Origin of the sequence: Mycobacterium sp. ELW1, from assembly GCF_008329905.1 — a bacterium.
Lineage (GTDB): Bacteria > Actinomycetota > Actinomycetes > Mycobacteriales > Mycobacteriaceae > Mycobacterium.
In genome coordinates, this window is sequence record NZ_CP032155.1 from 1,714,920 (window position 1) to 1,945,605 (window position 230,686).

Below are 230,686 nucleotides of genomic sequence, written 5' to 3' on the forward strand. Positions count from 1 at the left end.
CTGGTGGAGCCTCACCTTCCCGGTGGGCACCTTCGTCACCGGCACCGCCCAGCTGGCGGTGCACACCAACCTGCCCGCGTTCAAGGTTGCGGCGGTGATCGCCTACGCCGGGTTGCTGAGCACCTGGCTGCTGGTTGCGGTGCGTACCGCGCGGGGCAGCCTGCGCGGCAATCTGCTCAACCCGCCGCCGAGCGCGGGGCCGATCCGCGCCCAGAAGGACCCCGCGCGCTAATCACCTTGCGCCCAAACCGACGTTTCGCCGCGAAAGTTCGAGTAACACGCGGCAAAACGTCGATCTCGGCGGTGCTTCAGCCGCCTAGTCGCGCGGGTCGAGCGGGTTGACCCGGTTGACGATCAGCGGATCGGCCTTGGTGAACGGGAAATTGGGCAGGTCGTCGATGTGGACGTTGAACGTCGCAGCGAGTACTTCACGCGAGTACGCGCTCGCCGACGCCCGATATCCGATATCGCCGGGGGTGGGCTGGTCGAAGAAGATCGCGAAATGCAGATCGGGAGCATCGACCACCTCGATGTGGTGGGGGTATGCGCGAGGGATGAAATACATGTCACCCTGCTCCAGATACCAGGTGTCCAACGTTCCGTCGGGGTCCATGACGGTCATCCGCGAACTTCCCGACGCGACGTAGCCCATCTCCGCGGTGATCGGATGCCAATGCGGTTCGCGCATGCCGTCCTCACGGATCCGAAGTGAGTACATCGACATGTCCTTGAGGGCGGGCCAGAACTGGACCCGGGCCAGGCGTGCCGATCCGACTGCACTGCCGACTGGCGGGCTCTGCGCTTCGACCCCGAATTTGTGCGGATCGTTGAAGTGGGCGGTGCTCGGAACCGACGGATCCCCAACGCGTGCAGCGAGCTTCCGGTCGGTGGTGTCGCGGCGGATCTTCGCGAAGTCGGAGGCCGGCAGGTCGTAGGTGTTACCCAACACCGCGTCGGTCATTGCGCCGAACGCGGCTCCGAGGCCGAAGTCCTCGGGCCGCTCGTGCCGGAACGCAAGGATGAACTCGGCAGGTTCCTCGCCGATGTTCTCGATGTGATGCAACGAACCTGAATCGACATGGAACATCTCGCCAGGACCGATCGTGAACGACGAGAACTGGCTGCCGCTGTCGAGGATCGAGACCAGACAGTTTCCGGTGACGCAGTAGGCCAATTCGTTGGCGTTCGCGTGCCAGTGCGGCGTACGCATCGCACCCGGATTGATCACCAGGCGCTTGATCGAGAGGCCGGACAGGATGGGCAGGTTGTCGGCGGTGACGCGTCGGATCGAACCGAGATCCGATTCTTCGACGATCTCACCGTCGAGCAACGACACCGAATGTTCGCTGCGCTCAAGTCTTGACATCTCTGACTGCACCTCTCATTGGACAAACGTGACGACGTGGCAAGCTCACTGTTCAAGGGCGTTCGGCGGGGCGCTACTTGCGGGCGGTCAGCTCCAGGGCGATGTTGTCGGGGTCGCGGAACTCGAGGATGTAGGCAATGCCGATGTCCTTGATCGGCTCGTGCCCGATGCCGAGGGAATCAAGGTGGGCGGCGGCCTGCTCGAGGGCGTCCAGGCTGGGCAGGGCGAATGCCAGGTGGTCGAGGCCGACCCGGTCCTCGTCGAAGGCGCCGGTGCCGGTGGGCCGCAACCCGATCAGGTTGTCGCCGATGTTGTAGATGACGCCGCCGAACAGGAATGAAAGCTGCTCGCGGGTCGCGGCATCGGCGTTCGCCGGCAATTCGGCGTAGACCGGCCAGCCGAACACGCTGTCGTAGAACCGGCGCGAGGCGTCGATGTCGGTGACGGTCAGCCGCACGTGGGCGACGGCGGAAGTGGGGATCGGCATGTGCTCCATCCTGTCAGTAGGCCGGATGTATGTCAGTAGCTCGGATCGGCGCGGGCGGCCGCCCGCGCCGTGCCAGAATCGCGAGCGTGCAGATTGGCATGACATTGCCGGTGATGGAACCGGACGTTGACGCAGACATCCTCAAGCGCTGGGCGCAAACGATCGACGAGGGGCCGTTCTCCTCGCTGTGTTGGGGGGAGCGGATCGCGTTCGGCAACCCCGATTCCCTGACGCTGTTGGGGGCCCTGGCCGGGTGGACCGAGCGGGTGCCGCTGGTGGCGACTGTCGTCGTACCCCAGCTGCATGATCCGGTGATGCTGGCCAAGGGCCTCGCGACCGGGGACCTGCTGTGCGGCGGGCGTTTGACCGTCGGTCTGGGCGTCGGGGGCCGGCACGAGGACTATCGCGCCGTCGGCGCCGATCCGAAGACCCAGACCATGCGGGACATGGCCGAGCGGGTGGCGATCATGCAGCGGGTGTGGGCGGGGGAGAAGATCACGGAGTCGGTGCTGCCCGTCGGGCCCCGGCCCGCCCGCGAGGGCGGCCCACGGCTGCTGGTCGGCACCACGGGGCCCAAGACTGTGCGTAGTGCCGCGCCGTGGGCGGAGGGCCTGGCCGGCATCTCGATGGACCTCGACCTCGACAAGGAGAACGCGCTGTTCGACGTCGCCCGCGACGCATGGGCCGCCGCGGCCAAGCCCAAACCCCATCTGGCGACGTCGTTTTGGTTCGCGCTCGGCGAGGGCGACGCGCCCCGCCAGCAGGTCATCGATCATCTGCGTCACTACATGAACTGGATCCCGCGAGAGATCGTCGACGTGATCGCGCCGACCTCCGGCTGGGCCGGTACCGAGGAGGAGCTCGTCGCGGTGCTGCGCGGGTTCGCCGAGATCGGGACCGACGAGGTGCACCTCATCCCGACCAGCAGCGACATCGACCAGGTGCGCCGGGTCGCCGAACTTGTCGATGAGGTTTCCGCCCACACGGGAGTGTCGGCGTAGAACTGCGAGAGGATCACCGATGACCCAGCCGTACGGCAACTACCAGATCGAGATCTACTTCCAGGGCCTGACCGGTACGGTGCCCAGCCTGCCCATGTCATTCGACGAGTTGGAAGCCCGTGCCGCCCAAGCTCTTCCGCCGTCGATATGGTCCTACGTCGCCGGTGGCGCCGGTGACGAGCGCACCCAACGGGTCAATGTCAGCGCCTTCGAACAGTGGGGCCTGATACCGCGCATGCTGGTCGGCGCCACCGAGCGCGATCTGTCGGTCGAGCTGTGGGGACGGCGCTGGCCCGCCCCGGTGTTCATGGCGCCGATCGGGGTGATCGGGCTGTGCACCCAAGACCACCACGGCGACCTCGCTGCCGCGCGGGCTGCCGCCCGCACCGGGGTTCCGATGTGCGTGTCCACGCTGACGATGGATCCGCTGGAGGACGTCGCCGCCGAATTCGGCGACACGCCAGGGCTTTTCCAGCTGTATACCCCGACCGATCGCGAGATGGCGGAGAGCTTCGTGCGCCGCGCCGAAACTGCCGGCTACACCGGAATCGTGGTCACGCTGGACACCTGGGTGCCCGGCTGGCGGCCGCGCGACCTTTCCACCGCCAACTTCCCACAGCTGCGTGGCATGTGCCTGTCCAACTACATCACCGATCCGGTGTTCCGCGCCAAGGTCGACGCCGACATCGACGCCGACCCGCGCAACGCCGTGCTGTCCTGGGTCAGCAACTTCGGAAACTCGCTGACATGGGACGACTTGACCTGGCTGCGATCGTTGACGTCACTGCCGCTGATCCTCAAGGGCATCTGCCATCCCGACGACGCCCGGCGCGCGATAGATGCCGGTGTCGACGGCATCTACTGTTCCAATCACGGCGGCCGGCAAGCCAACGGCGGTGTGCCGGCCATCGACTGCCTTCCCGACGTCGTGGCGGCGGCCGGTGACGTGCCGGTGCTTTTCGACTCCGGGATCCGTTCGGGCGCCGACATCGTCAAGGCCCTGGCGTTGGGCGCCAAGGCTGTTGGCATCGGTCGTCCCTACGCCTACGGTGCGGCGCTGGCCGGCACCGACGGGATCGTGCACGTGCTGCGCTCACTGCTGGCCGAGACCGATCTGATCATGGCCATCGACGGCTACCCGACGCTGGGGGACCTGACCCCCGACGCGCTGCGGGCCGTGCGACAGTAATCCCATGCCGCAACCGTCGACCAGGGTTAGCCGCCTACCGGAGAAGCAGAACATCGAACGTTCGCGACTCGACGAGCTTCTCGATGCCACTCCGCTGGCGACCGTCGCGTTGATCCGCGACGGACACCCGACGATATTCCCGATAGGCTTTGCCCGGATCGGCGATGAACTGGTGATCCACGGATCGACGGGCTCACCCTGGCTGCGTCAGCTCGCCGACGGCGCGACCGCCGCAGTCTCGATCACCGCCCTCGATGGAGTCCTGGTGGCGCGCAGTGGCTTTGAATCGTCCTTCCAATTCCGCAGCGCCACGCTGTTCGGAACATTCGACACGATCGAGGAATCCGACAAGGTCCGCTACCTCGAGACGCTGACCGACACCTTTATCCCGGGCCGGGTGGCGGAGCTTCGCGCGAGTTCACGCAAGGAGCTGGCCGCGACCATGGTGCTGCGAATGGAGATCAGCGGTGACAACTGGTCACTGAAGATCGGCGATGGCTGGCCCGAGGACGGCGAGGACGACGTGGCCGCCGGAGCATGGGCGGGCGTGGTCCCGCTGACATGCGTCTACGGCGAGCCGCGCCGTGCGCCGGACTGCGACAGCGCAACGCCGGTGCCGCCGTCGGTCAGGGCGATGTCTGGTGAGCTGTCGAATCGGCGGGGGCGGCAGTTTCGTCAGTAAATGGTTTCGGGCGGAGGATCAGGCTGAAAACCAGTGCCACAACACCGATTCCGACCGCGATCCAAAACGCATGCTGGAAGGTGGAATCCGTACCTGAGCCGACGATCGGCCCGGCCCAGGCGAACCCCAGTGTGAAGCCCATGCCGTAGCTGGCATTGGCGATGCCGGGCAGCGCCCCGGGTGCCTCGTCGGATGCCTGTAGCACGCCCAGTGAGCTCAGCGGCGTGAGTATCACTGCGGTGCAGGTGAATCCGAAGATCACCATGAGGGCGGCGACTACATACTTGTGGTCGGCGAAAACCGCCGTCAGCGCGACCACGACGATCGTGGCCACGACCCCGGCCCGCAGGACGGTGACGAATCCGATGCGAACCGCCAATCGTCCGATGAACGGTGCGCTGATGACCTGCACGACCGCACCGGGGGTCAGGAACAGTAACGCGGTCGTCGTCGCGTTGAGGCCGAAGCCGGAGTCCGGGTCTTCGGCCATCGCGGGCACGATGAAGCCGAGCACCACCATGAACGACCCCATCACAAGAATGGTGACGACGAGCAGCGGCCACGCCTCGCGGGAACGCATGTGTTTGAGCGCGATGAGTGGATGTTCCACCCGTCTGTCGACCACGACCAAGGCGAGGAATCCCACAACGGCCGCCGTCAGCCAGATCAGTGCGGGCGCCGACACCCACCCCTGGTGCCCGCCGTTGGACAAGAACATGGTGATCCCGCCGACGGTCAGGCCGATGAAAACGGCACCGACCCAGTCCATCCGGCTCTCCGCGCCCGCACCGTCGTCAGCCGGAACCCATTTCCAGACGAAGACGACGGCGATCAGGCCGACAACGAGGATCAGGGCGAATATCGAACGGTAGCCGAATGCGTCGGTCATGATGCCGGCCAGGAATGCGTCGCCGCCGGCCACCCCGCCGTTGATGGACGCCATCACCCCGCAGCACACGCCAAATGTCGCGCCGGACAAGCGTGCTCGAAGAATCAGGAAGGCAAGACCGTACGTGATGTTGGACGTGCCTTGCAGGAACCTGCCGACCACCACGATGGGGAGCGAGGTGCTCAGGCACAACACGGTGCCGATGCACATCACGATCACGATGCCGATCAAGACGCGCTTGCGTCCGATGTAGTCACTCCAGCGGATCAGCACGACGTTGGCGAGCGCCCCCGCCAGATAGAACGGCGTCGACATCGCGACGAACGCACCGGGGCCCAAGGTGTCGTTGATGTCGCGGACGGCCGGCGCCAGCATGGTGGCGTTCAGCGAGAACGACATCAGCGAGAAGACCAGCGCCGCCACCAACAGGACGATCTGCCTGCGAGACAGGGAATCGGTCTCGGCGGAAATGGATGGCTGGCTCACGATGGATGCATCGTAGGTGACGACGTCCGGGCGCGCCGCTGTTCAGCTGGGGTTTTTAGGCCCCAGCAGATTGCGCCAGAATTTCCGGAACCACTCGGGAAAAGCGACGTCCTCGCCCGGGTGTTGCGGCCGCGGCGGTGTCGCCGGCTGGTCGGGCCGATCGGGCTGGGGCGGGATGGGTTCGGTCACGGTGTAGCCCACCGTATCGGAACGGATCTACGCGGACAGCTCATCGGTGGGCTGCGCGGTGATGGCAGCCAACCACTCGGCGCTGACGGTCAGATCGTCGAGCTGGCGGTCGATTCCTTCCACCCGATGGGACAACTCGCGCAGCTGGCGCGCCAGTCCGGCCCGCTCTCTGACCAGCTTGGCCCGTAACCGCTCGACCATCACCAACAGCGACTGAGCCTCCGAGCTCGTGGGTGTTTCGGCGGTCGCGGTCATCGGCGTCTCCTCGGGAGAAAGGAGATATTCCTATACCCCCAGCTCGTGGTCGCTGAACATCGAAATTCGGCGAATCAGGCGGCACTGTCGCTGGTCGCGGCACGGCGGGCGGCGACCAGATGCAAGAGCAGGCCGACCGCGAGCAGGATCGCGCCGAAGAGCCAGACCTTCGCACTCTGCTGGGTGAGCAACAGCAGGCAGGACGCCACGCCCAGCACCGGCACCGGCGTCCACACCCGGAAATGCGAGTGGTTCACGGTGTCGCGGCGCAACACCAGGACGGCGACGTTGGTCGAGATGAAGACGAACAACAGCAGCAGCACAACGGTTTCGGCCAACGTCGACAGCTCGCCGATCGAGGTCAACGCCATCGCCGCGACGGTGGTGGCGACGATCGCCGCCCACGGTGTGCGTCGATTGGGCAGCACTGCGCCCAGTGCACGAGGCAGCAGGCGGTGCTCGGCCATGCCGAAGGTCAGCCGACTCGCCATGATCATCGTGAGCAGCGCACCGTTGGCGACCGCGACGAGCGCGATCAGACTGAACACCTTGTCGGGGATGCCGACGCCCGACGCGGCGACCACCGACAGCAGGGGGCCCGACGATGTCGACAATTCCTCCGACGGCAGGGCGATGGCGCTGGCGAGCCCGACCAGCGTGTACACCACACCCGCCGTGAGCAGCGCCCCGAACAGTGCCCGCGGGTAGACCCGGCTCGGATCACGAATCTCCTCGGCCACGTTGGCCGACGTCTCGAACCCGACGAACGAGTAGTACGCCACAATCGCCGCGCCAAGGATCGCCAGCGCCGGCGACGAGTCCGGCGGGAAGGCGGTCACCCGCGAGACGTCCCCGCCGCCGCGGCTCATCAGGACGGCGACCGCGACCACCACGATGATCAATCCGCTGAGCTCGACGACCGTCATCACGGTGTTGCTCTTGACCGACTCGCTGATACCGCGGGCATTGAGGCAGGCCACCAGCAGCAGGAAGACGAGCGCGGCCGGCACCGCGGGCACGTCGATGAACGTCTTGAGGTAGTCACCGGCGAATGCCAGGGCCAGGCCGGCCGCACTGGTCACGCCCGCCGCGAGCATGCTGAACCCGACGAGGAAAGAGATGGCCGGGCGGTGGAAGGCGCGCTCGGCGAAGACCGCCGCCCCGCCGGCCCGCGGATACTTGGTCACCAGCTCGGCGTAGGAGCCGGCGGTGCACAACGCGAGCAGCATCGCGATCAGCAGCGGTGCCCACAACACCCCGCCGACTTTCTGGGACAGCACACCCATCAACGCGTAGACGCCCGCCCCGAGCACGTCGCCGAGGATGAACAGATAGAGCAGCGGCCCGGTGATCTTGCGTTTCAGCTTGGTGTCTGTGTCGGTGTCGTGCGCCAGCGCGTCGGCAGTCATGGCGTGGGGGATAGCCGCTCGTGGGCAAAAAACACCGACGAACTAGGCGAGGACGCGGTCGGCTTCCCGCAGGCCGCTCAGGTAGGCGCCGTGGACCGTGCCGAACCACTCGGGATCGGTGGCTTCGCCGGCGAACATCAGCCGCCCGCCGACGGGCTCACCGAGAGCGTGCATGTCGTCCGGGCTGGACCCGACGGCGATGAAACTGTACGAGCCGCGTGCATATCGATCGGTTCCCCACTTCGTCACGATGGACCCGGCGGGGTTGGGAGCGTCGATCGCGGTGATCAGTTCCTTCACCGCATCGGAGTCCGACATCGACTCCCGCGACCAGGCGGCCTGCCCGCCGCGCAACCCCACCAGCAATGGTTTGCCGGCGAAGACGAGTCCGTTGACCAGATCGGTGACGGGCTGGTTGTCGCCCACAAGGCCGATCATCGGTGTGGATTCCGGCCAGAACGGCGCGTCGAAAGCCACGACCACCTTGTTCAACAAGCCGAATCCGAGGCGCTTGATGGCGCCCAGCTTGGCGTCGGGCAGCGGCGGGTCGAAGGCGATGGCTCCGGCCTTGAGGACTCCGAGCGGAACGGTGACGATCACCCGGTCCGCGGTGACGGTGCCCTGTGCGGTGTCGATGCGGACCTGATCACCACCGTGCGCAATGCGGGTGACCTCAGTGCCCAGACGGATGTCGAGGCCCTTCGCGAGGTACTGGGACAACTGGGTGTAGCCGCCGGGGAGGATGACGTCGGGCCCCGCGAACTGCCCTTCGCTGCCGAGCCAGCGCAGAGACATCTGAGCCGGGTCGGCCGCGTACTCGCCCGCGATGCGGGAGGTGACGTTCCAGGCGACCAATGGATCGTCGAGGTTGGCGATACCGATCAGTCCGTCGGCCACCGACTCCGTGGCCGAGGCGTCACCGCTGCGGTCGTCGAGTTCGCGGGCGATCCGGTGCCAGTCCTCGGCCGACGCCGCGGCCGCCTCCTTGCCGACGAGCCGGTGATCCTCGAGCAGGACGAAGTCCTCGAAATCGGTCGGCACCGTTGTGGCCCCGACATCCCGGGCTAGCTTGGTGAGGGGGTTGCTCTCGGTGCCGTGTATCCACGACGCGCCGATGTCGATCGGCACCCCGAGCGAGGTGTCGGTCCGCGTGCGGCCGCCGATCCGATCCCGGGCTTCGAGCACCGTCACTCGCAGACCGGCGTCGGTCAGCTTGCGGGCCGCAGCCAGTCCGGAGAATCCGGCGCCGATGACCACGATGTGATCGCGGTCCTTCTCATTCGCGTCGCCGCACGCCGGCAACAGTGGTGTGGCGGCGAGCGCGCCGAAGCCCAACAGGAACCCGCGGCGCCCGACCCCACGCATGGCGGTGACGCTAGACGCTCACCCTGGCGGTCACGCCGGATTGGCCGATGTCGCCCAGCGGGTCGGCAGCTGGTTTCCGCCGACCTTTGCTATGCACGAAACGTGCAACCCACCACGTCGCCCGAACCGCTGAACCCCAAGCCCGTGCCGACTGCCGTATCGCTGTGCCGACGGCTGGTCGGTAATCCGGTCTTCGAAACCCTGATCGTGATCGTGATCCTGATCAACGCGGCGATGCTGGGGGCGGAGACCTTCCCCACGGTGTCGGACGGACTCGACCACGCCTTCGATGTGGGCTACAACGTCATCCTCGCGATCTATGTCGTCGAGTTGCTCATCCGGCTCACCGCGGCGGGGTGGGACGTCCGCGAGTTCACGAAAAACCGGTGGAACGTCTTCGACTTCATCGTGATCGCGGCGTCCTTCGTGCCGGGCCTGCGGACGACGGCGATGCTGCTGCGGCTCGTGCGGCTGGCACGGATCGTGCGCATCATCCGGTTCCTGCCCGACCTGCACGTGGTCATCGGCGCGATCGCGCGAAGCATCCCGGGGGTGGCGTCACTTGCGGCGGCCACCGCCCTGCTCATCTACATCTACGGGATGCTCGGCTGGGTGTTCTTCGGCAATTACGCTCCCGAGCACTTCGGGAACGTCGGCCGCGGGATGATGACGATGTACGTGATGCTGACGCTGGAGAACCTGCCCGAGAACGTGGACATGGGACTGAAGGTGTCGCCGTGGTCGGTGCTGTTCTTCATCAGCTACACGGTCATCCTCAGCTTCCTGGTGTTCAACCTGTTCATCGGCATCGTGCTGAACTCGATGGAGGAAGCGCGGGCGGCCGACCGCCGGAAGCACGAGAGCGATGACCTGCTCGAGCGGTTGCGCATGGCGCGTCAGGCGCTCGAGGACGCCGAGCGGGAACTGCAGCGGACGCACCGGGACGACCGGAAATCGGGCTTGTGAGCCCGTCACAGTCTGTGAGTTGAGGCGTTTTCCGCACCGCGCAAGAGCACCGTGATTAACTGGCGGCTTCTCAAGATGTGGCAGTTGTGGCAAATGGAAGGGCACTCGTCCATGAACTCAGCGCGGTGCTTACGACGAGTCGTCGTTGTTGGAAGTCTGATCGCACTATCTCCGCTCGCTCCGTCGGCGCCGGCTTCGGCGGATCCGATCATGGATGCGCTGGCTAACACGTCGTGCAGCTACACGCAGGTGACGGCCGCCTTGAATGCGGAGGCGCCGGCGCTGGGTAAACAGCTCAACGGGCGGCCCGATATGCAGGCGAATATTCAGCAGTTCCTCGCCATGTCGACCGACCAGCGTCAGCAGGCACTGGCGCAGCAGCAAGCAGGGAACCCACAGTTGAATGCGCTCATCTTCGCGCAGATCGGCCCACAGATTACGCAGGTCGCGAACACCTGCATGAATTACTGACTCCGCGTTTGGCCGGTTTCCGGGCCGGCTGTGACCGTTGCGCCGGGGAGCCCAACCTCACACCGTAAACCTGGTTATGGCATTTGCGCGTCGTCATGACGGGCCCGATCAGGACGGTCTTCATTCCTGAGAATCCGCTCACCACCCGTTTTGCTGCACTCTCGACAACGGAATTCGTAGAACTGGTGATAAAAGCACCAGCGACATGTCATTTCGGCAACGGTGTCGGCGAGCGGCGGCGTAGGGTCGTCTCAGAGTTACCGCCGGGTAGGCCGCCGGTCGTATGAACGTGTTCTAAAACCAAGATTTGTCGCGCGCGTAAAGCTAGAGTCGCACCTCATGCAGGCGACGTTGGCTAACTCTCATCCGACCAATGGCGCCTCTCCGGCGTTGCTCGATGGGTCGGATGTCGCCGAGGCGCTCGCCGCAATCCGCAGGCCGGTCGCAGTCGTGGCGTCGGCGCACGGGCCCCGCACCGTGGTTCTCGACGGTGCCGGAGTGCTGACGCCGGAGCTCATGCGCCACGACATCCTCGCGGTCTTGCCGCCGATCTATCCCGAATGGCTCGGCGACCGTAGTTTCACCGCGACGCACGGTGTGCGGTTTCCCTATGTCGTCGGCGAGATGGCCCGCGGTATCGCGACACCCCAGATGACCGTCGAGGGTGTGCGCGCCGGGGTGATGGCGTTCTACGGAAGCGCCGGGCTGGACTTGGCCACCGTGGAAGCGGGCCTGCGTGAGATTCAGGCCGCGCTGGGTCCGAACGCCAGCGGGTGGGGCGCGAACCTGATCCACAACGTCCAGAGCGACGGCGTCGAACTTGCCACAGTGGATCTGTTCCATCGACTCGGTGTCCGTTACGTGTCGGCGTCGGCGTTCATGCGTCTGACGCCCGCTGTCGTGCTCTATGCGGCGAAGGGTCTGCACCGCGACGCACACGGACAGATCGTGCGGTCCGGGCACATCTTCGCCAAGGTGTCCCGCGACGAGGTCGCCCGGCAGTTCCTCTCGCCCGCCCCGGAATCGATGTTGAACGCACTGGTCGCCGAGGGCCGGCTCACCGCGGAAGAGGCCGCGCTGGCCGCTGGCATCCCGATCGCGGAAGACATCACCGCCGAAGCGGATTCGGGTGGCCACACCGACAACCGCGCGCTGACGGTCCTTCTCCCGCGGCTGATCAGCCTGCGCGACGAGATCGCGGCCACCTATCACTATCCGGTCCTGCCGCGCGTCGGTGCCGCGGGCGGATTGGGAACGCCTGCCGCGGTCGCCGCCGCCTTCGCCGCCGGAGCCGCGTACGTTCTGACCGGTTCGGTCAACCAGTCCGCGGTGGAAAGTGGTCTCTCGCCGGACGCACGAGCGCTGCTGGCGATGGCCGAATCGACCGATGTGGCGATGGCACCGGCCGCGGACATGTTCGAGATGGGCGTGACGGTCCAGGTCCTCAAGCGCGGCACCATGTTCGCCCAGCGCGGCCACCGGCTGGCCGACTTCTACCGTCGCTACTCCTCCCTCGAGGAGGCCCCGGCCGAGGAACTCGCGAATCTGGAAAAGACGGTCCTCGGGCGCAGCGTCGCCGACATCTGGGCCGACACCGAGGCGTTCTTCGCCAACAGTGACCCGCGGCAGGTCGAACGTGCGGCGGTGGATCCGAAACATCGGATGGCGCTGGTGTTTCGGTGGTACCTCTTTACGGGTTCGCAGTGGGCGCGCGATGGCAACACCGCCCGCCGCGGCGATTACCAGATCTGGTGTGGGCCCGCGATGGGGGCCTTCAACCAATGGGTTCGGGGGAGTTTCCTCGAACCAGTGGAAGCGCGGACTGTTCGCCAGATCGCGCTCAACCTGCTCGAGGGAGCTGCGACTGTGACCCGTGCCGGCCAGTTACGTGCAGCGGGCGTCGCAATGCCCGCTGCCTCCTTTGATTTCCGTCCACGTCCTCTCGGATAAGGGTTACCTTGACTGACAACACGCACCAGCCCACTGCAACTCCTATCGCGGTGGTCGCCATGTCGGCGATCTACCCGGGTGAGTCTGGGCTCGACGGCTTCTGGCGCACCATCACCACGGGCCGCGACGCGATCGGCGATGTTCCTCCGTCGCACTGGCTGATCGAGGACTACTTCGACGCCGACCCGAAGACGCCGGACCGGACCTACTGCAAGCGGGGTGGCTTCATCGACCCCGTGGACTTCGACCCGGTGAAGTTCGGGTTGCCGCCCAACGCATTACCGTCGACGGACACCGGACAGATCCTCGCCCTGGTGGCGGCACGGCAGCTGCTCGACGAGGTGCAGCGCAGCGGTGCCGACGTCGACCTGGATCGGGTGGACGTGGTACTCGGGGTCGCCTCGACGACTGAACTCGTGGTTCAGATGGGCTCGCGGATGCAGCGACCGATCTGGCGTAAAGCCTTGCTGGAAAACGGTTTGTCCGAGAGCGAAGCCGACGAGATCTGTCAGGACATCGCCGACCACTATGTGCCGTGGCAGGAGAGCACCTTCCCGGGTCTGCTCGGCAATGTGATCGCCGGTCGCGTCGCCAACCGCCTCAACCTCGGGGGCGCCAACTTCGTCACCGACGCTGCCTGCGCGAGTTCGCTTTCCGCGCTGCAGTCGGCGTTGCACCGGCTGTATCTGCACGAGTCGGACGTGGTGCTGACGGGCGGCGTCGACGCACTCAACGACGTGATGATGTTCACGTGCTTCTCGAAGACGCCGGCTTTCTCGGCGACCGGCGACTGTCGGCCGTTCTCGGCAGGTGCTGACGGCACCATCATCGGCGAGGGCGTGGGCATGGTGGCCCTCAAGCGCCTTGCCGACGCCGAGCGTGACGGCGACCAGATCCATGCGGTGATCCGCGGCCTGGGCTCGTCGTCCGACGGGCGCGCGTCCAGCGTCTACGCGCCGCGGTCCGAAGGACAGGCCAAAGCGCTGCGCCGTGCCTACGAGCGCGCCGGCTACGACCCCTCGACGGTCGAACTCGTCGAAGCGCACGGCACCGCCACCAAGGCCGGTGACGTTGCCGAGTTCGCCGGACTGAAGTCGGTGTTCACCGATAATTCGGCGCGTATCGCGATCGGATCGGTGAAGTCCCAGATCGGCCACACGAAGGCTGCGGCAGGCGCCGCCGGGCTCATCAAAGCCGTTCTGGCGCTGCGGCATTCGACACTTCCCGGCACGTTGAAGGTGGATCGCCCCAACCCCGCGATGGGAATCGAGGATTCGCCGTTCTACGTCAACTCCCAGACGCGTCCCTGGGTACGCAAGGGTGATCAGCCCCGGCGCGCGGCGGTCAGCTCCTTCGGATTCGGCGGCAGCAACTTCCACGTGACGCTGGAGGAGTATCAGGGTGAGCACCGCGCCAAGCGGCTGCGGACCCTGCCGAGTGAGCTGGTGGTGCTCAGCGCACCGTCGGAGGCCGAGCTGCAGAAGCGGGCTTCCGGTATCGCCGCGGCGGCGCGCTCCGGCGAAAGCCTGGCCCGCATCGCGTTCGATGCCGCTGAGGTCTTCGACGCGTCGCAGCACGCACGTGCAGGGCTGGTTGCCACGGACGTCGAATCGCTTGCCGCGGCGGCTGACCGGCTCAGCGCCGCGCTGGCCGGTGGCACCGTCTCGTCGCTCAAAGACGCCAACATCGCCGTGGGCCTCGGACCGGCCCGTGAAGGTAAGACGGCTTTCCTGTTCCCGGGGCAGGGCAGCCAGTACGTCGGGATGGGTGGAGACCTCGCCCTCAGCTTCCCCGAAGCGCTCGCGATCTGGGACGGACTCGAGGGCGATCTTGCCGACCTTCCCGGTGTCGTGTTCCCGGAGCCGGTGTTCGACGCCGCCGCGGCCGACGCGCAGAAGAAGGAACTCACCGCGATGGCGAACGCGCAACCCGCCATCGCCGCAACCAGTCTCGCACAACTGGCGCTGCTCGACCTCCTCGGTGTGAGCGCCGATGCCGCCGCCGGGCACAGCTTCGGTGAGGTCACCGCGCTGGCGGCCGCCGGCGTCCTGCCGATGGAGAGCCTCGTCGAGACGGCGCGCACCCGCGGCACGTTGATGAACGAGGCGGGCCAGGGCAAGGACGGAGCGATGCTGGCGGTGTCGGCGACCGCCGACGACGTCCGTGCACTGGTGGCATCGCAGCCGGACAACGGATCGCTGGTCGTCGCCAACGACAACGCGCCGACTCAGGTGGTGCTGGCCGGTCACGAGACCGATATCGCATGGGCCGAGAATGCGGCGAAAGCCAAGGGCTGGACGGCGGTTCGCCTGCCGGTCGCCTCGGCGTTCCACTCACCGATCGTTGCCTCGAGCTGCGCACCCCTGACCGCATACCTGAAGACGCTGAAGATCGGCCAGCCGAACTTCCCGGTGTACGCCAACGCCACCGCGCAGCCGTACGGCGAGGAGGTCGCCACCCAGCTCGGTGATCAAGTGCAGCAGCTGGTGCGCTTCCGCGAAATGATCGAGGCGATGGCGCGCGACGGGGTCACGCGATTTGTCGAGGTCGGCCCGGGACGGGTGCTGACCGGACTGGTCGGGAAGATCCTGGGATCGACTCCGCATGCGGCGATCTCCCTGGACGACCAGAAGGCCGACGGGCTGCGCGGTTGGCACCGCGGGCTCGCGGCGTTGGCCGCCGACGGCGTGGCCCTGGATCTCGGCGCCCTCTTCGATCACTACGAGGAACCACTGCGCTACGTTCCGGCCCCGAAGCATTCGGTCAAGGTGGGCGGGGCCAACCTCGGCAAGCCGTATCCGCCTGCCGACGGCAAGGTGTCGATCACCCCGAAGCGGACTCGGGTGAGCGCGCCCAGCCCCGCGCCGACTGCCGTCACGGCGCCCGCGCCTACGGTTCAGCCGCCCGCGCCGGCCGTGCAGCGAATGGAGTCGCCCGCGGCTGCGGTCCCCGAACCGCTGGTCCAGGCACAAGCACCCGTGATTCACCAGCAGGTGCCGGTGGTGCAGCAGGTGGAGGTACAGGCTGAGGTCATCGAAGCGCCACTGTCGGGTGATGTGTGGAGCGTCATCGACAGCATCCAGAAGGAAACGGCCGAACAGCACCAGCGCTACATGGATGTCGTCACGCGCAGTCATCAGGCGTTCCTGGACATGTCCACTCAGATGATGGCCCACGTCGTGGGCGATCCGAGGACCACTGCGCAGACTCCGATGGTGGCGGCGAGCGTTGCAGCGCCACAGGTTTTGGCCCCTGCGCCCGCTCCCGTCGCGGTTGCGCCCGCGCCGGTTGCGGTTGCGCCCGCGCCGGTTGCGGTTGCGCCCGCGCCGGTTGCGGTTGCGCCCGCGCCGGTGATCGCACCGCCGGTCGCCCCCGCTGCCCCGGTCGCGCCGGTGGCTGCTCCGGCTGTGGCTGTGTCTGCGGGTCCGGCGGCGGGTGATGTTGTGCTGTCGATTGTTTCGGAGAAGACGGGTTATCCGGTGGACATGCTCGGGTTGGGCATGGAGATGGAGGCCGAGCTGGGGATCGATTCGATCAAGCAGGTCGAGATTTTGGCGGCGTTGCAGGCCAAGTTCCCGGGTGCCCCGGAGATCCCGGCCTCGGAGTTGTCCGGGTTGCGCACCCTGCAGGATGTGGTGGACACGGTGGCCGGGTTCGCGGCGCCGGTGGCTGCTCCGGTTGCGGTGGCTGCTCCGGCTGTGGCTGTGTCTGCGGGTCCGGCGGCGGGTGATGTTGTGCTGTCGATTGTTTCGGAGAAGACGGGTTATCCGGTGGACATGCTCGGGTTGGGCATGGAGATGGAGGCCGAGCTGGGGATCGATTCGATCAAGCAGGTCGAGATTTTGGCGGCGTTGCAGGCCAAGTTCCCGGGTGCCCCGGAGATCCCGGCCTCGGAGTTGTCCGGGTTGCGCACCCTGCAGGATGTGGTGGACACGGTGGCCGGGTTCGCGGCGCCGGTGGCTGCTCCGGTTGCGGTGGCTGCTCCGGCTGTGGCTGTGTCTGCGGGTCCGGCGGCGGGTGATGTTGTGCTGTCGATTGTTTCGGAGAAGACGGGTTATCCGGTGGACATGCTCGGGTTGGGCATGGAGATGGAGGCCGAGCTGGGGATCGATTCGATCAAGCAGGTCGAGATCCTTGCCGCGTTGCAGGCCAAGTTCCCGGGTGCCCCGGAGATCCTGGCCTCGGAGCTGGCCAACCTGCGCACCCTGCAAGACGTCGTCGACACCGTCTCCGGATTCGCGGCGCCCGCCCCGGCAGCTGCACCGGCCGTCGCGGTGGCGACCGTGCCCGCTGTATCTGCGGGTGATGTTGTGCTGTCGATTGTTTCGGAGAAGACGGGTTATCCGGTGGACATGCTCGGGTTGGGCATGGAGATGGAGGCCGAGCTGGGGATCGATTCGATCAAGCAGGTCGAGATCCTCGCCGCGTTGCAGGCCAAGTTCCCGGGTGCCCCGGAGATCCCGGCCTCGGAGCTGGCCAACCTGCGCACCCTGCAGGATGTCGTCGACACCGTCTCCGGATTCGCTTCAGGTGGCCGCACCGAACAGCCCACCTCGGCACCGCAGGCTGCTGCGTCGTCGTCCGCTCCGGTCGGGCTGTCCTGCACCGAGGCCGAGCTGCGCGCCGCGCCGCCCACCGGTCTCGCGATGGCCGGCCTGCGCGACGGCGTCGTCCTCATCACCCGCGAGGACCCTGCCTTCGCCGATGCCCTGCACACCGCACTGACCGCTCGCGGCATCAACGCCAGGACTGTCGACGAGGTACCCGCCGAGGCGGGTGCCGTCATCAGCTTGGCGGCCCTGTCTGCCGCTCGCACACCCGACGACTGTGTCGCGATGCACCTGCGCGCATTCCACGCCGCACGCAGCGTCGCCAGGAGCAGCGCTGCGACAAGGCTTTTCGTCGCCGTACAGTCGACGGGCGCTCGCTTCGTCGCTGCTGACGTTCCGGTCGGAGTCGCGAGCCTGGTGAAGACTGCCGGCTGGGAATGGCCGAACGCATCCGTGCGGGCCATCGACATGGAGAGCCTGGACGCCGAGCGACTGGCTGCCGAACTACTTGAAGGTGGTAGCGGTATTGAGGTCGCGCTGCGCGCGGACGGCACCCGGCTGGTCGCCGTCGACGACATCGAATCGTCGGTCGGCGAGGGTGAGACGATCAGCGTCACCCAGGGCGGCGTTGTCCTGGTCACCGGTGGTGCGCGTGGTGTGACGGCAGAGTCGGCGCTGGCACTGGCCAAACGACACGGTTTGCGCCTCGCGCTTCTGGGGCGCACGCCCCTGCGTGATGTCAGTGGCGACGAGCCGGCCGGCACCACCGCCGCCGAGATCGCCACCGCGCTCGCGGCATCGGCGAGGGCCCGCGGTGAACAGCTGAGTCTGCCGCAGGCGCGCGCCCAGGCCGAAAGCCTGCTGGCTGAGCGGGAAGTCCGCGCGACCCTGTCCACCGCAGAGCGGCAGGGCACGCCTGCGCGTTACTTCGCGGGCAGCATCACCGACCGTGCCGCGCTGGACGCTGTGCTGAACGAGGTCCGCGCGAATTTCGGGCCGATCGTCGGTGTCGTCCACGGTGCCGGTGTGCTCGCCGACAAGCGCCTGGAAGACCTCGACGACGACGGATTCCTCAAGGTGTTCAGCACGAAACTGGTTGGCGCGGAAGCACTCCTCGATGCAACGTCGTCCGACGAGCTGCGCTTCATCTCGTTGTTCTCCTCGATTGCGGCGCGAGCAGGCAATCCCGGACAGTCGGCCTACGCATCGGCCAACGCGGCACTGGAGGCCATCGCAGCCCGCGAGTCGGCACGGCGCAACGGCGAATGTGTCGTCCGCGCGTTCGGCTGGGGACCGTGGGACGGCGGAATGGTCGACGCGACACTGAAGAGCCGATTCCTCGCCGGCGGTGTGGGTGTCATCCCCATCGACGAAGGAGCGCAGTTCTTCGCCGACCACGCACTGTGCCGGTCGTCGGCCACCGCGGTCGTGGTTGCCGCCCCCGCCGAGCCCCGACTGCGGGCAGCGCACTTGGAGTGGGAGGTGTCGGCCGAAGACCTGCCGGTGCTGACCGATCACCAGGTCCGTGGCCGGGTCGTGGTGCCGGTGGTGATCGCGCTCGACGCGATTCTGCGCGCCGCTCGCGGCCTGGTCGCCGACACCTGCCCGGTGGTCCGTGATTTCCAGGTGCTCTCCGGTGTGACCTTCGCCGAAGGCGAAAAGCAAACACTCAGAATCGATTTCGGACCCGTCGGCTCGGAATACGCGGTGTCGATCAGTGACGCGCAGGGCCGGGCCCGTTACCGCGCCACCGTCGACACCGCAGCCATCGCGGCGCCGCAGCTGTCGGTTCCACCGGTGTCGGGATCGGCCTGGCCGGTCAGCGTTGACGAGGCGTATGCCGGGCCCCTGTTCCACGGGCCGCAGTTCGCGGTGATCGAGCGCCTCGACACGTTCGGTGCTGCCGGCGGAAGTGCGGACCTCAAGAGCCTGGACGCTCTCGGTTGGCCGCAGAACGGCTGGGCAATCGACGCCGCCGGCGTCGACGGCGGGCTGCAGCTGGGCATTGTCTGGGCCGCGTCTCAGGGGCGCCCGCTGGTGCTGCCGATCCGTATCGCGCGTGTGGTTCTGCACCGGGCGTTCGGCGACGGCAGTATCGGACGCTGCCGATTGGCCGCACACCCGGTCAACGACAAGCGGGTCGACTTCGATATCGCGTACGAAACCTCCGACGGCGCGCTCATCGCAACGCTCGAAGGTGTCGAGTTCTACGCCGCGGGCGGCGCCGCGGACACTCCGGCGTGAGCAGTTTCGAACCCGTCGCGATCGTCGGACGCAGTTGTGTGCTGCCCGGCGCATCGACTCCCGAGGAGTTGTTCGACGCATCGCTGAGCGGACGCTGTCTGCTGACCCCCACCCCGCGCGATCGGTGGCGGGGGGTGGACCCGGGAAAGCTGCGCGCCAGCGACAAACCGGGCCTGCGCGTCGCATCGGCGACGGGAGGCTACGTCGACACCTCGTTCGATCTGAGCCAATTCGCCGCGCGGATACCTGATTTCGACCAGCTGGACCCGATCGTTCCGTGGCTCGCTCAGTGCGCTCAGCAGGCACTCGGCGGTCCGCTCGCGGCACCACGCACCGGCCTGATCGTCGGCAATCTGTCCTACCCCAGCACCATGGGCACCGCGTTCGTCGAGGCCTTCTGGACGGGAAAGGGCAACGACGATCCGCGCAACCGGTTCTCGTCGGGGCTGCCCGTGCACCTGGTCGCCGGCACGATGGAGATGAACGGCCCGGTCTTCGCGCTGGACGCGGCCTGCGCGTCGTCGCTCTACGCCATCAAGCTCGCCTGCGACGCACTGCATGACGGCGACGCCGACGTGATGCTCGCCGGCGGTGTCAACGGATCGGACGACCTGTTCCTGCATCTGGGCTTCACGTCGCTACAAGCGCTCAGCCCGTCAGGGCAGTCTCGCCCGTTCCACGCGGAAGCCGACGGACTGGTGCCGTCTCAAGGTGCCGCCCTGGTGGCGCTCAAGCGGCTCTCCGACGCGGAGCGCGCCGGGGACAACATCCTCGGGGTGATCCTGGGCGTCGGGCTGTCGAACGACGGACGCCAGAGCGGCTTCCTGGCACCGGCGGTGGGTGGCCAGACCCGGGCCATGCTGTCCGCGCTGGAGCAAGCCGGGCTGACCCCGCCGACATCGACGTGATCACCGGCACTGACACCCCCCCCCGCCGACATCGACTACGTGGACTGTCACGCCACCGGCACCCCACTGGGGGACGCCACCGAGTTGCAGAGCATCGCGGCCGCCTATGGTGACATTCCGCTGAAATTGGGTGCGCTGAAAGGCAACCTGGGCCACACCATCACGGTGTCCGGCGCGGCGAGCTTGGTAAATGTGCTCTCCGCCATGCAGGCGTCGACCATTCCGCCGACCTTGTGTGAGAAGCCGACCGACAAGCTCGGCGATACGCCGTTCACCTTGGTGACCACCCCCACGGCATGGGACGGCCCGGTCAAACGCGCGGCGGTCAGCAACTTCGGGTTCGGCGGCAACAACGCCCACCTGATCGTCGAGAACTACCGGGGGCCACAACCTTCGGTGACCCGGCAGCAGCCCCCGACCGACGAGATCGTGATCTGCGGAATCGGTGTGGTCACGGGCGACGCAGGCGACGCCGAGGCATTCCGTCGCCGGGTGTTCGGTCCGGAGGCGCAACCCACCCCGCTCGACAGCGTGGCACTCGAGCTTGCCGGGCTCGGTTTCCCGCCGAATGAACTCGCGGGCAGTCTCAGTCAGCAGACCGTGATGTTGGCGGCCGCCGGGCAGGCACTCAACGGTGTCGTCACCGATCCGGAGCGAACCGGGGTGTTCGTCGGTATGGGCTGCGATGCCACCATCGCGCGGCAACGGTTGCGGGTGCTCAACACTGACAATGAGCGGTGGCTGGAGGCCAACGCACAGGCGGCCCCCAAACTGACCGCCGACGGCGTGGTGGGAACCATGCCGAACATTCCCGCCAATCGCATCCACGCGCAGCGCGACTTCCGTGGATTCGGATTCACCGTGTCCACCGAGGAACTGTCCGCGATCACCGCGCTGCAGATCGGCATTCGCGCGCTGCGTCATCGCGAACTCGACACTGTCGTCGCCGGCGCGGTCGACATGTGTTGTGAGCCGGCACATTCGCGGGCGGCCGATGCGCTCGACGCCGACACCAGCGTGGGACACGGCGACGCCGCGGTGGCCTTCGTGCTCAAGCGGCGGGCGGATGCCGAAGCGGCCGGTGACGAGATCATCGCCGTCATCGACACCTACGATGAACCGATCGAAACGGACCCGAACTTCGCGGTCGGCCGGATCGGCCGCACCCATGCAGCGAGCGCTGCCGTGGAGATCGCAGCCCGCGCCGAGGCAGTCCGGGCCCGGGTGCGGGTGGACCAGGCCGGGGCTCAACCGGCACCGGGTGGAACCTCGGCGGCGGTCTGGGTGGAGGCGCTGGGCGGCCACGCCGACGGCATCACCGTGTCCGCCGCGGACGGTCCGCCCAAGCCGTTGGCTGTTGGCGTCGTTCCGTTTTCGCAACGCTATGCCGGCGAGAGCCGGGCCGACCTGCTGGGGCGGATGCAGCGTGGCGAACCGGGTGGAGCCGGGACGGTGCGGTGTTCACTGGTGGGTGACAGCGAGTCCACGGTGGACAAGCTGCGGCAGCAGGCTGTCCAGCGTCTGGAACGCGGCGAGGCGCCGGCGATCCCCGGCATCGCCTATGCCGAGGAACCGATGGCCGGCGAACTGGCCTTCACGTTCACCGGTGCGGCTGCGGCATACCCGGGGGCCGGGCGCGATCTGTTGTTCGCGTGGCCCGAGATCGGTGATGCACTCACCGAACGGCTCTCCGGCGTCGGTGATCTGGCGCGCGCGCTGCACGGCGCCGGGATCACCACGCTGGATCCGCGCACTCAGCTGACCGGCTGCGCTCTGGTCTGCCAGTCGCAGGCCGAGTTCTCCCGAACCGTACTGGGCCTGAAACCGACTGCGGCGATCGGACTTTCGTCGGGTGAGACCAACTCGCTGTTGGCCTTCGGGGTCTGGCGCGATCTGGAACCGATGCTGGGCGAGATCGAGGCGTCAGGCATGTACGGCGACGAGTTGACCGGTGATTGCCGCGTCGCGGCCGCCGACTGGGGGCTCGGAGATCAGCCGGCCCCGTGGGAATGCTGGCGGATCACGGCGCCCCGCAGCGAGGTGGACGCGGCCCTGGCCGCCGAACCGCACGCCTACATGACCATCGTGCAAGCACCCGACGATTGCGTCATCGGTGGGGATCCTGCGGCGTGCCGCCGGGTGATCGACGCGCTCGCCGGCGCCACCGCGATCCCGCTGGGGCTGGACATGGTGATTCACTGCGAGGCCATGGCGCCGTTTGCCGATACCTGGCGCAGCATTCACACCCGTGAGACGCACGAGGTCCCCGACATCCGCTTCTACACCAATGCGGTCAACCGGGCCTACGTGCCGACCCGTGAGGCGGCCGCCGAGGCGATCACCCGCCAGGCCCTCGAGCCGATCGACTTCCCGGCAACGATTCTGCAAGCCTGGGAGGACGGCGTCCGGATCTTCGTCGAGCACGGTCCGCGCAGCATCCTGACCGGTGCGGTGGGCAAGATCCTCGGCGACCGGCCGCATCTGGCTGTCGCGCTGGACCCGCAGGAACGGCGCGGGTTGCGTGCCCTGGCCGAGAGTGTGTCCAAGCTGTGGGTGTACGGACTGCCCGTCGACATCGAGGCGTTCGAGGCGCGCATCCGGCAGCTGCGCGAACAGCGGGGGCAGGCGTCGTCGGAGGGCACCCGCAAGCTGACGCTGGCCGCTCACTGGCCGGACATCGTTTCGGTTCCCGAAGCGCCCAAGACTGTTTCGCCTCCAGCACCACCCATGACTGTCTCGACGCCGGCGGCGTCCAGAAACGCCATGTCTGTCTCGACGCCGGCGGCGTCCAGAAACGCCATGTCTGTCTCGACGCCGGCGGCGTCCAGAAACGGAAGTACACCCATGTCTGATGTGCGAAGTGTTCAAGTCATGCCGCCCGCGCCTGCGCAACTCGCGCCGCTGGTGGTAGCCCAGGACCTCGTCGCGCACACCGCCACGGAGACAAGCACTGTGGTGGCCCGGCCGGTCACGCCTGCCGCGCCGGCGGCTGCCACGCGCAGCGATCAGACGACGACGGCGCTGAACCTGGTCGCCTCGGTCAGCGACGCGCACACGGCGTTCCTGGAGCGGCAGGCTGAAGCCCACTCGTCGTTCTTGAAGTCGCGCGGCGATCTTCTCGCCCTCGTGTCGGGACGGCGGGGATCGATTACCACCGTCGCGACGAGCGCGCCCGCGGTCTTCACACCTGCACCGACACCCGCTCCCGCTCCTGCTCCTGCGGCGAGCGCGCCGGTGATGCCCGCACCGAGTGCGCCGCCTCCGCCTCCGCCCGCACCCCCGGCGCCGCCCGCACCCCCGGCGCCACCGGTCACGGTCGTACCGCCCGCACCGGCCGCGGCGAGCACGCCGGCACCTGCGCCGAGCAAGCGTCCGGCGGCGGCCGCAGAGCCGCTGTGGACACGTGCTCAGCTGGAAATCCTTGCCGGCGGCAAGGTCTCGGAGGTTATGGGACCTAAGTTCGCCGAATACGACCAATACGAGCGGCTGGTGCGGATGCCGGAGCCGCCGCTGCTGCTGGCTGACCGGGTGATGAGCATCGAGGGCGAGCCCGGCACGATGGGGACGGGTCTGATCGTCACCGAGACCGACGTCGACCCGGACGCCTGGTACACCCACAACGGCCGCATGTCGCCGGGTGTGGTGATCGAGAGCGGCCAGGCGGACCTGCTGCTCGCCTCCTGGCTGGGTGCGGATTTCACCAACCGCAGCGAACGGGTCTACCGCCTGCTCGGCTGTGATCTGACGTTCATGGGCGAACTGCCCAAGGGCGGCGACACGCTGCACTATGAGATCCACATCGACGGTCACGCGAAAACCGGTGATACGCGGTTGTTCTTCTTCCACTACGACTGCTACATCGGTGACCGGCTGATGATCTCGGTCCGCAACGGGCAGGCCGGCTTCTTCTCCGATGCCGAGCTCGCCGAGTCGGACGGGGTGTTGTGGGACGCCGCCGACGACGCGCCGCGCGAGGGCGCGGTCCGGGATGAGCCCCAGGTGATCACCCAGAAGCGTTCGTTCACCCGGGAAGACGTCGAGGCTTTCACCGAGGGGCATGCCTACCGGTGCTTCGGGCCCGGCTTCGAACGGGCCGCCGCCCACACCCGCACGCCGTCGCTGCCCAAGGGCAGACTGCGGCTGATCGACGAGATCGCCGAATTCGATCCCAATGGCGGTCCGTGGGGCCGCGGGTATCTGCGAGCCACCGCCGCCGTGCCCAAGGACATGTGGTTCTACGACGGGCATTTCAAGAACGATCCCTGCATGCCCGGCACACTGATGGCCGACGCGGCCACCCAGGCGCTGTCGTTCGCGATGGCGGCCTACGGGTTCTCCATCGAACGTGACGGGTGGCGATTCGAGCCCGTCCCGGATGACATGGCCCGCTTCGTCTGCCGTGGACAGGTGACACCGGACGCCGACCACATGCTCGACTACGAGGTGTTCATCGAAGAGATCATCGACGGCCCCACGCCGACGGTCTTCGCCGCGCTGCTCTGCCGCAGTGACGGCTTCAAGGTGTTCCACGCCCGGCGCTTCGGGATGCGTCTGGTCCCGGACTGGCCGATGCCGCCGGGTGCGCCCGGACCGGTGCAGATCTTGGCCGGCACCAACGATGTCCGCGGCGACCAGGGCGCGCTTCTGGCGTGCGGGCGCGGGATGCCGTCGGATGCGTTCGGCGCCCTGTACGCGCCGTTCGACGGAACCCGGCGGGCGCCGCGTCTGCCGGACGAGCCTTACCACTTCATGTCCCGCGTGCTCAGTGTGTCCAGTCCGCCGGGAGTGCCGACCAAGGGCGGCACCGTCGTCGCGGAATACGATGTGCCAGAAGGTGAGTGGTATTTCGCCGACGCTCACGTCGACGCGGTGCCGATGCCGGTGCTCATCGAGATCCTGCTGCAGCCGTGCGGCTGGCTGTCGTCGTACAACGGATTTGCCGCGAATCGTCCCGACGACGTGGTGTTCCGCAACCTCGACGGCGACGAGGTCGTCCAGCATCGCCCGGCCCGGGTCGGCACGCTGCGGGTGACGTCGACGCTGGAACGCTTCGCCGACGGTGCGGGCTCGACGATCGTGTTCTTCGACGTGGTCTGCACCCAAGACGACGAAGTCGTCATGACGATGAAGACGGCATTCGGGTTCTTCAGCCCCGAAGCGCTCAAGACCCAAGTCGGCCTGCGCATGAAACCGGGTGTGCTGGAGGCGCTTTCCGAGCCGGCCCCGGTCGAACTGCTGTACCGGGCGCCCGAGCTCGACGGCGCACCGTGGCTGGACCAGGGCCGGCTTCAGGTGCTCGACCGGGTCAAGTTCTGGCCCGGCGGGGGAGAAGCCGGACTGGGCAGGCTGGTCGCCGAGTATGACGTCACCCCGGAAGCGTGGTTCTTCAAAGCCCACTTCTTCCAGGATCCGGTGCAGCCGGGTTCGTTGGGTCTGGAGGCCATGCAGCAGGCGGCCCGCGCGGCGGTCCGGCTGGCCGGTTTGGCCCCGGCAGGGGACGAGTCCGAGTTCGAGCCCGTAGCTCTCGACCAGGCGTTCAGCTGGAAGTTCCGCGGTCAAGTCACACCAACCAACAGGCGCACCCGATCCGAAATCGATATCCTCTCTACTGAGAGGGATGATCGGGGGGTTCTGATCGTGTTCGACGGCCGGTTCTGGTGTGACGACCTGTGCATTTACGAGACCCGCGGGATGGGTGTTCGCGTGGTCCGCACGGCGCCATGAAGGGGATCATTCTTGCAGGTGGATCGGGTACGCGTCTTCACCCGATAACGCTTGGGGTTTCCAAGCAGTTGGTCCCGGTATACGACAAGCCGATGGTGTACTACCCGTTGTCTACGTTGATGCTGGCCGGGATCCGGGACATCCTGGTCATCACCACACCGCACGATGCTGAGAGTTTCGAACGCCTGCTGGGGGACGGATCCCGGTTTGGCATTTCGATCACGTTCGCCCAGCAGCCGTGCCCGGATGGGCTGGCTCAGGCCTTCACCATCGGTGCGGACTTCATCGGGAACGACAAGGTCGCCCTCATCCTCGGCGATAATCTCCTCTACGGGCCGGGAATGGGCACCCAGCTCAGGACCTTCACAGCAGTCGACGGTGGTGTGATCTTTGCGTACTGGGTGGCCGAACCATCGGCGTACGGTGTGGTCGAATTTGACCCGAGCGGCGTGGTGGTGTCGCTGGAGGAGAAGCCGAAACAACCTCGGAGCAATTTCGCTGTTCCGGGGCTTTATTTTTACGACAACGACGTCGTGGAGATCGCGCGGCAGCTTGCCCCCAGCGATCGTGGCGAATACGAAATCACCGATGTCAACCGTGCTTATTTGGATCAACGCCGTTTGCGGGTCCAGGTGTTGCCGCGTGGGACCGCGTGGCTGGACACCGGGACATTCGACCAGATGACCGATGCGGCCGACTTCGTACGGACTATGGAGCGGCGGACCGGCTTGAAAATCGGTGTACCCGAGGAAATCGGCTGGCGGCAGGGCTTTCTGACCGATGAAGAGCTACGAGACCGTGCCGATACTCTGGTGAAGTCTGGCTATGGCCGATATCTGCTCGATCTGCTCGAAAGGGGTTCGTAGTGGCGCGGCTGCTCGTGACCGGGGGGCTGGGTTCATCGGTTCCAACTTCGTGCATTACGCCGTACAGCACACCGACCACCACGTCACTGTGCTGGACAAGTTGACCTACGCCGGCAACCTTGCTTCGCTGTCCGGATTGCCGGAGAGTCGAGTGGATTTTGTTTATGGTGACGTCGCCGACTCTGGTGTCGTGGAGAAGCTGGTGGCGGCTGCCGACGCAGTCGTGCACTACGCCGCCGAAACCCACAACGACAATTCACTGAGCGATCCGCAGCCGTTTATGCACACCAACGTGATCGGAACATTCACGTTGCTGGAGGCGGTCCGGAAGTATGGCGTGCGATATCACCACATCTCAACCGACGAGGTGTATGGTGACCTGCCGTTGGATGACCCGGGGAAGTTCACCGAGACCAGTCCGTACAACCCGTCATCGCCGTACTCGTCGACCAAGGCCGGTAGCGACATGCTGGTCCGAGCCTGGATTCGTTCTTATGGAGTGCAAGCTACGATCTCCAACTGCTCCAACAATTATGGGTCTTATCAGCACGTCGAGAAGTTCATTCCGCGTCAGATCACCAACGTGCTGCGCGGGACGCGGCCCAAGCTCTACGGCGACGGGTTGAATGTGCGCGACTGGATTCACGCCGACGATCACTCATCGGCAGTGCTGATGGTTCTGGAGAACGGTCGGATCGGGGAGACGTACCTGATCGGCGCCAACGGCGAGAAGGACAACAAGACCGTGGTCGAACTGATCCTCGAGATTATGGGTCAGCCGGCCGACGCCTATGATCACGTGCCTGACCGATCTGGTCACGATCTCCGGTATGCCATCGACGCAACTAAGCTCCGTGACGAACTTGGTTGGAGGCCAACGTATTCCGACTTCGAGAATGGTTTGAGTGCAACCATCGATTGGTATCGCGCCAACGAGGAGTGGTGGGCGCCCGCCAAAGACGCCACCGAGGCGTTCTACGCCCGTATCGGGCAATGACAGGGGAGCGCAACCAATGACGGAGCTGGGCAAGACGCTGCGCGCAACTGCCACGGCGATTCCTGGTCTTGTCATCTGGGACCTGCCTGTCCACGGCGACAACCGAGGCTGGTTCAAGGAGAACTGGCAGCGGGAAAAGATGGTCGCTGCGGGGATGCCCGACTTCGGCCCAGTTCAGAACAATGTGTCTTTCAATGAGTCTGCCGGTACGACGCGCGGTATCCACGCCGAGCCGTGGGACAAGTACATCTCGGTGACTACTGGCCGGATCTTCGGCGCGTGGGTCGATCTGCGCGACGGGCCGACCTTCGGGACCGTGGTAACCGCTGAGATTGACCCATCGCGCGCGGTCTTCGTGCCACAGGGCGTCGGTAACGGATTTCAGACCCTGGAGCCGAACACCGCCTACACCTACCTGGTCAACGACCACTACTCGCCGGATGGTGTCTACACCTCGCTGAACCCCGCGGACGAGACCGTCGCGATCGACTGGCCGATCCCGCTGGATCAAGCCGAGCTGTCCGTCAAGGACCGGGCTCAGGGACCGCTGTCGGAGGTTGTCCCCGTGCAGCCACGCAAGATCCTGGTGATCGGTTGTAACGGACAGTTGGGCCGCGCTCTGCGTGACGCCTACGACGGCCTGTCGCATGTCGAGTACGTCGATCTGCCCGACTTCGATCTGACCTGCGATGAGCTCGCGTCGGCGCGCTCCTGGCGCGAGTACGAGACGATTGTCAACGCCGCGGCCTACACCGCGGTCGATCTGGCTGAGACTCCGGAGGGCCGAGAGGCGGCGTGGGCGGCGAACGTCGCCGGCATCGCGAACCTGGCGCGGGTCGCGGCGGCACACCGCCTGACGGTTGTGCACGTGTCGACGGACTACGTGTTCGATGGAAGCTCGACACGTCCCTACCGGGAGGACGATCTTCTCTGCCCTCTCGGGGTGTATGGCCAGACGAAGGCCGCCGGCGATCAGATCATCGGGACGCTGGACCGGCATTACATCCTGCGCACCTCATGGGTGATCGGTGATGGGCGAAACTTTGTGCGCACCATGCTTTCTCTCGCCGAACGTGGTATCGACCCGTCGGTGGTCGACGACCAGATCGGCCGGCTGACGTTCACCTCGGAATTGGCGCGGGCCGTCCGGCATGTGCTCGAGACATGCGCACCGTACGGGACCTACAACGTGACCGGATCCGGACCCGCCACCTCATGGGCGGACGTGGCGCGGAGCGTGTTCTCCCTCGCGGGCCACGACCCTGGGCGAGTGTCCGGGGTCTCCACGGCGGAGTACTTTACAAACACGACCAATCCTGTTGCGCCACGGCCGCTTTACGGCGTGCTGGATCTGGCGAAAATCGAGTCGACGGGGTTTGTGCCTGCTGAAGCCGGTGAGAGCCTGGCGGATTACGTCCGCCTGGAGACCCGGACAGCAGTCACTTAGACCGTCGCTCTTGGAATTTCGGAAGTTACGGGTTCGTCATCCGCACGGTCCTCGCGAGGCAGCACGTAGGCCCGCGCCGACGCACGTGTTCCTTCGGACCGGAGCATGAAGCTGGCCGGTCGGGGACGAACCCGCAGCGGCCACCAGAACCACCTGCCGAGCAGCACGGCGATCGTCGGGGTCATAAACGACCGTACGACCAAGGTGTCGAACAACAGCCCCATGCCCACGGTGGTGCCGACCTGGCCGATGATCTGCAGATCGCTGGACACCATCGCGGCCATCGTGAACGCGAACACCAGGCCGGCGTTGGTCACGACCTTGCCGGTGCCGCCCATCGCGCGAATGATGCCGGTGTTGATGCCGGCGGACAGTTCCTCTTTGATGCGAGACACCAAGAGCAGGTTGTAATCCGAACCGACCGCCAGCAGCACGATCACCGACATTGGCAGCACCATCCAGTGCAATTTGATGCCAAGAAGATACTGCCACAACAGCACTGAGAGACCGAAGGACGCACCCAGAGACAGCGCCACGGTGCCGACGATCACCAGAGACGCAATCAGGCTCCGGGTGATCAGGAGCATGATGATGAAAATCAGGCAGAGCGCGCCGATCGCCGCGATCCAGAGATCGTATTTGGAACCATCGCTGAAATCCTTGAACGTCGCTGCGGTGCCGGCGATGAAGATCTGCGAGCCCTCCAGGGGTGTCGTTTTCAGAGCCTCCTCGGCCGCGGTGCGAATCTTCGGAATGCTTGCGATGCCGGCAGGGGAGGCCGGGTCGTCCCTATGGGAGATGATGAACCGAGCCGATTTCCCGTCCGGCGAAAGGTAAGCGTCCATCGCGCGCTGGAAATCCTTGTTTTGGAAGACTTCTGGCGGTAGGTAGAACGAATCGTCGTTCATGGCGTCGTCGAACGCCTGTCCCATGGCGGTTGCGTTCTTGGCTGCCATGTCCATCTGACTGAAGGCACCGGACATCGTGGCGTGCATTGTGAGCAATGCGCCCCGCATTGTTTCCATGATCGCGATCATCGGCGGCATCTGCGCGAGTATCTGCGCAGTAAGCTGGTCCATGCTGTCCAGATCGGGCATCATCTTGCCCATCGAGTCGCTCAGCTTATCGACACCGTCCATAGCGTCGAAGGCGCTTCTTACCGAGAAACAGACGGGAATGTCGTAGCAATGTGGTTCCCAGTACAGGTAGCTGCGGATCGGCCTAAAGAAATCGTCGAAATTCGACAAGGCATCCCGCAGGTCGTTGATCTGTTCGAACATTTCTTTTGTCATGGCGATCGACGCATGACTGACGGCGGTGAGTTGCTCCTGCAACGCCTGAAGGCGCTTCATCAGTGCGATCTGCCGGTCTAGAACGTCGACCTGCTTGCGCAGCGTGTCCACCATCCCGCGCATGAAACCGGCGGCTTGCTGTTGACCAGCATTCTGCATGCTGATCAGAAACGGTATCGACGTATTCTCGAGTGGCGTTCCCTCGGGTCGGGTCACCGCCTGAACTCGTGAAATCCCCGGAACCCGGAAAATAGCCTTAGCCAATCGGTGCAGAACGATAAAATCCTGGGGATTGCGCATGTCCCGATCCGATCGGATCATCAAAATATCGGGCATCATCCGGGACTGCGAAAAATGGCGGTCGGCGGCCGCATTCCCCAGATTCGCCGGAAGGTCTTTCGGTATGTACAGCCGATCGTTGTAGCTGGTTTGGTAGCCAGGCAGTGCGAGCAGGCCGACCAGAGCAATAGCAATTGTCGCGATGAGAATGGGTGCTGGCCAGCGAACGACCGCCGTGCCGATCCTTCGCCATCGACGGTTCTTGAGCCAGTGCCGCGGGTCGAACAAGGTGAAGCGTCCTCCGATGGCCAGAACCGCGGGAACGAGCGTGACCGCCACAGCGACGGCGACGAGCAGGCCGACTGCGCACGGGATGCCCATGCTCTGAAAGATCGGGATCCTGGTGAAGCTCAGGCACAACATGGCCCCGGCGATGGTCAATCCGCTGCCCAGGACCACGGGTGCGACGCTGTGATAGGTGGTGTAGTAGGCGGTTTCGACATCGTCGCCGGATTGCCGGGTTTCCTGATATCGGCCGAAAAAGAAGATCCCGTAGTCGGTTCCGGCCGCCATGGCAAGGCCGACAAGCAAAGCAGTGGCGAATGTCGAGAGCCCGATGATGTTGTGGTCGGCCAGAAATGCCACGATTCCGCGGGCGACAAGGACTTCGAGTCCGACCGTGAGCAACAGCGCGATCACGGTGACGAGCGAACGGTAGACGAAAAGCAGGACCACGAAGATGATGACGCCACCGATGAGGGTCATCTTCAGCATGGAATGATCGCCGGCCTGCTGCATATCAGAGACCAGTGCCGCCGGTCCGGTCACATAGACCTTGATGCCAGCCGGGGGTGAGGAGTGGTCGACGATCTTGCGGACCGCCGCAATCGAGTCTTGGCCCAACGTCGTGCCGGTGTTGCCGGCCAAGTTCATCTGGACGTATACGGCCTTGCCGTCTTTGCTTTGCGCGCCTGCAGCTGTGAGCCGATCTCCCCACAAATCCTGTACGTGCTGAACGTGCACGGTGTCACTCTTGAGCGCACGAACTAGTCCGTCGTAGTACGTGTGCGCGTCAGGCCCGAGCTCGTGCTGACTCTCGATGACCAGCATCGCGAAACTGTCGGAGTCGAACTCTCTGAAGTCGCTGCCCATGCGCTGCATGGCGACCACCGCCGGGGCGTCCTGGGGCGCCATTGGTACCGAGTGCTCTCGGCTCACTGTCTCCAACCACGGGACGAAGAACGTCACGAGGATCGTCAGTGCCACCCACGCCACGACGATGACGGGCGCCAGAGTACGGATGGAGCGTGCCACCAACGGCCGACGGATCGGGCTGGTCGGCTCAGTTGTCAGTTGGTTGTCAGGCACTTACCGCTCTTGGTTCAGCAACAAGGCGCGTACCAGGGGGCGCGGTCCGGTGGGCCGTAGCATCGTGCTGGCGGGTCGGGGCCTAACGTTTGTCGGCCACCAAAACCAGCGCCCCAACAGCGCGGCGATGGACGGCAGCATGAACGATCGCACGACCAACGTGTCGAACATCAGGCCGATAGCGATCGTCGTGCCGACCTGACCGAGGGTGATCAAGGGACTGACCGCCATCGACCCCATGGTGAACGCGAAGACCAGCCCCGCACTCGTCACGACCTTGCCGGTGCCGCCCATTGCGCGGATCAGACCGGTGTTCAAGCCTGCGTGGAGTTCCTCTTTCATCCGGGAAACGAGTAGCAGGTTGTAGTCGGATCCCACCGCCAGAAGAATGATCAGCGCCATTACCAGGACGGCCCAGTGTATTTGGATGCCGATGACAACCTGCCACAGGAACACTGCGAGCCCGAATGAAGCGCCGAGTGAAATCAGCACCGTGCCCACGATCACAAGGGCGGCGATCAGGCTACGAGTGACCAGCAGCATGACGATCAAAATAAGACATATCGCCGCTATTACCGCGATAGCCAGATCGTATTGTGAACCCTTCACCATGTCGCCAGTCACCGTCGCGGTGCCCGATAGATAAATTGGCGATTCTTCGAGAGGAGTGCCTTTTAATGCTTCCTCGGCCGCGGTTTTTATGTCGTTGATTCTAGACAGGCCGTCAGGTGAGGTGGGATCGCCCTTCTGCGTAATGAGCATGCGGGCGGCTTTGCCGTCCGTCGAGATGAAGATGTCCATCATCCGTTTGAAGTCCGCGTTCTGAAAGACCTCTGGCGGAATAAAGAACGTGTCGTCGTTGCGGGCGCCGTCAAACGCCTTGGCCATGGCTGTCGAATTGTTGTTGTTGTCGCCTGCCTGACCGAACACCCCCGACGATGTGCTGTGCATCGTCAGCATCATGGTTCGCATGCTCTCCATGATTTCGATCATCTCGGGGAACTGGGCGACCAGTTGGGGCATCAGCACTTTCATTTGGTCAAGGTCGGTAACGAGCTCGTGCAGCTTGTCGGTGACCCCGTCGACGCCGTCCAACACATCGAAAATGCTTCTGATCGAGTAGCAGATAGGGATGTTTGCGCAATGTGGTTCCCAGTAGAAATAATTGCGAAGCGGCCGCCACATATCCTCGAAGTCCGCGATATTGTTACGCAGCTCGTTCGTGATGTCTTCCATGCTATGGGTATTTTCGACCATTGAATTCATCGTCGCGACCAATTGCTGCATCAGGCTGTACATGTTCTTCATGATCACGAGGGATTTGTCTATTTCGCCGACCTGATTCAGCAGGTCGTCCATGGCCTTTTGTTGGAAGACCATGAATTGTTGCTGACCGGCTTGTTGCATGTCGAGCATGTACGGGATCGTTGTGTGCGGTATCGGGGTTCCCTCCGGCCGGGTGACAGCCTGGACCTTAGAAACGCCCGGGACCGCGAGGACGGCCTTGGCCAACTTGTTCAGGATTAGAAAATCGGCTGGATTCCGCAGATCGTGGTCCGCCTCGATCATGAGGATTTCAGGCGACATCATCGCCGACTGCGGGAAGTGTTGCTTCGCAGCCGCAAGTCCCTGGCTGGCGGGGATATTGTCCGGCAGATAGTTCTGCTCGTTATAGCTGGGGTTATAGATCGGCAATGTCAGGAGCCCGACCAGCGCGAGCGCCAACGTCGCAACGAAGATGGGTGCTGGCCATCGCACCGTTGCCGTGCCAATCCGGCGCCACCCGTAGCCCTTCACTCGCCGCTTCGGTTCGAACAGGCCGAAACGGCTCCCAAGGGCCAGAACAGCCGGAAGCAGCGTGAGCGCGACTACGACGGCGACCATGATCGCCGCTGCGCAAGGGATGCCATTGGCCTGGAAATAGGGCAGGCGAGTGAAGTGCAGGCAGAAAATCGCGCCCGCGATTGTCGAACCAGAAGCCAGGACGACTTTCGCGACCCCGCCATAGCACGTATAGAAAGCCGTCTCTCGATCCTCGCCGGCTTGGCGGGCTTCCTGGTACCGCCCTATGAAAAATATCCCGTAGTCGGTTCCGGCCGCGATCACGAGCGATGTCACGAGATTGATGGCGACAGTAGTGAGGCCGATGAGCCCGTGATAGCCCAAGAATGCGATGACTGCCTCGGCGACTTGAAATTGGATACCGACCACCAGCAACAGGAGGATGACCGTGATGATCGAACGGTAGATTACGAGCAATACAATCAACAGCACGGCGGCAGTAACCGCCATGATGATTGGCTGGGATTTGTTGCCCGTGCTGCTGACATCTGCCGCGATTGCTGCGGGTCCGGTGATGTACGTCTTCAGGCCAGGCGGCCGCGCGGTGTGGTCAACGATATTGTGAACGGCGGCAAGCGATTCCGCACCGAGGCTTTCGCCTGCGTTGCCCGCTAGGTACAGCTGGACGTATACGGCCTTGCCGTCCGCGCTTTGCGCGGCGCCTTTCGTGAGGTCGTCACCCCAGAAATCCTGTATGTGTCGCACATGCCCCGGGTCATCTTTGAACTTCTGTACCAACTCCTTGTAGTACGCGCGCGCGTCGTCGCCGAGTGGCTGATCGCTCTCAAGTAGGACCATCGCGACACTCGTGTTCGTCGGCTGGTTAAATCTCGCGCCGATTCGCTGCATAGCCTTGTACGACGGCGCGTCTATCGGGTCCAGCGATATGGAATGGTCTTTCGCGACTTGCTGCAGCGGGGGAATCGTCGCGCTCAACGTGAAGAGGATTCCGAGCCACGCCAAGATGATGAGGGGCGCGAAGCGTCGGATCGTCTGGGCTATGACGGGGCGCCGGTCCTGGGACTGATGGTTGCTCATGCGGCCTTCAGCAGGCAGGAGGTAAACGAACTCACCTCGTGGTGAACGACTTTCTCGGCTTTGACCTCACCACCAATTAAGATTCGGCACCCGATAGTGTCGGTGTCGCCCTGTGCTGCGATGCTGCCAACGGCTGCCGCAGTGGTAAAGGGAAACTCCACCGACCACGGCAGCGTCACCCCCTCCTCCTTCTCGGGGCTACCCTTGGCGCCGAAATAGCTAATCGTGGCTACAGTTCCCGGTGCCCCGAAGACCTCATACCTCAAGTACTGCGGGTCGATCGGATCGCCGTCGCTGGCTCTGGTGTCGGTGTACGGGATGTATTGGTCGGACCCGAAAACGCTCCGCAACTTCGACACCGCGAACCCTCCGGCGGCGACCACCGTAACAATGACGACTGGAATCCACAGCCGCATCAGGGCTTTGCCAACCCCCGGTCGTCGGCGGCGGCGGTGACTTTCGCGAGGTGAAGTTTGGTGAACTGGCCGGCGAAGCATGCGCCGACGGCCGGAAGTTCCACCAGCATTTTGGGGGCCTTGGGTAGCGTCATCGGACGGGGTCGGCTCAATGTCGGGCAAACTGCCTTCGACCACTGGACCCACCCTTCCACCTTTCCGTCGTTTGCCGGCACGCCACTGCGCTAGCCGCCAACGATGCAACTTACACATGCGTCAGCGACATCATACGTGGATGTGATTGTGGCGGATGTCACATCACCTGCAGCGCCCGGACGGGCGGCTGCAAATTATCTAGGCAGTAAACCATGTGAAGCGGGCCATGACGGTTACTTTCGAAATACCTGGGAATCAGCTGGCTTCCGCGTGCGTAAGTGCGCCACGCTAACGTTTGGTCGGCGGACCCTCTATTTGCGAGAGGTAGTCCGAACTGTCAGATGTGGGCTTTCACAGATTGCGGCATCTGGCTGCTGCTGTTCCGCCCACCCGTTGCGGCCTGGAAAGTTGGCGAGGCAGATTTCCTACGCTCGAAGTCCAACGACAGCAAACTCCCGTAGGGCGGACCTCCGCCGCGTCGGTGATCGCGGGACAGGCCATGTACGCGCCCGCTCTGCTGCGACCTCGCCAATAACTGCAATTTTGCTAGCTCATTTCGAAACGCCAGACGCCTAGACCACACCTTGTTAGGGTGGCCCGCGGTGAGGCGGCGCTCTACCCAGAGCCATGCACTGCCGAACCTCACGGAACAGCGCGCGGAATGAGCGGCCCTATGTCAGCGGACCCCACCATGATGGACCGGTCGGAAAAGCAGTCCCGCACGTGGATGCTGTCGCGCGAATTTCTCGGCCCTCTCATAACGATCGGCATTGTCCAATTGGTTGCAGCGATGGACGGTCCCGTTGTGGTTTTCGCTTTGCCGAAAATCCAGAACGAGCTTGGCTTGTCCGACGCCGGGCGCAGCTGGGTCGCGACCGCCTATTTACTCACCTTTGGGGGCCTGATTCTGCTGGGCGGTCGCCTCGGTGACACCCTCGGCCGCAAACGCACGTTCGTCCTCGGGGTCGCCTTCTTCACCGTCGCGTCTGCCTTGTGCGCCGTCGCGTGGAATGAGGGCTCGCTGGTCGTGGCTCGGTTGCTGCATGGCGTGGCCGCCGCGATCGTTGCGCCGACGTGTACTGCGCTGTTGGCGTCCGCCTTCCCGAAGGGGCCTGCGCGCAACGCGGCCGCGGCGATGTTCGGTGCGACGGTCGCGATCGGGGCAGTACTCGGGCTCGTGTGGGGCGGCGTGCTGACCGGGGTCTCATGGCGGTTGGTATTCGTGCTGAATGTGCCGGTCGGGCTGTTAGTGATCTGCCTGGCTCGCAATATGCTTCAGGAAACCCAGAGGGAGCGGAGGCGGCTCGACGTGGCCGGCTCGGTGTTGGCCACGATGGCGTTCATCGCTGCGGTGTTCGGATTTTCAGTGGCGCCGGAGAAAGGCTGGCAGTCCGCGGCCACGATCGGCGCCGGCCTGGTGGCGCTGACCGCGTTCGTAACCTTCGTGGCGGTGGAGCGTAAAGCCGAGAACCCGATCGTGCCGTTCAATCTGTTCGCCGACCGCAGTCGAGTTGCCGCCTTCGCAGCCATCTTCATCGTCAGCGGGATCTCGTTCACTCTGACCGTCTCGATCGCGCTCTATCTGCAGAACATCATGGGTTACAGTCCGCTGCGCGCTGGCGCGGCGTTCGTGCCGGTGGCCATCGCGATGGCTGCGGGGACACTCACTGCGTCACGGTTGGTGACGCGGTTCTCACCGCGGACGATGGTGATCCTGGGCGCCACCCTGGTCCTAGGTGGCATATTCGTCGGTGGGATGAATCTGAGCCGCGATCTCCCGTACTTCCCGAATCTGATCGTGCCGATCGTCGTCGGAGCTGTTGGTATCGGCACGATTACCGTGCCCCTCGGCTTGGCGCTGGTCGGTAGTGTCGGACCCGACCGCATCGGGCCCGTCGCGGCGATCATCGTGATGCTGCAGAGCGTCGGCGGGCCGGTCATGCTGGTCATCATCGAACTGGTAATCATTCTGCGCGTTCGGCACCTGGGCGGCACCGACGGGCCGGTGCAGGATATGAATGCGAGGCAGTTGCACGCACTGGATCTCGGCTATACCTATGGTCTGCTGTGGCTGGCCGGGGTGGCGGTGCTGCTGGCTGTGGTGGCGCTGGGCATCGGCTACACCGCCCAACAGGTGGCACATGCGCAAAAGCTGCAGAGCAACGCAGACGACGGCGAGGGCGACGATTCGAGTATCACCGCGAGGTAGTCCGGCTCAGTTCATCTCGCCTGTCAAGCCGAACTCCGCCAGCGATTGCGCAGCCAATTCCCGCAGCGCAGCTTTCGTCGGCACGGAATCGGGGTGGTACGCACAGATACATATACCAACCTTGTTGAGCTCCACGGCGGTGCCGAAGTAGACGTGCAGTTGGCTGCCGATCTTTTCGAGCCAGTGCTGAGTCAGGTGTTGGCTCGCCCCTCGAGCAAAGGCGGTGCTGCACAGCGTGCCGTCGGGCCGAATCGCCGCGGGGCCGGTATCGCCGAGGTTGGTGCAGAGGGAGGGCTGTTCGGGGTCGTTCAGCCCGTAGTCGACCATTTGCCGCCACGCCCGCTGCGGTGTGAACGGTGTCAGCGGGGCGAACTGGTCTGATTCGTCATGTTGCGATTCCTTATAGGTTTTCAACGCGTCCCTGATGGCGTTGCGGGCGGCACGCAGATTCGTCGTCACACCCGTCGGATCGATGTTGACCCTGGCAAAGGAGACTGCTACCGCACGTAGGTCATCCTCACCAGTGCGATTGTTGACCGTCATCAGCATGGTCACCTCCCCGGAATCGCCGTGCCGGCGTCCCATGAGCTGATCGAGCCTCGCGGTGAATGCGGCGGCCAGTGCGCTGTTGGTTCCGCCCAATGCCTCGACGCGGGCGTTCCATTCGTCCAGAGGGATCTGGATCCACATGCTGGGCGCGGTCACGGGACCGTCCGCGCCGCCGGTCGGCGCGACGATGGGCCGCTGCGGCTCTGGCCGCGTGGCATCGTTGCGTCGGCGGCGGGCCTCCTTTACCGCCGCGACAAGTGCCCGGGCAACGGCGGGTGCATCCCGCGCCGCCCCACGAACGTCCTCAACCGCTGCCTGAAGTCGACTGCGTGAATGTGGTGGTGGATAGCCAAGATCGGGTGTCATGTTGAAGGCCGCTTGAGATACCGCGATGGCAGCTCCGATGCCGTCGATCACGTAGTGGGATAGCACCAGACTGATCGCAGTAGACCCATCCGCGAGTGGGAGGACGCTGAGCCGGAAGCCCGGCCCGGATTCCGGGTCGAGAGGAAGTTGCGTGCATTCGTCGAGCCAGTCACCGAGTTCAGCGCGGGGGCGCGCGGACGGGGCGATCTCGATTTCCGCCAGCCGAGGGGCGGTGACCCACCGGTCACGACCGAACGGCAGCGGCGAACCCTCGATAAGGCGCCCCAACAATCCGCCGCTGAGATTCTGGTGGAACTTCCTCAACCCGTCCAGGTCCACGGCGCGCTCGTAGACCCACCCGACCTGCATGACTTCCTTTTGCCCGGCGGCACGGTGAGCGGCATAGAAGGCTTGATCCATCAACGCGCGGCGGTTGTCCGAGCGCGCGTCGCCAGAGGGTGTGCGGCTGTTGCGAATTGCCACGGATCAGCCTCCGATTGCTTGGATAGATCGGCCCTGCAGGACCGATTCATCGCGACAGATTAGCCGACTCGCCTCCGTCGCTCGGCCGACTGTGCTCCAATCATCCGGAGCAATTTGACGCTCGTGCATACGCAATCTCGAGAGGCTATCCCACGAATGACCCGGCGTCGGCAACCCACTGTGCAATCCGTGTCCATATCCGCGGGGCGCCCGGTGCTTGTCTTCGTCGTCGGATTCGGCCGATCGGGGACCTCAGCGCTTACGCGGGTTCTTTCGCACTGTGGTGCTGCGCTTCCGCCCGGTCTCTTGGGCGCGATCGCGGACAATACGCGGGGTTGCTTCGAACCACGTGAGGCGATCTACCTCAATGAAGCGATCCTTCGGCGTCAGGGACGCTCCGGCTACGACCTGAAATTGCGCACCTCTGAGGACGGCGCCGTTGGCGCCGAAACCGATGCGGCAAGTGTCGAGAAAATCAGGGCCTATCTGGCCAAAATGCCAGCTGCGCCGGTCGTGGTGATCAAAGAACCCAAGATCACCGCCATCAGCGACGTCTGGTTCGAGGCGGCGCGCCTGGCGGGATTCGACGTCGCGTCCATCATCGCGGTACGTCATCCAGCGGAGTGCATCGGTTCGGTTGAGAAGCGCGCCCACCGCCAGAACTATGTCCGCGCCTCGCCGGAGCTCGTCAGTGCCTGGTGGCTGAAATACACGTTGCTCGCCGAGCGAGACACCCGCGGGGTATCCCGTGTATTCGTCGAGTTTCCCAACCTCCTGGACGACTGGCGTCGGGAGGTGAAGCGGATCGCCACCGCTCTTGGGATCGACCTCGATGATCAGGATGAGAGTGCCATTGACAGTTTCCTCACACCGGACCTTCGACACCACCGACGGGCGGGCGCGGTTGTCGAGCCCTTCGGGACAGACTGGGTCGGTTCCACCTACGACGCGATGAGCGCCGCCGCGCGGGACGAGCCCTGGGATGCTGCCGGGCTGGACCGCGTCTTCGAGGAATACCGGGTGAGCGAACGTGGCTTCCGGACGGCCTTCGAGGACTTCCGTCGCTATCGGCATGTGAACTGGTTCCTTTGGCCACCCCTGGTGAAGGTGACGCTCGAAGTTCTCGCAAAGATCAACCGCCGCAAGGAAACATGGACCTAGTCAACGACGACGGTAATTTCGCGGAACGCGCACTGGTGTGAGAGGCCGGGGATTACGCACATGAAGTTTGTGCTGGCGTTCTATGGAACCCGCGGTGACGTCGAGCCCGGACTTGCTGTGGGCCGGGAATTGATGCGGCGCGGACATGCCGTGTGTATGGCCATTCCGCCCGACCTGATTCCGTCTGCTGAACAGCTGGGGCTGCCGGCCGTAGCCTACGGACCGGAGAACAATGAGTGGTTGGGTGTGACGAGCGACTTTTGGAAGCGATTCTTCCGCAACTTCTGGAGTATCCGCGAGCTGAAGAAACTACTGCGCGAATCGCGAGAGCCCGGCACCAAGGCGTGGGCCGAGATGAGTACGACGCTGACGTCGGTGGCGGCAGGGGCGGACCTGCTGCTGACGGGACTGAGCTACGAGGAACTCGCGCTCAATGTCGCGGATTACCACGAGGTTCCGTTGGCCACGCTGTTGTGGTTCCCGGTACGCGCCAACGGCCGCCTTGTTCCGAAGCTGCCAGCGCCCTTTACTCGCTCGGCGATGCGCGCTTCTGAATGGGTCGTTTGGCAAAGCGTGAAGAAAATCCAGGGCGCGCAGCGCCGGGAACTGGGCCTACCCAAGGCAAAAGGTACTGCGCCGCAACGGATTGCCGAACGCCGGTGGCTGGAGATCCAAGGCTACGACGAGGTCTGCTTTCCCGGATTGGCCGCTGAATGGGCGAAGTGGGAAGGTCAACGACCGTTTGTCGGCACGTTGACGCTGGAAACGCCAACGGCTGCCGACGAGGACGTCGCGTCGTGGATCGCGTCGGGAAAACCGCCCATCTTCTTCGGATTCGGAAGCATCCCGGTCGAATCCCCGGCTGACACGCTGGCGATGATCGCGGCGGTGTGCGCACGGTTGGGGGAGCGTGCGCTGGTTGGGGCCGGTTGGAGCGACTTCGGTGACGTTCCTCATTTCGACCACGTCAAGGTGGTGGGCGCGGTGAATTTCGCGACGATTTTTCCGCTCTGCCGCGCTGTCGTCCACCACGGCGGTGCAGGTACCACGGCAGCGGGTCTGCGCGCGGGGGTCCCCACACTGATTCTCTGGATGGCGGACGTGCAAATGATCTGGGGAATCATGGTGAAACGCCTGAAAATCGGTACTGCGCGCCGCTTTTCGACAACAACGGAAAACAGGCTCTACGCAGACCTGGTTACCATACTCGCTCCGGACTGCTGCGTGCGAGCTCGCGAGGTCGCCTCGCAGATGACCAAACCCGCTGACAGTGCCACAGCCGCCGCGGATTGCGTGGAGGAATTCGTGCGGGGAAGTGCCGGTGTCTGAGAGCCGGGCCCCGGTGCGTATCGGTATTCTGGGTGCGGCAGGCGTCGCTCCGCAAGCGCTGGTCAACCCAGCCAAGCGGAACGTCGAAGTCGACGCGGCCGCAATAGCCGCGCGCGACGTGTCCCGCGCCCGATCTTTTGCCGCACAGCACAACATCGATCGGGTGCACGACAGCTACGAGGCACTGATCAACGATCCAGACCTTGACGCTGTCTACAACCCGCTGCCGAATGCTCTGCACGGCAAGTGGACTCGCGCTGCCTTGGCTGCGGGTAAGCACGTGCTGTGCGAGAAACCATTCACGGCCAACGCCGCCGAAGCCCGTGAAATCGCCGAACTATACGACGCGTCAGACCGGGTCGTGATGGAGGCATTCCATTACCGGTATCACCCGTTGACCGTACGGGTCGAGCAGATCATTGCCGCGGGGGAGTTGGGCACGCTGCGCCGTGTGGAGGCGGCCATGTGCTTCCCGCTGCCGAAGTTCTCCGACATCCGTTACGACTACGGCTTGGCCGGTGGCGCGACAATGGATGCCGGATCCTACGCAGTGCACATGCTCCGCACGTTTGGCGGCTCCACCCCGGAAGTCGTTTGGGCCGAGGCGAAACTGCGCGATCCTCGAGTGGACCGGGCCATGACCGCCGAGTTGCTGTTCAACGAGGGGCACTCGGGCGGCCTTCGCTGCTCGATGTGGTCGAGGAATTTGCTGCTGTTGAGCGCTAAGGTGATTGGCGATCGCGGAGAGTTGCATGTGCTGAATCCGATTCTGCCGCAGATCTTCCATCGGCTCACGATCCGGTCCGAAGCGGGTAGACGAGTGGAACGCTTTAGTCGGCGTCCGAGCTATGAGTATCAACTCGACGCTTTTGCCGCGGCAGTGCTGCGCGGAGAGCCCGTGATCACGACGCCGTCGGACGCGATCGAAAACATGGCTGTCATCGACGAGATTTATCGCGCTGCAGGTCTGCCGCTGCGCGTTCAAGCCTGAGGTGGTTCCGGCTGATTCGGGACGGGCGGCGACATCTCGATCTCGTCGGGAAGCGCCACGCCGGTTAGCCAACCGTCGATGGTGCGGGCGAAAATGACGGGATGGCGCAGCGGCCAATTGTGGCGGGCACCGCGCGCGATTCCCGCGACTGCATTCGGCATTCTGCGCTGCAGTGCAGTCGCAGACTCGTGTACGAACCCGGGCTCCGCGGCCCCGGTCAGAACCAACGTGGGTGATGCCGATGTCTCGAGCCCCTCTGGAAGGGTGAAGCCTGCAGACGCGACGACGATCTCGGAGTATCGCCCGGCCGGCATGAGCCGTACGCCGTCGGGATCATCACCGTCCTCGGTGGACGCCACCCCGATAGGTCGAGTTTTCTCCCGGTTGGACTGTGACATCTCGAAGGATCGCGAGATCCCGGCAACCGCGCCAAGCAGACGTCGCGTCAGCCAGACTCCCGGCAGTGTGTTGATGATCGTGCCGCACAGCACAGCTCGGTCGAAAAGGTGCGGTTTGGTTGCCAACAATTGAGTGCCCACCTGAGCCCCGAGCGAATGGGCAACAAGGTGCACCCGCCCGCTGCCGGAGTTGACCTGGAGCAGTTCTGCCACCGCTGTGGCGGCTCGATCAATGCTGAACGGCCCCTCCTGTGCACTCTCGCCGTGCTGGGGCAGGTCGGGAAATAGGCAGCGATAGTGGGGCAGCAGTTCGATTACGGGTTGCCAGGACCGGCCGCTGCGCTCCGCTCCGTGAAGGAACAGAATCGTGGGCGCATCGGCCGGACCGAGTTCCCGTGCGAACAACCCCATGGCATCGACCTTAAGGCTCACCGGACCGATTGCCGGTTGGTCGGCGAAGACCCGTGTCATTGCTGAGCGTTGACCGACCCGGCTGCGAGCGCTGCCAAACACAAATTCCGATTCGCCCTCTTCGCATCGGATCTCCTCTTACTCTGGTGCCGCGGCGGAACGCCCACACAAACTGCACGCGGGTGTCGAGCGTGCATCACCGCCCCGGATGGTAGGAGCTCAGACGGACCCATGCCGCGTTCGATCGACATCTTGACTGAATCTTCCGCCACCGTTGAGCAGATTAATGCGGCATTCGGCCGCGAAGACTATTGGTTGGCGCGCGTTGCCGGGGACGACAGCGTCACGCTGGATTCGCTGCATGTCGACACCGACGGGGACGGCGCGGTGACAGCGCATATCACCCAATATCTGGGTCGCCAGTTGCTGCCGGGCCTGCTTGCCAGGTCAATGCCCGGCGACCTGAAGCTCAACTACCGCGAGACGTGGCGACCAGGCGCTGACGGCAGTACGCGTGGGGAGGTCACTGTCTTGGTGGCGGGCGGTCTCGGATCCAGTCGTGCACAGAATTCGCTGATGCCGACGGGCAACGGCTCCCAACTTCGTTCCGCCGTAAGCGTCGAGGTCAAATTGCCTGTCGTCGGCGGCAAGCTCGAACAAACCATCGCTACCGGTCTGAGCGAAAGCATCCCCTCAATGTTGCGCTTCACCACCACCTGGATCGCCGAGAATGCGTGACGCATCGTCTGTTCTGACATAGGAGAGAACCATGCCTGGAAAATCAGGCCCGCTACGGATCGGCGTTCTGGGCGCGTCGGACTTCGCTCTGGCGACGCTCATCAACCCGGCTCGGGAGAACGACGACGTCATAGTTTCTGCGGTGGCTGCGCGCGAGTTAAGCGATGCCCAGGACTTCGCCGGGAAATGCGGAATTCCCAGGGCGCACCGCAGCTACGATGAACTCATAGCGGATTCAGATTTGGATGCGGTCTACGTTCTGGTTCCTACTAGCATGCATGGCAAATGGACGCAGGCCGCTCTCGCAGTAGGCAAACACGTGTTATGCGAAAAGCCGTTTACAGCCAACGGAGATGAGGCCCGTGAGGTCGCCAAACTGGCTTCCAATTCGGGTCGGATTGTGATGGAGGCCTGTCAGTTCCGCTATCACCCGTTGACGTTGAGGGTGGAGGAGATCATCGCCTCCGGAGAGCTGGGCAAGTTGAAGTCAGTGGACGTCACCTTGTGTGTCATGCTGCCGAACTTCTCGGGGAACTGTTACAACTACGACTTCGCCGGTGGTGCGGCGATGGACGCCGGAAGTTACGTGGTTCACATGCTCCGCACGTTCGGCGGCGGTACACCGGAAGTTGTTTCCGCACAGGCGAAATTGCGTGATCCGCGGGTGGACCGGGCCATGTCGGCCGAGGTGCGCTACCCCGAAGGCCACACTGGACGGCTCCGCTGCGCCTTGTGGTCGGGAAACCTATTCCGGGCCAGCGCCAAAGTTGTTGGTGAGCGCGGTGAATTGCGCTGGCTCAGTCCGGCGGCACCCAATCTCTTCCCGCACCTCTTGGTTCGATCCAAGGGTAGAAGTCGGGTGGAACACTTCTCGCGACGTACGACCTACGCCTACCAGCTCGATGCGTTCGCCGCGGCGGTACTGCGCGGGGAACCGGTGCGGACGACGCCTGAGGAGGCCGTCGAGAACATGAGCGTCATTGATGAGATCTATCGAGCCGCCGGCCTGCCGATCAGAATGCCGAGCTGAGAGAGCGGCCAAGCATCTTTCTGGGCGGCCGCCGGTATCAGTTGGTGAAGTGAGCCTGGTTCACATGAGCGCCAACCCGTAATGCGTTGGCCGCCACGGTCAAACTAGGGTTGAGGCCTGCGCTCGACGGGAAGAACGAGGTGTCCACCACGTAGAGATTCTCGACGTCGTGGGCCCTATTGTGGGCGTCCAGCACGCTCGTGGCGGGGTCGGTGCCGAACCGGGCCGTACCGCAGACGTGGCCCAGGTTCGAGTTGTCCCTGCCGCTGCCGAGGGCGAGCGTCCGAAAAGGATCAAGCACATCCTTGAGGTGACGCAGAAACTTCGTGCGTCGTTCGGCGTCATTGGGGTGCAGTCGATACTGGATCCGTGCTCGTTGGCGGTTGTCGGTGCTGAGGCCATTTCCTGGAAGGACACGGTTGTCGCGATAGGGCAGGTCTTCTGTCATCGCGGCCAAAATCAGTCCACCGGTGAAGAATTTCTCATAGACCCGACGCACCGCAGGACGCATCAGGCGCATGGCCTTTCCGCGCCCGTCGGGGCGGTTGGCCAGCCACTCCATCGGCGGTAGCGCACCGAACGACTGCACGGTGCCGTACTTCTCACCATCCAGGAAATAGAAGTCGTTCAGTCCGATTTCCTTGTTGGCCGCCGTGATTCGGGAGCCGGAGTGGGGCCAGATCTCGATGGGGTCGAGCAGATGGCGCATCAAGTTACGGCCCACCATGTCCGAACCGTTGGCCAGCCCGCCCGGCCAATCACCTGAGCGCGAATTGAGCAGCAGCACTGGAGACGCCAGCGCGCCGGCGGCGAGTACCACCACCTTGGCTTTGATCGCCAGCGTGCCGGAGCGGTGCTCGCAGATGACGTGTCGGACTTGCGTGCGATCAGCATCCAAGCGCACGACCCGACATTCGGTTAGGAGCTGGGCGCCGTACTCGGCGATGGCCGGTTGCACACCATTTCGGCCGGCTTCGTTCTTGCACGGCTTGGGACACAAGTACGTTTGGCAGGTTGTGCAGCCATCGAGGTATTCACAGGCCATCGGTAGGTGGTAAGGATGCAACCCGCGACCGGCAAGGTAGTCGACCAAGGGCTGGTTGTCGGCCGAAAACGCCGGCGCCGCAGGCAGGCCCACCGAGGTTGCTTCCGGCCGCAGGGGATCGGGTTGGCCGCGAACCCCCAGCACTTTTTCGGCTTCCGCATACCAGGGCGCCAAGTCGTCGTAACTGATGGGCCAGGCCTCAGGGACGGTGGAATCGCCGGCTTTGTGGAAGTTCCCGCGGGGCGTGAAGTCTCGAACGAAGAATCGTTCGCAGACCATGCCGTAGAGCGCCGACGAGCCGCCAGTCCCGCTGCCGATGAACGGCACGAACCTCTTTGGCCGCCGCTTGCTGATATCCTCGACCTCGTCGGTCGATCGTCCGGCCCGGGCCAGGGCGTCAAAGTAGGCTGCCTCGGAGTGCGCCACGGACGGCTCGGCCAGTTCGGGCATCTCAGAGCGTATGGTGTCCGCAGTCCCAGGCAGCGTCGAGCGGCCCTTCTCGACGAACAACACTCGGCGGCCGGATCGAGCAAGCCGATAGCCCAGTAACCCGCCTCCCATTCCGGCGCCTACCACTACCACATCCCAGAGCACGCGTTCGGCCTCGTGCGTGGTCAGGCGGCTATCAGCCAAATCGAGCTCCTCGCGGGCAATTTCCCAGGCCTGCGCCCGTCTGCACGAGCCGTGATCGTAGCATTGGTGAGAAGGTAATTATCGCCGGTTTGTCAGCCGGCTCTGGTCGAACGAGCAAAGTCTCAGCCGTCGAAGTCAACGATCGAATGCCACACTGCATTGTGGCGGAAGCCGTCATAATGCCGGTGGGCCTGACGACGTTTGGGCGAATAACTACTGAAAGGCCGCGATCGCGATGAAATTGGTTTTGGCAAGCTACGGTGGTCGTGGCGATGTCGAACCCGCGGTCGTTGTCGCGCGCGAGTTGCAGGGCCGAGGTCATGACGTGCGCATGGTTGTCCCGCCAAACCTGGTTAGCTTCGCCGAGAAAGCCGGCCTGAACGCGACCGCGTACGGTCTGGACTCGCAGCCGATCCTGGATCTGCAGCGCAAGTACTTCACCTGCTATTCGCACACGCCGTGGAAGCTCAAAGAGCTGAATCGGATGTCGAGCGAGACTGCGGAGTTCGCCGCCGAGTGTTGGGCGGATATGACCTCCACGCTGACTTCCGTCGCGGACGGCGCCGACCTGTTGCTTACCGGGCTGATTTTCGAACAGCCGGCCGCCAATGTGGCTGAGCGTCTGGGTATTCCGCTGGCCACCTTGCACTATTTCCCGACGCGTGTGCACGGTCAGCTTCTGCCGTTTCTGCCGGCGCCGTTGAGCCGCATGGGAATGACCATCAACGATTGGGTGGCGTGGCGGGCGACCAGGGCAAGTGAGGATGCTCAGCGCCGTGAACTTGGCCTGCCGAACGCGACTGGGCCTGCGCCGCGGCGGATAGCCGAGCGCGGCGGGTCGCTGGAAATCCAGGCCTACGACGAGGTGGTCTTTCCGCGGCTGGCGGCCGAGTGGGCGAAGCGGGATGGGCTGCGGCCGTTTGTCGGAGCGTTGGCGATGGCGTCACCGACCGATATCGACGGGGAAGTGGCTGCGTGGGCCGCCGAGGGCACACCGCCGATTTTCTTTGGATTCGGCAGCGTTCCTCTTGGGTCTCCGGTCGACACGATCGCGATGATCAGCAGGGCTTGCGCGCGATTGGGTGAGCGCGCGATCCTTGGTGCAGGTGGGACCGAATTCGGTGAGGTGCCCCCGTCCGGGCACGTCAAAGTGGTCGGGCAAGTGAACTACGCGACGATCTTCCCGGTTTGCCGCGCGGTGGTTCACCATGGCGGCTCGGGCACAGTCGCCGCGGCCCTGCGAGGGGGTGTCCCGCAGTTGATTCTGTGGACACTGCCTGATCAGCCGTTCTTCGCCGCGCAACTCAAACGACTGAAGGTCGGTGCCGGGCGGCGTTTTGCGACGACGACCGAGAAGACGCTGGTTTCAGATCTGCGTCGGATTCTGGCTCCGCAATACGCTGTGCACGCGCGCGACATCGCCCAGCAGATGAGCACCCCCGCGGAAAGCGTTGTTGCTGCCGCCGATAGTTTGGAAAACTTCGCCCGCCTGCGCTGCGGTGTCTGAGCGGGATTGTCCCGTCACGCGGATTTCAGATTCGTCAATCTTCAACCTTACGAACCGATCCCATGTCGGGCGACACTAGTTGCGGATCAAGAATCCGTACGGCGCGAATGTGAAGCCGAATTTGTTCTCCCGCTCCACATCATGGGTGTAATCGTTCGGGAATTCCTGCTCGTATGCCTCGATGGCTTCATAGGGTCCCGGTCCCCATTGGGGAAGGACGGGATGCCCGTTGACGCAGGAATCTTCCACCAAGAGGTAGTCGCCGCTGGAGAGCAGGGGCCGCAGGAGTTTCATCTCGGCGAGCACATGATCCCGCTCGTGGTTGCTGTCCAGAATGGCGAAAATCTTGCCCGGATACTGGTCTTTAAGCTGTTGGATCAATTCAGCGATTTCGGGCGCTGACGACGACGATTCGACGAACTGGATGTCGGGCTCAGCCACTACCGTGGGGTCCAGCGCGTCGTGGTTGATGTCCACGGAGAGCACCTTGAATGGGTGGCCCATCTTCTGCATCGTGTGTGCGAAGAACAAGGCCGAGCCGCCCCGGTTCGAGCCGAACTCGACCACCAGAGAAGGCTTCAATTCAGAGAGGATCTCTTGGTAATTCCACATGTCGGAGACTGATTTCCAGCAGTCCACCCCAAGCCACTTGGTCTTGTTCCACACGAAGGTGTTGTAGTACCACTTGTGGTACTCCTCACCCTCTGTGCCCGTCGGCTGGTACAGGAAAATTGACACGCCCGAATTGACCAGTCGGCGCAAGGACGAGAAGCTCGACTTCGCCATTTGCCGGACCATTTTGGCGTCCATCTGAATGTTTCGGATCGGCGGGCCCTCACTTTTTAATGCGAGGGGGGTTCGACTTGAGATCCGTTGCGCATCGTTCTTTGGTTGCCGTGGCACCGCGGCAGGTTAGCAGCACTTCTGAGGAAGATGTGGGCGTTGTTGAAATTTTGACGCATCCGCAGCTGAGGTGCGCGGCGCCGGCCGACTGTACTGACCGAGCGCCGTGGGGCGCTGTCGTCGTTGCCGGGGAGGGAAGTTTGCCCAACCTTCGGGATTCTGCAAACTTACGCGGTCGTCAGTGGATACACTGCCCGCGAGCTAGGCCGGGATTCACGCGTCCCCGGTGTCGTTTTGTGCAGGACGCGCACGCGAACTGAAGGGCTGGGTCCGCTGTGGCTGAAGGCGTGTTCGGACGTAGCGACGCCGAGATCGACCTCATGGTCCGCGGCATGCGGTCCGGGATCGCCGTCGTCGGCTTCGGTTACATCGGAACGGTGATCGGAGCCGTGCTCGCCGATCGCGGTTGGCCGGTGACCGGGATCGACGTGAGGCAGAGTGTTGTCGACGAGATCAATCTGGGAAAGACCACCGTGCCAGAGCCGGGGTTGGGCGAGATCGTCGCCAACAACGTGCGGGTCGGCCGGCTTCGCGCCACGACCGATTTCGATGCGATTGCCGAGAATGGGTTCGTTATCGTCACCGTCGGGACGCCACTTGGCCCCGACTATGAACCCATTGTTGACGACATCGAGGCTGCTGCCCGCGCCGTCGGGGCGAACCTGCGCAAAGGCCACCTCATCGTCCTGAAGAGCACAGTGCCACCCGACACCACCGAAAAGTTGTTCAAGCCGATTCTCGAAGAGGTCTCGGGGCTAAAGGCTGGAGTCGATTTCGGACTCGCGTTCTGCCCGGAGCGAATCGCCGAGGGCCAGGCCATCAAAGAACTGACGTCGATCCCGATCGTGGTCGGTGCCGTCGACGAACTCAGTGCCCGGGCATGTTCGACACTCTTCCGACACGCGCTGGGAGTGGAATCGATCATCGTCGACGATCCCCGGACCGCTGAGATGGTCAAGCTCGTGGACAACCTCTGGATCGACCTAAATGTAGCGATGGCCAACGAGATGGCCAAGGTCTGCGACCGGCTCGGTATGGATGCACTACAGGTTATTCACGCCGCAAACTCGATGCCGAAGGGAAGTCACAACGTCAACATCCTCATGCCCAGCATGGGTGTTGGTGGCTACTGCCTGACCAAGGATCCGTGGTTCGTGAATCACCTCGGTGAGTCGCTCGGGCTGGAGTTGTCGATTCCGCGAACCTCGCGGACCGTCAACGACGCCATGCCCGCCTATACCTACGGGCTGCTCAAACAACTGCTCGACGATCAGGGCAAGACCATCGAGGACAGCACGATCGCGGTATTGGGCATCGCCTTCAAGAACAACACGGGTGACTGTCGGCTCACGCCAACTAAATACGTCGTTGAGTTGCTCGAGGCGTCCGGCTGCGCTTTGACGATTCACGACCCGTGGGTAATGGGAGAGGAAGCCCACATGGTCACCAAGATTCCGTTGACGGCGGACATCGAATCCGCCGTCCACGGCGCCGACGCTCTGGTGGTGCTGGCGGGGCACCGCGAATTCCATCAGATTCCACTGGCGCGGCTGGCGGAACTGACGGCTACCGGTTGTGTGTTCCTGGACGGCAGGAACAGCTTCGATCCGGCAGCGGCGCGTGCTGCAGGCTTTGTTTACAAAGGGATCGGCCGGTAGGTGACATTCGGCCGTCACCCATACCCGAAATTGGGAGAGTAAAGGGATGTCCAACGTTGTCGTGACCGGCGGCTACGGCTTCATCGGATCACACCTGGTGTCTGCCCTGCTGGACCGGGGAGACACTGTCACGGTTTTCGACTTCGCGAAGAACACTCGCGATACGAGCATCGACTTCGACCGGCACGCCAACTTCCGGTTCGTGCAGGGCGATGTGACCGATCTGGCCGCACTCGGACAAGCCTTGACCCCCTCTGTGGATACGGTGTTCCACCTGGCTGCGGTGGTCGGCGTCAAGAACTACATGCAGGATCCGCTGCAGGTCCTCGACGTCAACGTGATCGGCACTCGTAACGTCCTCGAGCTGAGCCAGCGGCACGGCACCCGCGTGGTGTTCGCCAGTACTTCCGAGGTGTTCGGGAAGAACCCCAACCCCCCGTGGGCTGAGGACGACGATCGCGTCCTCGGGTCGACGCGCACTGCCCGCTGGAGCTATAGCACGAGTAAAGGGATGGCCGAGCATCTTGTCTTCGCGATGCATGCCGCCTACGGGCTGCCGGTGACAGTGGTGCGTTATTTCAATGTCTATGGACCGCGGCAGAATCCGATCTTCGTGATCTCGCAGTCCGTGCACCGGATCCTCAACGGGCGGCAGCCCTTGCTCTATGACTCGGGCAACCAGACCCGCTGCTTCACCTATGTCGACGACGCGATAGCCGGCACCCTGCTCGCGGCCGAGAGTGATGCGGCAATCGGCGAGGCCTTCAACATCGGAAGCATGACGGAGACCACGATGAGTCACGCCGTCGACCTGGCCATCAAAATCGCCGACATCGACGGCGTGTCCGACCCCGAAACTGTTGACACTACAGCAGTTTACGGTCGCCACTACGAGGACATCCCGCGCCGCATCCCGGACTCCACCAAGGCGCAACACGAATTGGGTTGGCGTCTGGAGGTCGACGTCGAAGAGGGCATCCGCCGCACCATCGAGTGGGCGCGAGCCAACCAGTGGTATCTCCAAGAACCCCCGGAGAAAGCCTAGGAACCGGGTTGGGCACAAACGACGAAGTTGATGGCGCGGCCGAAGTGGTCAGTCGCCGATCCGGGCGCTTCCGAATGGGAGGCAGCAGCCTCGAGCAGGCATTCGACCCGCGGCGCAACGCTCTTAACGCGTGGCGCCTAGCGATGGCGACGGGTGTAATACTTTGTCACTCTTGGCCGCTGACGGGTCGCAGGGTGTCCTTTGAGCCGGCTCATCGACTACTCGGGGATGTGTGGGTCGATGGGTTTTTTGCGATGTCGGGGTTCCTCATTACGTGGAGTTGGTTCAGGCACCCCCGGATTCGCGACTACTTCCTCGCTCGGGGCCTGCGCATCCTGCCCGGTTTCTGGGTCTGCCTGACCGTCACCGCGTTCGTCATCGCTCCGATTGCTGTTGCAGTCCAAGGCGGTTCCCCCGCAAAGCTGCTGACGTCCATCGCGCCGATCAGGTATGTCCTTGCGGACAGCGCACTGTTGATGCAACAGAACGACATCGCAGGGACGCCGCATGGGGTGCCTTGGCCAGGGGTATGGAACGGCTCTCTATGGACCCTCTTCTGGGAAGCGTTGTGCTACATCGCTATTGCGCTTCTCGGAGTATCTGGGCTATTGCGCCGCAGGTGGCTGATTCCCACGTTGCTGGCTCTGGCGTTGATTTGGTCGGCCCGACTGCCGGCATACAACGTCATCGCCGAGCGGCCACCTGACCCGCAGCGACCAATAGATGCCGCGACGGCCGCACTTTTCATGCAACAAGCCGCATCCCGTTTTGGTGTCATGTTCCTGGCCGGGGCGCTGCTATTTCAGTTTAGGAATCTTGTACCTGCACGTTGGTCGTTTGTTGCAGTGAGCCTGATCATCGTTTTGGCGGCCAGCGTGCTGCCTAACTATCGGCTTGTGGCGGCCGTTCCGTTGGCCTATGCGCTTATTATTTCGGGCGCCTTGCTACGCAACAAGTGGTTGAATCTACAGACCGATCTTTCCTACGGTGTCTACATATACGCATGGCCAGTGCAGCAGGTGCTGGTTATTTGTGGGCTCGCGTTCTTGAATCCATTTGCGTTCGCGATTGTTGCGACGGTCGCGACCCTGCCGCTGGCGGCACTGAGTTGGTTCGGGGTCGAGAAGCGATCGCTGGCCCTGAAGGCCCGGCTCTTGAAGAAGAAGAGCGTTGAACCGGCCGCCGTCGGCTAGCCCGGATAGCCGGCTTGGGATCTTCGTTCCGGCGATGTGTCAGTGATGACCACGGTGCCTGGCGGCTTCACCCATCACTTTGCCCGATCGACGATCAGTCGACCACCGCGGCGGGTGGACACGGCGAAGGCGTGCGCATGCGACGATTTTCGTCACCGTCAAAAATCTTCTGATTTTTTGCTGACTGGACATCGAGATCGGGATACCGTGCATGGCGACTGAGTCCGGGGTGTGGTGACTCATGGACTGATTCGCCGTATATGCGGGGAAGTGAAAGGCGAGCGTTCTGAATGAAACTTGTGCTGGCAAGCTGGGGCAGCCGAGGCGAAGTCGAGCCGTGCGCAGCGGTGGGCCGCGAGTTACTGAACCGAGGCCACGATGTGCGGCTGGCCGTCCCACCCGACCTGGTCGGATATGCGTCGTCGGCTGTGCCCGGAGCGGTCCCCTTCGGATCGGACTTGCAGGCCATGATGGATGCCTACCGCGACTTCTGGACCGGTCTTTTCCGCGCCCCTGGAAGGTCCGCACCTGGCCAAGTTGCTGGATGAAGGTCCGCAACCTGGCCAAGTTGCTGAACGAGATGTGGGAGCCCCTTCACCAAAGCTGGGCCGAGATGAGCGCAACGCTCACATCGCTTACCGACGGCGCAGACCTGCTCCTTTCCAGCAACGTGGGTTTTGAGCTACAGGCCGCCAATATCGCTGAGTACTACGACATTCCGTTGGCCACGCTGCATTGGTATCCGATGCGGCCTAACGGACAACTGGCCCCATTCCTGCCCCCGGCGGTCTGCCGGGCGGGAATGGCGACGTACGACTGGGCATCTCGGGGCGGCTGGGCGAGAAAGGTCGAGGGGGAGCAGCGCCGGGAACTAGGTCTGCCGCCGGGTAAGGGACCCTGGCCACAGCGGGTCATTGATCGCGGGCCACTGGAGATCCAGGCCTACGACGAGGTGTGCTTTCCCGGGTTGGCGGCCGAATGGGCTCACTGGGGCGATCAGCGACCGTTCGTCGGTGCTTTGACGCTGGAACTGGCGACACAGGCTGACGATGAGGTTGCGGCCTGGATCGCCGAGGGGACACCGCCGATCTTCTTCGGCTTCGGCAGCATGCCGGTGGAGTCTCCGGCCGACACGCTGGCGATGATCGCCAAGGCCAGCGGCGAGCTGGGCGAGCGGGCACTGATCGGAGCGGCCTGGGATGACTTCACCGATGTACCGACGTTCGAGCACGTCAAGATCGTCAGTGTGGTGAATTTTGCGGAGGTGTTCCCCGCGTGCCGGGCGGTGGTACATCACGGTGGCGCGGGAACTACAGCGCTCGGGATGCGTGCCGGCATCCCGACGTTGATCCTCTCGACAGACGCCAATCAGGCGCTGTGGGGATCCCAGGTCAGACGCTTGAAAGTAGGTACTGGCCGGCGGTTCTCGGCGGCCACCGCGAAAACCTTGGTCGACGATCTGCGCACCATCCTCGCGCCCGACTACCTCGCCCGATCGCGCGCGCTCGCGACCAAGATGACCAAACCCTCCGACGGGGCTGCACTTGCTGCCGATCTCGTGGAGAATTTCGCGCGCGCGCGGTGTGTCCGTTGAGCAGGATCAGCACTACCGAAAAAGTGCGGAGTCAGAGCGGGCAACTAAGGACATTCCGCCCCGATATCGAGGGTCTACGTGCTGTCGCGGTCGCGGCGGTTGTTCTTTTTCACGCCGCGACCCCCGGGCTCAATGGTGGCTACGTCGGTGTCGACGTGTTCTTCGTCATCTCCGGTTTCTTGATCACCGGGCTGCTCTGGCGCGAGGTGAGCGGCACCGGCACGGTGCGGCTGCGCAAGTTCTATGGGGCCCGAGCGCGACGACTGCTGCCGGCTTCGGCGGCTGTCGGCGTCATCACCATGATCGCCTCGTTTTTCCTCTTGCCGCCGCTACGCCTGCCGGTCGTTCTTGGCGACGGTATCGCCAGCGCGCTTTACGTCAGCAACTACCGATTCCTGCTCCTAGGTGTCGATTACTTCACCGCCCATGTGGCACCTTCGCCGTTCCTGCACTACTGGTCGCTCGGTGTCGAGGAGCAGTTCTACCTGGTGTGGGCACCGCTGATCCTCGGCACCGCCTGGCTCGTGCGGCGATTACGACGACGCAAAAAGGCCGTGGTCCCACCTACACAGCGCTCTTACGTGGTGGTCCTGACCGTCGTCACGGTCGTGTCTTTCGCCCTGTCGCTGGTAATCACCTACGGAATGCCCGCTGCTGCTTTCTTTTCGCTACCGACGCGAGCTTGGCAGCTAGGGCTGGGTGGGTTGGTCGCTCTCACCATGGGCCACTGGCGCCGACTGCCGCCGGGCGTCGCTGCGGTCGCCGGATGGGGCGGGCTGGCCTGTATTGCGCTGGCCTGCACCTGGTTCAGCCCCACTACCCCTTTCCCGGGCCTCGCTGCACTGCTGCCGACGGTCGGGGCCCTGTTGGTGATCGGCGCCGGCTGCGCCATACCGACGCAGGGTTGTGGGCGCCTGCTGGGAACGGCGCCGATGCAGGCGCTGGGACGCATTTCATACTCGTGGTACCTCTGGCACTGGCCGGTACTGATCTTCGCTCCGCTGGTGGTCGGTCATTCCTTGGGTTTGGTGGCCCGACTCGCGGCCGCGCTTCTGTCTGCCGGGCTGGCGTGGCTTACCCTGCGCTACTTGGAGAACCCACTGCGGTTTTCCCCGACGATCCGTAACTCCCCGTGGCGCAGCCTGGCACTGGGTGGTGCGGCCACCGCGATCGCAGTGTGCACAGGCTTATTGTTGCTCCAGGTCGTTCCCACACCGGTTGGGCGCGGTGCACCGGTCGCGCAGCCGCGCGTCACCGCCGTAGCGCCACCCGACGGTTCGCCCGAGGCCGCGTATGACGCCGAAGTGCAGCGAGTTTTCGCTCAGGTGCAGGCCGCAGTAGCGGCGTCAGCGAACCTCAGAGCGGTTCCGTCCAACCTTGAACCCCCACTTGCCGCGACTTTGGCTACGCCCAGGTTTCCGGCCGACGGCTGCCTGCGCGATCAATTCCAAAGTGGGCACCCAGAGTGCGCGAAGGGTGATGTCGCGTCGGCGACGACGGTGGCCTTTGTTGGCGATTCCCATGCCCACATGTGGGCTGGGCCGCTGGAACCGACAGCCGCCGAGCGACATTGGCGGCTGGAAGTGCTGGCCAAGGGCGCCTGTCCAATACTCGACGTTTACAACAAAGACAGCTTGTTCCGGCAGATGACCGAGAGTTCCACGCATTGTGAGCAGTGGCGCGGCGAAATAATGACCCGGCTTCGTGCCGAGCGTCCGCGACTGGTGGTGGTGGACATGTGGCGGGGCTACGGCATCGATGAGTCGGCATCCGGCTACCGGGCCTTCGAACCGGCGTGGAACGACAGCCTGACCCGGCTTGTGCTGCAACTCCGTGCAATGGGATCAGCGGTATTGGTGCTGGGCCCCATTCCCAATCCGCACGAATCGCTGCCGGTCTGCCTGTCGGGACACCTCGATGACATCCCGGCCTGCACACCGTCGAGGTCGACCGCCGTGGACGCATCCGGAATCGCCGGAGAGGCCATAGCTACCAAAGCCGGCGGTGGGCAATATGCCGACCTGACCGACCTGTTCTGTACCGCGGACAGATGTCCGCCGATCGTCGGAAATACGTTGGTGTACACCGACTCCAACCACGTCTACACTCCCTACGCCCAGCTACTGGCACCGGCCATTGCCGCGCTGATAGATCGCGAACTTGCCCGCGGGTAGCACGACATTCACCGGCAGAACCCACACGCCGTGGTGTTTGGTCAGCGGCCCGACTCGGCCGCGGCCCGGTAACCCCGGATGGCTAGTGGTCCGATCAGTGTGGCCAATACCAGACCCCATAGGCAGATCACCAGAAGCGATCCCCACGCGGGATGACGCCCTTCAGCGAGTGAGCGCATGAACTTAATCGCCGACCACATGGGCTGGAACCGGACCAGTGGCTGAAGCCATCCCGGAAACATCTCTATTGGAGGGGCTCCGGAGCTGGCGAACACCATGGCTATGGCCGGTACCCCCAGCCAGACGAGCAGGTTATTACTCGTCGAATGGACCGCGATAGCAATAAGTGCGGTCGAGAAGACGACGCCGACCATCACTGGGACCAGTACGAACGGGATTACGGAAAACCATCCACCTGTGAATCTAAGGCCGAGGCCAACGCCAACTGCAGTAATGATGATGGAACCTGCCAGCGTCCGTGTGGCGTCTGCGATGAGCCTGCCGGTCAGGGCGCTGGCCCGGTGCACGGGCAATACCCAGAATCGGCTGAGGATTCCCCATTCCCGTTCGATCCGAATGGTGAAAGTCGCTGCCATGGCACCGAATAGGGCACCTGCCACCGCGCATGTCGCCACCAGGCCGGGAAGTGCATCCTTGCCGGTGATTGTCATGATCGACTTGGCGACCAGGAAGTTGTAGGCAATCAGTAGGAAGCTCGGATACAGCAATGCTTGTATCGGGACTACCGGTTCCCTCCGCCAGTGGGTCAGCAAGCGTCCGGCGAACAACAGACTTTCAGCGGGCATCGAGCTCCGCAAAGATGGTTCCTGCGTTGTTGTGTTCATGGTCATTCCGTTCGCCTCTGCGCCCGGACAGCTAGTACGCCGAATACCGCAAGCAGAACGAGGCACCAGGCCACACTGGTCAGCACGTTGCTACCTACAACGTGGCCGGAGGCGAAGCCTCGCAGTGTTTCCGCGATTTGCGAAATGGGTTGATACACCACGAAAGGTTGCACCCAATCTGGGAATGCGTCAGCCGGTGCCATCCCTGTAGACATCATCACCAGCAGCATCTGGGGAACCAAGAGCACTTGGCTGGCGGTCCCATTTCGTCCGATGGCCGACCCCGCGATCCCGGTCCCCGTGGCATCTGCGCCGAGCGACAGTGCCAATGTGAAGGCCAAAACAAAAACGGCAAACCCGACCGTATAGAAAAGTCCACCTGTCATGCGGAAGCCGAATATGTACCCGACCGCAATCGCCGCGGCCAGGGCGACTGTCCCACGCAAGAGGCAGTACAGCATCCGCGCAATCAGTGGTGCCACCAATGGGATGGGGAGCGTGCGTAGCCGAATCCCGAACCCGGACTGCTGATCTCGCGTGGCGTGTTCGACGGTGGTCAGCGCGGCGAGAAGCGTGAACTGGATGATGATGACCGGTAGGAGATACTGCGAGTAGGTCGCTGTCCCGGTGTCGATCACACCCTGCAACGCGAAGTTGAAGACGATGAACTGTCCGGCCGGCACCAGAATTGCGAACGGCAGATCCTGGTGCAGCGTGCTGCGGACCATGCGTTCGGTGAGTGCAGCAACCGCCGTCACGTGGCGACATTCCGGGTGAGGTGCAAAAACGCTTCGTCTAGTGACGGCTTGCGGAGAGCTATGTCAGTGAGCTCGACGTCGAGCCTGTCGACGCGACGGAATACCTCGCTGAGTGTCGCCACGCCATCGGTTGCTCGGACGGAAACGGTGTTCGCTTCGTCGTCACACTCGGCATCCTCAAGATCGGCGACAACGTCGAAGATCTTTGACAGATCGGCGGGATTGACCGGACTCACGGTGCAGTAACTGAATCCGACGCGACCTTTGAGGTCTTCGGCTGTCCCGTTGGCGATGACGCGACCGTGATCGATCACGACGATTGAATCGCTGAGTACGTCGGCCTCTTCGAGATACTGGGTCGTGAGAAGGACTGTGACACCCTGGTCCGAAAGTGATGACACGGTGTCCCACACCGCGCGCCGACTGCGCGGGTCCAGCCCGGTTGTCGGCTCATCGAGGAATAACACCTTCGGCCGAACCACCAGCGCGGCGGCGATATCGATGCGGCGCTGCATCCCGACCGAATACTCGCCCAACCGCCGATCAGCGGCTTGCGCCATATCGAACTGGTCGATGAGATCGTCGGCCCGCAGTTGCGCATCCTTGCGACGCAATCCACGTAGCCGACCGAACAGCACCAGGTTCTCGCGGCCGGTGAGCTGCCAATCGAGCGCTGCGACCTGCCCGGTGGTTCCGATGCTTTCGCGTACTCGTGCGGGATCGCCGACCACGTCGTAGCCCGCAACAATCGCTTGGCCTGAGGACGGTCGCAGCAAGGTGGACAGAATCTTGATCGTCGTTGTTTTGCCGGCACCGTTATGGCCGAGCACACCGCAGACCGATCCGGCGGCCACCGAAAAGGTCACGTCCTCCAGAGCCCGTACGCCTCCGTCGAACGTCTTAGCTACAGCATCGAGCTCAATCACGAAAACTGACGATATCTGTTGTGGCTGCGGTCCGGGCGAACTTGCCTAAGGGAGAGCATCCCACTTGGTCGCGGCTGTGGTGTGTGCCCCCTGGCATTCGGCCGGTGAGGGTCATTTGGGCTGCTCAGCGATCCAGTCGAGCAGCGCGGGCAGGCCTGCGTCCAGCGACCACTTGGGACGCCAGGCCAGTTCTGTGATTGCCGGCTCAATGTCACACCTGGCTGCGCGTACGTCGCCATCACGGAACTTCGCCACGATGACAGGATCGGGGGCGCCACAGATGGTGGCGACCTTCCGCGCCAACTCGTGGACGGTCGTCGGGGCGCCTGAGCCGATATCGAGGTAACGCGATGTGGCAGCGGGTGTCGCAATGGCCGAAGACAGCGCTTGCACGACGTCGTCGATGTAGACGAAATCGCGCACGATGCGACCGTCTTCGTATACCTCCAGTGCGTGGTGCTCGCGCGCCAGCCGGGCAAACAAGGCGACGATTCCGGTGTAGGAATTCGTTAGCGACTGACCAGGACCGTAGACATTCTGCAGGCGCAGCACGCTGAGATTGGTGTCATGAGCTGCCGCCCACGCCGCGAGAATGTGCTCCTGGGCGAGCTTCGTCGCGGCGTAAATGTTGGTGGGACGGGGCTCGGTTCGGCTGGCACAGCTCGGAATCGGCGTTGCAGGATCACCCGTGGGGCCTTGGGGATCCCAGACACCGGCCTCGAGCTGAGCGTGGCTGCGGGGCCGCGGATAGAAGATGTGTTCGCCGGATTGCCAGGCGCCCTCGCCATACACAGCCCGAGACGAGGCGACGACCAGCTGTTCGGGAACATGCCCTGAACGGCTTAGGGCATCCAGGAGTTGGGTCGTGCCCACCACGTTGACCGCGCCGTGACGGGTCGCTTCGGACAGCGACTGCGCCGTTCCGGTTTCAGCCGCCAGGTGCACTATTTGGGTCGGTCGGAACAGTCGAAGCACGGCATCCAAGTCGGGCGCATGCGTGACGTCGCCGGTGAAGAACCGGACCGATGACGGTAGGTCGATCGCCGCCTGGTCGCCGTGTACTTGCGGGTGCAGGACATCTACGACAGCGACGTCGTAGCCGGCCTCGGCCAAGGGCCGCGAAAGTGCGGAACCAATGAACCCGGCTCCTCCGGTGATCAAAACTGATTGTGACAAAAGCTGATGCCTCCGGTTCCTGACGGCTGAGCTCACCAATTCTCGAGAATGTCGACCGACGGTGTCGTCGGACACGTCCCTCCCGGTCGACATTCTCGCCAGCTGGGGCCGATGCGGTCTTCGAGTCGAGGCATTCTTACATATAGATCCATCAGATTATTTGGAGATGGTCAAGCGATATTGAGGAGCCTTATCGGTGATCACATTCGAGCTCGATTGAGCAGAACGAGTTCGTGAGGCGCGTAGGTCGTGCTCCGCGAAGATGGGGCAGACTCCTACTGGCCCGGCGGTGACACCATTCAGGCGCGGCGCAAGCTGTGGGGTGCCTGCGGTGTGCCGAAATCACTCCTGCTACGCGCCTGGGGCAAGGTAGCCTCCAACCGACAAGTTTCGACTTGCAGGGATCGATTGGGCTTGGCAGGGTGTCCAAAACGGCGTTTGTGCTGTTGAGCGGGGGTCGCAGCGCGTGAAGTTTGCATTGGTCAATTGGGGTAGCCGCGGAGAAATCGAGCCGTGCGCAGCAGTGGGGCGTGAGCTGCTGCGCCGAGGGCACGACGTGCACATCGCCGTGGCGCCTGACCTCGTTGGGTTCGCCGAGTCTGTCGGACTCACAGCAGTCGCTTTTGGCCCGCGCCTGAATGACATTCTGGGCAGATACCGTGATTTCTGGACCAGTTTCTTCCGTGCGCCATGGCGAATTCGTTCGTTGGGCCGGATGTACCGGGATTTCCTTGATCCACTGAGCGAGTCCCGAAGTGAGATGATCCCGACCCTGGCGGCCATGGCTCAATCGGCAGACCTGGTGTTGACCACCATGAATTTCGAAGAAGTCGCGGTCAGCGTCGCGGAACGCTACAACATTCCTCTGGCGACACTGCAGTGGTTTCCGCTGCGAGCCAATGGTCGGCTCCTGCCGATCCGGCCAGCGTGGTTGGGGCGCTCGATCATGACGGCATTCCAGTGGGTGGCGTGGCGCGGGTCGAAGAACTTTGAGGATGCACAGCGATACGAACTGGGTCTGCCCAAGTCTACGAGTCCTTGGGCGCGGCGAATTCGTGAGGCGGGTTGCCTGGAAATCCAGGCCTACGACGAGGTGTGCTTCCCCGGGTTGGCCGAGGAATGGCAGCGGTGGGATCGGCCATTTGTGGGTGCGCTGACTATGGAGTTGGCGACCGATGACGATGAGGAGGTCGCATCCTGGATCGCCGCCGGGACGCCGCCGATTTTCTTCGGTTTCGGAAGCATGCCGGTCGAATCTCCAGCGGACGCTATCGCGATGATCGGCTCAGCCTGCGCGCAGTTGGGTGAGCGTGCTTTGGTGTGCGCGGGATCGAGCGATTTCAGCGATGTCCCAGAGCTGGAGCACGTGAAAGTAGTTGGTGCGCTTAACTTCGCGACCATTTTTCCTACCTGCCGCGCGGTGGTCCACCACGGTGGCGCGGGGACCACGGCGTTAGGCTTGCGGGCCGGTGTGCCCACGTTGATCTTGTCCACCGACATCAATCAACGCCTTTGGGGGACCTCGGTCAAACGACTGGGGGTGGGTACCGCTCGTCGCTTTTCGAGCGTCACCAGGACATCGCTCGTTGCGGACCTGCGCCACATTCTGCGTCCGGATTTTGTTGCCCGTGCCCGCGAACTCGCGGCGGGGATGACGGAACCGGCCAAGGGTGCGGCGCTTGCGGCCGATTTGGTAGAGCGATACGCCCAAGCGCACTCGCGCACTGCTGCAATCAATTGAACGATGCGGGCGGTGATGCTGGTCTGCGTCGAAGCTATCGGTAAGCCTGGGCGAGTGCGCGGTCGGCCAGTGCGCCCATCACCGGTGCCACATGACGCGAATACTCACGCGTCATGTGAGCCACGTCCTGATAGACCAGGGTGTTTCCGACGATGGCCGGGCAAAGGTCAGTCGTGCAGAACAGGTCGGTGACATCGACGTAGTGTCCACCACCTGCTTCGGTGGCGGCGGCCTCGGCGTTGATACCGGATTGGTTGACCGCGGTCGACCTCGACAACGTGCAGGCTGTTGCATCATCGAGGTGGCCGGACACGCATACCGGTATCGATTGGTGAGGAGCCGGAATGGGCCCGAGCACCAGCACCTCGGTGCCGTTGTCGCGTAGCTGCTGCACGAGGCGGGTCAGGCTGGTGATCCACCCTGGGTCGAATGGCGTGAAGCCAGATAGTGATTCGTCGCTTCCGTATGCCCGCCACATGCTGATGACGACCAGGCGGGGGCGCTCAGCGCGTAACCGGGCTAGGACCTCGGCGCGCCACTGTTCGCAGTGCTGAGCTTGCTCGAGCAGGCGATGGAAGAAGGTGTCGGCGCGCACGGCCACCGGTGGACACGCCCCCTTTGCCAGCGTCTCTAGTCGCCAGTGTCGTTGTGCGGCGAGTTCCTGGAACGCCGGGTTCCACATCGCTGCGTGCGAGTCGCCGAACAGGGCCACTGTCGTCGGCGACGAGGTATCGCCGGTCGCGCATTCTGGATGTCCTGATTGGTAAGGCGTGCGCAGGCAGCCTCCGAGGTACGGATCCTGTTGCTCTGCGCCCTTTTCGGCAAGCCGCGGTTGCAGATTCGACGGGACGGCTTGAATGCCGACTGAGGCGGCCACAGCTGCCTGCGCCTGAGCGAACGCAGCATGTACCGCTGTGTCATAGGCGCCGACGCCAGAGCCTGCCGGTACAGCAGCCACACTGATCGTCGCTGACGCCACCGGCACGCCTCGCCCTATCGGGTTGGGTAACACAGACAGCAGCGCGATGCCCACGCTGACCGCGACCGCGGTGGCCGCAGCGCCAAGACCGAGACTGCGCCGGGGTGAATCACGCACGGCCGGGGCGAATCTCAGCGGATTTTCAACAAGCCACAGGGTGAGTGCGGCCAGACCAGCGGAAACCAATATCGCTGCCACGCGGGCGGTCAGGCCCAGCGAATGACCCACCAACAGCGGGGTCAAGAGCAGCACTGGCCAATGCCACAGGTACCACGAATATGAGATTCGGCCCATCGCACGCATCGGCGGCAGTCCAAGCAGGCGCCCGGACCCCTGCGACGGCGTCGCACACCCGGCGGCAATCACAAGCGCCGCACCGACAACCGGCAGTAGTGCGGCAGCACCCGGGTACGGTGTATGTGAAGTCAACTGGACGCAGGCCAGCACGATCGCGCCCAGCCCAGCCCATCCGGCGACCGCGGCGACCCTTGGCGACAAGCGTTGCCAGCGCGTGGCGGTCAGCGCGACGAGACCGCCGGCGGCCAATTCCCACGCTCGGGTGGGCAGCGAAAAATACGCGGCGGGAGCAGCGACGTACGTAAGCCCGAGCGATAGCGTGAACGACACAGCGGCGATCAGTGCCAGGACCACCAGGTAGGGGGTCTGCGACGTGGTTGCTCCGGTTCTACTGCGTCGGCGTGCCCGTCGGACGACCGATGCCGTGGCGAGAATCAACATCGGCCATATCAGATAGAACTGCTCCTCGACGCCCAGGGACCAGTAGTGCTCGAACGGCGAGGGCGTCAGGAGGTCGGCGAAGTAGTTGACGTCGCCGATGATCAGCCAGTAGTTGCCTACGTACAGCGCGCTGGCGATGCCGTCGTAGATGACGGTTGGGACCCGCAACGGGGGTAACAGGACAGCTGAGGCAACCAGTGTCACAACAATGACCAACGCTGAGGCCGGGAGCAGTCGGCGGGCTCGCGCGCCGTAGAACTTGCGGAGGCGCACCGAGCCGGTTGACCGCGCTTCACGCCAGAGCAGGCCGGTGATCAGGAAACCTGAGATCACGAAAAATACGTCGACGCCGACGAATCCACCGTTCGCCCCTGGGATGTGAGCGTGAAACAGCCTAACAGCCAACACTGCGACAGCCCGCAGACCCTCGATGTCGGGGCGGAATTTCATTGCGGCCGAACGCTGATCCGGCAGCGACTCAGCCGAGAAAACGCTGTCGACTGAGGACATGGTCAGCTATTTCTGGGCCAGCGCGCGGTCCGCCAGCGCGCCCAATGCCGGCCCTAACGTCCGGGAGTAGGCCAACGTCATGTGTGTCTTGTCGAGATAAACCAAGTTGTTGCCGACGATGGCCGGGCAACGGTCTGCGGCGCAGTACAGGTCGGTGAGATCAGCGTAAGTGCCACCAGCGGCCTCGGTGGAGGCCGCCTCCGCCGACATGCCGGATGGGTTGAACGCCTTGGCTTTTGACAGTCCGCAGGCTGACACATCAAACAGATGGCCAGATACGCATGTCGGCACATTTATCCTGCCTGCGCTCGGGATAGGCCCGAGGACAAGGACTTTGGAACCCGCCTTGCGCAGTTGCTGCACGAGGTGGGTCAGGCTGTCCAGCCAAACCGAGTCGTAGGCGTGGAAACCCGTCAACGCCTCCCCGGTGCCGAACCCACGCCACATACTCACCACAACCAACTGGGGCGGCGCGGCGAGCAGGCGAGCCAGGATCTGACCGCGCCACTCCTGGCAGTGTTGAGCATGTTCGGCCAACCGTCCGAGCAGCCCGTTGTTCGGCAAGTTGATCATCGGGCAGTTGCCCTTGGCCAACATCAGCAGTCGCCAATGCCTCTGGGCAACCACCTGTTGAAAGGCCGGGAAGAACATTGCGGCGTTCGAATCGCCCACCACCGCCACCGTCGTCGACGAGCTGGTATCGCCCGTCGCGCACTCCGCGTGCCCCTGTTCGAGGGGACTGCGTAGGCAGCCACCGAAGTAGATGTCCTGCAACTCCGTCGCTACGCCGGCGAGCGATGGATCGAGATTGGACGGGACGACTTGGAGGTCAACCGATTTGGCGACCGCGGTCTGTGTCTGTGCGAATGCCTGCTCGATTGCAGCATCGTAGGCGGCGATGCTCGAACCAGGGGGCACAGGTACGGTCGTGATCGTCAGGGCCGCCGCCGGACTGCCGCGCCCGACTGGGGGCTGCACCACCGTCAGGAGCACCAGGCCAACACACGCCGCCAGCGCGGTGAAAGTGCCGCCGAGCGCGAGGCTGAGCTTGGGAGAGCGCTGCAGCCGAGCGGCATATCGCAATGGCGTCTCGACATACCGGAACGTAAGTACGCCAAGGAGGCCGGAAGCGATGACCAGTGCCACTCTGCCCGCCAGCCCGAGCGGGTGGCCCAGCACTATCGGCACAAGCACCAACACCGGCCAATGCCACAGGTACCACGAATAGGACAACCGACCGATCGTACGCATCGGCCCCCAACCGAGAACTCGACCGGCCCCTCGCGTGGGCAGTGCGCAACCTGCCCCGATCACCATCACGGTGGCGATCATGGGGAGGAGTGCCGCGGAGCCGGGGTAGGGGATCGTCGCCGGAAATTGGTTGCACACCAAGAGCAGTAGTGCCAGCCCGCCAGATCCGATGACCCACGCGGCCTTTGGGGGCAGGCGGCGCCATCGGTCAGCGCTCAAAGCGAGCATTCCGCCGATTGCCAAGTCCCATGCTCGGGTGTGGGTAGAGAAGTACGCCACGGCCTGCATCAAGTACGTCTCGACGAACGAGGACAGGAAAGACAAGACCACGATCAGGCCGAAGACCACCATGAACGGTCGCTTAGAGAGGCCCTTCTCGGCCGTTTTGCGTGGGCGCACACGCCGGACAAGCCATGCCACCGCGAGGAGTGTGAGGGGCCAGAACATGTAGAACTGCTCTTCGACGCCCAGAGTCCAGTAATGCTCGAACGGCGAGGGCTCGTGGTTGGCGAAGTAGTCGACGTTCTGGAAAACGAACCAATAATTGCCGACGTAGAGCGCGCTGGCGATACCGTCGCCCATGACCGTGCGGGCTTGCAGCGGCGACAATATGGCAGCGGAGGCAAGCAGCGTGACAACGATGACGGTGGCTGCAACAGGCAGCAGTCGGCGGGCCCGCGAGCCGTAGAAACTGCGTAGTTTCAGAGTTCCGGTCTTATTGAGTTGATGCCAGAGCTGCCCGGTAATGACGAATCCCGAGATGATGAAGAACACGTCCGGGCCGACGAAACCGCCGCCCACACCCGGGATCGCGGCGTGAAAGCCGAGGATGGCCAACAGGGTGAAACCGCGCAGACCCTCGATGTCGGGGCGGAAGTCCTTCAGTACGGGGCGTCGATCCTGCACTTCCTGGGAAGGGCTAATGCTGTCGGTCTGACGCACAGTCACCTTCTTCTTCCCTAACGCGGCCTTCTTCGAGACGCGGCCTTCCGAGTCGAGGCATTGTGGCACATTCGCCGCCGTTAATTTGCCGAAAGCGCTCATCTCGGTCTAGCGGTCTATGCCACCATGGCCCCTGTGCGGGCGATTCTTCAGACAAGCAGTGCTGGCATACATATCTGTCCGATCGCGTCGGGGATTCACATAGCTGGTACCGCACGTTGAGAACCCGACGGCGTGCCACCGTCGTCTTCGACGCACAGCTAGTACCCAACCGGAAGTAGAGCGAGTGAACATATTTGGTGAAGCTCTGCGTGCCAACAGGACTCGGATACAGAGTCTCGTCGCATCGGCGCCGCCGCACAGTTGCGGGAAACGTACGTCGCTAACCGAGGCGGCCTGCGCGGATGCTCTGCCCATTCGAGTTCACGGTGCGGGTGGGATCCTGCGTACGTCCGGCGGTTACTCGGTGACGGCGCCGTTGCCAAAGTGCGTAACCCTATCTCCGTGGATGCGGCGTTGACCGGGCGGCACGTATCGATCTTCGCCAAGCGGTAGGCCCAGGTCTTTGATGGGAGTTGACCTATGACAATTACTGACGTGCGGACGGTGGATCGAACCACCCTCCATCGTCTGTGGAAAGCGACACTGGTCGGCATCGGAACGGTGCTGGCGGTGGCGTGCTACTTCCTGCCTGTTCTTCTCGTCGCCATCGGCGTAGTCGTGGTTCTCTGGCTCTGCGGCCGAATGATCTATAGGGGCCGAGACCGCTATATCCCGAACCTCTACGCCCGGGACGTCCGGGTTTACGAGGACGAGTACCGAGCCTTTATCGATCACACGCTTTCCGACTTGCGGCAGTGCAAAATTCACGACCACCCGTTGCTGCGGGAAGCCGCCGATTTGGCGCTGCCTTTCGGACAGAACCCCGATGAACTCCTGCTCGATCTCGGGGTGTGGATCGGGTGGTCCACCAGACTGACATCCGAGGCCTCCCGCCGTACGGTTTACGGCTTCGATACCTTCGAAGGCCTTGTCGAAGATTGGCAAATCGATGACCAAACCGTCGTCAAGAGCGGAACCTTCGCGTTGTCAGAGCCACTCGCACAGCGACTCATGTCGGGGACCGGCGTACACCTCGACGACGGGGTGCCTGCTTCGCTCGGCCGCGCAGTTCAGTTCGTCAAGGGCACCACCTACGACACGCTGGCTCCGTTCCTTGCGGAGCGGCCGGGTGTCCCCATCCGGCTGTTCCACATGGATTTGGATACCTATGAGAGCTGCCTGCATGCGCTGGAAACCTGCAAGGGACACTTCGTCGAGGGGTCGATTCTCGTCTTCGACGAGTACCTGGTTACCAACGGCGAGATGCGTGCGTTCTACGAATTCCAACGTCGGTACGGGCTGGAATGGCGCTACCGAAAGTGGGGTCTCGAGATCTGGGAGATGAACGTTGAGATGGTCACCGCGCCCTGGAAGCGGCTCCTGTATTACTTCATCTCTCTGACGATTTATTGGAGCGTCGGGGGTGGTAGTTACGCCTGGGCCGTGTGGGACAAGCGGTTCTGGAGATTCTGGCTGGGCGCACCGCTCGGCGACATTGCCTTCATGCTCGGGGCCGCCGGGCAGCGAAAATCGGTGAGCCTGGAATTGACCGGGCTCGGTGAGCTTTCCGCGGCCAGCCAAGTTGTTCAACAGAAGGGCTGACAGGCTTGCGCGAAGGGGGTATTGAGCGACCCAGTGGCCCCCAGGATCACGGCGTCCGATCGTTTTAGCAAAGTGACGGACACGGCGTCGGCTGGCCGTTAACCTGTGGCCCTAGTTTCGATTCGTGGCTGAACTTCACGTAACGAACGAGTCATTTCTTCTGCGGCGCCACGATGCGGAATGCCAGGAGCGAGTGAAGCAGAGACGGATTTTGGCGTGCGGAATCCCGTGGTCAGAAGCCCTGAAGAGTGGAGAGGACCGTTGCGTGGGCATTAACGCCGGACTGGTGCGTGTCGTGGACGCGTTGCCGGGTATGAATCGAATCCGTGCCGTCCAGCGCGCCCTTGCGAGCCGGTCGAACCCTGTGTATCTCGAGATTGGTGTGTCACGCGGCCAGGCGTTCCAGCGGATCAGCGCGGACGTGAAGCTCGCCGTCGACCCCGCGTTCAACCTCACGCAGCGCACTCGGGAACTCGCGGACGCGACCGGTCGCGAAACCTACTACTTCGAGACGACAAGCGACGCCTTCTTTGACGACGAGGCGGACTTCCTCGCGAAACACCCCATCGACGTGGCCCTCATCGACGGGTTGCACACCTATGAACAAGTGGTGCGCGATGTCGAGAGAACCCTGCGCTTCTTGAAGGACGATGGCGTCATTTTCTTGCATGACTGTAACCCTCCTTTCGAATTGGCCGGCCGTCGCGCTGAGTCGTGGGAGGCCCACATGAAATCGCAGAAAGGACCTTTGGCGATCGGCATCTGGAACGGCGATGTCTGGAAGGCGATCGTCCATCTGCGCAGCACCCGCCCGGATTTGTTGGTTGGCGTGTTCAAGTGCGATCAAGGCCTGGGGTTCGTCCGAAAGGGAACTCCGGAATCGACACTGCCTTACACGGTTCAGCAGGTGGAAGCGCTCGGTTACGCGGATCTCAAGGCTGACCGCAAGCGTTTGTTGAACCTGAAATCGCCCCGCTATCTCGGCGAATTCCTCAAAGACAGCGCCGGATCTGCGCGCGGCTGAACGAACCGGTCGAGCGCGCGCCGACGACCGCAGTCTGTCCACCGGGAATTGGAGAAGGGTCTACTTTTCGCGATGAAGATTGTGCTGGCAACATGGGGCAGTCGCGGTGACATCGAACCCAGCCTTGCGGTTGGTCGTGAATTGGTCCGACGAGGGCATGACGTCACCATGGCGGTGCCGCCCGACTTGGTCGGCTTCACCGAGGCTGCGGGTCCCACGGCCGTCGCCTTCGGGCCGAATTCGAAGGCCATCCTGGATGCGCACAGAGAGTTCTGGACGTGCTTCTTCCGTAACCCCTGGCGGGTCCGACGGCTGATCGACTCGCGGGTCGAAATCGCCGGCCCTCTGCTGCGCGGCTGGCAGGAGATGAGCACGACGCTGATGTCGCTCGCGGACGGCGCCGACCTCATCTTCACCGGCATCAATTTTGAGGATGCTGCCGCGAATGTTGCGGAACGCTACGACATTCCGCTGGCCACCTTGCATTACTTCCCGCTGCGGCCTAACGGCCAGGTCTTGCCGTTGCTACCACCGCGTTTCGGCCGCTCGGCGGTAAGGGCGTTCTGGTGGATGTCGTGGCGAGGGACGAAGAAGGCCGAAGACGCGCAGCGCCGAGAGCTGGGCCTGCCGAAGTCGACGGGATCCGCACCTAGAAGGATCACCAAGCGCGGATCGCTGGAAATTCAGGCCTACGACGAAGCTTGCTTTCCCGGACTGGCAGCAGAATGGGCGGAGTATCGAGAACAACGACCCTTTGTCGGCACACTGACTTTGGAGTTGGCGACGGATTCCGATGAGGAGATCGCATCGTGGATTGCGGAGGGAACGCCGCCAATCTTCTTCGGATTCGGCAGCATCCCGGTCGAATCTCCGTCTGACACGATCGCGATGATCAGCGGGGCGTGCACGCGCTTGGGCGAGCGAGCTTTAATCGGCGCGGCAGGCACCGATTTCAGCAACGTTGCGCGCCCAGAGCACGTCAAGGTCGTCGGCACGATGAACTACGCGACCGTCTTTCCTGCCTGTCGCGCGGTTGTTCACCACGGTGGCTCAAGCACAACACCCATCGTGATGCGCGCAGGGGTTCCTCAGCTGATTCTCTACTGGGACATGGTTCACGCGATCTACGGCGCGGCCGTCAAGCGGTTGAAAGTCGGCACCGCGAGGCGTTTCTCCACGGCAACAGAAGAGTCGCTGGTGGCAGACCTGCGTAAGATCCTCGCGCAGGACTACTTCGACAGGGCACGCGAGCTCGCGACAAAGATCACCCCGGCTTCGGGGAGCGCCGCGGCCGCGGCTGATCAGCTGGAGAGGCTCGTTCGGTTGCGTCCGGTCCGCTGAGCCGAGGTCGCTTGGACCGTCGGAATCGTCGCTGAGTGACGCCTGAGTCGACGGGTCCAAGGAGTGGTGAGGACTCCGCACCGCGGTTTGCCGCCTTTAGCGCGGCAACCGAAGGGTTGCCCCTTCCACCGCGGAAGTGACGCGCCAATGGCCGTCTTTAGCGCATTTGAGCGCGATTGCTGGATTACGCGGACTTCATAGTGATATGGCTCACATCCAACTCCGTGACAGCGGTCACATGGGGCAGTAAGGTTTCGAAAGCTCTTACTCGCATGTCAATAAAAGATGGTCGGAGGCCCGGTGAGCGTCAACCCCTTTGACGACGACAACGGCAACTTTCTGGTTTTGGTCAACGACGAAGATCAACACAGCCTGTGGCCGGTGTTTGCCGACGTTCCGGCTGGCTGGCGGGTGGTCTACGGGGAAGCGGACCGAGCTGCGTGCCTGGACTACATCGAACAGAACTGGACTGACATCCGGCCAAAGACGCTACGCGAGAGGCTGGCGGCGGCGGCTCCTGCCCAAGATTCTGCATAGGGGTTCAGAGGATTCAATGGAAAGTGAAAACGGCAGATTTCCGCTGACGCGCGCGCAGCTGGACATTTGGCTTGCCAACGAAACCGGTCATCAGACTGGTGCCGAATGGCAAGCCGGCTTGTTGATGAAGATCGATGGCGAGCTGGACCTTGAGATCCTTGAATGGGCAGTCCAGCGGGTGACGCATGAGGCTGAGCCGATTCGGGCTGCCTTCTTCGAAGATGACGGCCACGTCTACCAGCAGGCGATCGAGTACCCGGAAATCGAGCTGCCTTTCTACGACCTCAGCGGCTCCGACGACCCGGATCGATCAGTCCAGGAGACGGCGTTGTCGATTCAACGAACGCCAATGCCACTGACCGGGCCGCTGTTCAAGTACGCCGTTTTCCGGACGGGTCCCGAAGAGTTGTACACATTCGCTTGCTTTCACCACATTGTGATCGACGCGGCAGGTATCGGACTGGTCGGCAATCGAATCGCGTCGGTTTATTCTGCGGTTGTCGCGGGTGAACCAATTCCTCCGGCGTTCTTTGGATCACTGCACGATCTGGTCTATTGCGAGTCGGAATATGAAGCCTCCGACGCCTATCGCAACGATGAAGAATATTGGACCAATAATCTTCCTCGGGAAAGCAATTCGAATTCCGGTTCGATGGAAAACGCGAGCGAGCGTGATCCGAATTGGCAGTCGGTCCCTACGCAGTTGGATGCAGATGTGCTGCGTCGCGTCCAAGCGTTGGCCGATACGTGGAACATCCCGCGTTCGTCGATGATCATCGCGGCGTGCGCGCTGCTGGTGCGCGACCACTGTGCCGAAGGCTCGGAGGTTGTACTCGACCTGCCCGTGAGCCGCCGCGTGGTGGCGGAGTCGAAGACATTGCCGGGCATGCTCGCCGGTGTCGTGCCGCTAGTGCTCAGCCTGACCGCCGGGTCCACGGTGAAGGACCTATGTGGACATGTTGACGCGCGCATCCGGGAAGCGTTGCTGCATCAGCGATATCCGGTACCGGCCCTCGAACGGAAAACGCACCACCGTGGGTTAGCCCAGTCATCCGACCGGGTGGTCATCGACATCTTCCCGATGGCATTCTCGGTTGATTTCGGTGGTATCCCTGCGACCGCATCGATGACCAATTCGTCCTTCGTAGGCGGCTTTGGGTTCGTTTTCTCCGGTGTCGGTCAAGACCTCTTCCTTAGTACATTGGGCTCCGGGTTGTTCTCCGATTTGGAGGTCGCCGATCTGGCGTGGCGGTTGGAGCAGGTGCTCGACGCCATGGCAACCGATCCAACTCGATCGTTGTCGTCAGTAGACGTCTTCGAAGCCGCTGAGCGTGTTCAGCTGGAAGACTGGGGAAACGGGGGCGTCTTGACCGCTCCAATGCGCGCACCGCTGACGATCGCCGAGGCGTTCGCCGCACAGGCTGTGCGGACCCCCGATGCGACGGCAATCACGTGCCAAGGCGTTTCCACGTCGTACCGCGACCTGGATGCAGAGACGGACCGGTTGGCGCGCATGCTCGTGGCCGCCGGCGCCGGCCCGGGTCAGCGGGTTGCGATGTTGTTGCCGCGCTCGACCGACGCGATCGTGGCGATGGTGGCGATCGTGAAGGCCGGGGCGGCCTACGTGCCGATTGATCCGGCGGTACCGGCGACGAGGATGCAGTTCGTGCTCACCGACTCAAAGCCGGTTGCCGTACTGACCAGCGCGGACTTGGCTGAGCGGCTGTCCGGGCAGGACTTGCGCATCATCGACATAGATGATCGCGGGAAATCAGACGCTGAATCCTCCTCCAGCGCAGCGACATCGGGACCGCACGCCGACGACGTCGCCTACATCATCTACACCTCCGGGACGACAGGAACCCCGAAGGGGGTGGCGATCCCGCACGGCAACCTGACCAGGCTGCTGGAAACCTTGGATGCCGACCTGGATCTGGCGGGGCAGGTGTGGTCGCAATGCCACTCACTGGCTTTCGACTTCTCGGTGTGGGAGATCTGGGGCGCGCTGCTCTACGGTGGCCGTGTCGTGGTGGCGCCGGATGCGGTGGTCCGGTCGTCGGAAGACTTGCACGCCCTGCTCGCGGCCGAGCAGGTCACCATGCTGAGTCAAACCCCGTCGGCGTTCTATGCCCTACAGGCTGCCGACGAAGCGCAGCCCGAACTCGCCGCTCAGCTGAGCCTCAAAGTTGTGGTGTTTGGCGGGGAAGCCCTTGAGCCGCAACGTCTTCGCGTCTGGCGGAAGAGCCACCCTGACGCGCCGCGTCTGATCAACATGTACGGCATCACCGAGACGACGGTGCACGCGTCGTTCCGCGAGATCGTCGACGCAGATCTTGACAGCGTAGTGAGCCCCATCGGGGTGCCGCTGGGTCACCTCGGCTTCTTTGTGCTCGACAGCTGGATGCGCCCTGCGCCGACAGGTGTGGTCGGCGAGTTGTACGTAGCGGGAGCCGGTCTGGCGCACGGCTATGTCGGCCGGGCCGGTTTGTCGGCGGCCCGGTTCGTCGCCTGTCCCTATGGCAAGCCGGGCGAGCGTATGTATCGCACTGGGGATCTCGCCTACTGGGGCACCGACGGACAGCTGCGCTATGTGGGACGTGCCGATGAGCAGGTCAAGATCCGTGGGTATCGCATCGAGCTGGGCGAGGTGCAGGCGGCACTGGCCGGCTTGGACGGTGTGAAACAGGCAGTGGTGATCGCCCGCGAGGACCGCGCCGGTGACAAGCGTCTGGTGGGGTACTTCACCGGCGACGCGGACCCGGTCACCGTGCGTACCGTACTGGCCGACAAGCTGCCGTCCTACATGGTTCCGACCGCGGTCGTCGTGATGGATGCGCTGCCGCTGACCGTGAACGGCAAACTTGACACCAAAGCCCTGCCCGCGCCCGAGTATCAATCGGCCGACAACTACACCGCGCCGACCGATGCGGTGGAGGAGATTCTGGCCGGCATCTACGCCCAAGTCCTTGGGCTGGACAAGGTCGGCGTCGACGAGTCGTTCTTCGAGCTCGGCGGGGACAGCATCCTTTCGATGCAGGTGGTGGCACGAGCTCGTGCTGCGGGCGTGGTGTGCAGGCCGCGCGACATTTTCGTGGAGCAGACCGTGGCCCGGCTGGCTGCCGTGGCGGTGATGGCCGATGGCGATACCGACGGAAACGACAGCGGGGTTGGGCCGGTGGCGGCTACCCCAATCATCCGTTGGCTGGAAAGCCTTGAAAAGTCCGGCGTTTCCATCGATCAGTTCAATCAAACTGTGGTGGTACAAGCTCCCGAGGGAGCACACGAGGCTGACGTGGTGGCGATGCTCCAAGGACTGCTCGATAGTCATGCCATGTTGCGGCTGCGGGTCTCCGAGGACGATGCCGGCGGCTGGCTGCTCGATGTGCCCGAGGCCGGGGCGGTCGATGCCCGTGCATGCTTGCAAACCGTCGACGTGCTCACCGATGAGGCAATGGCCGAGGCCCAAACGCGGCTGGATCCCCGAGCCGGTGTGATGCTCAGCGCGCTCTGGGTGGCCTCAACCGGACGGCTGGTTTCGATCGTTCACCACTTGGCCGTCGACGGGGTGTCGTGGCGGATTCTGCTGGAAGACCTGAATATTGCCTGGTCCCAGCATCGGGCCGGCCAGCCCGTGCATTTGCCGGAGTCTGGGATCTCTTTCACCCGTTGGGCTTCGGTCTTGGCCGAATACGCCCGGTCCCCGAGTGTCGTAGAGCTCGCCGATTTATGGCGGCAGATCGAGGCGGTACCAGCGGTGCTTCCGCCGATGAACCCAGGTGCGGACACCATGGCCACAGCGGGAGCCATGTCGGTGGATCTGGACGTAGACACCACCCGGTCGCTCATCGGTGAGGTGCCCACGGCGTTCCATGCTGGGGTGCACGAAATCCTCTTGATCGCATTCGGATTGGCGATTTCTGAGTTCTTGGGCATGGGAGGTGACACGATCGCCATCGATGTGGAGGGCCACGGTCGTGACGAGGAGCTGGCGGGTGACACTGAGATTCAAGGTCTGTCCCGCACCGTCGGATGGTTCACTGCCAAGTATCCGGTGTCGTTGACGGTCGGTGGACTCGACTGGGCGCAGGTGGTTTCCGGTGGGCCGGCGGTGGGAGCCGTTGTCAAGGACGCCAAGGAACAATTGCGGAGCCTCCCTGACGGTTTGAGCTATGGGGCGCTGCGCTATCTGAACCAGGATGTCGCCCTCGACGGAGAGGATCCGGCCATCGGATTCAATTATCTGGGCCGACTGGGTTCGACCGCGGCCCGCGCATCCGGGGAACCCTCTGATATCTGGCAGATCTGTTGGGACGGCTTGGCGGACATCAACCCCCACGCGGAGTTATCCATGCCACTGGTGCACACGGTTGAGCTCAACGCCGGCACGGTAGACACCGACGCCGGCCCGTTCCTGCGTGCCAGCTGGACGTGGGCGTCCTCTGTGCTGAACGAGGCGCAGGTCAACCGGCTGAGTGCACTGTGGTTTGAGGCTCTGGCCGGCGTCTGTGCTCACGTTCGAGGCGGTGGTGGCGGCCTGACGCCGTCGGACCTGGCCGTGGGTCTCAGCCAGCAGCAAATTGACGAACTTCAGCGGCAATATGCAGATCGCTGACGTACTGCCCCTGACCCCACTGCAGCAGGGACTTCTGTTCCTCGCGAACACTGCGCAGGGCAGTGAGGATGTGTATGCGGTCCAACTGAATATCACGTTGAGCGGTCCACTCGAAAAGGATCGCTTGGGCGAGGCGGTGCAGTCGGCGGTGAAACGTCACCCCCAACTGGCGGCTCGCTTTTCGACGAAGTTCGGCGATCCTGTTCAGATCATCCCCGCGGACCCGGTAGCGCCGTGGCAGTTCGTCGACCTCACCGAAGGCACCGATATCGATGAACAAATTGAGCAGATACGTGCTGGCGAGCGCATTGCTGTCTGCGATTTATCCGATCAGCCCCCGGTTCGCGCATCCCTGATCCGCTTAGCGGCCGACCAGCACATGCTGGTGATGACCAACCACCACATTGTGCTAGACGGTTGGTCGCTGCCGATCTTGCTGGGTGAGATTTTCGCGGGCTACTACGGACAGCGATTGCCGCCGGCACCGTCCTTCCGCAGGTTTGTTAGCTGGCTGCGCGGTCGCGACCTCGATGCTGCACGCGCCGCGTGGGACGAGGTGCTGACCGGATTCGATACGCCTACCTTGGTGGCTGCAGCACGGCCAGCAGTATCCGGTCACGGTAGACGAGAAGTCGCGACATTCACGTTGTCGGAACAGGCCACAACCGCGATAGGTGAGTTGGCGCGGTCGTGCCACACCACCATCAGCACGGTGCTACAGGGTGCGTTCGCGCAGGTGTTGATGTTGCTGACTGGTCGGCAGGACGTCGTCTTCGGCACGACCGTCTCGGGGCGGCCGACCGAAATGTTTGGCGCGGACTCGATGGTCGGCCTGCTGATCAACACCGTGCCAGTGCGGGCGGCGGTAACCCCGACGTCCACCACCGTCGACCTACTCGCGAACCTGCAAGACGCCTACAGCCGCACTCTTGACCACCAGCACCTGGCGCTCAGCGAGATTCATCGCCTCACTGGGCAAGAGCAGCTCTTCGACGCGTTGTTCGTCTATGAGAACTACCCCCTCGACGCTGCTAAATTGTCGGGCGCCGATGGCCTGGCCGTCACCGGATTTGCGCACCACGAGTACAACCATTACCCCATCGCGATGCAGGCCATGCCGGGGGACGTACTGACTCTTCGCGTCGAGTACGACACTGATGTCTTCGGCGGGGACAGTGTTGGTGAACTGGTTGAGCGCTTCCGGCGGGTGTTGTTGGCGATGGCTGCTGATCCGTCTGCGCGGTTGTCGTCTGTGGATCTGCTCGATGAGGCTGAACACACGCTCCTGGATGGCTGGGGCAACCGGGCTGTGCTGGGAGAGTCGGTGGGCGCGCCAACATCGATCCCCGCGGTGTTCGCTGAGCGTGTGGTGTCCGCTGGCGACGAGTTGGCCCTCACTTGTGGACAGCGGTCATGGACGTACCGAGAACTCGATGAAGCGTCGAATCGTTTGGCGCAGTTGTTGATTGCCCGGGGGGTTCGGACGGGTCAGCGAGTAGCGTTGCTGTTACCGCGGACAGCTGAAGCTGTGGTGGCGATTCTGGCGGTTGTGAAGACCGGTGCGGCGTACGTGCCGATCGACCCGTCGGTGCCGGCTTCCCGAATGGAGTTCGTGCTTGGAGATGCGGCGCCGGTTGTGGCGGTCACCACTGCGGAGTTGGCGGATCGGCTGCGTGATCGGGAATTGTCGATCGTTGAGATCGATGATCCCGCGATTGATGGCCAGTCCACTTCCGGCCTAATGCCGCCGTCGGCGGATGAGATTGCGTACATCATTTACACCTCGGGGACGACTGGCACCCCGAAAGGTGTTGCTATTCCGCATCGTAATGTGACCTGTCTTCTGGAGACGTTAGATGCCGATATGGGTCTGGCGCGGCAGGTGTGGACACAATGCCATTCGTTGGCTTTTGACTATTCGGTGTGGGAGATCTGGGGCCCGCTGCTGTATGGCGGCCGCGTCATAGTGGTACCTGATCCGGTGGTGCGCTCTGCGGAGGATTTGCACGCGCTGTTGGTGGCCGAAGGTGTCACGGTACTGAGCCAGACTCCGTCGGCGTTCTACGCATTGCAGGCTGCTGATGCGCTTAATCCCGAGCGGGGTCGCCGGCTCAAGCTCGAAGCCGTGATATTTGGTGGAGAAGCCCTTGAGCCGCACCGTCTTCGGACGTGGATGGCTGATCACCCTGACTCGCCGCGGTTGATCAACATGTATGGCATCACTGAGACGACGGTGCATGCATCGTTCCGGGCGATCTGTGCTGAGGATGTCGATAGTGTCGTGAGCCCTATTGGTGTGCCGTTGGCACATTTGGGCTTCTTTGTACTCGACAACGCGTTGCGGCCAGTGCCCGTGGGTGTTGCCGGTGAGTTGTATGTGGCCGGTGCGGGTTTGGCCTATGGGTATGTAGGCCGAGCGGAGTTGACTGCGTCGCGGTTTGTGGCGTGTCCGTTCGGTCCTACGGGGTCACGGATGTATCGCACCGGGGATGTGATGGCGTGGGGTGCCGATGGGCAGTTGCGCTACATGGGTCGTGCCGATGAGCAGGTGAAGATCCGGGGGTATCGCATCGAGCTCGGTGAGGTGCAGGCCGCGTTGAGTGCGGTCACCGGTGTCGAGCAGGCTGAAGTGATTGCCCGCGAGGACCGCCCGGGTGATAAGCGTTTGGTGGGGTATGTCACCGGTGCTGTGGAACCGGTGGCGGTGCGTGCCGCGTTACTCGAGCGGTTGCCGGAGTACATGATTCCGGTGGTGGTGGTGTTGGATGCGTTGCCGTTGACGGTGAACGGCAAGCTGGACAAGCGCGCCCTGCCCGCACCTGAGTACCAGCCCGTGGACTCCTATCGTGCGCCGTCGGACGCGGTCGAAGAGATATTAGCCGGTGTCTTCGCCCAGGTGCTGGGAGTGGACCGGGTCGGGGTGGATGACTCGTTCTTCGAGCTGGGCGGGGATTCGTTGTCGGCGATGCGTTTGGTCGCGGCGGTGAATGTCGCGTTAGATGCTGGGTTGCCGGTGCGGGCATTGTTTGATGCGCCTTCGGTGGCGCAGTTGGCGACGCATATTGGCGGTGATAGGGAGCGGCTTGATCCCTTAGTGACGATGGAGCGACCTGCGGTGATCCCGTTGTCGTTCTCCCAGAAGAGATTGTGGTTCCTCGATCAATTGCAGGGGCCTTCGCCGATCTACAACATGCCGTTGGCGTTGCGATTGACAGGGACGCTGAACGCTGAGGCTCTCGGCTCCGCTATGGCTGATGTGGTGGGTCGTCATGAGAGCCTGCGGACGTTGTTCACCGCGCCCGGCGGAGTCCCGCAGCAACTCGTGATCGAACGTGAGCGAGCCGACTTCGGTTGGGAGATCGTTGATGCGACTGGCTGGTCGCAGGCCCAGTTGGATGACGCTGTCACCGCACTGACGCGGCATTCGTTTGATTTGGCAACCGAGATCCCGTTGCGCGCGCGGCTTTTCCGCATTGCCGAAGACGAGCATGTCGTGGTGTCGGTGGCCCACCACATCGCTGCCGACGGCTTGTCGGCGACGCCGTTAGTGCGTGACCTGAGCATTGCATATGTCTGCCGGTGCTTGGGGATAGCGCCTGCGTGGGCTGATTTACCAGTGCAGTATGTGGATTACACGTTGTGGCAGCGCGCGCAGTTTGGTGATCTGGATGATCCGGACAGTGCCATTGCGTCGCAGTTGGCTTATTGGCAGGATGCTTTGGCGGGCATGCCCGAGCGGTTGGCGTTGCCGACGGATCGGCCGTATCCGGTGGTGGCCGATCAGAGTGGTGCCAGTATTTCGGTCCATTGGCCGATTGAGTTGCAAGAGCGGATCACCCGAGTCGCTCGTCAGCACAATGCGACGAGTTTTATGTTGATGCAGGCTGCATTAGCGGTGTTGTTGGCCAGGTTGTCGGCGAGTTCCGATGTGGCAGTGGGCTTCCCGATCGGCGGGCGGCGGGATCCTGCGCTCGATGACCTGATCGGCTTTTTCGTTAACACCTTGGTGCTGCGAGTCGATGTTAGTGGCGATCCCACCGTGACCGACTTGCTGGCGCAGGTGCGGCAGCGCAGCCTGGCGGCCTTTGAGCATCAGGATGTGCCATTTGAGGTGATCGTCGATCGCGTCAACCCCACCCGGTCGCTGACCCATCACCCGCTGGTGCAGGTGATGTTGGGATGGCGAAGCCTCCCCGGGGAGGCCAGCGACGAGATCGCCATGGCCCTAGGTGATCTGCACGTCACCCAGCTACCCGTGGATACCGGCACTGCGCGGGTGGATCTGGCGTTGTCGTTCAATGAACGTTGGAGCCAGGCTGGTGAGCCCGCGGGCTTGTCGGGGATGGCCGAATTCCGCACTGACGTGTTCGATGCGGCCACCATCGAGACGTTGATGGAGCGGCTGCGACGGGTGTTGGTGGCGATGACCGACGATCCGGCGCGGCTGCTGTCCTCCGTGGATGTGCTCGACGACGCGGAGCGTTCACGTCTGGATGCCTTCGGCAATCGAGCAGTGTTGACGCAGGTCGGGGCGGGTGCGGTTTCGGTGCCGGAGTTGTTCGGCGCCCAGGTCACTCGCGCCCCGGATGCGGTTGCGCTGACATCCGGCGAGGTTTCCATGACCTACCAGGAGCTGGACGAGGCGGCAAATCGCCTCGCGCACTTGCTGTCTGGTCACCGTGTCGGCGCCGGCGACTGTGTGGCGCTACTGCTGGACCGCTCGGCTGAGGCTGTCGTCGTCATGCTGGCCGCGCTCAAACTCGGGGCCGCGTACCTGGCGATCGATCCTGCGCTGCCGGAGGCCCGCGTCGAGTTCATGCTCGCCGATGCGGCACCGGTTGCCGTCGTCACCACTGAAGCGCTTCGGCCGCGACTACACGGGCACGATGTGACGGTCGTGGATATCGACGACCCGGCAGTCGGCAACCAGCCCACCACGGCGCTGCCCGCCCCATCTCCGGACAACATCGCTTACCTGATCTATACCTCAGGCACGACCGGCACCCCCAAAGGTGTTGCGCTGTCGCACCGGAACCTGGCCCACCTGGCTGACTCGGCGCACCCCGACCTGCCGATCGATCAGGTATGGACGCAATGCCACTCGTACGCCTTCGACTTCTCGGTGTGGGAGATCTGGGCCGCACTGCTCGGTGGCGGGCGGCTGTTGGTGGTGCCCGATCCGGTTGTCCGTTCGCCCGATGATTTTCACGCGCTGCTGGTCAGCGAACACGCAAATGTGCTCACCCAAACACCGTCCGCGGTAGCGGCATTGCGGCCGCAGGGGCTGGAGTCGGTGGCTCTGCTGCTCGGCGGCGAGGCCTGCCCGCCCGAAGTGGTCGAGCAGTGGGCCCTCGGACGGGTGGTCATCAACGCCTACGGCCCCACCGAGGTCACGGTCTACGCCTCGATGAGCAGGCCGCTGGTGGTTGGGGCGGAGGTGCCGATCGGCGCGCCGCCACCGACTGTCGCAGCGTTCGTTCTCGACGAACGGCTGCGCCCAGTGCCGGAGGGAGTCATCGGTGAGCTCTATGTGGCCGGCCGCGGCGTGGGTGTCGGCTACGTCGGCCGGACCGGGTTGACGGCGTCTCGCTTCGTCCCGTGCCCGTTCGGCGAACCCGGGCAGCGGATGTACCGCACCGGAGACCTGGTCCGGTGGCGTCGGGACGGCCAGCTCCAATATTTGGGCCGCGCCGATGAGCAGGTCAAGATCCGCGGGTACCGCATTGAGCCCGGCGAGGTGCAGGCTGTGCTGGCCGGGCTCGACGGCGTCGAGCAGGCGGTGGTGATCGCGCGCGAGGATAACACCGGCGACCCACGGCTGGTGGGTTACTTCACCGGCACCGCGGATCCGGTCAAGGTCCGGGTCGCACTCGCCGAAAGGTTGCCGGCCTACATGGTTCCGACCGCGCTGCTGGAGTTGCCGGCGCTGCCGCTGACCGTCAGCGGCAAGCTGGACCGGCGAGCGCTGCCGGCACCGGACTACCAGGACGCGGGAAACTACCGTGCGCCAAGCACTCCCACTGAGGAGATCCTGGCCGGGATCTTCGCGCAGGTGCTCGGCATCGATCGCGTCGGGGTGGACGACTCGTTCTTCGATCTCGGCGGGGATTCGTTGTCGGCGATGCGTCTGGTCGCGGCGGTCAACAACAGCCTGGGCTGCGGACTTGCGGTCCGCGTACTGTTCGAGGCGCCCGCTGTCGCGCAGCTTGCGCTGCGAGTCACAGGTGACGAAACCCGGTCTGAGCCACTGGTCGCCGGCCCGCGGCCCGATGTCGTACCACTGTCGTTCGCCCAGAACCGGTTGTGGATCGTCGACCAGCTCCAAGGCCCGTCTCCGATCTACAACCTCCCGGTGTCGTTACGGCTCCGGGGCGAGCTTGATGCCGATGCGCTCGGTGCTGCGCTGGCCGACGTCGTGGACCATCAGGAAAGTCTGCGCACCCGGTTCCCGGCAGTCGACGGTGTACCACAACAGCTCATCGTGCCTGCTGATGTCGCGGACTTCGGCTGGGCCGTCATTGATGCCACCGGGTGGTCGGCCGCAGAGCTGGCCGATGCCATTGAGGCGGCGACGCGGTACACCTTTGATCTCGCTACCGAAATACCGATGCAGGCAAGGCTTTTCCGAATCGCAGGCGATGAACATGTGCTGGTGGCCGTGGTACACCACATCGCCGCCGACGGATGGTCCGTCGCGCCGCTGGTGCGTGATCTTGGCGTCGCCTACGCAAGCCGGTTGGCGGGTGAGGAACCCGGCTGGGCCGATCTGGCCGCGCAATACGTCGACTACACGCTCTGGCAACGCTCCCGACTCGGGGACCTGGCCGACGCCGACAGCCGCATCTCCGCGGAACTGGCCTACTGGGAAGGCGCCCTGGCCGGCATGCCCGAGCAGTTGCAGCTACCCACCGACCGGCCCTACCCGTTGGTCGCTGACTATCGCGGTGCTCGGCTCGATGTGGAGTGGCCCGCGGAATTGCAGCAGCAGGTCGCCCGGGTGGCTCGCGAGCACAACGCCACTCCGTTCATGGTCATCCAGACCGCGCTAGCGGTGCTGCTGTCAAACCTGTCCGCCAACAACGATGTGGCGGTTGGGTTCCCGATCGCGGGTCGCGGTGACGCCGCACTGGACGAGCTCGTCGGTTTCTTCGTCAACACGTTGGTGTTGCGCGTCGACCTGACCGGCAATCCCACCTTCGCCGATCTGCTGGGCCAGGTACGCCGCCGCAGCTTGTCCGCCTACGAGCATCAGGATGTTCCCTTCGAGGTGTTGGTAGAGCGGCTCAAGCCGACCCGCAGCATGGCTCACCACCCCCTTGTGCAGGTGGTGTTGGCCTGGCAGAACTTCGGCTGGCAAGCAGGTGACGCCGCCGGCCTGTCGCTGGGTGACCTTCGGGTCGAGCCGATGGCAGTGGATACCGAGACGTCGCGCATGGATCTCACCTTCAACCTTGGCGAACGCTGGGACGACGCCGGTGGTCCCGCCGGGATCGGTGGTGGCGTCGAATTCCGCACTGACGTATTCGATGTCGCCAGCATCAAGACGCTGGTCGACCGATTCCAGCGGGTGCTGACCGAGATGACGGCCGACCCAGCTCAGCGGATGTCGGCGCTGGATGTGCTGGATACCGCAGAACACAGCAGGCTCGACGAGGTCGGCAACCGCCCGGTACTGACCCGGCAGGCGAACAGTGCGGAATCGCTCGCATCGATGTTCGACGCGCAGGCGGCACGTACTCCCCACGCGGTGGCGGTCACCTTAGAGGGCGTGTCGCTGACGTACCGTGAACTCGACGAGGCGGCCACTCGTGCGGCGCACGTATTGGCCAGTCGCGGTGCAGGACCCGGTCAGCGGGTGGCGCTGTTGTTGCCGCGCTCGGCCGAGGCGATCGTGGCGATGGTGGCGACCGTCAAGACCGGGGCAACCTATGTGCCGATCGATCCCTCGGTACCGGAGCAGCGCCGGCAGTTCGTCCTCGGCGATGCACAGCCGGTCGTCGCGGTCACCACCGCTGAACTGGCCGGATTGCTGGACGGACAGGAGCTTTCGACGATCAGTACTACTGATCTGGTCCATCCCGCCGGCGACACCGGCGCACCGTTGGCCGGGCCGCAGGCCGACGACATCGCATACATAATTTACACGTCCGGTACCACGGGAACGCCCAAGGGCGTTGCGATTCCACATCGCAACGTGATTCGTCTCCTGGAGACACTGGACGCCGATATGGACATGGGTGGCCTGGCCTGGTCGCAATGCCATTCGCTGGCCTTCGACTTCTCGGTGTGGGAGATCTGGGGTGCGTTGCTCTACGGCGGCCGCGTGGTCGTCGTCCCCGATTCGGTGGTGCGTTCGCCGGAAGACCTGCATGCCCTGTTGGTTTCCGAGCAGGTCGGTGTGCTGAGCCAGACGCCCTCGGCGTTCTATGCACTGCAGACCGCCGATGCCGCGAATCCGGAGTTCGGTTCCCAGCTGAAGCTCGAAGCCGTGGTGTTCGGCGGGGAAGCCCTTGAGCCACAGAAGATGCGGGCATGGCTGGAGAATCATCCGCCTGGTTCACCGCGCCTGATCAACATGTACGGCATCACCGAGACCACGGTTCATGCGTCGTTCCGAGAAATCGTTGCAGGCGACGCCGAGAGTGCCGTCAGCCCTATCGGGGTGCCACTGGGACATCTCGGCTTCTTCGTTCTCGATACGCTGTTGCGGCCGGTACCGGCGGGCGTCGTCGGCGAGTTGTACGTGGCCGGCGCTGGTGTCGCCGACGGGTACATCGGCCGGGCCGGGCTGTCCTCGACTCGATTCGTTGCCTGCCCCTTCGGCGCCCCCGGTGCACGGATGTACCGCACCGGCGACCTGATGGCGTGGGGCGCCGACGGCGAGTTGCGCTACATGGGCCGCTCTGACGAGCAGGTGAAGATCCGCGGATACCGGATCGAGCTCGGCGAGATCCAAGCCGCACTCAGCGATCTGGACGGAGTCGAGCAGGCGGTGGTGGTCGCCCGCGAAGACCGACCCGGCGACAAGCGTCTCGTTGGGTACGTGACCGGCGATGTCGACCCGGTTGCCGCACGTGCCGCACTGGCCGACCGGTTGCCGGCCTACATGGTTCCCACCGCGGTGGTGGCAATCGCCGCTCTGCCTCTGACCGTCAACGGCAAGCTGGACACCAAGGCCCTTCCGGCGCCGGACTATCAGGACGTCGACTCCTACCGCGCCCCGTCGGACGCGGTGGAGGAGATCCTGGCCGGCATCTACGCGCAGGTACTCGGCCTCGAACGGGTCGGTGTCGACGAATCGTTCTTTGAACTCGGTGGCGACAGCATCCTGTCGATGCAGGTGGTGGCGCGGGCGCGGGCCGCCGGGGTGCTCTGCCGGCCGCGCGACATCTTCGTCGAGCAAACGGTGGCTGGGCTGGCCAGGGTCGTAACCGTTACCGACGGCGAGAACGACGTGGTCGACGAGGGCATCGGTGAGTTGTTGGCCACGCCAATCATCCAGTGGTTGAACGATGTTCAGGGCCCGGTCGACCAGTTCAATCAAACCGTGTTGATCCAGGCGCCGGTCGGTGTGACCGAAAACGACGTGCTGGTGGTTCTCCAAGCGGTGTTGGATCGGCACGCCACGCTGCGAATGGTCGTCGAGGACGACGGCGCGGGGGGCTGGTCGCTGGGCGTGCCCGAGGCGGGGGTGGTGGATGCCCGCACATGCCTCCACACGGTTGACGTAATTTCCGACGAGACGATCGTCAAGGCTCGATCCAGGCTGAGCCCGGCGACCGGGGCGATGGTCAGCGCACTGTGGGCGCCTCCCACCGGGCAGCTTCTGATGATCGTGCACCATCTCGCGGTCGATGGCGTCTCATGGCGAATCCTGCTGGAGGACTTCAACCTTGCATGGGCCCGGCTGCACGGCGGGCAGCCCGTCGAGTTACCCGCACCGCGGACATCCTTCCGTCGGTGGGCGTCTATTCTGGCCGAGCACGCGAACCACCCGGATGTAGTGGACACAGCGCAGCGCTGGCGGGACATCGCGGCAATTCCCGCGCCGCTGCCCGCCGTGCAACCGGTGGTCGACACCTACGCCAATGCCGGCAGCCTGTCAGTGGAGCTCGATCACGAGACCACCAGGATGCTGCTCGGCGAAGTGCCCGCGGCTTTCCACGCGGGCATAAACGACATCTTGCTGATCGCATTCGGATTGGCGCTCAGCGAATTCCTGGGCACCGCAGGGTCTCCTGTCGTCATCGACGCTGAAGGCCATGGCCGCCAGGAAGAGGTGGCCGATGTCGACCTGTCGCGGACAGTCGGATGGTTCACGACCAAGTATCCGATCGCGCTCGCGGCGGGCGGGCTGGACTGGGAGCAGGTGCTGGCTGGTGCGGCTGAACTGGGACCGATCATCAAGGACGCCAAAGAGCAACTTCGGGCGCTGCCCGACGGGTTGACCTATGGGCTGCTGCGCTATCTCAACGCAGATATCGATTTGGCCGGCGCGGATCCGACGATCGGTTTCAATTATCTCGGCCGAATGAGTGGCGGCGGCGACGTTTCCGGTGACTTCTGGGAGATCCGCGAGGACGGATGGAAGGTGGCGGGCGAAGCTGCGGCGATCCCGATGCCGCTCATGCACACTGTCGAGCTGAATGCCGGAACCGTGGAAACCCTTGACGGGCCGCGCCTTCGGGCCGGCTGGACGTGGGCGCTGTCCGCCTTGGACCGCGCGCAAGTAACTCGCCTGTCCGGGCTGTGGTTCGATGCACTCGCCGGCATCTGCGCGCACGTGCATGGCGGGGGCGGGGGATTGACCCCGTCCGATATCGCGCCTGCCCGGTTGACCCAGCAGCAGATCGACGAACTGTGCCAGCAGTATCCGGTGGCGGACATCTTGCCGCTGACTCCGTTGCAGCAGGGCTTGTTGTTCCATGCCGGGGTGGCACGTAGCTGTGGCGACGACGTGTATGCGGTGCAGCTGGATCTCACGCTGAGTGGGCGCCTCGATCCCCATCGGTTACGCGAAGCCGTGCGGGCGGTGGTGACCCAGCACCCCAACTTGGCGCCGCGGTTTGTCGACAAGTTCGACATGCCGGTACAGGTTCTGATGAACGATCCGCAAATACCCTGGCGCCAGGTCGAACTGGAGCCCAAGGTCAATATCGACCAACAGATCGCACGCATCTGTGCTGACGAGCGCGCCGCAGTCTGTGACCTGGCTGGTGGGCTGCCGATCCGCGCAGTACTTATCCGTACGGCACCTAACCAGCACCGGTTCATCCTGACCAATCACCACATCGTGTTGGACGGGTGGTCGCTGCCGCTGATGCTGGGCGAAGTGTTCGCTGGCTACTATGGTCAGCGGTTGCCCGCCGCGGTGCCGTACCGTCGGTTCGTCAGTTGGCTTGCGGAGCGTGATCTGGAAACCTCGCGCGCGGTGTGGCGGCAAGTGTTGGCTGGGCTTGACTCGCCAACTTTGGTTGCTCCGCGATCACTATCGGCACGCGGCGGCCGAAACGTCACTTCGCTTCTATTGTCGGAGGAGACCACCCGCGCGCTCGGCGAGTTGGCGCGAACATCTCACACCACCGTCAGCATGCTGCTGCAGGGTGCTTTTGCGCAGTTGCTGATGGCCATGACGGGCCAGCGGGACGTTGTCTTCGGCTCGGTTGTTTCGGGCCGGCCCGACGAGGTGTCTGGTGTGGATTCGATGGTGGGGTTGTTGATCAACACCGTGCCGGTGCGGGCTACCTTCGCATCGACGACCACCACCGCGGATCTACTCGCCCAGCTGCAAAAGGTTCGGACCCAGACTCTTGAGCATGAACACCTAGGGCTCAACGAGATTCATCGGGAGACTGGCCACCGGCGGCTGTTCGATACCGTGTTTGTTTACGAGAATTATCCTGCCGACGCCGCTGCGTTGGCGGGTGCGGACGGATTGGCCATCACCGAACTCGCCAACCGCGACTACTACCACTACCCGTTGACGATTCAAGCGGTACCGGGCAACCAGCTGGACTTGCGAATCCAGTACCGGACAGACGTTTTCGACGAGGTGGATATCGCAATGTTGGCCGGACACTTCGAGCAGATTTTGTTAGCGATGGCCGCCGATCCTTCGCGTCCGGTGTCGTCGGCTGATCTGCTTGACTCAAATCAGTTGTCGGTAATCGGTGAGCCCGCCATCGGGGTGATCGAAGATGACGACAATGCCGGCAACATCGACCGTCCCGCTACGGTCGCCGAGAAAGCGTTGGCTGATGTCTACGCCCGGGTGTTGGGCGTCGACGGCGTCGGAATTGATGAATCGTTCTTCGATCGAGGCGGTGATTCACTTTCCGCAGTACGCGCAGTCGCCGCGATCAACGCCGTTCTGGGTGCCGATTTGACCGTCTCCACCATGTTCGAAGCCCCGACCGTCCGCAGCCTGGCCCGACGCTTGCCTGACTAGCCGTGATGCGGGCCTTTCAGCCGTCGTTGCGGGTGGCGGTGTACCAGCGCGTCACGTCGTAGCCGGCCTCGTAGCGAGCGAGCCATTCGGCAGCCAACGCCGGCAGTTTCTGCTTGGCAGGCTTGTGACCGGGAATCTGGCTGCGTACAACCCCATAGACCGCGGTCAGCTGCTCACGAAGCGGCACTTGGCGATACGCCTTGAGGTACGGGCCGTTGTCGGGGATGTCGACGGCCAGGAGGTTCTTGAGGGATGGAAACCGCTCCACGAGGGCGACCTTCCAGTATTTTCCAAACATCGACATCGCGTCGACTTGCCGGTCGTCGAGCGGCACGTGTTCATTGAAACCTTGGGCGGTCCTTACCACCACTGAGGTGGCATGCCCAAAGACGGCCGGCGCGAGCCGCATGCGATACCACGAATTGCCGACAACTGAGTCGAAGATGATGAGCGCAGAACTCCGATGCTCGATTTCTTCGACGAAGTGCCACAGCAGAAGCGACGCCACGCGGTCATCGCCGGGCGCGAACAAAGTGTCGGCGTTATCGAGGATCAGTTTGAATGCCGGCGTAAACGTCGCCTCCATGTCGGCGATGTAGGCCAATCGGTATTCCAGGGGCGTGGTTGTGGCCAAACGACCGTATTCTGCGATGACCTCGTCGAGCGTGGCACCGAGTGCGGGGTGACTCCGGATGAGGGCCTTCGCATGCTGTCGGTGGGCCATGCTGTGCTGGCTTTCTTGCCGGACGAACGCTTCTGCCTCTTCGTGTACCGCCGGGTCCTTGATCAGCGGCATCGCCTCGTTGACGGTCATGGTGATCAATTTCTCGATGCCGAGAAACAGGAACGACAGCGCGTTCGTCGCCGCGGAGAATGTCGGATCGGACTCGTTCCACAGGAATGGCACGTCGTAATCAGCGAATCCGAATCGCAACTTCCGCACATGCAGGTCAGTCATCTTGAGCAGCAGTTACTTTCTGTACGGGGATTCTCGACCGTGTCGACATTGGTCCGCGCTACCACATGCCCGGCACAAGGCGATGTCGAACCTGTTGGGTGTAGCTCCGATACCCGGGGAGTTCCTCGACGAGAAGTTTCTCTTCATCTCGGATGCGAGAGATCAGCACGAGGATGCCGGGGACCAGGAAGATCAATCCCCAGTAGGAGCCGAGCGCCAACGGAAGGCCGGTGAGGATCAGGGTGTTCGCGGTGTACATGGGGTGGCGAACGTGGCCGTACAAGCCGGTGCTGATGACTTGCTGGTCGGCTTCGACCTGAATTGTGGTGGAGGCGTAGTTGTTCTGCTTGACGACCAGCACGGTCGTACCGAGTCCTGCGGCGACCAGGCCCACGCCCACCAGGCACACCGCGATCGGGGGACTTGACCAGTGGTAGCGGTGGTCGAGAGCGCTGACGATGCACGCCCCGGCCAAAGATAGGTAGAGGCCAACCATGACAATTTTTTGTGCGGTTCGGCCTTCGGCCGTCGGCCCGCTGCGCATTCGGCGTTCCATCGCTGCGGGGCTGGTGACTTGCAGATAGAGGCTGGGGACAAATGCGGTCACCACGAATACCACCACCACGAGCCAGGCTTGCCAGTAACTCAGCGTGCCGGCAGGGATGAAAAAGAGTGCCCCGATCACAAGGAGTTGGACGAGCCCGACGAATGCAACGTTAAGCAGCGCCTTCACTGGTTCTCCTTCGACTGCCGCGGGCTCAGGCAGATACTTCACTCGGAGCGATTCTCTCGCAGAGCAATTCGGCCAATCCGCGGACAGTGCCGACTGCGAGGTCGCCGACAGTCAGCCGGATGCCGGTCTCCGTTTCAATGCGGGTACGCAGTTCCATTGCGCCCAGTGAGTCGACGCCATACTCCGACAGCGGCCGGTCGGGGTCGACGGTGCGGCGCAAGACGAGGCTGACTTGATCGGATATCAGCCGGCGCAGCCGACTGGGCCACTCCTCACGGGGCAGTCCGTCGAGTTCGGTGCGCAATTTCGTCGTGCCCGTCGTGCTGGGTTCGGTCGTGCCGAATCTTTCAGCGAACGGGCTGCGTCGGGCGAACTCGATAACCCACTCGTTGCCGATGACAGGCGCATATGCGGCGTAGGTTCGGTTGTAGCGCAGCAGGCTGTCGAACGCATAGGCTCCCTCGTCGGGAGTGATTGCCTGGCCGGTGTTTTCGGCGAATGTGGTGGCGGCGCCGATGTCGGCCCAGGGGCCCCAGGCAATCGTGGTAGCGGGCCGGTTGTGTGCGCGGCGCCAGTCTCCGAAGGCGTCCAGCCAACTGTTGGCCGCAGCGTACGCGCACTGACCGGGGGAGCCGACCAGAGCCGCGGCCGACGAGAAGGAACAGAACCAGTCCAGCGATTGCGCGGAGTCCTCGACCGCCTGGTGCATGTTCCACGCGCCGCGAACCTTGGCGTTCCAGTCCCGGTCAATGAGATCGGCGGTGGTGTTGGCCACGGTGGCGTTGTCGATAACTGCTGCAGCGTGCAGGATTCCGCGCAACGGCAGCCCGGTCGCGGTAGCAGATGCAATCAGCTGAGCGGCCGTGGCGGGATCAGCAATGTCGGCACAGGCCACCACGACGTCGGTGCCGATGGAGCGGATCATCTCGATCGTTTCCAGCGTTTTGCGGCTGGGCTGAGAGCGTGACGACAACACGATGCGTCCTGCTCCGCCGTTTGCCATCTTTTCGGCCAGGAACAAGCCGAGGCCACCGAGTCCGCCGGTGACGATGTAGGCGCCGTCAGCGCGGAATGGAACGACGTTCTCGGCGGGCCGTTCCACCTTGACCTGCCCGCTTTGGGGGACCTCGAGAAGAACTGTTCCGGGCCGCCGGGTGGCGCTTTCCGCGTCGATGGCGGTAGCCGCCTCGGTCAGCGGGTAGGTGGTGTAATCAGCCGGCGGCATCGTCCCGTCGGCTACCAGAGCGAACACTGTGCTCAGTAATCGGCCGACTCGGTTGGGGTGGCTCGACGACATCATTGCCAGATCGAGGTAGTGGAAAGCGAGATTGCGGTGGAAAGGCAGCAATCCCAGGCGCGTGTTGCCGAATACGTCGCTCTTGCCGATCTCGACGAACCGCCCGCCGATAGCGAGAAGCTCCAAACCTGCACGTTGCGCCGGCCCGGTCAGTGAGTTGAGCACTACGTCCACGCCGTAACCATTGGTGTCGGCGCGGATTTGGTCGGCGAAACCAGTGCTTCGGGAATCGTAGATATGTTCAATTCCCATGTCGTGCAGTAATTGTTGGCACTCGTCGTTTCCGGCGGTTGCGAAGATCTGCGCTCCGGCCGCGCGAGCGATCGCAATGGCGGCCTGACCCACTCCACTGGTTGCCGAATGAATGAGCACCCGGTCCTCGGCAGAGATTCTGGCCTGCTCGTGCAATCCGTACCATGCTGTGGCCGTGGTGGATATCGCCGCGACGGCCTGCTGGTCGCTCAGCTCGGCAGGCAGGCGGATCGCGAGACGGGCGTCGCAGGTGACGAAGGTTCCCCAGCAGCCGTTCGCCGACAACCCGCCGACCCGATCTCCGACTCTGTGCTCTGTCACATCGGGTCCGACCGCGGTGACCACGCCGGCGAAATCCGATCCGAGCAGCGGCAGCGGCAAGTCGTCGGCACGCGGGAACTGGCCCTTCGCGACAAGCTCGTCGGTGACGTTGAGGCTGGAAGCGTGGACGGCGACTTCGATCTGGCCTGCGCCCGGCGCAACGCGCTCGTAGCCGACGGATTCAAGGGTAGTCAGGTCGCCGGGGGTGCGAATCTGTAGACGCATTCCGTCACGTCCGTATTCGGCGAGGGCAGTGTGCCGGTTCTCGGGACCGAGCGGCGCGGCGATCATCCGGGCAGCCAACCAAGTGTTGTCACGCCAGGCGGTCTCGTCTTCGGGCGATGCGCACAACAATTGAGCTGCCACATGCTCGAGATCCGTCGTGTCATCGATGTCGATCAGAGTCGGTTGCGCCTGGGGGTATTCCGAGCCCACGACTCGCAGCATTCCGCGCACCCCGGCCTGCTCCAAGTTCGGTACGTCGGTGTCAAGGACGCTACGGGCATTGCGGGTCACGACATAGAGCCGCGGCACCTGCGTGCCCTCGGACAGCACCGCCTGGACGATGCTCACCAGATGGTGCACACAGGCAGCGCCGCGTGCGACTGGGTCTGCTTCAGCTCTGCCGCTCACGGCGGGCGCAGTGAGGATGACAACTCCGGCGACGTCCCCAGTTTGAAGATGTTCGGTGATCCGGTCCGGGCCAGCTATGTTGTCGCTCTGCGGACAGTGGACTGTGACCGGCGGCGCACCATTGGTTTTCAGCGCGTTGACGAGCGGGCTGACCGCTGAATCGTCGTCGCCAGTGCTGACGAGGAGCCAGGTGCCAGTCTGACTATGATCTGCTTCCGGGAGTTCTCGCCGATGCCAGTCGATGCTGAGCAGCCGCTCGCGTAGCAATCGCTGGTTGCCGGTGTCACCCGAGTCAGCCGTGCCGTAGTGCAGGCCGTCCACACGCAGCAGAACTGTTCCGTCGCCGTCGAGGACGTCGATGTCTGCGTCGAATCCCGTGTCGTCGACGTTGGTAAGGCGCGTGTAACAGAATTGAGCGTTACGCAGGCCCCCATAGCTTCGCAAGCTGCGCATTCCCGAAGGCAGTACCGGAGCGTTGACGTCGAACGCGCTCGTCTGGGGGATGGCCTCCACCGATTGGAAGCAGGCATCCAAAAGGGCTGGATGCACGTCGTAAACATTTCGCTGAGAACGTATTTGGGTGGGTAGGGCGATCGCAGCGAGAACGCTGCCAGCCGCACCGTCGACATGCACGGCCGCCAAACCACTAAATGCCGGACCGTACTGCGCACCGCGTCGAGCCAGTCTTGCCCGAACTTCTTCACCGTCCGTCGGGCGCGGGTGCGCGGCTGTCAGGGCGGCCAGGTCATAGCCGGCCAGCGGGGCCTCGTCGTCGACGCTACGTAAAGTGGCCTCGGCAAGGTGCAGGAATTCCTGGCCGGAGTCGGACGACACAGTGAGCTCCGCGACCCCGGGGGCCGACAGCAAGACCGACGTGCTGACGGTTGTGTGCTCCTCGACCGGCAGTGCCTGGCTGAGACGAAGATCGCTGACCTCGACGGCCTTCGAACCCTCGCCGAGCACCAATTGAGCGGCAGCCAGAGCCATCTCGCAGTAGGCCGCCCCGGGCAGCACAGGCACTCCGCCGATCCCATGATCAACCAGCCACGGATGGACGGCGGAGCCGACATCGGCCTGCCAGACATGGCGCTCGGGCTGTTCTGGTAGACGCACATGGGAACCAAGCAGCGGATGCACAGAGACGGTATGCGCACGCCCGGTGCGCCGTTGATCATCCATTTCCAGCCAGAGCCGCTGATGTGTCCATGTGGGCAGGGGCGCGTCCACCAGCTGTCCGTGCGGGTAGCGCACCGCGAAATCGATCGCGGCGCCGGCACTGTGCAGGTCGGCGGTGAAGTTGGCCAGCCCATTTGGTGCATCTTGGTTGCGGCGCATTGCGGCCAGTGTCACGAGCGGTACGTCCAAGCTGGCCGCAGTCTGCTCCACTGCGTGGGTGAGCAGCGGGTGCGGCGCCAATTCGGCGAAGACCCGGTAACCGTCCTCCATTGCCGCACGCACCGCTGCGGAAAACCGCACGGTGCTGCGGAGATTCTTCACCCAATACTTGCTGTTGCAAACCGGTTCTTCCCGCGGATCGAACCCGGTCGCCGAGTAGTAGGGGACGCGGGGTGTCAACGGCGTGATGTCACCCAGCACCTCGGAGAGTTCGTCGAGGATCGGATCGACCTGCGGGGTATGCGAGGCCACATCAACCGCGACGCGGCGAGCCATCACATCCCGGCTCTCCCACATGCTCATCAACTCGGCCACGGTCTCCGTTGCCCCACCGATCACGGTGGACTGGGGCGACGCCACCACTGCCACCACCACGTCTTTGATTCCGCGCATCGTCAGCTCGGAGAGCACCTGCTTGGCCGGCAGCTCCACCGACGCCATCGCACCCGACCCGGAGATGCCGGCCATCAATCGTGATCGTCGGCAGATGACGCGCACGCCATCCTGTAGCGACAGTGCGCCCGACACCACCGCAGCGGCCGTCTCCCCCATGGAATGGCCGATGACCGCACCCGGACGTACCCCACGCGCGGCCAATGCCGTAGCCATCGCGACCTGCATTGTGAACAGTGTCGGCTGCACTCGGTCGATTCCGACAACGACGTCAGGCGCGGTCATCGCCTCCGTCACGGAGAAGCCGGACTCGGCGATTATCAGCGGGTCGATCTGGGCGACGACTGCGGCGAAATCCGGTTCGCTGCGCAGCAGCTCCGCACCCATCTGCGCCCACTGAGAACCCTGCCCGGAGAAGACCCAGACCGGGCCTCGGTCGTCCTGGCCGACCGCTGCCTCGAACGGGCTGTCTCCGTCGGCCACGCCGCGCAATGCCACCGTCAGCTCTGGTCGGTTCTTGGCGACCACCGCGGTGCGCACCGGACGATGTGCCCGCCGGCGTGCCAGCGTGTAGGCCAGGTCCGGCAGCGCTACATCGTCTTTCGTTTGCACCCAGTCGGCCAATCGTCCTGCGCTGCGGCGCAATTCGTTGGCGGATGTGGATGAGAGCGCAAACAGCAGCGGTTTTTTCTCAACCGCGGTGTCGCCGCCGGGTGCGTTCTTGGCCCCAGATCCTCCGGAGGCCGTGTTGACCGGCGCCTGTTCCAAGATGGCGTGCACATTGGTGCCCGATACCCCGTAGGAGGACACGGCCGCCCGTCGCGGCAGTAGGTGGTCGGTTGGCCACGGCGTGGTCTCCTGCGGCACAAACAGATTGGTCTCGATGCGAGCCAGTTCGTCGGGCAGCGCGGTGAAATGCAGATTCTTTGGGACCAGACCATGGTGCAGAGCAAGAACCGCCTTGATCAGACCCACAACGCCAGAGGCCGACTGGGTGTGCCCGAGGTTCGTTTTCACCGACGCCAACGCGCAGGGTCGGTCGATCCCGTAAACGGCGCTGAGACTGGTGAATTCGATGGGATCGCCTACTGGGGTCCCGGGGCCGTGCGCCTCCACCATCCCGACGCTGCCGGCGTCGACGCCCGCCGCCCGCAGGGCGGCCCGGTACACCGCGGTCTGTGCACTCACCGACGGGGTCGAGATGTTGACTGTGTGGCCGTCCTGGTTGGCCGCCGTACCCCGTACCACGGCCAACACCCGATCCCCGTCGCGCTCGGCATCGGCTAGTCGCTTGAGCAACACCACCGCACTTGCTTCACCACCGACGTATCCGTCAGCGGCTACATCGAAGGCACTGCAACGACCGGTCGGCGACAAATGCCCCGCCGCCGTACCAGCGACAAACTTTCGGGGATCCAACATCACGTACGCCCCGCCCGCGAACGCCAGATCAGATTCCCCGTCGATCAAGCTGCGGCACGCCGCATGCACCGCAAACAAGCCCGAGGAACATGCTGTGTCAACCGCTACGGCGGGGCCCCGCAAACCCAACGTGTATGCGATGCGGCCAGCGGCCAAGGCGAACGTGTTCCCCGGCACGCCGTACGGCCCTTCCATCGCCTCAGTAGCGTTCGACACCATCTCGTAGTCGTAATGCGTCAATCCGACGAACACGCCTGTCAGTGACTCTCGGACGGCGTCCGGATTCAGGCCGGCGTGCTCCATCGCTTCCCATGCTGTCTCCAACAGCAAGCGGTGTTGAGGATCCATCGCGCTCGCCTCGCGGTCGCTGACGCCGAAGAACTGGGCATCGAATCCGGCGACGTCACGAAGGAATGCGCCCCACTTCGAAGTAGTCCGGCCCGGCGTCCCCGGCTGCGGGTCGTAAAACTCGTCGTTGTCCCAGCGCTCGGGCGGGACCTCGGTCACCAGATCGTCGCCGCGCAGCAGTGCGTCCCAAAGTTGCTCGGGCGAATCGATGTCCCCAGGGAGCCGACAACCGATGCCAATCACCGCGATCGGAGTTTCGGCCCGGTCAGGCATAGACCTAGACACGATCACCGCGTCTAGACGGTCAGCCTCGGTGTTGGCACTGCCGATGGAACCCATCCAGAACAACTCCTAATGGCAAACAGCAGATGCTACGAAGGACATTCACCATCCCAGCCCCAAGCGACGGAGGTTAACGCCTGCGCAAATTTAGCAGTCCTTGCAGGGGCATCGGACACACTTTTGAAATTGACCGGTGCATTGCAACTCGCTCAGCTCGCCGGAGCTAGTCAACATGGTTTGCCGTCATCCGGTTTTCGCGCGACTAGCAATGCTGACGGGCGCGTCACTGAACTTCTCCGTTCGAAGGCGTTGCGGGGACAGCTACTGATAGCTTGCTTCGCGTGACACAGGCGATCGAGGCATCGATACCGGCTCTGCTGCGCGAACGTGCCAGCCTGCAGCCCGACGACATGGCATACACCTTCATCGATTATGAGCAGGACTGGGCCGGCGTTCCGACCAGTTTGACCTGGCCGCAGTTGTATCGACGGGTCGCCAATGTCGCTCGTGAGCTCAGCCTGTGTGCCTCGCCCGGCGATCGCGCGATGATCATCGCGCCGCAGAGCCTGGAGTACATCATCGGGTTCCTGGGCGCGCTCCACGCCGGGGTGATCCCGGTACCGCTTTCGGTTCCCATGGGCGGCGTCACCGACGAGCGGGTCGATTCGGTGATGCGCGATGCGGCGCCAGCTGCCGTCCTCACCACCTCATCGGTCGCTGCCGAGGTGCGCCGGTCTACCGTTGCACAGCCAGGACAGAGGCCCCCAGCGATCATCGAGGTCGATTTGCTGGATTTGGATGCGCCGCCTCGCCCCGGGTCGCCGGCGATGTACGAGAACGACAATCCCCACGCCACTGCCTACCTGCAATACACCTCGGGCTCGACCCGGTCACCGGCTGGCGTCATGATCTCGTACACGAATCTTTTCACAAATTTGCAGCAGATAACCACGGACTATTCGAGGCACGCCGGCGTCACCCCGCCGGACTTGACTTTTGTGTCTTGGCTGCCGTTCTTCCATGACCTGGGACTGATCCTGGGGGTTTGCTCGCCGATCGTGTTGGGCACCAGCGCCGTGTTGACCAGCCCGGCATCGTTCTTGGTCCGGCCGGCGCGTTGGATGCAGTTGTTGGCGACCAACCCCTGCGCGTTCACCGCTGCGCCGAACTTCGCTTTCGATCTCGCGACGCGGAAGACCGCCGACGAAGATATGGCGGGTCTCGATCTCGGCGGAGTGCACACCATCCAAAGCGGGGCCGAACGAGTTCAGCCGGTGACTATCAAGCGGTTCACCGACAGGTTCGCCCGATTCAATCTGAATAAGACGGTGATTCAGCCGTCCTACGGCATGGCTGAGGCCACCCTGTACATGGCGACTCCGAAGCCGGAGGATCCGATCAAAGTTGTCTACTTCGATACCGACGCCCTTGCCGACGGCAGGGCCGAGCGGTGCGACAGCATGGACGGCACGCCCCTGGTCAGCTACGACGGCCCCATCAGTTCGCGCTCGCCGGTACTGCGGATCGTTGACCCGGACACCTGTGTCGAGGTGCCAGAGGGCAGGACAGGGGAGATCTGGTGCCACGGCGACAACGTCAGCGCTGGGTATTGGGAAAAGCCCGAGGAGACCGCCCGCACGTTTGGCGCCACGATTGTCGGGCCCTCGGCGGGTACACCCGAAGGACCATGGCTTCGGACCGGAGACATCGGATTTATGTGCGACGGCGAATTGTTCGTTGTGGGCCGCATCAAGGATCTTCTGATCATCTACGGCCGCAACCACGCCCCGGAAGATATCGAGGCGACGGTTTCGGAGATAACCAAGGGCCGCTGTGTCGCGGTCGCCGTCCCCGACGATGCCATCGAGAAGCTGGTGGTCGTGATGGAAGTCCGGTCGAGAGGCGAAACCGAGGAAGAAGTGAGGCAGAATCTCGAAGGCATCAAGCGGGATGTCGTCTCGGCGATCTCGAGTGCGCACGGCATTGCTGCCAGCGACGTCGTTCCGGTTGCGCCGGGATCGATCCCCGTCACCACGAGTGGCAAGCTCCGGCGACAGAGCTCGATTGATCTCTACCTGCGCAAGCAGTTTGCCCGCCTGGACGGTTGAGCTACGGGTTTCCATTCCCGCCGTCGGTGCCGACGCTGGCTAGGCCGCTTGCTGCCCAGGCGACGCCACCCGCACCCCCTGTACCGCCTGCCGTAGTTCCGTTGCCGCCGACGCCGCCTCTGCCACCCGCCGCATTGCCAAGGCTGTAGTTATAGGCAAGACCACCGGGTCCGCCAGCCCCTCCACTGGTCGTGCCGTCACCGCCGGCCCCGCCTTTTCCTCCATGGGCGCTGCCGGCGGCTGAGGTTCCCGTCACCTGTTCAACCGCTGACAACAGCTTGTCCCACACAGGGTCGCTCGCAAGAACGGCGGCGCCGCCCATTCCCCCGGTGCCGCCGGCGCCGTTCTTACCGTCGCCGCCGTCGCCGCCGTCGCCGCCCGCAACGCTTCCTGGGTGGTAGGCGCCGGTGAAGTATCCGAAGCCGAAGCTGATGACGGAGCCACCCGCACCGCCATTACCACCTGTATCGCCATCCCCGCCGGGCTCCGCCACCGCCTCCGCTCCCGCCTATGAGGCCGCCATTTCCGCCCACACCGCCTTGGCCGCCGACGCCCGCGCTATTGGCGCCGCCGGACCCGCCTCGGCCACCGACGCCCAACAGCACCGCGGATCCGCCGTTTCCGCCGGCACCGCCGTTGAAGCCATCGCCACCGTTGCCGCCGTCGCCGATCAGCCCTCCCGCACCGCCATTTCCGCCAACGCATCCAGAGCTGTCGGCGCAGTTAACTGTTGTCCACGAGTAGCCTTTGCCGCCTTGGCCCAGCAGCCAGCCTCCGGCCTGCCCGTTCGGGCTCGCCGCTGTCCCGTCGGCGCCGTTGCCGATGATCGGACGCCCTTGCCACTGGTTAGTGGCGAGGGCGGTGATGATGTCTTGGAAGCTGACGGATACATTCGCGCCATTGCCGCCGTTTTGGGCGAACGCAACAATCGCCTGGATCACGTTGTTGAGCGAAAGATTCGGCGGCGCGACGGGAGCATCCGCCGCGGGTTGGGTAGCAGCCGCGGCGGATCTGGGCGACCGCGCAACGCCCGGTTGGCTTACCGTCGCAGCGCCGGTGTTGCGCGGACTTTCGCCCGCGGTCACGGTGGGCAGTGAGGTCGACGTGGTCTCACTAGCTCTTGTGCTGGGACGGCGAGCACCAACGCTCCCGCCGGCGCTCAACTCGGGTTGGGTCGTCGAACCTGGTTTGTTGGTGGGACCGGTGCGCGCCTTACCGGTGCCCGGGCGTTTCGGCGGCGTGGAGCGACCTGCCTTACCCAGGGTCGGTTTCGTAGTGCCCGGGGTCGATGTTGTCGATTGGCCCGCACTGGAGTCGGCGTGGGCGACTCCAGTCGCCACGCTCAGCGATGCGCAGACACCGACAGCGAGAGCGCTTGCGCCAAGCCAGGCCGATACTTTGCTGGGATGCTGCTGTGCGCGATGGCGGGCGATTATGCGCGGCGCATCGGGCTTGGCCCGCTTGTCAGCACGGTGCCGTGCTCGCATGGAGTCCCCGATGTTCGCTGATGTCTGAGTGTCATATGGTAGCAACGCAAAACTAGACGCTGTGGCAAACTCTCGAACGTCGGGGATGGACCTTGAGCGGGGCAACTCGCGTCGTGCGTGGAGCTTCTCCTACTACCTCTAGCCACGTGCTGACGGTCTCTTAGCGGTGCCGGTGCCCGCCTTCTTGCCGCCTGCGCTGGACGACGTGGCCTTCACTTGACCGCGAGGAGTGGCTGACGCTGCACGCGCCGTACCTTTTCCTTTTGCCGCCGTCGCCGTGCTGGTTATAGAGGTCGGTTTACCGGAGGATTTCTTGCTTGCGGCGACCGCTGCCGCACCGCTGGTGGTTCCGTTGATGTTGATGCCGGGCAGGGACCGGAGGATGGTCTGGAGGTTCTGGCCGATCGCGCCGGCGATTGCAATCGGACCCACGCCTGCGGCCACGGTGTTGTTATCGCCGAAGAAGTTGAACGCCAGGCTCAAAGTGGTGTTCGGGAAGACGCTGCCTCGAGTCGACACGGTATTGCCGTTGCCCAGGACGTTCCCGGCGGCTGACAAGATACCCTGTGCCACAACGTAACTGGCGCCGAGAATGTTTGTCGTCGAGCTCAAGAAGCCTTGCGTCAGCGCGGTGCCGGCGTCACCTATGTTGAGTGCCAAATTCCCGAAGCCGCCCGCGCCGGTGGTCTTTGTGCCGTCCCCGCCCACGGCCGTCGCAAGGGAAAGATTGAGACTGCCGATGTTGGTCATCTGGCCCGGTCCCAGTTGGAAGGCGAAATTCCCAACTCCGACGACGCCGATCGACTGTGGGCCGCTCGCACCGACCAAGATACCGATAGCGAAATTCAGGCCGCCCAACGCTGACGACGTGCCCCGACCCAGCTGCCAAGCCACGTTCAGGAATCCGGGCAGCACTGACGCGTTCGCCCCATCTCCGATCGCCGTCGCGAAGCTCAGCGCGCTGAGTGTTGTCGTGGAGACCGCATTGGTGCCAAATGAGAAGGCGCCGCTGAAAAAACCGTTCAATGCGTTGGCTGTAGCGCCGTTCCCGATTGCGATGGCGACACTGGTCAGATTGCTCGTGCATCCGCCTCCGTTGCCTAGTCCAAAAGCAGAGAAGCAAGTTGCATTAGCGGCCGGGGCCGCACTGACGGCTCCGGCCAAAAGCGCCCCCGAAACCACGGCGCCCAGAAGCTTCCCGCCTTTAGCGCAAACCGGATTCATCAACACGCCCTATTGGTAAAGACATCTTTGCTGGCATCGACTGTACTTGACGCGAGTGGAGCGTACAGCGTTTCTGTCGGATAATCACCCACTCATCTCGGTCGGTGGCTACGCCGCGTGTCCGATAGTGGGGTCACTAGGCGCGTCAGAACTGCGTCCGGGGATCCGTATCCTGCCTGAACTTCAACCATAATCGCAGGTGGAGCCCGTAGCGTCCGGCGATCGTGACACGAACGCGCGCCACCGCGACGGATGCATGCGAGCGTCCGGCGTCGCGGCTGACAACTGGTGGGAGAAGCGGCAAATTACTTGCGTCGATGCCGTCGCGGTATCACACGTCTACACACAACTATTTGCCACTCTTAACTATCTGAGAGAATCCGGATTCTTGCGCCAGCGGCTAACGCCGCCTGTGCTTCCCGCCGCCGCTTCCGTCGGTCCCGGTCTGCCGGGTACCGCTGTCGGCGGAGTCGCTCGCATCTGGTTTCCGGTGGCGTCCGGCTGCGGCGGTGGTCGTGTTTCCGCCTGCGGCAGTAGGTGTCATAAGCGCGCGAGTGTGGCCGGAGGCGGAGCTGATGGCCCGGCCGCGACCGCTGCCGGCGCCGGCAGTCGCGGTGCCAGGGGCAGTCGATCCCGCGGCGGGGGTCGTGCTGGAGTCATTCCCCCCGCCGGCAGCCGGGATCGGGGACTTCGTGGTGCTGGCCCCGCGTTCGCGGGCCGAAGCGGCGGTTGTCGTGCTGGCGGGTGGTGTCCAGGGGCCACCGATGCTGACGCCGGGGCCGTTTTGCTTGACCGTTCCACCCATCTGAAGAAGTGAGGCCACAATGGAAAGCGGACCGCCGATCGCTTTCAGCGTGCTGTCGAGCACGAAGGAGCCCAGCGCGAAACTGAACGGGCCGGGGAATTTGCCGGTCACCGACACCGTGTTGCGATAGCCGACAAGGTTCGCGGCGGCGCTCAAAATGCCTTGTACCAGGACCGCGTTTGCGTCCCCCAGGAAATTCACCGCAGAACCAAAGATGGACTGCGCTGCCACGCTGCCGGCATCTCCCAGAATGTTGAGAGCAAGGCTCCCGAAAATTCCGGCCGAGGTGGACTGTGTTCCGGTGCCATTGGGTGACCAGCTGAATGCGACGTTGAGTAAGCCGGCGGCTTTCACCAGGCCCGTTCCGATTTGTGCGGCAATGTTGCCCAAGCCCGCGACTGCAGTTGACTGGGTCCCGGTGCCGCCGCCCGGAAGACCGAGGGCAAGGTTGAAGCCGCCGAGTGTGTTGGCCGAGCCCGGCCCGATCTGGATTGTGATGTTGCCGAGGCCAATAGAGGCCGCCGTTGCGGCACCGCCGCCGGCGGACGCCATACCGAGTACGAAATCGAGGGCGCCGCTCAGTGTGGAGGCCGAGCCGGGCCCGAATTGTAGATTGAGCCCGAACAGCGATTGCAGCGTGACTGCCGACGCACCGTTACCGAACGCACCGGCGAAGGTGAAGGCGGCGATGTCGGTGATGGCACTGGCGGAGTTGCCTATCGCGATCGCGCCGCCGAACAGTGCGTTAGCCGCATTTGCTACTGCACCATCGCCAATCCCAATCGCAAGCGTGGTTAAGTTGCTCGTGCAACCGTTGCCATTGTTCAACCCGAAGGCTGAAAAGCAGTTCGCATGGGATAACGGCGCTTCGCTGATTGTTGCGGTGACCAGCGCGCCTGCGGCCAACGCGCCAAGCAACGCGTTTCGTCTATCTTGAACCCGACCCACCGAACTCTCCGTTGCTAGAGCATTTCTTTGCTGGTCTGGACCGTACCGGACAACGGCCGGCGACTGACGGGCTTCAATAGATATTTGCCAATGATTCCCCGTAGGACCTGCCGGGCCGAGTCTTGGCGGCCTGTTCATGCTGCTGGACGCCGGTCGCAGGCCGTACTTGCAGCTGTCCGCGCCTACCGTCGCGGGCCTTGGCTCCCCGTGCCAAGGTGCGCCGCGCGGGTAGGGCCGGCAGAACACGGCGAGCCCGGGGGTCCAGCGACCTGCTAAAGGGGTGGAGACGCGAGTCTCAGGTTTTATAGGAGTCCATCCGTACGGTTAATGGGTCGCCTCGACGGCGTGCTGCCAAAGATCTGCTGAAACATTCGCGAAGACTGGCCGAAGTCTTGACCTGGCGGTTGGGATGGGCACGCCGGTTCGGTAGCTCAGTTGCGGGTGGCTGTTGCTGCCGCAAATTGAGGGATGTCGCTTCGAACTGAGTGCCCCCGGCAGGATTCGAACCTGCGGCCTTCTGCTCCGGAGGCAGACGCTCTATCCCCTGAGCTACGGGGGCGCACGCACAGCTGCGCCAATGGGCTCCGACAGCCTAACTCATCTGGGTGACTGCTCCTGCCCGCCGGACTGATCCCCGGGTCGCTGCGCTCCTGCCCGCCGGACTGATCCCCGGGTCGCTGCGCTCCTGCCCGCCGGACTGATCCCCGGGTCGCTGCGCTCCTGCCCGCCGGAGCCCGAGATATGGATTCGGGCGCTGACCACGTCAGACCATAGGATGGACCCTCGTGACACCCGCCGACCTCGCCGAGCTGCTCAAGAACACCGCCGCCGCGGTGCTCGCCGAGCGTGACCTGGATATCGCCGCCCTGCCAGCGACCGTGACCGTCGAGCGTCCGCGCAACCCTGAGCACGGTGATTACGCGACCAACGTGGCACTTCAGCTGGCCAAGAAGGTCGGCGTCAACCCTCGTGAGCTGGCCGGCTGGCTGGCCGCCGCCCTGTCCGAGGCCGACGGCATCTCCGCGGCCGAGGTCGCAGGCCCCGGCTTCGTGAATCTGCGTATCGAGGCCTCGGCGCAGGGCGTCATCGTGAGCAACGTGCTCGCCGCGGGAGCGAGCTACGGCAATTCCACCGCGCTCAACGGCACCAACATCAACCTGGAGTTCGTGTCGGCCAACCCGACCGGCCCGATCCACATCGGCGGCACCCGCTGGGCCGCGGTTGGTGACGCCCTGGGCCGGCTGTTGAGCACCCAGGGTGCCGCGGTCACCCGGGAGTACTACTTCAACGACCACGGCGCCCAGATCGACCGGTTCACCAACTCCCTGATCGCCGCGGCGAACGGCGAGCCCGCGCCCGAAGACGGCTATGCCGGCGACTACATCAAGGACATTGCCGACCAGGTGCTGGCCAAGGCCCCCGACGCGCTGAGTCAGACCGGTGACGAGCAGAAGGAGACCTTCCGCTCCATCGGCGTGGACCTGATGTTCAACCACATCAAGGAATCGCTGCACGAGTTCGGCACGGACTTCGACGTCTACACCCACGAAGACTCGATGCACACCAGCGGGCGAGTCGATCAGGCCATCGCCAAGCTGCGCCAGACCGGCAACATTTACGAGAAGGACGGCGCAACCTGGTTGCGCACAACGGAATTCGGCGACGACAAAGACCGGGTCGTCATCAAGAGTGACGGTCAGCCCGCGTACATCGCCGGCGACCTGGCCTACTACCTGGACAAGCGCCAGCGCGGATTCGACCTCTGCATCTACATGCTGGGCGCCGACCACCACGGGTACATCGCTCGGCTCAAGGCCGCCGCCGCCGCCCTCGGCGACGACCCCGACACCGTCGAGGTACTGATCGGGCAGATGGTCAACCTGGTTCGCGACGGCCAGCCGGTCCGGATGAGCAAGCGCGCCGGAACCGTCATCACCCTCGACGATCTGGTCGAGGCCATCGGCGTTGACGCGGCCCGCTACTCGCTGACCCGCTCCTCGGTGGACACCCCGATCGACATCGACTTGCAGCTGTGGTCGTCGGCGTCCAGCGAAAACCCGGTCTACTACGTGCAATACGCGCACGCGCGGTTGTCGGCTCTGGCCCGCAACGCCGCCGACCTGGGGCTGACCCCCGACACCGCCCACCTGGAGCTGCTCACCCACGACAAAGAGGGCGCGCTGATCCGCAATCTCGGTGAGTTCGGCCGGGTGCTCAAGGCCGGCGCCTCGTTGCGCGAGCCGCACCGGGTGTGCCGCTACCTCGAAGACCTTGCCGGCGACTACCACCGGTTCTATGACTCGTGCCGGGTGCTGCCCATGGGCGATGAAGAGCCAGGCGATCTGCATCGTGCGCGGCTGGCCTTGTGTGCGGCCACGCGTCAGGTGATCGCCAACGGTCTGAACATCCTCGGCGTGTCCGCACCGGAGCGGATGTGAACGCTCATCCCGCGGGCCCGCGCCATGCCGACGAGATCCATCACGGCGGTGCCCCGCAGCAACCGCAGACCGCCGCTGATGCGCTGGCGCTCGCGCCGAATGTGTGGCCACGCAACCTTGTTCGTGGTGACGACGGCGAAGTCTCGATCGCGGGCGTGGCGGTGACCGAGCTGGCCGCCGAGTACGGCACGCCGCTGTTCGTCATCGACGAGGACGATTTCCGCAGTCGGTGCCGCGAGATCGCAGCCGCGTTCGGCGGCGGACACAACGTGCACTATGCGGGTAAAGCATTCCTGTGCAGTGAGATTGCCCGCTGGGTAGACCAGGAGGGCCTGTCGCTGGACGTCGCCAGCGGCGGAGAACTCGCCGTCGCTCTGCACGCCGGGTTCCCGGCCGAGCGAATTGCCTTCCACGGCAACAACAAATCTGTCGACGAGCTGACGACCGCGGTCAAGGTGGGTGTCGGACACATCGTGCTGGACTCGATCACCGAGATCGATCGTCTCGACACGATCGCCGGCGAGGCCGGTGTGGTCCAGGACGTGTTGCTCCGGGTCACCGTCGGGGTCGAGGCGCATACCCACGAGTTCATCGCGACCGCCCACGAGGACCAGAAGTTCGGCCTGTCGCTGGCCAGCGGCGCGGCCATGGATGCGGTGCGCCGGGTATTCGCCGCCGATCACCTGCGCCTGGTGGGACTGCACAGCCACATCGGCTCGCAGATCTTCGACGTGGCGGGTTTCGAGCTGGCCGCCCACCGGGTCATCGGTCTGCTGCGCGACGTGGTCGCCGAGTTCGGGGTCGACAAGACCGCGCAGATGGCGGTGGTCGACCTTGGTGGGGGACTGGGCATTTCCTATCTGCCCCAGGATGATCCGCCGCCGATCCACGATCTCGCCGGAAAGCTCGACGCGATCGTGCGCAGTGAGTCGGCAGCTGTCGGGCTGCCCGCGCCCCGCCTGGTCGTCGAGCCCGGCCGGGCGATCGCCGGGCCGGGCACGGTGACGCTGTATCAGGTCGGCACGGTCAAGGACGTCGCGATCGGATCGGGCGCCTCGCGCTGCTACGTCAGTGTCGACGGCGGGATGAGCGACAACATCCGCCCGGCCCTCTACGGTGCCGAGTATGACGTCCGGCTGGTGTCCCGGGTTTCCGAGTCCGCGCCGACGCTGGCCCGGATCGTCGGAAAGCATTGCGAGAGTGGTGACATCGTCGTCCGAGACACCTGGGTGCCCGAGGACGTCACACCTGGTGACCTGCTGGCGGTGGCCGCGACCGGTGCCTACTGCTATTCGATGTCCAGTCGATACAACCTGATCGGCCGTCCCGCAGTGGTGGCCGTGCGCGACGGGCGGGCTCGCCTGATCCTGCGCCGGGAGACCGTCGACGATCTGCTGAGTCTGGAAGTGAGGTAAGAACCGATGGCGGAAAAAGCAATAGGCGTAGCGGTATTGGGCCTGGGTAACGTCGGCAGTGAGGTTGTCCGGATCATCGAGGAGAGCGCGCCGGACCTGGCCGCCCGTATCGGTGCACCGCTGGAACTGCGTGGCGTGGCGGTGCGCCGGGTCTCCGATGACCGCGGCCTGCCGGTGGAGTTGCTCACCGACAACGTCGAGGAACTGGTCTCCCGCGACGACGTGGACCTCGTCGTCGAGGTGATGGGTCCCGTGGAACCCGCGCGCAAGGCGATCCTGACCGCGCTCGAGGGCGGCAAGTCGGTGGTGACCGCCAACAAGGCGCTGCTGGCCCAGTCCACCGGCGAGTTGGCCCAGGCCGCCGAACGGGCCCACGTGGACTTGTATTTCGAGGCCGCGGTGGCCGGCGCGATCCCGGTGATCCGGCCGTTGACGCAGTCGTTGGCCGGCGACACCGTGCTGCGGGTGGCGGGCATCGTCAACGGCACCACGAACTACATCTTGTCCGAAATGTCCTCCACCGGAGCTGATTACAGTTCCGCCCTGGCCGATGCGAGCGCTCTGGGATACGCAGAGGCCGACCCGACCGCCGACGTCGAGGGTTACGACGCGGCAGCCAAGGCCGCGATCCTGGCGTCGATCGCGTTCCATACCCGCGTCACCGCCGACGACGTCTACCGCGAGGGCATCACCAAGATCACCCCGGAAGACTTCGAGTCGGCCAAAGCCCTGGGATGCACCATCAAGCTGCTGTCGATCTGCGAGCGGGTCACCGGAAGCGATGGACAGCAACGGGTTTCCGCTCGGGTCTACCCGGCGCTGGTGCCGCTGAGTCACCCGCTGGCCAACGTCAACGGTGCGTTCAACGCCGTCGTCGTCGAGGCCGAGGCCGCCGGACGGTTGATGTTCTACGGTCAGGGCGCCGGCGGTGCGCCGACGGCCTCGGCGGTGATGGGCGATCTGGTGATGGCCGCGCGCAACCGGGTCCAGGGCGGCCGCGGTCCGCGCGAATCCAAGTACGCGCAGCTGCCGATCGCGCCGATGGGCATCATCCAGACCCGGTACTACGTCAGCATGACCGTCACCGACCGCCCCGGCGTGTTGTCTTCGGTCGCGGCCGAATTCGCCAAGCGCGAGGTCAGCATCGCCGAGGTGCGACAGGAAAGCATGGCCGACGAGGGTGCCCGCATCGTGGTGGTCACCCACCGGGCCACGGACGCGGCGTTGTCCGAAACCGTTGCCGCACTGGCCGATCACGACGCTGTCCAGGAAGTCAACAGCGTGCTGCGTCTGGAGGGAACCAGCGAATGAGCTCAATCAAGGCATCTCCCGTACACACCCCGTGGCGCGGACTGATCGAGGCCTACCGCGACCGGCTGCCGGTCGGCGCGGACTGGACCCCGGTGACCCTCCTCGAGGGTGGCACCCCGCTCATCAGCGCTCCGCGGCTATCTGAAAAGACCGGCTGCACAGTTCATTTGAAGGTCGAGGGTCTCAACCCCACCGGCTCCTTCAAAGACCGCGGGATGACCATGGCGGTGACCGACGCCGTCGCACGCGGCCAGAAGGCCGTGTTGTGCGCCTCGACCGGCAACACCTCTGCGTCAGCGGCCGCCTACGCCGCTCGGGCCGGCATCACCTGCGCGGTACTGATCCCGCAGGGCAAGATCGCCATGGGCAAGCTGGCGCAGGCAGTCATGCACGGCGCCAAGATCATTCAGATCGACGGCAACTTCGACGACTGCCTGGAGCTGGCCCGCAAGCTCACCAACGACTACCAGACCATCGCGCTGGTCAACAGCGTGAACCCGGTGCGCATCGAAGGGCAGAAGACCGCGGCGTTCGAGATCGTCGACGCGCTGGGCGTCGCGCCCGACGTGCACTCACTGCCGGTCGGCAACGCAGGCAACATCACCGCGTACTGGAAGGGCTACCGCGAATACCACCGCGACGGCCTGACCGAGCGGCTGCCCCGCATGCTCGGCACGCAGGCCGCCGGCGCGGCGCCACTGGTGTCGGGTCATCCGGTCACCAACCCCGAGACCATCGCCACCGCGATCCGGATCGGCTCGCCGGCGTCCTGGGACGGTGCCGTGACGGCCCAGCAGGAGTCCGGCGGCCGCTTCCTGGCGGCCACCGACGAGGAGATCCTGGCCGCATATCACCTGGTAGCCCAGTTGGAAGGTGTGTTCGTCGAGCCCGCGTCGGCCGCCAGCATCGCCGGTCTGCTGAAGTCGGTCGAGGACGGCTGGGTCAAGCCCGGCTCCTCGGTGGTGTGCACCGTGACCGGCAATGGTCTGAAGGATCCGGACACCGCACTGCGCGGCATGCCAGAAGTGAAACCGTTGCCGGTTGACCCTGGCGCCGTCGTCGCCGAGCTGGGCCTGGTCTGAGAGACGCACCCCGGTGACTGTGAAACTGCCTGCCGGCCTGACCTCCCACGCCACCGTCGCGGCGTCCAGCGCCAACCTCGGCCCTGGCTTCGACAGCCTTGGCCTGGCGCTGGGGCTTTACGACGAGATCGTGGTCGAGACCACCGACGCCGGATTGATCATCGAGGTGGAGGGCGAAGGGGCCGGCCAGGTGCCGCAGACCGCCGAGCACCTGGTGGTCCGAGCTCTGCACCGGGGCCTGACGGCCGGTGGTGTCGGCGTCCCGGGGCTGCTTGTGCGGTGCCGCAATGCGATTCCGCACTCGCGGGGTCTCGGCTCGTCCGCCGCGGCCGTTGTCGGAGGGTTGGCAGCCGCGAATGGCCTTCTGGCACAAGCGGATTTGGAGCCGCTGACGGACGCGCAGTTGATCCAGCTGTCGTCGGAGTTCGAAGGTCATCCCGACAACGCGTCGGCTGCGGTGCTCGGTGGGGCCGTGGTGTCGTGGACCGACACCCGCACGACACCCGCGACGTATGCGGCCGCTCCGCTGCGACTGCACCCGGACATCCGGCTGTTTCCGGGAATCCCGCAGGTCCGGTCGTCGACCGCGGAGACCCGGGTGCTGCTGCCTGATCACGTCAGCCACGTCGATGCCCGCTTCAACCTGAGCCGGGCAGCGTTGCTGGTAGTCGCACTCACGGAGCGGCCGGACTTGCTGATGGCGGCCACCGACGACGTTCTGCACCAGCCGCAACGCGGCCCGGCCATGCCGGCCTCGGCGGAATACCTGCAGGTGTTGCGGCGTTGTGGTGTCCCAGCGGTGCTTTCCGGTGCTGGTCCGTCGGTCTTGGCCCTCACAACCAGCGCGGAACTGCCGGCCGAGGCCGTCGAGTTCGGCACCGCGATGGGATTCACCGTCAGCGAGATGAGCGTCGGCGAAGCAGTTCGCTGGAGCTCGGGCGTCGCAGTCCGCGGTTGAGTTGCGCACACGCCGGGGGTCATTTCTTGCTTTCCGGCGGTAAAGGGGGATATCCTCGGTGCCGTCCCGGCAATCGCAGCGACTGTTCCTGCGCCGACACTAGGACGACCACCAATTTCTCTTGTGTTCAACTCATGGACTGACGGTTCGCCATATCTCCATGGCCGCGAATCCCGGCGATCACCGTTGACACAGACGATGGTGAGACTTCGCATTCAGCGAATCGGCTGAGTGCCAGAACCCCTCGCCCCGATGAAACGGCGGGGGAAGAAAGGAAATCCGTGACCGATACGGACCTGATCACGGCTGCAGAACGCGCCCCGCAGACGGAGGCGCCCGCCGTGACCGCAGAATCCCCCTCGGCGCCTGATTCTCGGCCGGACACCTCCTCGCAGACCGCCCCCCGTGGGGACGCCGGCGCGAGCGGCTCGCTCTCGACGATGGTTTTGCCCGAACTTCGTGCCCTGGCCAGCCGAGTTGGCGTCAAGGGAACCTCCGGAATGCGCAAGAGCGATCTCATCGCCGCCATCAAGGAGCACCAGAACGGCGGCAACGGGACCGCCTCGCGCAGTGCCGACACTGCCGAGAAGGCGCCTGCCGCCCAGCCCGCCGAGGCTCGTGACGACGCAGAGAAGACCGGCGACACCAACCCCGCCGCAACCAATGGCGGCGAGCCGCGTCGCCGTGAGCGGCGTACCGCGAGCCGTGAGGCCGGCGCCACCGGCTCCGACGCCGCAGAGCAGCCGAAATCTCAGGACAACCGGCCCGAGCAGGGCGAGAAGAAGTCCGAGAACAAGGCCGACAACCGCGATTCGGGTGACCAGTCCGGCGGCCAGCAGAACCAGAACCGTGGCGACAACCAGAACCGTGGCGACAACCAGAACCGCGGTGACAACCAGAACCGCGGTGACAACCAGAACCGCGGTGACAACCAGAACCGTGGCGACAACCAGAACCGCGGTGACAACCAGAACCGCGATGACGACGACGACCGGCAGGGTCGTCGCGGCCGCCGGTTCCGTGACCGCCGCCGCCGCGGTGAGCGGCAGGGCGGCGAAGGCGGCGGCGGCAACGAGGCCGAACTGCGCGAAGACGACGTCGTCCAGCCGGTCGCCGGCATCCTCGATGTGCTGGACAACTACGCGTTCGTCCGCACCTCGGGCTACCTGGCCGGTCCCAACGACGTCTACGTCTCGATGAACATGGTCCGCAAGAACGGCCTGCGCCGCGGCGACGCCGTCACCGGTGCGGTCCGGGTGGCCAAGGAAGGCGAGCAGAACAACCAGCGGCAGAAGTTCAACCCGCTGGTCCGCCTGGACAGTGTCAACGGCGGACCGGTCGAGGCGGCCAAGAACCGGCCCGACTTCACCAAGATGACGCCGCTCTACCCGAACCAGCGGCTGCGCCTGGAGACCACCAGCGACCGGCTGACCACTCGCGTGATCGACCTGATCATGCCGATCGGTAAGGGCCAGCGGGCCCTGATCGTGTCACCGCCCAAGGCCGGTAAGACCACGATCATGCAGGACATCGCGAACGCGATCACCCGCAACAACCCCGAGTGCCATCTGATGGTGGTGCTGGTCGACGAGCGTCCCGAAGAAGTCACCGACATGCAGCGCTCGGTCAAGGGTGAGGTCATCGCCTCGACCTTCGACCGGCCGCCGTCAGACCACACCCAGGCCGCCGAGCTGGCCATCGAGCGGGCCAAGCGCCTGGTCGAGCAGGGTAAGGACGTCGTCGTGCTGCTCGACTCGATCACCCGCCTGGGCCGCGCCTACAACAACGCCTCGCCGGCGTCCGGGCGCATCCTGTCCGGTGGTGTGGACTCGACCGCGCTGTATCCGCCCAAGCGGTTCCTGGGCGCGGCCCGCAACATCGAGCACGGTGGCTCTCTGACGATCATCGCGACGGCCATGGTGGAGACCGGTTCGACCGGTGACACCGTGATCTTCGAGGAGTTCAAGGGCACTGGCAACGCCGAGCTCAAGCTCGATCGCAAGATCGCCGAACGCCGGGTGTTCCCGGCGGTGGACGTCAATCCGTCGGGCACCCGCAAGGACGAGCTGCTGCTCAGCCCCGACGAGTTCGCGGTCGTGCACAAGCTGCGGCGCGTGCTGTCCGGACTGGACTCGCATCAGGCCATCGACCTGCTGATGAGCCAGCTGCGCAAGACCAAGAACAACTACGAGTTCCTGGTTCAGGTGTCCAAGAACACGCCCGGCGGCAATGCCGGCAGCATGGACGTCGACTAGTCCGAACCAGCGCCGAACTAGCTGTACTGACCACGGACGTTAAGTACGGCGTGGCGTAGTGACATGACGAAGACCTCCGAGTGAAGTGCGAGCTGCTTAAGGAACGCACCAACTCACTCCGGAGGTCTTCATGGTCCACCGTAATGCCCCCTTGTCCGAAACCGGTCGTCTGCGGCTGGCACGTTGCGTTGTCGAGGATGGCTGGACGCTGCGACGGGCGGCCGAGCGGTTCCAGGTTGCGGTCACTACCGCTGCGCGCTGGGCCCGCCGCTACCGCGAACTAGGCGAAGCCGGCATGGCCGACCGCAGCTCACGCCCACATCACAGCCCTAATCAAACCCCCACACGCACCGAGCGGCGCATCATTAAAGTCCGAGTACTTCGACGTTGGGGACCGGCTCGCATTGCTTATCTGCTGGGACTGAATGTCTCGACTGTCCACAACGTGTTGAGGCGCTACGGCCTAGCCAAGCTGCGGTGGCTGGACCGGCCCACCGGGCGAGTTATCCGGCGGATGGAGTCAGCCAGCCCCGGCGACCTGGTGCATGTCGATGTCAAGAAGGTAGGCAAGATCCCGGCTGGCGGCGGATGGCGCATGTTGGGCCGCAGCGCAGGAAATCATCACTCCCGCAAGGACAGAAGCATAGGAACTGGCAGCGACCGTTCCGGGCGGCGTGGTTATCACTTCTTGCACACCGCCATCGACGCTCACTCCCGGCTGGCCTACTCCGAACTGCTAATCGACGAACGCAAAGACACAGCTGCTGACTTCTGGCAAAGGGCTAACGAATGGTTCAACGCATGCGGCTTCACCGTACGGAAAGTGTTGACAGACAACGGCTCCTGTTACCGATCCCACTCATTCCGAGATGCACTCGGGCAGATCGAACATCGTCGAACCAAACCCTATCGACCCCAGACGAACGGCAAGGTGGAGCGATTCCACCGAACCCTTGCCGATGAATGGGCATATGCGCGGCTCTACACCAGCGACGCCGAACGGTGCGCGGAGTTCCCTCGCTGGCTGCATACCTACAATCACCATCGCGGCCACACCGCACTCGGCGGCCAACCACCCGCCACCCGCGTACCTAACCTCTCAGGTCAGTACAACTAGCTCTGCCTCAGCGCGTCCATACCGGGCGCCAGCAGACCGTCGAGTGCCGACCACGGCACCGTGATCGTCGGTGTGCCGTGGAAGAACTGGTAGTCGGCGAAGTGGATCTCCAACCCCGCAGGCGTCGGAATCCAGTTGGCGAAGTTCGCTTCGGTCGGCGCGTTGCCCGGTTCGTCGGGCATCGGGGTCGGCCCGACCCCGCTGACTGCGGGTAGTAGCGCCTTCGTCTGTTCGGAGAGCTTGTTCAGCCCGGCTTGCTTGTCGGTGAACAGGTCGCCCAGCGTGATCGGCTTTGCGCTGCGCGCGTCGATCACCACTGTGCTGACGAAGCTGCTCGGATGCGCCGACGGCGTGTGCACGTACAGGCCGCTGATCAGTTCCGACACCGATGCGCCGCCGAAGTAGATCTGCGGCTGGGTCTCGAACGTCCAGGTGCCGTCCGGATCGGCGTCGCGTTTGACCGGTTCGAGCTGTCCGGCGGCGGAGGCGTGCACCGCGCTGTTGAAGGCGCCGGCCACCCGCGGATCGCCACCGGTGATGGTGTCGACGACGAGAGTCCATCTGCCCTTGCCGTCGGTGGTGGCGTCCCCGGCGGTGGACCGGGTGACCGAGTAGGTCTGCTTGTTGGCGACGCCCTTGGTGGGCGCTTCGGTCGTCGGCGACGCGGTGGCGGATCCCGACGCGCTGACGGCCGCTGTGGTGGCCGTCGTCTTCGCCGACGTGCTTGTCGAACCCCCGCATGCGGTGAGACCGACGGCCAAAGCTGCAACCAAGACCGCCCCCCGGCGGCTGCGTGTGCCCATGCCTGACATTGTGTCAGGCGGTCAGCCGGTGCGGCGCATAGATCATCATTGCGCTTGGCGCACAATGGTTTTCAGCAACACTCACTCTGCTGGGGGCGCCATGCGAAGCCCGGGGAGCACGTAGCGCCGCATGAAGCGCAGCACCGCGGCGTGGTCGTCGGGGTCGATCGTCTCACCGGGAACGGTGCCGAGGGTGATCTGTACCCGGGCCACCCACTCGGCTGCCTCGTCGAGGTCGGTGTCGGCGTGGATCTCGCCGCCGTCGCGCGCCGCCTCCAGGTATGGCCGCCAGAACCGGCCGAGATCGGGCACCAGGCCTTGCACGCCGGCGCCGGCGCAGGCCGCGAACTCTTCGGGTTCATCGCGTCGCAGCTGCATCACGAGCGCGCCGGGGGAGTCGTACGCGCTGCGGCCCAGTCGCACCCCGACGGCCAATCGATCCTCGAAGGTGTCGAGTCCGTCGAGCACTTGGTGCGATTCGGCCCAGAACGCGTTGTTGAGGCGCACGATCGCCGCACCCAGCAGCGAGGCCTTGTCGGGGTAGTGCCGGTAGAGCCAGCCGCGGGAGACCCCCGCGGCCTCCGCAACCTCTGAGACCGTGGTCGCCCGGATGCCCTTGGCGCGCAGGCAGGATTCGGCGGCGTCTACCAGCCGCTCCTGGACGGACTTCTGTCGGCTGTCGGCGTCGGCGCTGGCAGTCACCTGGGTGGCCCTCCTTGTCTCGACCCGACAGTCCCGATACGGACATCCTTTCAAACGGGACGCGGCAACCGTCCCGCACACCGGTAGACAGATTTGGCATTCTGTTTACCCTGCGCTTCTATTGTGACCTAAGGCACCCTGGAAAGCCGGGGGATGCCGAAGTTGGCCCAGGAGGGGAGATCCGTGGCTGAGACCGTCCAGCAGCTGCTTCGTGAGCGCCTCGACGACACCACCCCGGCGGTGAAGTTCGGCGAGCAGGTGTGGACCTGGCGCGAACACCTCGACGAGGCGGCCCGCCAGGCGGCGGGTCTGATCGCGATCGCCGACCCGGATCGGCCGCTGCACGTCGGAACGCTGCTGGGCAACACTCCCGCGATGCTGACCGCCATGGCGGCGGCCGGCCTCGGCGGGTACGTGCTGTGCGGGGTGAACAACACTCGCCGCGGCGCGGCGCTCGCCCGCGACATCGTCAAGGCCGACTGCCAGATCCTGCTCACCGATTCGGCGCACCGCGAGCTGCTCGAGGGGCTGGAGCTGCCCGGCGTCCGCGTGTTCGACGTCGACTCCGCCGAATGGTCGGCGCTGCTGGCCGGCGCCGGGGAGCTGACACCGCACCGGGAAGTCGCCGCGACCGACACGTTCATGCTGATCTTCACCTCGGGCACCAGCGGTGAGCCCAAGGCGGTGCAGGTCGCGCACATGATGGTGCCGTTCGCCGGCGTCGCGTTGGCCGACCGGTTCGGGATTACCGCCGACGACGTCTGCTACCTGTCGATGCCGCTGTTCCATTCGAACGCATTGATGGCCGGCTGGGCGGTGGCGCTCAACGCCGGTGCGGCGATGGCCCCGGCCGCGTTCTCGGCGTCCGGGCTGCTGGCCGACCTGCGACGGTACGGCGCCACCTACATGAACTACGTCGGCAAGCCGCTGGCCTATGTCTTGGCCACGCCGGAGCAGCCCGACGACCACGACAATCCGCTGCGGGTCGCCTTCGGCAACGAGGCCACCGACCGCGACATCGCCGAGTTCGGCCGCCGCTTCGGATGTGCGGTGTGGGACGGGTTCGGCTCCACCGAGGGCGCGGTCATCATCACCCGCGAGGACGACTGCCCACCCGGTTCGGTCGGGCGCGGCTTTCCCGGCGTGGCCATCTACGACCCCGAGACCCGGCAGGAATGCGCGACGGCGGTGTTCGACGAGACCGGCGCGCTGGCCAACGCCGACGAGGCGGTGGGGGAGATCGTCAACACCACCGGCGGCGGCATGTTCGGCGGGTACTACAACGACGGCAACGCCACCGACGAACGCCTGCGTCACGGCATGTACTGGTCCGGTGACCTCGGCTACCGCGACGCCGACGGCTGGATCTACCTGGCCGGCCGCACCGCGGACTGGATGCGCGTCGACGGCGAGAACATGGCCGCCGCCCCTATCGAGCGGATCATCCTGCGGTTGCCGCAGGTCAGCCAGGTGGCGGTGTACCCGGTGCCGGACGAGCATGTGGGCGATCAGGTGATGGCGGCGATCGTGCTCGCCGACCACGCCGAACTGACCCCGGCCGAGCTCGAGGAGTTCCTGGCACAGCAGTCGGACCTGTCGCCCAAGTCGTGGCCTAGGTATGTCTGGATCGCCGACAAGCTACCGGCCACCGCCACCAACAAGGTGCTCAAGCGAGAGCTGATCACCCAGGGGACCAAGCCCCGCAAGGGTGTGGTCTGGGCTCGCGCGGCGCGGTCGAGGAGCTACGCCATCGCCTGAGGAATAGGCCGAGGCAACCGCGCGTTTGGGCTGGTGACGGTCAACCTGGCATACTGGATCGTCGACCACCTCAGGTACCGGTTCACGCTCGAATTGCCAGGAAAACACTCGGGCGACCCGGCGACCATCGAATGCAGAGGACACCATGAAAACTGGGATTCATCCCGCCTACTCCGAGACCACCGTGGTCTGCGGTTGTGGCAACTCCTTCACCACTCGCAGCACCAAGGACGGCGGACACATCACCGTCGAGGTGTGCTCGCAGTGCCACCCGTTCTACACCGGCAAGCAGAAGATCCTCGACAGCGGCGGCCGCGTCGCCCGCTTCGAGAAGCGCTACGGCAAGCGCAAGACCGGCGAGACCGCCGACAAGTAGCTGCTTTACCGACGCCCGCTCTGCTGCCCTGCGCGCAGGCCGGGCGTCGGTTTGCGTTCGGGGCCGGTTGACGACAGGAGGAAGCGATCATGACGCACGCGACGGTTGAGGCCGTGCTGACCGAACACGCTGACCTCGAGCGTCAGATGTCCGATCCGGCACTGCACGCCGACGCCGGCAATGCCCGCCGGGTGGGCCGCCGCTTCGCCCAGCTGGCCCCGATCGTCACCACCTACCGCAGGCTGGAGACCGCGCGCGGCGACCTCGAGGCCGCCCGCGAGCTGGCCGCTGAGGATGCCTCGTTCGCCGCCGAGGTGCCTGAACTCGAGGCCAGGGTCGCCGAGCTGGACGCCCATCTGACCGATCTGCTGGCACCGCGCGATCCGCACGACCCCGACGACATCGTCCTCGAGGTGAAATCCGGTGAGGGCGGCGAGGAGTCGGCGCTGTTCGCCGCCGATCTGGCGCGCATGTACATCCGGTACGCCGAGCGGCACGGCTGGACGGTCACGATGCTCGACGAGACGTGGTCGGATCTCGGCGGCTACAAGGACGCGACGCTGTCGATCCGCAGCAAGGGCGACTCGGCGGATGGCGTGTGGTCGCGGATGAAATTCGAGGGCGGTGTGCACCGGGTGCAGCGGGTGCCGGTCACCGAATCGCAGGGCCGCGTCCACACCTCGGCTGCGGGTGTCCTCGTCTATCCCGAGCCCGAAGACGTCGAGGCTGTCCAAATCGACGAGTCCGACCTGCGGATCGATGTGTATCGCAGCTCCGGTAAGGGCGGCCAGGGCGTCAACACCACCGACTCGGCGGTCCGCATCACCCATCTGCCGACTGGCATCGTCGTCACCTGCCAGAACGAACGCTCGCAGCTGCAGAACAAGGCCCGCGCGATGGTGGTGCTCGCCGCGCGCCTGCAGGCGCTGGCCGAGGAGCAGGCGTCGGCCGACGCGTCGGCGGACCGGGCCAGCCAGATCCGCACGGTTGACCGCAGTGAGCGAATCCGGACCTACAACTTCCCCGAGAACCGCATCGCCGATCACCGGATCAACTTCAAGGCGCACAACCTCGATCAGGTGCTCGACGGCGAGCTCGACCCGCTTCTCGATGCCCTTGCCGAGGCGGACAAGCAGACCCGGCTTCAGCAGGCATGACGACCAGGCTGCGGCAGGCCATCGCCGTGGCCACCGCTGCGCTCGCCCGGGCGGGCATCGACTCGGCGCGCATCGACGCTGAGCTGTTGGCGGCCCATCTGGCCGGTATCGATCGTGGCCGGCTGGCCACCATCGACGAGCCCGATGCCGACTTCTTCCGCCGCTACGACGACATCATCAATGCCCGGTGCACCCGCGTCCCGGTGCAGCACCTGACCGGCTCGGCGCCGTTCGGCCCGCTGGAACTGACGGTCGGTCCCGGCGTGTTCATCCCGCGCCCGGAGACCGAGGCGCTGCTGGAATGGGCGCTGGCGCAACGCTTGCCCGCTCAGCCGGTGATCGTCGATCTGTGCACCGGATCCGGTGCGCTGGCGATCGCGCTGGCCACTGCGTGGCCGCAGGCGCGGGTCATCGCCGTCGACGACGACCCCACCGCGCTGGGTTACGCCCGCCGCAACGCCGAGTCGACCGCTGTCGAATTGGTGCAGGCCGACGTGACCGTCGCAGGGCTGCTCCCAGAGTTGCGCGGTAGCGTCGACCTTGTGGTGTCCAACCCGCCGTACATCCCCGTGGGAGCAGAGCTGGAACCCGAAGTGGCCGACCACGACCCGGCGCACGCGTTGTTCGGCGGCGACGACGGGATGGCCGTGATCGGGCCGATCGCGCGCCTGGCCGGCTGCTGGCTCAAGCCTGGCGGGCTCTTCGCCGTCGAGCACGATGACACCACGTCGCAGCTGACTGTCGAAACCATCAGCGCCACAGAGCTTTTCAGTGATATCACCCCCACCACGATCTAGCCGGCCGCCCGCGGTTCGTGACGGCCCGCCGGGTAAAGGAGTCAGCGTGACCCAGGTGTTCGACTGTGCCGACCCCAATCAGCGCGCCGAGGCGATCGCCGCCGCGGCGGCGGCGGTCAAGAGCAGCCGGCTGGTCGTGATGCCCACCGACACGGTGTACGGCATCGGGGCCGACGCCTTCGACAGCGGCGCCGTGTCGGCGCTGCTGGCCGCCAAGGGTCGTGGTCGCGACATGCCGGTCGGGGTTCTCGTCGGGTCCTGGCACACCATCGAAGGCCTGGTGTATTCGGTGCCGCACAGCGCCCGTGAACTGATTCGGGCGTTCTGGCCGGGTGCGCTGAGCTTGGTTGTCCAGCAGGCGCCCTCGCTGCAGTGGGACCTCGGCGACGCCCGTGGCACCGTGATGTTGCGAATGCCGCTGCATCCGGTGGCGATCGAACTGCTGCGCGAGACCGGCCCGATGGCGGTCTCCAGCGCGAACCTGTCCGGCCGGCCGGCGGCAACGACGTCGGAGGAGGCGCAGCGCCAGCTCGGTGATCTGGTCCAGGTGTATCTCGATGCCGGGCCGTCGCAGGAGCAGGCCGCCTCGACGATCGTCGACCTCACCGGGTCCACCCCGCGGCTGCTGCGCGAGGGGCCGATCAGCGCGGCCGCCATCGCCGAGGTGCTCAGCACCGACGTCGCGTCGTTGACCGCCTGAACCGCCACAGATTGGTGCAGTACGGTTTTTGCGATGGCCAGCACATCGGAATTCGTTGCGAGCACAACGCTCGCGCTGGCTGACCGTGGCGCCGGTGTTCCGTTGCGCGAGTTGGCCCTTGTCGGGCTGACCGCCGCGATCATCACCTATTTCGCCACCGGCTGGGTGCGGGTGTTCGCCACCCGGGTCGGCGCGGTGGCCTACCCGCGCGAGCGTGACGTCCACCTCAAGCCAACCCCGCGGATGGGCGGCCTGGCGATGTACGTCGGCGTCGTCGTGGCGGTCTTCCTGGCTTCGCAGTTGCCCGCGCTCACCCGCGGATTCATCTACTCCTCGGGCATGCCGGCGGTCGTGGTCGCCGGTGGGCTGATCATGGGCATCGGGCTGATCGACGACCGGTGGGGTCTGGACGCGCTGACGAAGTTCGCGGGCCAAATCACCGCGGCCAGCGTCCTGGTCACGATGGGCGTGGCGTGGAGTGTCCTGTACATCCCGCTCGGCGGGGTCGGCACCATCGTGCTGGACCAGGTGTCCTCGATCCTGCTGACGCTGGCGTTGACGGTGTCGATCGTGAATGCGATGAATTTCGTCGACGGCCTCGACGGCTTGGCGGCGGGCCTCGGGCTGATCACCGCGCTGGCGATCTGCATCTTCTCGGTCGGCCTGCTGCGCGACCATGGCGGCGATGTGCTGTTCTACCCGCCCGCGGTGATCTCGGTGGTGCTGGCGGGCGCGTGTCTGGGGTTCCTGCCGCACAACTTCTACCGCGCCAAGATCTTCATGGGTGATTCCGGCTCGATGCTCATCGGTCTGATGCTGGCCGCGGCGTCCACCACCGCGGCCGGGCCGATCTCGCAGAGCGCCTACGGCGCGCGGGATGTGTTCGCCCTGCTCTCGCCGTTCCTGTTGGTCGTCGCGGTGATGCTGGTTCCGGCGCTGGACACGCTGCTGGCCATCGTCCGCCGCACCCGTGCCGGTCGCAGCCCGCTGAGCCCGGACAAGATGCATCTGCATCACCGGCTGCTGCAGATCGGGCACTCGCATCGCCGCGCTGTGCTGCTGATCTACCTGTGGGTGGGCATCATTGCGTTCGGTGCGGCGGCGACCATCTTCTTCGACCCGCGCTACACCGGGGCGGTGATGCTGGCGGCGATCGTCGGCGCCATCGTGGTCACGTTGATCCCACTGTTGCGCCGCCGGGACGACGATTACGAGGGACTTTACGACAGTAAGTAGTAGACGTGTTTTCTGCCGTCTACCATGTGGTACGGTGCTGGCAGAACCCAGCCGAGACACAGCAAGAAACCTCGCGGGTTGCCGGCCCGGCCCATCGGATTCACGTCCGATCGGCGCCGATTTACGACCGACAAAGGGAGCTGCCCCTTGGGTGATTCCAGCGCGCCTGTCGCCCTCCGATACGCTCGGCGGACCAGGACGAAGAATCGCTTGACCGGCTCCCCAGAACGCAAGATTGAGGTGAACCTGTGACGACACCAGCGCAAGATGCGCCGTTGGTGTTTCCGTCCGTTGCCTTCCGGCCCGTTCGGCTCCTTGCGATCTGCGCTGCGCTGACCGCCCTCGCGGTGGTGCTGGCCGCGGTGGCCGGCTACGTCCTGTTCGGGGTTTTCTTCGGCGTCGGCCTGGCGCTGGGTCTGGTCAACGCCGTTCTGGTTCAGCGGTCGGTGGAGTCGATCACCGCCGGTGACCACCCGCTCAAGCGCAAGATGGCACTGAACTCCGCGACGCGGTTGCTGGTGATCACCTCGATCGGCCTGGCCATCGCGATCATCTTCCGGCCCCTGGGGCTGGGTGTGCTCTTTGGTTTGGCGCTGTTCCAAGTTCTTTTGGTTTTGAGCACCGCGTTGCCGGTGTGGAAGAAAATTCGCACGGGCGACCACGACGCCGACGTAGTTGCAAGCCCCGGAGCTGCCGGCTCCGCCGACGAAGCACCGAAGGATTGACCACGCGATGAGTGAACGCATCCTCGCCGAGGCCGCCATCGAGGTCGGCCACCACGACACCGCCACATGGCTGGGTATGACGGTCAACGTCGACACCATCCTGGCGACCGCGATCGCCGCCGTGATCGTGATCGCGCTGGCGTTCGTGCTGCGAGCCAAGGTCACCTCGACCGGCGTGCCCAGCGGCGTCCAGCTGCTGTGGGAGACGCTGACGACGCAGATGCGCGGCCAGATCGAATCCGCGATCGGCATGAAGATCGCGCCGTTCGTGCTGCCGCTCGCGGTGGCGCTGTTCATCTTCATCCTGATCGCCAACTGGATCTCGGTGCTGCCCGTGCAGTACGGCACCGCCGACGGCGGCACCCATGAGCTGCTCAAGCCGCCGGCCGCCGACATCAACTTCGTGCTGGCGCTCGCGCTGTTCGTGTTCTTCTGCTACCACGCGGCCGGCATCTGGCGCCGCGGCCTCATCGGCCACCCGGTGAAGCTGCTCAAGGGCCACGTCGCGTTCCTCGCCCCGATCAACCTCGTCGAGGAACTGGCCAAGCCGATCTCGTTGTCGCTCCGACTTTTCGGCAACATCTTCGCCGGCGGCATCATGGTCGCGCTGATCGCGCTGTTCCCGCCCTACATCATGTGGGCGCCCAACGCGATCTGGAAGACGTTCGACTTGTTCGTCGGCCTGATCCAGGCGTTCATCTTCGCGCTTCTGACGATCCTGTACTTCAGCCAGTCGATGGAACTGGAAGAAGACCACCACTAAAAGACGTGTTCGACCCCCGAACCACCCACAGCCTGGTAGGTGTCCTACCAGCAATCAAGGAGGATAAGGAATGGCAGACCCCACCATCGTCGCCGGCGCCCTGATCGGCGGCGGGCTCATCCTGGGCGGCGGTGCCATCGGCGCCGGTATCGGTGACGGCATCGCCGGCAACGCCCTGATTTCCGGCATCGCCCGGCAGCCTGAGGCCCAGGGCCGGCTGTTCACGCCGTTCTTCATCACTGTTGGTCTGGTGGAAGCGGCGTACTTCATCAACCTGGCGTTCATGGCCCTGTTCGTGTTCGCCACGCCTGGCGCTTCCTAGTCGGCATGGGGGAGCACAGCGTCACTCTGTTGGCGGCCGAGGAAGGTGGCACCCAGAACTTCCTCGTCCCCAACGGCACCTTCTTCTTCGTACTCGCGATCTTCCTGATCGTGCTGGGCGTGATCGGCAAGTTCGTCGTGCCGCCGGTCCAGAAGGTGCTCGGTGAGCGCGAGAAGATGGTCGCCAAGACCACCGAGAACAACCGCAAGGCCACTGAACTGGATGCCGCCGCGGACTCCGACTTCCAGAAGGTGATGGCGGAGGCCCGCACCGAGGCGTCGGGGATCCGCGACGAGGCCCGGGCCGAGGGTCGCAAGATCCTCGAGGAGCACCGGGGCCGCGCCAGCGAGGAGGCTGCCGCAACCCTGCAGCAGGCGGCCGATCAGCTCAAGCAGCAGAGCGACAGCATCTCCGGTGACCTGAGGTCGTCGGTGGACACGCTTTCTGCCACGCTGGCCAGCCGCGTTCTGGGTGTTGAGGTCTCCAGCGAGTCGGCGACAACGGCGCCGGGACGGTAGGACATGTCAACCTTCATCGGACAGCTCATCGGCTTCGCGGTCATCGTGGCCATCATCTGGCGGTACGTCGTGCCGCCGCTGAAGAACATGATGGCCAACCAGAAAGAGGCCGTCCGCACTCAGCTCGACGACAGCGCCAAGGCCGGTCAGCGATTGGCTGATGCCGACAAGCATCACGCCAAGCGGGTCGACGAGGCCAAGACCGAGGCCAAGCGCATCGTCGAAGAGGCGCGGGTCGATGCCGAGGGCATCACCGCGCAGCTGCGTGCGCAGGCAGATGTCGAGGTGGAGCGGATCAAAGTCCAAGGTGCGCAACAGGTTCAGTTGCTGCGCGCTCAGCTGATCCGGCAACTGCGTCAAGACCTCGGCAGTGAGTCGGTGCGCCGCGCAGGCGAGCTGGTGCGTGCGCACGTCGCTGACTCGCAGTCGCAGTCCGCCACTGTCGACCGCTTCCTGGACGAACTGGATTCGATGGCGCCGGCGGCCTACGCGCCGGAGGCCGGTTCGGATCTGCGATCGGCCAGTCGCGAGGCGCAGGCCGCGGTAGTCGAGAAGTTCGACGCGCTGTCCTCGGATCTGTCGGCCGATGCGTTGTCCGCCCTGTCCGACGACCTTGCGTCGGTTGCCGGGTTGCTGATCGCGGAGCCCATCCTCACCCGCCATCTCGCGGAGTCGTCCGGTGAGGTCGACGCCAAGAAGCAGTTGATCCACCGGCTGCTGGACGGCAAGGTCGGCGACAACACACTGGAACTGCTCGAGACCGCGGTGTCGGTGCGCTGGTCGCTGACGTCGGATCTGGTCGACGTCGTCGAGCATGTCGCGCGGCTGGCACTGCTGACTCGTGCGGACCGCGAGAACCAGGCCGACGAGCTCGAGGAGCAGCTCTTCCGCTTCACCCGCATCCTGGACGAGCAGCCCCGGCTGACTTCCCTGCTGGGTGACTACGCCGCACCGGCCGACGGCCGAATCGAGTTGCTGCGCAAGGTCCTCGGTGAGGGCAGCGGCGCCAGCGCGACCGCGACCGCCCTGCTGGTTCAGACCATCAGCCTGCTGCGCGGCGACCGGGCCGACGAAGCGGTGCTGGAGCTGGCTCAGCTTGCGGTCGCTCGGCGCGGCGAGGTCGTCGCGCAGGTCAGTGCGGCTGCCGAGCTCAGTTCGGAACAGCGCACCCGCCTGACCGAGGTGCTGACCCGGATCTACAACCACCCTGTTTCGGTGCAGCTGAACATCGATCCCTCTCTGCTCGGCGGCCTTTCGGTCGCCGTCGGCGACGAGGTGATCGACGGGACGTTGTCCTCACGGCTGGATGCAGCCGTGACGCGGCTTCCCGATTAGCCGACCGACCGACCGGCCGAAAAGCCAACCGAACCCCAAGACCCAAAACAAAGGCAGGAAGACGAAAAGCCATGGCAGAGTTGACAATCTCGGCTGACGACATCCAGGGCGCCGTCCAGGAGTACGTCTCGAGCTTCGAGGCGGATACCGGGCGCGAGGAGATCGGCACCGTCATCGACGCCGGCGACGGCATCGCCCACGTCGAGGGTCTGCCCTCGGTGATGACCCAGGAACTGCTGGAGTTCCCCGGCGGTGTGCTCGGTGTCGCGCTGAACCTCGACGAGCACAGCGTCGGTGCGGTCATCCTCGGTGAGTTCGAGAAGATCGCCGAGGGCCAGCAGGTCAAGCGGACCGGCGAGGTTCTCTCGGTGCCTGTCGGCGACGCCTTCCTGGGCCGCGTCATCAACCCGCTCGGCCAGCCGATCGACGGTCAGGGCGACATCGAGGCCGAAGGTCGCCGCGAACTCGAGCTGCAGGCGCCCTCGGTGGTGCAGCGCCAGGGTGTCGGTGAGCCGCTGCAGACCGGTATCAAGGCCATCGACGCGATGACCCCGATCGGTCGCGGGCAGCGCCAGCTGATCATCGGTGACCGCAAGACCGGCAAGACCGCCGTGTGCGTCGACACCATCCTGAACCAGCGGGGAGCCTGGGAGACCGGCGATCCCAACCAGCAGGTGCGCTGCGTCTACGTCGCGATCGGCCAGAAGGGCACCACGATCGCCTCGGTGAAGCGGGCCCTCGAAGACGGTGGCGCGATGGAGTACACCACCATCGTCGCGGCCCCGGCTTCCGACGCCGCCGGCTTCAAATGGCTTGCGCCCTACACGGGTTCGGCCATCGGACAGCACTGGATGTACAACGGCAAGCACGTGCTGATCGTGTTCGACGATCTGTCCAAGCAGGCCGACGCCTACCGCGCCATCTCGCTGCTGCTGCGCCGCCCGCCGGGCCGCGAAGCCTTCCCGGGCGACGTCTTCTACCTGCACTCCCGCCTGCTGGAGCGCTGCGCCAAGCTGTCCGACGAGCTCGGTGGCGGCTCGATGACCGGTCTGCCGATCATCGAGACCAAGGCCAACGACATCTCGGCGTTCATCCCGACCAACGTCATCTCGATCACCGACGGCCAGTGCTTCCTGGAGTCCGACCTGTTCAACCAGGGCGTTCGCCCGGCCGTGAACGTCGGTGTCTCGGTGTCCCGCGTCGGTGGTGCCGCCCAGATCAAGGCAATGAAGGAAGTGGCCGGAAGTCTGCGCTTGGACCTGTCGCAGTACCGCGAGCTGGAGGCCTTCGCGGCCTTCGCCTCCGACCTCGACGCTGCGTCGAAGGCTCAGCTGGACCGCGGTGTGCGCCTCGTCGAGCTGCTCAAGCAGGCCCAGTACAGCCCGATGGCGGTCGAGGATCAGGTCGTCGCGATCTTCCTGGGCACTCAGGGGCATCTGGATTCTGTTCCTGCCGAGGATGTCTCGCGCTTCGAGTCCGAATTCCTGGAGCACGTGAAGGCCAGCCACTCGGAGATCCTCACCGGCATCAAGGAGTCCAAGAAGCTCTCCGAGGAGGCCGAGGAGAAGCTGGTCTCGGCCATCAACGAGTTCAAGAAGGGTTTCGCCGCCAGCGACGGCAGCTCGGTGGTCGCCGACGAGCACGAGGCTGACGCTTTGGATCCCGAGGACCTGGAGAAGGAATCGGTCAAGGTCCGTAAGCCGGCGCCAAAAAAGAACTAGTAGAAGAGCTATAGGGAAATGGCAGCCACACTTCGCGAACTACGCGGACGTATCAAATCCGCCTCGTCGATCAAGAAGATCACGAAGGCTCAGGAGCTGATCGCCACGTCGCGGATCGCCAAGGCGCAGGCCCGGGTCGATGCGGCCCGGCCCTACGCCAACGAGATCACCAACATGCTCACCGAGCTGGCGGGCGCGAGCGCGCTCGATCATCCGCTGCTCGTCGCGCGGGAGAACCCGCGGCGGGCCGGTGTGCTGGTGGTTTCGTCGGATCGCGGTCTGTGCGGCGGCTACAACGCGAACGTCTTGCGCCGGGCCGAGGAACTCTTCTCGCTGCTGCGGGAAGAGGGCAAGGATCCGGTGCTCTACGTCGTGGGCCGGAAAGCGCTGGGCTACTACAGCTTCCGTCAGCGTGAGGTCAAAGAGTCGTGGACCGGCTTCTCCGAGCGGCCCGATTACGAGCACGCCAAGGACATCGCCGCCACCCTGGTGACGGCGTTCATGTCCGGCGTCGACGACGAGGGTGACGAGGCCGGCGCCGACGGCGTCCTCGGTGTCGACGAACTGCACATCGTGTCGACGGAGTTCAGGTCGATGCTGTCGCAGACGGCGACGGCGCTGCGGATCGCCCCGATGGTCGTCGAGTACGTCGGCGAACCGGAATCCGGCCCGCAGACGCTGTTCTCGTTCGAGCCCAATGCCGAGGAGCTGTTCGACTCTCTGCTGCCGCGCTACATCGCGACGCGCGTGTACGCGGCGCTGCTCGAGGCGGCGGCGTCGGAGTCGGCGTCTCGTCGGCGCGCCATGAAGTCGGCGACCGACAACGCCGACGATCTGATCAAGGCACTCACGCTGGCGGCCAACCGCGAACGTCAGGCGCAGATCACTCAGGAAATCAGCGAAATCGTCGGTGGCGCCAACGCGCTGGCCGACGCGAAATAGGCCACATAGGAAGCGAAGAGAGAATGACTGCTGCCGTAGAGACCAAGACCGCCGGACGCGTCGTCCGCATCACCGGCCCCGTGGTGGACGTCGAGTTCCCGCGTGGCTCAGTGCCCGAACTGTTCAACGCGCTGCACGCCGAGATCACCTTCGGCGCGCTGGCCAAGACTCTGACCCTCGAGGTTGCCCAGCACCTGGGTGACAACCTGGTGCGCTGCATCTCCATGCAGCCGACGGACGGCCTGGTGCGTGGCGTCGAGGTGTCCGACACCGGTGCCTCGATCTCCGTGCCGGTCGGCGACGGCGTCAAGGGCCACGTGTTCAACGCCCTCGGTGACTGCCTCGACGATCCGGGCTACGGCAAGGACTTCGAGCACTGGTCCATCCACCGCAAGCCGCCGGCCTTCGCCGACCTGGAGCCGCGCACCGAGATGCTGGAGACCGGCCTGAAGGTCGTCGACCTCCTGACCCCGTATGTGCGTGGCGGCAAGATCGCCCTGTTCGGTGGTGCCGGCGTCGGCAAGACCGTGCTGATCCAGGAGATGATCAACCGCATCGCCCGCAACTTCGGTGGCACCTCGGTGTTCGCCGGGGTGGGGGAGCGCACCCGTGAGGGCAACGACCTCTGGGTCGAGCTTGCGGACGCCAACGTGCTCAAGGACACCGCGTTGGTGTTCGGCCAGATGGACGAGCCGCCGGGCACGCGTATGCGGGTCGCCCTGTCCGCGCTGACCATGGCGGAATACTTCCGCGATGAGCAGGGCCAGGACGTGCTTCTGTTCATCGACAACATCTTCCGGTTCACCCAGGCCGGCTCCGAGGTGTCCACGCTGCTCGGCCGTATGCCGTCCGCCGTGGGTTACCAGCCGACCCTGGCCGACGAGATGGGTGAGCTCCAGGAGCGCATCACCTCGACGCGTGGCCGTTCGATCACCTCGATGCAGGCCGTGTACGTGCCCGCCGACGACTACACCGACCCGGCGCCGGCCACCACGTTCGCTCACTTGGACGCCACCACCGAGCTCTCCCGTGCGGTGTTCTCCAAGGGCATCTTCCCGGCGGTGGATCCGCTGGCATCGAGCTCGACGATTCTGCACCCGAGCGTGGTCGGCGACGAGCACTACCGCGTCGCCCAGGAAGTCATCCGGATCCTGCAGCGCTACAAGGATCTTCAGGACATCATCGCGATCCTCGGTATCGACGAGCTCTCCGAAGAGGACAAGGTCCTGGTGTACCGCGCCCGCAAGATCGAGCGCTTCCTGAGCCAGAACATGATGGCGGCCGAGCAGTTCACCGGCCAGCCGGGTTCGACGGTTCCGCTCAAGGAGACCGTCGAGGCGTTCGACAAGCTGGCCAAGGGCGAGTTCGACCACCTGCCCGAGCAGGCGTTCTTCCTGATCGGTGGCCTGGACGACCTGGCGAAGAAGGCCGAGAGCCTCGGCGCCAAGCTGTGACCTTACAGACGCGAAAGGTGATGTGAGATGGCCGAATTGGACGTCGACATCGTCGCCGTCGAGCGCAAGATCTGGTCGGGTAAGGCGACGTTCGTCTTCACCCGCACCACGTCGGGCGAGATCGGCATCCTGCCTCGGCACATCCCGCTCGTGGCGCAACTCGTCGATGACGCGATGGTGCGTGTCGAGCGGGAGGGCGAGGACGATCTGCGGATCGCCGTCGACGGCGGTTATCTGTCGGTCACCGAGGAGGGCGTGACGATCCTCGCCGAGTCCGCGGCGTTCGAGTCCGAGATCGACGCGGACGCCGCCAAATCCGACGCGGCGTCCGACGATCCGCAGACCGCTGCCCGCGGTCGGGCGCGCCTGCGCGCCCTAGGCCAGATCGACTAGTCGAGAGCCAGCGACTGATGAGCGCGCCGATGATCTTCATGGTCGCGCTGGTCAGTGTGCTGGGGCTTGTCGTGGCGGCCCTGACCTACCGGTTGTGGAAGCTCCGGCAGGGTGGCACGGCGGCGATTCTGCGTGACACCCCGGCAGTTGGCGGGCATGGCTGGCGGCACGGCGTCATCCGCTATCGCGGTGATGAGGCCAGGTTCTACCGGTTGTCGAGTCTGCGATGGTGGCCGGATCGCCGGCTGAGCAGGCGTGGGCTGGAAGTCATCGCCCGGCGCGGTCCGCGCGGCGACGAGTTCGACATCATGTCCGACGCGATCGTCGTGCTGGAACTGCACGACACCACTGGCGAACGCGGCCGCGGGTACGAGATGGCGCTGGACCGCGGGGCGCTGACGGCGTTTTTGTCCTGGGTGGAATCGAGTCCGTCGCCGCGGGCGCGGCGACGCACGGCCTGAACTACTCCTTCGCAGGCTTTTCGGCTGTGCCACCGCCGGGCTGCCACAGCACGTCACCGCCGGGATTGGCCACCCGGCACAGGATGAACAGCAGGTCGGACAGCCGGTTGAGGTAGCGCGCCGGCAGTGGGCTGACGGTGTCCGGATAGGCCTTGATCGCGACCCACGCCGAGCGCTCGGCGCGCCGGGTCACCGTTCGCGCGACATGCAGCAGGGCCGACAGTGCGGTCCCGCCGGGCAGGATGAACGAGTTCAGGGCCGGCAGGCTGTCGTTGTAGTGGTCGCACCACGCCTCGAGTCGCTCCACGTACGGGGCGGTGATCCGCAGTGGCGGATATTCCGGGTTTTCGACCACCGGAGTGGACAGGTCGGCGCCCGCGTCGAACAAGTCGTTCTGGATCTGTACCAGCACTTTGCGCAGGTCATCGTCGGGTTGTCCGAGCGCAACGGCCACTCCGAGGGCGGCATTGGCCTCGTCACAGTCGGCGTACGCGACCAGCCGCGGGTCATTCTTGTCCACCCGTGAGAAATCACTCAGTCCCGAGGTGCCGTCGTCGCCGGTCCGGGTATAAATGCGGGTCAGGTGTACTGCCATGGGTAAAACCGTACCGGCCAGGTGGCACGGTGCAGGGCCTTGCCTCCACTAAACTAACGGCCGTGGGCGAGCGTTTCGTGGTGACCGGTGGTAACCGGTTGTCGGGCGAAGTCGCCGTTGGGGGTGCCAAAAACAGTGTTCTGAAGCTGATGGCGGCCAGCCTGCTGGCCGAGGGCACCACAACGATCACCAACTGCCCCGACATTCTTGACGTACCACTGATGGCGGAGGTCCTTCGCGGCCTCGGCGCCAATGTGGAACTCGACGGCTCGATTGTGCGGATCACCTCACCCGACGAGCCCAAATACGAAGCCGACTTCGCCGCGGTGCGCCAGTTCCGGGCCTCGGTCTGCGTGCTGGGTCCGTTGGTCGGACGGTGTAAACGCGCCCGGGTCGCACTGCCCGGTGGCGACGCGATCGGCTCGCGCCCGCTGGATATGCATCAGGCGGGGCTGCGACAGCTCGGCGCCGACTGCACGATCGAGCACGGCTGCGTGGTCGCCACCGCCGAGCGCCTGCACGGCGCCGAGATCCAGCTGGAGTTCCCGTCGGTGGGGGCGACCGAGAACATCCTGATGGCCGCGGTCCTGGCCGAGGGTGTCACCACGATCCACAACGCGGCCCGCGAGCCCGACGTCGTCGACCTCTGCGAAATGCTCTGCCAAATGGGCGCCCAGATCGAAGGCGCCGGAACGTCGACACTGACGATCACGGGCGTCCCGCGGCTGCACCCCACCGAGCACCGGGTGATCGGCGACCGCATCGTGGCCGCGACGTGGGGGATCGCAGCGGCCATGACCCGCGGTGACATCGCGGTCACCGGGGTGGACCCAGCTCACCTTCAGCTGGTGCTGCACAAGCTGCACGACGCCGGCGCCACCGTCACCCAGCACGACAACGGGTTCCGGGTGGTGCAGTACGACCGTCCGAAGGCCGGCAATGTGGCGACACTGCCGTTCCCGGGCTTTCCCACCGATCTGCAGCCGATGGCGATCGCGTTGGCGTCGATCGCCGACGGGACGTCGATGATCACCGAGAACGTGTTCGAGGCGAGGTTCCGGTTCGTCGAGGAGATGATCCGCCTGGGTGCGGACGCCCGGACCGACGGTCACCACGCGGTGGTGCGGGGGATCCCGCAGCTTTCGAGTGCGCCGGTGTGGTGTTCGGACATCCGGGCCGGCGCCGGGCTGGTGCTGGCCGGGCTGGTCGCAGACGGTGAAACCGAAGTTCACGACGTGTTTCACATCGACCGGGGCTACCCGCTCTTCGTGGAAAACCTTGTGCGACTTGGAGCTGAGATAGAACGCGTGTAATGTAGGCAGTCGGCCAGCCGCGCCGGACCCAGCGATGGGGAGGCAGCGGCAAGTTGACAAGCCAACAACATCGAGTAAGATGGCAGGGTTGCCTGCTGGCGGTCGTCGGCCGGGTGTGTTGTTTGAGAACTCAATAGTGTGTTTGGTGGTTTTTGTTTGTTGTTGTTTTTTGCCGCATTCTGATACCCCCGTGTTGGGGTGCGGTTTTTTGATGCCAAGTGTTTGGTGTCTTGTTTTGTTAGGTCAGGCTTGTTCTGATTCGAATTCTGCCTTGCCTTTGGGTGAGGGGTTTTTGTTTGGAGAGTTTGATTCTGGCTCAGGACGAACGCTGGCGGCGTGCTTAACACATGCAAGTCGAACGGAAAGGCCCTTCGGGGTACTCGAGTGGCGAACGGGTGAGTAACACGTGGGTGATCTGCCCTGCACTTTGGGATAAGCCTGGGAAACTGGGTCTAATACCGAATAGGACCGCATGCTTCATGGTGTGTGGTGGAAAGCTTTTGCGGTGTGGGATGGGCCCGCGGCCTATCAGCTTGTTGGTGGGGTAATGGCCTACCAAGGCGACGACGGGTAGCCGGCCTGAGAGGGTGTCCGGCCACACTGGGACTGAGATACGGCCCAGACTCCTACGGGAGGCAGCAGTGGGGAATATTGCACAATGGGCGCAAGCCTGATGCAGCGACGCCGCGTGAGGGATGACGGCCTTCGGGTTGTAAACCTCTTTCAGCAGGGACGAAGCGCAAGTGACGGTACCTGTAGAAGAAGCACCGGCCAACTACGTGCCAGCAGCCGCGGTAATACGTAGGGTGCGAGCGTTGTCCGGAATTACTGGGCGTAAAGAGCTCGTAGGTGGTTTGTCGCGTTGTTCGTGAAAACTCACAGCTCAACTGTGGGCGTGCGGGCGATACGGGCAGACTTGAGTACTGCAGGGGAGACTGGAATTCCTGGTGTAGCGGTGGAATGCGCAGATATCAGGAGGAACACCGGTGGCGAAGGCGGGTCTCTGGGCAGTAACTGACGCTGAGGAGCGAAAGCGTGGGGAGCGAACAGGATTAGATACCCTGGTAGTCCACGCCGTAAACGGTGGGTACTAGGTGTGGGTTTCCTTCCTTGGGATCCGTGCCGTAGCTAACGCATTAAGTACCCCGCCTGGGGAGTACGGCCGCAAGGCTAAAACTCAAAGAAATTGACGGGGGCCCGCACAAGCGGCGGAGCATGTGGATTAATTCGATGCAACGCGAAGAACCTTACCTGGGTTTGACATGCACAGGACGCCGGCAGAGATGTCGGTTCCCTTGTGGCCTGTGTGCAGGTGGTGCATGGCTGTCGTCAGCTCGTGTCGTGAGATGTTGGGTTAAGTCCCGCAACGAGCGCAACCCTTGTCTCATGTTGCCAGCACGTAATGGTGGGGACTCGTGAGAGACTGCCGGGGTCAACTCGGAGGAAGGTGGGGATGACGTCAAGTCATCATGCCCCTTATGTCCAGGGCTTCACACATGCTACAATGGCCGGTACAAAGGGCTGCGATGCCGTGAGGTGGAGCGAATCCTTTCAAAGCCGGTCTCAGTTCGGATCGGGGTCTGCAACTCGACCCCGTGAAGTCGGAGTCGCTAGTAATCGCAGATCAGCAACGCTGCGGTGAATACGTTCCCGGGCCTTGTACACACCGCCCGTCACGTCATGAAAGTCGGTAACACCCGAAGCCGGTGGCCTAACCCCTTGTGGGAGGGAGCCGTCGAAGGTGGGATCGGCGATTGGGACGAAGTCGTAACAAGGTAGCCGTACCGGAAGGTGCGGCTGGATCACCTCCTTTCTAAGGAGCACCACGAGAATCAGGTCCGCCCACATCGTGTGGGGGTTCGGTGTCCTGGTCGATTCGTTGGATGGCCTCTCGCCTGTAGTGGGTGGGGGTCTGGTGCACGACAAGCAAACATCCAGGACGGGGACCTTCCTTTGTGGGGGGTTGTCTGGTGCTGCCAAACACACTGTTGGGCTTTGAGACAACAGGCCCGTGCCCGGGTGTCCGGGTGGCTCCGCGTTGGCGGGGTCGGCGTGTTGTTGCTCCATCTTTGGTGGTGGGGTGTGGTGTTTGATTTGTGGATAGTGGTTGCGAGCATCTAGCGCGCACATGGTGCCTGTCTGGGGTTTCGGCTCTGGTTGGGTGGTGTGTGGGTGCGATTGATGTGCAATTTTTTTTTCGAATTGGTTTTTTGTGTTGTAAGTGTGTAAGAGCGCATGGTGGATGCCTTGGCACTGGGAGCCGATGAAGGACGTGGGAGGCTGCGTTATGCCTCGGGGAGCTGCCAACCGAGCGTTGATCCGAGGATGTCCGAATGGGGAAACCCGGCACGAGTGATGTCGTGTCACCCGCATCTGAATACATAGGGTGCGGGGGGGAACGCGGGGAAGTGAAACATCTCAGTACCCGTAGGAAGAGAAAACAATTGTGATTCCGTTAGTAGTGGCGAGCGAACGCGGAGGATGGCTAAACCGTATGCATGTGATACCCGGCAGGGGTTGTGTGTGCGGTGTTGTGGGACGTTTCGTCTTCGGTCTGCCGGCCGGGGCGGGAGTGATAAACCGTGGTGTTAGGTGAAGTGGCCTGGGATGGCCTGCCGTAGTGGGTGAGAGCCCCGTAACTGAAAACATCACGGCTCCTGTGGAACTGTTCCCGAGTAGCAGCGGGCCCGTGGAATCTGCTGTGAATCTGCCGGGACCACCCGGTAAGCCTGAATACTTCTCAGTGACCGATAGCGGATTAGTACCGTGAGGGAATGGTGAAAAGTACCCCGGGAGGGGAGTGAAATAGTACCTGAAACCGTGCGCTTACAATCCGTCAGAGCCCTCCTTCGTGGTGGGGTGATGGCGTGCCTTTTGAAGAATGAGCCTGCGAGTCAGGGACATGTCGCGAGGTTAACCCGTGTGGGGTAGCCGTAGCGAAAGCGAGTCTGAATAGGGCGTATCCACACAACAGTGTGTGGTGTAGTGGTGTGTTCTGGACCCGAAGCGGAGTGATCTACCCATGGCCAGGGTGAAGCGCGGGTAAGACCGCGTGGAGGCCCGAACCCACTTAGGTTGAAGACTGAGGGGATGAGTTGTGGGTAGGGGTGAAAGGCCAATCAAACTCCGTGATAGCTGGTTCTCCCCGAAATGCATTTAGGTGCAGCGTTGCGTGTTTCTTGCCGGAGGTAGAGCTACTGGATGGCCGATGGGCCCCACAGGGTTACTGACGTCAGCCAAACTCCGAATGCCGGTAAGTGAAAGCGTGGCAGTGAGACGGCGGGGGATAAGCTCCGTACGTCGAGAGGGAAACAGCCCAGATCGCCGGCTAAGGCCCCTAAGCGTGTGCTAAGTGGAAAAGGATGTGCAGTCGCAGAGACAACCAGGAGGTTGGCTTAGAAGCAGCCACCCTTGAAAGAGTGCGTAATAGCTCACTGGTCAAGTGATTGTGCGCCGATAATGTAGCGGGGCTCAAGCACACCGCCGAAGCCGCGGCATCGAACTTGTTCGATGGGTAGGGGAGCGTCCTGCACACCGGTGAAGCAGCCTGGTAATGGAGCTGTGGAGGGTGTGGGAGTGAGAATGCAGGCATGAGTAGCGATAAGGCAAGTGAGAACCTTGCCCGCCGAAAGACCAAGGGTTCCTGGGCCAGGCCAGTCCGCCCAGGGTGAGTCGGGACCTAAGGCGAGGCCGACAGGCGTAGTCGATGGACAACGGGTTGATATTCCCGTACCCGTGTGTGAGCGTCCCTGATGAATCCATTCTGCTAATCGCCCAAATGGTGTCCCACCAATTCCTTCGGGAAGCGGGGGTCACCGGCTGCGCGAGACCCGGGTGGGTAGTAGTCAAGCGACGGGGTGACGCAGGTAGGTAGCCGTACCAGTCAGTGGTAATACTGGGGCAAGCCCGTAGGGAGTCAGATAGGCAAATCCGTCTGGCATATATCCTGAGAGGTGATGCATAGCCGAGTGAGGCGAATTCGGTGATCCTTTGCTGCCAAGAAAAGCCTCTAGCGAGCGCACACACGGCCCGTACCCCAAACCAACACAGGTGGTCAGGTAGAGAATACCAAGGCGTACGAGTGAACTATGGTTAAGGAACTCGGCAAAATACCCCCGTAACTTCGGGAGAAGGGGGACCTCCTACTGTCATGGCACTAGCTGCCGGCAGCGGTGGGGGGTGGCACAAACCAGTGAGAAGCGACTGTTTACTAAAAACACAGGTCCGTGCGAAGTCGCAAGACGATGTATACGGACTGACGCCTGCCCGGTGCTGGAAGGTTAAGAGGACCCGTTAACCCTTGGGTGAAGCGGAGAATTTAAGCCCCAGTAAACGGCGGTGGTAACTATAACCATCCTAAGGTAGCGAAATTCCTTGTCGGGTAAGTTCCGACCTGCACGAATGGCGTAACGACTTCTCAACTGTCTCAACCATAGACTCGGCGAAATTGCACTACGAGTAAAGATGCTCGTTACGCGCGGCAGGACGAAAAGACCCCGGGACCTTCACTATAGCTTGGTATTGGCGTTCGATACGGTTTGTGTAGGATAGGTGGGAGACTGTGAAACTCACACGCCAGTGTGGGCGGAGTCATTGTTGAAATACCACTCTGATCGTATTGGACTTCTAACTTCGGACCGTATATCCGGTCCAGGGACAGTGCCTGGTGGGTAGTTTAACTGGGGCGGTTGCCTCCTAAAATGTAACGGAGGCGCCCAAAGGTTCCCTCAACCTGGACGGCAATCAGGTGTTGAGTGCAAGTGCACAAGGGAGCTTGACTGCGAGACGGACATGTCAAGCAGGGACGAAAGTCGGGACTAGTGATCCGGCACCCCCGAGTGGAAGGGGTGTCGCTCAACGGATAAAAGGTACCCCGGGGATAACAGGCTGATCTTCCCCAAGAGTCCATATCGACGGGATGGTTTGGCACCTCGATGTCGGCTCGTCGCATCCTGGGGCTGGAGCAGGTCCCAAGGGTTGGGCTGTTCGCCCATTAAAGCGGCACGCGAGCTGGGTTTAGAACGTCGTGAGACAGTTCGGTCTCTATCCGCCGCGCGCGTCAGAAACTTGAGGAAACCTGTCCCTAGTACGAGAGGACCGGGACGGACGAACCTCTGGTCCACCAGTTGTCCCACCAGGGGCACCGCTGGATAGCCACGTTCGGACAGGATAACCGCTGAAAGCATCTAAGCGGGAAACCTTCTCCAAGACCAGGTTTCTCACCCTTTTAGAGGGATAAGGCCCCCCGCAGACCACGGGATCGATAGACCAGACCTATACGCACCGCAAGGTGTTCAGGGAACTGGCACTAACCGGCCGAAAACTTACAACAACCAAAACAACAAACCAGTTGATTCGGACACTGTAAGACGCACATCAACGCCCGCAACCACACCACAGCAGTCACAACACTGCACCCCACCACCAAAACTAAACCTCCCCCACACAGGGGGACACTCAAAAAAGAGTGAATAAAGTTACGGCGGCCATAGCGGCAGGGAAACGCCCGGTCCCATCCCGAACCCGGAAGCTAAGCCTACCAGCGCCGATGATACTACCCAACAGGGTGGAAAAGTAGGACACCGCCGAACACAATTTAAGTCCTGTGCCCCCTAATTTCGATTAGGGGGCACAGGCATTTTTGTATGTGTATATCAATCGAATAGTGAGAGATCGGCCGGCATTCGGCTTTTCTCCAGCGCCAGGAGTGCGCGCTTTCGATCAATTCCTCCGCCATATCCTGTCAATCCGCCGGTAGAACCGATAACGCGATGACACGGCACAATGATGCCGATCGGATTTCGGCCATTCGCCATTCCCACCGCGCGCGATGCGCCCGGTGATCCGATCTGCATCGCGATTTCTCCGTAGGATCGTGTCTCGCCGTACGGAATGGTGCGCAAGGCGGACCAGACTTTACGTTGGAATTCGGTTCCGCCGAGATCCAGATCGAGGTCGAATTCGGTGAGTTCACCGGCGAAATAGGCCGCCAGCTGCTCGACCGCGTCGGCGAATATTTCATCATCGGACTGCGCCCAGTCGGACCGATCCGGCTCGTGCGTCTGGTCCACCATCCGCAGATGCCGCAGCGTCGATCCCGTGCCGGCCAGGGTGAGCGGCCCGACCGGGCTGTCGATGATTCGGTACCGCATTGTCGTCGTCACGGTGTCTCCTTCGGTGGCCAGTAATTCACGGAGTGGTCCAGGGTCGTCCACAGATGCTGCACGGCATATGACCGCCACGGTCGCCAGCGTGCACTGTGGGCGGTCAGCGCCCGCGCATCGGAGGGCAGGCCGAGTTGTTCGGCCGCGAGCCGCACACCGAGGTCGCTGGCCGGAAAGGCGTCGGGATCACCGAGCCCCCGCATCGCGACGATCTCCGCGGTCCACGGTCCGATTCCTGGCAGGGCCAGTAGCTGTTGACGGGCCTGCTGCCAGTCACAGCCGGGATTGAGTGTCAGCTTGCCATCACCCAGGGCCGCGATCAGCGTGGTCACCGAGCGCCGGCGGGTGGCAGGCACGGCAAGGTGCGCCGGGTCGATATCGGCCAGCTGAGCCGTGCTGGGGAAGGTGTGCGTCAGTCCGCCGTGCGGATCGGCCACCGGTGTGCCGTAGGCGGCGACGAGCCGGCCCGCATGGGTGCGTGCCGCTTTGGTCGACACCTGCTGACCGAGTACGGCCCGCACCGTCAGTTCTTCTTCGTCGACCGTGCGCGGTATCCGCTGTCCGGGCGCCTTGTGAACCACCGCGCTCAGGTCGGCGTCGGCACCCAGCACATCGAGAACGGCTTCCGGGTCGGCGTCGAGGTCCAACAACCGGCGGCAGCGAGCGATCGCGGTGGCGAGGTCGCGGACCTGCTCGAGCACCAGCGTGCAGCGGACGTGATCGGGCTGTGGCGTCAGACTCACTACCCCGTAGCCCGAGGGAAGGCGCAGCGTGCGGCGGTAGGCGCCGTCGCGCACCTCTTCACAGCCCGGCACCGCGCTGGCCGCCAGGTGCCCGAACACGCCGTCATAGGCGAACGGGGTGCGGATCGGCAGCCGCAGCGACAACGCCTGCCCGTCGGGCGCGGTTGCCGCCCAGTCTCGGCGGGAGGCCTTGGCCCGCAACGCCGTCGGTGTGGTGTCGCAGGCGGCCCGCAGGGTGTCGTTGAACTGGCGGATGCTCGCGAAGCCCGCTGCGAACGCGATATCGCTGAACGCCATCTCGGTGGTCTCGATGAGCACCCGCGCTGTCTGCACCCGCTGCGCCCGGGCCAGGGCCAGCGGCCCGGCACCGACCTCGGCCTGCAGCATCCGTTCCAGCTGGCGGGAGGTGTAGCCGACCCGTCTGGCCAGTCCGGTCACGCCCTCGCGGTCCACCGCGCCGTCGCCGATCAAGCGCATCGCCCGGGCCACCGCGTCACCGCGGACGTTCCACTCCGGCGAACCCGGCGAGGCATCCGGTCGGCAGCGTTTGCAGGCCCGAAAGCCCGCTCGTTGCGCGGCCGCCGAGCTGGGGTAGAAGCGCACGTTGCGGGCCAGCGGCAGACGCACCGGGCAGCTGGGCCGGCAGTAGATGCCGGTCGTCTTGACCGCCGTGACGAACCAACCGTCGAACCGCGAGTCCTTGGACTGGACGGCGCGGTAGCAGCGGTCGAAATCATCATGCACGTCTTGAACTTTTACACGTCGGCACCGACAGCACTAGCGGAAAACCGACATCGTGGTCGAGCGATCGTCGTCGTAATCAACCCTGGCCCGCAGCCCGTCGGCAGCAGCCACTTCGCGCCCGAACAGATAACCGCGGACACAGTGGTTGGTCAGAAACGCAGGCGAGACTTCGGCCACCAATCGCGCTGCGGCTGAACAGATATCAGACTCCGGGAAATCCCAGACGGTTACCCCACAGATCAGGACATCGCCACGCCGGCCACGATGAGCCAGATTGCGACGTAATGGCATGTTGCGGCGGCGGCGGTGAAGGCATGGAAGAACTCGTGATAGCCGAAGGACGCGGGCCACGGGTTGGGCCAGCGCAGCCCGTAAAGCACAGCACCGATGTTGTACAGCACGCCACCGGCGACGAGCAGGCCGACGACGGTCAATCCGGCGCCGTCGAGAATTGTTCGGGCGAAAGCGATTGCGGCATAGCCGAGCATCAAATACAGCGGCACACCGATCCACCGCGGCGCTGAGGGCCACAGCATCTTGAGTGCAATGCCCGCCGCCGCACCGACACACACGATGGTCAGCACCCGGGTGGCGGTCGGCGGTGGCATCGCCAGGACGGCGATGGGGAAGTAGGTGCCGACGATGAAGACGAAGATCATCGAGTGGTCGGCGCGCTTCATCCACGTCAACGTCTTCGGTGAACGCCACCGTACGAGGTGATACGTCGCGCTCACGCCGAACATGGCGACGACGGTGGTGGTGTACACCGCTGTCACCCAACCCGCGTTCGGGGACGCCGCCGCGAAGGCCGCTCGCATCAGCGCCGCACTCGCGATGATGGCGACAACGGCCGAGGACAGGTGAATCCAGCCGCGGACCCTGGGCGTGCCGAGAACGTCGGCGATGGTCTCGATTCCGGCCGGGGCCGAAGGCAGAGGTGGGGGCGTGGCTTTCTCGAAGGTCACGCGGGCACGGCCAGGCGGGTGGGCTCTTCGTGGCCGCGCAGCGTCACCGCGTCGGTCAGGACCCAGTGGGCGCGCTCGGAATCGCCGGCACGCTCGACGGTCGTTGCCGTCGCCAGCAGGCGGCTTTCGGTGGACTTGGCAAGCTCGGACAGGCGCGCGGCCTCATTGACCGGCCCGCCGATCACCGTGTATTCGAATCGCTCATTGGCGCCGACGTTACCGGCTACGACCTGACCGGCCGCCACCCCCAGGCCGGCCGGGCACTCGGGTACCTCCCGCTCGAGGCGCTGCATGATCGTGCGAGCAGCGGCCAGCGCGTCGTCTTCCGGGCTGTCGAGCGTGACGGGCGCTCCGAACACCGCCAGCGTGGCGTCGCCTTCGAACTTGTTGAGCAGACCGTTGTGCCGGTTGACCTCTTCGACGATCACGGAGAAGAACCGGTTGAGCAGGTCGACCACCTCGATCGGGGGCAGCGTGCCGACCAATTGCGTGGAGCCGACGATGTCGACGAAAAGCACTGCCACGTGCCGCTCTTCACCGCCGAGCTGTGGCTTCTGCATCTCGGCGGCCGCGGCGACCTCGCGGCCGACGTGTCGGCCGAACAGGTCGCGCACCCGTTCGCGCTCCCGCAGGCCGGCGACCATCGAGTTGAATCCCCGTTGTAGCTCACCGAGTTCGGTGCCGTCGAACACAACCACGCTCGCCTTGAAGTCGCCGTCCTCGACGCGTTTGAGCGCGGAACGCACCATCCGTACCGGGGTCGCGGTGATCCACGCCAGCACCCACATCAGAAGGAACCCGAACACCAGCGTGGCGAACGAGACGACCAGGATCGCGACCTCCAACTGCGTCTTGGTCAGGTTGTCCAAGACCAGCGAGAAGAACGCCGTCAGCCCGATGCCGATGACGGGCACGCCCGAGCCCAGCATCCACACTGTCATCGTGCGGCCCATGATTCCCGGCGCCAGCCGGTGCGGCGGCGGCCCGGCCGCCAGCGCCAGTGCCGCGACGGGGCGCAGCGCGAACTCGGTGGCCAGGTAGGCGCCGGTCGCCACCATCACCCCGATGAAACCGGTCACCAGCAAGATCCGGGGAATGAAGTTGGTGTCGTACAAGCCGTACAGAATGGTGAATATGACGGTGCCGACCGTCCAGAGCGACAGCTGGGCCAGCGCGACGCGCCATGGGGTGGAGAATGCGTTGCGCTGGTCGACGCGGGTCGGCGTCCGTCCCTCGGCCGCCCAGCGAAGGTCCTTGACCGTGCGGGTGGTGATCCACCAGCTGCCGAATGCCAGCGCGGCGGCCGCATACGCGGGTGCCACCCCGAAGGTGAGCCAGGCCGGCACGTCGGTGAACACGCTGGGCACCGGATAGGCCACGCTGACCAGCAGGGCCGCGATCAGGACGCCGATGACGTTCACCGTCAGCAGCGACACCGTGACCAACGTCTGGATCCGGACCCGGCGGCGGGCCGGGCTCTCGCTGACCCGACCCAGGATCAGCGAGCCATAGGCCGGTGTGCCAACCAATCGGCCGCTCTGCCTGGTCAGCCGTTCCAGAACCCGGCCCAACCGCTGCGCGAGGCTCGGAGGGGAAGTCATGGTGGTGTCAGCCTAATTCGCCGGGGCCGGTAGACCCTAAGCTTGTGCGGTGCGCCTCGTGATCGCCCAATGCACCGTCGACTACGTCGGCCGCCTCACCGCTCACCTGCCGTCAGCGCGCCGGCTGCTGCTGATCAAGGCCGACGGGTCGGTCAGCATCCACGCCGACGACCGTGCCTACAAGCCGCTGAACTGGATGAGCCCGCCGTGCTGGCTGACCGAAGACGCCAAGGACGACTCTTTGCCGGTCTGGGTGGTGGAGAACAAGGCCGGTGAGCAGTTGCGGATCACTATCGAGAGCGTTGAGCACGACTCCAGTCACGAGCTCGGGATCGATCCCGGCCTGGTGAAGGACGGCGTCGAAGCGCATCTGCAGAAGCTGCTGGCCGAGCACATCGAGCTTCTGGGTGACGGCTACACCCTGGTCCGCCGCGAGTTCATGACGGCGATCGGCCCGGTGGACATCCTCTGTCGCGACGATGAGGGCCGCACGGTCGCCGTCGAGATCAAGCGTCGCGGTGAGATCGACGGCGTGGAGCAGTTGACGCGCTATCTCGAGTTGCTCAACCGGGACAGTCTGCTGGCGCCGGTGACCGGGGTGTTCGCCGCCCAGCAGATCAAGCCGCAGGCCCGAACGCTGGCCACCGATCGCGGGATTCGTTGTCTGACTTTGGATTACGACGTCATGCGGGGGATGGACAGCGACGAGTTGCGGCTCTTCTGATGCCGCGGCGCAGGCCACCTCGCCCCAGCGGCACCGGGTTTCCGCCGCTACCGATGCAGCGGCGCGTGGAGTCGGGCGCCGACGGATTCGACTACGAAGTGCGATCCATACCGGGTGCGCGGGCGGTCAAGACCTACCGATGCCCCGGGTGCGATCACGAAATCCGCTCGGGCGTCGCGCATGTGGCGGTGTGGCGAGTAGAGGATGGCGAAGCCGCGATCGAGGACCGACGGCACTGGCACACTGCCTGCTGGGCGAACCGCGCCAACCGCGGGCCGACTCGCAAGTGGTCGTAGAAACCGGGCGCGACCTAGTGCGACGCGGCGGGCTCGACGAGTTCCACCAGAACGCCGCCGGCGTCCTTGGGGTGGATGAAGTTGATCCGCGAGTTCGCGGTTCCACGGCGCGGTGCGTCGTAGATCAACCGAACACCCTGGTTGCGGAGCTGTTCGGAGATGGCGTCCAGGTCGCTGACCCGGTAGGCCATCTGCTGGATGCCGGGGCCGCGCTTGTCGATGAACTTGGCGATCGTCGAGGTCTCGTCCAGGGGCGCCATCAACTGGATCTGGGCGCAGTCCGGGGCGGCGTTCTTCAGCGACAGCATGGCCTCGCGAATGCCCTGGTCGGTGTTGATTTCCTCGTGGACCAGGATCATCCCGAGGTGCTCGTGGTACCACTGGATGGCCGCATCGAGATCCGGCACCGCGATGCCGACATGGTCTACGGCCGTGACGAGCGCACTGGCCAGAACTGGACGGGCGTCAACTTGCTCAGCGGTCATAACGCAAAGGTAACCTAACCACATCGGATTCAACACTGGGGGATCCGTGGATAGCCGCCTCGGGGCGGCTCGAAACGCTCTTGGAGGTAGGTATGACGACGTCGGTGATCGTTGCTGGAGCACGCACCCCCATCGGAAAACTGATGGGTTCACTCAAAGACTTTTCCGGCAGCGATCTGGGCGGGATCGCGATCAAGGGCGCCCTGGAGAAGGCCGGAGTCCCGGCGTCGCTAGTCGACTACGTGATCATGGGCCAGGTGCTGACCGCCGGCGCCGGCCAGATGCCGGCCCGCCAGGCCGCCATCGCCGGCGGTATCGGGTGGGACGTGCCCGCCCTGAGCATCAACAAGATGTGCCTGTCCGGGATCGATTCGATCGCCCTGGCCGATCAGCTGATCCGGGCCGGTGAGTTCGACGTCGTGGTGGCCGGCGGCCAGGAGTCGATGACCAAGGCCCCGCACCTGCTGATCAACAGTCGCGAGGGCTACAAGTACGGCGACGTAACCGTGCTCGACTCCATGGCGTATGACGGCCTGCACGACGTGTTCACCGACCAGCCGATGGGCGCGCTCACCGAGCAGCGCAACGACACCGACAAGTTCACCCGGCAGGAGCAGGACGAGTTCGCCGCCAGCTCGCATCAGAAGGCGGCCGCGGCCTGGAAGGACGGCGTTTTCGCCGACGAGGTCGTGCCGGTCAAGATCCCGCAGCGCAAGGGCGACCCGATCGAGTTCGGCGAGGACGAGGGAATCCGGGCCAACACCACGGCCGAATCGCTGTCCGGCCTGCGGCCGGCGTTCCGCAAGGACGGCACGATCACGGCAGGATCGGCCTCTCAGATCTCCGACGGGGGTTGCGCGGTCGTGGTGATGAGCAAGGCCAAGGCGCAGCAGCTCGGGCTGAGCTGGCTGTGCGAGATCGGTGCCCACGGTGTGGTCGCGGGTCCGGATTCCACGTTGCAGTCGCAGCCGGCCAATGCGATCAAGAAGGCCGTCGCGCGCGAGGGCATTGGGCTCGACGACCTCGATGTTATTGAGATCAACGAGGCGTTCTCCGCTGTCGCGCTGGCCTCCACGAAGGAACTGGGTGTGGACGCCGAGCGGGTCAACCGCAACGGCGGTGCGATCGCGGTCGGCCATCCCATCGGCATGTCGGGTGCGCGGATCACGCTGCACGCGGCGCTGGAGCTCTCCCGGCGTGGATCGGGTTACGCCGTGGCCGCGCTCTGCGGGGCGGGTGGCCAGGGCGATGCGCTGATCCTGCGGGCGGGGTAACCAGCTCCGGTCAACGACGCGGCGTAGTAGCTGGCGCGCCGCTGCGGCACAATGGCTTCATGACGAGCACTTTTGACATCCGAAGCACGGCCGGGCGGTTCCGGTTGGTGGCGCTGGCCGAAGCCGTGAGCTGGGTCGGACTGCTGGTCGGGATGTACTTCAAGTACCTGGGCAGCCCGCGTACCGAGATCGGCGTGAAGGTTTTCGGCATGGCCCACGGGGTGGTGTTCATCGCGTTTGTGATCACTGCTCTCATGGTGGGCATCGCCTATAAGTGGGGTGTAGTCACGTGGTTGCTGGCGTTGCTGGGCAGCATCGTGCCGCTCGGCAGTGTGATTTTCCTCATATGGGCTGATCGAACGGCGAAATTGGGTCCGGCGGCGGCTCCTGCGGCTTCTGGTCAGCCACTCGATTCGGCACCGTCGACGACGTGACAGACTTGGAAACGTGACGCGTCCACGCCCCCAGATCGGCCCGGCCCTGGCCGCCGGCGCCGTCGACCTGTCCGGCCTCAAGCAGCGGGCTCAGCAGCCCGCGGACGGTGCGACCGCCCCCAGTGGCGGTGTCGAGGTCACCGAGGCCAATTTCGAATCCAAAGTGCTGGTCCGCTCCGGTCAGCTGCCGGTCGTCGTGGTGTTGTGGTCGCCGCGCAGCGACGCCTCGGTGCAGTTGGGTGAGGTGCTCGCCGCGTTGGCTGCCGACGACAACGGGAAGTGGTCGTTGGCAACGGTCAACGTCGATGTGGTCCCGCGGGTTGCTCAGATGTTCGGCATCGAGGCGGTGCCGACTGTGGTGGCCTTGGCCGCCGGGCAACCGTTGGCCAGCTTCCAGGGCATGCAGCCCCCCGAGCAGTTGCGGCGATGGGTCGACTCACTGCTGCAGGCGACAGCCGGAAAGCTCTCCGGCTCAGGCGATTCCGAGGAAGAGGCAGCCGCCGACCCGGCGCTGGAGCAGGCCCGGGAATTGCTCGAGTCCGGCGATTTCGCGGCCGCGGCCGCGGCGTATCAGGCGATACTCGACGTCGATCCGCAGCACGCCGAAGCCAAGGGTGCGCTGCGGCAGATGACCTTCCTGCAGCGCGCCACCGAGCAGCGCCCCGACGCCGTGGCGGTGGCCGACGCCGCGCCCGACGACATCGACGCGGCCTTCGCCGCCGCGGACGTGCAGATCCTCAATCAGGACGTCGTCCCGGCCTTCGACCGACTGATCGCGCTGGTGCGCAAGACATCCGACGACGAGCGCACCAGGGTGCGCACCCGGCTGATCGAACTGTTCGAGCTGTTCGATCCCGCCGACCCCGATGTCATCACCGGCCGGCGCAATCTGGCCAACGCGCTGTACTAGTCCGCGGCCGTCGCGGGTTCCAGCCAGATCGCCGAGTTCGGCGGCAGCACCAGCGTCGCCGACGCCGGCCGACCGTGCCAGGGCTCGTCGGTTGCCTCGACGGCGCCGAAGTTGCCCGCCCCGGCACCGTTGTAGACCGTCGCGTCGCTGTTGAGCACCTCGCGCCAGGTTCCGGTGTGCGGCAGGCCAAGCCGGTAGCGGCTGTGCTCCGCTCCGGAGAAGTTGAACACGCACGCCAGCACCGAGCCGTCGCTGCCGTATCGCAGAAAGCTCAGCACATTGTTTGCCGAGTCGTTGGCGTCGATCCAGGAGTAGCCCTCCGGCTTGGTGTCCTGGCTCCACAACGAGGGGCGGTTGCGGTAGAGCTCGTTGAGGTCGGCGACGAAACGCTGAATCCCGGTGGAGTAGCTGTTCTCGTCGAGCTGGTACCAGTCGACGCCGCGTTCCTCCGACCATTCCGCGCGCTGACCGAACTCCTGGCCCATGAACAGCAGCTGCTTGCCGGGGTGGGCCCACTGGTAGGCCAGCAGGCTGCGCAGCCCGGCCGCCTTGACGTGGTCGTTGCCGGGCATCCGGCCCCACAGGGTGCCCTTGCCGTGCACCACCTCGTCGTGGCTGATCGGCAGGACGAAGTTCTCACTGAACGCGTAGAGCAACGAGAACGTCAGCTCGCCGTGGTGATAGGTGCGATAGATCGGGTCGCGGCTGATGTAGTCGAGGGTGTCGTGCATCCACCCCATGTTCCACTTCATCGAAAAGCCAAGCCCGCCAAGGTTGGTGGCCCGGGTGACCCCCGGCCATGAGGTGGACTCCTCGGCGATCGTGACGATGCCCGGGTGGCTCTTGTGGACGGTGGCGTTCATCTCTTGCAAAAACTGCACCGCCTCGAGATTCTCGCGGCCGCCGTAGATGTTGGGTGTCCAGCCGCCGTCGGGGCGCGAGTAGTCCAGGTAGAGCATCGACGCGACGGCATCCACCCGCAGACCGTCGATGTGGAACTCCTGCAACCAGTACAGCGCGTTGGCGACCAGGAAGTTGCGCACCTCGGCGCGGCCGAAATCGAAGACGTAGGTGCCCCAGTCGAGCTGCTCGCCGCGGCGCGGGTCGGAGTGCTCATAGAGCGGGGTGCCGTCGAAGCGGCCCAGCGCCCATGCGTCCTTGGGGAAGTGCGCCGGCACCCAGTCGACGATCACTCCGATGCCGGCCTGGTGCAAGGTGTCCACCAGGAAGCGGAATTCGTCGGGGGTGCCGAAACGGGATGTCGGCGCGTAGTAGGACGTCACCTGGTAGCCCCACGATCCGCCGAACGGGTGCTCGGCGACCGGGAGAAACTCGATGTGGGTGAATCCTTGGGCCACAACGTATTCGGTGAGCTGTTCGGCGAGCTCGCGATAGCTCAGGCCGGGCCGCCAGGAGCCGAGATGGACTTCGATGGTGCTCATCGGTTCGAACACCGGGTTCTGCTCGGCCCGCTGTGTCAGCCAGTCGGAGTCGTTCCAGGTGTAGTCCGAGGTGAACACCCGGGACGCGGTGTGCGGCGGGACCTCGGTTGCGAACGCGAACGGGTCGGCGCGGTCGGTGACCGATCCGTCGACCCCGTGGACGCGGAACTTGTAGAGCCCGTCAGCCGGGAAGCCGGGCCAGAACAGCTCCCATACGCCGGATGAACCCAGCACCCGCATCGGGGCGTCGTTGCCGTCCCAATGATTGAATTCGCCGATCAGGTTGATGCCCTTGGCATTCGGGGCCCAGACTGCGAACGACACGCCCTCCACCACGCCGTCGGCGGTCTCGAAGGACCGCGGGTGCGCGCCCAGGATCTCCCACAGTTGCTCGTGGCGTCCCTCGCCGAAGAGATAGAGGTCCATCTCACCCAGCGTGGGCAGGAAGCGGTAGCCGTCGGCGACGGTGATGGTGTGCCCGCCCGGATAGGAGACCTCGAGCCGGTAGTCGACCAGGTTGGTGAACGGCAGTGGCACCGCGAACACCCCGGACTCGATGTGCTCCATCGGGTATCGCTCGCCGCCGACGAGAGCGACCACCGACTCCGCGTGCGGTTTGAGCACCCGGATCACCGTGTGATCGTCATACTCGTGGGCGCCCAGGATGCTGTGTGGGCTGTGGTGGGTTCCGGACACCAGCCGGGCCACCTCGCCGGGATCCGGCGCCAGGTGCGGGCTGGAGAGCTTCTTGGTTTTGGTCATAGCGAAGGCTCCTTCGTCGTTCCCGTCATTCCCGGCGCAGCAGAACTGCTCTCTCCTCCTGCGGGATCAACGGCATGTTCAGGATGTGCGCGACGGCCCGGGCCGGTTCCAGGCGCACATAGTTCGACTGCCCCCATTGGTATTCCTCCCCGGTGATCTCGTCGCGCACCCAGAAACGGTCATAGGGCTGCATACCCAAAGCGGCCATGTCTAGCCACAGGGTGCCCTCCTCGGGGCCGAATGGGTTCAACGTCACCACCACCAGCACGGTGTCACCGGATACCGGGTCGAACTTGCTGTAGGCCAGGAGGGCGTCGTTGTCGATGTGGTGGAACCTGATGGTGCGCATCTCGCAGAGCGCGGGATGAAGGTGGCGAATCTCGTTGAGCCGCCGCAGGAATGGCTCCAGGGACTGGCCCTGCGCCAGCGCGCCTTCGAAGTCACGCGGCCGCAGCTCGTATTTCTCGGAGTCCAGGTACTCCTCGCTGCCCTCCCGCACCGGTAGATGCTCGAAGAGCTCGAAGCCCGAGTACACGCCCCACGAGCTGCCCATCGTCGAGGCGAGCACGGCGCGGATCGCGAACATGCCCGGCCCGCCGTGTTGCAGGCTCTCGTGCAGGATGTCGGGCGTGTTGACGAACAGGTTCGGCCGGGTGTAGTCGGCGTGCTCCGCGATCTGGCGGCCGAACTCCTCGATCTCCCACTTCGCGGTACGCCAGGTGAAGTATGAATACGATTGTGTGAAGCCAAGTTTCGCGAGACCGTTCAGTCGCGCGGGGCGGGTGAACGCCTCGGCCAGGAACAGCACGTCGGGATCGATGGCCTTGACCTGGCTGATCAGCCACGCCCAGAAGTTCGGCGGCTTGGTGTGCGGGTTGTCGACCCGAAAGATCTTGATGCCGTGGTCCATCCAGTGCCGCACCACCCGCAGCACCTCGTCGTAGAGGCCGCCGGGATCGTTGTCGAAGTTCAGCGGGTAGATGTCCTGGTACTTCTTCGGTGGGTTCTCCGCATAGGCGATGGTGCCGTCCGGCAGCTCGGTGAACCATTGCCGGTGATTCTTGGCCCACGGGTGATCCGGCGCGCACTGCAGCGCCAGGTCCAGTGCGACCTCCAGCCCGTTGTCGCGCGCCGCATCGACGAACCGGTCGAAGTCGTCGATCGTCCCGAGATCGGGGTGGACGGCGTCGTGCCCGCCCTCGTCGCTACCGATCGCCCAGGGTGACCCCACATCGCCCGGTTCGGCCGTCACGGTGTTGTTGCGGCCCTTACGGTGCACCTTGCCGATCGGGTGGATGGGCGGCAGGTAGACGACGTTGAACCCCATCGACGCGACCCGCGGGAGCGCTGCGGCCGCGGTCGCGAACGTGCCATGCACGGGACGACCGGACTCGTCGCGGCCACCGGTGGACCGCGGGAACAGCTCGTACCAGGCGCTGCACCGCGCCAACGGCCGATCGACCCAGATGCCGTAGGTGCTGCCCCGGGTGACGAGCTCGCGCAGCGGATACTGGGCCAGCAGTTCGGTGACCTCGTGCGAGAGAGCCAGCGCCGCGCGGGTCAGCGGGTCCCCGGACTCGCGCAGTGCGGCCGCGGCTTGCAGCAGCGGCGCGCGGCGGTCGCGTGGCACGCCGGTCGCGGCGCGGGCCAGCAGATTGCCGCCGACGATCAGGTCGTTGTTCAGCTCTGATTCGCCCTGTCCGGCGTTGAGTTTGACGGTGACGTTGTGCCGCCACGTGGTGAGCGGATCACCCCAGCCGTCGATCCGGAACGTCCACAGGCCTACTCGGTCGGGCACGAACTGGCCGTGGAAGAGGTCGGGGGTGCGGCCCATCTCCATCGGGTACAGCCGGGGCTTGACCCGGCTGACCGCGGGGGAGGCCTCGGTCAGGTCGGCACCCTCGAGCGCTTTGACGCGCCGGGCCGGATTCTGCCCGAGCTGAGGGTGGGCAGTTCCGAGATAGCGCACCACCAACGTCGCCGCCACCGCGTCATGGCCCTCGCGCCACACCGTCCCGGCGACCGGCACGACTTCGCCGACGACCGCCTTGGCCGGATAGGTACCGCAGGACACGACGGGCGCGACGTCATCGATCTCGATACGACCGGGCACCCAAACACTCCATTCCTGACCTGTGCGACGTGGTCCGCTCCGCGCCGGCTTGAGTCGGTCTCTCGTTGTCGTGGCGCAGCAACCGTGGTCGCTGCACCGGTCGTGAGTCTTCTTGACCCTCGGGGTAACCGCATCGCGCCCTCTTCACACCGTAGTGCGAAGAATGACCGCCTGGGGAAGAAGCGCATGCTCGCGCCAACTGCACCAGGGTTCTCAGTAAGGTGGGAACGCGTGAAGGCCCTCCGCAGATTCACGGTCCGTGCCCATTTGCCCGAGCGGCTCGCAGCCCTCGGCCGGTTGTCCACCAACCTGCGTTGGTCGTGGGACAAGCCGACACAAGATCTCTTCGCTTCGATCGATCCGCGGCTGTGGCTGCAGACCGGTCAGGATCCGGTGGCGCTGCTCGGCGCGGTCGCCCCGGCGCGGCTCGACGAGTTGGCCGAGGACGAGCAGTTCCTCAACGCGCTCGATCAGCTGGCCGCGGATCTGGACGACTACCTGAGCCGGCCGATGTGGTTTCAAGAGCAGGAGAGGGACCAGGAGCACGGTTCCTCGGTCATGCCGACGGGCATCGCGTACTTCTCGATGGAGTTCGGCGTCGCCGAAGTGTTGCCGAACTATTCGGGCGGCCTGGGCATTCTGGCCGGCGACCATCTGAAGTCGGCATCGGATCTGGGTCTGCCGCTGATCGCCGTCGGCTTGTACTACCGGTCCGGATATTTCCGGCAGTCGCTCACCGCCGACGGCTGGCAGCACGAGAACTATCCCTCGCTGGATCCGCAGGGGCTGCCGCTTCGGCTGCTCACCGACGCCGCCGGCGCGCCGGTGCTCGTCGAGTTGGCGATGCCGGACGCCAAGGTGCTGCGGGCCAGGGTGTGGGTGGCCCAGGTCGGCCGGATCCCGCTGCTGCTCTTGGATTCTGACATCCCCGAGAACGAGCACGAGCTGCGTAACGTCACCGACCGCCTCTACGGCGGCGACCAGGATCACCGCATCAAGCAGGAGTTGCTCGCCGGTATCGGCGGGATACGGGCCATCCGTGCGTTCACCGCCATCGAGGGCCGGCCTGCCCCGGACGTCTATCACATGAACGAAGGCCACGCGGGCTTCCTCGGGGTCGAGCGAATCCGCGAATACATCTCCGAGCAGAAGCTCGATTTCGACACCGCGCTGACGCTCGTGCGGGCCAGCACGGTGTTCACCACCCACACTCCGGTGCCGGCGGGAATCGACCGCTTCCCGGTGGACATGGTGCAGAGCTACTTCGGCGACGACGGGAAAGATGGCCTGCTGCCGGAGGTTCCGGTCGCGCGGGTGCTGGCGTTCGGCGCCGAGGATGACCCGTCGAAGTTCAACATGGCGCACATGGGCCTACGGCTGGCGCAACGCGCGAACGGGGTGTCCCTGCTGCACGGACGCGTCAGCCGCACGATGTTCGACGAGCTGTGGCCCGGCTTCGACCCGGCCGAGGTGCCGATCGGCTCGATCACCAACGGTGTGCACGGCCCCACCTGGGCGGCCCCGCAATGGTTGGAGCTCGGCCGGGAACTCGCCGGTTCCACCGAGGCGCTGCGCGAGCCCAACGTCTGGGCGCGGCTGCAACAGGTCGACACCGGTCACATCTGGTGGATCCGCTCTCAGCTGCGCGCGCTGCTGGTCGAGGACGTGCGCCAGCGGTTGCGCCGGTCGTGGCTGGAGCGCGGCGCGTCCGAGGCCGAACTCGGCTGGATCGCAACGGCTTTCGATCCTGAGGTGTTGACGATCGGCTTCGCGCGCCGGGTACCGACCTACAAGCGGCTGACGCTGATGCTGCGTGATCCGCAGCGCCTCGAGGCGCTGCTGCTCGACAAGGACAAGCCGCTGCAGTTGATCGTGGCAGGCAAGTCGCACCCCGCCGACGATGCGGGCAAGGCGCTGATCCAGCAGATCGTGAAGTTCGCCGACCGGCCGGAAGTGCGCCACCGCATCGCCTTCCTGCCCGACTACGACATGTCGATGGCCCGCCAGTTGTACTGGGGCTGCGATGTGTGGCTCAACAACCCGCTGCGTCCGCTGGAAGCCTGCGGCACGTCGGGCATGAAGAGCGCGCTGAACGGCGGACTCAACCTGTCCATCCGCGACGGCTGGTGGGACGAGTGGTATGACGGCGAGAACGGTTGGGAGATACCGACAGCCGACGGTCTGGCCGACGAGAGCCGCCGCGACGACATCGAGGCGGCCGCGCTCTACAACCTGCTCGAGCAGTCGGTGACGCAGACGTTCTACGACCGGGACGACAAGGGTGTGCCGACCCGCTGGGTGGAGATGGTCCGGCACACCTTGCAGGGCCTCGGGCCCAAGGTGCTGGCGTCCCGAATGGTGCGCGACTACACCGAGAAGTACTACGCGCCCGCCGCCCAGTCGTTCCGTCGCACCAGTGCGTCGGTCGACGGCCTGCCGTTCGGGGCGGCACGGGACCTGTCGGCGTACCGGCAGCGTGTCCGGGAGGCCTGGCCGCACATCGAGGTCACCGATGTCGACAGCACCGGGCTGCCCGACACCCCGCTGCTGGGGTCGGAGCTGACGCTGACCGCCACCGTCGCGCTGGCCGGGCTCAAACCGGACGAAGTCGACGTTCAGGCGGTGCTCGGCCGGGTCGACGCCGCCGACGCGCTGCAGGACCCCGTCACCGTGGACATGGTGCACGCGGGTTCCGGTGACGGCGGTACCGACATCTTCTCGACGACGACCCCGCTGCCGGTGGCCGGTTCGGTTGGCTACACCGTGCGCGTGCTGCCGCACCACCCGCTGCTGGCCGGTGACAACGAGCTCGGCCTCGTCACGCTGGCGTAACGCCGGGAGTTGCCGAAGCGGTTAGCAGGGCAGGGAAGCCACCTGTAGGTTCCCAACAGGACGTCGAGGGGTCCCGCATCGGGGCGGACCATCGGCAGCCGGGAAGGTGTTCGGGGCAGTGTTTGTTCGTCGCGCGGCGCTGATGGCGCTGGTGGGCACCTTGTTGGCCGTGCCGGTGCCGGCATCGGCCGATCCTGATCCCGGCGGCCCCGACCTGAGTCAACCCGTCGCCGCCGTCGCCGACCCGGCCGCCCCGCCGGTCGATGACGGCAGGGTGGCCTCGACGCCGCCGGCGGTCACGAAATCGCCGGACGGCTGGACGCTGACGATCTCGGCGAAGGACGAGGTGCAGATGCCGATCGCACCGCTGACCACCGCCATCTCCTCGCGGGAGTACTCCGTCAGCGGTGTCTTCAACGGCGCGCTCGACGGACCCGGCGAGAACCCGAGGGGCGTCTTCGAGGTGGGCTATCAGATCGGCTGCGGCATCGACATGAGCACCTCCAACGGCGTCGCCCTGGGCGGCACGATCGGGGTGAACTCGTCGCTCGGCATCATCGGGCTGGACTTCCCCAACAACGCGGCCGAGGGTCTGCTGCCGGGTGTCGGCGGCAACATCGGCGGTGCCATCACCGTCGGTCTCAAGCCCGGCATCATCAACATCGTTCCGGTGACCAAGAAGCAGTACAAGGGCGACCGGCCGTGGGTGTCCATCAGTAACTTCCACGTGAAAATCGATGGCTGCGTGGGGGAGTCGTTCATCCGCTCGTACGCGACGCTGAGCAAGTCCACCGACGAAGGTGACGCGATCATCTCCTGGTACGGGGTGACCAAGAAGATCTAGCTCACATCGCGGCGGCCGCGTCGGGATTCAGGATGAACAGCCCGGCAATCGTCTCGTCGTCGCGGAAGGTGATGCGAGCGACGAAATCTCCCGCCTCGAAGGACAGCCGGGTGTTGGTGGTCGTGACCTCGCCGATCCGCACGGCTGTGATGTCTCCGTGGTTCTGATAGCCGCCAGCCCTTGTGGCGATCTCAGCCCAGCCGAAGGCGAGCGCCTCGTCGGTGAGTTGCTCGCGCATTGTGGTGTCGAAGCGGGCACTGACATCGGACCACCGGCCGTGCGCAAGATCGTCGATCACGGTCCTGGCCAACTCGTCGGCGTCGGCGAGCGGACTCGGGTTTCCGTAGCGCTGCACTGCGGTCTGATGGGACACACCGAGCACCTCGCCGATTTCCTGCCACGTTTTGCCTGCCTCGTGCGCTTGGTGCACGGCCTCAGCTGTTACCGCCTCGGCCCGTTGTTGAGCGTCGTACGCCGCGCGCACCGATTCCAGGGCATCCACATCATCGAGTGTGCGCTCAGATCGCGAACGGCGTCCACATCCCGATCTCCATGCACACTCGCCGAGGAAGTCCTACGGAAAGCGTTTGATGCACCGGTCCTGATCGCCGAGCACCCCGATGCGGAAGGCGTCGATGCGGTTGAAGCCGGCGGGCACGGATTCACCGTTGACGTCGCCGGCGACCAGTCCGTTGGTCAGCAGACCTGACACCGCCTCGTCGATGTCGCCGGCCGTCAGCGCCACGGTGTTGCCGTCGGGGGTGGTGACCTCCTTGGACAGCTTGGTGGTGGCGACGCCCGTCAGGCATGCGGTTCGCAGACCGGCTTCGGCGTTGTCGAGCACCAGGCCGCCGCGCTCGTGCTGCAGCGCCAGCATGTAGCGCGACACCAGCACGGAGTAGGCGGTGTTGTCACCGGTGACCAGGACGTTGTCCTGGCCTTCGTTGGATGCGCCCATCTTCTCCAATCCCGGCAGGTCGATGGCGATCGTGTTGCTGGACGGGCAGTAGGACACCGGCGGGCTGGGCCGGGCGTCAGGGCATTTCGACGCCGACGCGGCGTCCAGGCTCAGGGTGGGCGGGTTCTTCGGCGTGAACAGGATGTTCATCGCTTCGATGATCGAGCGGACCGACTCCTCGGTGACCGGCCACTCACCGGTCTGGTCGCGCTGCAGTTCGATCGGCAAGTCTCCGCGGCGCTGGCCGATCTCCTGGGCGTCGATGGCCGCGCACGAGGACGGGCCGTCGGTGAACCCGGTCTGGAACGCCGAGATCCGCTCGAACGCCGACCCGTGCTCGTCGCCGCCGTCGGTGTAATCGTCCTGGCTCAGCAGCGGGTCGCGGAACGAGATCATCGCGGCCAGAAGGTTGTTCAGCCCGTCGCCGGTGCTCAGCGTGAACCGTTTCGAGTTGCCTTCGGCCACCCACCGGATGTAGACGCCGGCGAGGCAGTCGGCCTGCTGCTCGGCGACCAGTGTGGGGGTGCCCTTCTTGTTGAGCTTGGCCATCTTCTGAATGGCGTGCCCGTATTCGTGAGCCAACACCATCGTGATTGCCATGTCGCCGTTGGCTTGTCGCAGCGCGGGCAGCAGTACACCGCGATCCCAGCCGATGGTGTTGTCGTCCTCGCAGAATCCGGCGTTGATCAGGTCTGCGGTGGTGTCACCGCAGAATTCACCGTCGTAATCGTTGGAGTCCCAGGAGATCAGGTCCTTGACGGGTCGAAACTCCCCGTCGAACGAGCCCTTGTAGTTGTCCTTCCAGAACGACTCCAGATCGCTGATCGACTGGGCGCCGATCTCGTCGTCCTTGCCGCCGTCGCTGTGCAAGACCTTTCGCGTCGGCTTCTCCGCATCCGAACGCAAGCCGCTGGCACCGTCCACTGCCTGCAGGCCACCGACTTTGAACGGATCGTCGAAGACCGACACGGCCTTGCCGGAGATGGTGGTGCCGCAGCCGGCGAGCACCACAGCGGCGCTCGCGACGGCGAGCAGACGTGCGAGGTGTCGTCGGCGCATGGGGCCACCCTCTCCGGAGGATCGAAATTTGCTCACCATTGTGCCGTCCGCCTGCCGCTACCGATGCCAACTCACGGCGAGCCCCCGTCGCGTAGCCGCTGAAGTGCTTGTTTGACGCGCTCGGGGTCGGTGGTCGGCCAGAACGGCGGCAGCGACGCGCGCAGGTAGCCGCCGTACCGGGCGGTGGCCATCCGGGAGTCCAGGACCGCGACGACACCCCGGTCGTCGGCGCGACGCAGCAACCGGCCCGCTCCTTGAGCCAGGAGAAGGGCGGCGTGGGCGGCGGCGACCGTCATGAACCCGTTGCCGCCCCGCGCGGCGACCGCTCGCTGCCGCGCGGTCAGCAGCGGATCGTCGGGGCGGGGGAACGGGATGCGGTCGATGAGCACCAGTGACAGCGACGGCCCCGGTACGTCGACGCCCTGCCACAGCGACAACGTGCCGAACAGTGATGTCTCGGGGTCGGCGGCGAACTTCTCGACCAGGGCCGCGGTGTTGTCGTCGCCCTGGCAGAGGATCGGGGTGTCGATCCGGGCCCGCAGCGCCTCGGTCGCCGCCTTGGCGGCGCGCATCGACGAGAACAGCCCCAGGGTGCGTCCGCCGGCCGCCTCGATGAGCCCGGCGATCTCGTCGACCTGTTCGGGGGAGCCTGCGGAATCCCGGCCCGGCGGCGGCAGGTGTGCGGCGACGTAGAGGATCCCGGACTTGGCGTGCTCGAAGGGGGAGCCGACGTCCAGTCCGGTCCACTTCGGTCCGTCGCCGAGACCCCAGGCGCCCGCCATCGCGTCGAACGAACCGCCGACGGTCAGCGTCGCTGACGTCAAAATCGTTGTCGCACTGTCGAACAGGCGGGTGCGCAGCAAACCGGCCACTGAGAGCGGGGCGACGCGCAACACCGGCCGCAGGTTGCCGCGGTTGTCTTCGTGGTCCAGCCACACCACCTCCGTGCGGTTCGGGATGGCCGGGACGAACGAGTCCAACACTCGCGATGCGGCATCGCCGATCTCGGTCAGCGACGCGATCGCCTCGTTGCGGGCCGCGGCGGCCTTGGGGTCTTTCGGCGCCGGATCGATGTCGCCCCGGGCGGCGGTGGCCGCATCCCGCAGCGCGGTCAGGTAGGTGGCCAGCTCGTCATCGAGGTGGTCGAGCCGGCCCGGTTGCGCATCGTGAATCGCCGAGGAGAACGTCGCCACCGCCGCCTCCATCCGCTGGACCAGTGCCGGGCTGACCAGGCGGGCAATCCGCCGGACGGCAACCCCCAGCGGGGCGGGAGTCAGCTCACCGGTGGCCACCGAGGTCACCCGGTCCACCAGTTCATGGGCCTCGTCGACCACCAGATACTCGTGTTCGGGCAGCACCGCGGCGTCGGCGATCGCGTCGATCGCCAGCAGCGCGTGGTTGGTGACGATGATCTCGGCGCGGCCGGCTTCACCGCGCGCCCGTTCGGAGAAGCAGTCGGTGCCGTACGGGCAGCGCGCCATGCCGAGGCATTCCCGGGCCGAGACGCTGACCTGCGACCAGGACCGGTCGGGCACACCCGGTGTCAGCTCGTCGCGATCGCCGGTCTCGGTGGACGACGCCCATGCCGTCAGCCGGGCGACGTCACGGCCCAGCGCGCTCGCGGCGACGGGCTCGAACAGTTCCTCCTGCGAGGCGGCGCCGGACTCGTCTGCGCTTCCGTTGTGAATCTTGTTCAGGCACAGATAATTTCGCCGACCCTTCAGCAACGCGAACTTGGGCCGCCGAGGCAGTGCGGGTGCCAGCGCGTCGACCAGCCTGGGTAGATCGCGGTCGACGAGCTGGCGTTGCAGCGCAATGGTCGCCGTGGAGACCACGACCGGCGAGCCCTCCGACACCGCGCGCGCGATCGACGGGATCAGATATGCCAGCGACTTGCCGGTTCCGGTACCGGCCTGCACCGCCAGATGCTCGCCCTCGGCGAAGGCCTTCGCCACCGCCTCGGCCATCCGCACCTGGCCGGGGCGCTCGGCGCCGCCCAGCGCGGACACCGCCAATGCCAGCAACTCGGTGGCCGGCGGCACGTCGTCTGAGCTCACCGTGATCGCACCGGCACCTGTCGGGTCGGGATCGCCGGCTCGCCTTGCGAGAGCGCCAATCCCTCCCAGGGCAGGCTGCGCAGCCCGCGCACCACCAGCTCGCGTGCGGCGGCCAGATCGGCCGGGGCCAGCGGCTGCCCGGCGCGCGCCAGCGGCACGGTCAGCACCCGCGACGGCTCGGTCACCTCGGGCGCGGCGGCCACCGGGTGGATGACCTCCTCGGTGATCGTGCCGGTCGGCCGGGACAACCGCAGGGCCGCCTTGCGTCCGCCGTGAGACTCCTTGTGGCTGCTGCGTTTTTGCACGGGGATGCCGTCGACCTCGACGAGTTTGTAGACCATGCTGGCCGTCGGGGCGCCCGAGCCGGTGGCCACCGAGGTCCCGACACCGTAGGTGTTGACCGGGTCGGCCCGCAGCGCGGCGATCGAGAATTCGTCGAGGTCTCCCGACACCACGATCTCGGTACCGGTGGCACCCAGCTCGTCGAGCTGGCCGCGCACCCGGCGGGCCAGCACCCCGAGGTCACCGGAGTCGATGCGCACCGCGCCGAGGCCGGTTCCGGCGACCTCGATCGCGTTGGCCACCCCCGCCGTCACGTCGTAGGTGTCGACCAGCAGCGTCGTCCCGACACCCAGTGCGTCGACCTGCGCACGGAACGCGGCCTTCTCGTCCGGACCGTCGGAAGTTGTATGCAGCATCGTGAACGCGTGCGCGCTGGTGCCCATCGCCGGGATGCCGTAGCGGCGGTTCGCCTCGAGGTTGGAGGTGCCGGCAAAGCCGGCGATGTAGGCGGCGCGGGCCGCCGCCACCGCCGCCTGCTCGTGGGTGCGGCGCGAACCCATCTCGATCAGTGGGCGACCGGCCGCCGCGCTGACCATCCGCGCGGCCGCCGAGGCGATTGCGGTGTCGTGGTTGAAGATCGACAGCGCCAGCGTCTCCAGCAACACGCACTCGGCGAAGGTGCCGGTGACCGACAGGACCGGCGAGCCGGGGAAGTACAGCTCGCCCTCGGCGTAACCGTCGACATCGCCGGTGAACCGGAAGTCCCGCAGATAGTCCAACGTCGCGTCGTCGAGGAAGGATCGCAGGGGAGCCAGGGCGTCGTCGTCGAAGATGAACTCGCCCAACGCTTCCAGAAACCGCCCAGTGCCCGCCACCACGCCGTACCGGCGGCCGTCCGGCAGGCGGCGGGCAAACACCTCGAAGGTGGTCCGGCGCTCGGCGGTGCCGTCGCGCAGCGCGGCGGCGAGCATCGTCAACTCGTACTTGTCCGTCAGCAGGGCGGCGGTCACAGCGCAACCGTATCGGCCGCCCGGCGGGCTGGATAGCGGAAAAGGCGGCTCGCTATCCTTGGTCGCATGGGTTCGCAAGCAGCTCCGACTCGGCCGGACGCCAGCGGAGCGCAACGCACTGAATCCGTCGCTGCCGTCGATACCCCCTGGGTGACGATCGTGTGGGATGACCCGGTGAATCTGATGAACTATGTGACCTACGTGTTCCAGAAGCTGTTCGGCTACAGCGAACCGCACGCCACCAAGCTCATGCTGCAGGTTCACAACGAAGGCAAGGCGGTGGTCTCCGCCGGGAGCCGCGAATCCATGGAGGTCGACGTGTCCAAACTGCATGCCGCCGGGTTGTGGGCGACCATGCAGCAGGACCGCTGACCGCGTGCGCAAATGGAAGCGGGTCGACACCGCTGAGGGTCCTCGGTTCCGCTCGGCGCTGGCCCCGCACGAGGCGGCGCTGCTGAAGAACATGGTCGCCTCGGTGCAGGGCATGCTCGACGAGCGGGAGGCCGCGACCCCGTCGGATCCGTTGGAACAGATCACCGGAATCCGGGCCGGCAACCCGCAGGCGCCTGACGACACGACGATGCGGCGCCTGCTGCCCGACTTCTTCAAGCCCCAGCGTGATCATCCGGCCGGGTCCGCAGCCGCCGAAAGTCTCAACGGTGCGCTGCGCAGCCTGCATGAGCCGGACATCATTGATGCCAAAAGATCTGCGGCGCAACGGCTTTTGGACACCCTCCCGGATGGGGTGGGGCCGGTTCGAGATCACCGAAGACGACGCCAACGCCTGGGTCTCCGCGGTCAACGACGTCCGGCTGGCGCTGGGCGCGATGCTCGAGATCGGTCCGGAGGGCCCCGACCGTCTGCCGACCGACCATCCGCTGGCGGGTCACCTCGACGTCTATCAGTGGCTGACCGTGCTGCAGGAGTATCTGGTGCTCGGCCTGATGGGCAAGCCCATCAGATGACGAAGGGTAAGCCCATCCGATGAACACCGGGTCGATCACCGACGTCGAGGGCATTCTGGTCGGTCACCACCACCGCCTGGACGACGATGCGAGCCTCGGCTCCGGCTGGGCCTGCGGCACCACCGTGATCGTTGCGCCACCCGGCACGGTCGGCGCTGTCGACGTTCGCGGCGGCGCGCCCGGCAGCCGCGAGACCGACCTGCTCGACCCGGCCAACAGCGTCCGCCATGTCGATGCCGTCGTGCTGACCGGCGGCAGTGCGTACGGACTGGCCGCCGCCGATGGCGTGATGACCTGGCTGGAGGAGCAAGGGCGCGGAGTCGCGATGGACGGCGGCGTCGTCCCGATCGTTCCGGCCGCGGTGATCTTCGATCTCCCGGTCGGCGGCTGGGCGTGCAGGCCCACCGCCGAGTTCGGCTATGCGGCGGCGAGCTCGGCCGGTGCGGAGGTTTCGGTGGGCACTGTGGGTGCCGGTGTCGGTGCCCGTGCCGCGGTGCTCAAGGGTGGCGTCGGCACTGCGTCGATCACCCTCGAATCCGGGGTGACCGTCGGGGCGATCGTCGTCGTCAACAGTGCGGGCAATGTCGTCGACCCGGCCACCGGGCTGCCGTGGATGAGCCACCTCGTCGCGGAGTTCGGGCTGGCCGCGCCGCCCGCCGAGCAGATCGCCGCGCTCACCGCGCTCGACAAGGAGTCCAGCCCGCTCAACACCACCATCGCCGTCGTCGCCACCGACGCGGCGCTGTCGCCGGCCGGCTGCCGCCGCTTCGCGGTCGCCGCCCAGGACGGCCTGGCGCACACCATCCGCCCGGCGCACACCCCTCTGGACGGTGACACCGTCTTCGCGCTGGCCACCGGCGCGGTCGAGCTGCAGCCCGATCCCGATACGCCGGCGTCGATGGTGCCGGAGACCAAGGCGCTCGCGGCGATCGGCGCGGCCGGGGCCGATTGTCTGGCACGGGCCGTGCTGGTCGCGGTGCTGGCAGCACAGTCGGCGGCCGGCGTGCCGACCTACCGCGACGTGGTGCCGGGAGCATTCGGCGTCGGTGCCTGACCCGAGCTCGACCCCCGCCGCAGTGCTCCACCGGTAACCTGGACGATGCCGAGGAGGTGCTGGCAAGCCAGCTCTGGGCGTAGAAGAGGTATTAGGCACAGATGAACCAGCCGTTGGGTTACCCGGCGACTCCGCCGCAGCCCAGGAAGCCCGCGGCGTGGAAGGTCGGCGGCGCCACCATCCTGTCGTTCGTCGCGCTGCTCTACGTGATCGAGATCGTCGATCAGCTCTCGGGGCATTCGCTGGACCGCAACGGCATCCGGCCACTGGAATCCGACGGCCTGTGGGGCATCGTCTTCTCGCCACTGCTGCACGCCAACTGGCAGCACCTGGCCGCCAACACGGTGCCCGCCCTGGTGCTCGGCTTCCTGGTGACACTGACCGGCATGGCCCGATTCGTCTGGGCCACCGCGATCATCTGGATCGTCGGCGGATTCGGCACCTGGCTGATCGGAAACGTCGGCTGCGGGCTGGAGACCAACCACATCGGCGCCTCCGGGCTGATCTTCGGCTGGCTGACCTTCCTGCTGGTCTTCGGCTTCTTCACCCGGCACGTCTGGTGGATCGTCACCGGGATCGTGGTGCTGTTCGTCTACGGCGGCGTGCTGTGGGGGGCGCTGCCCGAATTGACCACCTGCGGCGGGGTCTCCTGGCAGGGCCACCTGTGCGGGGCGATCGCCGGGGTGCTGGCCGCATACTGGCTCTCCGGTCCGGAACGCAAAGCGCGGGAACGCAAGAAGGCCGGCCAATTTCCCGGCCTGACGTCATGAGCGACCGCTTCGCGCCGGTCGGCATCTTCGATTCGGGCGTGGGCGGGCTGACCGTCGCCCGCTCGATCATCGATCAGCTGCCCGACGAGGACATCATCTATGTCGGCGACACCGGCAACGGTCCCTACGGCCCGCTGACCATTCCGGAGGTTCGGGCGCACGCACTGGCGATCGGCGACGACCTCGTCGAGCGCGGCGTCAAAGCCCTCGTCATCGCCTGCAACACCGCGTCGTCGGCCTGCCTCCGCGATGCGCGGGAACGCTACGACGTGCCCGTCGTCGAGGTGATTCTGCCCGCGGTGCGGCGCGCGGTGGCCACCACTCGCACGGGACGTATCGGGGTCATCGGCACCCAGGCGACGATCGCGTCGGGGGCCTACCAGGACGCGTTCGCGGCGGCGCGCGACGTCGATGTCGCGGCGGTGGCGTGCCCGCGGTTCGTCGACTTCGTCGAGCGCGGCGTCACCAGCGGCCGCCAGGTTCTCAACCTGGCCGAGGGTTATCTGGAGCCGCTCCAGCGCGCGCAGGTCGACACCTTGGTGCTGGGCTGCACGCACTACCCGTTGCTGTCCGGGCTGATCCAGCTGGCGATGGGGGATTCGGTCACGCTGGTCTCCAGTGCCGAGGAGACGGCCAAAGACTTGCTGAAAGTTCTGACCGAGCGCGATCTGCTGCGCCCGCACGAGGCGCCGGCGGCGACCCGGCTTTTCGAGGCGACGGGTGACCCCGAGGCGTTCACGGCTCTGGCGGCGCGCTTTCTGGGGCCGGCGATCACCGGCGTCCATCCCGTTCACCGTCACGTCTCGGCGACAACGTGATTCTCTCTGACAAACCCGTCATGTTTTCCTCTTGTGGCAACCGGGCATGGCAAGCTGGTGGCTGTGCGAATCACCGTCCTCGGTTGCTCCGGCAGTGTTGTCGGGCCTGATTCGCCGGCGTCCGGCTATCTGCTGACGGCACCGGACACACCGCCGCTCGTCCTCGATTTCGGTGGTGGGGTGCTCGGCGCGCTGCAGCGCTACGCCGATCCCAACGAGGTGCACGTTCTGCTGTCGCACCTGCATGCCGACCACTGCCTGGATCTGCCCGGCCTGTTCGTGTGGCGGCGCTACCACCCGAGCCCGGCCCGGGGCCGCGGCATCATGTACGGCCCCAGCGACACCTGGACGCGGCTGGCGGCGGCGTCGTCGCCGCTCGGGGGCGAACTCGACGACTTCTCCGACATCTTCGACATCCGCCATTGGCAGGACAATGAGCCCGTGCAATTCGGCGCCCTGACCGTCCTGCCGCGGCTGGTCACTCATCCGACCGAGTCGTTCGGTATGCGCTTCACCGATCCGTCCGGCGCCACCCTCGTCTACAGCGGCGACACCGGCGTGTGCGAATCGCTCGTCGAATTGGCAAGGGGTGCAGACGTTTTCCTGTGTGAGGCATCGTGGACGCACGCACCGGATCGGCCGCCGCACCTCCATCTGTCGGGTACCGAGGCGGGCCGGATGGCCAAGCGGGCCGGCGTCGGGGAACTGCTGCTCACCCACATCCCGCCGTGGACGTCGCGTGAGGACGTGATCTCCGAGGCCAAGGCGGAGTTCGACGGACCGGTGCACGCCGTGGTGTGCGGGGAGGCCATCGAGGTCCGTCGGCACTGACGCCCGACTCGGGTGTGATTGACGAACCCCGCCTCGGCTCGTCCATGCCGCATCGTCGCTCGGCTAGTGTTGCCCGGTGTCCCGACGACAAGACGGCAGGCTTGACGACGAGCTGCGCCCGGTAACCATCACCCGTGGCTTCACCTCCCATCCGGCCGGCTCGGTGCTCGTCGCCTTCGGCGAGACCCGGGTCATGTGCACCGCCAGCGTCACCGAGGGGGTGCCGCGCTGGCGCAAGGGCTCCGGGCTGGGCTGGCTGACCGCGGAGTACGCGATGTTGCCCGGAGCCACCCACACCCGCTCGGATCGTGAATCGGTGAAGGGGCGCGTGGGCGGACGCACCCAGGAGATCAGCCGGCTGGTCGGGCGCTCGCTGCGGGCGTGCATCGATCTGGCCGCGCTCGGTGAGAACACCATCGCCATCGACTGCGACGTGTTGCAGGCCGACGGCGGAACCCGCACCGCGGCGATCACCGGCGCCTACGTCGCGCTCTCCGATGCCGTCACGTATCTGGCGGCGGGCGGCAAATTGTCCGATCCGCGTCCACTGTCGTGTGCGATCGCGGCGGTCAGCGTCGGGGTGGTCGACGGCCGCGTTCGCGTCGACCTTCCCTACGAGGAGGACTCGCGCGCCGAGGTCGACATGAACATCGTCGCCACCGACACCGGAACTCTGGTCGAGGTCCAGGGCACCGGGGAAGGCGCGACGTTCCCGCGCTCGACGCTGGACAAGATGCTCGACGCCGCCCTCGGCGCATGCGAGACCCTGTTCGCCGTGCAGCGCGAAGCCCTGGCCCTGCCGTATCCCGGTGTGCTGCCCGAAGGTGCGCCGTCGAAGAAGGCGTTCGGGAGCTGAGCTGAGCCGCCTACTCGTCGCCAGCCGCAATGCCAAGAAGCTGGCCGAATTGCGCCGGGTCCTCGACGCCGCCGGGCTGGCCGGGCTGACCCTGGTATCGCTCGACGACGTGCCGCCCTTCGACGAGGCGCCCGAAACCGGCGCCACCTTCGAGGAGAACGCGCTGGCGAAGGCTCGGGACGGATACTCCGCGACCGGGCTGCCCACCGTCGCCGACGACTCGGGGCTGACGGTCGCCGCCCTCAACGGGATGCCGGGTGTGCTCTCGGCGCGATGGGCCGGAACACATGGTGAGGACGCCGCCAACAACGCACTGCTCCTGGCCCAGCTGCGGGACGTGCCCGACGAGCGGCGATCGGCGGCGTTCGTGTCGGCGTGCGCACTGGTCTACGGCCCCGGCGACGCCGACAGCGCGGTGGTGCGCGGCGAGTGGAACGGGGCGATCGCCCGGGAGCCGCGCGGTGCCGGCGGCTTCGGCTACGACCCGCTGTTCATTCCCGAGGGGGAGAGCCGCAGCGCGGCCGAGCTCAGCCCGGCGGAGAAGGACGCGGCGTCGCATCGCGGCCGGGCGCTGGCGCTGCTGATCCCGGCCCTGAGTGCGCTGCTCAGATGAGTGGAACGAGATTTTCCTAGCGCATCTAACCTGTGTCATGATGCTCGAGTGGGTCGTCACTCGGTCCGGGCGGCGCACCCCGGTGTTCTGATCGCCGTGCTGGCGGCGGCCGGTATCAGCGTGTCGTTGACGCAGACGCTGATGATCCCGCTCATTCCCGAGCTCCCAATGCTGTTGCACACCAACCCGTCCAACGCGTCGTGGACGATCACCATCACCCTGCTGACCGCGGCGGTGGCCACGCCGGTGTTCGGGCGCCTCGGCGACATGCACGGCCCCAAACCGATGCTGATGATCTGTGCGGGTGCGATGGCCGGCGGTTCCCTGTTGGCCGCGGTCACCAGTTCTCTCGTGCCGTTCATCATCGGGCGCGGGTTGCAGGGGCTGGCCTTGCCGATCATTCCGCTGGCCATCAGTGTGCTTCGCTCGGCGCTCCCCGCCGAGCGGGTCGGCCCGGCGATGGGGCTGATCAGTTCGTCGCTGGGTGTCGGCGGCGCGATGGGCCTTCCGCTGTCGGCGGTGATCGCCCAAAAAGCCGACTGGCACACATTGTTCTGGGGGCAGGCGTTCTCGGCATCCTGGCAATGCTGCTGTTCGCCTTCCTGGTGCCCAATGTCCCGGCCAGCTCGGCTGACCGGTTCGACCCGCTGGGCACCCTGCTGCTGGCGGTGGGGTTGGTGACCCTGCTCCTGCCGATCTCCAAAGGTTCGACCTGGGGCTGGACGAGTTCGACGACGCTGTCGCTGTTCGTGCTCTCCGTCGCGGTCTTCGCCGTCTTCGCCCGGTGGCAGTTCCGGACCGCATCGCCGATCGTGGATCTGCGCACCACGCTGCGGCGCCCGGTCTTGACCACCAACATCGCGGCGGTCCTGGTGTGCTTCTCGATGTTCGCGCTGTCGCTGGTCGGTCCGCAGGTGCTCGAGCTGCCCGCGGGAACCGGATTCGGCCTGGGACAGTCGATGCTGCAGGCCGGTCTGTGGATGGCTCCGGGCGGGCTGGCAATGATGGTGGCGGCCCCACTTGCCGCGCGTACTGCCGGCCGGCGTGGTCCCAAATTCACGTTGGTCTGCGGTTCGGCGATCATCGCGGCCGCCTATCTGGGCGCGCTGTGGTTACTCGGCAGTCCCGCGGCGGTGATGGTGGTCAACATCGTCGTGAGCTTCGGCGTCGGGTTCGCGTACTCATCGCTGCCCGCGCTCATCAACGCCGCGGTGCCGGTGTCCGAGACGGCCGCCGCCAACGGAATCAACGCGCTCGCCCGATCTTTGGGCACATCGGTGTCCAGCGCTGTCATCGGTGTCGTGCTCGCGACGATGACGATTACCTATGCCGGCCACGTCGTGCCGTCGCTGCACGGTCTGCGAACGGCGCTGCTGATCGCTGCCGGCGTCGCGGCGCTCGCGGCCGTTGTCGCGATGACGATCCCGACTCGGGCGGACACCGCCGTCGCCGACTGGTCACCCGACGAACTGGAGCTGTCCGACGACCCGCTGATCAAAGGTTGAAGCGGGTCTTCAGCTCCCGGGTCTGCACCTGCTCGACGATGATCCCGAGCAGCGGGATGGTGCCGGCCAGCAGCACCCCGATGGTCTTGGCGATCGGCCAGCGCACCTTCACCGCGAGGTTGGCGGTGAACAGCAGATAGATGAAGTAGACCCAGCCGTGCACCACACCGATCCAGGTGGGCGGGTCGTCGACCTTCACGATGTATTTCAGCACCATCTCGTAGCAGAGCGCGATCAGCCACAGGCCCGTCGTCCAGGCCAGGACGCGGTACCCGAGCAGGGCTTTGCGGATCGTCTCGCTCGGGACGCCCGTGGGGGTGTGGGCTTCGGGCGACTCGGGTGCGGTCATGCGGTGGTCCTGTTCTGATCTTCGTGGGCCCTGTTCTGGTTATCTTGGGCCCTGTTCTGGCTTTCGTGGGCCCTGTCGGCCGCGGCCAGCTCGGCCAGGTAGGCGTTGTATTCACGCATTGCGGGGTCGGCCTCATCGGACGCGGCACCGGGTGTGGGCCGTTCGGGAAGCAGCCCGGCGGGGATCTCGGTGATGGAGTCGGCGTCCGTCGGCGGCTCGGGCACGCCCTCTTCTTCGTAGCGGATGAACTTGCGGTACGCGTACACGCAGAATCCGGCGAACATCGGCCACTGCAGGGCGTAGCCCAGGTTCTGGAAGGTGCCCGACGTCGATTCGAATCTGCTCCACTGCCACCAGCCCAGGGCCAGGCACCCGCACGCGGCGATGATCACCAAAACGATCAACGCGAACCTGCGGCGGCGGGTCGTGGACACACCACGACGGTACCCTGCCAGCGGTTATGGGTTCACCGGTGAGTGGCGCTCAACACTTGGGGCCGATGAATTCGTCGAGGCGGGCGGTCGCTGCCTTGCGATAGATCGAGACGACGTACTTGGTTGACCGCGTCCACGGAATGTCGAGGCGGTCGAGTGCGTCGGTGAACAAGCCCAGGATGTCCTCTGAGTGATTGGTGAAGTGATATCGAATGCTCGTGACGCCGCGATCGTTGGCGACGACACGGCAGCCGTCGCTGTGGATCAGGCCGCGGACGAAGTCTTGGGGCGCTTGACCGACGAGGTCTTGCTGCCAAGGTTCGAGTCGGATCGGCCTGGTGTGCTTCTTTCCGGGTCCGTGCTGCGGAAGAAGGCACGGCCAGTGGTTCGAGCCGAGGTAGACATCTGCGCATGTTCCGCTCGGCCGCGTCCACACGCCTGCGTGTTGCCCTGGCATCAGCGTGTCGATCGCTTTGCAACAACTGTCGATGATGCCGGGATACCGCGTGTCGCAGGTGATCCTGAGCACCCAAGTGCGGGGGCCCTTCGAGATGCAACCGTCTCCGAGATAGACACCGAGGAGGTAGCAGTAGATGTCGGCTGGCAGGCCGCTGAAATCGTGCACGCCATCGCACCGTCCCACTCGGCGTCCACGGTCCCATTTGGCGGGTCGAGTTCGCCATACCTGCACCGTGCGCCGGGGAACTCCGGTCTCGCGCGAAATCGCGCAGTCGTTCAGTCCGGCGTCTATCAGCTGTTGAACTCGTTGGAATTCGCTCATCGGCCGCATCGATGTCCTGACTTCGGTTGTCTCCAAAGTAGGACGCGCCACCGACAAGATCGGCACCATGCGCGGTTAGAATCAGCGCCATCGCGGGCGTGGTGGAATTGGCAGACACCCGGGCTTTAGGTGCCCGTGCTTGAAAGAGCGTGAGGGTTCGAGTCCCTCCGCCCGCACAAAACGCCCTCGTGGCGTGCGTCACAACGGTTTAAGTCTCAACCCGATCTCACGCCGGTCACAAAGCTAATCTACTAGCTCGACTAACTTTTGAACTCTAAGCTCGGTCTCAGGTACTTGCTGAAGAACGGAGCTACGGTGATCGCGTTGGGCAAAGTCAGAGATGTCGTTTTCTTCGCGGCGGCGACACCGAGGCTCTACCTGACACCCGATAAGAAAATGGCACCGAGAGTGGAGTACCGGTGAGCGATCCGATGATGACGTCTGTCGACTTGATCCGTTATGCGATCGCCGACCAGGTGCGCGAACTTGGCGGGGACACCGACAAGATCGATCAGATCGCGATGTCGGCCGCCTACGCCATTTTCATCGGCATGGCCGCCGACGCCTCTCGCCAGTCGCGCTGATCTGAGGTTCGCCACGGGCGTGGCCGAATAGGTTGCTGCGTCCCCTTCTTCGGCCACTCATGGCCGCTAGTCCTCGCGTCGCAATTCGGACGCATTCTTGATTGACCAGCCCTGCGCTCCAGTTCACTAGAGCGGGGCTCCCGTCGGCTTCCCACTGGTGGGCGAATCGCGGTGGCGGCCGGCTGTCTCTGCGTGTCGATTCCGCAGTGTGCTCGCGCCCGGACATAAAGTTTGCTGATACAGAATCCGGCGCCCTGTTTCTGGTTGCCAATGAATCGCGAAATCGCTGCAGGCGACGCGATCCGACAGCTGTCACGGCAGTCCAGCGCTGCCGTATGTGGATGGCCGACTGCATTATTCGTGACTGGGACGAGCGGTCACAGTCGTCCCAGCGGCACCAATATGGCCATCGGCGTGGCGTAACGCGATCTTGATTGGCTAAGGTGCAACTATTAACTTACTTTTCAAGTATCGACAGCATGTAGGGGCTTGTCGGGGGGTGGGGCCCTGCGAACGGAGAACGGAACCCGCGCCATGGAAGCTCTGCTCGGACTTGCAAAAGCCATTCCCCCGGACGGCTGGCTCGTCGTGTCACTGTTGGCCAGCGCCATCGTGATGGGGTTCGACTCGATCATCGCCGATCTGGTTGGGCGTGACGTTGGCTGGGACGACGTCGACACCGGCGCCGAGAGCGACCGGGAGCTGGTGGGCCGCTGATCGGGGCCTCAACCGATCGGGAAGCGGTCCGACCCTGAATCGCCACCCGGGATCACCGGGATGACGACCGCCGATGGATGAGCGGCGTCGTGCAGGACGGTCTGCGTTGCCTGCTGCGTTGCGACGCTCCGCCCGAACGGCTCACCGGTATTCGGGTTCGGAGCGAACTGGGGGTAGTCGCTGCTGGAGATCTCCACTCGGATCCGGTCGCCGGCACCGAACTCATAGCTGGTCGGCCAGATCGCGATGTGGTACTCGTAGGGCTGGTTCGCCACTCCGGGGTGCGGGTCGGACAACGAGTCGCGGAATGCCGTCCGCACGATCCCGTTGTTGAGGTTGATCGCATCTCCGTCGGGCTTGACCACGATCAGCTTGGCCGTGAAGTCGGTGTCGACGGCCGACGACGACGCCCACAGGTCGACCGTCACCGGTCCGGTCACCTCGGTATCGGCTGCTAGCGGATCGCTGGTGTAGACCAACACATCAGAGCGCTGTTCGACCGGTGTCTGGTCGTACGGCCCCTGCGGTCCCGACCGGGCACCGCAACAGGAATGCCCGCCGACGCTGGGCGCCGGATCGGTCGGGTCGTAGACGTAGCGGTCCGGTGTCTGGCCGACAGCCGTTGCTGTCGTGGTCAATGTGCCGGTGCGCGAATCCATCTGGCCGTCGCCGGACAGGAAATAGCGTGTCCACCGGGTCTGGGGCAGGGGCCAGCCCGGCGCCGACTTCCAGCGATTGGCGCCCATCAGGAAGTAGTCCACCCGCGGGCCGTCGCCGGAGGTCCCGTTGACACCATTGTTCATACCCTTGAGGTAGTGGTCGTACCACCGCAGCATCAGCTCGTTGATCGGAGTAGCGCCGACGGGGCCGATGTCCTTGAGCAGCGGCGCCGGTTCCGAACCCGGTCGGCCCCAGTCGATGTGGTCCCAGGGGCCGATGACGAGCCGCTGGTTCGTCCGGGCTTCGGCCGTGGCCGCCGACTTCACCATCCCGGTGAAGTTCTCGATGCCGCCCGCGAGGAATGCGTCGTACCACCCCTCGACGTCGAGAACCGGCACCCGAACCGACGGATAGCGGTCGCGGATGCTCCATTGCCGCCAGAAGTCATCCCGAGTCGAATGTGTGATCCAGTCGAAATACCACGGCGCCACAGCAGGATTCGCGGGCTGCAGTGGCGGAAGCGCGCGGTAGGGGAGGAAGTTGAGCCAGCGGGTCGAGTCCGCCGCGGTGGCCTTGAGTGCGGCGGCAGTCGCGGCGTCGCGCCGGTTCTCGGCCGCGGTGGTGGCCAAACCGATCGCCCAGGGCTGCACGAACGCCAACCGGAACTCGCCACCCTCGTACATCCAGCCGTCGTAGTAGTCCGAGGCCGTGTTCGCCGGAACGATGGTGACCAGGTGTGGGGGCGCTGTCGTGGCGGCCAGCCATTGGGTCGCGCCGACATACGACGAGCCGTACATGCCCACCTTGCCGTTCGAGCCTGGCAGCGCGGCCGCCCACTCCACCGAGTCATAGCCGTCGTCGCGATCGTGGGTGAACTCGCTGAAGGTGCCCCCGGAGCTGCCCTGCCCCCGAACATCTTGGATGGCAACGAGATAGCAGTGCGACGCGAACCAGTCGGGCGTCTGGTAGCGCGACGGCTGGACCTGGGCGCCGGACTTCCCGTACTGGGTGCGCATCAGGATCACCGGAACCGGGCCGGCGCTGTCCGGCCGGTACACGTCGGCGCGCAGCACGGTTCCGTCGCGCATCCGGGCCGGCACGTCGGTCTGCTTGCTCACCGCGCACGGGCCGCGCCCGGTCGACGGTGGCCAGGCTGCGTCGGTGACGCGCCTGCTCGACCCGCTGCACGCCGACAACACCAGGGCCAGCGCCAACGTCACCGCCAGGGCACGCGTCGTTCGCACGTCTCCACGCTACGCAGGCGCGCTAGATCATCTCTCTCGCGGTGAGCCACCGCATGATCGGCCAGCCCGCGAACACCGGCAGCCAGCACGTCAGAACGCGGTAGAGCAGGACCGCGGGCACGCCCACGGCGGCGGGTACGCCGAAGGCGGCGAGTCCACCGATCAGGGCAGCCTCCACCGCGCCGACGCCGCCGGGGGTGGGCGCGGCCGACGCCAGGGTGCCACCGACCATGGTGACGATGGTGACCGTGACGAACGTGGTATCGCCGCCGAACGCCGAGATGCTGGCCCACAGCACCAGGGCCATTCCCAGAGTTGTTGTGGCACAACCTAGTACGATGATGGCTAATCGCTTGGGCTCGCGCATCAGGTCCAGCAGCTCACGACCGACTTCCTGGAGCCTGGGTCGCAACGCCGTGCCGAGCCACCGGCGTGCCTTGGGCACCAACAGGAAGGTGCCCACGATGCCGAGTGCGACGCCGCCGATCAGGTACAGCAACGTGGTGCTCGGTACGAAGTGGGACAGATCGGCGGTCGCGCCGGCGGCAACGCTGAACAGAATCAGCAGGGTCACATGGGTGATCACCTGCACCGCCTGCTGAAGTGCGACCGCGGCGGTGGCGCGCAGCGCGCCCAGCCCACCCTTCTGCAGGAAGCGGGTACTCAGCGCCAGGCCGCCGACACCCGCCGGGGTGGTGGTGGCGGCGAAGGTGTTGGCGAACTGCATGATGACGAGGTTCCGGAAGCTGACGAGCCCGGATGCGCACGCCCACAGTGCCGCTGCCGCACCGACGTACGTCAGCGCGGAGACGGCCAGCCCGAGCAGCGCCCACCACCAGTTCGCATTGCGCAGCTCGCTGAAGAAGGTGGGCACCGTGCTGATGAAGGGGTAGGCGACGTAGACCAGTGCGACCAGCAGCACCAGCTGGATGACCTGCTTGCGGGTGAACCGGGTGATGGTCTCGGTCTTGATCTCGTCGGCACCGGTCTGTCGCTTGACCTCATCGCGGGCGGCGGCCATGACGGCCTTGGGATCGTTGACGGACTTGCGAATTCGGGCCGGGACCGCGGCTCGGGTCAGGCGCCGCGACGCGGTGAGGACGGTTTCCTTGCCCAGGGTGTGGACGGCGGCCTGCACGGCGGCTTCGGGGCTGAACCGGTCGGACGTCGTCACCAGCAGCGCCGCGATGTCGGACTGGAGTTGCTCGTCGGTCGCGCCGTATTCGGAGTTGCCGAATCCGCCGAACAACACCTTGCCGGAGTCGACCGTCATCTCTTTGAAACGCAAGTCGCCGTGCGCGATTTGGTGGCGGTGCAGCACGCCGAGCGAACCCCAGACCGAGGTCACCAAGGCCTCGTCACAGGCTGACCCGATCGGGGAGCCCAGCGGCGGGGTGTGCGCGTACAGCGTCCAGCCGCGGTCCAGCGCCGCGACCGCCATCGTGGTGGTGTTGGACACCCCGAGGTCGCCGACCGCGATCGTCATCAGCGCGCGGTGCTCGACCGCGCGGCGCATCGAAGCCTGCAGCGGCGCGGTCTCGGAGTCGCGCAGAATGAGCCAGCGCCAGAACTGGCGCAGGGCACCGCCACTGCGCTGATTGGGCCCATACATTTCCAGGACCACCCGGGAGCCGGCGTCGTCGGATGCCGACAACTCGAGCGGTCCGGACCCGGCCGGCCGCACCACCGTCAGCGACGTCACCAGAAACCCACGGCGGGCCAGCGCGCGCACGGTGCCGTCGAGGGGGACTTCGAGGGCCGGGGTGCCGACCACCCACACCGTGAGCGCACCGACGAACCAGCCGACCGACAGTCCGAGCAGCGAGCGGGCCGGCACCACCGCGCTGACCACCAGGTGGATCGGTACGAACGCCAGCAGCAGCGTCCACCACCATCGCCGCCAGCGGCCCGGCAGCCAGGGCCCCGAGACGGTCAGGACCGCGGCCAGCATCGCGATCCAGCGCGGATCGTCGAGGAACTGCGACAGCGTGGTCGACAGTCGCTCGGAAAGGTCGAAATGCCAGCGGGGCGCGGCGATCCCGTTGCCGGTGATCGACAGTGAGAACACGGCGAGGAAGCCGGCGGCCACATACGCCGCGAACAATTTCCACTGCCGCGCGCCGATCAGCCCGATCAGGATCACGAACGGCAACGCGAGGATCGCGACGCCGTAGGCCAGATAGACCAGGTTGGACTGGGTGGGGGTGAGCACACCCACGATGCGCGAGACGGATTTCTCGAGTCCGACCCAGTCGTTGCGGGTGATCAGCGAGCTGGTGATCACGATCACCAGCACAAGGGTCGCCAGCGAGAGCCGCACGATGTCGTTGGTCCGGCGCGTCAGCGGCAGCAGCACGTCGCCGGAGATGGCAACATCGCGTCCGTCAACTCGCACCGCTGCAACCTATCCCGACTTTCACCGGGGAGGTCTCATTGACTGGCCTCAGACGAAGCCGACGTAGCCCAGCAGTGCCGCGGCGCCCACCACGATCAGCGGATTGGTCTTGGTTCGCACGAAGATGAGGGTGGCGACGCCGGTGATCAGATACGCCCGCCAGTCATGGTCGGCGGCCTTGCTCATGACCAGCGAGCTGGCCAGGATCAACCCCACCGTCAGCGGCGCGAAGCCCTTCTCCACCGCGTAGCGCAGCTTGGACTTCTGGGCCTTCTGCCAGGACACCGTGATCAGGTACATCAAGCCCGCCGCGGGGACCACCATCGCGATCGTGGCGAGCACGCCGCCGAGGATGCCGCCGGCGACACCGAAGACGCCGAGGCCGGCCGCGTACCCGACCAGCGCGACGATCAGGATGCTCGGGCCCGGTGCGGCTTGCGAGATCGAGAAGATGTCGGCGAACTGGGAGTTCGTCAGCCAGTGGTGCCCGGTCACCGCCTGCAGGTGCATGTCGGGCAGCACTGTGTTGCCGCCGCCGATCGACAGCAGCGACAACGAGCCGAACATGCCGGTCAGCGCTAGGAAGGTCTTCATGCGTCAACCGGTTCCGGCTGCTTGCGGGGCCAAGCCCAGATCAGGCTCAGCGGCGCCAGGATCGCCAGCGTCAGCAGCAGCGGCCAGCGGAGCACACCGTTGAGGACGAAGCTGGCCAGGAAGAAGGCAACCGGCATCAGGCCTTTGAGGCATTTCTGTCCGGTCTGGATGACCATCGCCAAGGTCAGCGCGACGGCGGCCGCGGAGGCGCCGTGCAGAGCGCCCTTGATCGCAGGCACTTCCTTGAACGTGAAATAGACGAAGCCGAGCGTCAGGACGATCGCGACGGGCATCAGGCAGAGCCCGATCACGGCCGCGACGGCGCCGGCCAGCCCCTTCATCTTGGTTCCGACGAATACCGCCAGGTTCACCTGATTGGCGCCGGGCACGATCCGGCACATCGTCATCGCGCTGAGGAACTCCTCCTCGCCCAGCCACTGTTTCTCGACGACGATGACCTCGCGCGACCAGGCACCCAGACCGCCGCCGAACGACGCCAGCGCGATGTGGTTGAAGGTTCGTGCGACCTCGAAGAGTGAGACCTTCTCCCGGGTCGAACCGGTCTCACTCATGGACCAGGTCGTGGTCGTGGGGAAACTCGTCCTCGACGGGACGGTTCTTTTCGAGCGGGTCGGGTGGCTCGTAATGGCTGGAGACCTGCCAGTCGCTCTTGAACACCTCTTTGAGTCGAGCCACCACGTCCGGGTCATCGGTGGTGACTCCGAGTTCGCGGCGAAGGTCGAAGGCGCTGCGGTCGATGTTCATCGACCCGACCAGAACCTCTCTGCCGTCGATGATCAACAGCTTGGCGTGCACCCGCAGGTTCTTCTGCTTGCGCACCTCGACGCCGAATCGGCGGAGGGTGCGCAGCGAGGCGAACGTATCGAGGATGTCCCATTCGCTGATGCCGTGCTTGCCCCCGCACAGGACTCTCACCCGGACGCCGCGGTGGGCGGCCGCCGCGATGTGGTCGAGGATCACGGCGTCCACGTACTTGGGGTGCTGGATGTACAGCTTGCGCTCAGCGGAGTCGATGAACCGCGCCATGTGGTATCGGGAATTGGAGTTACTCCACAGCAGTCCTTCGTATCTGGGCGGCGTGAAGTCCCGATGTTCCCAGTCGGCGTTGAACACCTCGACGATCTGGGCGATGTGCAGAGGGTCGTGGGTGATGATGCCGTAGTCACGGGTGAGCGTGAAGTACTTGATCATCAGGTTGTAGGTCGCGACCATTGCCGCGCTCTCGTCGACCACGATCGACTTCTCGTGCGTCACATAGAATTTCGGGCTGGACCATTGGACGTCGATGCCGGCGCTCTTGAACGCCTCGTAGCTCTCGTCGTTCGCCCGGTCACCACCCGAGCGCTGCGGATTGAGCATGATCCGCACATCGACCCCGGCCTTCTTCCGGTCGATGGCAGCCTCGATCAGGCTGGGCTCGGTGAAGGTGAATTGCTTTATCAGAAGCGACTTTTGCGCACTCATGATGAATTCGCGGACCGGTTCCAAACCGTCGTCTGGCTCGACGATCACGCGCGGGGCGTTAGCAGGCATAGGTTTCGGATGCTAGCACCAGAAATGCCCCGGCACTTTGCCGTTGGGTGAATGTCGGGGGCGCGTCGCGCTCAGTCGGCACCGTCGTGACTCAGCGCGGCGGTGCCGGAACAGCCGGATCTGCCAGCGCAAAGCCGAGTCCGGGTGGCACGTTGACGTCCGGACCGGGCGCTGTGCCGGGCAGCGGCTCGCCAAGTTGCTCGTAGGGGACCTGCCCGAGCAGTGCGCCGTCGAGAGCGCCCTCGGAGTACATCGCGTGCAACCGGTGCAGGAAGGCCAGTCGGCCCGTCCCGGGCTGCTCGGCGGACGGGCCGATGCCGATGTCGGGTTCACCCTGTCCGGGTGCGGCGGGGGTGACGTTCTGGGGGAGCAGGTATTGGTTGTTCAGGGCGTGCAGATCCGGAGGTGCCACGGCGTTCGCCGCACCGGGTGCCGACGGAACCGGGTTCTGCCCCAGCAGAAGTCCCGGTGCGTACGCCGACAGATCGGGCAGGCCGAGCGGCCCGGCTGCCGGCTGACCGCTCTGGGCGAGGACGCTGCCCACCGACGCGTTCGGCGGCACCGGCACCGGCACCGGCGGATCGCCGGGAACGGGGTCGGCCGCGGACGTTGGCGACGAGAGGACGGCGCAGGCCGCGGCGGCAAGCACCACCGTCCACACCAGCGTCCGGTTGCCCGTGCTCATCTCGCGCTGTCCTCCTGCCTCGATCCTCGTCACACCGTAGTCGGCATTCGCCGTGACGATGCCGCGAACGGTGGCGAGGATGCGATCAGGGGGCCGGAGCCGGCGGTGGCGGGAGCAGTGCCGGGTCCGCAGGAGCGGGCGGAACGCCAGGTGCGCCCGGCGGGGAGGCGCCGCCGGATCGGGCAGGAACTCCACCGGTCCCGCCGGAATGGTGATCCCCGGCGCGGGTGCGGTTCCCGGCAGCGGCTGGCCGAGTTGATCGGCAGGCATCCGGCCCAACGCGCCGTGCACCATCGCGTGGACGCCCTTGAGCCCGTCGACCCGAGCGAACGGACCCGGAGGTACACCGGTGGTCAGATCGTAGGGAGACGGCGTCGGATCGTCAGCGCCCTGCAGCGTGCGGTAGTTCCGCGGCAGCAGGAGCGAATTGTTGAGGTCACCGACATTGGGCGGGGTCGCCGCGGGGTCGACGCCGCCGGGGACGGCGGCCGGAGCCGGCGCCTGGCCGAGCAGCATCTGGTTGCCCGCCGGGCCGCCGAAGAGGCCCGCGAATCCGTTGACCGAGTCCGAGATCGTCGACGCCGGCGGGACGAATCCCGTTGGGGCCGGCGGCAAAGGCACGCCCGGGTCGGCGGGCGGCAGGTCGTCGGCGGCGGCGGTCCCCATGGCGGTGACCGCCGCCCCGACTGCGAGTGCGGCAGCGGCCGCACCCGTGACGAGCGTTCGGTAGACGTAGCGCATTACGGCGTCAGAAGACCTTGGTGACGCCGTAGTACGCGACGATGTCGTCGGCGTCTGTGCCCGAGCTGGTCAGCACCGCGTAGGAGCGCAGCGACGACGCGCCGACGCAGTTGTCGACCTTGATGTGAATGTCCTTGAGCGTGATGCGTGCCGAGGTGCCCTTGAACGTCTTCTTGTCGACGACCACGTTGGTGATGGTGCCCGGGCGGGGCTCCACCTCGACCTGGCCCTGGATCGGGAAGCTGACCGAGCCGGGCAGCGAGATGCCGCCGGTGGTGAGGCTGCCGTTACCGAGGGTGGCACCGATCGAGCCGTTCAGCTTGACCTTGTCCATCTCGACGCCGCAACCGATCTGGTAGCCGGACTCGAGCGTTCCGCCGGACACCGAACCGGTCGTGGTGCCGGTGAAGGTTCCGCCGACCACCCAGTCGCGTGACGACAGCGAGGTCGTCAGTGGGGCGACAGGCAGCTGGGTCTCGTCCTTGGCGGCGACGGTCAGGGTGCGGCCGTCGGGCGTCTTGGCGATGCCGGGAACTTCAGAGGCGACTACGCCGTTGTCCGGTGGTGGAGGGGGAGCACCTGCGTCGGCCGGGTCCGCCAACGCGAGCGGGGTCGCTCCCATCGGGATCAGCATGCAAGCTGCAGCGGCTGCGGTGGCAAAGCGATGCAACATGTTGTGTCGGCGCCTTCCGTCTGAAATTCACTGGGGTGGTCGAAAAATGATTGATTGGTGGGGTGTCCAGGTGGTGAACGAAGCGCCAACACTGCGCGCCCCAAACTGATCAACTGGGCGTTCCACCGAGTCTTTCCGGTGTTGCGGTCAGCTGCCCATCAACCGTCGGGTGACGGGCAGCCGCTCGCGAGAACGACGATGTGAAGTTGTTAAACAGCCTTGGTGACGCCGAGGTAGGTCACCACGTCGTCGGTGTTGTCGGTCGAGCTCGTCAGCGTGGCGTACGAGCGGATGAAGGACTGTCCCGCGCAACCGTCGATCTTGATGCGGAAGCCGGTGATCGAGACGCGCGGCTTGGTGCCCTTGAACGACTTCTTGCCCACCGGAACGATGTTCACGGTGCCGGGCTTGAGGTCGATCTTGATCTGCTCGGACAGCGACAGGCCGAGCGTGATCGGCAGCAGCGAACCGTTCACCAGGGGAATGCCGACACCGGGGGTGATACCACCGGAGGTGATCGATTCGATGTCGTCTTGGATGATGCCGCAACCGATTTGGTAACCGGCCTCCAGAGTTCCGCCGGACAGCTTGGTGCTGCCGCCGCCGCTGACGTCGCCGGTGAACGTGCCGTCCACCAGGTACTCGCGCGACCACGGTGAATTGGTCAGGGACGCCACGGGTTCCATGGACTCGTCCTTGCCCACCACGTTGAGCGTCCAGCCGTCGGGGGTCTTGAGGACCCCGGGCGCGGCGGAGGGCACGGGCCCCTGCGGCCCGACGTTGGCGGCAGGTGCCACGTTGGGATCCGCCGGCGGGTCGGCCAACGCGAGCGGAGCCCCTCCCATCGGGGCCAGCAGGCATACTCCAGCCAGTGCGGCAAAGCGTTTCAACATGTCGTGTTGGCGCCTCTCGTATTTGATATCCACAGATCGTTCGGAGGAATCATTGAGTTGGTGGGTGTCGGAACGGTAAACACCGCACCAACAACTCCCGCCCGATTACCGTCTACCGAGCGTCATCGCCCTGAGTGCGAGGTCAGATGCGCCGGTGTGGGTTTCAATCTCATATCAGCTCGATCATGACGCCGGTGAAGATGACACCGGATCGATCCTCCGGGGGCGCCGGTTGTTCAGTGTCTGTTCACCAGTCGGACAGTTGGCCCGTCGATCATCTTTTCCGTCCTGACCCTGAAGGGCCCTGTCGTCACGGGTTCGGGTTGGGCTGGTTTGGAACTTCCAGCCGGACGGTTCGGGGGAGCCCACGATCCAGGAGGAAGCGATGAAAACGTCACTGCGATATGGCCGGACGCTGACAGCGACGCTGTTGGTCTCGGGTTCGGCGCTGTTCGCGGCGCCGTCGGCGTTCGCCGATCCGGCCGAGCAGCCGGGTCCCGCGCCTGGGCCTGCACCCGCCAACGTCGCGGCGCCGGCGCCGCTGCCACCGGATGCCCTCGCACCGGACGCGCCGGCACCAGACGCGGGTCCGCCGGACCAAGGCACCTACGCCGCGGTCGTCACCGCGTGCAAACAGTTCGGTGCCGCGCTGGACTTCGCGGCCAACAACTACGAGGACTTCGCATACAACACGGCCGGTGGCGGAAACAGCGTGAACTACGACGACCCGAACGTCGCCAACTCGAACGTCGTGGGCCGCACCGCATTGCGGGAGGCCGCGTCCACGGGCATGGATGCCGCTAACACCCCGGGGCTGCCCGGCGACATCTCGGCACCCATGCGGTCGTGGTCGATTCGCGCCGCGAAGTTGCTGCTGCTCATGGGAATTCGTGGTGGCGGCGACTCGCTGAACTCGACGGCCAGTGACATGAACGGCGACGCGAAGAACGCACAGATGGCGTGTGCGATGAACGGTGGGCGGGCCTGACCCGAAGGCTCACGCGCACAACGACACTCAGGGACACTCAGGGACACTCACGCGAAATCGGCCCCCTCCTTTCGGAGGGGGCCGATTCGTGTCTGACGGGTTATCCGCCGGCGCCGCCGGTGCCGCCCTTGCCGCCGGTCGGGCCGACCCCGCCGGAGCCGAGCTGGCCGCTCTTGCCGGAGGTGGCGCCGCCCTTGCCGCCGGTGCCGCCGTTGCCGCCCTTGCCGCCGGAGATCACGCTGCCACCCCCGGTGGCGCCGTTGCCGCCCGCGCCGCCGGTGCCGGTGGTCGCGCCATTTCCGCCGTTGCCGCCGGCACCGCCGGAGCCACCGCTGAAGCCACCGAAGCCGCCGAGGCCGCCGTTGGCACCCTTGCCACCGGTCGCGCCGCCGCCGCCCTTACCGCCGGCACCGCCTGCGCCACCGTTGTTACCGGCGACGCCGCCCTTGCCACCGGTGCCGCCGGTGCCGCCGGCACCCGTCGTGCTGGTGCCTCCGTCGCCGCCGGCCGCGCCCGCGCCGCCGTTACCGGCCACGCCTCCGGCGCCGCCCGAGCCACCGGTGCCGCCGTTACCGGCAGCGCCGGTCCCGCCTGCGCCACCGACACCGCCTGCGCCACCGGCGCCGCCGTTGCCCGACCCCAGGCCGCCGGTTCCACCGGTGCCGCCGGTGCCGCCGGTGCCACCGGTCGCGGTGCCCGCACCGCCCGCGCCGCCTGCGCCGCCTGCGCCGCCGGCCGCGGAGCCGTAGAAGCCACCCTTGCCGCCGTTACCGCCTGCGCCGCCGTCGGTTCCGGCCGCACCGCCGCCGTAGCCCGCGCCACCCGCGCCGCCCGCACCGGCGGAGCCGCTGCCGAGGACAGGCAGGCTCGCGGCGTCGCCGCCGTTGCCGCCCTTGCCGCCGGCCACACCGGCGGTCGTGCTGGCGCCACCGGCGCCACCGGAGCCGCCGCTACCGGCGAACGGTCCGGCGTTGCCGCCGTTGCCGCCTGCGCCGCCGGCGATGCCCTTGCCGCCGTTTCCGCCGCCGCCGCCGAACAGCGCGCCGCTGGAGGAGCTGCCGGCAATGAGGCCGCCGTTGCCGCCGTTGCCGCCCTTACCGCCGTTGATGCTGGCGCTGGTGGCGTCGCCGCCGTTGCCGCCGTTGCCGTACAGCCCGGCGCTGCCGCCGTTGCCGCCGTTGTAGCCGTTGCCGCCGTTGCCCATCAGCAGGCCGCCGCGACCACCGTTGCACGAGGCGCTGGCGCACTGTGTGTCAGCAGCGCTGTAGCTGTAGCCGTTACCGATGAGCAAACCGCCGTTGGGGTGATCGGCGGTGCCGTTGCCGATGAATTCCCGGACGAAGTCGCCGGCGGCGCTGGCCGTGGCCGCCGCCGTCGGGGCAGCCGCCTTGGAGTTGTTGCCGGCGAGGCTGTTTCCGAAGAGCAGCAGATCCGACTCGGTTGACGTGAGTTTGTACGCCGGCGACGCCACCGTCGTGGAGGCATCGGTGGTGGCGAACAGGACGGCCGCACCTACCATCGCCGCACCGGCGACGCCCGTGGTGACGAAGGCTGGCGCAGCCACCCGGAGCGATTTCTTGCGGTGTTTGGACAAGGTCGAATTCCCTTCGAAGAAGACGTTCAGTCCGGCAAATGCGCCGAGTGGTCCCTGACAGAGAAATCCAAGGAGACGACCCTTACCTCGGACTGGACCCCACTTGGCGCGCTGCCGAACTTCGTGCAAACGCCAGCTGAACTCGACCTGTAAAAGCCGTCGTAATGGCTATTTGCAGAGTTCGGCGATCGTGCTGTTCGTCTTCTCCGCGTTGCTCAGCCGCTCGGCTTGCTTCGCGTCGGTGTTGGGCACACCGGCTAACGCGTTCATCGAAATATCCTGCAACCCGGTCGCGAAGCTGCGAATCGCGTCGGCCAGATCGCCCGGTGTGGCCGGGCTCAGGTGGGCGAGGAGGTAGGTCGCACCACCCGCCATGGCCAGCCGTGCGTTGGCGGCCACACCCTGGACTTCGGCGCCCGGATCGACGTGGGTCTGCAACGACACTGCCGCGCTGACCGTGCGGTAGGCGTCGCAGGCGTTGGTCTTCGGGTCACCGGTCTGCGGTGCGGCCGCCGGAGCCGGATTCGATGGAGTTGGCCGGAACAGCGCCCAACCGGCAAGGCCCACCGCGATCAGCGCGATCACCAGCGCGACGGGCGCGAGCCAGCCCGCCGAGGATCGGGGTTGGCGGGTGGGACGGTGCGATGCCGACGTCGTCGCGTCAACTTCGTCGGTCGGCTCTGGCATACCAACGATCCTAATCACGTGTCGTGGCAAAGCCGTAAGAGCGTAGTCTGGCTGCGGAAAGGCCTTGGGGGTTGTCGATGATGGTGCGCTGGGGGAGACGGCTCGGGTATCTGGTGGCCGGCGCCGGTATGGCGGCCGGGGTCGTGGCCGGAGTGCCTACCGCGATGGCGCAGGGCTGCCCGGCCGGGCACATCACCAACCAGTACAGCGGCCAGTGCTATCTCGAGGGCAGCGCCCCCACCATCAACGGCGTGCCGTGTGTGGCGAGCAATCTTGGTCTGTGCCAATCATTTCGGCAGAATCAGCAGCCGCCGAAGAAGCCGTACACCGCATTCGGCTAACTGCGGGTCAACGTCTTCGTCATCAACCGCTGCATCCAGTTGGGCGACACCTGCGACAGTGCGGCCAACACGGTGGTTTGACGGCCCACCGGATAGTGCACCTTGGCCAGTCGCCCGCGGCGGTGCGTGGCCGAGTAGACCGCGGCGGCCACGTCGTCGGGCTGCAGGTTGACGCCCAGCGACTTGGTGCTGCCGGTCTCGACGCCGTCGGTCATGGCGGTTTTGACGAACAGCGGCCACATCGCCAGCACCCGGATTCCGTATCGGCGCCATTCGAGTTCCAGCGCCTCGGTAAGCGCGCGCAGTGCGAACTTGGTTGCCGAGTAGGTGGCGAGCTCGGGCTGGCCGTACAGCGCGGAGGCGGAGCACATGTTGACCACCTGGGCGCCCGGGGTGTCGCGCAGGTAGGGGAACGCGGTATGCAAACCGGTCAGCGCGCCGGTGAAGTTGATGTCCACCGTCAACCGGTGAACGTCGAGCGGAACATCGGCAAACGGGCCGGTGGTGAGGACTCCGGCATTGTTCACCAGGACATCGAGTTTCCCTGTGGTGCCGGTGAATTCGCGCAGCCGTGCCGACCACTGATCGGCGTTCGTGACGTCGAGCTCGCCGATCGTGACGTCAGCTCCGAGTGCGACGATCTCGTCGCGCAGCCGGGCCAGCCCGTCGAGGTCGATGTCGTATGCGCCCACCCGGTAGCCGTTTCGGGCGAAGGTAAGGGCGGTCGCCCGCCCGATACCCGCAGCGGCTCCGGTGATGAAGACGCCGGGTGCGCTCATGTCATACGACTTTCAGGTGCGGGATGTGCGCTTCGGGTTCGGGTGCGATGCGGTCGTTGGCCGCGGCCAATGCGGTGTCGACGCGCACGGCTGCGGTCTGGCACGCTGCGGTGGCCTTGCGGCCCAGCCCGCCCACATCGTCGGCGGCGTTGCGCAGGTACGCCGTCAGCGTGACGCGTAGCCGGTCACCGACCAGGGCCAGACGATTGCGGAACCGATCGTCGACCGTCACGGTGACGTAGGGCAGTTCGAGCTTGATCATGAGCGCCTCCAGAGCCGTTCCTGTCGAATGTAGACGACGTGGGCTGCGGGTCGGGCTCATGCGGTCAGGGTCGCACGCCGATCGTCTTGGAGTTCAGGTACTCCCGGTAGCCCTCATCGCCGTTGCGGTGACCGAGACCGCTCTGCTTGGTGCCGCCGAACGGGCTGGTGATCCCGAAGAACGAGTGGCCGTTGGTGGTGACGCTGCCGGTGCGCAGCCGCAGCGCGATGTTCAACGCTCGCTCGTCGTCTCCGCTGGTGACGTCGCCGGACAGCCCGTAGATCGTGTTGTTGGCGATCGCGACTGCCTCGTCGTCGGTGTCGTAGGGCGTCACGGTGATCACCGGCCCGAAGATCTCGGTCTGCGCGATCTCAGAGGTGGGATCGACGTCGGCGAGCAGCGTCGGCTGCACGTAGTAGCCGGTGGGTAGGTTCTCCGGAACGCCGCCGCCGGTCACCAGTCTGGCACCGTCGGCGATACCGGACCGGATCAGACGCAGCGTCTTGTCACGTTGCATGCCACTGATCTGCGGGCCCTGCATGATTCCCGGGGTCCACGGATCGCCGACCGGGAAGTTCTCCATCGATGCCTTGAGGATCTCCAGGCCTTCGGCATAACGACTGCGCGGCAACAGGACTCGGCTGGAAAGGATGCAGCTCTGGCCCGACATCACACAGGCGAACATTGCTGCCATCGGCAGGCAGGCGGTGAAGTCCGCGTCGTCGCAGACGATGTGGGTCGACTTGCCGCCGAGCTCCAGCAGGGTCTTCTTGACCGTCGCGGCGCCGGCGGCCACGATCGCCCGGCCCGTGGCGGTCGAGCCGGTGAAGGTGATCATGTCCACCCGCGGATCGGCGGACAGGGCCGCGCCCACGTCGTTGGCGTTGGAGGTGACGACGTTGAACACCCCGGCGGGAATGTCGGTCTTCTCGGCGATGATCCGGCCGAGTTCGGTGCCTGACCACGGTGTCAGCTGCGCGGGTTTGAGCACCACGGTGTTGCCGGCCATCAGCGCCGGGACGGTTTCGGCGATGTTGAGGTAGAACGGCACGTTCCACGGCGTGATCGCCCCCACGACGCCGACCGCGTCGTACTGGATCTTGCGGCGGGCCGGGCCGAGCGGGGTTTCGTGGATCCCGGTGTCGACCAGGTAGTCGAAGCCGCGACCGTGGTCGGCCCAATGCTTCACCTCGGCGATCGGGCTCTCGATCTGCGAGCCGCTGACCGAGACCGGGCAGCCGACCTCGGTGATCACGATGCGCCGCAACCGTTCCTGTTCTTCGATCAGCGCCTCGTGCAGCTGGTTGAGGCAGTGGTAGCGGAACTCCAGATCGCGTGACCAGTCGCCTCGGTCGAACGCCCGGCGGGCCGCGGCGGTCGCCCGCTCGACGTCGGCGACCGTACCGTCGGTGGCCTGCCCGACCACCTGCTCGGAGGCCGGATGCTCGACATCGAACAGAGCCCCGGAGTCGGTGTACCGAAGCTCGCCGTCGATGAGCATCCGCTGCTCGCCGGCCAGCACGCCCGTGTCGGCGTCGACATTGGTCATTGCATTTACCCCTCGTGGCGTGGAAATCTGTCACCCGAAATACGAGAACCTGATTCTCACACGAGAGGAACGCCATCGCTATGGCTTCTAAGGGATATGTCATCTTGACCGAGGAAATCAAAGACCCGGAGGGGATGAAGGCCTACGGCAAAGCCGCCGGTGCCGCGATGGGCGGCGTCAAGGTGCTCGCCGTCGATGCCAAACCGCAAGTGCTCGAGGGCGATTGGCACGGACACCAGACCGTTGTGCTGGAGTTCGACTCGGTGGAAGCCGCGCAGTCCTGGTACGACTCGGATGCCTACCGCGCCGCGCGGGAGCTGCGGCACGCCGCCGCCATCACCAACGCGGTGATCCTGTCCGGGTTCTGACGCTCAGCTGGTCCAGCGGTGCTGCGCGCCCTGGGTGCGGAACCAGTCGATGAGATCCGGATTGTCGATCGAGCGCGGATCCAGCGACACGTCGGCGTGTCCGGCCATGATCGCGGTCACCGGGACCTCCAGTTTCTTCCCGGTGCGGGTGTGCGGTATCCCAGGTGCCGCGATGATGTCGTCCGGGACATGCCGTGGCGAGAGTTTGGTGCGGATCGCCGAGCGAATGGTGTCGACCAGTTCGTCGTCGAGGGTGTGACCCGCAGCCAGCGTGACGAACAGCGGCATCCAGTAGGCGCCGTCCGGCCCGTCGATGCCGAGCACGAATCCCTCCGTCACCGCGTCGATCGCCTCGACCACTTCGTAGATGTCGGCCGATCCCATTCGGATGCCGTGCCGGTTGAGCGTGGCGTCGCTGCGGCCGTGGATGATCAGCGAGCCGCGGTCGGTGACGGTGACCCAATCGCCGTGCCGCCACACGCCGGGTGCTGGCCCATCTGACCATTGATGGTCGAAATATGCTGCGCGATAGCGAGATCCGTCGTCATCACTCCAGAAACCGACCGGCATCGACGGCATCGGCGCGGTGATGACCATCTCGCCGACTTCGTCGGTCAGCGACCGGCGCTGGGGTGACCAGCTGTAAAGGGCCGCCCCCAGGTATCGGGTGGTCAGCTCCCCAGGTACCTCCGGCAGACCGGCCGTGCCTCCGGCGAAGGCCGTCACCACGTCGGTGCCGCCGCTGATCGACGAGACGGCGACATCCTCGCCGACTTCCTGGTGTACCCACTCGAAGAGATCGGCGGGCAGTGGAGAGCCGGTGCTGCCGATGGTCCTGAGCCGGCGCAGATCGTGGGTGGTGCCTGGATGTAGGCCGGCCTTGCGCGAGGCCAGCAGGTGACCGGGGCTGGTCCCGAAGTAGGTCACCTTCTCGTCCTCGAGGAGCTGCCAGAGCCGATCGGCGTCGGGGCACAACGGGTGCCCGCTGTAGCAGACCACCGTCGACGCGCACAGCAGCCCGGCGATTCGGAAGTTCCACATCATCCAGCTCAGCGCGGTCTGCCAGAAGAAGACGTCCTCGGGGCCGAGATTCCCATGCAGCGCAGCGGCTTTCAGATGCTCGAGGACGACGCCCCCGTGGCCGTGCACGATGCCCTTGGGCTTGCCGGTGGTGCCGGAGCTGAACAGTACCCACAGCGGATGGTCGAAGGGGACGGCACTGACCTCGGGAGTGGCCGGCCGGGCTGCCAGCGCGAGGTAGTCGTCACCGTCGAGCATCAGCAGGTGCGGCCGGCCGGGCAGCAGGTCGAGCAGTTCCTCGGTGTCGGCACGCTTGTCGAACCAGCGCCCGTTCACGCGATAGCCGCCGGCGCTGAACAACACCTTGGGTTCCAGCTGGGCCAGCCGCGACGCGGCCCCTTCCGGCGCGTAGTCCTGCCCACACGCCGACCACACCGCTCCGATCGACGCGGTCGCCAGGAACGCGATCATCGCCTCGGCGACATCGGGCAGATACCCTGCCACGCGATCTCCGGCCTGCACGCCGAGCCGGCGCAGTTCGGCGGCGACCGCGCCGACTCGTCCGGCGAGTTCGGACCAGCTGATCTCGGTTCGGGTGCCGTCTTCGTCGATGCCGACGATCGCCGCGCCGGCACGGGAGGTGTGCCGCAGGATCTGATCGACGTAGTTCAGCCGGACACCGGGGAACCAGATCGCGCCGGGCATCGACGCATCGGCCAGCACACCCGCGTCACCCGGTTGGGGACCGGCCTCGGCGCGGACGTCGAAGTACTCCCCACACTGCGCGCCAGAAGCGGGCCGGATGCTCGACCGACCACACTGCGCGCCAGAAGCGGGCCGGATGCTCGACCGACCACTGCCACAGTTCGGCATAGTCGTCCGACGGTGCTCCATGGTGTGCGGCTGTGGTCGCAGCGAACTGTTTCCACTGGGGTTCAGGGCCCGGCACTGTGATCCTCTCGCTTTCGCGCCGCCCGGACGAGGCCGGACGTTCACTGGGTAGACGACATCTCCGGTCGGGCTCTCACTCAACAAGTCGCGTGCTGAGCAGTCAACTGCCCAGCGAAATGTCTGCCAAGATGCTCGCCTCGCGGCAACCGATCGCCCCCAGCGTCCACTAGGTGAACGCTAAGATCGTCGCCCGTGACCGACCGGAGCAACGTTGTGGAGCGCGTCGCCGCGTTGCTGGGTGCGGTCGGGGCCGCGGAACCCGCTGGTGCATCGACGACGGAGGTGGGCAAGGTCGCCGCGCTTGCCCGTCCGACCGCTCATCGGCTGCTCACCTCGCTGGCCGAAGTCGGGCTGATCGACCGGGACGCCAAGACCGGGCGCTGGCTGCTCGGGCCCGAGATGTATCTGCTGGGCGCCGTTGCCGCCAACCGGTACGACGTCACCGACAAGGCCCGTGAGGTGGTCGCCCGCCTGGCTGCCGAGACCGGGGAGAGCGCCTTCTTCTCCGCCCGGCGCGGCGACGAGACGGTCTGTCTGCTGAGCGTCGAGGGCAGTTTCCCGCTGCGATCGCACGTCCTGCGCGAGGGCATCAGGTTCCCGCTGGGCGTGGCCTCGGCCGGGCTGGCGATCTTGAGTCACCTGCCCGCCGACGAGATCGACGACTACTTCTCCCGTGCACAGCCTGTGGCCGAGTGGGGTGACGAGCACACCGAGGAATCGATCCGGGCCAGGGTCGAGGCGACCCGGCTTACCGGATACGCCGTCAATCCGGCCCTGATCGTGGAGGGCAGTTGGGGCATCGGGGCGGCGGTGTTCGACCAGCACGGCCGGCCGGCCTGGGCGCTGAGCCTCACCGGGGTGGAAACCCGCTTCAAGCCCGACCGCCGGCACGAGCTCGGCACACTGCTCCTCGAGCAGGCGCATCTGCTCTCCGGCCGGCTCAGCTCGTAAGTCTGCAGGCTTCACCAGCGCTTTCGGCGGATCCTGCACACGACTTGCCCAAAGCGGTATTGGCATTCTCTTAAACTGCAAGTACGGTATCCACCGATGGACCACCTATCCCACACGTCGTCGGGGATCCCACTGGAGCCGGTGTACGGACCGGCCGACCGCAGTGGCGATCCCCCCGCGCCGGGCGCGTTTCCGTTCACCCGGGGCAACTTCTCCACCGGCTACCGCGGACGGTTGTGGACCTTCCGTCAGTATTCCGGGTTCGGCACCGCCGAGGAGTCGAACGAGCGCTATCGCTACCTGCTCGAGCAGGGTGGTACCGGGCTGTCGGTGGCCCTGGACCTGCCGACCCAATGTGGCTACGACTCAGACGATCCGGAGTACGGGGAAGAGGTCGGCCGGGTCGGCGTCGCGGTCGACACCCTCGCCGATGCCGAGATCCTGTTCGATGGGATCCCGCTGGATGCGATCAGCACCAGCTTCACCATCAACGGAACGGCCGCGATCCTGCTGGCCTTCTATGTCGCCGCCGCGGAGAAGAAAGGGGTGCCGCGCGAAAAGCTCACCGGCACCATCCAGAACGACATTCTCAAGGAATACGCCTCACGCGGAACGTGGATCTGGCCGCCGGAGCCGTCGCTGCGCCTGATTGCCGACACCATCGAGTTCTGCGCCGCCGAGGTGCCGCGGTTCAACGCGATCTCGGTCGCCGGAGCGCACTTCCGCGACGCCGGCGCCAACGCCGTGCAGGAGATGGCGTTCACTCTCGCCGACGGCGTGACTTACTGCGACACCGTCGTCGAGCGCGGCCGGATGACCATCGACCAGTTCGCCCCGCAGATCTCGTTCTTCTTCTACACCCACGGCGACTTCTTCGAGGAGATCGCCAAATACCGTGCCGGACGGCGCCGTTGGGCGACGATCGTGCGGGAACGGTGGGGCGCCAAGACCGACAAGGCCGCGATGTTCCGGTTCGGCTGCGTATCCGGCGGTGCGTCGTTGTACGCCCCACAGGCGCAGAACAACCTGGTCCGGGTGGCCTACGAGGCGTTGGCATCGGTGCTCGGCGGCGTGCAGTCGATGTTCACCGCGGCCTGGGACGAGCCGTTCGCGCTGCCCAGCGAGGAGTCCGCGACGCTGGCGTTGCGCACCCAGCAGATCCTGGCCTACGAGACCGGAGTGGCCCGGGTGGCCGACCCGCTCGGTGGCTCCTACTTCGTCGAGGCGCTCACCGATGCCACCGAGGAACGGATCATCGAGATCATGTCCGACCTCGAAAAGCACGGCGGCATGGTGCAATCCATCGAGGACGGCTACCTGCAGGGGCTGATAGCCGACGAGGCCTACAAGATCCATCAGGAGGTCGAGTCGGGCGTCCGCCCGGTGGTCGGGGTGAACAAGTTCGTCGTCGACGAGCCGGCCCCGGACCTGGCCACCTACGAACTCGACGCCGAGGGCCGCGACAAGCAGCTGCGCCGGCTCGCGAAGGTGAAGGCCGAACGCAGTGAACTCGCCGTGAAAGAAGCCCTTGCCGCACTGGCCCGTTCGGCGGAAGGTGACGACAATCTGATGCACAAGCTGATCGACTGCGCCAATGCGTACTGCACCGTGGGGGAGATGGTCTCCACGCTGAAGTCGGTATGGGGCGAATTCCAGCAACCGGTGGTCTTCTAGTGAGCGCTCGCATCCTGGTGGCCAAGCCCGGTCTGGACGGCCACGACCGCGGCGCCAAGATCGTGGCCCGCGCGCTGCGCGACGCCGGTTTCGAGGTGATCTACACCGGGATCCGCCAGCGCATCGAGGACATCGTGTCGATCGCACTGCAGGAAGATGTTGCGGTGGTAGGACTTTCAATTCTATCCGGTGCCCATCTGGCCCTGACCAAGCGGACCGTGGACGCGCTGCGGGAAGCCGACGCCGGCGACATCGCCGTGATCGTCGGCGGCACGATCCCGCAGAGTGACGTGGCCAAGCTGCTGGAGGTCGGTGCCGCGGCGGTGTTCCCGACCGGGACGTCGCTCGACACCCTGGTGACCGACGTCCGCGCGTTGACTTCAGAACAGGTGGCCGACTAATGCGCCTCGGAGTGATGATCGGTGCCGAGCGCGGCGATATGGCCCGCAAGGTGAAGAAGCTGCTCGAGGACATCGAGTGGGCCGAGGCCGCCGGCTTCGACACCGCGTGGATGCCGCAGGTGCCCAACGACTATGACGCGCTGACGATGGTCGCGCAGATGGGCACCCGCACCTCGCGCATCGAGCTGGGCACCGCGGTGGTCCCCCTGCAGGCGCAGCACCCGATCGCACTGGCCCGCCAGGCGCTGTCGGTGCACGCCGGCAGCGGAAACCGGCTGGCGTTGGGCGTGGGACCGTCGCATCATTGGATCATCCGCGACATGTTGGGGCTGCCCTACGAGAAGCCGGCGTCTTACACCCGCGACTACCTCGAGGTGCTGGGCGCCGCGCTGGCCGGCCCGGGCGACGTAGACGTCGAGAACGACACTTTCACGGTGCACAATCCGACTGTGCTGCAAGCGGAATCGCCGCTTCCGGTGCTGCTGGCCGCGTTGGGGCCGGTGATGCTGCAGATCGCGGGTGAACTCACCGACGGCACCGTGCTGTGGATGGCCGACGAGCGCGCGATCGGCGACCACATCGCGCCGCGGATCACCAAAGCCGCCGACAACGCCGGTCGGCCGGCTCCGCGCATAGTCGCCGGAATCCCGGTGTGCTTGTGCGCGAATTCCGAAATCGAGGCGGCCAAGGACCGGGCCAACCGGATCCTCGCCGAGGCCGAGACGTCGCCCAACTATCAGAAGCTGCTCGACCGCGGTGACGCACGAAACGTCGGCGACCTGTGTGCGGCCGGCGACGAAGAAGCCATTCTGGCCCGGTTCCGCGCTTTCGCCGACGCCGGGGTCACCGACCTGTCGGTGCGCCTGTTGCCGATCGGGGAGACCCGTGACGAGCTCGTGGCGTCGAAATACCGCACGCGCGAGGTGATTGCGCAACTCGGCGCCGAGGTGCGATGAGCTCCGCCGCTCCACTATCCGGCATTCGGATCCTCGAGGTCGGCACCATGCTGGCCGGACCGTATGCCACCATGCTGCTCGCCGATCTCGGTGCGCAGGTCATCAAGATCGAGCCGCCCGGCGGGGAGATCTCCCGTCAGGTCGGGGACAGCTATTTCGCCAGCCTGAACCGTAACAAGCGCAGCGTGTGCCTGGACCTGGCCTCCGAGGCCGGGCAGCAGCGCCTCGGTGAGCTGGTCGCGGAATCCGATGCGCTACTGGTCAATATGAAGCCTTCGGTGATCCGGCGGTTCGGGCTCACCTATGAGGCGCTGCGTACGCACAACGAGAAGATCGTGTGTGTCGCGCTGACCGGCTACGGCCTGGACGGCGGCGATGACCCCGCCTTCGACTACGTGATCCAGGCAGCCACCGGTGTGGCCGCACTGACCGGTGACCCGGATGCGCCGCCGACTCTGCCGGGCTACTCGTCGGCCGACAACTCCACCGGGTTGACCGCGGCGCTGGGACTTCTCGCGATGATCGTCTCCGGGCGGGGTGGGCAGGTGGATGTCTCGCTGCGCGACGTGATGTTCTCGCAGCTGAACTACCGCGCCTCGGCGTATCTCAACGATGGTGTGCACCCGCGTCGGCATCCGTTCGGTGCGCACTCGTTTTACGTTCCTGCGCAGCTGTTTCCGACCGCGGATGGGTATTTGGCGCTGTTCGTCACCCACGACGGCTTCTGGAAGATCTTCGCCGCCGAGGCCGGCATCGACGGCTTCCCGACGATGGCCGAGCGATCGGCGCACCGCGATGAGGTTCTGGCGATCGTGACCGCAGCGCTGGCCGCCGACACCGCGGCGGGCTGGGAGGCGCGGTTGCGTCCTTTGGGGATTCCGGCGGCTGCGGTGCGATCGCTGCCCGACGCCCTCGAGGCGACACCGGATGTCGTCGTCACCGCGGGGGATTACCGGCTGGTCGGCAGTCCGGTGCGGGTGGTCGGATATGAACCCGACTATCTGCCGCCCCCGGTGCTCGACGAGTTTCAGTCGTCGTAGGTCACGGTCACGTCGGACTCGGGCACGCCCTGGCAGGTCAGGATCAGGCCGTCGTCGATTTCGCTGTCGTCGAGCACCTCGTTGACCCGCATCTTGACCTGGCCGTCGGTGAGCGTCGCGATGCAGGTTCCGCAGTTGCCGGCTTCGCAGCTGTAGGGCGGGGTCAGTCCGGCGCGTCGGGCGGTCTCCAGCACCGTCTCGCCTTCGTTGACCGGCATGGTCACCGTCTTACCGTCCAGCGTGATCGTCGCCGTGCTCACTTCTCTCCTCAGCGTTAGCGCAGTATCATTCTACCCAGATGAGAATACAGTTCTCTACTGGCGATAGTATGTTCTCGTTTGTCGACCTGTTGATGGGATTGTCACTGACCATGTGCGAGCGGACCGCGCCGTGAGCGACGTGAGAGTGCTTGCCTTTGAGGACCGCATCTACACACGATCTCAGGTCGATGCGCTGTCTGCGGGATTGGCAGGCACGCTCGCCAGCCGTGGCGTGCGGGCCGGCCAGCGCGTGGCGCTGATGTCGACCAATCGGCCTGAGTTCATTTTCGCCGTGCACGCCATCTGGCGCCTCGGTGCGTCCGCGGTGTTGATCAGCCCGGCCTGGAAAGCGGCCGATGTCGGCCATGCGCTCGACGTATCCGGCGCCGATCATGCCGTCGGTGACAGCCCGCTGTTGGCCGACCTGATGCCGATGCTCAGCCTCGACGATCCGATCAGCCCGGGGGAGCCCACCCCGGTGGAGTACGCGGCTGACTCCGATGCCGTGCTGGTGTTCAGCTCGGGAACCACGGGTATGCCCAAAGCGGTTCGGCACACCCATGGTTCGCTGGCCGCGAGCGTCCGGCACTGGCGTCAGGCCCTGGGCCTCACGGCAGTCGATCGCATGCAGATCGTCACACCGCCCTCGCACATCCTCGGCCTGCTCAACATCGCCACCGTGCTCGATGCCGGCGCGTGGATGCGGCTGCACCGCCGGTTCGACATCGACACCATGCTGCAGTGCATCAAGGACGACCGCATCACCGTCGAAATGGCTGTCGCGCCTATCGCATTGGCGATCGCCTCGCATCCGAGGCTCGAGACTTTCGATCTGTCGTCGCTGCGCTACATCATGTGGTGCGCCACTCCGGTCACCACCAGCGTCGCCGAGGCCGTGACGGAGCGGACCGGCGTCGGCTGGATCTCGGCGTACGGCACCAGCGAGGTGCCGGTGATCGCGTGTTGCCCGCGCGACGCGGCCCGGCTCGACACCGTCGGGCGTCCGATTCCGCCGGTGCGCATCGTGTCGACGGGAACCGGTGAGCCGGTGGAGGCGGGCGAGACCGGGGAGATCCAGGTGCGATCGGATTCGGCCATGGCCGGCTACCTGCCCGCCGACGCAACCGCCGAGGCGTTCGATGACGGTTGGTATCGCACCGGGGACCTCGGTTACCTGGACGACGGCTGGCTGCGAATCACCGACCGGCTCAAGGAAATGGTCAAGGTGCGGGGCTTCCAAGTCGCTCCCGCCGAGGTCGAGTCGGTGCTGCACGGCCATCCCGCTGTGCAGGACTGCGCGGTGTTCGGTGTGCCCGACGAGGCCGACGGCGAGGCTGTGATCGCCGCGGTCGCCGTCGCCGAGCCGGTCGGCTCCGAGGAGCTGGACGCGCTGGTCGCCGAGAAACTGGCGTCGTACAAACGTCCCCGCGACATCGTGTTCGTGCCCGAAATCCCGCGCCTGCCATCGGGCAAGGCGTTGCGGCGAGTTCTCAAGGAGCAGTATGGATGCACGCCTGACCAGTGAGCAGCAGCAGCTGCGCGATGCCGCGGCCCGGCTGGCCGACGACTTCGGGCCGGGCTCCGTCGCGGACCTGGACGACCAGCAGCGCCGGGCGCGGCTGGCCAAGACCGTCGACGCGACCGGCTGGCGGTCGCTCCGTTCCGACGGCGCCAGCGGCGTCGAAGTCGCCTTGGTGGCCGAGGAATTCGCCCGTGGTCTGGTCGACGTGCCGTTCCTCGGGCCGGTGCTCGCCGACGATCTGTACCGCCTGCTGGCGGCCGACCCGGTGCCGGCGACCATCGCGGTCGGTGACACAGTGATCGACGCCGACGGGGCCGCCGCCGCGGTGCGGCTGACCGGTCACACCGTCGACTCGATCGGTGTCGGCGCGGCCCGCGATGGCGCGGATCTGACCCGCGTCACCGCCGCCGCCTCCGGCTCACCGGACACCGTTGGGGAGCTGACCGCCGAGCAGACGCAGCGCTGGTACGCCCTGGCGCTGGCCGTGACGACGGCCGACCTGGTCGGTGCGGCACGCGGCACCCACACGCTGGCAACCGAATACGCGAAGGTGCGCGAGCAGTACGGCTCGGCCATCGGTTCGTACCAGGCCGTCGCCCACCTGCTGGCCGAGGGCCTGGCTCTCATCGAGGGGTCGGTGAGCGTGTTGCGCCACGCCGCCTGGGCTGTCGACGAGCTGCCCGCAGAAGAAGCAGTGGAAGCCGGCCGGGTCGCCAAGATCTACTGCGCACGAGCCGCACTCGCGGTGTGCGAGATGTCGATCCAGGTGCACGGCGGCATCGGCAACACCTGGGAGTGCCTTGCCCATGTTTATCTGCGCCGGGTGCTGGCCGCCACCGAGGCCTGGCCGGTCAAGTTGGAGGAGTTGACCATTGGACTTTCGTGATTCTCCGGACGAGGCCGCTTTCCGGGAGCGGTTGCGCGGCTGGCTGACAGAGCAGAAGGGCAAGTTTCCGACGTCGGGCGACGCCTATTGGGCCAAGGCGGGGGAGTGGCACCAGGCGCTGTACGCCGCCGGGTTCTTCGGCACCTCGTGGCCGAAAGAGTATGGCGGCCAGGGCTTGCCACCCGTGTTCGACGTGATCGTCGACGAGGAGATCGCCAAGGCCGGAGCGCCCGCGCGTCCGAGCCTGGGCTACCTGGTGGTCGGTCTGAGCCACCACGGCAGCGAGGAACTGCGGCAGCGGTTCCTGCCCGGGATGATCAACGGCACCGAGCGCTGGTGCCAAGGGTTTTCGGAACCCGGTGCGGGGTCGGACCTGGCGTCGCTGACCACGACCGCGACGCGTGACGGTGACGAGTACATCATCAACGGTCACAAGATCTGGACCAGCTACTCCGATTGTGCTGACTGGTGTCTGGTGCTGGCGCGCACTGACAAGGATGTGCCCAAGCACAAGGGCATCTCGGCCTTCATTGTCACGATGCATCAGCCGGGCATCGTGCAGCGGCCGCTGAAGATGATCAGCGGTGTCACCAAGGAATTCGGTCAGGTCGAGTTCGACGGCGCGCGTGTTCCGGCTGCGAACATGGTCGGCGCGCCCGGTGACGGTTGGAAGCTGGCCATGACGGTGGTCAGTCACGAGCGTGAGCCGTCGACGCTGGGGTTCTCCGCGCGGTACGGAAAGCTGGTGCGTCAGATGGCGTCCCGGGTCGAGGGCCCAGCCCCCGACGAGCTGGCGTGGGCGTGGGTGCAGACCGAGATGTTGCGCCTGCATGTGCGCCGGCGCCTGTCCGAGCAGCTCGACGGCATCAAGCACGGCCCGGACGGATCGCTGGACAAATTGTTGATGACCTGGACCGAGCAGTCGGTCGGGCATGCCGCGTTGGCCACCGTCGGCACCGACGACGAGGAGTTGTTCGGCGCCTACCTCTACAGCCGTGCCCAGAGCGTGATGGGCGGGACGTCACAGATTCAGAAGAACATCATCGCCGGACGAATTCTTGGACTGGGAGTTTAACGACATGTACGACATGCCAGACGAAATCGATGTGCAGGCCGACGGTCCGCTGCGGATCATCACGCTGAATCGTCCCGACGAGCTGAACGCCGTCAACGACAACCTCCATGTCGGGCTGGCCAAGATCTGGGAGGCGCTCAACGAGGATGCCTCTGCGCGGGCGGCTGTCATCACCGGTGCGGGCCGGGCCTTCTCGGCCGGCGGAGACTTCAATTACCTCGACGAACTGCGCAACGATGAAGCGTTGCGGCAGAAGACGATCAAGCACGGCCGTGATCTGGTGATCGGTATGGTCCGCTGCCGCATCCCGGTGATCGCGGCCGTCAACGGCCCGGCGGTCGGGCTGGGCTGCAGCCTGGCCGCACTGTCCGACGTCGTGTACATCGCCGAGAACGCGTTCTTCGCCGACCCGCACGTGTCCATCGGTCTGGTCGCCGCCGACGGCGGGCCGCTGGTGTGGGGATCGCAGATCAGCCTGCTGCAGGCCAAGGAGTTCGCACTGACCGGGGTGCGGATCAAGGCGCAGCGCGCGGTCGAACTCGGGCTGGCGAATCATGTTGTGGCCGATCCGGTCTCCGAGGCGATCGCCTGCGCGAAGAGGATCATCGAACTCCCGCAGCAGGCGGTCGAGGCCACCAAGCGGCTGATGAACATCCAGCTGGAGAAGTCGGTGATGGCCTCGCTGGACTACGCCAACCTCGCCGAATATGTGTCGTTCGGCACCGCCGACTTCAACAGGATCGTCGACGGCTTGATCGCCAAGAAGTAGGTCGCGACAGTAACGCCACGGCGAGAATTCCGGCCGGAGTCCTCCGTGGCGTTACTGTCGGCGCGGGAGCTACTTCGGCGGGAAGCGCAGGGCACCGTCGAGGCGAATGGTCTCGCCGTTGAGGTAGTCGTTCTCGGCGATCGACAGTGCCAGTGCGCCGTACTCGACCGATCGTCCCATCCGCTTCGGGAACGGTACCTGCGGGCCCCAGTACGCCTCCAGCTGGTCGGCGGCCTTGCCGTAGGCAGGGGTGTTGATGGTGCCCGGCGCGATCGCCATCACCCGGATGCCCAACGGTGAAAGGTCGCGCGCGGCAACCAGAGTCATCGCCACCACGCCGCCCTTGGCCGCAGAGTAGGGCAGCTGTCCGATCTGGCCTTCGTACGCGGCGATCGACGCGGTGTTGATGATGACACCGCGGGCCCCGTTCTCGTCGGGCTCCTGGCGCGCCATCGCGGCCGCGACGTGGCGCATCACGTTGAACACCGCGGTCAGGTAGAAGGTGATGGTCTTGGTGAACGCCTCCAGCTCCATCGGCGCCCCGTCCTTGCCGACCAGCCGACCACCGCCGGCCGGGCCGCCGTGAGTGTCCACCGAGATGCGCAAAGGCCCCAGCTCCTCGGCGGCGGCGATGGCAGCCAGCACGTCGTCGTCGCTGGTGACGTCGGTGCGGACGTAGGGGATGGCGAGCTCGGCGGCAAGTTCCTTGCCCTTGTCGTCGGCCAGGTCGGCGATCACGACCTTGACGCCGGCCGCGTGCAGTTTGCGCACGGTCGCCTCGCCGAGGCCGCCTGCGCCACCGAAGACGACGGCGGAACTTCCACTGATCTGCATAGCGTTACCCTTCTTGCAACTGACGCTCTCTACTTGAGAGAATAGTATTCTCATACCGACCGGAATTGGTCAATCACGTAGGGACGTAGCGTTGCCCTCTATGGATGTCGCCGAGCTGATCACCGCGGCCCGCGGCGGGAACATGCGCGCAGTCGGCCGGCTGCTGAGCCTGGTCGAGAGCGACCGCCGCGACGAGGTGCTCACCGAGATCGGCCCGGCCGCGGTCCCGGTTGTGGGCGTGACGGGCCCGCCCGGTGCGGGCAAGTCGACCACGATCGCCGTTCTCGTCGCGGCGTATCGCGAACGCGGACAACGGGTTGCGGTGCTGGCGGTGGATCCGTCGTCGCCCTACAGCGGGGGCGCGTTGTTGGGGGACCGGATCAGGATGGCGCAGCACATCAACGATCCGGATGTGCTGATCCGCTCGGTGGCCACCCGCGGCCATCTCGGTGGCCTGGCCGCCGCGGTGCCCGCCGCGATCCGGCTGGTCGGCGCGCTCGGCTTCGACGTCGTCCTGCTGGAGAGCGTCGGCGTCGGGCAGTCGGAGATCGAGATCGCCGCCGTCGCCGATCCGACAATCGTGATTCTCAATCCGGGTGCCGGAGACGCGGTCCAAGCCGCCAAGGCGGGTCTGCTCGAGGTCGCCGACCTGGTGGTGGTGAACAAGGCCGACCGGGACGGTGCCGCCCAGACGGTTCGCGACCTCACATTTGAGACGCACGTCCCGGTGCTGACGCTGGTCGCCGCCCGGGCCGAGGGAGTGGGGGAGCTCGTCGAGGCGATTGAGGCCCACCGGCGGGCCGACACCGCGGAGCGCCGTGCTGCGCGGGCCCGCGCGCAGGTGTTGTCACTGGCGCAGAGCCGGCTGCATCGCCATCCGGATCTCGACGCCCTGGCGCAGGCCGTCGCCGACGGAAGCCGTGATCCGTACAGTGCGGCGGAAGCCTTGATCGCTCAACCGGTTTCGCCTGCGGTCGAGCCGTGATCGGGCTTATTTGCGGGCGAATCCCTGAGAGCAGAAGGTCCACACTTCGTCACCGCTGATCGGCGTGTGAACGTTCTCGTCGTCCTCGACCCCGCTGGACTGGGCGATGAACATGATGGTCTGCATCGTCATCGCCGCCATGCGGCGGGGGTTGGCGTCTTCCCTCAGCTCCCCGGCCGCCGCCGCCTCGTCCATCAACTCGGCGAACAGCGCCACCAGCGGTGCGTGAGCGACCTTGACCTCGTTGGGATGTGAGATCAGCAGCTGGGGGGCGAAGTCGGTGAACAACGGCCGGCGCGCGGTCGGATCCGGCCGGGACAGTTCGAACAGCAGGGTGACGGCCACCTTGAGTCGGTCCAGCGGATCGTTCTGAGCCGACGTCGCGGCCCGGATCTGATCGGCGGCTCGGCTCAGCGCATCCTCGAACAGGGCGAGCAGCAACTCGTGCTTACCGTCGAACTGCAGATAGAAGCTACGGAGTGACTGGCGGGACCGGTCGACGACTTCCTGCACGGTGAAGTCGGTGCTGCCCTTTTCGGTGATGATGGCTTGCGCGGCATCCAGGAATCGCTGCACGCGCTGCCCGGCGCGCACCTTGGCGGTCCGGATCGACCGCTCGACGGCGCGCTGCTTCCAGGCAGGCTCTTCGCTCGGGCTGTTCACTGCCGGGCTCGAGACGAGCGGATGCGGTTTCCGATGTTGCTCACGGTAAGAGAGTACTACTCTCAGCGGCGAGAATTATGTTCTCACTTCAATACTGACCAAAATTTTTGTTCCGGCCAGTCTAACGGGTGACCAGCGCATTCGCCGCCATGGCGTACGTCACAGATTTCCGAGCCGTGGAGCGTGCCCCAGTGACCTGATCATCGACCCGGCTTCCCTGGTCAGATCGCGTGCCGAGCCGAGCAGCCCGTCGAGCACGAGGGTGCGCTTCACGTGCCGATGCAGGTCGTGCTCATCGGTGAACCCGATGCCGCCGAGAACCTGCTGACAGTGCTTGGCCGCGGTCAAGGCGGCCTGACCGGCGGCGGCTTTGCCCAACAAACAGGCCAGATCGGTGCCTTCGTTCTGGGCCACCAGCAGGGTCGCTTCGGCGCCCTCGACGGCGACCAGCGTCTCGGCAAGTCGGTGGCGCACCGCCTGGAACGACCCGATCGGACGGCCGAACTGGACCCGGTCCACGGCATGCTGCCGCGCCAGCCTCAGCATCGCCCGGGCCGAACCGGTCAGCCACCACCCCAGCGCGAGGCGCCCCCTGGCCAACGGCACCTCCGAGCCGGCGCCGACGGTGCCGACCGGCAGCTCGGGATCCATCGCCGAATGAGCACCGTCGGCGCGCTCCCAGATCACCCAGCGGCCACCGGTATACGGCAGTGCGACCGTGCCACCCGGCACCTGCCCGGCCGATGCGAGCACCACGTCGTTGATCACGCCGGCATGCGTGCCGGTCTCACCCAACAGCCGGAACACCAAGGCCGTTGCCTCGGCGGGGATCTCGTCGAGCATCTCCAGCCAGCCGAGGTCGCGCAGCACGTCTTCGACGTTGGGGGAACCCTCCGCGGCCGCGGCGCTCATCGATTTCTCGAGCGTGTCGGCCAGCATTCCCAGTTCGCCGTCGTCCACGTCTCACTCCTTCCCGAGGTCGAGAAGCCGGCGGGCGATGATGTTGCGCTGGATCTCCGCGGTGCCGCCGTAGATGGTGGCCGAACGCGAGTACAGGAACTCCGAGCGCCAGGGTGTCTCGTCGAGTTCGAGCACCCCTGGCAGCACATCTCGCGCGGTGTCGTAGAGGCGCTGTTCAGCACCGGCCAGCAGCACCTTGTCGATCGAAGTCTCCGGCCCGAGTTTCGCCCCTTCGGCGAAGCGGTGCTGGGTCGCCGCCGACCTGCAGCGCACGGTGTGCAGCGCGAGGTAGGCCGCGCCGAGTTCAGCGTCACCGGCATCGGTCTCGTCAGCGATCAGCCGGTCCAACCGGGTGAACAGGTAGGAGATTCGCTGCCAGAAACAGGTGGATCGCTCGAATGGCAACAGGTCGTTGGCAAGCCGCCAGCCATCCCCGGGATTGCCGAGCATGCGATGGGCCGGCACCACCACGTCGTCGAAGTACACCTCGCAGAATTCGTCGACGCCGTGCATAGTGTGCAGCGGTCGCACCGTGATGCCGGGGGAGTCCATGTCGATGAAGAACGCGGTGATGCCCTCGTGTTTGGGCGTTTCCGGCGAGCCGGTGCGGGTCAACAGGACGCAGCGCTTGGAGAACTGGGCGAAGCTGGTCCACACCTTTTGGCCGTTGATCACCCACTCGTCGCCGCGCTGGGTGGCCTTGGTGCTCAGCGACGCCAGGTCACTGCCGGAGCCGGGCTCGGAGAAGCCCTGACACCAGTGCTCTTCGCCGCGCAGGTAACGCGGCACCATCTCGGCGGCGAGCTCCGGTCGCGCATACGAGATCATCGTCGGCACAAGGACTTCCATCATCGAGTACGGTCCCGGCTCGGCGATGTTGCGACCGAGCACCTCCTCGGCGACGATCATCCGCATGATCACCGAGCCGCCCAGACCGCCTACTTCCTCCGGCCAGCCGTAGCGCATCCATCCGGCGTCATAGAGGGCTCGGCGTACCCGGCTCATCTGCTCGATATGAGCAGGCAGCGAATGATCCGGGCCGGGGCTCAGATCGTGCGTGTCGAGCCAGGCTCGCAGGTCGTTGCGGAATTCGTCGGCGGTCGTGCCGGATTCGGCTGCCGTGCTCATCCGCCGGCCGGCCGGCCGATCGCGTGCGGACGGCCCGAATCGTGCACACCGGTGCGCCGGATGAACGTCATCGCGCGAGTGCTGAGCCGCCACCCCTTCTCGGTCCGCAGGTAGGTGTCGCGGTAGTAGCCGATGCGCATGTCGTGCGCCGAATGCTCGATGAAGCACAGCGGTTGGGTGCCGGTGGCCTTGTCGGGGTCGTTCTCATCAAATTCGACCAGCGACTCGCCGGTCATGAACAGCCCTTTGGGTGCGGCGTCGACGAGCTCGGGAAACCGTCCCAGTGAATAGGTTTCGCCGAACGCGCTGTACGTGCCGTCTTTGGTGAAGACCTTCACCAGATTCTCGACATCCAGCTGGGTGATCGTCACCGCGTAGCGGGCGAGCAGTTGCTGGATCTCGACGATGTCGTCAGTCCGTTTTGTTGACATAGACCTTCCCGCCTTTCATGACGAAGGTGACGTTCTGGGTGACAGTGATGTCGGACAACGGATCACCGGGCACGGCGATGATGTCGGCGAGCAGACCTTCGGCGATCCGGCCCCGGTCGGTGACGTTGATCAGCTCGGCTCCGACGACGGTGGCCGCCCGCAGCACCGCGGCCGGCGGCATACCCCATTCCACCAGGGTCACCAGTTCATCGGCGTTCTTGCCGTGCGGGATCGCGGGTGCATCGGTGCCGACCGCGATCTTCACCCCGGCCTCGTAGGCGGCCTTGATCGACGTCTCCGCCTTCGGGAACATCTCGGCGGCCTTGTCCTGCAGCGCCTTCGGTGCGTGCGAGACATCCATCGCCTGGGCCAGGCGGCGGGTGGTCACCAGAAATCGGTCATTGTCGACCAGCATCTGGATGGCCTCGTCGTCCATCAGGAAGCCATGCTCGATGCAGTCGATACCGCACGCCACCGCATGCTTGACGGCCTCGGCTCCGTGGGTGTGAGCGGCCACCCGCAGCCCGCGCCGGTGCGCCTCGTCGACGATTGCCCGGAGTTCCTCGTCCGAATAGTGTTGCGCCCCTGCCTCACCGGTCAGCGACATCACACCCCCGGACACGCACACCTTGATCAGCTGCGCGCCGTGCTTGATCTGGTAGCGCACCGCCTTGCGGATCTCGTCGACACCGTTGGCGATACCCTCCTCGACCGTCAGCTCGAGGGCACCCGGCATGAACGCGGCGAACATCGTCGGGTCCAGATGCCCGCCGGTCGGAGTGATGGCATGACCGGCAGGCACGATCCGAGGACCCTCGATCCAGCCCGCGTCGATCGCCTTGCCCAGCGCGACGTCCAGCAGGTAGCCGCCGGTCTTCACGAACAGCCCGAGGTTGCGCACCGTGGTGAAACCCGCGCGCAGGGTGCGGCGGGCATTGCCGACCGCGCGCAGCGTCCGGGTCGGCGGATCATCCTGGACCTGCGAGAGGCCGGGGTTTTCGCCCCGGCCGCCCATCAGGAGGTTGACCTCCATGTCCATCAGGCCCGGAAGGAGGATGGCGTCACCCAGATCGATGACATCGGAGCTCTCGTCAACCTCGCCGCCCACGGAGACGATCCGGTCGCCGTCGACCTTCACGATGGCGGGGCGGACGATCTCGCCCGCGTCGACGTCGACGTACCCGGCAGCCTTCAGGGTCGTTGCGCGTGGCGATGAGCCGCTTGCGCGAAGAGCAGACAAACTAGACCACCGGCTCCTTGATCAGTTCGATATACGCGGCGCCGCTGTCGAGCACGCGGGGCTGCTTCCACACCTCGACCGGAAAGCTCACCTGCACGATCGATTGTCCTAGGTGTACCAGAGCCTTGGCGTCCTCCGGCATGCCTTGGAGCGGGAAGCGGGCGTCGACGTAGACCATGATGTCTTCCAGCCGCGCCATGCCGGCGTCATACAGCTCCTGCATCTCGGCCATCGTCGAGTTCAGCCGCTTTTGGTAGCGCTCCTCCTCGGTGGGCAGGCACCAGTCGCTGAAGCGCTCCAGGTCGGCGAATTCCGCTGGCAACTTAGACATTTGCGGGATCCCTTTCTTCTGCCCTCGGGCTCAGTGCGGCGGCCGCCCCGTTTCCGTTCCCGGCGGCCAAGGACTCTTTGTACCGATCCACGTACTTGTGTGCGGTGTGGTGCAGGTGGCGCAACAGGATCTCCTGGTCGCACAGCGGGAAATCCAGCACGGCGCGGGTGCCGATCTGGGTCTGGGTGGCTTCCAGTGTGTTGGCGTCTTGGAACGCGTATTCCTTGAAGGTCACCGCGGCCAATTCCTGGGAGAGTCGTTCCCGCAGGTTCTTCGGCGGCACGAAGTAGAGGTCGGCCTCGAAGATATGGGAGTCCACTCCGGTGGGCCAGTAGTTGTAGGTCAAGTACCAGCCCGGCGCCCAGAACAGCAACGTGAAGTTCGGGAAGAACTCGAACGAATCCTGGCCCCACGTCGAGTGCCGGCCGGGATTGATCGCCGGCGGCAGCTCGTCGGGCAGGATGCCTTTGATGTTCGGGCGATCCCACGGCCCGAACAGACCGCTGTGCAGGATCCGCTCGATGGGCTTGACCATCTTCAGGTCCTTCGGCGGACTCATGCCACCCCAGGACGAGATCATCGAGTGGTCGCCCTTGATGTCGTAGTGCAGCGCCTCGAAGCCGAACTTGGCGAGCTTCTCGGCTTCCTCCTTCTCCGCCTGCTTCATGTGCAGGATCGGCGCGTGGTAGAACTCGACGAAGGCGTCGATGAACAGCTTCCAGTTGGCGCCGACCGTCGCGCGGTAGCTGTAGTGCTCGGTCATCTCGTGGAAGGGATAGCCCTTCAGGCCTTGGCCGAACTCGCCCAGGTACTCCTCGAGCGAGACCGCATCGTCGTCGAAGTTGACGAAGATGAAGCCTTCCCACACCTCACAGCGCACCGGCTTGAGCGGGTAGTCGGCCTTGTCGACGTCGAAGAACTCCTGCTCCTGCTGGATGAACGTCAGGTCGCCCTTCAGCGAGTACCGCCAGGCGTGGTACTTGCAGACGAATTGCCGGCAGCTGCCCGAAACCTCTTCGCCGGGATAGTCATTCCACACCAGCTTGTTGCCGCGATGGCGGCACAGGTTGTAGAAGGCACGGACCTCGTCACCGTCGTTGACGATGATGATCGACGTACCCGGGCCGACCGACGGCAGCTCGCGGGTGATGTAGTTGCCCTTCTTGGGAATCAGCTCCACGCGGCCCATCTGCAGCCAGGTCTTGCGGAAGATGGCCTGCTGCTCCAGCTTCCAGTGCTCGGGATCAATCGAGTCCTCGTAGTTGACCGGACCGGTGCCCAGTTCTGGCCAGTTCTCGGTCCAGCTGCCGACATCCGGCTTCTTGAAAAATGCCACGTACTTACCTTTCGTTCTCGAGCTGTACGCCAAAAGTGTTGAACGCCATGGCCAACATGCCGTAGGCGCCGACGGTGAAGACGAAGTCCATGCGCTGACGCTCGGTGAGATGCTCGCCGAGCGCGGTCCAGGTTTCGTCAGTCAGATTCGATTTCTCCTCGAGCTCGTCGGTGGCCCGCACGACCAGCCTGTCGAGATCGTCGTCGGCCCTGCCGTTGCGGATGGCCTCGACGTCGTCGTCGGTCAGCCCCTCCGCCTTGGCCATCTCGACGTGGTGCTCCCACTCGTAGGCGCAGTCGCGCCGATGCGCCACCCGCAGGACCGCCACCTCACGCAGCCGGGCCGGCAACGTGGAGCGGAAGAGCAGATAGACGTTGAAGCCGAGGTATGCCTTGGTCAGATCGGGATGACGAACGAGGGTCGACAGCGCCGTGCCGGCGCCCTCGGGGTTCTGCCGGTCGCGGGGCAACATCCCCTTGAGGGCGAGCTGGACCTCGTCGTCCCACTGCTCCGCGGGTAGCGGTGTCAGGCGCATCGGCAACCCCCTCTCACGTTGGAGAATCACATTCTCATATCCGGATAACAGGTTTCCATGAACTTGCCGCGAGGTCAATCCCCGCACTTGAGCAGGGCGGAAAAACCGAGGTCGACCAGGCGTGTCGGAAGGTCAGCCTACGGGCCGCACGCACCGGTAAGCCGATTACCGGATGTTGATTCTCGCGGAATGAGAAGCTAGTTTTCATTAGAGAGGTCAGCGACTGAAGGAGCCGGTATGCGCAAAGAGGACATGATCCTGATCAGCGTCGACGACCACATTGTGGAACCGCCCGACATGTTCGCCAATCATCTGCCGAAGAAATATGCCGACGACGCTCCCCGGTTGGTGCACAACCCCGACGGCTCGGACATGTGGCGCTTCCGCGACATCACGATCCCCAACGTTGCGCTCAATGCGGTGGCGGGGCGGCCGAAGGAGGAGTACGGCCTGGAGCCCCAAGGGCTCGATGAGATCCGCCCGGGCTGTTACAACGTTGATGAGCGGGTCAAGGACATGAACGCCGGGGGCATCCTCGGCTCGATGTGTTTCCCGTCGTTCCCCGGCTTCGCGGGCCGGTTGTTCGCGACCGAGGACGCCGAATTCTCGCTGGCGCTGGTGCAGGCCTACAACGACTGGCATGTCGAGGAATGGTGCGGGGCGTATCCGGCGCGGTTCATCCCGATGACGCTGCCGGTGATCTGGGACCCGGTCGCCTGTGCCGCGGAGATCCGCCGCAACGCCGCCCGCGGGGTGCACTCGCTGACGTTCACCGAAAACCCCGCGGCCATGGGCTATCCCAGTTTCCACGACTTCGAGCACTGGAAGCCGATGTGGGATGCCCTGGTCGACACCGACACCGTGCTCAACGTGCACATCGGCTCCTCGGGACGCCTCGCCATCACCGCCCCCGACGCCCCGATGGACGTGATGATCACCCTGCAGCCGATGAACATCGTCCAAGCCGCCGCCGACCTGCTGTGGTCGCGACCGGTCAAGGAATACCCCGACCTCAAGATCGCCCTGAGCGAGGGCGGCACCGGCTGGATCCCGTATTTCCTGGAGCGCGCCGACCGCACCTACGAGATGCACTCCACCTGGACCGGACAGGACTTCAAAGGCAAGAAGCCCTCAGAGGTGTTCCGCGAGCACTTCCTGACCTGCTTCATCTCCGATCACGTCGGGGTGCAACTGCGTAACGACGTCGGCATCGACAACATCTGCTGGGAAGCCGATTACCCACACTCGGACTCGATGTGGCCCGGTGCCCCATCGACAACATCTGCTGGAAGCCGATTACCCACACTCGACTCGATGTGGCCCGGTGCCCCGAGCAACTCGACGACGTCCTTCGTGAACACAATGTGCCCGACGACGAGATCAACAAGATGACCTACCAGAACGCCATGCGCTGGTACCACTGGGATCCGTTCACGCATATCGCCAAGGAACAGGCCACGATCGGCGCGCTGCGCAAGGCTGCCGAAGGTCACGATGTCTCCATCCAGGCGTTGTCGAAGAAGGAGAAGACCGGCGCCAACTTCGCCGACTTCGCGGCGAACGCCAAGGAGCTGTCCGGCAACAAGGACTGACAAGGTCCGTGGGCGACAGGGCGCCGGTGCGCAAAGCGGGAGATCGCGCCGGCGCACCGGTCTGCGTGCGACATCGAGTAGAGGAGTGTGGGTGTGTCTTCAGGTATGAGCTTCGAATTGACCGAGGATCAGGAGCTGATCCGTAAGTCGGTGCGGGAGCTGGCATCACGCTTCGATGACCACTACTGGATGGAGAAGGACCAGCAGCACGAGTTTCCTTCGGAGTTCTACGACGCGATCGCCGGTGGTGGCTGGCTCGGTATGACGATCCCCGAGGAGTACGGCGGCCACGGGCTTGGTATCACCGAGGCGACGATCCTGGCCGAAGAGGTCGCTCGTTCCGGTGGCGGCATGAACGCGGCGAGCTCCATCCACATGTCGATCTTCGGAATGCAGCCGGTGGTGGTATTCGGCTCCGACGAGATGAAGGCTGCGACCCTGCCGCGGATCGTCAACGGCGACCTGCACGTATGCTTCGGCGTCACCGAACCCGGTGCCGGACTTGATACTTCGCGTATCACGACATTCGCCAAGCGCGACGGTGACAGTTATGTCGTCAACGGCCGCAAGGTGTGGATCTCCAAGGCGCTGGAATCCGAGAAGATCCTGCTGCTGACCCGCACCGAGAGCCGCGAGGACGCGGAGAAACGCGGGGGCAAGCCCACCGACGGCCTCACGCTGTTCCTCACCGACATCGATCGTGACCACGTCGACATCCGGCCCATCAAGAAGATGGGCCGCAACGCGGTCAGCTCCAACGAGGTGTTCATCGACGACCTGCGGGTCCCGGTCGCCGACCGGATCGGCGAAGAGGGTAAAGGCTTCTCCTACATCCTGCACGGGCTGAACCCGGAGCGGATGCTCATCGCCGCCGAGGCGCTGGGCATCGGCCGGGTGGCGCTGGACCGTGCGGTGAAGTACGCCAACGAGCGTGTGGTGTTCGACCGGCCGATCGGGATGAATCAGGGCATCCAGTTCCCGTTGGCCGACTCGCTGGCGCGTCTCGACGCGGCCGAGTTGATCCTGCGCAAGGCGACCTGGCTCTACGACAACGGAAAGTCGTGCGGCCGCGAAGCCAACATGGCCAAGTACCTGTGTGCGGATGCGGGTTTCGCAGCGGCCGACCGCGCGCTGCAGACCCACGGCGGCATGGGCTATTCCGAGGAGTACCACATCTCCCGGTTCTTCCGGGAGGCGCGCCTGATGAAGATCGCGCCCGTCAGCCAGGAGATGATCCTCAACTTCCTCGGCGCCAACGTGCTCGGTCTGCCCAAGAGCTACTAGCAGCCGGCGATCCGGCCGACCGTATGGTGATCTGATGACTTCTGCGCAAGGACCGGCAGCCCCGCTGGCCGGTATCACTGTCGTGGCGTTGGAGCAGGCGGTGGCGGCGCCGATGTGCACGCGCGTCCTGGCCGACTTCGGTGCCCGCGTCATCAAGGTGGAGAATCCGGCGGGTGGGGACTTCGCCCGGCACTACGACGATGTCGTCAACGGCCCGGGCGGTCTTGCGGCTCACTTTGTTTGGGCCAACCGCAACAAGGAATCGATTGCGCTGGACCTCAAATCGGCCGAGGGTCTGGAGATCCTGCACCAGTTGCTTGACCGCGCCGATGCGTTGGTGTCCAATCTCGCGCCGGGTTCCACCGCCCGGCTGGGCATCTCACCCGACCAGTTGCGAGAACGCCACCCTGATGTGATCGCCGTCGAGATCGACGGATACGGCGCGGGCGGCCCGCTGTCGAACAAGCGCGCCTACGACCTGCTGGCGCAGTCGGAGTCCGGATCGTGCGCGGTGACCGGCTATCCCGGGAAACCGGCCAAGCCCGGACCGCCGATCGCCGACATCTCCACCGGGCTGTACTCGGCGTTGTCGATCATGGCCCTGCTGATCTCGCGGGATAAGCGGACGCGTCCAGGCGCGGCCGTCAGCGTGAGCCTGTTCGACACGATGATGGACCTGATGGGGTATCCGCTGACCTACGCCCAGCATTCCGGAATCGACCAGGAGCCGCTGGGAATGAACTCCCCGGCCGTCGCGCCGTACGGTTCCTTCGATACCGCCGACAATCAGACGGTGGTGCTGGGCACCACCAACGACCGGGAATGGCAACGGTTGGCACGCGAGATCATCGACCGTCCCGACTTGGCCGACGACCCGCGGTACGCCAGCAACTCCGATCGGTGCGCTCACCGCGACGAACTCAACTCGGCCATCCAAAACTGGTGTGCGCAGCATGATCTCGCGCACATCCAGAAGACTGCTGACGCGGCTGGGATCGGCAATGCCCGCTACAATCTGCCCAGCGAGGTGCTCGCGCACCCGCAGTTGTCCGATCGTGACCGCTGGCGGACGGTGCAGACCACCGCCGGTCCGATCGAGGCCATCCTGCCGCCGCCGATCATCGAAGACTACGAGCAGCCGATGGGTCCGGTACCCGGCCTCGGTGAGCACACCGACGCGTTGCTGGCCGAATTGGGCCTGTCGGACAACGACATCGGCAGACTGCGGGAGCAGGGTGCCGTCGCATGAACAAGCGCCAGAACTAAGGAGAAGCCATGCGGGAAACGGTGATCGTCGAGGCGGTCCGCACCCCGGTCGGTAAGCGAAACGGCGGGCTGTCCGGCATGCATGCCGCCGACCTGTCGGGGGTGGTGCTGAACGCACTCGCCGAACGCATCGGCCTGGACCCGGCGACGGTCGATGACGTGGTGTGGGGTTGCGTGTCCCAGGTCGGTGACCAGTCGAGCAATATCGGCCGGTTCTCGGTTCTGGCCGCCGGCTGGCCGGAATCCATTCCGGGCACGACGGTCAACCGGGCCTGCGGATCCAGTCAGCAGGCACTGGATTTCGCCGCGCAGGCGGTGATGTCCGGCCAGCAGGACGTGGTGGTCGCCGGCGGTGTCGAGGTGATGAGCCGTGTTCCGCTCGGCTCGGCACGTGCCACCGGCATGCCGTATGGCCCCAAGGTGCTCGAGCGTTATGACGACTTCTCGTTCAACCAAGGCATTTCCGCGGAGATGATCGCGCAGAAGTGGGGACTCTCCCGGACCGACCTCGACGAGTTCTCGGCGCGCAGCCACGAACTGGCCGCTGCGGCACAGGATCGCGGGGCCTTCGACGACCAGATCGTCCCGGTGGCCACCGACTCATGCGTGGTGAGCGCCGACGAAGGCATCCGCCGGGGGACCACCGTCGAGAAACTGGCCGGGCTCAAACCGGCGTTCACCGAGGACGGCGTCATCCACGCCGGCAACTCGTCGCAGATCTCGGACGGCGCGGCCGCTCTGCTGGTCACCAGCGCGGAATATGCTGCCGCACAGGGCTGGACACCGCTGGCGCGCTATGTCGCCGGGGCAGTCGCCGGCGCCAACCCGGTGATGATGCTGACCGGTCCGATTCCCGCGACGGAGAAGGTGCTGGGCAAGACCGGCCTGAGCATCGACGACATCGGGGTGTACGAGGTCAACGAGGCGTTCGCGCCGGTGCCGCTGGCGTGGCAGGCCGACACCGGCGCCAAGGCCGAGCGGCTGAACCCCCTCGGCGGCGCGATCGCGCTGGGTCACCCGCTGGGCGGCTCCGGCGCGGTGCTGATGACGCGCATGCTGTACCACATGCGCGACAACGGAATTCGCTACGGCCTGCAGACGATGTGTGAGGGCGGCGGCACCGCGAACGCCACCGTCGTCGAACTGATCGGCTGAGGGGCTTGATGCGCCGCGACCTGTTCACCGCCGACCACGAGGCGTTTCGCGAACTCGCTCGGGACTTCATCGAGAAGGAAGTCGTGCCCGCCTACCCGCAGTGGGAGAAGGCGGGCCGGATGCCGCGCGAGACGTTCGCGAAGCTCGGGGAGACCGGGATCATGGGTGTCACGCTGCCCGAGGAGTACGGCGGCGGCGGTCAGGACGACTACCGCTACAACGTGGTCCTGCAGGAAGAAGCAGCCCGCGCACTGGTCACGTTGTCGACGGTCCGCACCCAGCTCGAGGTGATCCTGCCGTACTTCCTGCACTACGCGAACGACGAGCAACGGGCCCGCTGGTTTCCCGGGCTGGCGGCCGGAACGCTGCTCACCGCGGTCGCGATGACCGAACCGGGCACCGGGTCGGACCTGGCCGGCGTGCGCACGACGGCGGTACGAGATGGCGACCACTACATCGTCAACGGCGCAAAGACTTTCATCACCGGCGGCATGCAAGCCGATCTGGTGGTCGTCGTGGCGCGGACGTCCACCGACCCGGACAATCGTCGCGCCGGGCTGACGCTGCTGGTCGTCGAGGACGGGATGGCGGGCTTCACCCGCGGACGCGAACTCGAGAAGATGGGCTGCAAGGTCCAGGACACCGCCGAGCTGTCATTCGTCGACGTCCGGGTGCCTGCGGCCAACGTGCTGGGGGAGGAGGGGCAGGCCTTCAGCTACCTCGGGCACAACCTGGCCCAGGAGCGGCTCACCGTGGCGGTGGGCTCGGTGGCCCAAGCCCGCTCGGCGATCGCCGCAGCGATCGAATACACCCAGAGCCGCAAGGCTTTCGGCACGCCCGTCGCCTCGTTTCAGAACACCAAGTTCGAGCTGGCGGCCTGCTCGACGGAGGTCGAGGCGGCCCAGGCCATGCTCGACCGGGCGGTGGCCCTGCACGTCGAGGGCGAGCTCGGCGGCGCCGATGCCGCCCGGGTCAAGCTGTTCTGCACCGAGATGCAGCAGCGGGTGATCGACCGCTGCCTGCAACTGTTCGGCGGATACGGCTACATGATGGAGTATCCGATCGCCCGGCTCTATACCGATGCGCGAGTGGCCCGGATCTACGCCGGGACCAGCGAGGTGATGAAGGTGATCATCGCCAAGTCATTGGGGCTGTAGTCGCCCCGCTCGATCGTCGCGAGAGCGACGTCATGGCTGCTGACGACGCCGATTCACAGCCCTGACGTCGGTCTCGGGCTAAGCGGTCCGCTGACCACAAAATTCTTCCGCTGAGACCCTTGTCACACCCGCCAAACCAACCTACTGTGTGTTCACTAGGTTGGTCCGGGCGAAGGGAGTGTGATGACGGCACCAGAGTCCTCGGCTCTCCGCACGAGCGATCTTCGCCGTCCCTACGCCACCCTCCTGGCCAAAGGGGAGGACCGTAAGCAGCGCATTCTCGACGTCGCGCAGCGGCTCCTGGCCCGCAACGGCTGGCGCAACACCACCCTTGCGCAGATCGCGAAGGAGGCTGGTGTCACCGCCGCGGGGCTGTTGCATCACTTCGAGTCCAAGGAGCAGCTGCTCCACGCGGTGCTCGACGCCCGGGACGCCGACGACAGCGAACATGCCGACTACCTGACCGGCGACCTGGTCGAGGGCATCGCCAATGCCGCCGACCGGTTCGACCGGTCACCCCAGCTCGTCGGCACCTTCGCGGTGCTGATGGTGGAGAACATCGCACCCGACGCCCCGCTGCACGACCGGCTGGTGGATCGCTACCGGCAGGCGGTCGGCATCATCGCCGACCGGATCCGCAGCGGTCAGGCCGAGGGCCGATACCGATCAGACGTGAACCCGGCCCAGAAGGCCGTGGAAATCCTGGCATTTGTGAACGGAATGGAGACCTCATGGCTGCTCGACCCGTCGATACCGCTGATCGATGTGTTCCGGGAGTACTCCAGGTCGCTGGCGAGCCAGCTGATGGCGCCCGCCGGATCATGAGATACCGGCTCGACATCGTCGCTCCCAGCGTCGCCGAGGCGGTGCGGCACGCCGGCGGCTGGATCTTCGACCGCGTGATGGCGGGCTGGGATGTCAACGTCCTGCTCGCGCAGCCCGGCGACACCCGCCCGCTGACGATCCTGGGCGCCCAGACCTCCGACTTCGAATCGATGATCGCGGCCGGTGACGATCAGCCACACCCGCAGGCGCTGGCGGTGGCCGCCGATCTCCTCGATACCGACGCCCGGGTCCGCGAGGGCGTGCTGCGTGCGCTCGATTACGGCATGACCGAGGTGGCATTGTGGGGCGAGGCGCAGTCGAGTGATCTCGACCGTGACATCGACTGCGTCGAGCACCGCCTGAGCTCGGCGGCGCGGGTGTTCAAAGCACAGGCACTGGCCGCGGCGGACGTCGACGACGTATCGGTCGCGGCGACCGAGACCTTCCGAAGCGGCGCCATGAGCTGCCCGCCGATCGGCGCCGACCTGGTCCCGGCCGGCTGAGGCGGGGCGGAAATCTACTCCGTGATGGAGATGGCCTGCCGGGGGCACTGACGCACCGCGTCGCGAATCTGTGCCTCGTTCTCCGGGGTCACCTCGTCGTTGAGGACGTGCAGGTAATCCTGGTCGTCGACCTGGAACACCTCCGGGATGATCCCCATACAGATCGCATTGGCCTCACACAGGCCGAAGTCCACTTCAATCTTCATCGCAGCACCTTCACCGGGACGTGGGAGTAACCCGCCACATTCTGCATCTGCACCCGGCGCAGCCCATCCCACTGGACTTCGTAGCGCGGCATGAAGTCGAGCAGCTTCTCCAGCGCGAGCGCACTTTCCATGCGGGCCAGGGCGGCGCCAAGGCAGCTGTGGATGCCGTAACCCAGGCCGAGGTTCTGCGCCTCGGTGCGGTCGCGATCGATGTCGAAGGCGTCGGCATCGGTGAAGGCGTGCGAGTCCCGGTTGGCCGACGCCAGCAGGAGGAACACCGGCTTGCCTGCTGGGATCTTGCCGCTGGGCACTTCGGTGTCCTTGAGGGTGTACCGGACGTTGTACTGCACCGGTCCCTCGTAGCGCAGGAGCTCCTCCACTGCCGCGGGAATCTTGTCCCGGTCGTCGAGCAGCTTGCGCCACTGGTCGGGGAAGCGGGCGAAGTTGACCGCGGCGGTCCCCATCAGCTTGGTCACGGTCTCGGCACCCGCACCACCGAGAAGCGTTGCAAAACCGCAGATTTCGATGTCATCCAATCGGCGCATGTGACCGTCGTCATCGGGGATCTCGGCGGCGATCAGGCGGCTGATCATGTCGTCCTGCGGGTTCTCGCGCCGCTCCTGCACCAGGCCGTAGTAGTACATCGCGGTCTCGATATTGGCCTGCATGCCGGCCTCACTGGTCCCCATCTGCCCCGGCTCACGACTGAGGCTGGTGTCGATCCAGTGCCGAACCTGCTGCCGGTATTCCTCGGGCACGCCGGCCATCCGGGTGATGACCTCGACCGGGAACGGCCCGGAGAAATCCTGGACCACGTCGAAGTTGTCCGGGTCGGCCGCGGCCAGATACTTGTCCGCCAGTTCGATGACCACGTCACGCTGCGACTGGACCGCGCGGGGGGTGAAGGCCTTGTTCAGCAGACTGCGCATGTGCCGATGCTCGGGCGGGTCCATGAAGATGATCGACTTCTGCGGCGGCTCGTCCGCCTTCACCATGGCCAGATCGCAGCCGCGGGTCGACGAGAAGCTCTCATGGTCCTTCAGCGCCGCCGCGACATCCTCGTGCCGGGAGATGGCGTAGAAGTCCTCTTTGGCGTCGTAATACAACGGGGCCTCGGCGCGCATGCGCTCGTAGATGTCGAAGGGGTTGTTGAAGTACTCCTGCGAGAACGGATCGAAGACGAGTTCAGCCTGAGTCATTGCGTTCTCCTCCGAGGCGAGTGCTGGGCTATGAGCGTTACGGAAGGTTGGTTGAGTGTAACGCTAACAGTGGGGTCGACGGGAGAGCGGAAAATGGCTAATTCCCCTCACCTTTCGCACTCGGCAGGCCGGCGTCGACGGCGCCCCCGAGCAGTCCGAGGTCGGTCCCCAGATCGGCGGCGGTCGCGCGGACGACGGCGACGTCCTTGCCGATGAATTCGCCGACAGCAGCAATGAATCCGCTCGCTGAGCCGACCCTGGCGATCGAATCCAGAGCCCGGCTGGCGCCGCTGCCATGGGGGAGCGCGCCGAGCAGAGTGGCCTCGTCGACACCGAGGCGACGGGCCAGCCCGACCGCCTCCGACACGATGCCGATCTGCGCGGCGAACAGCGCGTTGTTGATCAACTTGACCCGCTGACCGAACCCCGTCGGTCCGACGTGCAGCACCGGGTCGGCATAGCTGGACAGCACCGGTCGCGCCCGCCGCACCGCGTCGTCGTCGCCGCCGACGAATACCGTCACCCTTCCGGCAGCGATGTCATGCGGTCCGCCGCTCACCGGTGCGTCGAGCACGCCGATGCCGAATTCGTCCGCCTGCGCGGCGACCGCCTCGGCGGTGCGCGGGTTGCCCGTGGTGTGCAGGATCAGCACCGAGCCCGGACGCATCGCACCCAGCAGGTCGTCGGCCAGGACGATCTGGCGCACCTGCTCGTCGGTGAAGACACAGAGAATCACCGCCTCGGCGTCGCGGGCCACTTCGGTCGGAGTCTCGACGGGACTGGCACCCAATTCGACGACGGCGGTGAGCTTTTCGGGGGTCCTGCCGAGCGCTGTGACGTCGTGGCCGGCGCCGGCCAGCCGTCGAACCATGGGTGCACCCATCCGGCCCGCACCGATGAAGCCCACTTTCACCGTGGATTGTCCATCAACCTCAGTGCGGCGTCGGCGGCGTCCAGCACCGCACCGGGCTGGGCGCCCGCCTTGTCGGCGATGCCCGCGATCAGGCTGACATCCTTGTGCAGCAGCCCCGCGGCGACCTGCTTGAGGATGTCGAGATTGCCGCCGAAGCGGGCCACGCTGCCCAGCGCGAAACTGTTGGCCGACCCCCGGGTGATCACCTCCGACAGGTTCTCGGGCGTGATACCCAGCGCCGCACCGAGATCCAGTGCGGTCTTGGCGGTCGCGATGTTCGCGGTGAACAACAGGTTGTTCAGCAGTTTGGTCACCTGACCGGAGCCGACGTCACCCAGGTGCACAATCGGATCGGCGTATGTGGCGAACACCGGGCGGACCTTCTCCACGACGGCATCCTCACCGCCGACCATCACGAGAAGCTTTCCCTCTTCGGCGGCCGGGCCACCACCGCTGACGGGCGCATCGATGACGGCGACCCCCTGAGCTGCGGCCTGCTCGGCCAACTGACGGCAGGTGTCGGGATGCACGGTGGCGTGGACGGCGATGATGCCGCCGGGCCGAAGTCCGGACAGCACGCCGCCGTCGCCGGTCGCCACCTCGAGCACGTCGGCGTCGCCGACCACACACAGGCACACCAGATCGCTGTTGGCAGCCAGCTCCTGAGGCGATGCCGCGACCGTGGCTGCGGTGTCGGCGAAGGGGTCCACCGATGCCGCGCGCCGAGCCCAGAGCGTGAGCGGGTAGCCGCCCTCGACGATCCGGCGTGCCATGGGTGCGCCTTGGCTGCCCAGCCCGATGAATCCGACGCGCATTAGCCGGCCTCTCTGTCCGAATCGGCGGTGATGCAGTGCGTGAAGAACGACAAAACACTCGAGTGATACTGCGCCGCAGCAACACCCAAGCTCAGATTGTGGCCGGCGCCGTCCTGGTGGTGGATCTGGACCCGCGCCGACGAGCCGAACAGTGCGGCGATGTCGGCCAGCGCTTCGGGCGTCGAGTCCCATACCCGTTCATGCTCGGCGGCGGTGAAGCGCACCGGCGCGGTGACATGGCCGGCGAGCGCGCGAAAATCACGCGCGGCCCAGTGCGTCGAGATCTCCGCCTCTTGCGGCGGCGCGCCGGCGGAGCCGACGGCGTTGATCACGTCGTCGGGGTAGAGCTCTTCCGGCGCCCAGATCAACTCCCGCAGCCCGGCGGGCCGGTGGGTGGGTGTCGCCTGCGTGAGAATGGCTCTCGCAGCGGGATATTGGCGCAGGCCGGTGCCGGCCAGTTCGAGGCCCAGCAAGTCGTGACCACGCTCGGCAACGGCCATCCGCAACGCGAGTTCGCAGCCGTTGGAATGCGCCAGGATGAACAGGCCGCCGCCACGATCTCGCGTGCCGAGCATCGCATCGGCGGCGCCGTAGGCCAACTCGACCCGGCGTTGCGGCTCCCACATCGAATCGGAGTAGGGCGCCGACGCTCCGTAGCCCGGCCGGTCGAGTGCGACCGCGCTGAAACCCGCTGCGGCCGCTGCCCGCAAGAACGACAGCTCGGGATGGTTGGGGCAGTCGAAGTATGCCGCCGAGGACGCCCCGCCGTGCAGGGCGACGATGACTCCCTGCGGATCCGCCGCCTCGGCGAACAAGCCCGACATCGGAATCCCGTCGACCGGAACCATCCGGCGGGTAGGCGCGCTAGTCATCGACTCGCATCAACAGCACCCCGCTCGGCGTCAGGCCTCCGCTGCTCGCCACCGCGACGCGGGCGCCTGCGACCTGCCGATCACCGGCCTCGCCGCGCAGCTGGCTGACCGCCTCGTGGATCAGGCCCATGCCGTGGGTTCGGCCGTGAGAGAGCTGGCCGCCGTGGGTGTTCAACGGAAGCACACCGTCACGGGCGATGTTGGCGCCCCCGTCCAGAAAGTCCTTCGCCTCGCCGATGCCGCAGAAGCCGAGCGCCTCCAGCCACGACAAGCAGTTGAAGGTGAACCCGTCATAGAGCTCGGCGACGTCGACATCACTGGGACGCAACGAGGTCCGCGTCCACAGATGCGCCGACTGGCCCAGCACCTGCGGCTCGTGGGTCAGGGTTGTCTGATCCCAATCGGTGCGTTCGACGATCTGGGTGCCGACGGCCTCGAACAACACCGGCGGCTTGGGCAGGTCCCGGGCGGCCTCCACCGCGGACACGATCACGGCGACCGCGCCGTCACAGGGCACGTCGCAGTCGTAGAGCCCGAACGGGGTGGTGATCGGCCGCGCCGACAGGTAGTCCTCCATCGTCATCGGGTCGCGGTAGATCGCGGTCGGATTCAGCGCGGCGTTGGCCCGTTGGTTGATCGCGATCCAGCCCAGCGTCTCGCGGGTGGTCCCGTAGCGCGCGAAGTGCCGTTGGGCGTTGAGCGCCAACGTGTGTGCGGCGGAGGTCGCGCCGAACGGCATCTGCCAGCTGCTGGTACGCGCCCGCCGGGCGGTGCCATCTTGCCCTGCTTGAGCAGCTCCTGGAAGGTCGACTCCCACAGTGTGCGGAAGCACAAGACGTGCCGGGCCATCCCGGTGGCGACAGCCATCATCGCCGCGATGATCGACCCACCCGGCCCGAAGGTATCCATCCCGCCGTTGATCCACGTGGGGCGTAGCCCCAGCGCGCCCTCCAGTGCGGTCACGCCGCCTTCGCCCATCCCGGCGATGTCGAGGCCGGGATACGTGGACAATCCGTCGATGTCGGCGAACGTGAGCCCGGCATCGGCCACAGCGGCTTCGCAGGCCTCAACGGTCAGCGACAACGGGTTCACCATCAGGCGGCGGCCCAGCCGGGATGCGCCGATCCCGGTGATCGCCGACCGATCCTCGAACTTGCTGGTGGTCAGTGGCGGCCGGACATGCTTGGCGAAGTCCTCCGGGGCGATGTCGTCGGCCGGTTGCTCGGCGATCTGTTTGGGCGTCACCGGGCGGAACAGCGGCAGATACACGTCGTCGTTCTGCTCGAAGACGACTTCGACAAGCTGGCCGAGTTCCAGATCGGCGGGGTCGGCGTCGATGATGTTGGTGGTCAAGCGAACTCGGGGATCCTCCTGGATCGCCACCTGGGCCACCACGTACGGTGCCGGCAGGCCCGGGATGCTGAACCGCTCGTTGACGGTGAACGCCGACAGCACGCCCACGCCACTGACCGGCCTGGCCTTGAGGTCGTGGCTTCCGCAGTACCGGCACACGGGTTGCGGCGGATGGATCAGCGAGCTGCAACCCTGGCACTCCTGGATGCGCAGGGTGTCGTCGGCTCCCGAGGTCCAGAAGAACTCGTTCTCGCCGGTGATCTGGGGCAGCGGGGCGCGGGTCACTGGGCGTAGCCCCAGCGGGCCTCGAAGACCGGTGATTCCTCGGCCGGTGTGTCCGCAGGCCTGGTCTCGCCGTCGAACTCGTTGTCGCTGATCTCGATGATCGCGTGCACCGGGCAGTCGAACAGTGCACGCAGGACATCGTCACGGTCGGCCTCGGCAACCCTGCCGTCCCCGATCAGGGACGCGTAGCCCCAGTCGTCGAGCGAAAAGTGCTTGGGCGCGTGCTTGGCGCAGGCGCCGAAACCGTCACAGAGCGTCCGGTCCAGCCGAATTCGAATCTCACCGCTCATGGCTGCGTCACCGCCTCCACCTCGTAGGGACGCTGGGCGCTGAATCGGCCTGCCCCGCACGGATCGCAGGCGCCGGCCAGGTGATGTTCGACAACGGCGGGGAAATGCTTGAGCAGGCTGCCCGCCACATTGGCCGCGCCGTCGAGGGTGGCGCAGGCACCCCGGCCGCGCAGCACGACTGACCAGCGCTCCAGGCGGGCGACGTCCTCGGCGGTGGCCGCACCGTCGCGCAGTGCGCCGGCGGCCGCGGCCATCGCCGCCGTGCCGTTGAAGCACGACCCGCACTGCCCGGCATTCTCCCGGTCGAAGTAGGCCAGCACCGACGCGGCCACGGCCACCGAACAGTCGTCGGTCAGGATCGCCACCGCGCCACAGCCGAGGCCGCATCCGAGCTCGCGGAACGTCTCGTGATCCAGGGTGGTGTCAAGCACCTCGCGGTTCAGCAAGCCCGCGAAGTAGCCGCCCATCAGGGCGCCCTGCACCGAGTCGGGCGAAACACCGTGTAAGGCAAGCACATCGCGGAACGGCATGCCGTGGGGCACCTCGTAGAGGGCCGGTGGGCGTCCGGCGCCGGTGATCGTCATCAGGAAGGTGCCCGGCGACGCCGCCGTACCGGCCGACCGGAAGGCCGCGGCGCCATTGCGGTGGAGATACGGCAGGTTCGCCAACGTCTCGACGTTGCTCACCAGAGTGGGATGTCCTGCGATGCCGTGCTGGAACGGCCGTGGCGGTTTGTCTGTCGGCTTGGCCGGTCCGCCGTTGACGGCGCGCACCGCGGCGGTTTCCTCACCGGCCACATAGCCGGCGTCCACCGTGACGATCGAAATCTGAAGTCCGCCAAGCGTGTCGAAGCCCACTTCGCTGAGCGCGGCGTCGACGGCGCGGGCCGCGTCGAGGTCGGAGACGTAGACGTAGGCATGGTGGGCGCCGACCAGGCGGGCGGCCAGCCGCACGCCGTCGAGCACGAGGTGCGGACGGTGGCGCAGCAGCCAGCGGTCCTTCACCGACGCGGGCTCGCCCTCTTCGCCGTTGGCCAGTACCACGGTCTCATGGCCGCGGGTGTGCGCGGCGCGCACCGTGCGCAGTTTGACCGCCAGCGGGAAGGCGGCGCCGCCTCGGCCGAGGAGGCCCGAGCCTTCCACTTCGGCGAGCAGACTCTCGGGGCTGTCCAGTGGCGAGTATCCACCAATGGACGCATACGCGCTCATGCTCTCCACCGTTGCGGGCAGTCGCAACAACCGGGGAGTGATTCCCGGTGCACAGGCGACGGTCAAGGCCGTGCCTGCGGGTGCGGTGGCATTCATCGGTCACCTCTTCTGATTCGGGTACCCGGCGCGAGATCGCTAGGCTGAGGCCCATGAGAACGGCGGTGGTGCGTGTCGATGTCGACCCGGCCGGTGAACTGACGCACGCTGAGCTCACCGCGGGTGTCGCGGCGCTGCGTGCGCTCGCCGACGACAGCGGTGTGACCGTGGTCGACAACAACCTCGCCGCGATGCCGCGCGGACGGCGGGAAGCCGAACTGCTGATCGGCAACACGGCGGCCGCCGATCGCCAAGAGCTCGAGCGCGTCGGAGTCGCCCTGTGCGCCAAGGCGTTCGGTACGGAGCCGGTGATCGGTGTGATGACCTACGTCAGCCGGGGGACCGACGAAGATGCGCACGGGGTGCTGGCGGGTTTCGGTTTGCGCGGTGAGATCGCCCGAATTGCAGGCGACGACGGTTACGACATCCTGAACGTCACGCTGAGCAAGGCCGATATGGCGCGCATCCCGGAGAGCCGGGTGCACACCGCGCTGGAGGCCTCGACCAACTGCGAGATCCGCATTCTCCTGGTCTGAGTACAGCCGGATGCTCATCGGCCCAGGAAGTCCAGAATGGCCGGGGCCGCCTGCACCCAGGTGTCGAACATGTTGAAGTGCTTGACCTTTCCGGATGCACGGTCCTCGCCGGCGCGCTCCCAGGCATCCTCCGGCCACGGTGGGTCGATCAGCGTGGAGCCCTTGATGAGGCAGTTCACCTCGAGCGAGGTGCGCTTGGGGTGGTCCCAGTCGTTCTCGCCGCCACGGATGATCAGGGTGGGCACCTTGATGTCGCCGAAGAGCTCGTCGTCGACGCCGGGGATCGCCTGACCGGGCTTGGGTACGAACGCATTGAGCCAGCGCAACATGACCCGAAGGAACTCGTCGGGATCCATCGCCAGGATGCGCTCTTTGTTCACCGGGTTCTCGGCGATGCGCTCCTTCCATTCATCCACGTGCAGAAGGCCTTTGATACCGAGGCCACGCACCGCGAGGATGCTGGGAACCAGATAGTAGGAGCCCAGCACGAAGCTGCCGTAGACACCGCCGACGATGTTCCAGGTCACCAGCTTGGTGGCGATCTCGGGGTACAGGATCGTGGTCAGGATCGAGTCCCGGGCGCCGCCGGAGCCGCCGGCGATGATGCACGGACCGATACCCAGGCCGGTGATCAACCCGTGCAACGTCTCGGCGCGCATGTGGGATTCACTCTGCCCGTGGAACTGGAGGTCGGACTTCCCGCAGTTGGGCCGGTCCCACAGCAGCACCCGGTAGCCGCCCTTGACCAGCTCCTCGGCCAGCGGGCGCAAACCCTCGATGTCCTTGCTGTATCGGCCGCCGGGGGTCAGTGCGATGAAATCACCTGCTTCGCCCAGGATCTCGTAAACGACGTTGCCGCCGTTGATCTCCAGGACCTGCTCGCCGTCGCGCAGCTGCGGGCCGGCGGTCGTGGGCGTGCTCATGCCATCACCAGAACGTCGTCGCCCACCACTCGGACCGGGTAGGTGCGGATACTCCACTCCGGCTTGACCGCAGTCGTGCCGGTTGCAAGCTCGAATCCCCACTGGTGCCAGGGGCAGTAGATGTACTCGAGATCGCGCACCATCACCGCGTCGCCCGGAACGCTCTCGTCGACGATGTTTCGTCCACGGGGGCGTCCCGAGCACAACGGACCACCTTCGTGCGGGCAGTAGTTGGCGATCGCGTAGAACGTGCCGTTGACGTTGTACACCCCGACTCCATGCCGGCCGATCGGTACCAATTTGTGTGTGCCGGGCGGAATTTCGTCCACAGTCGCGACCACGTGCTCTCGACCTTGCGCCAGGCGGGGCTGCTTTTCGGGTTTGGTCATCTGCTCAGAACACTCGCGTCTGACCCTCGAGGGCCGGGACGGTGTCGGGCAGGCCGTACGTCTCGATCCCGTTGCGGAACATCACCGCTTCTCGCGCGTGCTCGGGCAGGTGCTTTACCAGCCAGCGCGGGTCGTCGTAGGTCCAGTGCGGGTAGTCGGAGGAGAACAGCAGGATCTTCTCGCATTCCATCCATTCGAAGGCCCGCAGCAATTCGGTCTTGTCCTCGGGATAGTCCAGCGGCTGGGTGGTGAACTTGATGTGGTCCTTGACGTACTCGCTGGGCTTGCGCGTGATGTCCAGCCAGGACCTGCGCGCGTCGTAGATGGCGTCCATGCGCCACATCAGCGGCAGGATCCAGCTGAAGGCGTGCTCCACGAACACGATTCGCAAGGTGGGGAACCGGTCGAAGAGCCCGTCGAAGATCATGCTCATCACCTGGTTGGCGGCCAGCAGTGAGTAGCTGACCATGAAATCGTGGTTGTAGCTGGGCAACCCGACCGGCGGGATCGGCAGTGTCTCGAAGAATCCCCGCGACAGGTGGCAGCTGACCGGTTTGTTGGCTTTGACGGCCGCCGCCCAGATCGGGTCGTACCGTGGGTCGCCCCACGACGGTCGCGGCTCGGCCTTGATCATGACCTGGGCCATGTACGGGTGCTCGGCCCACTTCTCGATCTCGCGGGCGCCGCCTTCGGGGTCTTCGATGGCGACCAGGATCGAGCCGCGCCACCGTTCGTGCCAGTTTGTCTTGCTGTCCAGCCAGTGCTCGGCCTGCCAGGTGTTGTGGGCGTAGGACAGCGCTGCCGTGGCTTCGGGTATCCGGCACGGCGCGTGTGCCGGTTCGAGGATGCAGACGTCGGCGCCGGCCTCCATGATGGCCTGGCGTAGCGCGAGGTCGGGGTCACTGCAGGCGAATTCGCCGTCGTCGGGGAAGGTGTCGACGCGCATCGCGTAGGCATGCGCGTAGTCGGGAGCGTCATAGTAGATCGTTTCGCCGACCCGATGGTTCCTGAAGTACTTGGTCCGTATCGGCTCTGGGATGTACTCCTGCAGAACGCCACGCTTGGGCACCGGGTGGACATCGGAGTCGACGCACCGGATCGCGATGCGTTCGGCGGGAGCGACTCGCTCCTGGCTGTGGGTGAGAGTCATCGTGATCTCCTTAGCTCTCTGTGCGAGTCAGTGTGTTCCGACACCGGCGGGGATGTCTATGCCGTAGAGCGCCGCGGCGTTGCGCCAGCAGACTTTCTCGCGCTGCTCGGCGGTCCACGCGCTGGGCAGCGCGCGGACATCGCCGCAATGCCAGTGCGGATAGCTCGAGCCGAACATCAGCATGTCCTCCTTGCCGGTGAAGGACAGCCATTCGTCGGCGAACTCGGCTTCGCCCGGCCCGTCGAGGCTGTTGTGGATGAAGTGGACGTGCCCGGGTAGATAGTCACTCGGCATCTTCGGCGCCCACGGGGTTTGTTCCAGGTGCGGCCGTCCGAAGCAGTCCATCCGCCACGTGAACGGTGTCAACATGTCACCGGCGCCGTCGGCGAACACGAACTTCAGGTCAGGCATGCGCTCGAACACGCCCTCGGCGATCAGGTTCAGCAGGTGGTAGATGTAGCTCAGTGAGCTGAAGCCCAGGTACTGCTCGTAGGTCCTGGTATGCCCGGACGGCGTCGGGGGGAACGCGATGCCCTCACCGGTTTCGATATGGGTGGCCACCGGCAGGCCCGCGTCGACGGCCGCTTCCCACAGATCCCAGAACTGCGGCTTGCCGTAGAGCTCCCGGGACTGCATCGGGATGCCGATCTGGACGACGCGCGGGTGATCTTTGTACTTCTCGATCTCCCGCAGCGCGCCGCGGATGTCGTCAGGGTTGACCCGGATGGTGCCACGGAAGCGCTCACCGAATTCGGCATGATCCAGCCAGCGCGACACCATCATCTCGTTGTGCGCGGCCAGGATCGCCGTGCCCAGGTGCCGGTCGGGCATGATGCCGCGGCCCATCGGATGCAACACCGCGACGTCGACTCCGCGATCGTCGAACAGCTGCTGGGCAACGAAGGCGGGGTCGGAACCCGGGTACTGACGATCCGGCCCGCGCGTCCCCTCCAGGTATTCGCCGCCGGGTGCGCCGTACCAGTCCATTTCGTAGTCGGGGAAGCCGCGGCTCTTGAACGGCTCCCGCATCACGCCCCGCAACTCAGGCGTGGACCCGAAGAAAATGTGCACGCTCGCGTCGATGACGGGAGTCGTCGTCCCGTCGCGGTGCTCTATCACCAAAGCCGCCTTCCGGAGGTCCGTCTGCGAGTAAACCCGAGTTCTTCAGTAGCAAGAATACTGTTCTCACGATTGAGAGTAGAACCTCATTACCACTTTGCCTCAACCGACCGTAGGCAGCAAGCAAATCAGCCGGTAGAGTGCGATACCGTCTTAGGAGAACCTGCGGTTCACTAATAGAGAATCAGATTTCCATTCGGGTGCTCTGACCCGGGTAGGAGGCGGCGAGTGCTACTGGAATTCGATGCTGATCAGCGGTTGTGGCAGGACACCGTGCGTGACGCGGTGGCCAAGCAATGCCCCGCGTCGCTGATCCGCGGGATCGCCGAGGACGGCATCGACCCGACACCGTTGTGGGAGTCCTATGTGGACGCGGGTTGGACGGAGCTGGCCGACCCGGAGAACGCGGTCGAGCTGGCGATCGTGCTGGAGGAGTTCGGTCGGGCGACCGACCCGACGCCGTTCCTGGCCACCCTCACCCAGTTCGCGCCCCTGGCCGGTGATCGATACGACCCCCGGCAAGCCGGGACCGCGGTCTTCGACGGCATCACCGCCCATCGGGACAGCAGCGGGTGGGTGCTGGCCGGAACCTCCCGGTACGTGCTGGACGCCGACCGGGCGCAGAAGCTCGCGGTGGTGACCGACGCCGGCGTGTTCGTCGTCGACGCCGCCGTCGCCACGGTCACCCGGGTCTCGGTGTTCGATCCGGTCATGCACGTCGCCGACGTGACCTTCCCCGGCGTGGTGGTGTCCGACGACGATCGGGTGCACGCCGACTCTGAGCGGGCTCGCCACGTCGCCTTGACCGGAGTCGCGATCACGACGGTCGGGGCGTGTCAGCGGGTCCTCGACCTGGCTCTGCAGCACGTCCGAGATCGCCACCAGTTCGGAGTGCCGATCGGCTCTTTCCAAGCGGTGCAACACAAAGCGGTCGACATGCACGTCGCGATCGAACGGGCCCGCGCGCTGGCCTACTTCGCCGCGCTGACCATCAGCGCGGACGATCCGCGCCGCCGGCTGGCCGCCGCGATGGCGAAAGCGGCGGCCGGCGACTGCCAGTCGGTGGTCTTCCGCCATGGCCTGCAACTGTTCGGCGCAATGGGATTCACCTGGGAGAACGACGTTCAATTCGCGCTCAAGCGCGCCAAATCCGGCGAGCTCATGCTGGGTGGCGCCGCCGAGCATCGCGCCGTGATCGCCGACGAGTACAGGGAACTGTAGATGCAACTTTCATTCGATCCCGACGTCGAGACGTTTCGCGACGAGTTCAGTGCGTTCCTGGACGCCAATCTGCCGACCGAGGCCGAGACCCAAGAGCGGCCGCGGTCGGTGTCCCACATGCCGGCCTGGGCGCGACGCTGGCAGCGGCTGCTGTTCGACAACGGATGGCTGCTGCCCGGACAGCCGCCCGAGTTCGGCGGCCGCAACGCCTCGATCCTGCAGCAGTTCGTTCATCTCGAGGAGCTCTGCCGCCGCAGGATCTATCACAGCTTCAATCCGCAGGGCGTGAATATCATTGCGGCATCGCTGATCTCATTCGGATCTGACGAGCAGAAGCACCACTGGGCGGTGCCGGTGCTCAAGGGGGAGAAGACCGCGTCGTTGGGGATGAGCGAGCCGAGTGCGGGCTCGGACCTGGCCTCGCTGCGCACCCGCGCAGTCCGCGACGGCGACCACTTCGTGGTGAACGGCCAGAAGGTGTGGACCTCCGGCGCCCACGACGCCGATTTCCTGCTGACGTTCGTCCGGACCGACCCGGACGCCCCCAAGCACAAGGGCATCAGTGTGCTGCTGATCCCGACCGACCTGCCCGGGGTGGTCTGCCGGCCGTTCGCGTCGATCTGCGGGATCGACGACAAGGACTTCAACGAGGTGTTCTTCACCGATGTCCGCGTCCCGGCCGAGAACCTGGTCGGTCCGCTCAACGGCGGATGGGGTGTGGCCAACGGATCACTGGGCCATGAACGCACGATGATGTGGCTGGGCTTCGCCGACCGGATCGCCAACATGATCGGGGACTTCGAGCCGAAGACGCCGCTGGAGAAAGACCAGTACGCGTCGATGATCATGGACTACCAGGCGCTGCGCCTGATGGGTTCTTCAGGACTGGCCAAGGCTGCACGCGGGGAAACCGATGTGGCCTCGGTGTCGGTGGTCAAGCTGTTCGGTTCCGAGGCCGAGCTGCGAGCGTCCGAATACGCGCTCACGGCAAGCGGATCCGACGGCCTGGTACACCCGTCCAGCACCGGGCCCTATGCGCACCTCAACCTGGACCACTACTTCGCCAGCTGGTTCGAGCGCCATGCCCGCAGTTTCTCCGGAACGATCGCCGGGGGTACCTCGGAGATCCAGCGCAACATCATCGCTCAGCAGGTGCTGAGCCTGCCCCGGTCGAAGTAGACCGTCGGACACAGCCCCACCCGCGCGCGACGCGTGAATCCAGGCTGCGTCAGGCCCACCGTCGGCGCTCCTGGAGCACTCGTCGCACGCCTGGTGAGGGCAGCTTTCTGCCCAGGGGTTAATTCGCGCGCGCGGCGGGTATAGAGCTCTCACTTGATCGGATCCACGGTGCTGAAAACCTGCCGGCGCCGCACCGAGAGTCGTTTGCTGACCGACTTCTGACGTCGTCAAGGGGCTCTGAGGAATTCTCAGGTTATTCCGAGTTGCGCAGGCCTATGAATGGGCCGCAGTTAACTCACTCTGCAAGCAAAATGGTGATAATCAAGCGCTCCCAGCGAATATTTATCGCGCCAAGGATCGCTCGCGTTACCCGAGTCGCGGAACTCGTCACCAGGGCACTCCCTGACTGGTCCTGCCTGTACTCCACTCTGAACTGCGTTGACCGCGATGTTCCCCATCGCGATCCGGTTCAAACCGGTTTCTGCAAACTGGTAGGGCTGCTGAGCATGCATCGCGGTGAGCGCCCCACGGACCGGGCCCCGAGCCGCCCAGCGGCGTGTCGCGCCTGCGATTCGCGGTGAATTTTTCTCGGGGGCCGGAACGCCGGTCTGCCAGCAGCAGCGAACGAGACGGCAGCTCACAACTGGCGCACAGGTTCTTGCTGACCGTTCGCTTAGCTCACGATTTTGGGTGGCCGGACCACGCCGGCCTCCGGGGTGGGCGCGGTGGGTCAGGGATGGGTCCGGCTACCTCATTAGGCGTGCTTAGGCGCTATGCGGTCCGCGGCCGGGGGTCCCGCGGAGGCGGACTCTCGCCGCAACGGCAGCTGACGCACAACTATTTGCTGTAACTATATATGCGTACCCGTTAAATAAACTGGGCTAATTTCGATCTAGCTAACTCGAATGGATATGGTCACGGATTTGGCACAGCAACGCCAAAAAACTGAGAGCAAACACTTGGCTACTTAGGTTCTTCTCAGGTATGTTCGCGTTTGTCGGGGCACAGCCATTTTGAAGGGATAGTCATGGACGTTGCTGTTCGGTCGTATCTGACCGCGGGGGTGGCAGTCTTCGGGGCCAGCGCGATTGTGCTGGCGCCCATCCAGGTGACACCGCCGGATCTCCATCTGGTGCGTGATCGCGCTATGTCGGCTCTTGCCGATGTCTCACTGTCCTCACTGGAAGACGTGATCCAAGCCATCAACAACGGGTGGAACGGTGTGAAGGGCGGACTCAACGCCCTCAACAGCGCCGCTGACACCGCGATCACACAATTCGGTGATGCCCTTCAGGCGACTCTGATCTCCGGAATCGGTTCGGGCAACACTGCTCTGCAGTCCGTCGTCGACGGACTGCTCGACGGCGGAAGCACACTCGCCCGCGCGGTCGACAACGCCATCGCCGCATTCCCGAACCCGCAGGCGTTCATCGACGCGGTGGTTCAGGCCTTCGCCAACATCGATGTCAATCTCGGGCTGGCGCTCCAGGCCGCGCTGAATGCGGCACTGAACCTGAACCTGGCGCTGGACCTGAACGCGGAGGCGCTGGCCAATGCCTTGATCGCCGGCGGTGCCGCTCTTGCCGCGGCATTCAACGCCGCCGTCGCGGGCTTCCCGACCCCGGCCGATTTCGCGGCGGCGTTCGAGGCCGCGCTGTCCGCCGTCAACCCCACGCTCGGCATCGTCGCCAACGTGATCACCAACCTCACCGGTGCGCTGGGCGACGTCGTCCTTGCGGCGATCACGGCCAAGGTCGACATGTTCCAGGCGGTGCTCACCGCACTTGCTGACAGTGGCAGCGCCCTGTTCGCGGCCTTCCAGGCTGCGCTGTCGGCGTTCCCGAACCCCGCGGCGTTCATCACCACGCTGGTTCAGGCCTTCACCAACATCAACGCCAACCTGGGCCTGCAGCTGATGCTCGCGCTCCAGGGCGAGATCAACAGCGTGGGTGACCTCCTCCAGGCTCTGGTCAACGGTGGCGTCACCCTGGCCGCGGCGTTCAACGCAGCCCTGGGCGATTTCCCGAGCCCGGAGGCCTTCGTCAACGCACTCACCGGTGCGCTGGCCGCGCTCAACCCCACGCTGGGTGTGCTCGCGAACGCGTTCACCACGTTCACGGGTCAGTTGGCGACCACGATCCAGGCCGGAATTGCGGCCGGGCTCACCGGTTTCCAGGCGCTGCTCGATGCGCTCGGTAACCCGCTGAGCGCGCTGTCGGCAGCATTCCAGGCGGCGCTGGCCGCGTTCCCGAACCCGCAGGCGTTCTTCAACGCTCTGGTTCAGGCGTTCGGCAATATCGACGTCAACCTGGGTCTGGCACTGCAGGCCATCATCAACGCCTCGATCGACGGCCCGCAGGCCTTCCTCGAAGCGCTGATCTCGGGTGGGGCAGCACTGGCGGCGGCATTCAACGCCGCACTGGCCAACTTCCCGAGCCCGCAGGCCTTCGTCGACGCCCTGGTCGGAGCTTTCGCGGCGCTCAACCCCACGTTGGGCATCCTGGCCGACGCGTTCACCACCTTCACCGGCCAGCTGGCGACCACGATCCAGGCCGGAATTGCGGCCGGGCTCACCGGTTTCCAGGCCCTGCTGAATGCCCTCGGCAACCCGCTGAGCGCACTGTCGGCAGCCTTCCAGGCGGCGCTCGAGCTGTTCCCGAACCCGCAGGCGTTCTTCAACGCTCTGGTTCAGGCGTTCGGAAACATCGACGTGAACCTGGGTCTGGCACTGCAGGCCATCATCAACGCCTCGATCGACGGCCCGCAGGCCTTCCTCGAAGCGCTGATCTCGGGTGGGGCGGCACTGGCGGCGGCGTTCAACGCGGCACTGGCCAACTTCCCGAGCCCGCAGGCCTTCGTCGACGCGCTCACCGGAGCGCTGGCGGCGATCAACCCGACCCTGGGCATCCTGGCCAACGCGTTGACCACGTTCACCGGTCAGCTGGCGACCACGATCCAGGCCGGAATTGCGGCCGGGCTCACCGGTTTCCAGGCACTGCTCGACGCTCTGGGTAACCCGCTGAGCGCGCTGTCGGCGGCCTTCCAGGCAGCGTTGGCGGCGTTCCCGAACCCGCAGGCGTTCATCAACGCTCTGGTTCAGGCGTTCAGCAACATCGACGTCAACTTGGGTCTGGCCTTGCAGGCCGCGCTCAACATCGGCGTCGACGGGCTGCAGGGATTCGTGGACGCTCTGGTCAACGGTGGAG

The 230,686-nt window shown here is 65.3% G+C and carries 170 protein-coding genes, 2 tRNA genes, 3 rRNA genes and 8 pseudogenes (2 of these 183 only partly in view); 103 read left to right on the plus strand and 80 right to left on the minus strand.

Translation table 11 applies throughout. The features are described from left to right. On the plus strand, nt 1-232 hold the final stretch of the coding sequence (locus tag D3H54_RS08080) for a TDT family transporter (RefSeq protein WP_286199166.1). The gene continues 893 nt to the left of window position 1, outside the view; 232 of the gene's 1,125 nt are visible here — the last part of the coding sequence; its start codon lies off the left edge, out of view; the stop codon is at nt 230-232. An 84-nt stretch (nt 233-316) separates the two neighbouring features. Here the strand turns inward: D3H54_RS08080 and D3H54_RS08085 are convergent, their stop codons facing one another. Together D3H54_RS08085 and D3H54_RS08090 are read right to left on the minus strand one after the other, a co-directional pair. Beyond that, entirely contained in the window at nt 317-1,366 is a 1,050-nt protein-coding gene (locus tag D3H54_RS08085) for a cupin domain-containing protein (protein ID WP_149378608.1), read from the minus strand. Between the two features lie 73 nt (nt 1,367-1,439). Further along, nucleotides 1,440-1,853 carry a VOC family protein gene (locus D3H54_RS08090; protein ID WP_149378609.1) on the minus strand — a complete coding sequence of 138 codons (414 nt, stop codon included), beginning with the start codon at nt 1,851-1,853 and terminating at the stop codon, nt 1,440-1,442. 98 nt (nt 1,854-1,951) lie between these two features. Between D3H54_RS08090 and D3H54_RS08095 the strand changes: the two genes are divergently transcribed. Genes D3H54_RS08095 through D3H54_RS08105 form a run of 3 tightly spaced genes read left to right on the plus strand, consistent with a single transcriptional unit; the run spans nt 1,952 to nt 4,725 of the window. Further along, nucleotides 1,952-2,854, plus strand: coding sequence for an LLM class flavin-dependent oxidoreductase (locus D3H54_RS08095; RefSeq protein ID WP_149383410.1), 903 nt, complete (start codon nt 1,952-1,954; stop codon nt 2,852-2,854). A 19-nt stretch (nt 2,855-2,873) separates the two neighbouring features. Further along, a complete protein-coding gene (locus D3H54_RS08100) occupies nt 2,874-4,043 on the plus strand; it encodes a lactate 2-monooxygenase (RefSeq protein ID WP_149378610.1) in 1,170 nt (389 codons plus the stop codon). A 4-nt stretch (nt 4,044-4,047) separates the two neighbouring features. Next, on the plus strand, nt 4,048-4,725 hold the full coding sequence (locus tag D3H54_RS08105) for a pyridoxamine 5'-phosphate oxidase family protein (protein WP_149378611.1): 678 nt from the start codon (nt 4,048-4,050) through the stop codon (nt 4,723-4,725). Here the strand turns inward: D3H54_RS08105 and D3H54_RS08110 are convergent. The 4 genes from D3H54_RS08110 to D3H54_RS08125 form a co-directional block, all read right to left on the minus strand. Next, the gene (locus tag D3H54_RS08110) at nt 4,670-6,100 is read right to left on the minus strand and encodes an MFS transporter (RefSeq protein ID WP_286199167.1); all 1,431 of its coding nucleotides are present in this window, start codon (nt 6,098-6,100) and stop codon (nt 4,670-4,672) included. The two genes, D3H54_RS08105 and D3H54_RS08110, sit on opposite strands and share 56 nt — an antisense overlap. A gap of 216 nt (nt 6,101-6,316) precedes the next feature. After that, the gene (locus D3H54_RS08115; protein WP_149378612.1) at nt 6,317-6,544 is read right to left on the minus strand and encodes a hypothetical protein; all 228 of its coding nucleotides are present in this window, start codon (nt 6,542-6,544) and stop codon (nt 6,317-6,319) included. 74 nt (nt 6,545-6,618) lie between these two features. Beyond that, complete coding sequence (locus D3H54_RS08120; protein ID WP_149378613.1) at nt 6,619-7,953, minus strand: APC family permease; 1,335 nt, start codon at nt 7,951-7,953, stop codon at nt 6,619-6,621. A 42-nt stretch (nt 7,954-7,995) separates the two neighbouring features. Next, the gene (locus D3H54_RS08125) at nt 7,996-9,318 is read right to left on the minus strand and encodes a flavin monoamine oxidase family protein (protein WP_149378614.1); all 1,323 of its coding nucleotides are present in this window, start codon (nt 9,316-9,318) and stop codon (nt 7,996-7,998) included. Between the two features lie 102 nt (nt 9,319-9,420). On the opposite strand from D3H54_RS08125, the gene D3H54_RS08130 reads away from it, so the two are divergent. From D3H54_RS08130 to D3H54_RS08170, 9 genes and pseudogenes are all read left to right on the plus strand, one after another. Next, nucleotides 9,421-10,284 carry an ion transporter gene (locus tag D3H54_RS08130; protein ID WP_149378615.1) on the plus strand — a complete coding sequence of 288 codons (864 nt, stop codon included), beginning with the start codon at nt 9,421-9,423 and terminating at the stop codon, nt 10,282-10,284. 210 nt (nt 10,285-10,494) lie between these two features. After that, nucleotides 10,495-10,755, plus strand: a complete 261-nt coding sequence (locus D3H54_RS31120) for a hemophore-related protein (protein ID WP_168214808.1) — start codon at nt 10,495-10,497, stop codon at nt 10,753-10,755. A 339-nt stretch (nt 10,756-11,094) separates the two neighbouring features. Then, nucleotides 11,095-12,705, plus strand: a complete 1,611-nt coding sequence (locus tag D3H54_RS08140) for a PfaD family polyunsaturated fatty acid/polyketide biosynthesis protein (protein ID WP_149378617.1) — start codon at nt 11,095-11,097, stop codon at nt 12,703-12,705. Between the two features lie 8 nt (nt 12,706-12,713). Next, nucleotides 12,714-19,499 (plus strand): type I polyketide synthase, encoded by a 6,786-nt coding sequence (locus D3H54_RS08145; RefSeq protein WP_149378618.1) that lies wholly within the window; start codon nt 12,714-12,716, stop codon nt 19,497-19,499. Continuing rightward, on the plus strand, nt 19,496-20,407 hold the full coding sequence (locus D3H54_RS08150) for a beta-ketoacyl [acyl carrier protein] synthase domain-containing protein (protein ID WP_168214809.1): 912 nt from the start codon (nt 19,496-19,498) through the stop codon (nt 20,405-20,407). The genes D3H54_RS08145 and D3H54_RS08150 overlap by 4 nt, the downstream gene beginning before the upstream one ends. A 30-nt stretch (nt 20,408-20,437) precedes the next feature. Next, complete coding sequence (locus D3H54_RS08155) at nt 20,438-26,131, plus strand: beta-ketoacyl synthase N-terminal-like domain-containing protein (RefSeq protein ID WP_286199265.1); 5,694 nt, start codon at nt 20,438-20,440, stop codon at nt 26,129-26,131. Next, nucleotides 26,128-26,997, plus strand: a complete 870-nt coding sequence (gene rfbA / locus D3H54_RS08160) for a glucose-1-phosphate thymidylyltransferase RfbA (protein ID WP_149378621.1) — start codon at nt 26,128-26,130, stop codon at nt 26,995-26,997. The genes D3H54_RS08155 and rfbA overlap by 4 nt, the downstream gene beginning before the upstream one ends. Then, nucleotides 26,997-27,994 (plus strand): annotated as a pseudogene (rfbB, locus tag D3H54_RS08165) (dTDP-glucose 4,6-dehydratase). Before rfbA ends, rfbB begins: the two are co-directional and overlap by 1 nt. A gap of 16 nt (nt 27,995-28,010) precedes the next feature. Then, on the plus strand, nt 28,011-29,441 hold the full coding sequence (locus tag D3H54_RS08170; RefSeq protein WP_149378622.1) for a sugar nucleotide-binding protein: 1,431 nt from the start codon (nt 28,011-28,013) through the stop codon (nt 29,439-29,441). Here D3H54_RS08170 and D3H54_RS08175 read toward each other — a convergent pair. The 4 genes from D3H54_RS08175 to D3H54_RS31710 are packed head-to-tail and all read right to left on the minus strand — an operon-like array spanning nt 29,438 to nt 35,810. Next, nucleotides 29,438-32,365, minus strand: coding sequence for an MMPL/RND family transporter (locus D3H54_RS08175; protein ID WP_149383412.1), 2,928 nt, complete (start codon nt 32,363-32,365; stop codon nt 29,438-29,440). The genes D3H54_RS08170 and D3H54_RS08175 overlap by 4 nt on opposite strands. A gap of 15 nt (nt 32,366-32,380) precedes the next feature. Beyond that, a complete protein-coding gene (locus D3H54_RS08180; protein ID WP_149378623.1) occupies nt 32,381-35,260 on the minus strand; it encodes an MMPL/RND family transporter in 2,880 nt (959 codons plus the stop codon). Next, entirely contained in the window at nt 35,257-35,676 is a 420-nt protein-coding gene (locus tag D3H54_RS08185) for an MmpS family transport accessory protein (protein ID WP_149378624.1), read from the minus strand. The genes D3H54_RS08180 and D3H54_RS08185 overlap by 4 nt, the downstream gene beginning before the upstream one ends. Then, nucleotides 35,676-35,810, minus strand: coding sequence for a hypothetical protein (locus tag D3H54_RS31710; RefSeq protein ID WP_286199168.1), 135 nt, complete (start codon nt 35,808-35,810; stop codon nt 35,676-35,678). The genes D3H54_RS08185 and D3H54_RS31710 overlap by 1 nt, the downstream gene beginning before the upstream one ends. Nucleotides 35,811-36,484: 674 nt before the next feature. Between D3H54_RS31710 and D3H54_RS08190 the strand changes: the two genes are divergently transcribed. After that, entirely contained in the window at nt 36,485-38,020 is a 1,536-nt protein-coding gene (locus D3H54_RS08190; protein WP_149378625.1) for an MFS transporter, read from the plus strand. A gap of 6 nt (nt 38,021-38,026) precedes the next feature. Here the strand turns inward: D3H54_RS08190 and D3H54_RS08195 are convergent, their stop codons facing one another. Continuing rightward, nucleotides 38,027-39,418: a condensation domain-containing protein gene (locus D3H54_RS08195; RefSeq protein ID WP_286199169.1), complete on the minus strand. Its 1,392-nt coding sequence runs from the start codon at nt 39,416-39,418 to the stop codon at nt 38,027-38,029. A gap of 156 nt (nt 39,419-39,574) precedes the next feature. Between D3H54_RS08195 and D3H54_RS08200 the strand changes: the two genes are divergently transcribed. The 3 genes from D3H54_RS08200 to D3H54_RS08210 are packed head-to-tail and all read left to right on the plus strand — an operon-like array spanning nt 39,575 to nt 42,899. Beyond that, a complete protein-coding gene (locus D3H54_RS08200; protein ID WP_149378626.1) occupies nt 39,575-40,579 on the plus strand; it encodes a sulfotransferase family protein in 1,005 nt (334 codons plus the stop codon). 60 nt (nt 40,580-40,639) lie between these two features. Beyond that, the gene (locus D3H54_RS08205) at nt 40,640-41,908 is read left to right on the plus strand and encodes a glycosyltransferase (RefSeq protein WP_149378627.1); all 1,269 of its coding nucleotides are present in this window, start codon (nt 40,640-40,642) and stop codon (nt 41,906-41,908) included. Continuing rightward, nucleotides 41,901-42,899: a Gfo/Idh/MocA family protein gene (locus tag D3H54_RS08210; RefSeq protein ID WP_149378628.1), complete on the plus strand. Its 999-nt coding sequence runs from the start codon at nt 41,901-41,903 to the stop codon at nt 42,897-42,899. The genes D3H54_RS08205 and D3H54_RS08210 overlap by 8 nt, the downstream gene beginning before the upstream one ends. Here the strand turns inward: D3H54_RS08210 and D3H54_RS08215 are convergent. Beyond that, a complete protein-coding gene (locus tag D3H54_RS08215; RefSeq protein WP_168214810.1) occupies nt 42,890-43,708 on the minus strand; it encodes an alpha/beta fold hydrolase in 819 nt (272 codons plus the stop codon). The genes D3H54_RS08210 and D3H54_RS08215 overlap by 10 nt on opposite strands. Nucleotides 43,709-43,939: 231 nt before the next feature. Between D3H54_RS08215 and D3H54_RS08220 the strand changes: the two genes are divergently transcribed. Continuing rightward, nucleotides 43,940-44,446, plus strand: coding sequence for a DUF2505 domain-containing protein (locus tag D3H54_RS08220; RefSeq protein ID WP_149378630.1), 507 nt, complete (start codon nt 43,940-43,942; stop codon nt 44,444-44,446). A gap of 31 nt (nt 44,447-44,477) precedes the next feature. After that, on the plus strand, nt 44,478-45,476 hold the full coding sequence (locus D3H54_RS08225) for a Gfo/Idh/MocA family protein (protein WP_149378631.1): 999 nt from the start codon (nt 44,478-44,480) through the stop codon (nt 45,474-45,476). A 37-nt stretch (nt 45,477-45,513) separates the two neighbouring features. Here the strand turns inward: D3H54_RS08225 and D3H54_RS08230 are convergent, their stop codons facing one another. Continuing rightward, nucleotides 45,514-47,154, minus strand: coding sequence for a GMC oxidoreductase (locus tag D3H54_RS08230; protein ID WP_286199170.1), 1,641 nt, complete (start codon nt 47,152-47,154; stop codon nt 45,514-45,516). Nucleotides 47,155-47,389: 235 nt separating this feature from the next. Between D3H54_RS08230 and D3H54_RS08235 the strand changes: the two genes are divergently transcribed. Then, entirely contained in the window at nt 47,390-48,661 is a 1,272-nt protein-coding gene (locus D3H54_RS08235; protein WP_149378632.1) for a glycosyltransferase, read from the plus strand. A gap of 75 nt (nt 48,662-48,736) precedes the next feature. On the opposite strand, the gene D3H54_RS08240 is transcribed toward D3H54_RS08235, so the two are convergent. Then, nucleotides 48,737-49,447, minus strand: coding sequence for a rhamnosyl O-methyltransferase (locus D3H54_RS08240; protein WP_149378633.1), 711 nt, complete (start codon nt 49,445-49,447; stop codon nt 48,737-48,739). A gap of 404 nt (nt 49,448-49,851) precedes the next feature. Here D3H54_RS08240 and D3H54_RS08245 point away from each other — a divergent pair, with 404 nt between their 5' ends. From D3H54_RS08245 to D3H54_RS08265, 5 genes and pseudogenes are all read left to right on the plus strand, one after another. Next, nucleotides 49,852-51,222, plus strand: coding sequence for a nucleotide sugar dehydrogenase (locus tag D3H54_RS08245; protein ID WP_286199171.1), 1,371 nt, complete (start codon nt 49,852-49,854; stop codon nt 51,220-51,222). A gap of 46 nt (nt 51,223-51,268) precedes the next feature. Further along, a complete protein-coding gene (locus tag D3H54_RS08250; protein ID WP_149378635.1) occupies nt 51,269-52,267 on the plus strand; it encodes an NAD-dependent epimerase/dehydratase family protein in 999 nt (332 codons plus the stop codon). 74 nt (nt 52,268-52,341) lie between these two features. Next, nucleotides 52,342-53,460 carry an acyltransferase family protein gene (locus D3H54_RS08255; protein WP_149383415.1) on the plus strand — a complete coding sequence of 373 codons (1,119 nt, stop codon included), beginning with the start codon at nt 52,342-52,344 and terminating at the stop codon, nt 53,458-53,460. A 290-nt stretch (nt 53,461-53,750) separates the two neighbouring features. Then, nucleotides 53,751-55,054 (plus strand): annotated as a pseudogene (locus D3H54_RS08260) (glycosyltransferase). A 23-nt stretch (nt 55,055-55,077) separates the two neighbouring features. Next, nucleotides 55,078-57,228, plus strand: a complete 2,151-nt coding sequence (locus D3H54_RS08265; protein WP_286199172.1) for an acyltransferase family protein — start codon at nt 55,078-55,080, stop codon at nt 57,226-57,228. A gap of 41 nt (nt 57,229-57,269) precedes the next feature. Here D3H54_RS08265 and D3H54_RS31715 read toward each other — a convergent pair whose 3' ends face one another. From D3H54_RS31715 to D3H54_RS08280, 4 genes are all read right to left on the minus strand, one after another. Continuing rightward, nucleotides 57,270-58,079 carry an ABC transporter permease gene (locus D3H54_RS31715; protein WP_286199173.1) on the minus strand — a complete coding sequence of 270 codons (810 nt, stop codon included), beginning with the start codon at nt 58,077-58,079 and terminating at the stop codon, nt 57,270-57,272. Beyond that, complete coding sequence (locus tag D3H54_RS31720) at nt 58,076-58,831, minus strand: ABC transporter permease (protein ID WP_286199174.1); 756 nt, start codon at nt 58,829-58,831, stop codon at nt 58,076-58,078. The genes D3H54_RS31715 and D3H54_RS31720 overlap by 4 nt, the downstream gene beginning before the upstream one ends. Beyond that, nucleotides 58,828-59,757, minus strand: a complete 930-nt coding sequence (locus D3H54_RS08275; RefSeq protein ID WP_149378637.1) for an ATP-binding cassette domain-containing protein — start codon at nt 59,755-59,757, stop codon at nt 58,828-58,830. Before D3H54_RS08275 ends, D3H54_RS31720 begins: the two co-directional genes overlap by 4 nt. A 111-nt stretch (nt 59,758-59,868) precedes the next feature. Beyond that, nucleotides 59,869-60,933: an NAD-dependent epimerase/dehydratase family protein gene (locus tag D3H54_RS08280; protein ID WP_286199175.1), complete on the minus strand. Its 1,065-nt coding sequence runs from the start codon at nt 60,931-60,933 to the stop codon at nt 59,869-59,871. Between the two features lie 466 nt (nt 60,934-61,399). Between D3H54_RS08280 and D3H54_RS08285 the strand changes: the two genes are divergently transcribed. Further along, nucleotides 61,400-62,674, plus strand: a complete 1,275-nt coding sequence (locus tag D3H54_RS08285; protein ID WP_149378639.1) for a glycosyltransferase — start codon at nt 61,400-61,402, stop codon at nt 62,672-62,674. A gap of 34 nt (nt 62,675-62,708) precedes the next feature. Here D3H54_RS08285 and D3H54_RS08290 read toward each other — a convergent pair whose 3' ends face one another. Both D3H54_RS08290 and D3H54_RS08295 read right to left on the minus strand, forming a co-directional pair. After that, nucleotides 62,709-64,901 carry an acyltransferase family protein gene (locus D3H54_RS08290; RefSeq protein WP_432246524.1) on the minus strand — a complete coding sequence of 731 codons (2,193 nt, stop codon included), beginning with the start codon at nt 64,899-64,901 and terminating at the stop codon, nt 62,709-62,711. A 6-nt stretch (nt 64,902-64,907) separates the two neighbouring features. Further along, a complete protein-coding gene (locus tag D3H54_RS08295) occupies nt 64,908-67,196 on the minus strand; it encodes an acyltransferase family protein (RefSeq protein WP_149378640.1) in 2,289 nt (762 codons plus the stop codon). Between the two features lie 480 nt (nt 67,197-67,676). Between D3H54_RS08295 and D3H54_RS08300 the strand changes: the two genes are divergently transcribed. The 6 genes from D3H54_RS08300 (at nt 67,677) to D3H54_RS08320 (ending at nt 88,760) form a co-directional block, all read left to right on the plus strand. Beyond that, complete coding sequence (locus D3H54_RS08300) at nt 67,677-68,798, plus strand: class I SAM-dependent methyltransferase (protein ID WP_149378641.1); 1,122 nt, start codon at nt 67,677-67,679, stop codon at nt 68,796-68,798. Between the two features lie 265 nt (nt 68,799-69,063). Beyond that, nucleotides 69,064-69,822 carry a class I SAM-dependent methyltransferase gene (locus D3H54_RS08305; protein WP_286199176.1) on the plus strand — a complete coding sequence of 253 codons (759 nt, stop codon included), beginning with the start codon at nt 69,064-69,066 and terminating at the stop codon, nt 69,820-69,822. A 72-nt stretch (nt 69,823-69,894) separates the two neighbouring features. After that, entirely contained in the window at nt 69,895-71,163 is a 1,269-nt protein-coding gene (locus tag D3H54_RS08310; RefSeq protein ID WP_149378642.1) for a glycosyltransferase, read from the plus strand. 300 nt (nt 71,164-71,463) lie between these two features. Then, nucleotides 71,464-71,700, plus strand: coding sequence for an MbtH family protein (locus D3H54_RS08315; RefSeq protein ID WP_149378643.1), 237 nt, complete (start codon nt 71,464-71,466; stop codon nt 71,698-71,700). A 16-nt stretch (nt 71,701-71,716) separates the two neighbouring features. After that, entirely contained in the window at nt 71,717-76,312 is a 4,596-nt protein-coding gene (locus D3H54_RS31125; protein ID WP_168214812.1) for a non-ribosomal peptide synthetase, read from the plus strand. Beyond that, nucleotides 76,278-88,760 carry a non-ribosomal peptide synthetase gene (locus D3H54_RS08320; RefSeq protein ID WP_210419661.1) on the plus strand — a complete coding sequence of 4,161 codons (12,483 nt, stop codon included), beginning with the start codon at nt 76,278-76,280 and terminating at the stop codon, nt 88,758-88,760. The genes D3H54_RS31125 and D3H54_RS08320 overlap by 35 nt, the downstream gene beginning before the upstream one ends. Nucleotides 88,761-88,776: 16 nt before the next feature. Here D3H54_RS08320 and D3H54_RS08325 read toward each other — a convergent pair whose 3' ends face one another. Genes D3H54_RS08325 through pks2 form a run of 3 tightly spaced genes read right to left on the minus strand, consistent with a single transcriptional unit; the run spans nt 88,777 to nt 96,785 of the window. Further along, the gene (locus D3H54_RS08325) at nt 88,777-89,718 is read right to left on the minus strand and encodes a metal-dependent hydrolase (RefSeq protein ID WP_149378644.1); all 942 of its coding nucleotides are present in this window, start codon (nt 89,716-89,718) and stop codon (nt 88,777-88,779) included. 58 nt (nt 89,719-89,776) lie between these two features. Further along, nucleotides 89,777-90,451: a methyltransferase family protein gene (locus D3H54_RS08330; protein ID WP_149383418.1), complete on the minus strand. Its 675-nt coding sequence runs from the start codon at nt 90,449-90,451 to the stop codon at nt 89,777-89,779. 25 nt (nt 90,452-90,476) lie between these two features. Further along, nucleotides 90,477-96,785 (minus strand): sulfolipid-1 biosynthesis phthioceranic/hydroxyphthioceranic acid synthase, encoded by a 6,309-nt coding sequence (gene pks2, locus D3H54_RS08335; RefSeq protein ID WP_149378645.1) that lies wholly within the window; start codon nt 96,783-96,785, stop codon nt 90,477-90,479. A 350-nt stretch (nt 96,786-97,135) separates the two neighbouring features. On the opposite strand from pks2, the gene D3H54_RS08340 reads away from it, so the two are divergent. Then, the gene (locus D3H54_RS08340; protein ID WP_149378646.1) at nt 97,136-98,902 is read left to right on the plus strand and encodes an AMP-binding protein; all 1,767 of its coding nucleotides are present in this window, start codon (nt 97,136-97,138) and stop codon (nt 98,900-98,902) included. Between the two features lie 455 nt (nt 98,903-99,357). Here the strand turns inward: D3H54_RS08340 and D3H54_RS08350 are convergent, their stop codons facing one another. The 4 genes from D3H54_RS08350 to D3H54_RS08365 form a co-directional block, all read right to left on the minus strand. Next, on the minus strand, nt 99,358-99,843 hold the full coding sequence (locus D3H54_RS08350; RefSeq protein ID WP_149378647.1) for a PGRS repeat-containing protein: 486 nt from the start codon (nt 99,841-99,843) through the stop codon (nt 99,358-99,360). A gap of 684 nt (nt 99,844-100,527) precedes the next feature. After that, nucleotides 100,528-101,619, minus strand: a complete 1,092-nt coding sequence (locus D3H54_RS08355) for a hypothetical protein (RefSeq protein WP_149378648.1) — start codon at nt 101,617-101,619, stop codon at nt 100,528-100,530. A gap of 394 nt (nt 101,620-102,013) precedes the next feature. Then, complete coding sequence (locus D3H54_RS08360) at nt 102,014-103,366, minus strand: hypothetical protein (RefSeq protein ID WP_168214814.1); 1,353 nt, start codon at nt 103,364-103,366, stop codon at nt 102,014-102,016. Nucleotides 103,367-103,852: 486 nt separating this feature from the next. Further along, a tRNA-Arg gene (locus D3H54_RS08365) sits at nt 103,853-103,925 on the minus strand. 226 nt (nt 103,926-104,151) lie between these two features. Here D3H54_RS08365 and argS point away from each other — a divergent pair. From argS to D3H54_RS08400, 7 genes are all read left to right on the plus strand, one after another. After that, nucleotides 104,152-105,804 (plus strand): arginine--tRNA ligase, encoded by a 1,653-nt coding sequence (gene argS, locus D3H54_RS08370; RefSeq protein WP_149378650.1) that lies wholly within the window; start codon nt 104,152-104,154, stop codon nt 105,802-105,804. A gap of 35 nt (nt 105,805-105,839) precedes the next feature. Continuing rightward, a complete protein-coding gene (gene lysA / locus D3H54_RS08375; protein WP_210419719.1) occupies nt 105,840-107,219 on the plus strand; it encodes a diaminopimelate decarboxylase in 1,380 nt (459 codons plus the stop codon). Between the two features lie 6 nt (nt 107,220-107,225). Beyond that, complete coding sequence (locus D3H54_RS08380; protein ID WP_149378652.1) at nt 107,226-108,530, plus strand: homoserine dehydrogenase; 1,305 nt, start codon at nt 107,226-107,228, stop codon at nt 108,528-108,530. Then, nucleotides 108,527-109,612, plus strand: a complete 1,086-nt coding sequence (thrC, locus tag D3H54_RS08385) for a threonine synthase (protein WP_149378653.1) — start codon at nt 108,527-108,529, stop codon at nt 109,610-109,612. Before D3H54_RS08380 ends, thrC begins: the two co-directional genes overlap by 4 nt. 13 nt (nt 109,613-109,625) lie before the next feature. Then, nucleotides 109,626-110,570 carry a homoserine kinase gene (thrB, locus tag D3H54_RS08390; protein WP_149378654.1) on the plus strand — a complete coding sequence of 315 codons (945 nt, stop codon included), beginning with the start codon at nt 109,626-109,628 and terminating at the stop codon, nt 110,568-110,570. Nucleotides 110,571-110,851: 281 nt separating this feature from the next. Beyond that, entirely contained in the window at nt 110,852-112,825 is a 1,974-nt protein-coding gene (gene rho, locus D3H54_RS08395) for a transcription termination factor Rho (protein ID WP_149378655.1), read from the plus strand. Between the two features lie 130 nt (nt 112,826-112,955). Then, complete coding sequence (locus D3H54_RS08400; protein ID WP_149378656.1) at nt 112,956-113,942, plus strand: IS481 family transposase; 987 nt, start codon at nt 112,956-112,958, stop codon at nt 113,940-113,942. Here D3H54_RS08400 and D3H54_RS31130 read toward each other — a convergent pair. Both D3H54_RS31130 and D3H54_RS08410 read right to left on the minus strand, forming a co-directional pair. Then, entirely contained in the window at nt 113,939-114,745 is an 807-nt protein-coding gene (locus D3H54_RS31130; RefSeq protein ID WP_168214815.1) for an RsiV family protein, read from the minus strand. The two genes, D3H54_RS08400 and D3H54_RS31130, sit on opposite strands and share 4 nt — an antisense overlap. A gap of 81 nt (nt 114,746-114,826) precedes the next feature. After that, nucleotides 114,827-115,447 carry a TetR/AcrR family transcriptional regulator gene (locus D3H54_RS08410; protein ID WP_149378657.1) on the minus strand — a complete coding sequence of 207 codons (621 nt, stop codon included), beginning with the start codon at nt 115,445-115,447 and terminating at the stop codon, nt 114,827-114,829. Between the two features lie 183 nt (nt 115,448-115,630). Here D3H54_RS08410 and fadD1 point away from each other — a divergent pair, with 183 nt between their 5' ends. The 16 genes and pseudogenes from fadD1 (at nt 115,631) to D3H54_RS08490 (ending at nt 130,105) form a co-directional block, all read left to right on the plus strand. Next, a complete protein-coding gene (fadD1, locus tag D3H54_RS08415; RefSeq protein ID WP_149378658.1) occupies nt 115,631-117,205 on the plus strand; it encodes a fatty-acid--CoA ligase FadD1 in 1,575 nt (524 codons plus the stop codon). Nucleotides 117,206-117,350: 145 nt separating this feature from the next. Further along, complete coding sequence (gene rpmE / locus D3H54_RS08420) at nt 117,351-117,581, plus strand: 50S ribosomal protein L31 (protein WP_149378659.1); 231 nt, start codon at nt 117,351-117,353, stop codon at nt 117,579-117,581. Between the two features lie 89 nt (nt 117,582-117,670). After that, nucleotides 117,671-118,738, plus strand: coding sequence for a peptide chain release factor 1 (prfA, locus tag D3H54_RS08425; RefSeq protein WP_149378660.1), 1,068 nt, complete (start codon nt 117,671-117,673; stop codon nt 118,736-118,738). Further along, nucleotides 118,735-119,585, plus strand: a pseudogene (gene prmC / locus D3H54_RS08430) (peptide chain release factor N(5)-glutamine methyltransferase). The gene prfA and the pseudogene prmC overlap by 4 nt, the downstream one beginning before the upstream one ends. Further along, complete coding sequence (locus D3H54_RS08435; RefSeq protein ID WP_149378661.1) at nt 119,582-120,235, plus strand: L-threonylcarbamoyladenylate synthase; 654 nt, start codon at nt 119,582-119,584, stop codon at nt 120,233-120,235. The pseudogene prmC and the gene D3H54_RS08435 overlap by 4 nt, the downstream one beginning before the upstream one ends. 33 nt (nt 120,236-120,268) lie before the next feature. Continuing rightward, nucleotides 120,269-121,471 (plus strand): glycosyltransferase family 4 protein, encoded by a 1,203-nt coding sequence (locus D3H54_RS08440; RefSeq protein WP_149378662.1) that lies wholly within the window; start codon nt 120,269-120,271, stop codon nt 121,469-121,471. A gap of 248 nt (nt 121,472-121,719) precedes the next feature. Continuing rightward, the gene (locus tag D3H54_RS08445) at nt 121,720-122,196 is read left to right on the plus strand and encodes an ATP synthase subunit I (protein WP_149378663.1); all 477 of its coding nucleotides are present in this window, start codon (nt 121,720-121,722) and stop codon (nt 122,194-122,196) included. A 7-nt stretch (nt 122,197-122,203) separates the two neighbouring features. Continuing rightward, nucleotides 122,204-122,959, plus strand: a complete 756-nt coding sequence (gene atpB / locus D3H54_RS08450; protein ID WP_149378664.1) for a F0F1 ATP synthase subunit A — start codon at nt 122,204-122,206, stop codon at nt 122,957-122,959. A 70-nt stretch (nt 122,960-123,029) separates the two neighbouring features. Continuing rightward, nucleotides 123,030-123,281 (plus strand): F0F1 ATP synthase subunit C, encoded by a 252-nt coding sequence (locus D3H54_RS08455; RefSeq protein ID WP_005148260.1) that lies wholly within the window; start codon nt 123,030-123,032, stop codon nt 123,279-123,281. Between the two features lie 5 nt (nt 123,282-123,286). Further along, the gene (locus tag D3H54_RS08460; protein ID WP_083122770.1) at nt 123,287-123,799 is read left to right on the plus strand and encodes a F0F1 ATP synthase subunit B; all 513 of its coding nucleotides are present in this window, start codon (nt 123,287-123,289) and stop codon (nt 123,797-123,799) included. 3 nt (nt 123,800-123,802) lie between these two features. Beyond that, the gene (locus tag D3H54_RS08465) at nt 123,803-125,134 is read left to right on the plus strand and encodes a F0F1 ATP synthase subunit B/delta (RefSeq protein WP_149378665.1); all 1,332 of its coding nucleotides are present in this window, start codon (nt 123,803-123,805) and stop codon (nt 125,132-125,134) included. Between the two features lie 71 nt (nt 125,135-125,205). Continuing rightward, nucleotides 125,206-126,855, plus strand: a complete 1,650-nt coding sequence (gene atpA / locus D3H54_RS08470; protein ID WP_149378666.1) for a F0F1 ATP synthase subunit alpha — start codon at nt 125,206-125,208, stop codon at nt 126,853-126,855. A gap of 18 nt (nt 126,856-126,873) precedes the next feature. Then, the gene (locus D3H54_RS08475; RefSeq protein ID WP_149378667.1) at nt 126,874-127,797 is read left to right on the plus strand and encodes a F0F1 ATP synthase subunit gamma; all 924 of its coding nucleotides are present in this window, start codon (nt 126,874-126,876) and stop codon (nt 127,795-127,797) included. 23 nt (nt 127,798-127,820) lie between these two features. Next, complete coding sequence (atpD, locus tag D3H54_RS08480) at nt 127,821-129,251, plus strand: F0F1 ATP synthase subunit beta (RefSeq protein ID WP_115321449.1); 1,431 nt, start codon at nt 127,821-127,823, stop codon at nt 129,249-129,251. Nucleotides 129,252-129,278: 27 nt separating this feature from the next. Continuing rightward, nucleotides 129,279-129,644, plus strand: a complete 366-nt coding sequence (locus D3H54_RS08485) for a F0F1 ATP synthase subunit epsilon (RefSeq protein ID WP_149378668.1) — start codon at nt 129,279-129,281, stop codon at nt 129,642-129,644. A 17-nt stretch (nt 129,645-129,661) separates the two neighbouring features. After that, nucleotides 129,662-130,105, plus strand: a complete 444-nt coding sequence (locus D3H54_RS08490) for a DUF2550 domain-containing protein (protein WP_149378669.1) — start codon at nt 129,662-129,664, stop codon at nt 130,103-130,105. A 1-nt stretch (nt 130,106) separates the two neighbouring features. Here D3H54_RS08490 and D3H54_RS08495 read toward each other — a convergent pair whose 3' ends face one another. Further along, on the minus strand, nt 130,107-130,700 hold the full coding sequence (locus D3H54_RS08495; RefSeq protein ID WP_149378670.1) for a cob(I)yrinic acid a,c-diamide adenosyltransferase: 594 nt from the start codon (nt 130,698-130,700) through the stop codon (nt 130,107-130,109). Between the two features lie 62 nt (nt 130,701-130,762). Between D3H54_RS08495 and murA the strand changes: the two genes are divergently transcribed. From murA to rrf, 4 genes are all read left to right on the plus strand, one after another. Beyond that, the gene (gene murA / locus D3H54_RS08500; protein WP_149378671.1) at nt 130,763-132,013 is read left to right on the plus strand and encodes a UDP-N-acetylglucosamine 1-carboxyvinyltransferase; all 1,251 of its coding nucleotides are present in this window, start codon (nt 130,763-130,765) and stop codon (nt 132,011-132,013) included. Nucleotides 132,014-132,306: 293 nt separating this feature from the next. Beyond that, nucleotides 132,307-133,826, plus strand: a 16S ribosomal RNA gene (locus D3H54_RS08505). 402 nt (nt 133,827-134,228) lie between these two features. Further along, a 23S ribosomal RNA gene (locus tag D3H54_RS08510) occupies nt 134,229-137,345 on the plus strand. Nucleotides 137,346-137,491: 146 nt separating this feature from the next. Then, nucleotides 137,492-137,604 (plus strand): 5S ribosomal RNA (gene rrf / locus D3H54_RS08515). The 16S, 23S and 5S rRNA genes sit together here, the layout of an rRNA operon. Before the next feature lie 63 nt (nt 137,605-137,667). Here the strand turns inward: rrf and D3H54_RS08520 are convergent. The 4 genes from D3H54_RS08520 to D3H54_RS08540 form a co-directional block, all read right to left on the minus strand. Then, entirely contained in the window at nt 137,668-138,165 is a 498-nt protein-coding gene (locus D3H54_RS08520) for a methylated-DNA--[protein]-cysteine S-methyltransferase (RefSeq protein ID WP_149383420.1), read from the minus strand. 8 nt (nt 138,166-138,173) lie between these two features. Then, nucleotides 138,174-139,664 carry a DNA-3-methyladenine glycosylase 2 family protein gene (locus D3H54_RS08525; protein ID WP_149378672.1) on the minus strand — a complete coding sequence of 497 codons (1,491 nt, stop codon included), beginning with the start codon at nt 139,662-139,664 and terminating at the stop codon, nt 138,174-138,176. Nucleotides 139,665-139,903: 239 nt separating this feature from the next. Next, the gene (gene trhA / locus D3H54_RS08535; protein ID WP_168214816.1) at nt 139,904-140,629 is read right to left on the minus strand and encodes a PAQR family membrane homeostasis protein TrhA; all 726 of its coding nucleotides are present in this window, start codon (nt 140,627-140,629) and stop codon (nt 139,904-139,906) included. Further along, nucleotides 140,626-142,230: an adenylate/guanylate cyclase domain-containing protein gene (locus D3H54_RS08540; RefSeq protein WP_149378673.1), complete on the minus strand. Its 1,605-nt coding sequence runs from the start codon at nt 142,228-142,230 to the stop codon at nt 140,626-140,628. The genes trhA and D3H54_RS08540 overlap by 4 nt, the downstream gene beginning before the upstream one ends. 49 nt (nt 142,231-142,279) lie before the next feature. Here D3H54_RS08540 and nucS point away from each other — a divergent pair, with 49 nt between their 5' ends. Both nucS and D3H54_RS31725 read left to right on the plus strand, forming a co-directional pair. Beyond that, the gene (gene nucS / locus D3H54_RS08545; protein ID WP_149378674.1) at nt 142,280-142,954 is read left to right on the plus strand and encodes an endonuclease NucS; all 675 of its coding nucleotides are present in this window, start codon (nt 142,280-142,282) and stop codon (nt 142,952-142,954) included. Further along, nucleotides 142,954-143,250, plus strand: coding sequence for an Rv1322 family protein (locus D3H54_RS31725; RefSeq protein ID WP_149378675.1), 297 nt, complete (start codon nt 142,954-142,956; stop codon nt 143,248-143,250). Before nucS ends, D3H54_RS31725 begins: the two co-directional genes overlap by 1 nt. 14 nt (nt 143,251-143,264) lie before the next feature. Here D3H54_RS31725 and mce read toward each other — a convergent pair whose 3' ends face one another. Beyond that, nucleotides 143,265-143,759, minus strand: coding sequence for a methylmalonyl-CoA epimerase (gene mce / locus D3H54_RS08555; RefSeq protein WP_286199177.1), 495 nt, complete (start codon nt 143,757-143,759; stop codon nt 143,265-143,267). Between the two features lie 68 nt (nt 143,760-143,827). On the opposite strand from mce, the gene D3H54_RS08560 reads away from it, so the two are divergent. The 3 genes from D3H54_RS08560 to D3H54_RS08570 are packed head-to-tail and all read left to right on the plus strand — an operon-like array spanning nt 143,828 to nt 146,353. After that, nucleotides 143,828-145,009, plus strand: a complete 1,182-nt coding sequence (locus tag D3H54_RS08560) for an acetyl-CoA C-acetyltransferase (RefSeq protein ID WP_149378676.1) — start codon at nt 143,828-143,830, stop codon at nt 145,007-145,009. A gap of 59 nt (nt 145,010-145,068) precedes the next feature. Continuing rightward, nucleotides 145,069-145,443 carry a DUF3817 domain-containing protein gene (locus tag D3H54_RS08565; protein WP_149378677.1) on the plus strand — a complete coding sequence of 125 codons (375 nt, stop codon included), beginning with the start codon at nt 145,069-145,071 and terminating at the stop codon, nt 145,441-145,443. Nucleotides 145,444-145,456: 13 nt separating this feature from the next. Beyond that, on the plus strand, nt 145,457-146,353 hold the full coding sequence (locus D3H54_RS08570; protein ID WP_149378678.1) for a tetratricopeptide repeat protein: 897 nt from the start codon (nt 145,457-145,459) through the stop codon (nt 146,351-146,353). Here D3H54_RS08570 and glgB read toward each other — a convergent pair. Both glgB and D3H54_RS08580 read right to left on the minus strand, forming a co-directional pair. Beyond that, nucleotides 146,350-148,557 (minus strand): 1,4-alpha-glucan branching protein GlgB, encoded by a 2,208-nt coding sequence (glgB, locus tag D3H54_RS08575; RefSeq protein WP_149378679.1) that lies wholly within the window; start codon nt 148,555-148,557, stop codon nt 146,350-146,352. The two genes, D3H54_RS08570 and glgB, sit on opposite strands and share 4 nt — an antisense overlap. Before the next feature lie 25 nt (nt 148,558-148,582). Further along, on the minus strand, nt 148,583-150,670 hold the full coding sequence (locus D3H54_RS08580; protein ID WP_149378680.1) for an alpha-1,4-glucan--maltose-1-phosphate maltosyltransferase: 2,088 nt from the start codon (nt 150,668-150,670) through the stop codon (nt 148,583-148,585). Nucleotides 150,671-150,901: 231 nt separating this feature from the next. Here D3H54_RS08580 and glgP point away from each other — a divergent pair, with 231 nt between their 5' ends. Together glgP and D3H54_RS08590 are read left to right on the plus strand one after the other, a co-directional pair. Then, nucleotides 150,902-153,502 (plus strand): alpha-glucan family phosphorylase, encoded by a 2,601-nt coding sequence (gene glgP / locus D3H54_RS08585; protein ID WP_149378681.1) that lies wholly within the window; start codon nt 150,902-150,904, stop codon nt 153,500-153,502. 118 nt (nt 153,503-153,620) lie between these two features. Beyond that, nucleotides 153,621-154,346, plus strand: a complete 726-nt coding sequence (locus D3H54_RS08590) for an MspA family porin (RefSeq protein WP_286199178.1) — start codon at nt 153,621-153,623, stop codon at nt 154,344-154,346. Between the two features lies 1 nt (nt 154,347). On the opposite strand, the gene D3H54_RS08595 is transcribed toward D3H54_RS08590, so the two are convergent. The 4 genes from D3H54_RS08595 to D3H54_RS08610 all read right to left on the minus strand — a co-directional run bounded on the left by D3H54_RS08595 (nt 154,348) and on the right by D3H54_RS08610 (nt 159,712). Then, on the minus strand, nt 154,348-154,848 hold the full coding sequence (locus D3H54_RS08595; protein WP_149378682.1) for a DUF3887 domain-containing protein: 501 nt from the start codon (nt 154,846-154,848) through the stop codon (nt 154,348-154,350). 72 nt (nt 154,849-154,920) lie between these two features. Further along, nucleotides 154,921-156,363 (minus strand): neutral zinc metallopeptidase, encoded by a 1,443-nt coding sequence (locus D3H54_RS08600; RefSeq protein ID WP_149378683.1) that lies wholly within the window; start codon nt 156,361-156,363, stop codon nt 154,921-154,923. Nucleotides 156,364-156,434: 71 nt separating this feature from the next. Further along, the gene (locus D3H54_RS08605; protein WP_149378684.1) at nt 156,435-158,420 is read right to left on the minus strand and encodes an ATP-dependent DNA helicase; all 1,986 of its coding nucleotides are present in this window, start codon (nt 158,418-158,420) and stop codon (nt 156,435-156,437) included. After that, nucleotides 158,417-159,712, minus strand: coding sequence for a nicotinate phosphoribosyltransferase (locus D3H54_RS08610; RefSeq protein ID WP_149378685.1), 1,296 nt, complete (start codon nt 159,710-159,712; stop codon nt 158,417-158,419). The genes D3H54_RS08605 and D3H54_RS08610 overlap by 4 nt, the downstream gene beginning before the upstream one ends. Nucleotides 159,713-159,778: 66 nt before the next feature. Between D3H54_RS08610 and clpS the strand changes: the two genes are divergently transcribed. From clpS to D3H54_RS08655, 9 genes and pseudogenes are all read left to right on the plus strand, one after another. Next, complete coding sequence (gene clpS / locus D3H54_RS08615; protein WP_083121990.1) at nt 159,779-160,084, plus strand: ATP-dependent Clp protease adapter ClpS; 306 nt, start codon at nt 159,779-159,781, stop codon at nt 160,082-160,084. Between the two features lie 4 nt (nt 160,085-160,088). Further along, nucleotides 160,089-160,677, plus strand: a pseudogene (gene aosR, locus D3H54_RS08620) (oxidative stress transcriptional regulator AosR). 19 nt (nt 160,678-160,696) lie between these two features. Then, nucleotides 160,697-161,731: a P1 family peptidase gene (locus tag D3H54_RS08625; protein ID WP_149378686.1), complete on the plus strand. Its 1,035-nt coding sequence runs from the start codon at nt 160,697-160,699 to the stop codon at nt 161,729-161,731. A gap of 101 nt (nt 161,732-161,832) precedes the next feature. After that, a complete protein-coding gene (locus D3H54_RS08630) occupies nt 161,833-162,501 on the plus strand; it encodes a rhomboid family intramembrane serine protease (RefSeq protein ID WP_149378687.1) in 669 nt (222 codons plus the stop codon). Continuing rightward, nucleotides 162,498-163,319, plus strand: a complete 822-nt coding sequence (gene murI / locus D3H54_RS08635; RefSeq protein WP_149378688.1) for a glutamate racemase — start codon at nt 162,498-162,500, stop codon at nt 163,317-163,319. The genes D3H54_RS08630 and murI overlap by 4 nt, the downstream gene beginning before the upstream one ends. A 57-nt stretch (nt 163,320-163,376) precedes the next feature. After that, a complete protein-coding gene (locus D3H54_RS08640) occupies nt 163,377-164,150 on the plus strand; it encodes a cyclic nucleotide-degrading phosphodiesterase (RefSeq protein WP_149383423.1) in 774 nt (257 codons plus the stop codon). Between the two features lie 76 nt (nt 164,151-164,226). Beyond that, nucleotides 164,227-165,006 (plus strand): ribonuclease PH, encoded by a 780-nt coding sequence (rph, locus tag D3H54_RS08645; RefSeq protein WP_149378689.1) that lies wholly within the window; start codon nt 164,227-164,229, stop codon nt 165,004-165,006. Beyond that, the gene (gene rdgB / locus D3H54_RS08650; RefSeq protein WP_210419662.1) at nt 164,975-165,619 is read left to right on the plus strand and encodes an RdgB/HAM1 family non-canonical purine NTP pyrophosphatase; all 645 of its coding nucleotides are present in this window, start codon (nt 164,975-164,977) and stop codon (nt 165,617-165,619) included. The genes rph and rdgB overlap by 32 nt, the downstream gene beginning before the upstream one ends. Before the next feature lie 141 nt (nt 165,620-165,760). Beyond that, nucleotides 165,761-167,124: pseudogene (locus D3H54_RS08655) on the plus strand (MFS transporter). Here D3H54_RS08655 and D3H54_RS08660 read toward each other — a convergent pair. Genes D3H54_RS08660 through D3H54_RS08670 form a run of 3 tightly spaced genes read right to left on the minus strand, consistent with a single transcriptional unit; the run spans nt 167,114 to nt 168,532 of the window. Next, nucleotides 167,114-167,473 carry a DUF3817 domain-containing protein gene (locus D3H54_RS08660; protein WP_149378690.1) on the minus strand — a complete coding sequence of 120 codons (360 nt, stop codon included), beginning with the start codon at nt 167,471-167,473 and terminating at the stop codon, nt 167,114-167,116. The pseudogene D3H54_RS08655 and the gene D3H54_RS08660 overlap by 11 nt on opposite strands. Further along, on the minus strand, nt 167,470-167,907 hold the full coding sequence (locus tag D3H54_RS08665) for a hypothetical protein (protein WP_149378691.1): 438 nt from the start codon (nt 167,905-167,907) through the stop codon (nt 167,470-167,472). Before D3H54_RS08665 ends, D3H54_RS08660 begins: the two co-directional genes overlap by 4 nt. 49 nt (nt 167,908-167,956) lie before the next feature. Continuing rightward, nucleotides 167,957-168,532: an LAGLIDADG family homing endonuclease gene (locus D3H54_RS08670; RefSeq protein ID WP_286199179.1), complete on the minus strand. Its 576-nt coding sequence runs from the start codon at nt 168,530-168,532 to the stop codon at nt 167,957-167,959. A 248-nt stretch (nt 168,533-168,780) separates the two neighbouring features. Here D3H54_RS08670 and D3H54_RS08675 point away from each other — a divergent pair. The 3 genes from D3H54_RS08675 (at nt 168,781) to D3H54_RS08680 (ending at nt 169,989) form a co-directional block, all read left to right on the plus strand. After that, nucleotides 168,781-168,864, plus strand: a tRNA-Leu gene (locus D3H54_RS08675). Between the two features lie 243 nt (nt 168,865-169,107). Next, complete coding sequence (locus D3H54_RS31135; protein ID WP_168214817.1) at nt 169,108-169,272, plus strand: hypothetical protein; 165 nt, start codon at nt 169,108-169,110, stop codon at nt 169,270-169,272. A gap of 534 nt (nt 169,273-169,806) precedes the next feature. Further along, nucleotides 169,807-169,989 (plus strand): hypothetical protein, encoded by a 183-nt coding sequence (locus tag D3H54_RS08680; protein WP_149378692.1) that lies wholly within the window; start codon nt 169,807-169,809, stop codon nt 169,987-169,989. Between the two features lie 8 nt (nt 169,990-169,997). On the opposite strand, the gene D3H54_RS08685 is transcribed toward D3H54_RS08680, so the two are convergent. From D3H54_RS08685 to D3H54_RS08720, 8 genes are all read right to left on the minus strand, one after another. Next, nucleotides 169,998-171,737, minus strand: coding sequence for a CocE/NonD family hydrolase (locus D3H54_RS08685; RefSeq protein WP_149383426.1), 1,740 nt, complete (start codon nt 171,735-171,737; stop codon nt 169,998-170,000). A 178-nt stretch (nt 171,738-171,915) separates the two neighbouring features. Beyond that, on the minus strand, nt 171,916-174,288 hold the full coding sequence (locus tag D3H54_RS08690; protein WP_149378693.1) for a lysylphosphatidylglycerol synthase domain-containing protein: 2,373 nt from the start codon (nt 174,286-174,288) through the stop codon (nt 171,916-171,918). Between the two features lie 48 nt (nt 174,289-174,336). Further along, on the minus strand, nt 174,337-174,882 hold the full coding sequence (locus D3H54_RS08695) for a chromate transporter (protein ID WP_149378694.1): 546 nt from the start codon (nt 174,880-174,882) through the stop codon (nt 174,337-174,339). Beyond that, on the minus strand, nt 174,879-175,454 hold the full coding sequence (locus D3H54_RS08700) for a chromate transporter (protein WP_149378695.1): 576 nt from the start codon (nt 175,452-175,454) through the stop codon (nt 174,879-174,881). Before D3H54_RS08700 ends, D3H54_RS08695 begins: the two co-directional genes overlap by 4 nt. Further along, a complete protein-coding gene (locus D3H54_RS08705; protein ID WP_149378696.1) occupies nt 175,447-176,436 on the minus strand; it encodes a phospholipase D-like domain-containing protein in 990 nt (329 codons plus the stop codon). Before D3H54_RS08705 ends, D3H54_RS08700 begins: the two co-directional genes overlap by 8 nt. A 91-nt stretch (nt 176,437-176,527) precedes the next feature. Then, nucleotides 176,528-177,862: a hypothetical protein gene (locus tag D3H54_RS08710; RefSeq protein WP_149378697.1), complete on the minus strand. Its 1,335-nt coding sequence runs from the start codon at nt 177,860-177,862 to the stop codon at nt 176,528-176,530. 7 nt (nt 177,863-177,869) lie between these two features. Next, the gene (locus D3H54_RS08715) at nt 177,870-178,535 is read right to left on the minus strand and encodes an MspA family porin (protein ID WP_149378698.1); all 666 of its coding nucleotides are present in this window, start codon (nt 178,533-178,535) and stop codon (nt 177,870-177,872) included. Between the two features lie 209 nt (nt 178,536-178,744). Next, on the minus strand, nt 178,745-179,428 hold the full coding sequence (locus D3H54_RS08720) for an MspA family porin (RefSeq protein ID WP_149378699.1): 684 nt from the start codon (nt 179,426-179,428) through the stop codon (nt 178,745-178,747). A 385-nt stretch (nt 179,429-179,813) separates the two neighbouring features. Here D3H54_RS08720 and D3H54_RS08725 point away from each other — a divergent pair, with 385 nt between their 5' ends. Beyond that, nucleotides 179,814-180,416 (plus strand): Rv2240c family protein, encoded by a 603-nt coding sequence (locus D3H54_RS08725; protein ID WP_149378700.1) that lies wholly within the window; start codon nt 179,814-179,816, stop codon nt 180,414-180,416. Between the two features lie 100 nt (nt 180,417-180,516). Here D3H54_RS08725 and D3H54_RS31140 read toward each other — a convergent pair whose 3' ends face one another. Both D3H54_RS31140 and D3H54_RS08735 read right to left on the minus strand, forming a co-directional pair. Beyond that, complete coding sequence (locus D3H54_RS31140; protein ID WP_502707759.1) at nt 180,517-181,620, minus strand: hypothetical protein; 1,104 nt, start codon at nt 181,618-181,620, stop codon at nt 180,517-180,519. 558 nt (nt 181,621-182,178) lie between these two features. Then, complete coding sequence (locus D3H54_RS08735) at nt 182,179-182,697, minus strand: hypothetical protein (RefSeq protein ID WP_149378701.1); 519 nt, start codon at nt 182,695-182,697, stop codon at nt 182,179-182,181. Between the two features lie 77 nt (nt 182,698-182,774). Here D3H54_RS08735 and D3H54_RS08740 point away from each other — a divergent pair, with 77 nt between their 5' ends. Next, a complete protein-coding gene (locus tag D3H54_RS08740) occupies nt 182,775-183,038 on the plus strand; it encodes a hypothetical protein (protein WP_149378702.1) in 264 nt (87 codons plus the stop codon). On the opposite strand, the gene D3H54_RS08745 is transcribed toward D3H54_RS08740, so the two are convergent. The 3 genes from D3H54_RS08745 to D3H54_RS08755 form a co-directional block, all read right to left on the minus strand. Then, nucleotides 183,035-183,817: an SDR family oxidoreductase gene (locus D3H54_RS08745; protein ID WP_149378703.1), complete on the minus strand. Its 783-nt coding sequence runs from the start codon at nt 183,815-183,817 to the stop codon at nt 183,035-183,037. The two genes, D3H54_RS08740 and D3H54_RS08745, sit on opposite strands and share 4 nt — an antisense overlap. 1 nt (nt 183,818) lies before the next feature. Further along, nucleotides 183,819-184,079 (minus strand): hypothetical protein, encoded by a 261-nt coding sequence (locus D3H54_RS08750; protein ID WP_149378704.1) that lies wholly within the window; start codon nt 184,077-184,079, stop codon nt 183,819-183,821. A gap of 64 nt (nt 184,080-184,143) precedes the next feature. Beyond that, nucleotides 184,144-185,628 (minus strand): aldehyde dehydrogenase family protein, encoded by a 1,485-nt coding sequence (locus D3H54_RS08755; protein ID WP_149378705.1) that lies wholly within the window; start codon nt 185,626-185,628, stop codon nt 184,144-184,146. 74 nt (nt 185,629-185,702) lie between these two features. Between D3H54_RS08755 and D3H54_RS08760 the strand changes: the two genes are divergently transcribed. Further along, a complete protein-coding gene (locus tag D3H54_RS08760; protein WP_210419720.1) occupies nt 185,703-185,996 on the plus strand; it encodes a DUF1330 domain-containing protein in 294 nt (97 codons plus the stop codon). A 3-nt stretch (nt 185,997-185,999) separates the two neighbouring features. On the opposite strand, the pseudogene D3H54_RS08765 reads toward D3H54_RS08760, so the two are convergent. Continuing rightward, nucleotides 186,000-187,965, minus strand: a pseudogene (locus D3H54_RS08765) (acetoacetate--CoA ligase). Nucleotides 187,966-188,159: 194 nt separating this feature from the next. On the opposite strand from D3H54_RS08765, the gene D3H54_RS08770 reads away from it, so the two are divergent. From D3H54_RS08770 to D3H54_RS08790, 5 genes are all read left to right on the plus strand, one after another. Then, nucleotides 188,160-188,918 (plus strand): IclR family transcriptional regulator, encoded by a 759-nt coding sequence (locus tag D3H54_RS08770; protein ID WP_149378707.1) that lies wholly within the window; start codon nt 188,160-188,162, stop codon nt 188,916-188,918. A 96-nt stretch (nt 188,919-189,014) separates the two neighbouring features. After that, on the plus strand, nt 189,015-190,592 hold the full coding sequence (locus tag D3H54_RS08775; protein WP_149378708.1) for a methylmalonyl-CoA mutase family protein: 1,578 nt from the start codon (nt 189,015-189,017) through the stop codon (nt 190,590-190,592). Next, a complete protein-coding gene (locus D3H54_RS08780) occupies nt 190,592-190,993 on the plus strand; it encodes a cobalamin B12-binding domain-containing protein (protein WP_149378709.1) in 402 nt (133 codons plus the stop codon). Before D3H54_RS08775 ends, D3H54_RS08780 begins: the two co-directional genes overlap by 1 nt. Then, nucleotides 190,993-191,949 carry an LLM class F420-dependent oxidoreductase gene (locus tag D3H54_RS08785; RefSeq protein WP_149378710.1) on the plus strand — a complete coding sequence of 319 codons (957 nt, stop codon included), beginning with the start codon at nt 190,993-190,995 and terminating at the stop codon, nt 191,947-191,949. Before D3H54_RS08780 ends, D3H54_RS08785 begins: the two co-directional genes overlap by 1 nt. Beyond that, entirely contained in the window at nt 191,946-192,989 is a 1,044-nt protein-coding gene (locus D3H54_RS08790; RefSeq protein WP_149378711.1) for a CaiB/BaiF CoA transferase family protein, read from the plus strand. Before D3H54_RS08785 ends, D3H54_RS08790 begins: the two co-directional genes overlap by 4 nt. Here the strand turns inward: D3H54_RS08790 and D3H54_RS08795 are convergent. After that, complete coding sequence (locus tag D3H54_RS08795; RefSeq protein WP_081845173.1) at nt 192,977-193,249, minus strand: 2Fe-2S iron-sulfur cluster-binding protein; 273 nt, start codon at nt 193,247-193,249, stop codon at nt 192,977-192,979. The two genes, D3H54_RS08790 and D3H54_RS08795, sit on opposite strands and share 13 nt — an antisense overlap. Before the next feature lie 130 nt (nt 193,250-193,379). Here D3H54_RS08795 and D3H54_RS08800 point away from each other — a divergent pair, with 130 nt between their 5' ends. From D3H54_RS08800 to D3H54_RS08815, 4 genes are read left to right on the plus strand one after another with little or no spacing between them, the layout of a single operon-like run. Next, on the plus strand, nt 193,380-194,774 hold the full coding sequence (locus tag D3H54_RS08800; protein ID WP_149378712.1) for a class I adenylate-forming enzyme family protein: 1,395 nt from the start codon (nt 193,380-193,382) through the stop codon (nt 194,772-194,774). Continuing rightward, nucleotides 194,752-195,657 carry an acyl-CoA dehydrogenase family protein gene (locus tag D3H54_RS08805; RefSeq protein ID WP_149378713.1) on the plus strand — a complete coding sequence of 302 codons (906 nt, stop codon included), beginning with the start codon at nt 194,752-194,754 and terminating at the stop codon, nt 195,655-195,657. The genes D3H54_RS08800 and D3H54_RS08805 overlap by 23 nt, the downstream gene beginning before the upstream one ends. Next, nucleotides 195,644-196,732: an acyl-CoA dehydrogenase family protein gene (locus D3H54_RS08810; RefSeq protein WP_149378714.1), complete on the plus strand. Its 1,089-nt coding sequence runs from the start codon at nt 195,644-195,646 to the stop codon at nt 196,730-196,732. The genes D3H54_RS08805 and D3H54_RS08810 overlap by 14 nt, the downstream gene beginning before the upstream one ends. Before the next feature lie 4 nt (nt 196,733-196,736). Continuing rightward, nucleotides 196,737-197,501: an enoyl-CoA hydratase/isomerase family protein gene (locus tag D3H54_RS08815; protein ID WP_149378715.1), complete on the plus strand. Its 765-nt coding sequence runs from the start codon at nt 196,737-196,739 to the stop codon at nt 197,499-197,501. Nucleotides 197,502-197,570: 69 nt separating this feature from the next. Here D3H54_RS08815 and D3H54_RS08820 read toward each other — a convergent pair whose 3' ends face one another. Next, nucleotides 197,571-198,335, minus strand: a complete 765-nt coding sequence (locus D3H54_RS08820) for an SDR family NAD(P)-dependent oxidoreductase (RefSeq protein ID WP_149378716.1) — start codon at nt 198,333-198,335, stop codon at nt 197,571-197,573. 100 nt (nt 198,336-198,435) lie between these two features. Here D3H54_RS08820 and meaB point away from each other — a divergent pair, with 100 nt between their 5' ends. Continuing rightward, on the plus strand, nt 198,436-199,320 hold the full coding sequence (meaB, locus tag D3H54_RS08825) for a methylmalonyl Co-A mutase-associated GTPase MeaB (RefSeq protein WP_149378717.1): 885 nt from the start codon (nt 198,436-198,438) through the stop codon (nt 199,318-199,320). Nucleotides 199,321-199,326: 6 nt separating this feature from the next. On the opposite strand, the gene D3H54_RS08830 is transcribed toward meaB, so the two are convergent. The 8 genes from D3H54_RS08830 to D3H54_RS08865 all read right to left on the minus strand — a co-directional run bounded on the left by D3H54_RS08830 (nt 199,327) and on the right by D3H54_RS08865 (nt 205,944). Then, nucleotides 199,327-199,983, minus strand: a complete 657-nt coding sequence (locus D3H54_RS08830; RefSeq protein WP_149378718.1) for a TetR/AcrR family transcriptional regulator — start codon at nt 199,981-199,983, stop codon at nt 199,327-199,329. A 159-nt stretch (nt 199,984-200,142) separates the two neighbouring features. Further along, nucleotides 200,143-200,922: an acyl-CoA dehydrogenase family protein gene (locus D3H54_RS08835; RefSeq protein WP_149383427.1), complete on the minus strand. Its 780-nt coding sequence runs from the start codon at nt 200,920-200,922 to the stop codon at nt 200,143-200,145. A gap of 24 nt (nt 200,923-200,946) precedes the next feature. After that, the gene (locus D3H54_RS08840) at nt 200,947-202,071 is read right to left on the minus strand and encodes an acyl-CoA dehydrogenase family protein (RefSeq protein ID WP_149378719.1); all 1,125 of its coding nucleotides are present in this window, start codon (nt 202,069-202,071) and stop codon (nt 200,947-200,949) included. Then, nucleotides 202,068-202,502, minus strand: coding sequence for a nuclear transport factor 2 family protein (locus D3H54_RS08845; protein WP_149378720.1), 435 nt, complete (start codon nt 202,500-202,502; stop codon nt 202,068-202,070). Before D3H54_RS08845 ends, D3H54_RS08840 begins: the two co-directional genes overlap by 4 nt. After that, nucleotides 202,483-203,742: a metal-dependent hydrolase family protein gene (locus tag D3H54_RS08850; protein WP_149378721.1), complete on the minus strand. Its 1,260-nt coding sequence runs from the start codon at nt 203,740-203,742 to the stop codon at nt 202,483-202,485. Before D3H54_RS08850 ends, D3H54_RS08845 begins: the two co-directional genes overlap by 20 nt. Before the next feature lies 1 nt (nt 203,743). After that, nucleotides 203,744-204,073 (minus strand): hypothetical protein, encoded by a 330-nt coding sequence (locus tag D3H54_RS08855; protein WP_149378722.1) that lies wholly within the window; start codon nt 204,071-204,073, stop codon nt 203,744-203,746. Beyond that, a complete protein-coding gene (locus D3H54_RS08860) occupies nt 204,066-205,409 on the minus strand; it encodes an aromatic ring-hydroxylating oxygenase subunit alpha (protein WP_149378723.1) in 1,344 nt (447 codons plus the stop codon). Before D3H54_RS08860 ends, D3H54_RS08855 begins: the two co-directional genes overlap by 8 nt. A gap of 4 nt (nt 205,410-205,413) precedes the next feature. Beyond that, nucleotides 205,414-205,944 carry a carboxymuconolactone decarboxylase family protein gene (locus tag D3H54_RS08865; RefSeq protein WP_149378724.1) on the minus strand — a complete coding sequence of 177 codons (531 nt, stop codon included), beginning with the start codon at nt 205,942-205,944 and terminating at the stop codon, nt 205,414-205,416. A 237-nt stretch (nt 205,945-206,181) separates the two neighbouring features. Between D3H54_RS08865 and D3H54_RS08870 the strand changes: the two are divergent. The 7 genes and pseudogenes from D3H54_RS08870 (at nt 206,182) to D3H54_RS08900 (ending at nt 213,726) form a co-directional block, all read left to right on the plus strand. Further along, a pseudogene (locus D3H54_RS08870) lies at nt 206,182-207,536 on the plus strand (amidohydrolase family protein). A gap of 105 nt (nt 207,537-207,641) precedes the next feature. After that, a complete protein-coding gene (locus tag D3H54_RS08875; protein ID WP_168214819.1) occupies nt 207,642-208,820 on the plus strand; it encodes an acyl-CoA dehydrogenase family protein in 1,179 nt (392 codons plus the stop codon). A 34-nt stretch (nt 208,821-208,854) separates the two neighbouring features. Next, nucleotides 208,855-210,069, plus strand: coding sequence for a CaiB/BaiF CoA transferase family protein (locus D3H54_RS08880; protein ID WP_149378726.1), 1,215 nt, complete (start codon nt 208,855-208,857; stop codon nt 210,067-210,069). A 26-nt stretch (nt 210,070-210,095) separates the two neighbouring features. Further along, complete coding sequence (locus D3H54_RS08885; RefSeq protein ID WP_149378727.1) at nt 210,096-211,241, plus strand: thiolase family protein; 1,146 nt, start codon at nt 210,096-210,098, stop codon at nt 211,239-211,241. 8 nt (nt 211,242-211,249) lie between these two features. Then, on the plus strand, nt 211,250-212,398 hold the full coding sequence (locus tag D3H54_RS08890) for an acyl-CoA dehydrogenase family protein (protein WP_149378728.1): 1,149 nt from the start codon (nt 211,250-211,252) through the stop codon (nt 212,396-212,398). 183 nt (nt 212,399-212,581) lie between these two features. After that, entirely contained in the window at nt 212,582-213,223 is a 642-nt protein-coding gene (locus D3H54_RS08895; protein ID WP_149378729.1) for a TetR/AcrR family transcriptional regulator, read from the plus strand. Then, on the plus strand, nt 213,220-213,726 hold the full coding sequence (locus tag D3H54_RS08900) for a hypothetical protein (RefSeq protein ID WP_149378730.1): 507 nt from the start codon (nt 213,220-213,222) through the stop codon (nt 213,724-213,726). Before D3H54_RS08895 ends, D3H54_RS08900 begins: the two co-directional genes overlap by 4 nt. 14 nt (nt 213,727-213,740) lie before the next feature. Here the strand turns inward: D3H54_RS08900 and D3H54_RS08905 are convergent, their stop codons facing one another. The 8 genes and pseudogenes from D3H54_RS08905 to D3H54_RS08940 all read right to left on the minus strand — a co-directional run bounded on the left by D3H54_RS08905 (nt 213,741) and on the right by D3H54_RS08940 (nt 220,963). After that, nucleotides 213,741-213,932 carry a ferredoxin gene (locus D3H54_RS08905; RefSeq protein WP_149378731.1) on the minus strand — a complete coding sequence of 64 codons (192 nt, stop codon included), beginning with the start codon at nt 213,930-213,932 and terminating at the stop codon, nt 213,741-213,743. After that, nucleotides 213,929-215,131, minus strand: a complete 1,203-nt coding sequence (locus D3H54_RS08910; protein WP_149378732.1) for a cytochrome P450 — start codon at nt 215,129-215,131, stop codon at nt 213,929-213,931. Before D3H54_RS08910 ends, D3H54_RS08905 begins: the two co-directional genes overlap by 4 nt. Nucleotides 215,132-215,228: 97 nt before the next feature. Beyond that, the gene (locus tag D3H54_RS08915; protein ID WP_149378733.1) at nt 215,229-216,044 is read right to left on the minus strand and encodes an NAD(P)-dependent oxidoreductase; all 816 of its coding nucleotides are present in this window, start codon (nt 216,042-216,044) and stop codon (nt 215,229-215,231) included. Next, complete coding sequence (locus D3H54_RS08920) at nt 216,041-216,859, minus strand: NAD(P)-dependent oxidoreductase (RefSeq protein WP_149378734.1); 819 nt, start codon at nt 216,857-216,859, stop codon at nt 216,041-216,043. Before D3H54_RS08920 ends, D3H54_RS08915 begins: the two co-directional genes overlap by 4 nt. Beyond that, nucleotides 216,859-217,731 (minus strand): alpha/beta fold hydrolase, encoded by an 873-nt coding sequence (locus D3H54_RS08925; RefSeq protein WP_149378735.1) that lies wholly within the window; start codon nt 217,729-217,731, stop codon nt 216,859-216,861. Before D3H54_RS08925 ends, D3H54_RS08920 begins: the two co-directional genes overlap by 1 nt. Beyond that, nucleotides 217,724-219,369: pseudogene (locus D3H54_RS08930) on the minus strand (thiolase C-terminal domain-containing protein). Before D3H54_RS08930 ends, D3H54_RS08925 begins: the two are co-directional and overlap by 8 nt. Beyond that, on the minus strand, nt 219,366-219,647 hold the full coding sequence (locus D3H54_RS08935) for a ferredoxin (protein ID WP_432246581.1): 282 nt from the start codon (nt 219,645-219,647) through the stop codon (nt 219,366-219,368). The pseudogene D3H54_RS08930 and the gene D3H54_RS08935 overlap by 4 nt, the downstream one beginning before the upstream one ends. A gap of 8 nt (nt 219,648-219,655) precedes the next feature. Next, nucleotides 219,656-220,963, minus strand: a complete 1,308-nt coding sequence (locus D3H54_RS08940; RefSeq protein WP_149378737.1) for an NADH-ubiquinone oxidoreductase-F iron-sulfur binding region domain-containing protein — start codon at nt 220,961-220,963, stop codon at nt 219,656-219,658. 53 nt (nt 220,964-221,016) lie between these two features. On the opposite strand from D3H54_RS08940, the gene D3H54_RS08945 reads away from it, so the two are divergent. Next, entirely contained in the window at nt 221,017-221,499 is a 483-nt protein-coding gene (locus D3H54_RS08945; RefSeq protein WP_149378738.1) for a hypothetical protein, read from the plus strand. A 14-nt stretch (nt 221,500-221,513) separates the two neighbouring features. Here the strand turns inward: D3H54_RS08945 and D3H54_RS08950 are convergent, their stop codons facing one another. Genes D3H54_RS08950 through D3H54_RS08965 form a run of 4 tightly spaced genes read right to left on the minus strand, consistent with a single transcriptional unit; the run spans nt 221,514 to nt 225,080 of the window. Next, nucleotides 221,514-222,422, minus strand: coding sequence for an alpha/beta fold hydrolase (locus D3H54_RS08950; RefSeq protein ID WP_149378739.1), 909 nt, complete (start codon nt 222,420-222,422; stop codon nt 221,514-221,516). Then, nucleotides 222,419-222,811 carry a Rieske (2Fe-2S) protein gene (locus D3H54_RS08955; protein WP_149378740.1) on the minus strand — a complete coding sequence of 131 codons (393 nt, stop codon included), beginning with the start codon at nt 222,809-222,811 and terminating at the stop codon, nt 222,419-222,421. The genes D3H54_RS08950 and D3H54_RS08955 overlap by 4 nt, the downstream gene beginning before the upstream one ends. 4 nt (nt 222,812-222,815) lie before the next feature. Further along, nucleotides 222,816-223,961 carry an amidohydrolase family protein gene (locus D3H54_RS08960; protein WP_149378741.1) on the minus strand — a complete coding sequence of 382 codons (1,146 nt, stop codon included), beginning with the start codon at nt 223,959-223,961 and terminating at the stop codon, nt 222,816-222,818. Nucleotides 223,962-223,988: 27 nt separating this feature from the next. Continuing rightward, on the minus strand, nt 223,989-225,080 hold the full coding sequence (locus D3H54_RS08965; protein ID WP_149378742.1) for an amidohydrolase family protein: 1,092 nt from the start codon (nt 225,078-225,080) through the stop codon (nt 223,989-223,991). A gap of 228 nt (nt 225,081-225,308) precedes the next feature. Here D3H54_RS08965 and D3H54_RS08970 point away from each other — a divergent pair, with 228 nt between their 5' ends. The 3 genes from D3H54_RS08970 to D3H54_RS08980 all read left to right on the plus strand — a co-directional run. Beyond that, a complete protein-coding gene (locus D3H54_RS08970) occupies nt 225,309-226,301 on the plus strand; it encodes an acyl-CoA dehydrogenase family protein (protein ID WP_149378743.1) in 993 nt (330 codons plus the stop codon). Further along, nucleotides 226,302-227,480, plus strand: coding sequence for an acyl-CoA dehydrogenase family protein (locus D3H54_RS08975; RefSeq protein ID WP_149378744.1), 1,179 nt, complete (start codon nt 226,302-226,304; stop codon nt 227,478-227,480). A 1,027-nt stretch (nt 227,481-228,507) separates the two neighbouring features. Beyond that, nucleotides 228,508-230,686, plus strand: the 5' portion of a protein-coding gene (locus D3H54_RS08980; RefSeq protein WP_149378745.1) for a superantigen-like protein SSL4. Its footprint extends 1,682 nt past the window's final position; only the first 2,179 of its 3,861 coding nucleotides appear in the window; its start codon is at nt 228,508-228,510; its stop codon lies beyond the right edge, outside the window.

Excerpts from the sequence above, each read along its gene's own strand:
- D3H54_RS08085 (WP_149378608.1), bottom strand. The coding sequence starts at position 1,366 with ATGTCAAGACTTGAGCGCAGCGAACATTCGGTGTCGTTGCTCGACGGT.
- D3H54_RS08090 (WP_149378609.1), bottom strand. The coding sequence starts at position 1,853 with ATGCCGATCCCCACTTCCGCCGTCGCCCACGTGCGGCTGACCGTCACC.
- D3H54_RS08095 (WP_149383410.1), top strand. The coding sequence starts at position 1,952 with ATGACATTGCCGGTGATGGAACCGGACGTTGACGCAGACATCCTCAAG.
- D3H54_RS08100 (WP_149378610.1), top strand. The coding sequence starts at position 2,874 with ATGACCCAGCCGTACGGCAACTACCAGATCGAGATCTACTTCCAGGGC.
- D3H54_RS08105 (WP_149378611.1), top strand. The coding sequence starts at position 4,048 with ATGCCGCAACCGTCGACCAGGGTTAGCCGCCTACCGGAGAAGCAGAAC.
- D3H54_RS08115 (WP_149378612.1), bottom strand. The coding sequence starts at position 6,544 with ATGACCGCGACCGCCGAAACACCCACGAGCTCGGAGGCTCAGTCGCTG.
- D3H54_RS08120 (WP_149378613.1), bottom strand. The coding sequence starts at position 7,953 with ATGACTGCCGACGCGCTGGCGCACGACACCGACACAGACACCAAGCTG.
- D3H54_RS08125 (WP_149378614.1), bottom strand. The coding sequence starts at position 9,318 with ATGCGTGGGGTCGGGCGCCGCGGGTTCCTGTTGGGCTTCGGCGCGCTC.
- D3H54_RS31120 (WP_168214808.1), top strand. The coding sequence starts at position 10,495 with ATGGATGCGCTGGCTAACACGTCGTGCAGCTACACGCAGGTGACGGCC.
- D3H54_RS08140 (WP_149378617.1), top strand. The coding sequence starts at position 11,095 with ATGCAGGCGACGTTGGCTAACTCTCATCCGACCAATGGCGCCTCTCCG.
- rfbA (WP_149378621.1), top strand. The coding sequence starts at position 26,128 with ATGAAGGGGATCATTCTTGCAGGTGGATCGGGTACGCGTCTTCACCCG.
- D3H54_RS08170 (WP_149378622.1), top strand. The coding sequence starts at position 28,011 with ATGACGGAGCTGGGCAAGACGCTGCGCGCAACTGCCACGGCGATTCCT.
- D3H54_RS08180 (WP_149378623.1), bottom strand. The coding sequence starts at position 35,260 with ATGAGCAACCATCAGTCCCAGGACCGGCGCCCCGTCATAGCCCAGACG.
- D3H54_RS08185 (WP_149378624.1), bottom strand. The coding sequence starts at position 35,676 with ATGCGGCTGTGGATTCCAGTCGTCATTGTTACGGTGGTCGCCGCCGGA.
- D3H54_RS31710 (WP_286199168.1), bottom strand. The coding sequence starts at position 35,810 with ATGACGCTACCCAAGGCCCCCAAAATGCTGGTGGAACTTCCGGCCGTC.
- D3H54_RS08190 (WP_149378625.1), top strand. The coding sequence starts at position 36,485 with ATGTCAGCGGACCCCACCATGATGGACCGGTCGGAAAAGCAGTCCCGC.
- D3H54_RS08200 (WP_149378626.1), top strand. The coding sequence starts at position 39,575 with ATGACCCGGCGTCGGCAACCCACTGTGCAATCCGTGTCCATATCCGCG.
- D3H54_RS08205 (WP_149378627.1), top strand. The coding sequence starts at position 40,640 with ATGAAGTTTGTGCTGGCGTTCTATGGAACCCGCGGTGACGTCGAGCCC.
- D3H54_RS08215 (WP_168214810.1), bottom strand. The coding sequence starts at position 43,708 with ATGGGGTTGTTCGCACGGGAACTCGGTCCGGCCGATGCGCCCACGATT.
- D3H54_RS08220 (WP_149378630.1), top strand. The coding sequence starts at position 43,940 with ATGCCGCGTTCGATCGACATCTTGACTGAATCTTCCGCCACCGTTGAG.
- D3H54_RS08225 (WP_149378631.1), top strand. The coding sequence starts at position 44,478 with ATGCCTGGAAAATCAGGCCCGCTACGGATCGGCGTTCTGGGCGCGTCG.
- D3H54_RS08235 (WP_149378632.1), top strand. The coding sequence starts at position 47,390 with ATGAAATTGGTTTTGGCAAGCTACGGTGGTCGTGGCGATGTCGAACCC.
- D3H54_RS08240 (WP_149378633.1), bottom strand. The coding sequence starts at position 49,447 with ATGGCGAAGTCGAGCTTCTCGTCCTTGCGCCGACTGGTCAATTCGGGC.
- D3H54_RS08250 (WP_149378635.1), top strand. The coding sequence starts at position 51,269 with ATGTCCAACGTTGTCGTGACCGGCGGCTACGGCTTCATCGGATCACAC.
- D3H54_RS08255 (WP_149383415.1), top strand. The coding sequence starts at position 52,342 with ATGGGAGGCAGCAGCCTCGAGCAGGCATTCGACCCGCGGCGCAACGCT.
- D3H54_RS31715 (WP_286199173.1), bottom strand. The coding sequence starts at position 58,079 with ATGACCATGAACACAACAACGCAGGAACCATCTTTGCGGAGCTCGATG.
- D3H54_RS08290 (WP_432246524.1), bottom strand. The coding sequence starts at position 64,901 with ATGTCCTCAGTCGACAGCGTTTTCTCGGCTGAGTCGCTGCCGGATCAG.
- D3H54_RS08295 (WP_149378640.1), bottom strand. The coding sequence starts at position 67,196 with ATGAGCGCTTTCGGCAAATTAACGGCGGCGAATGTGCCACAATGCCTC.
- D3H54_RS08300 (WP_149378641.1), top strand. The coding sequence starts at position 67,677 with ATGACAATTACTGACGTGCGGACGGTGGATCGAACCACCCTCCATCGT.
- D3H54_RS08310 (WP_149378642.1), top strand. The coding sequence starts at position 69,895 with ATGAAGATTGTGCTGGCAACATGGGGCAGTCGCGGTGACATCGAACCC.
- D3H54_RS31125 (WP_168214812.1), top strand. The coding sequence starts at position 71,717 with ATGGAAAGTGAAAACGGCAGATTTCCGCTGACGCGCGCGCAGCTGGAC.
- D3H54_RS08325 (WP_149378644.1), bottom strand. The coding sequence starts at position 89,718 with ATGACTGACCTGCATGTGCGGAAGTTGCGATTCGGATTCGCTGATTAC.
- pks2 (WP_149378645.1), bottom strand. The coding sequence starts at position 96,785 with ATGCCTGACCGGGCCGAAACTCCGATCGCGGTGATTGGCATCGGTTGT.
- D3H54_RS08380 (WP_149378652.1), top strand. The coding sequence starts at position 107,226 with ATGGCGGAAAAAGCAATAGGCGTAGCGGTATTGGGCCTGGGTAACGTC.
- thrC (WP_149378653.1), top strand. The coding sequence starts at position 108,527 with ATGAGCTCAATCAAGGCATCTCCCGTACACACCCCGTGGCGCGGACTG.
- D3H54_RS08400 (WP_149378656.1), top strand. The coding sequence starts at position 112,956 with ATGGTCCACCGTAATGCCCCCTTGTCCGAAACCGGTCGTCTGCGGCTG.
- D3H54_RS31130 (WP_168214815.1), bottom strand. The coding sequence starts at position 114,745 with ATGGGCACACGCAGCCGCCGGGGGGCGGTCTTGGTTGCAGCTTTGGCC.
- rpmE (WP_149378659.1), top strand. The coding sequence starts at position 117,351 with ATGAAAACTGGGATTCATCCCGCCTACTCCGAGACCACCGTGGTCTGC.
- prfA (WP_149378660.1), top strand. The coding sequence starts at position 117,671 with ATGACGCACGCGACGGTTGAGGCCGTGCTGACCGAACACGCTGACCTC.
- D3H54_RS08440 (WP_149378662.1), top strand. The coding sequence starts at position 120,269 with ATGGCCAGCACATCGGAATTCGTTGCGAGCACAACGCTCGCGCTGGCT.
- atpB (WP_149378664.1), top strand. The coding sequence starts at position 122,204 with ATGAGTGAACGCATCCTCGCCGAGGCCGCCATCGAGGTCGGCCACCAC.
- D3H54_RS08455 (WP_005148260.1), top strand. The coding sequence starts at position 123,030 with ATGGCAGACCCCACCATCGTCGCCGGCGCCCTGATCGGCGGCGGGCTC.
- D3H54_RS08460 (WP_083122770.1), top strand. The coding sequence starts at position 123,287 with ATGGGGGAGCACAGCGTCACTCTGTTGGCGGCCGAGGAAGGTGGCACC.
- D3H54_RS08465 (WP_149378665.1), top strand. The coding sequence starts at position 123,803 with ATGTCAACCTTCATCGGACAGCTCATCGGCTTCGCGGTCATCGTGGCC.
- atpA (WP_149378666.1), top strand. The coding sequence starts at position 125,206 with ATGGCAGAGTTGACAATCTCGGCTGACGACATCCAGGGCGCCGTCCAG.
- D3H54_RS08475 (WP_149378667.1), top strand. The coding sequence starts at position 126,874 with ATGGCAGCCACACTTCGCGAACTACGCGGACGTATCAAATCCGCCTCG.
- atpD (WP_115321449.1), top strand. The coding sequence starts at position 127,821 with ATGACTGCTGCCGTAGAGACCAAGACCGCCGGACGCGTCGTCCGCATC.
- D3H54_RS08485 (WP_149378668.1), top strand. The coding sequence starts at position 129,279 with ATGGCCGAATTGGACGTCGACATCGTCGCCGTCGAGCGCAAGATCTGG.
- D3H54_RS08490 (WP_149378669.1), top strand. The coding sequence starts at position 129,662 with ATGAGCGCGCCGATGATCTTCATGGTCGCGCTGGTCAGTGTGCTGGGG.
- D3H54_RS08495 (WP_149378670.1), bottom strand. The coding sequence starts at position 130,700 with ATGGCAGTACACCTGACCCGCATTTATACCCGGACCGGCGACGACGGC.
- D3H54_RS08520 (WP_149383420.1), bottom strand. The coding sequence starts at position 138,165 with ATGCGGTACCGAATCATCGACAGCCCGGTCGGGCCGCTCACCCTGGCC.
- D3H54_RS08540 (WP_149378673.1), bottom strand. The coding sequence starts at position 142,230 with ATGACTTCCCCTCCGAGCCTCGCGCAGCGGTTGGGCCGGGTTCTGGAA.
- D3H54_RS31725 (WP_149378675.1), top strand. The coding sequence starts at position 142,954 with ATGCCGCGGCGCAGGCCACCTCGCCCCAGCGGCACCGGGTTTCCGCCG.
- mce (WP_286199177.1), bottom strand. The coding sequence starts at position 143,759 with ATGTGGTTAGGTTACCTTTGCGTTATGACCGCTGAGCAAGTTGACGCC.
- D3H54_RS08560 (WP_149378676.1), top strand. The coding sequence starts at position 143,828 with ATGACGACGTCGGTGATCGTTGCTGGAGCACGCACCCCCATCGGAAAA.
- D3H54_RS08565 (WP_149378677.1), top strand. The coding sequence starts at position 145,069 with ATGACGAGCACTTTTGACATCCGAAGCACGGCCGGGCGGTTCCGGTTG.
- glgB (WP_149378679.1), bottom strand. The coding sequence starts at position 148,557 with ATGACCAAAACCAAGAAGCTCTCCAGCCCGCACCTGGCGCCGGATCCC.
- D3H54_RS08600 (WP_149378683.1), bottom strand. The coding sequence starts at position 156,363 with ATGCGCCGACGACACCTCGCACGTCTGCTCGCCGTCGCGAGCGCCGCT.
- clpS (WP_083121990.1), top strand. The coding sequence starts at position 159,779 with ATGGGTTCGCAAGCAGCTCCGACTCGGCCGGACGCCAGCGGAGCGCAA.
- D3H54_RS08625 (WP_149378686.1), top strand. The coding sequence starts at position 160,697 with ATGAACACCGGGTCGATCACCGACGTCGAGGGCATTCTGGTCGGTCAC.
- D3H54_RS08630 (WP_149378687.1), top strand. The coding sequence starts at position 161,833 with ATGAACCAGCCGTTGGGTTACCCGGCGACTCCGCCGCAGCCCAGGAAG.
- murI (WP_149378688.1), top strand. The coding sequence starts at position 162,498 with ATGAGCGACCGCTTCGCGCCGGTCGGCATCTTCGATTCGGGCGTGGGC.
- D3H54_RS08660 (WP_149378690.1), bottom strand. The coding sequence starts at position 167,473 with ATGACCGCACCCGAGTCGCCCGAAGCCCACACCCCCACGGGCGTCCCG.
- D3H54_RS08680 (WP_149378692.1), top strand. The coding sequence starts at position 169,807 with ATGGAAGCTCTGCTCGGACTTGCAAAAGCCATTCCCCCGGACGGCTGG.
- D3H54_RS08685 (WP_149383426.1), bottom strand. The coding sequence starts at position 171,737 with ATGCGCGACGGAACCGTGCTGCGCGCCGACGTGTACCGGCCGGACAGC.
- D3H54_RS08695 (WP_149378694.1), bottom strand. The coding sequence starts at position 174,882 with ATGAAGACCTTCCTAGCGCTGACCGGCATGTTCGGCTCGTTGTCGCTG.
- D3H54_RS08700 (WP_149378695.1), bottom strand. The coding sequence starts at position 175,454 with ATGAGTGAGACCGGTTCGACCCGGGAGAAGGTCTCACTCTTCGAGGTC.
- D3H54_RS08705 (WP_149378696.1), bottom strand. The coding sequence starts at position 176,436 with ATGCCTGCTAACGCCCCGCGCGTGATCGTCGAGCCAGACGACGGTTTG.
- D3H54_RS08710 (WP_149378697.1), bottom strand. The coding sequence starts at position 177,862 with ATGCGCTACGTCTACCGAACGCTCGTCACGGGTGCGGCCGCTGCCGCA.
- D3H54_RS08715 (WP_149378698.1), bottom strand. The coding sequence starts at position 178,535 with ATGTTGCATCGCTTTGCCACCGCAGCCGCTGCAGCTTGCATGCTGATC.
- D3H54_RS08720 (WP_149378699.1), bottom strand. The coding sequence starts at position 179,428 with ATGTTGAAACGCTTTGCCGCACTGGCTGGAGTATGCCTGCTGGCCCCG.
- D3H54_RS08725 (WP_149378700.1), top strand. The coding sequence starts at position 179,814 with ATGAAAACGTCACTGCGATATGGCCGGACGCTGACAGCGACGCTGTTG.
- D3H54_RS31140 (WP_502707759.1), bottom strand. The coding sequence starts at position 181,620 with ATGGGCAACGGCGGCAACGGCTACAACGGCGGCAACGGCGGCAGCGCC.
- D3H54_RS08735 (WP_149378701.1), bottom strand. The coding sequence starts at position 182,697 with ATGCCAGAGCCGACCGACGAAGTTGACGCGACGACGTCGGCATCGCAC.
- D3H54_RS08740 (WP_149378702.1), top strand. The coding sequence starts at position 182,775 with ATGATGGTGCGCTGGGGGAGACGGCTCGGGTATCTGGTGGCCGGCGCC.
- D3H54_RS08745 (WP_149378703.1), bottom strand. The coding sequence starts at position 183,817 with ATGAGCGCACCCGGCGTCTTCATCACCGGAGCCGCTGCGGGTATCGGG.
- D3H54_RS08750 (WP_149378704.1), bottom strand. The coding sequence starts at position 184,079 with ATGATCAAGCTCGAACTGCCCTACGTCACCGTGACGGTCGACGATCGG.
- D3H54_RS08755 (WP_149378705.1), bottom strand. The coding sequence starts at position 185,628 with ATGACCAATGTCGACGCCGACACGGGCGTGCTGGCCGGCGAGCAGCGG.
- D3H54_RS08775 (WP_149378708.1), top strand. The coding sequence starts at position 189,015 with ATGGACCACCTATCCCACACGTCGTCGGGGATCCCACTGGAGCCGGTG.
- D3H54_RS08785 (WP_149378710.1), top strand. The coding sequence starts at position 190,993 with ATGCGCCTCGGAGTGATGATCGGTGCCGAGCGCGGCGATATGGCCCGC.
- D3H54_RS08790 (WP_149378711.1), top strand. The coding sequence starts at position 191,946 with ATGAGCTCCGCCGCTCCACTATCCGGCATTCGGATCCTCGAGGTCGGC.
- D3H54_RS08805 (WP_149378713.1), top strand. The coding sequence starts at position 194,752 with ATGGATGCACGCCTGACCAGTGAGCAGCAGCAGCTGCGCGATGCCGCG.
- D3H54_RS08815 (WP_149378715.1), top strand. The coding sequence starts at position 196,737 with ATGTACGACATGCCAGACGAAATCGATGTGCAGGCCGACGGTCCGCTG.
- D3H54_RS08820 (WP_149378716.1), bottom strand. The coding sequence starts at position 198,335 with ATGCAGATCAGTGGAAGTTCCGCCGTCGTCTTCGGTGGCGCAGGCGGC.
- meaB (WP_149378717.1), top strand. The coding sequence starts at position 198,436 with ATGGATGTCGCCGAGCTGATCACCGCGGCCCGCGGCGGGAACATGCGC.
- D3H54_RS08835 (WP_149383427.1), bottom strand. The coding sequence starts at position 200,922 with ATGCTGGCCGACACGCTCGAGAAATCGATGAGCGCCGCGGCCGCGGAG.
- D3H54_RS08840 (WP_149378719.1), bottom strand. The coding sequence starts at position 202,071 with ATGAGCACGGCAGCCGAATCCGGCACGACCGCCGACGAATTCCGCAAC.
- D3H54_RS08845 (WP_149378720.1), bottom strand. The coding sequence starts at position 202,502 with ATGTCAACAAAACGGACTGACGACATCGTCGAGATCCAGCAACTGCTC.
- D3H54_RS08855 (WP_149378722.1), bottom strand. The coding sequence starts at position 204,073 with ATGTCTAAGTTGCCAGCGGAATTCGCCGACCTGGAGCGCTTCAGCGAC.
- D3H54_RS08865 (WP_149378724.1), bottom strand. The coding sequence starts at position 205,944 with ATGCGCCTGACACCGCTACCCGCGGAGCAGTGGGACGACGAGGTCCAG.
- D3H54_RS08875 (WP_168214819.1), top strand. The coding sequence starts at position 207,642 with ATGAGCTTCGAATTGACCGAGGATCAGGAGCTGATCCGTAAGTCGGTG.
- D3H54_RS08880 (WP_149378726.1), top strand. The coding sequence starts at position 208,855 with ATGACTTCTGCGCAAGGACCGGCAGCCCCGCTGGCCGGTATCACTGTC.
- D3H54_RS08885 (WP_149378727.1), top strand. The coding sequence starts at position 210,096 with ATGCGGGAAACGGTGATCGTCGAGGCGGTCCGCACCCCGGTCGGTAAG.
- D3H54_RS08890 (WP_149378728.1), top strand. The coding sequence starts at position 211,250 with ATGCGCCGCGACCTGTTCACCGCCGACCACGAGGCGTTTCGCGAACTC.
- D3H54_RS08895 (WP_149378729.1), top strand. The coding sequence starts at position 212,582 with ATGACGGCACCAGAGTCCTCGGCTCTCCGCACGAGCGATCTTCGCCGT.
- D3H54_RS08900 (WP_149378730.1), top strand. The coding sequence starts at position 213,220 with ATGAGATACCGGCTCGACATCGTCGCTCCCAGCGTCGCCGAGGCGGTG.
- D3H54_RS08905 (WP_149378731.1), bottom strand. The coding sequence starts at position 213,932 with ATGAAGATTGAAGTGGACTTCGGCCTGTGTGAGGCCAATGCGATCTGT.
- D3H54_RS08910 (WP_149378732.1), bottom strand. The coding sequence starts at position 215,131 with ATGACTCAGGCTGAACTCGTCTTCGATCCGTTCTCGCAGGAGTACTTC.
- D3H54_RS08920 (WP_149378734.1), bottom strand. The coding sequence starts at position 216,859 with ATGCGCGTCGGATTCATCGGGCTGGGCAGCCAAGGCGCACCCATGGCA.
- D3H54_RS08925 (WP_149378735.1), bottom strand. The coding sequence starts at position 217,731 with ATGACTAGCGCGCCTACCCGCCGGATGGTTCCGGTCGACGGGATTCCG.
- D3H54_RS08940 (WP_149378737.1), bottom strand. The coding sequence starts at position 220,963 with ATGAATGCCACCGCACCCGCAGGCACGGCCTTGACCGTCGCCTGTGCA.
- D3H54_RS08945 (WP_149378738.1), top strand. The coding sequence starts at position 221,017 with ATGAGAACGGCGGTGGTGCGTGTCGATGTCGACCCGGCCGGTGAACTG.
- D3H54_RS08950 (WP_149378739.1), bottom strand. The coding sequence starts at position 222,422 with ATGAGCACGCCCACGACCGCCGGCCCGCAGCTGCGCGACGGCGAGCAG.
- D3H54_RS08955 (WP_149378740.1), bottom strand. The coding sequence starts at position 222,811 with ATGACCAAACCCGAAAAGCAGCCCCGCCTGGCGCAAGGTCGAGAGCAC.
- D3H54_RS08960 (WP_149378741.1), bottom strand. The coding sequence starts at position 223,961 with ATGACTCTCACCCACAGCCAGGAGCGAGTCGCTCCCGCCGAACGCATC.
- D3H54_RS08975 (WP_149378744.1), top strand. The coding sequence starts at position 226,302 with ATGCAACTTTCATTCGATCCCGACGTCGAGACGTTTCGCGACGAGTTC.